Raw genomic sequence first — 230,686 nt, forward strand, 5'->3', positions numbered from 1 at the left:
GGGCACCGAACACCCGCAAGCCGATTTATTAAAGGTATTGAAGCAGGAGTTACTAGGGAATTTTTCGGGACAGCTTATTGCCGAGCCACCTGTCGATAAAGCAGCACTTAAAGAAATGTTGGCGCAGCATTTTCCACTTGGTGCCCAGAAAGAACAAGCCTTGTGGCACTGCTGGGCTGAGTTGAAGTCGTTACCTGATATGGCATCAACACTGGACATGGTTCGTGATGAGCTTAGCTTCATGATTCAAAAAAATGCGATGGTGAAAAACATCGTGACTCATAGTCACAAGTTAGATTTGTCTTAGGAGTACATATGATAAACACGCAGTACACCGAGGTGATGCAAACCAACATTGATAAGTTGCAGGATGCACAAGTCGAGGACGGTTTAAGTGAACGTTTCGAGCAAGCCATGTCGGTTCCCGAGGCGAATAATGGCCTGGAGGGCGGTTTGCTCGAAAACATCAGCGAGTTAAAAAATACTATCGATAACGCGAAAAGTAACCTGCAAGACAACATGAAGATGGTGGGTGATGATCCGGCCCAATTACTGCAAATGCAGTGGGCACTGACGCGCATTACTTTTCAAGAAGAGCTGATCGCAAAAACCGTGGGTAAAACCACACAAAACGTAGAAACCTTATTGAAGGCACAATAGTGATGATGAATAAAATGAGAGCGGCTTTCATCATGCTCACGTTGTTTCTGGTGGGTTGTCAGACCGAGCTGTACACCAACGTAACTCAGAAAGAGGGGAATGAGATGTTGTCGATCTTATTATCCGAAGGTGTCGTTGCAACAAAAGAACCTGACAAAGACAACACCGTCAAGTTAATGGTAGACAGTTCTCAAATCGCCTTCGCTGTAGACGCGCTGAAGCGAAAAGGGTATCCAAGAGAGCAGTTTTCTACATTGAAAGAGGTGTTTCCTAAAGACGATTTGATCTCGTCGCCATTAGCAGAACGAGCACGTTTGGTGTACGCGAAATCTCAAGAACTTTCTTCAACCTTATCTCAAATTGATGGCGTGCTGGTGGCACGTGTTCATGTTGTTTTGGAAGATCAAGATCTACGTCCAGGAGAGCGTCCAACGCCTGCATCTGCCTCTGTGTTTATTAAACATGCGGCGGATATTGCGCTTGACTCGTATGTTCCGCAGATCAAATTATTGGTGAACAACAGTATTGAGGGGTTGAATTACGATCGAATCAGCGTAGTGATGGTACCCTCATCAGAGGTACGAGTTGCTACTCAAAACAATCAATTTAAAAGCATTTTGTCGGTTCAGGTCACCAAAGAGACGGCGAATAATTTTGTCGCCATCCTGGTGTTCTTGGTAGCTGCGCTTATCGGTTCAAATATCGCTACTTTTACTTGGTGCCGCAGGAACACAAAGCGTGGTTAAACCAGAAACACCACTCGCGCAGGTACAACATCAATTTAACTACGCGCCTTGCCAATACATCCATAAAAGTTGGATAGAACAGAAACAGCCTTGGTTATTAAATATTGAAGGTTGGAGAGATAACCCCATGTTTAACCAATGGTGCATAAATGAGTGGGCGTTATCTCCAGTTCCAGAGACGGCTTTTAACAAACCTTGCCATAGCTTGGCGTTGCTTCCAGCGGATGCGTTGAATCAACTCGTATTGATGGTGGGCGGAGCTTTACATTGTGTGGCAATGCGAGGTGTTGTTTTAAAACATCCGAAACAGGTTCTGAACAACGTCTTTGGATTGGAAGGTGCTCGGTTCTTGATTCAAAACGGGCCGATGTTGTTATCCAGTTGGCCGCAAGGTTGGCAACATCCGTTGCCTGAATCATTGGATGAGCGGTCTGTTGAAGCAAAAATGCAAGCGCTTGGGTACTCCTGGATAAGGTTTGTTTTAGTTAACTCGCCAGAAGACATTGTTCTGCGTTGGCAATTCAAACTAGAACAGCAGCTCAGCGAGAGTACGGAAATGGCTAGCTGGTTGGCAAAAGATCAGCGAGATCTGGCGTATCGACTCACAAAAAAAATTGCAAAACAGGTTATTCCCCAATGGTTTCATTTGTTGAAATAAAAACAGACAACTTGCAGCTGGCACCTGGCTTAAAGGTGCTGAAAGCGAAAGATTATGCCAGTTATCTTGATTCGCAACACTTAGTTGAAGCCGCGAACTCCAAAGCTGAAAGCATAATTGCTAATGCCCAACAAGCCTACGAAACTGAAAAACAACGTGGTTATCAAGATGGTCTCGCACAAGCCAAGATTGAAAATGCGCAAACGATGGTTGAAACCCTAGCGCGTTGTAATGATTACTATCAGCAAGTCGAAGAAAAAATGACAGGCGTGGTGTTAGAAGCGGTACGTAAGATCATCGATACCTTTGATGATGTCGATACCACGGTGAGCGTCGTGCGAGAAGCGTTGCAATTGGTGAGCAACCAAAAGCAGGTCATTTTACATGTCCATCCAGAGCAGTTTGTTGATGTGAGGGAAAAGGTGGCTGGTGTATTGAGTGATTACCCTGAAGTCGGTTACGTTGACGTGGTAGCAGACGCTCGCTTGAAAAATGGAGGCTGCATTCTGGAAACTGAAGTTGGGATCATCGACGCCAGTATTGATGGACAGTTGCATGCATTAAAGCAAGCGATGGTGAAGCAGCTCAGTGAGCGTAAAATTACGATTCATGAATAAATCTTAAAAACTCAGCACTTGCTGAGTTTTTTCATTTTAATGCCTTTAAACAAAAAAAATCCGACCATTTCTAAAATATTCACCGCCATAAATCCTTAAGAATACACCTAAGAAAGCTGCTTAGTTGATAAGTGTTGCAACCAAGCAGCGCCTCTAAAACAACAAAAATAGGATTATTTAGTCGAATGGCTAATGGATTTATAACTTCTTTACTGACAGATTTTGCCAGCCGCTGCCAACTGGAGTCGCTGGTTTTTGATGAGGATGATTGTTGTCATCTACTCATTGACCAAAACACAGCAATCACAATTCGCGCACAAGAAGATCGCCTGACACTTATTGGGCTGATTTCAGGCGATAAGCCGAGTGATGATGTTTTGCGTCAACATATGAAAGATGCCTTAACGCAAGGCTCTCCAGCGGTATTCTGGGAGGCAGAAACGGGATACATCGGTTTCACACACCTGCACCAGCAACTGTTAACTGCTTCTTTTCTTGATGAATCATTAGCGAATTTCATCGAATGGCTAAAAAGTGCGAACACGCAAAAAGTAATCAATAAAACAACCGAAGTGCCGGTAACGAGTACTACTCATTTTTCCACATTAAGGGTTTAAAACATGATCAGTTTTGGAAGTGTTAGCGCATTGCAGGCTGCCATGCCGCAAGCTCGCAACGAGATACTAAACGAAGGCAAGCTGAGTATTGGTGGCAAAGAATACCAAATCAACGCAGCGACCCAAGAATTTACTCGTACCAATCCTACTAATGGTGCGGTAGCACGATTTTTTGAAGCGACAGGAAAACTGTTTCGCGAAGGCAGCCCACAATCGGTTGCGAAAGCCCTAACAAAAGCCGTATTTGATAATGAGCAAGGCCAAGCTCAGCGTTTACGAGCTGCTTCTTCTGTTGAGCATGGACAAATGTTCTTCAAAGATGGAAACATAAAAACCGCATCAGATGTATTAAATGCATTCGCAAAATTGGATAGCAAAACGGTCCAATCGCACTCTGCTGAGCTAAACCAGTTAGCGGAGCGAGCAATGACAGAATCAATGCTAGAAACCGATTCTGGTAAAAACCTCACATCACTGATTGGCGAAAGTGCAGCGAAGTCACTTGCTGGACGTGTAGTAAAAGACTATGGCGGTGGTGTGTCTGCAGCGCAAAAAAATCCAGCAGGTAGCATCACTCAAATGCAAGCGGTGTTTGATATGGAGGTGATGCATCTTAAATCGGCGCAACGCCATATCGAAGGTCTAGCAAGCACCGATCTAAGCCAAGGTGTATACGCTGAAGGAATGGCAGAGGACGCGTTTAACAAAAGTGGCGTCACCGATAATGTCGAACGAGCTGCGGCGTGGATCATTAATGCTTCTAACTCTAAAGGAAACGATGCCGAAAACATTACGTCTTTACTTAAAGAGTACGCGTCTAATGGTAAAGACTTATTGAATATGGACAATTTAAAAGAGCTACACGCTCGATTGGTACCTGATGTTGAACGTGACTACCGAGGGCCAAATATTTCGGGTGGTACTTTGCCTTCAAGTATTGGCGGTGAGGGGATGCTAAAGCAGCACATTGAAGGATTTTTGAAAGAAAACCCAGTGGCGGATAAAGATCTGGGTAAACACTTGTTTGCAGGAGTCATTGGATATCACGGGTTCACCGATGGAAACGGTCGCATGGGACGCATGCTATACGCGATAGCAGAACTTCGTAACGACTCATTCAATCCTTTGGCTATGAACGCAGAGAACAGCCTTCACGGCATCAAGTAATTTTTCTCTTCTATTCCAATTTTAGAGCGGCGATTGCCGCTCTTTTCTTATTTCTTTATCCAACTTACTCTTCATTTTTCAACCTCGCTAAAACGGCTAATAGCAATAAAATTGAGACGTTTAAATAAAGCTCTTGTGTCTATCACGCAATAAAATCGCTCTTATCCTTATGAGCTTATTTAAATAAGCCGTTATACCCAAGTCGTCTCGCTGCATCAGATATTTCGAGGCTACTTAGGTATATTAAATTAGACAGGACACAACATGGATACAGGAAAGATTAATATGCTTCTCTCTGAACTGGGAGAAGTGCTGAACCTTGAGCGCGTGACAGCGTATGACGATCAAATGTGGTCACTGCATTTTGCTGAAAATAACAGTGTCGATGTTCTGCTTGTGGAGGAAAAAGGCGAGTTGTTGATTTCTAAAAACCTGCACATAGAACAAGAGGATATTACGTTAGACAAACTTCAAGTTTTACTTGAATACAACTTCTTATATCGAGAAACCGGCGGTGTGCAGTTTTGCGTGAATCCAACCACTAAAGATGTGGTTCTTCAGGTTGCCATCGCGGCCGAAAGTGAACTCACCAACATTGCTAACTTGATGATTCAACTGAATGAGCTAGTGGATACTTGGGCTCAGTTATTTCAGAACAATACGGTCGTAGATTTTAGCCAAACAGACGTACACGCATTTATTCAGGTTTAAGGCATCAAACATGGTCAATATTAATACATCACACATGCATTCGTTGAGTCAGTTAACGTCCCATTTGGCGACACAAAATCAAGCTGACGATAAAGAGGTTCGAGCGCATAATGGCAAAGATATTTTTGTTAAAGAAGGGGCGCCTAAAAATAAAAGCGTCAGTGCGCGTATTAGCCACCAGAATAAAGCGAAAGACATTGTGGTGAATCTGCTCACGAAGCAGGGCATTCCTAAAGACGTTGCGAAGCTGATGCTGCAAAATGTGTTGAACGGTGAAAACAAGTTAACGCTTGGTAGCCTGAAAAATCTTGAGAGATTGTCGTCTGGTCCGAGCTCACATTGGCCAGCCGCACAAACGGCGGTCTCTTCTTCTAAAGCGAATAAAACCTCATCGAGTGTAGCGCTGATCAACGAACATAAAGCTAACCTTCAAAAGCTTGGTGATTTTGCCTGTACAGACTTAAATACATTTGGTGTAAAAGGTTCGCAGTTTTATGAAACCAAAGGAAAGCCTAGACTAGAAGCGCTTCACGCGAATCAAGCGCGAATCATGCAAGATCAACGAGCGACTATGTCCGCAAACGGAGTTCAAGCTGCAGCACAAAGAGGAACCGCACCGCAATTAAGCACCCTACAAAACATTGCTAAGGCAGTACAAAACGCGAAAGCCGGCTGCTGTACTACATTTGCCTTTGCTGCCGCTGCTGAGATGATTCAAGGCATGTCAGGCACACCTGAAGGTGAGCCTAAAGTCGAAGTGGTTGCGTTTAAAAAGGGTCATTCAGGTACACACCTTTATGTACTGGTTGGTCGACAAGAGGGGAGTGATATCAAAGATCCATCAACATGGAGTAAGGATGTGAAAATTGTTGACCCTTGGGCCACATCCGCATTCGGTGCACCAATGTTTGGAGATGCGCAACGACCACCTGTTTCGAATATGTTCCCGCCAACAGAAGTCATTTTTGATAGCCATAAACTGGGTTAGTCACTCTGCAAAAGAAGTGAGCAAACACATAATACTAATCTTCTAACCTTTATTGAAAGAGCAGCCCTGAGCTGCTCTTTTTTATTACTCTGGCAACTCATTTTCACAGCGAGATTTCTGCGGAAAACCTCACAATGAAGACGAGAAAGTGATAAAAATAAAGCCATTACCGACATCGTTCAATCTGCAATCGTTGTTCAATAGAGTTATTGAAACAAAAGGAAAAAGTTATGAACACGATTCAACAACTGCTCTTGGAGTTTTGCCAACTCAATGAGTTACCCGAACTGAGTTTTGAAGACAATGAACGTTGTCAGCTACTGGTCGATGATCGCTACATGCTGTATTTCATCGCGACAGATACGGATGATTTAATGTTGTCCGTGACTTTCGGAGGATTAGAAAAGTCGGGCGAACAAAGACTCAAAGGTTTAGAGCTTCTTGCTCATGCTAATTATCAGGGCATCGGTAGTGGCAGCCTTGCACTTGCTTTAGCCCCAAATGGTCGACAGCTTGTCTTAGCGGGACGTAAACCCGTTGAGCACCTAAACACGACGAATCTTACTGCTTGGTTTCATGAGGTTATTGAACAGACTGAATTGTGGCAAGCGCGTTTTGCAATGTTGGATCAAGCGATTCCAACCACCCCTAATCATGAACAAGCTCATGTTCAATCACTTCGTGTGTAGGAGAGAAAAATGGTCAATACAACGCAAAAAATCAGCCAAAGCCCAGTACCTGATCTAGAACAGTTTCGTGCAGTCGCTGCGCAAAAAGATGACCGAGTGATCAGTAAAAGAGGTGAGGTAAAAGAACCTTCAACGTTCCACAAAGGTCACAAGTTTGCTTCTATCCACGAAGGCGTGTTGAGAAGCAAATACACTAAGTTTTTCCAAGAAAACATCAAAACTCACCTTGATTTAAAGCAGGCGTTACTTAAGCAAGAAAAACCTGAGGTTGCGCTGTTGGCTTACTCCCTAGTGAGTCCTTCTGGTTATCGCGGTGAGCCGCTTACTGAGCGCAAAATCTTAGAAGTTGTCAGCTTGTTGGATGAAGTCAAGGTGAGCAGCGATACGTACCAGCAGCTTAAAAATACGTTTGACGCGATCAGCAAAGATCCGCGTATGCAGGTGAGTTTAGAGGCTCAGTACCCGGGGAAAATGGATGGTTTTGGTGCCGAACTGTTACAGATGGGCAAAGAAAAACTGAAAGGTTCTGGCGTTAATGCAGTCATCAACCTAGCTTTGCCTGGCGTAGGGCTATTAATTTCAACAGGACGTGAGCTGCACAAAGCGGCAGTCAATGGCGATGCTGAAGCTTACCACCATCAGCTGGAGCAAATTTCGCAGCTTCCAGGGCGAGACCAACGTCTCTCTATGCCGATGCAACAAACATTGGCTCAAGGTCATGCAATGTTATCAGCTGAAGGTGCAGTTGGGGCAACATTGGGCATGGCGACAGGGAGCTTGGGTACTTTTGGTGTGAGCTCCGTAGCGACAGCGGGTGTTACGCCGATAGCAAAAGAAGCCATTGGTTCGGCTGCCACGACTGGCATCATCAGTGGTGGTGGTTTTGTTGCGAACCAAGCTGGAGCATACGGACTAAATACAGAAGTCAAAGAACAACTCATGCAAGGTGAGATGTCTGGTGTTTTACCAAGGCTTGAAGTTTCTAATGCCAAAGGAGACTTTACCTTCAGCATGCAAGATCCAGCTTCTGTACGCGCATTGATGGCGTACCTTGGCCCTAAAGAGAACACGGCGATGACATCACCTCAAGCGCCTAAAGAAGCACAAGAGATGGAAGCTGCTCGCTTAACGTTGAAAAAGATGTTGGGCTCAGAGCCAGGTGAACACTTAGTCCCTGACGTTGATTCTATCTTGAAGCTAAGTCCAGAAGATGCGCCAAGTAAAACTGAGGCAACTGCTCATAGTGCGTTTAAAAAGCTATTGGGCGAAGATTGGGATTGGCTCATGCCTGCAGTTCGAGCGATCGATAAAGGTGAGGCGAGTCAAATCAATGAAAAGCTGACTTACAAACTGCCACTTGATGCAGAAAATGGACGAGTATACCTTGATAAATGCCCAAACCTGAGTGACGCTCAGTTGGATGCATTAGATAAACTGGGCTCACCAAGTCAATTGCGACTGATGTACTTAGCGGAAGGTTGGGTTTAATTGAAAGTAAGGGAGCATCTGCTCCCTTACCGTATATGGTGTTTTGCTGGATGTTTATCTAGGCGTTAAATTGGCCTACTGATTTCGCTTAAAAAAGCGCTCGGCATTAGCAAATAGAGATTCACAGTGCTTTTTCTGCTTGTCGTAGTCAGCCGAACCTTCTGGCATTGCGTCTAATACTTCTTTTGCGCTGTGGTATTCTTTTACCATCAACTCAAACTTATCTTCATAATTGCTTTTTTTATTCTTTTTTTGAAAGCTATCTCGTTTTTTTCTCATTTTTATTCCTCTAGAGCGTGTTTATTAAAGGTTAATCTAATTAACCTCTACTTTTATAGGAATAACGAAGTCAAAATGGTTTAAATTAAGTCTAAATATTCCATTGTCATCGCGCTGATTAATATATTTCACCGCTAATGACTATTCCTAAATAGTGATGATATATACACGAAGTGGCTATGCAGCGTTATGTCTTATTTTGACGCTTAATGATTGTTTTTATAAGGTTAAATTCCTTATAAACCTATCGATGTAAAGACAGCGCGTTGTGATAACCATGCTAAGAGAGCTAACTCTCGTTCGTATTTAAATCAAAACTGAGGCTATTTAATGGAAGATAAAGAATAAGTTGCTACAGGAGTTGAGTAACGAAATGACTCGAAAGAAAACTAAGAAGAGACTCGAACTAAATATTTCATCAATAGCTCACGGTTAGGAGCTGAGCTCACTATACACCGATTATAAGAAATAGATAGGACTTTCTATTTTTCTTCAGACAAAACCGCCCATGAAGGAAGCTTGCGCGTTGCAAAGCAATACCTAAAGATACAAAGGCATGCGTACATGCCTTTGTATGTGTGCGAGGCACAAATGGCACTATGGTAGGTAGGCGCCGCCACATACTGGATTGTATGTGCCCGTGATATGTCCGCTTTTTTCACTTGCCAAGTAGCTCACGGTGTTTGCTACGTCTTCAGGTGTGGCAATTTTCTGCGTTGGTGTGAACATTCGAATGGTTTCTTTAAACTCTTCAGGAGCACCTTTTGTTGCGTCTGTTTCTACAAGGCCCGGAGCAACGACATTAGACGTAATCCCGAAAGGACCAAGTTCTTGAGCGAGGTATTTACTAAAGCTATCAAGTGCACCTTTTGCACTACCATGAGCAATAAAGCTTGGTGCAGGGGCTTCTGATAAGGTGCTAGAGATAAAAATTAAGCGACCAAACTGGTTGGCTTTCATGTTTTCTACCGCCAATTTTGCCGTTTGATATGCAGCGTGCATTTCGTCATTGAGCTTTTGTGCAAACTCTTCCCACGACTGCTCAGTGAAAGGTTTAGCGGTAAAGCTCATGTTTGCGTTTGAGACAAGAACATCAACGCCACCATGTTCATTTGCGATGCTGTCGAACATTCCTTGTATTTGTGCGTCATCTCGAACGTCAGCTTTTAAAGTGTACGCCTCACCACCGGCGTTTTGAATTTCCTGAGCTAACGCTTCCGCGACCGCAGTACTATTTACGTAGTTGATAAAAACTCGGTAACCATCTGCAGCGAGTGCTTTTGCTGTTGCTGCACCAATTCCACGAGCGCCACCTGTAATTAAAGCATTGCGTTTTGTCATCGTATTTCTCCAAGGTTGAGCCTGACTGTTAAACCAGCTTCTGTCGCAACGTACGCTGATAAGTTAAATTTGTCCGTTAAGCTTGCGTAAGTTCGCTACCACGCTAGAAAGTTGCTGTTTGCTGTTGTCTAGGTCGGCCTCAGCAAGGTTCTGTTGGGCTTCTTGCAGTACTAGCGAAGCGATATTTGCACATGTATCAACGGTGTCTAAAGATTTTTCTGTTAGCACGACTAACTTACTTCGACTATCCGTTGGCGAAGGTTTCCTCTCTGTCCAACCGCGCTTTTCAAGCCCATCAATTGATCGACTGACGCTCGATTTTTCTAAGTACAACAGTTCACAAATCTGACTTTGAGAAAGAGCACCGTTGTTTCGTAACAGCAACACGACACCCCATTGTTCTGCTGTCATATCAATACCAGCATCTTTGAAACGGGTAGTGAGTAATCGGTTAAACAGGCGACTAGCAAGCCCCGTAAGGTGACCGAGAGACTGATGATGGTTGTATTGGGACATGGAAAATTTCACCAAATAACATGAACGAACAATATGGTTGTATACACAACTATATTGGGCGATGTCAAATTCGTTTGAAGAAAATGCTACTAGCTTGTGCTTATCGTTGGGTTGATGTGTCAGATTGAGATGCTAATGAAAATTGGTGAGGTAGCTTCGAAAACTTTGGCCAGTCAAGTTGTTTGCGATTGATGCGCCGAGTTGGGGAGCAGGCTTCAATAAAGGTAGGGGAGTTGCAGTCCTCTCTTTATTTATTCAGTTTAAATGTGTTTTTTTATTTACATTACAAATGGTTAGATTTTCATTCTTTTCATTCTTTTCATTCGAAACACTTTTCTCAAGAAGTTCATGATAAATCAATGAGATTGATCTTTTTAATTGGCAATGATCAAATGTATCTTTACTAAAACTGTACGGTACAGTACAGTTTGTGAAAATCATAAAATGGGTTTCAAACATGAAGAAGAAAGTTATCGCCTTGTCGCTTGTTGTTGGTTCGTTATTTTCTGCTGGCTGTGCCTTATACCAGCCGAATACTGTAATGACGGATAACGCATATGTTCATTCAGACGTTACGGCCATTTCACCTGAGGTTGGGGGGCAAGTAAGCGAAATCTTTGTCAAAGATAACCAGTGGGTAAGAGAAGGAACTCCTTTGTTTGTCATTGATGATGAAGACTTTGTTGCCAACCAAGAAATTGCTCGAGCAGCACTAGATGTTGCGAAATCTGAGCTTACTGCAAATCAAATTAAAACGGATATGCAGTTAATGAAAATTGAGCAGGCGAAGCAAGGTATTCGCCGCGCGAGTGCAAATGCCGAACACCAAGCGGCGGAGTTTCAACGTCTTTCTCGTTTGGTGCAAAAGCAATCTGTGAGCAAAAATCAGTTTGAAGCACAAAAAACGCGATCTATTGAAGCAAGCAGTAATCTTGAAACCGCTAAATTGGGCTTAGCTGCTGAGCAAAAGCAGCTCGACACATTGATGACTGAGAAGTTGCAACTGACAGCACAGCGTAAAAAAGCAGAAGCAAGCTTACGACTGGCTAATATTTCACTGGAAAGAACCACGGTGCGTGCACCATTTGATGGCTATGTGGCAGATAGACAAGTGCAAGTCGGCAAGTTTGTACAACCAGGAATGGGGCTCATCGTGATGGTGCCAGATTATGTTTGGATAGAGGCAAACTTTAAAGAAACACAACTTGAGAACGTTGTGCCTGGGCAAGAGGTTGAAGTGGTATTGGATATGTTTCCAAACCATCCATTGCATGGCCGTGTTTCTTCGATAACCCCGGCGACTGGTGCACAGTTTAGTTTATTGCCACCCCAAAATGCGACAGGCAATTTCGTAAAAGTAGTACAACGTGTACCAGTACGTATCGAGCTAGAGATCCCTCAAGAGTTGAGTCAACGAGTCTATCCGGGGTTGTCTGCAGAAGTATCGATCGAGACCGCGGCACAAGGTTAACTGCAATGGAAAAACGTTCACCGCTGCTGATTTTGACGCTTTTTGCGATTGCTGCTTTTGGTATTAACTCCGTGATGTTTACCGAGTTATCGTATGAGATGGCGGCAACGTCAGGCTTATCTGTCGATGAGGTTGCTCTGGTTAAAGTCGGCTTTATGATTACCCAGGTATTAGGTTTTATATTCACACCAATATTGGTGCGTAGATTGGGTACGTTAATTCTCTTACATGCCATTTTATTGGTAGGTCTAGCGAGCAATCTTGTACTTTACTGGGGCGGACAGCAAGAACTGGTGTTCACTCTGACTTGGCTCTCGAGTGGCTTTTTTATGAGCATGTCAATGGTGGTATTAAACCTTTACCTGCTCCACTTCTTTGAGCAGCGTTGGCTACCTGCCATTATCGCTTTAACGTTAGTATTCTCAACCTTGCTACCGATCGGCGCTTATCCTTGGGTAGTGGCTAATATTGTCGAAATCTTTGATTGGTCACTGTTGTGTGTCGTGTCGGCTTGGCTGTACTTCTCTGCCTTGGTAATTGCATGCATCTACAATCCTAAGTCGATTCAAATCGAGGCCGAACCCAAATCTGGCTGTTGGTTTTATTTAGTTTTTGCCCTGACAATAAGCCTCGTTGTATTTCTATTGATGAGAGGCAGTTATTACAACTGGTTTGACTCGGAATGGTTTGTTAAAGCCTCTTCGATTGCCGCAGCTCTGACTTTATTAGTGGTGTATTACTTTGTGAAAGCCAGTCCTTTAAATACAGCATCAATACAGCTGCATAGTAAGTTGAAAACTAATGTTTTTATGTACAACGCTTTTTTGGCAGGTTTTGCTGTTATGGCGAGCAATGTGTTGTTTACTAGCTTTTTGAAAATGGCGTTGCAGTACAACAACCTTAATGCTGGATATGCCCAACTACCGGCATTTTATGCCATGCTAGGTGGTATGTTAGTCAGCGTGCTGGTGTATTACTTCCGCCGTCCATTAGCGGATGCAGTCGTCCCGTTTGGTGTGGTGATGATTATACTTTCGGTACATAAGTTTAGTCAGTTACCTAGCTTTGCTGGTACGGAATCTTTGTCCGTTCCGATGATGTTGCGTGGGTTTGGTGTCGGCTTATTAAATGTGTCTGTGACCATTGCAGTCTTGATGTACTTCCAGGTCGGGCGGCGTTTAGAAGGCATCGCCAATTTCTACCTCTTTCGTACCATTGGTGGTGTGATCGCTGGTGCCGTGTTCTCACGGGTAATGCAAAGCCATAGTGCACAAGCTGCTGGAGAGATTGGCCGAACGCTAGATGATGTGAATCATGCTTTTGGTGTTTATAAAAATGCGTTGAGCAGTACGATTCTGACTCATGGACACTTGCCAAATTCGGCATTAGGAATGAGCCAAATTAGTTCTGTTGTCAAAGAGCAGGCGACCTCTCTCGCACTGAGTAATTCATTATTGATGTTTATTATCTCGGTCTTTGCTCTCGCGCCAATCTTAATAATCGGTAAAAAACTGGCGGCGAAGCGAGAGATTCACTAAGCCATAGAAACAAGAAGGGAGCGATGATGCTCCCTTTTATATTCAGTGAGTTTATCTTTGGTATAGATTCAGGAAGGCGGTGACCGCTTTTTTCGTATGTGCATCTAACTCTTCATCTGTCGGAAAGTCGAAGCCAATTAGTGCCATGTTCTGGTAATCAAGTTTAATTAATGCAAGTAGTTGCTCACAAGCGAGGTCGGCATTTTCAACATTGAGTTGTGAGCTGACAGTTTCACTCTTTAAAAAGTCGATGAGGTATTGATGAATGCGATGCGGCCCTGTCTGCCAGAATTGATTTGGTACGGAATCATGTTTGTTGAAGTCAGCCGAAACGATCCGATAAAGTGATAGCATAGGATTGGAGCATACACCTTTTAGGTACTTCTTGGCGAAGTCATTCAATGTTTCTTGTAAAGGCTCCGATTGTTTGTCGGCAAGCTGGAAGACGGACTCTAAGCTGGTTTTGGTATTGTATGCTAAAACTTCAACAAATAACCCTTCTTTGTTCGAAAAATAGCGATATAACGTCTGCTTTGAGCCTCCACAAATCGCGACGATTTGATCGAGTGATGTGTCTTTGTAACCTTGTTTTATAAAAAGGTCAGTGGCAACTTTGATGATTCGAGTTCGTTTCTTTTCGGTAGATATGCGCATAAATAAATCAACCCAAGCAAGAATCCACCTTTGTTGTGGCTGGCGTGGTTTCTTACCGAGCTCTAGGTGGTTTAGAGATGAAAGTAAAACTGTCCAGTACAGTACCACTATTGAAGTTAGTAAACACGACTTTTCATGAACCAAGTGCTTCATTGAAACAAGCAAAAGTAGGCAAATTCGATATGCTGAAACCTATAGCGAAGGATGACATATTTAAAAATCTCATTACGTATAGAAAAGTGATAACCGTTCTTCGTACGATAGCCTTTACTCTCGAAATCATGTTAGTTCAGCGCCTTATCCGACTCCAATGATGCCAACCAACGAAGCACTTCGGCGGTTGCTTCAATAAGATCACTTGGGATGTACTGGTCGACGTTGCCGTCCGCGTATAGTGCGCGAGCAAGAGGGACTTTTTGCATCACAGGCACACCTTCCTCTTTGGCGATTGCGATCATACGTTTGGCTACCGCATCGGTTTCCATCAAGGTGATGACGGGCAGGGGCGTTTCGCCTTTCTTGTAATAAAGACCAACTGCTATATGTGTTGGGTTTGTAACCAATACATTAGAACGTTTAACGTTTTCGCGTTGATTGGAGGCTTGTAGCTCTTGGTGCAACTGACGACGTTTACTTTTGATTTCAGGGCTGCCTTCCATTTCTTTGTATTCGCGTTTCACTTCGTCCTTGCTCATTTTGAGTTTCTTCGTGTGGTCAAATTTTTGGTACGCAAAATCAGCTGCAGCGATGACGATGAAACCTACCGAAGAGATAATCATTAATTGTTTAATCATGACGCCAGTAATGGTCGGGACACATTCTAGCCCGCAAGTTGGAATTTGCATCAAAGCGTTGATGTTACCGCGTAAGGTCACCCAGATAATGCAGGAAAGAAGAGAGACTTTAAGGATCGACTTGATAAACTCAATCACACTCTTAAGCGAAAAAATGCGTTTGGCACCTTCGACGGGATTGATCTTTTTGATGTCGGGTTTAACGGATTCACCACTAAATAGAAAGCCGAACTGCCCCATATTGGAAAAGATGGCGACGAGTGCAGCAACCAGAATAATCGGGGCGAGTAGATAGGCAATTTCTTTTGCGATGGCAATAGCGACATCGACTAGCGCATCTTGGAAGCCCTGATAAGCAAGTTTACTTGGTAGGAGAATAAGCGCTGAGATGTGCGACATGTAATAATCGGCGAACGCAAACAGTACAATTATGAGCGCCAAAATTAATGCAGACGATACGATTTCTTGGCTTTTGGCTACCTGACCTTTCTGCCTGGCATCGCGTAACTTTTTTGCGGTGGGTTGCTCTGTTTTTTCTGCGCTCATAAAGAATCCTAAGCGTTATTGCCAAATGGTATTGAGTTGTTCTGCGAATCGGGTAATGCCGTAAAACTGTACTTCAAAGTGATCCATCATTAACCCGAGATACACGATCAGTAAAACACTCGCGATGGCACTTTTTATTGGCATGGCAAGGAAAAAAACATTCAATTGCGGTGCAAAACGACTGATAAGCGCCAGACCAAACTCAGCAAGAAACATTGCCAACACTAATGGAGCGGACATCAACACACCAAGCCACATAAGCTGTTCAAATTGCGCGTAGAAGAAGCTTACCCATGCATCGCTAACGGTTGGGAAAAAGTCCACGATCGGCCAAGATGTGTAGCTTTTGAATAACGCGTAGATAAAAGTGACAAAGCCCCCGCCAGAGAAGAACAGGGTAATCAACGTTTGGGTTAGCAACACTGCGGTTGGCGTCGATTGCGAGCCTAGCGTTGGATTAAACATACTTGCCATGGCAGCACCACGTTGGTTGTCGACCAGAAAGCCAGCCGCTTCTATTGCCCAAAAGGGGATAGCAGCAACAAACCCGATCAATAGTCCAATTAATACCTCTTTACCCAAAATCACTATCAGCCAAATACCGTCGGTTTCTGCGGGCAAGCTTTGCTGATTAATCATCGGAAATATAAACAGTGCGAGTGAGCAAAGCACACCATTTCTCACCATGGTGCCGCCTAGCATTTGCTTGCTCAAAATAGGCAAAAAGATGAAGCATGCCATTAACCGAGGTAACGTCAGGCTATACAAAAATAAAGCCTGGTGTAAGTCGTGATAACTCATCGTATTTGAGGAATTTTATCCATGGCAAGCGAGGCGAAGGCGTGGAGCTCTGCCCCTAGCCACTGCGTTGTGACGAACAGCGTAATAATGACCGCGATAAGCTTGACCACAAAGCCTAACGTTTGTTCTTGGACCTGAGTTAACGCCTGAATAAGCGACACCAATGTACCAACCAACGCTGCGACTAAAATCGGCGGTAACGACAAGTACAAAACTAGGGTTAATGCTTGAGTCGTGAAATGAATGATTTCTGCAGAATGCATACTTTCTCCGTGATTAACCGTAACTCAGCACTAAGCCGTGAGTGAGTTTCGTCCAGCCGTCAAGCAAGACAAAGAGTAACAATTTGAAGGGGAGGGAAATCGTCATTGGCGATACCATCATCATGCCCATGGCGAGCAAGATATTCGATACAATTAGGTCGATAGCGATGAACGGTAAGTACAATAGAAAGCCAATTTCAAAAGCACGGGTAAGCTCACTGACCGTAAACGCTGGCAGCAACAGCAACAAGCTATCTGACTCTAAACGGTCCACGTACTTTTGAGGCCATAATGTGCGCGCAGCATCGGTAAAGAATATGGCTTCGGTTTCCCGAATATGTTTTTTCAAAAACTCTCGATAAGGCTGTAAACCGCTTTCAATGAGGCCTTCTACACTTGCAGAATCTTCGAGGGAGATATCATGCTGCTTTACGTAGTCGTAGGTTTCAAAACCGACGGGAGCCATGATGAAAATAGACAAAATGATCGCCAATCCGTACAGCGCCATGTTCGGTGGAATTTGCTGTACACCGAGAGCGTTACGCAGCAGTGAGAATACAACGGCGAGTTTTACAAACGACGTCGCCATCATCGCGATAAATGGGATCAGTGCCAGCAGTGCTAAGCTGACAATGAGATTGAGCTCGTCAGGTAACTGGATCATGCTGGCTCCTGCGTGCCACCAAACAGTTCCAGTACGCGCACACCTAAATGCTCATTAACATTAACCAGTTCACACTCACCGACGATTTTGCCGTTGGCACGCAATGTTACCGGCTTAGATACAGGTTGGTTTAGCTCGAATACGTACCCAGGCTGAAGCTGGTTAAGCTGTTCTAGAGTGATGGTTTGATGGCCGATATCAAACGTGAGTTCCACGGGCAGTTGCTGGTGGTCGGTTAACATTTCTGAAGTGTTTACGTCATTCATATTGGTTTCTTTTTCAATAATGTGAAGAATTTGGTCATCCAGTTGGCAGCGCCAGAGATTCTGGTTAGATACTTGAAAAATGGCTTGTTGTTGGGCGATATAACAATCGTCAAAAAAGATCACATCTCCCAGTTCGAGCGAATTAAATTCGCTTAACATTAAATGGGTCTTTCCAAGGCTTAACCACACAGGTAAAGCGAGATGTCGCGCCTGAAGAGCAGCGCTGTTTGGTAGTGCATCCAACAGCACGTTTGCTCCTTCGCTAACCCACAAACAAAGAGAGCCGTTAGGTTTATTGAGGGTTAACATCAAGGTATGCTCTTGAACTTGGCTCGACTCTAACGGTTGTAACTGGCTAAGAATGGGCAACTGACCAAATAGTGCTTTGAATGCCTCACTATGCGGTTCAATCTGAGAACTCAAAAGTGCTAACTGGAGCGAGTTGGGCAGTGACTCGAATGCAGTGGCATTCAGAGTAGACTCAAGCCATTTCTGGAGTTGCGCACGACAAAAATCCACTTGGATCGTTTGCCCTCCAATCAACGTGGTTAAACGGAATCCTTCAAATGAAGGGATTTGAGAAACAGTAATCGATACGCTCTGACCATCAGCCCCTTGGAAATGGCATTGCTTTGCACAAAGTTGATTACTGAGCGCAATACTGTCTGAATCGACTTTGGGTATCGTTAACGGCGTCATAGGTCATTCTCCGCTTGCCATTCTTCATACACGCTACGTTTCTGGCGTGAGTGTTGTTGTTCATGTTGTTGTTGATCGAGCTGTTGAGTTTGTTCGCTGATCGCTAGACGAAGAGGCTGATCACCGCCAAATCGATTTAGGCGTTCGGCAAGATCTTGTCTAGCTTGTTGGCTAATAATGGAAAGGGCATGCTCTTGTCGAATCGTCACGCTATAACCTTGCGCGTCCAACTTGATGTGGATTTCACCACCTTTTAATTGTCCTTCACTTAGAAACAGCCGAACCTCTTTGTTGTCCGATGCGGTTGGCAGCGAAACATAGATTTTGTCCACCAATTGTTGGAGTAACGTGTTTACTTCTCGTACAGGGGCAGGCTGAGCCTGTGAAGCAACACTCTTTAAAATGACATCGCCTTGTGTTGCCGCGCTCGCAAGGTGTTGAGGTTCTGCTTTTTCGTCATCCGCTTTAACGGCCACTAGTGCGCTTTTCGTCTCGACTTTCTCAAGCGATTTAGTTTCAGAACGACTATCGGTTTTATCTGTTAGTTTGCCTGTGTCTTGTAGTCGCTGCGTTGCACGCTTATTGTGTGTCGTTTCGGTTTGTTTCGTCGTGAAGTTGGCATTGTTAATTGCATCTTGAGCGAGCGATTTTCCTACGGCCTTTTTAGGGAGAGAACCGTCGAGAGAAGCTTGTGCTTGAGAATGGGGGCCAACGCGCTCAAGTGAGGATGAGCTTGGAGGCTGATCGCTCTCAAGTTTTTTATCTTTCTCATGCAATTTACTGTTTTCAATCAGGCGTTCTTCGCTATTTGTTGCGTCGTCTTGTGGTTTCTCTACGCCTTCCTTTGTGACGACGTCACTTTTGCCTTTTAATGTAGCGGTATTTCTATAAGTGCTGGCTTCTTGGTTAGAAAGTTTCGATTGTTTGTCTAGGCTTTGAGATGCTTCATGTCTTAACGGAAGGCTCTCGCCTCTGCTCTGAGTGTCTTTTTTGCTCGCAACGGTAGATTCTTCTTCCTTGCTAGGTTTCTCCGTCATTGCACGCTCGAACTGTGATTGAAGCTCAACCTCTCGTTCCAGGGGCTTTTTTTCTGGCGTTGATTTGTACAGCGTATTCGGTGTTTCTTCTGTTGGAGTAATGCGCATAATGAACCTTTAGATAATATCGACAGTGCGAAACTCTTCTTGTTCGAGTTCTTCTTGGTATTGTCTTTCTCGCGACTGTTCCGCGAGTTCTTGTTGTTGCAACTGAACGAATTTTTCTTTGGTTTTATGGGCTTGCCGTGCCTCTTTTTGTTTTTCTTTAAGTACCGAGCGTTCGTGCTCAAGCGCTTTTTTTGCTTCGGCAACGCGCTGTTTAAGCTCGGCTTCTCGCTCTCTCAACAACGCGATTTCTTGTCTCAATGTTTCCAACTCTTTGAGAACGAGTGTTTGTTGCTTTGCTTTGGCAAAACGTCGTTCTTCTTCTTCCTGACGCCAAACGTGATAGTCCTCGACGGAACGTTCGGCCTTTTGAACCTGTGCTGCCGAATTTGATACTCGGTATTCTTGGCGCTTAACGGCTTTATCCGCACGTTCAGCTCGAATTTGTTTGATTTCTAATAACCGTTCGATCATTGGTTCGCCATCCCTTTTAGTTGAGCGATAGCACCATCAAGATCACTTGGCTCATGCGTTCCTTGACGTAAAAAGGCGCGTATATCATCACTTTGTGCAATCGCCATATCTGCTCGGCTATCTGCCCCATGCTGGTACTCGCCAATTTTTATCAGTAGCTCAACTTCTTCGTACTTGGCTAACATTTCGCGAAGGTGAGCAGCAGACGCCTGATGATCAGGTTCAACGATTTGATTCATCACGCGGCTTGCTGATCGGAGTACATCAATGGCGGGATAATGGTTCATTGCCGCAAGTTTGCGCGAGAGAATGATGTGCCCATCTAAAATGGAGCGAGTTTCATCGGCGACAGGTTCTGTCATGTCGTCGCCTTCAACCAACACGGTGTACAGCGCTGTAATTGACCCTTTGTCAGATTGGCCGGCTCGTTCCATCAGCTTTGGCAAAGCGGCAAAAACGGAAGGCGGATAGCCGCGTCGTGTTGGTGGCTCACCTGCGGCTAGGCCAATTTCTCTCTGTGCGCGGGCGAAACGCGTTACAGAATCCATCAGCAGTAACACGCGTTTACCTTGGTCACGAAAATATTCCGCAATAGAAGTGGCAACAAAAGCGGCTTTGGCACGTTCCATGGCCGGGCGATCGGATGTCGCGACCACTAAAACCGATTTGGCCATTCCTTCTTCGCCCAAGTCATGCTCAATAAACTCTCGTACTTCGCGTCCGCGTTCACCAATCAAGGCGAGAACGGTCACGTCGACGTCTGCGGATCGAATCAGTTTTGCCAGTAGGGTACTTTTACCACCGCCCGCCGCTGCAAAAATGCCCATGCGCTGACCTTCACCACAGGTCAGTAGTCCATCAATGGATCGAACCCCAAGAGAGATTGGCTTTTTAATCAGTTTACGTTGCATTGGTGGCGGTGCATCGCGATAAACCGGATACCAAGCACTTGGTTCCTGACTTTGCGTACCATCGAAAGGACGCCCAAGCCCGTCAAGCGTTGTACCTAATAGGTGATCGCCAACGCCGACCTCATGCATTTTTCCCATTGGGCTAACTTCTGTATTTGAGGAAATCCCAAACATATTTCCTAACGGTGTGAGCAGAGCGTGATGCTGTTGAAAGCCAACGACTTCCGCTAATAAAGACAGAGTTTGATCAGGATTACGCAACTCACACAGCTCACCAACACGAACGCCGGGGACAACGGCCTTGATGATGGTGCCGGTTACTTGCGTAACGCGCCCGCGAATTTGGATCAGACGAGTTTGCCTGATCGCAGATTGTTGGATATCAGTGATGTATGAGAAATCGTTCAAGGTAAAAATATGCGCAATGATTGATGTTGGGAGGATAGAAAGGATGAGGGGGTATTTATAGTGAATATCAGTCGGGAGTTTTTAGAAAACTGAAAACGCACTAAAAAAACACGTCTGATTTTGACAGCTTCGAGAAAGCGCACTTCCTATAATTCGCCTGTATTGTACGGAAGGAGTGCAAGTGAATGAGTATTATCAACAATCATATCGCAACAAACCCAAAGTTTGATGCGTCTATCCAAAACGGGTTGGAATCGTCTCGTACCGACGCTTCACGAAAAGGCAATTACCGCGGTGAAACGGTCCGTGTTCACAATGCCACACAATCACTTTTTGATGCGATGGAAGAGCTCACTTCACTCGGTTCCGAAAAAGCAGAAAAAGATTTGACCAAGCGTAAAGTGAAAGACAGTGGCGTTCGAGTTAATGAAGCGCACGAACTCGTTTCTGACTATCTGCGAAAAGTCCCTGATCTTGAAAAGAACCAAAAGATCAAAGATCTGGCTGCAAAAATGGCGGGAGGAAATATCTCGACCATCGCTCAATTGCAAGCTTATTTGAATGGATTTTCAGAGGAGAAAAGCCATCAATACCTTGCGTTAAAAGCCGTTAAAAAGTTTTTGAGTGCGAGCCCAGAAAGTAAACATCTACTAGCGCTGATTGACCAAGCGATTCTGAGAATCGAGCAAAACCCAGATTCTTGGGCTCAAATTGATACGGAAATTCGCGTCTCAAATTTTGCTGATGAGTACAGCCAAGAGCAAGAGTTTAGCTCATTACACCAGCTGCGCGGTTTCTATCGCGATACCGTTCATAGTTATCAAGGGCTCGGAGCCGCTTATCAAGACGTAGTGGCGCGCTTTGGTGAGCAGGAGGTATCGACCGCTGTTGACTTTATGCTGCAAGGCATGAGTGCAGATCTTAGTGTTCAAGGCAGCAGTATCGACTCGGTTAAGTTGCAGTGGTTGATGTCCGATATGCAAAAACTCAAAACTCTGAATACGTTGCAAGATCGCGTGAGTCAGTTGTTCCAAATGTTTAAACCGGAAAGGACGAGTTATGGCTTATCAAGTTTCTAATTTGATGGCTGATGTGATTGCGTTGGTAGAGCAGCGATGGGTAAGCAGTGATGAGATTTGGAAAGTCGCTAACGCAATGGAATTGACGGCGGTACAACAAAAAATCGATTTTTTTCGAGAGTTCCACAAGTTAGTCCGCGCAATCCCAATTGACGTATTCGCCGATGAAGAACAACGACAGAATTTAATACAAGCGGTACAAAAGGCGCTAGACGAAGCCATTGATATAGAAGAAGAGGAAGCGTGGGAAGATGAGTTGGATTGATGCATCCGTCAATGAATTTTGCCGAGGAATGGGGCTCGATGCCGTCGATTTCTCATCAGCTGGACGGGTGCAGCTGGATTTTGAGCAAAGCGGTACACTACATATTGAGCGACACGGAGAACAGCTATTCTTGATGTTGTCTCAAGCGTTATCTTGGCATCAAACCAGTGACATCATTCAAAGCGCACTCAGTTTGTGTCATGCCGATCAAGGCTGGCCTTTCGAAATTAAAACTGGTTTGTTAGATGAGCAAACTTTGGTTTTTTCCGCGAGGTTAAACGGAGAAGAGGTCACGCTTCCGACTTTAGAACAAGCGTTTACGCTTTTGGTTCGTCTACATAACGATGTGGCAACCTCATGACTCGAGTAAGCACTTTAAACGTAGGCATAGAAGCCTTCACGCATGTTACTCATAGTGAGGTTAAGGCCGATTTCCCTGAACGGTTTCAATTACTTCCTGATGGACAGGCGGTCGCTACGCATTTAGAGAAGCTCTATGACCTCAGGCCTTCAGACCAATACCTAATCGCGTTAACCAAGCCAAAATTGTTGCACTCAGAATTGTTGCGTCCAGAAAAGTACCGCCAACAGTTCGATGAAACGTTGGCTCAGTTGCAAGTTCTTGCACAGGATTCAGGCTCCGCTTCTTTTATCAAAGCATCCGAAACGCTACAAAGTACGCAACTTGATCAGCGTTACCTCACTATGGCGCTCAATCTCCTTATCCAGGTCTAACCAACATGTTGAGATCCAAAGAAATTGAACTGTTGCTTGTTCACGCTGCACTACAAGTTCAATACCAAAAGCCAGAGCATGCCATCTCTATTCTCGACGCGGTTTTAGAGATAGACCCGCAACACAAAGAGGCGATGCAAACGCTCGCAGTGGCGTGTTTACAAAGTGGTCGATATGCCCGTGCTGTTGAGGTATGTGAGCACTTATTAAAATCCGACCTTAAACCTGATTCGGCAGGACTCTGGTTTTGCTTAAGCCAAGCTCGTTGGAAACAAAATGACGTCGATGGGGCACGCCAAGCGCACCGACGCTATCTGCAATCTTTAAATAGTGAATCACATGAATAAGTTGATCGATATTTTAAACAAGGTAGGGCAACGTAAAGACATTATGCTTGCTGTGATGTTGCTCGCGATCGTCTTTATGATGATATTGCCACTGCCTACCGCGCTGGTGGATGTGCTGATTGGCACCAACATGAGTATTGCGGTGGTGCTGCTTATGTTAGCGATTTACATCACTACGCCGCTTGAGTTCTCTGCGTTTCCCGCGGTGCTACTGATCACGACATTGTTTCGTCTGTCTTTATCTATCACGACAACCCGTTTGATCTTGCTGCAAGGCGATGCTGGTCAAATCGTTTATACCTTCGGTAACTTTGTCGTGGGCGGTAACTTAGTGGTCGGTATTGTTGTTTTCCTGATCATTACTATTGTCCAGTTTATGGTGATCACCAAAGGCTCGGAGAGGGTTGCAGAAGTTAGTGCGCGATTCTCACTTGATGCGATGCCTGGTAAGCAGATGAGTATTGACGGTGACATGCGCGCTGGGGTGATTGACGTACACGAAGCACGGCACCGACGATCACTGATTGAAAAAGAAAGCCAAATGTATGGCTCGATGGATGGCGCGATGAAGTTCGTTAAAGGCGACTCCATTGCTGGTTTGGTCATCATTGTGGTCAACATCTTAGGTGGCGTTACTATCGGGGTAACGCAAAAAGGCATGAGTGCTTCTGAAGCGCTTGAGCTGTTTGCTATTTTGACCGTTGGCGATGGTTTGGTATCGCAAATTCCGGCGCTGTTTATCGCGATTACGGCCGGTATTATCGTGACGCGTGTTTCTCATGAAGATTCTTCTGATCTCGGCTCGGACATTGGTGGTCAGGTTATTGCTCAGCCGCGTGCACTCCTCATTGGCGGTGTGCTTTTGGTGCTCTTCGCACTGATTCCTGGTTTTCCAAAAATTACTTTTCTGGTCTTGGCCACAGTGGTTGGTGGTGGTGGTTTCTTCCTTTTCTATCAACAGAAAAAACAGGCGGAATCAGATAGTACCGACTTATCAAGCTTTGTTTCGCAAGGGGCGGGTTCACCAGCAGCGAAGCCAAGCAAACCAACCCCATCTAGAAACAGTAAAGGAAAATTAGGTGAGCAAGAAGAGTTCGCTATGACGGTCCCACTCTTGATCGATCTTGACGCGAGCCTTCAGGAAAGCTTGGAAGCGGTCGCATTGAATGAAGAGCTAGCAAGGGTGAGGCGCGCACTATATCTCGATCTCGGCGTGCCTTTCCCGGGTATCCACCTGCGTTTTAACGAGGGGATGCAAAATGGCGAATATTTAATTCAGTTACAAGAAGTTCCGGTTGCACGAGGACGAATTGTAAAAGACCAACTCTTGGTGACAGAAGGGAATGAGCAGATCGACTTATTAGGCGTGCCTTATGAGCAAGATGAAGATTTTCTACCCGGTATTTCTAGCATTTGGGTGGCACAAAGTTACGAGCAAAAACTCACCACTAGCCATGTCGGCTTTCTCACACCCGACAGAATTTTAACGTACCACTTGTCTCATGTTCTCAAGGAGTACGCACAAGACTTTATTGGTATTCAGGAGACGCGTTATCTGTTGGAGCAGATGGAAGGCAGTTATTCGGAGCTCGTTAAAGAGGCCCAGCGTATTGTTCCGTTGCAAAAAATGACGGAAATCTTGCAACGCTTGGTTTCTGAAGACATTTCTATCCGAAACCTTCGCGTGATCTTGGAAGCGATGGTTGAGTGGGGCCAAAAAGAGAAAGATGTTGTACAGCTGACGGAGTACATTCGTTCCAGCTTAAAACGTTACATTTGCTACAAATACGCGAGCGGACAAAACATGTTGCCCGCTTACTTATTGGATCAAAGCCTCGAAGACACAATACGCAGCGGTATTCGTCAAACCTCAGCAGGCAGTTACTTGGCGTTAGACCCGTCAGTAACGCAACAATTTGTCAGTGATGTGAAACAGACCGTTGGTGACTTAAGCCGTATGCCGAATAAGCCTGTGTTAGTTGTGTCTATGGATGTACGCCGATATGTGCGAAAGCTTATTGAATCGGAATACTACGATCTGCCCGTTTTGTCATTTCAAGAACTAACCCAGCAAATCAATATTCAGCCACTTGGAAGGGTGGGGATGTAATGAAAACAAAACTAATGCTCTCGCTTGCGCAAGCGGGGATCGAAGTGACGCCATACTTTTGGCAACAAAGTGAAATTCAACTTGGTTATCGAATTGAAGTTGAGGGTTTAGAGCTCGTTTTTCGTGTGGAGGACGGAGAAATCATCATCGTTCTTTTGAAACGTGTGCATCCAAACCTAGGGTTGAGTAACCCCTTTGCCGGCTTATTTCTCTTAGCTGAGCATGCTATTCAACTTTATCCCTCCGATTGGGTCATTCGCGGAAACGTTGATGTATTACGTGGTAGCAACATGAGCAGCCAGCGATTAGCACAGTTCTATCTAAAAGCATGCGGTGCAAGCCATGATGAGCTAGACGACTGGTACTGTTTACGCCTAGCAGATTATAGACCTTTGAAAAAGTTGAAAAAGTAAAAACTCACGACTGTTACTGACAGCACCGATGAGATGACCCGCTTTAAGATAGGAATCAAGATGAAGCAACCGTTTACCGATGCGATTGAGAACGCTGAGCTTGCCATTAGAAAAGCTGAAGACAGAACCGATATTTTTAACGAGCTATTGGAAGGCTTAGGTGTTGGTCCTGTTGCTGGTGATGTTTTACTTGGCGGCATAAAAGCGCCAGTAGATACCATGAAACGTGCAGAGCAAGAGCTAATAGACGAAGTCCAGCGCCGCCGGCAACAACAAAATCAGCTACAAGGTACGTCAGGTAAACGCAGAAAGCGTCCCACAGTGATGCGCGGCATGATGATTTAGAGGTTTGGAAATGACGAATACGACAAAGACTGGCTCTACGACAGGAGCAACAGACACAGCTGCGAGTAGTGCACCATTACCCACTTTCCAACAAAACTTGATAGAGGCATTTACACCTGTACTGGGTGAAGCAGAGACTCAGCAACTTGCCTCTCTAATCTCTTCATTGCCAACTATCTCGGGACAAACGGAATCACAAAGCATCGCGCTTTATGTTGATACACTTGAAAACCTAAAAGCGAAAAATAACGCGTTTGCTGGTATATCATTGACCGACACCGCATCTGTTTGGATAAAGTCGCTACAAAGTGCTAATTCAGATGGCGAATTAACCGCAGCCGAGTTCAATGCTCAAACAAACCAAACGCTATCAAATCAGTTTCAGTCTTGGTTTAGTAAGTTACTGACGGAAAACGTAGATAGCTCGTTATCTACTGAGTTTGTTAGTCAATTTAATTTGGGCACTCAGAGTAACCAAGCGGAGCAGATCGCCAACCTCTCCGAGACAGGTCTGGCTAATGCCACCAAAGAAATTTCTCTTTTTGTTGCAGAGCTTGCTAATCAAATGAGCTCCCGTGAAGTGAGAGATGCTTCTATTTCTTTTCTTCGCAATGCCTTTAGTAGCTTAGGTTCCCTTAATCTCGCGCAACTGAAGAGCTCGGACTTCCTGTTGACTAAAGAGAGTTTCGCTCTTCAAGTCTCAGCTCAATTAAAAAGTAGTTTTCAAGGTATCGGTATTACTTTAAGCACCGATGACGCAAGTGCGCTAGCTAACAGAATTACATGGACTCCTGGTATTTCTAAACAGCAGCTTAAAGAAGCGTTAGATGAAATGGCCGCTCAAGTGAAAGGCCAATATAGCGCAGCTTATGGGGAGGCGGCTGGAACAAACAACCTAAAAGCAGCACTTAACACCGTCATTGGTGGAACCGAACCTTTGACGCTTTCTGGCTTGTTCGCCAACTTCGCCGTGAGTTTAACAAAGATAGAAATCGACAACTTTTACCAAGATAGCGCGATAGCCGATGTCCAAAAGACACAAATAACGGCAGCTCAAGTTAATTTAATCAAAGAAAACACCGAACGAGACATCCGATTACAGTTTGAAAAAATAGTAAAAGGTGAATCTACCGGGGCTTCATTTACTGAGCGATACGAGGCATTGCGCAAGAACTTAGGGGCATTGAAAGAGCGTCTACTCAATATCACCGACAAAGAGAAAGCGGATCGCGAGGTGAGAGCAGAGCACTCTCTAACGGCTCGTGATTTGTTGGCCGTTGTTGAGTCTAGCATTGGAGATCGTTTTGATGAGCAAGTGCTGCTTGCACTAAATGAGCGTCGCGTAAATCGCCTAGAAAAACGTAACGAGCAAAAGGAAGCACTGCAAGATTTAACCGTGCAACTAAAAATCTTTGGTGTTGTTCAGTCGAAAATTCACTCTACGCAAAGTGTTGATGGAGTTTATAAACCGGGAGATCCAGAAAGTAACTTCAAAGCGAGTGACTTTAACTACAGCAATCAAACGGATTTCGAAGCTTCACCTGAGTACAAGTATTTGACGGATAATAAGATAACAAACCATCGAGACTTCCTTCAAAAACAAGGTATTACTATCGGTGATGGTGCGTCGTACCAAGACGAAGAGAAGTCGAAAAAACTGTCTAATTTTTCTAGTTCTGTCAGTGCTAAATCCAAGTTGCTTAACGATGAAGTGCAAATCAAAACCACTGAGCTGAACGACACCAGTTCCCAATACAACTCGACCGTTGAAGCAATGAACAAATTTGTTCAGAAGTACCACAGTATTTTACAAGAAATCCTACGAGCCATTTAAGGATAACAACCATGACTAAACAAAACGCGACCGATCCATCTCAAATGCAAGCAGAAGAACTGCTGTCTTTTTTGGAAGAGGGAGGCACGCTAAAAATGTTGCACGATGTGTCTCAGGACACCATCGAACACATTTATGCCGTAGGTTACAACTTTTTCCAGTCGGGAAAGATTGAGCAAGCAGCGAAAGTATTTCAATTACTTAGCATGCTTGATCATTATCAGGCGCGATTTTTCATTGGCCTTGGCGCGGCTCGTCAGGAGTTGGGTGAGTATCTGCAGGCAATAGACGCCTACAGCTACGCAGCGCTAGTGGACGTAAATGATCCACGTCCACCTTTTCACTCTGCTGAATGTCACCTGAAACTGGAACAACTGACTGAAGCAGAGAGTGGGTTTTACAGCGCGAAGGAGATGTCTGCCGGAAAATCACAATATGCAGATTTGCATGAGCGTGCAGGCATCATGTTAGAAGCGGTGAGAAATAAAAAGGAGTAATTAGACTATGAGTTCTATTGCACTTGACCGCATCCAGACACAGGTTTATAGCCCTGAATCTGGCCAAGCCACGTTAGATAACGTGCAGAAAACGGCGTCTACAGCGACGCCTTCTGTGACGGTAGAAAACGTGAAGAGTAAAGATGCAGATGTACTGAACACCGGAAAAGTAAAAGTTCAGTTAGATGCACCTAACGCAGCTGTTAGCGACAAAGTGAATGATTTGACGCTAAAAGCCATGGCACAGCTGCAAAAGATCGTCGATACCATTGCAAAATCTCTCCATGCAGTTGCAGATCAAACAGGTTCGATTGCAGTCAAAATCATCGCAGGTTCTGCTGATGATTTTGAAGTAGAGCTTGCTGCTATCACGGATAAACTGAAAAGTGCTCAAAACGAGCTGAAAATTCAGGAAGTGAAGGTCGCAAAAGCTAAGCACGAAAAAGAGATGGTGGAAAACCAAGACAAAATCAAAGAATCGGAAGCCGCTGCAAAAGAAGCCCAAAAATCAGGCTTAGCAGCGAAGATCTTTGGTTGGATCAGTGCGGTGGTTTCTATTGTTGTTGGTGCCGTAATGGTGGCAACGGGTGTTGGTGCAGCAGCTGGTGCTCTTATGATCGCTGGTGGCGTCATGGGAGCAGTGAGCATGGCGCTGCAAGAGCCAGCCGTTCAAGATGCGCTAAAAGAAGCGGGCGTAAATGTCGATGTGCTAAACAAAGTCGTAATGGCATTAGAAATCGCAGTCGCGGTTATCGGAGCTGTTGTGACGTTTGGTGGTGCAGCAGCTGGCGGTATCGCGAAACTTGCAGCAAAAGGTGCTGGCAAGATAGCTCAAAAGGTCACAGAAATCGCTACGAAAACAGCTGCAAATATGGCGAAAGTGGCGGACATGGGCTCAAAAGCCGCGACAACGACCGCAAAAGCGATTCGTTACGGAGCAGAAACTGTCGATATTGCCGTCAACGTAGGTAAAGGCGCTACGGACAGTGTTCATGCCGCTAACAATGCTCACGTAACTGAGATTCAGGCAGATATCACGGACCTTCGCGCCAAAATGACCTTAAGCCAGGCCGTCATCGACAAGCTTAAAGAAGAAATTGGCAAGTTGATGGAAGATTTCCAAGAGCTGATGAGCGTCATCATGCAAATGATCCAAGCGAAAAGTGAAACCATGCAAACGGTGTTAAGCCGTCCTGCAACGGTATAAGGAGTTTATTATGCTAGATAAAGTAGGCGGAACGGGACGCGGCGAACTGTATGGTTTAGGCGATACCATTAAAACCAACAAAGCAGAAAAAGCGCCGGAAACAAAGCTTGAAGCAGGCGCCGTTAAAAGCCAAAGTGAGTCAGGTGTTTCTGGTGCAGCACGCTACCAGTTAGAGACGCCTAAAGCTCCTACAGTGAGTAACCAAGCTCAAGTTGTTGCAAACCTAATGAGCGCTCTTGCACCGACGGTGAGCTCATTAATGAGCACAACGATGAAAGCGCTTAACGGTGAGGAGGTGATCAAGTCACCATCAGATGCGGTATCACAATCGTTGACGCTATTAACATTGTTGTATCAAGTATCAAAGCTGAGCCGTGAGCAGCAAGTGCTACAACGTGAAATTGCTGTTGAAGCAAACGTCGCAAGTTTAGAAAGCCAAGCGGCAGAACTAAACAACTCGGCAAGTGCGATGATCGCGATGGCAGTCGTTTCGGGTGTATTAGCGGGTGCTACCGCAATTATTGGTGCCCTTGGTTCTTTCAAAGCAGGGAAAGAAATCAAGAATGAAATGGCGAGCAATAATGTACTGAAAACGCAAAAAGCTGGCTTCGATCAAGCAGAAGAGTTATTGAATAACAATAGCTTGTCTAAAACTCAGCAAGATCAGGTTAAGCGTGCGCACTCACTAGCGAAAGACAATATCGCAGACACGACAGCGCAGCTGACAAGTGGTGGCCGTAAGTTCGATAAGTTGATGAGCTCAAACCAAGCGAAGAACGCTATTCTTCAAGCTTTGGGCCAGATGGCAAACTCAGCATCGAATGTAGAGCAAACCAAAGCGCAAGCGCGCAGCAAAGATGATGAAGTACAAGCGACTCGCGCACAAGCAGCCAAACAGAAAGCCGATGAAAACATTGGTTTCCAAGAAGGTTTATTGAAAGAGCTACGTGACTTGTTCCGTTCTATCTCAGATAGTCAGAACCAAGCGTGGCGAGCGTCAGTCCCAACGGTGTAACCGTCCATCTCATTAACTACAAAGCGTTGTTTATACAACGCTTTTTTTGTTTCAGTTATCTAAGCTAACAACTAGATATTGATACTTACTGAGGAATTGGTTTGTAACACAATATAACGTAGTTAAACATTTACTCTATCCCGCTTCCTTAGTAATCATCAATGATCTGATCATCATGCTAAAAGAGATTTATCTTGCATAGAAGTTGTTGTTTTTGTTGAACTCAGCTCAAAGTTATCACTCCATAGTGGCTTTGTTGCATAAGATTGAGTTAGAGTGTCATTATTACTCACAAAAAGTGTTTTTTGTAGTGGGAGTACTTAAAAGGAAAATATGGCGGTTCGACTGGTGAGTATTTGGGAACAGAATTATATAAAACTCAACTTAATAAGTAGTCGAAGATGGAAGATATCAGTTTAGCATCAGATTTAGTTATTTATCTGACTACGGTTGGAATTTTAGGTATATTCACTTGGGTTTTGTTTGTTATTTATTTGAAATCCAACTGGTTGAAGTATCTTGAAGATACTCTTGATAATGGAGTCCGATACTACACTCTGAATATGTTCTTATCAGGTCAAGGTGTCCTACAATATGGCACTGTCTTTCTGAGCAAGTTTCATGCGAAACGGTATAAAATGCTAGAGAAGAGAGATAAAGTTCCAAAGCATATTAAACGATTATTTGTTCTCTCTTTCGTCTTGTTTATTTCAAGTGCCTCATGTCTTTTGTCTGGAGTTATAATTCATCATATTTATATAGAATAAAGGTTGTTTAACAAGATTATTGTAATTGACCTGATTGTTTCTATTTAATAGATAATTTCGAATAGATATGTCTGTCTAAACATTTCATAAATGAAAAATTTTAAAAAGATTTAATTTTCTATGCGATACGGGTTGCGCTTACATCTTATATAGAGCCTTGTATGATGGCAGAATATGCTGATAAAAATGGTGATTGCTAAGCCAATCTGCAAGGATGAGAACTCAAACGTTATCAAATTGTTAACGGTTGCTATACTTAAACGGTCATCAACACAGGTAAAAAGGATGTTCAATGTTTAAGTTTAAGCAAATCGCACTTGCTGCTTCTTTAGCGGCACTCACAACAGGCTTTTCTGCGTCTGCGGAAGAAACGTTTGTCACGATTGGTACTGGTGGCGTAACAGGGGTTTATTATCCGACTGGTGGAGCAATTTGTCGCTTGGTTAACAAATCGCGAGAAGATCACGGTATCCGTTGTTCGGTAGAAAGTACTGGGGGATCGATTTATAACATCAACACTATTCGTGCTGGTGAATTGGATCTCGGTATCGCTCAATCAGACTGGCAGTATCATGCTTACAAAGGAACCAGTAAGTTTAAGGAAAGCGGGCCTTTTAAAGAACTACGCGCCGTATTCTCCGTTCATCCAGAACCGTTCACTGTCGTTGCACGTAAAGACGCGAACATCAAAACTTTTGATGATTTGAAAGGTAAGCGCGTCAACATTGGTAACCCTGGCTCAGGTCAACGAGGCACCATGGAAGTGTTAATGAGCCAGTATGGCTGGAGTAACGATGACTTTAAGCTTGTGTCTGAGTTAAAAGCAGCAGAGCAATCAAAAGCACTTTGTGATAACAAAATTGATGCGATGATTTATACCGTTGGTCACCCAAGTGGAGCGATTAAAGAAGCCACTACGTCGTGTGATAGTAATATCGTAACGGTAGCTGGACCTAATGTAGAAAAATTGGTTGCAGACAATAGCTTCTACCGTGTCGCAAATGTACCGGGTGGTATGTATCGTGGCACAGATAGTGATGTTCAAACCTTTGGTGTGGGTGCGACGTTTGTTTCCTCTACTGCGGTACCAGAAGATGTGGTTTATAACGTGGTTAAAGCGGTATTTGAAAACTTCGATGATTTCCGCCGTCTCCACCCAGCGTTTGCGAACTTGAAGAAAGAGGAAATGGTAAAAGACGGTTTATCTGCGCCTCTTCACCCAGGTGCGCTCAAATACTACAAAGAAGTAGGGCTGATTAAGTAACCGTTACTTTCTCTTCTTATTGATGTAAAACGCCATCTTTCTCGATTAATGCCACTCGTTTAACAGCGAGTGGCATATTTCTATCTCTCGTCATCCTGTACAGCGACGGAGGAGCGTGATACAGGATCTTCTATCCGAGCCCTTTATGGTCAAAATAGTTTCATTAGTCGCTCATCAGCATACTGCTATTAGATTCCTAGTCACGCCAAGGCTTGCTGGCATGACACAAAAACATCGTTAAGCGATCTGCATTAATCTTTCGCGATGGCGTTTTTTGTAGGGGTGTTATCTACTTGTGCAAGCTTTGTTTAAGCATAAACATCAATGAAAAAGTAGATAGTGATCAGAATAGAAGAAAGAGCAACAAACCCTTTAACATGATTGGGATTAAGTTGACGAGATACACGAGCTGCAAGATAACCCCCCACCAACGTACCGACCAAAACAACGCTACCTGTGCGCCAGTCAATGGAACCATTCGCAACAAAAATCACGATAGCAATGAGTGAAACACACGTAGATACCAGCAATTTCAAACCGTTCATTAAATTAATGTCTTGGTGACCTGCTACTACCAGATAACTCAGAACAATAACCCCTAAACCTGCGTTGAAAAAACCACCGTAAGCAGAGACACCAACAAGTAATAGACCCAAAGCGATTGCTCCGAGTGTTCCTGCGTGTTTGTGCTCTTTCGCGACAGTTTTGATAAGCATTGTTAAACGAGAACCAGTCAGGAAAAGCACGGTGGCAAACAAGAGCAGCCAAGGAATGGCTTCCAAAAATAGCGATTCTGGTGTGTTGAGCAGCAGATATGCTCCGACAGCGCCACCTACTAAACTGAATGAGACTGTGAACAACAGTTCTTGCTTGTTCTTCATGATCTCTTCTCTGAAGCCAACGGCTCCGCTAATGTACCCCGCACATGAAGCATAAGTATTTGTTGCATTGGCCATAATTGGAGGCACACCAACCGCCAATAGGGCCGGAAAAGTAATAAAGCTTCCGCCTCCCGCAATGGAGTTAATGATCCCACCAACTACGCCGGCAACGAATAAAAGCGCCAGTTCTAAAAGCATAAACAATCCTTGTTATGTTCTTTTTCATTGTTAGAGCTTTAGATGTCCCATCTCACATGCTCTAGTGTTCTGATATGAAGTTTACTTTACCCGCTCTAAAACAAAATTGTTCAGTTCTGTGACGTTTTTGATGACATGAACGGTTTTACTTTGAGAGTACCCTTCGAGACGAGACATAAAGTCATCATTCCAGAATGCAGGGCATTGCTGAAGAACTTTGTAGCTTTGTAATGTCCCTTTCAATACCGAACTGCCATCAGGCCAACCTTCGGGTTTAATGAATAGTCCTTTAAGGAGACGTTTCGTCACAAACCAATAGCTTACGGAGTATGGTAGATCAATATAAACGAGAGTATCGGCTGCATCTAAACGAGCATTAAAGGAGCTGATAGGCCCCAGACCATCTATGATCCAACGATCTGAGTGAAGTATATTGCTATGTGCTTCATCAAAAACGTTACGCTCAACGGGCTCACCGTTTGGTTTATAGACTATGGAATCTAATTGATGAAGAGGGAGATCGGTAGCAGACGCGATTACTTTACTTATCGTCGATTTTCCGCTGCCGGGCTTACCAAAAACCGCTACTTTTTGCATGTGACCGCCTCCAAGAGAGTATTTCCCATACGGTAGAGACAGAAAACCCACCGCTATGGGTGGGTTCGATAAATATTGAGCGCATCAAATATCCCACCATTCCTATGGAATGATGATAATTCGTTGGTTAAGTTGCGCTAAGTGTGTATTCATGCAACTACTCTTATATATAGGCGATGACTTGTCAATATTGTTTTGCTTAATAAGTGAACGATTTGATAGGAGAAAGAAAAGCCATCGCGATGGATGGCTTTGTCTAGGTTGAAAGAGACAGCTATTACTGCTCAACGCTCACTGGCTGTGCTTTAAACTTTTGAATCAGCTTTACGATTAGTGGACTTGCCAGTACCAATACGGCTAAAACAGTAAAGGTAAGGGTAATAGGGCGCTCCCATAGGAAACTCAATTCGCCGTCTGAAATCATTAATGCGCGGTGTAAGTTCTCTTCCATTAATCCCCCAAGGATGAAACCCAGCAATAAAGGCGCAAGTGGGAAGTTAGCGAGTCGAAGTGCAATGGCAGCCATAGCGACAATCAGCATCACGAACACATCCATGGTATTGAATGAGACCAAATAAACTCCGGTGATTGAGAAGAATAAAATCATCGGCAGAAGTACCGTTCTAGGCACCGCCAAAAGCTTTGAGATGTACGGAATCAACGGTAAGTTCAGGATCACGAGTACGATGTTGCCGAAGTACATGGAAATGATCACCGACCAGAACACGTCTGGGTGCTCAACAAACAGGCGAGGACCAGGTTGAATACCATAAGCGATCAGCGCACCGAGCATTATTGCTGTTGTACCAGAACCCGGAATGCCAAGCGTTAGCAGCGGTACAAATGAACCACTAGAGGCTGCATTGTTCGCTGATTCTGGCGCGACCAAACCACGGATACTGCCTTTACCGAACTCTTCCTTTTTCTCTTTAGGTGCGAGGTTGCGCTCCATGCCATAGCTTAAAAAAGCAGCAATGGTTGCTCCTGCGCCAGGAAGAACGCCAGTGAAGAAACCTAATATTGAAGAGCGAATTGAAACAGGCGCAACGTCTTTGATTTCTTCCTTCGTCACTTTCATTGAACCAATGTTACTCAGCTTTTCCTGTTCTTCATCGCTGGTGTCTTTTGATGGTTTAAGAATGCCCATCAATGTTTCACCCAGTGCGAATGTCGCCATTGCAAGCAACAAGAAGCTAAAGCCATCCATTAAATCCGTCAAACCGAAGGTAAAGCGTTCAACGCCTACGCCTTTATCGATACCAACTGTAGATAGCATCAAACCAAGAATGGTCATCATCCACGCTTTGATTACCTGACCTTTCCCCGCAAAAGCCGCGACTGCTGATAACCCAAGCAGCATCAACGCAAAATAGTCTGACGATTGGAAGCTAAGTGAAACGCTAGCCAATGCTGGTGCTGCGACAAGCAACATAATGGCAGATAGCGTACCGCCAGTGAAAGAAGAATAAGCTGCCAAAGCTAATGCTTTACCTGCTTGGCCTTTTTGAGCCATCGGGTAGCCGTCGAATGCTGTCACCACGGTTGAAGAACAACCCGGCGCGTTAATTAAAATCGACGATGTAGAACCACCAAATACCGCACCGTAATAAACACCCGCCATCAAAATAAGGCCAGAAGAGGGCTCTAGGCCATAAGTAATTGGGATCATCAAAGCAATGGCTGAGATCGGCCCAAGCCCAGGTAACATGCCGATAAATGTACCGACGAAACAACCAACGATCACCATCATGATGTTCATTGGCATTACTGCAGTGGATAAACCTTGTAGAATTCCATCTAACATAATTCAGTCCTTTCTTTGACTACCAGATGGTGAAAATCAAACCCGGTTCGAGGTAGATGTCTAAACCTTGAGTGAGTAATAAATAGAACGCGATCACGAATGGAAACGACGCGCCGAACAGAACGGGTTTACGTCTTTCCCCCAGCAGATAAAAGCCAGCCAATAAAAAGAAGCCAGTAGCTATAACAAAACCTAGGTAAGTCAGGCCCACGCCGTAAAGCGCCATCAAAACCAAGAAAGCGATCAGTAACTTCCAATTAAAGGTCAGCACCGCGCCACTTTGTTTATCTGGTTGTCCTGTTGCCAGTAACAACAGAGAAAGGCCAGCACCAACGTAAGTCAGGATGGTTGGCAAAGTACGTGCGGTGAACGGTTCGTATTCATCACCAGGGAACAATGGAATTTGCGAGGTTTGATAACCGTAGCAAAGACAGAAGAGTAGAAAGATCATTGCGCCGACACGGTCACGACAGAGCAAATATTCTTTGGTGAAAAAGTTGGTTGAACGAGGCATATTCAACTCCTAACAAAAATAAAAAAGACCGCATATGGACGTTAATGAATAAACTAAACCATTAACAATTAAGCATTTCGCTGCTAGTCGAGCTGCTTTGGGTATATAAACAAAGGAGTGTGCATGCCGATTGTCGACAATATCCATATACGGTGAAACTTAGAGTGCAAATACAGTTGGGGAAATACCAACCCCACGTTATTGGGTGAGGTTGGAATCTAAGGAACCCAGTTCGACTGTTACTTTAGGAAGCCTAACTCGCGCATTAAGTCACCCATTTGCTGCTCTTGCTCTTCAAGGAACGCGAAGAACGCTTTGTCCGCCTTGTAGTTGTCTATCCAACCATTGCGGTCACGGACGACTTGCCATTCGTCAGTGTTGTACATTTTGGTAAATGCTGCATTCCATTCATCCAGCTTTTCTTGGCTAGTACCTGGTGCAGCAAAGAATCCACGCCAGTTAGCGAAGACCGTTTCGTTACCATATTCTGTTAGCGTAGGGATGTTTGGTGCGGCTTCTAGGCGTTTTGGTGCAGTTACCGCTAGCACTTTGACTTGACCAGATTTTGACATCTCCAGTACTTCACCTAGGCCCGTAGAGAGCAGTTGAGTTTCGCCTGAAAGAAGGGCTGCCATGGCTTTACCGCCCGCATCGTAAGCGATGTAACGCACTTTACGCGCATCAAATCCTTCGCCTTTAAATGCGGCGGCAACGACGAGGTGGTCCATAGAACCACGAGCAGAGCCACCCGCGATTTTCACTTTGCGAGGGTTAGATTCAAATGCTTTTACTACGTCTTCCCAAGAATTGTATGGCGAATCAACAGAGGCTACGATGGCACCGTAATCCGCAATGGTGGCTGCAACGGGAGTGAGATCTCTAAAGGATTGAGGGAAAATACCTGTTAGAGAGCGAACGACGATCGGCGTTGAATTCACCATCAGTGTATCTTCTTGACGATCTGCCGTTTCAATCAAGTGCGCAATGGCTTTACCGCCGCCGCCACCAGAAAGGTTTTGAAAAGATACCGTCTCAACGATGTCTGATTTGAGTAGCACATCACCTGTACCTCGTGCGGTCATGTCCCAGCCGCCACCGGCACCTCCAGGGATCAAGAAATGCATTTTTTCTACATCAGCAGCAAAAGCGTTAAATGAAAATGAAGCTGCGATGATAGATGCGGCGAGCGTTGGTTTGATTACCTTTAACATGTTCACGTTCCTTATGTTGGTGACTCTATTTTTTGATGAGTCTTATTTTTGTTTCAGCCTTTAACTCGAACTGGATGCTGATGTATCAAAGGTTAATCAAGTGTTAAATCGATGTCTTTAAAACGTCGATAAAGAGAATATTGAGCATAACGGGTATTTTGTTCATAAAGTTCACGCTGAAAAATTGGTTGCACATCACGCGTGCGTGCTAACAATTGCGTCATAATGGAATGACATCAAACGAATAAGGAAACAGAGAATGAAAGGGACATGTTTGTGCGGTGCTATTGAAGTGATCGCAGATGCTAAGAATGAAGTGAGTCTATGCCACTGCTCGATGTGTCGAAAATGGTCGAGTGGAGCACTCCATGCTGTGCATTGTGGTTCTAACGTAACGTTTAAGGGGGCCGAGCCAAAGCGCTATCAATCGTCTGACTGGGCGGTGAGAGGTTTTTGTGGCGAATGCGGTACAAACCTTTTCTATCATTTGTTACCGACAGGCGAGTACATTCTCTCCGCTGGTTTGTTCGACAATCCAGATTTCAAACTCTCATTAGAGATCTTTACCGATGAAAAGCCCGCGTATTATGACCTCAATCCCACCTCACAAAAGATGACATCGCAGCAAGTTTTTGAGCAATTTTCACCTAAAGAATAGCCTTTTGTATCCTTAATTGTTCGACGGCTTAATTATTTTTCTTTTATATCATAATGTTAAGATGCGTTTAGTTGTCGACAATTTGCTTTTTCCTTCGCAATTACCCCTCAATTTAGCTCGTAATAGATGATTTTCGTCGATTTAAATTACGACCTTAGTCTAAATTGTCGACAATTTACTTGATTGTCGACACTTTGATCGACTACTTTATATTCAGGTTAAGAAATTGTAGACATTTTGATGTCGGTAACGTGAGTATCTGAGTATGAACTCTGAGTTGAAAACTCGTTATAAAGTACTGGGTTCTGAGAAAGAACACACCAAGTCAGAAACACTGACAGAAACACTGATTGAAGTCATTGTGAATGGCGATGTTAAGCCTGGTCATAAAATCTCGGAGCCTGAACTGGCGAAGAAATATCAAGTCAGCCGGGGTCCTTTGCGTGAAGCATTAATGCGTTTAGAGGGGCTAGGGCTCATTGAACGTATTCCTCATGTCGGGGCTAGAGTGACCACTTTTTCTCCAGAAAAGCTGATAGAACTCTATGCGGTTCGCGAAGCGCTAGAAGGTATGGCGGCAAGGTTAGCAGCACGACATATTACGCAAGAAGAGCTCTTGAGCTTGGAAATGCTATTGTCGACACATTCTAAGCACATCGATCAAGTGGAGGGAGCCTCTTACTTCCATCAGCATGGAGATTTTGATTTTCACTATCGCATCATCCAAGCAAGCCGAAACAGCAAGCTGATTTCTCTGCTGTGCGACGAGCTTTACCACTTGCTACGCATGTACCGCTATCAGTCACCGCGCGCGCAATCTCGTCCAAATGAAGCGCTGACTGAACACAAATTCATTCTGGAAGCCATTCGCAATCGCGATGAAGAGCTTGCAGAAATGCTGATGAGAAGACACATCTCAGGAAGTCGAAAGCTCATCCAATCGCAAATTATACATACAGAAAGTTTAGACAAAGACTAGAAGGAATTCGTCATGAGCTTAACACCGGGAGCGAAGTTCAGACTCGCCATTGAACAAAACAATCCGCTGCAAATTGTCGGCACCATTAACCCTTACTGCGCCATGATGGCGAAAAACTTGGGGCATCAAGCGATTTATTTGTCTGGCGGCGGTATTGCAAACGCGTCATACGGATTGCCGGATCTCGGTATTACAACATTGAACGACGTACTGGTCGATGTTGACCGCATCACTAACGCGTGTGATTTACCGCTATTGGTCGACATCGACACCGGTTTTGGAGGCGCATTTAATATTGCTCGCACGATCAAAGCAATGGAAAAGGCGGGTGCTGCTGCGGTTCATATGGAAGACCAAGTCGTACAGAAACGTTGTGGGCATCGTCCGAACAAAGCAATTGTGAGCCAGCAAGAGATGGTTGATCGCGTAAAAGCCGCGGTTGACGCACGAAATGATGAAAGCTTTGTGATTATGGCTCGTACTGACGCGCTAGCTGTTGAAGGTATGGACAGTGCAATTGAGCGTGCGATTGCGTGTGTGGAAGCTGGCGCGGATATGATTTTCCCTGAAGCGATGACCAAGCTGGATCAGTACCTTCAGTTCTCAAACGCACTTGAGCAAGCAACTGGAAAGCACGTTCCTATTCTGGCGAACATTACCGAGTTCGGCGCAACGCCACTGTACGGCTGCGATGAGCTTGCAAAAGCGAAAGTCGATATGGTGCTTTACCCATTAAGTGCGTTCCGTGCCATGAACAAAGCCGCTGAAACGGTTTACAAGCATTTGCTAGAAGTGGGCAATCAGGAAGCTTTGGTTGATTCAATGCAAACACGCAAAGAGTTGTATCAGCACCTGAACTACCACGATTACGAAGACAAACTTGACCAGCTATTCTCTGAAGGAAAATAGCGGGAAAAGAAAAGATAGACGGAAGCCCAAGAAAAGATAATCGGAATTTATCTAATTCAATAACGTGAAATTCGTCTGGCTAAAAAACGCTCCAAAGAGGGCAAAGCCAGACAGAAAAGGAGTTCAAACAATGTCTCAAACTGCAGAAAAGAAAGCAGAGTTAGGTGGTGCAGGCCTACGCGGTCAAAGCGCTGGAAGCACAGCTTTATGTACTGTCGGAAAAACGGGGACCGGTCTGACTTATCGCGGTTACGATATTACTGACCTTGCCAATAATGCTCAATTTGAAGAAGTTGCACATCTTCTGTTACGCGGTCACTTACCAACTCAGAAAGAACTGGATGCGTACAAGACACATCTCTTAAACCTTCGCGGCTTACCAACTGAGCTTAAGCAAGCGTTAGAGCTTATTCCTGCTACTGCTCATCCAATGGATGTGATGCGCACTGGTTGTTCTGTGTTAGGAAACCTAGAGCAAGAAATGAGCTTCGATGAGCAATTACATTCGACGGAACGTATGCTAGCGCTTTTCCCAGCGATCATCTGTTACTGGTATCGTTTTAGTCACGATGGCGTTCGTATCGATACAGAAGATCAAACCGAAGACTGCATCGGCGGTTACTTCTTGCGATTGCTTACAGATAAAGAGCCATCAGCGCTACACAAGCAAGTGATGCACTGTTCCTTAATCCTTTACGCTGAGCATGAATTCAACGCATCAACTTTTGCAGCGCGTGTTTGTGCATCAACGTTGTCAGACATTCATTCTTGTATTACGGCAGCAATCGGTACGCTTCGCGGGCCACTTCATGGCGGCGCAAACGAAGCAGCGATGGAAATGATTGAAGATTGGCAAACGCCAGACGAGGCGGAAGCGAACATCATGAAAATGCTGGCCAACAAAGACAAGATCATGGGCTTTGGCCATGCCATCTATCGCGAAAGTGATCCTCGCAACGCGTTGATTAAACGCTGGTCGAAAGAGCTGTCACAGCAAGTCGGTGATACACATCTATATGCTGTTTCTGAGCGTGTGGAATCAGTGATGAAGCGAGAGAAAGGTCTGTTCTGTAATGCGGACTTCTTCCATGCATCGGCTTACCACTTCATGGACATTCCAACCAAGCTGTTCACACCAATTTTTGTGATGAGTCGTTTAACGGGCTGGGCGGCACACGTTTATGAGCAACGTGCCAATAACCGCATCATTCGCCCAAGTGCTGATTACACGGGCCCAGACCATCAAGAATGGGTACCTATCGAGAATCGCTAGCGCGAAGGTCAATCAGGGCACATATGCTTTGATTGACCACCTCCTTCCTTTGTACCTCTCTCTGACAGAGGAAGGAGCCCCTCTCATCACGATGTTTCTGGAGCAATGGAAAAACGTTGATGAAGGCAAGATGTACAGACTGAATGGAAGCAAACCATGAACACAAATATTAATACCCAATATCGTAAGCCGCTTCCGGGAACTCAACTGGATTACTTTGATGCACGCGAAGCCGTCAATGCCATTTCTCCTGGAGCCTATGAAAAACTCCCTTACACCTCCCGCGTGCTAGCTGAGCAACTGGTCCGTCGCTGTGAACCGAACACATTGACGGATAGCCTAAAACAGTTAATTGAACGTAAACGTGATCTTGATTTTCCTTGGTATCCAGCACGCGTGGTTTGTCATGACATTCTTGGTCAGACTGCTCTAGTCGATTTAGCGGGTCTGCGCGATGCTATTTCGGATCAGGGTGGCGATCCTGCAAAAGTGAACCCTGTGGTTGAGACTCAATTGATCGTTGACCATTCTTTAGCGGTTGAGCATGCGGGCTTTGAACCTGATGCCTTCGACAAAAACCGCGCGATTGAAGAGCGCCGTAATGAAGACCGATTCCACTTTATCGAGTGGTGTAAAACAGCGTTTGAAAACGTCAGCGTGATTCCAGCTGGGAATGGCATCATGCACCAAATCAACTTGGAAAAAATGTCTCCTGTGGTACAAGCAAAGCAGGGCATTGCCTACCCAGACACCTGTGTGGGTACGGACAGTCACACGCCTCACGTAGACGCTCTTGGTGTTATTGCGATAGGTGTCGGTGGTCTGGAAGCAGAAACCGTCATGCTTGGCCGACCATCAATGATGCGTCTACCAGATATTGTCGGTGTCAAACTGACGGGTAAACGTCAACCGGGCATTACCGCAACGGATATTGTCCTCGCGATTACTGAGTTCCTACGTAACGAGCGTGTGGTCTCTTCATATCTTGAATTCTTTGGTGAAGGTGCACGCGATCTAACGATCGGAGACCGCGCAACTATTTCAAATATGACACCAGAATACGGCGCGACAGCTGGCATGTTTTATATTGATGAGCAGACCATCAATTACTTGAAACTAACTGGTCGAAATGAAGAGCAAGTTGCTCTAGTAGAAAAATACGCAAAACAAACCGGTCTTTGGGCTGACGATCTAGATACTGCCGTTTATGAGCGAGTACTTGAGTTCGATTTATCATCAGTAAGTCGTAACATGGCCGGCCCGTCAAACCCTCACCGCCGTTTACCAACATCGGAGTTGGCGCAGCGTGGCATTTCTGGTGCGTGGGAAGAGAAAGAAGGTGAGTTGCCAGATGGCGCAGTGATCATCGCTGCTATCACATCGTGTACTAATACTAGTAACCCAAGAAACGTCGTCGCTGCTGGCCTTGTCGCGAAGAAAGCCAATGAGCTCGGCCTTGTACGTAAACCTTGGGTGAAATCGTCTTTTGCTCCGGGTTCTAAAGTTGCACGCCTGTACTTGGAAGAAGCGGGCTTATTACCTGAGTTAGAGAAGCTTGGCTTTGGTATCGTCGGTTACGCATGTACCACTTGTAACGGTATGAGTGGTGCGTTGGATCCAAAAATCCAACAAGAGATCATCGACCGTGATTTATATGCGACAGCCGTTCTGTCTGGTAACCGTAACTTCGATGGCCGAATTCACCCTTATGCGAAACAAGCCTTCTTAGCATCTCCACCGTTAGTTGTCGCTTATGCGCTAGCAGGAACCATTCGTTTTGATATCGAGCGCGATGCTCTGGGTACTGACCAAAATGGTAAACCAATTTACTTAAATGATTTGTGGCCAAGCGACGAAGAGATCGATGTTGTGGTCGGCAAACACGTTAAGCCAGAGCAGTTTAACCAAGTTTACATCCAGATGTTTAAGCTCGATGACGCAGAGAAAAGCTCTAGTCCGCTTTACGACTGGCGTCCGATGAGTACCTACATTCGCCGTCCACCTTACTGGGAAGGTGCGCTGGCGGGTGAAAGAACACTGTCTGGCATGCGTCCATTAGCGATTCTGGGCGACAACATCACGACTGACCACCTGTCACCATCCAACGCGATCATGGCGAGCAGTGCTGCGGGTGAATACCTTGCCAAAATGGGCGTTCCGGAAGAGGACTTCAACTCTTATGCGACTCACCGTGGCGATCACTTAACGGCGCAACGTGCGACCTTTGCTAACCCGAAACTATTTAACGAAATGGTGAAAGAGAACGGTGAAGTGGTTCAGGGTTCTCTGGCGCGAATCGAACCAGAAGGCCAGGTTGTACGCATGTGGGAAGCGATTGAAACCTACATGAACCGCAAACAGCCACTGATTGTTGTCGCGGGTGCTGATTATGGTCAGGGTTCATCTCGTGACTGGGCAGCAAAAGGTGTTCGTTTGGCAGGCGTAGAAGCCATTGTTGCTGAAGGCTTTGAGCGTATTCACCGTACTAACTTGGTTGGCATGGGTGTACTACCACTGCAATTTAAGCCAGGTGTAAACCGCAATACGCTAGAACTGGATGGTACTGAACTGTATGACGTGGTTGGTGAAATCAAGCCGGGTGCAGATTTAGCCTTGGTTATTACACGTAGCAACGGTGAGAAAGTCGACGTTCCTGTTACGTGTCGCCTAGATACCGCTGACGAAGTTCATGTGTACAACGCGGGCGGTGTTCTGCAGCGTTTTGCGCAAGATTTCTTGGCGCAATAAGGAGTGGGTATGGAAAGCAAAACTCCGAATCAAATGAGCCAAATCAAAGTGCCGGCGACGTACATGCGTGGCGGTACAAGTAAAGGTGTCTTTTTCAACCTAGAGGATTTGCCTCAAGAAGCGCAAGTGGCTGGAGCCGCGCGTGACAAGCTGTTGTTACGTGTTATCGGCAGCCCGGATCCTTACGCGAAGCAAATTGATGGCATGGGTGGTGCGACCTCCAGCACCAGTAAAACAGTGATTGTTTCTCGCAGTAGCCGAGCAGATCACGATGTTGACTACTTGTTTGGACAAGTGTCGATCGACAAACCATTCGTCGATTGGAGTGGTAACTGCGGCAACTTGTCTGCGGCAGTTGGTCCCTTCGCCATTCATGCTGGGCTGATTCCACAAGATCGCATTCCAGAAAATGGCATTGTGACGGTGCGTGTTTGGCAGGTGAACATCAGCAAAACCATCTTGATTCACGTTCCAATTGTTAATGGTTTCGTCCAAGAAACCGGCGAGTTTGAGCTCGATGGCGTGACGTTTCCGGCCGCCGAGATTCAAGTCGATTTCGTTGACCCTTCTGATGGCGAAGGCAGCATGTTCCCAACAGGCAACTTAGTCGATGATTTAGTGGTACCGGACGTAGGTACGTTTAACGCCACATTTATAAATGCGGGCATTCCAACCATTTTTATTGATGCTGAATCGATAGGATATCAGGGCACCGAGCTGCAAGACGATATCAACAACGATGATGCCGCATTAGCGATGTTCGAATCCATCCGTGCACATGGCGCGTTAAAAATGGGCCTGATTTCTGATTTAGAAGAAGCTCAAACACGTCAACATACGCCGAAAATAGCGTTTGTTTCTAAACCGAAAAGTTACCTGTCTTCAAGTGGTAAAGCCGTTAATGAGTTGGATATTGATGTGCTCGTTCGCGCGCTGTCGATGGGCAAACTTCACCATGCAATGATGGGAACCGCAGCCGTTGCTATCGCTTCAGCGTCGTGTGTACCGGGTACGTTGGTTAACTTGGCTGCTGGTGGCGGTGAAAAAGAGTCAGTGACTTTTGGCCACCCCTCAGGAACGTTAAAAGTTGGAGCACAAGCGAAGCAAGCTGAACAGGGCTGGGTGGTACAAAAAGCCATCATGAGCCGAAGTGCGAGAATACTAATGGAGGGATTTGTGCGTGTACCCTCTGATGTCTTTGAGTGAAAAGAACGGTCTTTGAATAGAACGAGAGCAATGTCAGGACATACTGGAGGAAGCAATATGTCTTCATACGAAAAAGAATACTTATGGGCGAAGAATGAACCGGAGAGTTTTTGGCGCGCTCAAGCGGAGAATATCGATTGGTTCGAATCTCCTAAAACCATCTTGAAATCTGATGAGAACGGCATCGAACGTTGGTTCCCAGATGGAGTAATGAATACGTGCTGGTTAGCATTGGATTACCATTGCGAGCAAGGACGCGGTGATAATACGGCACTCATTTATGACTCGCCAGTAACCGGCAATAAAACCACGTATACCTATAGTAACCTGCGTGACCAAGTGGCAAAAATTGCCGGCATGCTGTCTGCCCAAGGCGTTGAAAAAGGCGACCGAGTCGTTATTTACATGCCGATGATTCCAGAAGCCGCAATGGCGATGCTAGCCTGCGCGCGTTTGGGGGCGATTCACTCCGTTGTATTCGGTGGTTTTGCACCTAATGAGCTTGCTGTACGAATTGAAGATGCAGAGCCGAAAGTCATCATGACGGCGTCATGTGGGATTGAGATCAACAAAGTTATTCCATATAAGCCAATGGTAGACAAGGCCATTATGGACAGCCGATGGAAGCCTGAAAAAGTATTTATATTCCAGCGTCCTGAGTGCGAAGCCGATCTAAACCAAGAAAGAGATCTGGATTGGCAGCAAGAGTACAACCAAGCGTTGCCACACGGTTGTGTTCCGGTGTTGGCAACCGATCCACTCTACATTCTTTATACTTCGGGTACGACAGGTAAGCCAAAAGGCGTTGTGCGTGACAACGGTGGCCATGCCGTCGCGATGAAGTACTCTATGAGCGCAATCTACAACATTCCTCAAGATGGCGTATTTTGGGCGGCATCTGATGTTGGTTGGGTAGTAGGGCACTCTTACATTGTTTACGCGCCACTGATTCACGGTTGCACAACAATCCTATTCGAAGGCAAGCCCGTCCGAACACCGGATCCTGGCGCGTTCTGGCGAGTGTGTGACGAATACAAAGTAGATGCGTTGTTCTCTGCCCCGACAGCGTTCCGTGCGATCAAGAAAGAAGACCCAGAAGGTGAGTTTTTAAAACAGTATGATCTCTCTAAATTGAAAACCATCTTTATGGCCGGAGAACGCCTTGACCCTCCAACACTGGAATGGGTTCAGAGCAAAGCAGACAAACCCGTTATTGACCACTGGTGGCAAACGGAAACGGGTTGGGCTATCGCGGGCAACCCAACAGGTGTTGAAATGATGCCAGTTAAAGCGGGTTCTTCGACGAAGCCAATTCCGGGTTATCAGGTCGAGATTCTGAATGAACTTGGAGAGTCGGTCGGGCCTAACCAACAAGGCTTTGTCGCATTAAAACGTCCGCTGCCACCGAGTTGTCTGCCAACGGTTTGGCGTAACCATGACCGTTTTGAAACCGGTTACCTCAGCCAATTCCCTGGCTACTATGTGTCAGGTGATGGTGGCTATTTGGATGAAGACGGTTACCTGTTCATTATGGGACGTATTGATGACGTGATTAATGTCGCGGGGCATCGTTTATCGACAGGCGAAATGGAAGAAATTGTCGGTGGCCACCCAGCGATTGCGGAATGTGCAGTCGTGGGTATCCACGATGAGTTAAAAGGGCAGTTACCACTTGGTTTTGTTGTGCTTAAAGATGGTGTCAAAGTGGACGAGCTTGATCTTGAAGGTGAGCTTGTTGGCAAGGTACGTAGTGAGATCGGTGCGGTTGCCTGCTTTAAGCATGCACTGGTTGTGGATCGCTTACCGAAAACACGTTCGGGTAAAATTCTGCGCCGAACCATACGTCAAATAGCCGATGGTGAAAAATACACCGTTCCGTCAACGATTGATGACCCAAGTAGTTTGAACGAAATTGAACGAGTGTTAAGACGCTAATTAAAACTCAATTCTAACTAACCCCTGATCCTCGAACTCTGTAGGTTGGTTCTGCCTCTGTACGCTTATTAAGTGCAGGGGCTTTTTTGTTTGTAGATCGCGTAAACGTCTCGTGCAGGCAATTTTGTGACTTGCCAATACGGCATTTTCCTCACAAACTACAGCCATTCAATTTTTAGTGACCCTTTGTATGACCACGTTTGTAATTAAATCTGCGTGTTTTAGCGACCTTGAGTCGCTCAACGACCTTATGTTTGAGCTGCATGATGAGCATCATCTTCAATCTCCTGAGCTGTTCAAAACTGCAGAGGAGATAGAGCAAGAAAAAAGTATTGCTCGATACATTGATGATCCTGAATGTCTTGTTTATGTAGCAAAACAAGGAGATGAAATTATTGGTTTTATCTCTGGTCATTTCTGTGAACTTGTTTCTACCGTCAGTCAGCCGGTTATGATGGGAAGTGTGGATGAGCTCTATGTGTTACCTGAGTTTCGGAAACAAGGCACAGCTCAGGCATTGATTAACAAAATTGAGTCAACGTTCTCTGATTACGGTGCAAAACAGATGTTTGTTGAAGTATGGCACTTTAACCAGGGTGCAATCTCTTTGTATGAAAAACAAGGGTTTGCACACCATATTCACTATCTAAGAAAGCCGTTGAGCTAATGGCCATGCTTAATTTTAATATTGTGATACACATTCTAGCGAATTGAAATCATTCAGTTCGTCAATAGACTTTTCTCTATAAGTTGCTCGCAATGTTAGTAAATTAATATGCGCCCACATTGGTATTGGCGTTTTTGTCTGCTTGTTTATTAGTAGCACGAGGATCGTGCTTACAAAAACAAGAGGACAATATTTTGAAACTAACAAAATCGTTACTTGCGTTGGCTGTTTTGCCAATGTTCGCAAGTGCTGATGATTTGTCACAGACACAAAATCACACTATACAACCCCAGATCGTAGGCGGCATCACTGCTGATCCTAGTGAGTGGAGATTCTACACCCAAATTGTGGGCCGTTATGGTAACCGATCATATTGTGGTGCCAGTTATATTGGAAATGGCTACGTCCTGACTGCGGCCCACTGTGTCGAGGGTGATTCACCGAATCAGATTGCGGTTAAAATTGGTGGCGTCGTTTACAATGGCACTGACGGTGTTCGAGCTAACGTGAGTGAAATCCACATGCACCCGGCATATCGCCGAGCAACGCTTTCTCACGATCTCGCAGTCTTAAAGTTAGACTCTGTACCTCAAGGTGTTGCCGCGGTTGAAATTGCCGATGGCAGTCTAACGCAATACGCCAGTATCGGAGATTGGCTTACAGTCGCAGGTTTAGGGAGAACCTCTGAAGGAGGAAGCTCCCCATCTCGATTGCAAGAGGTTGACGTTCCGCTCGTGTCGGACACGACTTGTCGTCAAGCCGGTGGCAATTACACAACCGTTGGAGAAGTGTCATTCTGTGCGGGAATTCCTCAAGGTGGGATAGATTCCTGTCAGGGAGATAGCGGTGGCCCAATCGTTATTAATCGTGGTGGCGTAATTACTCAACTTGGTGTGGTCAGTTGGGGGATAGGTTGTGCTCGTCCGGGTATGTATGGTGTTTATAGCGATATCGCCGCCATGCGTAATTTTGTTAATGGTGTCATTGGCACGACTACACCTCCTAAAGAGAATGTTTCTGTTGGGTATACCACCGAACAGACATTGGCATCATTTAATGTTGGCGAGTTGCAGCAACATAGTTTTGTTATCAAAAATTCAGGTAACACGACGTTCACTGTAGAAAACGTTCGCGCGTTTGCTTCTGGCGTTGCTGATGCTGCCGTTATTGCAAATGATCAGTGTTCTCAGGCGACGTTAGCAATGAATGCAAGTTGTCGTGTCGATGTCGAATTTGGAGCAGCTCAGGCGGGAGAAGCAAGAGTTGCTTTGAACTTCAACGTTGATAAGACCAGTACACAATATCAGGCGCTAGTGTCGGCTCAAGCCAAAACAGTGACAACGCCTCCAACAGATAACTGCACAGCAGAATGGCAAGCGAGTACGGTGTATCTCAAAGGGGATAACGTTACTTGGAATGGCAAAGTGTGGCAGGCGCAGTGGTGGACTCAAGGCGATAACCCAGCAGACTCTGGACCTTGGGGTGTTTGGCAAGAAGTTCGCGACGCACATTGCAAGTCTAACTAACCATCAAGCATTCAAAAGCTGATTCGTTGGTGACTTGAGGTAGAATTCATTCTTGGTTTCAACGAACAGCGCATAATTATCATAAGCAGGGTTTATTGTTTTCGAATAATAAGCCCTTTTTTATTGTTCCAACTTTGAGAACCCATAAAATGTGTATGACTTTATCCTGACGCTACCTTCATATAACTGGCAGAATTGCGATCAACATTTCATGTTTTGTCTGATTTTTGTCAGGTTTGCATTAAATTACTCTCCAATGAGCTTCAAGATCATGCTTTATTCGATCAACGTTGTTTGGCATAACTCGTTACTTAATTTTTATCGAAAAAGATAAGATTAACTGCCATTATTCATTGGTTATCATAATGTTTACTTAAGGTCATATTTTGTGTTGAGACAGCTGTTATTACTCATCCTTTGTTTTATTTTGTTACCTGTTTCACCAATCTCTACGGCTAAAGCTGCCGCGAGCGAAGTTAAAGGGGCACTCTGCGTTGTTCGTGCTGACGACAAGTTAGTGCTAGTTCATGAAATATTGACGGATAAGATTTCTCTACCTGGTGGGACAATTATTGATGGAGAATCCCCCAAAGTTGCTGCGCAAAGAGAAACGTGGGAAGAAACGGGTTTAGTGGTCACGGTTGGGGAGGAACTTGGCAGAACAGACACCGCGGTTTATTACGATTGCATATCAGATTCTGAGATTATTGCTTTTTCGATGAACAATTCCTTAGGTGGGAATGAGTTACCTATTTGGTTTGCTCCTCACTACGGGGTAGAAATCGCATCTGCAATGTTACTTGGACCATCCGAGCTGCCATCATTTTTGTACCGCTATCCCGCTCAATGGCCACAAGCCATTCAGTTTTTTGAACAAGCTACTCAGCAGTCCGCATCTTATGTGACTCAGCTGATCGAATCCGCACCTTCATTTCGTCAGATTGAATTGAGGTGGATGAAAGACTTACAAAGTTGGGTAGGGGCTTTATCCGAAACGAGTTTCGAGGTAGCGAATCAGATCTCAAATCTTGTTATAGAACTGACAGAACCTACGATACTGCTTTTTCTATTTCCGTTAGTAATGATACGTTTTGGCAGTCGATTTGTATTCCGACTCTTTTTCGCTATTAGCGCGACGTCCCTGATGGTACTTGTAGCTCAACAGGGCTTTGCGCTTCCTCGCCCGCATGTCTATATACCAATGATGGAGTTAACACACAGCTTTGGATTTAGTTTTCCAAGTTTGCCTATTGCCGTTTGGTTTTGTGTTTTAACCTTTTTATTTCAGAGAACACATTATTTCGGTTTGAATGGTACGACCGCTGTTATGATGCTCATCACGCTTACTATTATGTTATGTAAGTTTTTCCTTGGTAGCGCCTTTTTCTTAGATATGTTGTTTGGTGCGCTGTTAGGAAGCTTGGTAGCCTGGCATGTTCTGCGATTGGAAACAAATCAAGACGTGAATGTTGATCAAGTGCTGAGCTCAAAAGGCGTCTGGTTCATTATGACTGCGGTAACGGCGGTCATCTCTGTTATCTGGCCATTACCTGTGTTTGGCCGCTGGTTAGCTATTTTAATTACGGCATCAGCGTTGGTTATGACGTTTAGAGAGTCAAAAGTGCATTTGGATTCTCGTCAGATGATTTTTGTAACGCTTGCGTTGGTATTCGTTGAGCAACTTTATTTGTACTCAAGCTCTGTTGTCTCGTTTAGTGGTTTGTGGTCATTGGTATTGTCGACGTTGCATTATCCATTGTTGATGTTGCTGTTTATCTTGCTTGCAAGAAAGCTGATTCATGAAAAACAACAGAGAGAAACAGTGCTAGATTGATGGTTGTATGCTTTCTTTCTCAGGCATACGAGTAAAAAGAAAGCCTTGCTTTACAGCAAGGCTTTTTTGTACGTTGAGTAGCTCAACAATGTGGCTTTGCGTATATCTGACGCCATGGCTGAGTTAAAGGTAATAACGTTGACGCAATAGCGGCGGAGAGAATTAAGCGTTAAGGACGAATTTTTCAATCGCTTTAGCGACACCGTGTTCATCATTACTTACCGTAATGTAATCAGCGATTTGTTTGGTCTCTTCCATCGCATTTCCCATCGCGATACCAAGGCCAGCGTACTTCAGCATGTGGTGGTCATTTTCAGCATCACCCATACAGATCACTTCTTCCGGTTGAATACCTAGATACTCAGCAATTGCAGCAACACCAATACCTTTGTTGCTCGCTGGGTTAAGAAATTCCAGGAAGAACGGAGCGCTTTGAACCACCGTAAACTCTTCACGCATTTCAGACGGAAGCGCTGCGATGACCTCAGTTAACTTACTTGGCTCGGCAACCATCATTGCTTTGATGATTGGATGATCATCTTCTAGCGATTCAAAATTAATCTCTGTTACATTTAAGCCATTAATGTTGGCTTCGATGTCAGTGTATGGGTTTTTCTCATTGGTGATCAAGCCATGTGCTTGGCTGAATGCGTGCACATAAGCGCCTAATTCTTTCGCTTTGCGAGCGACTAATTTTGCTGCCTTACCATCAATGATTTGCTGGTGGATGATTTCATTTGTTCCTACGTTCTTAACCATAGAGCCATTGTAGAAAAGGACAAAATCTTTATCGGAATGGATATTCAGTTCGTCGAGCTTGCCTTGCATTCCTTCTAATGGGCGACCAGAAGCGAGAACGACAGTAACGCCTGCTTCTCGAGCCTTTGCGATCGCTTGTTTGTTTTCTTCAGAGATTGCTTTATCACTATTGAGCAGTGTGCCATCCATATCTAATGCGATCAGTTTATACATCATTTCTTACCTTAAAGTTTTTGGGAACTGTAAGTGAATAAGGTTTGGTATAACGCGAACCAGAAACCTACGCTCACCGCGACTATGAAACTACAAAATGGTCTATTTTAACAATTAATTTTTGGTTTAAATTGACCTAGACACGTGTGTCCATTAAGGTCTTCGCCTCGAAGTATTATGAGTTGAGTGAGTTCTACGTTGTATAAGCTAAATGAGATGTTTGAAACCATCCAAGGGGAAGGGGTTTTCACTGGAGTACCTGCTGTTTTTGTTCGCCTCCAAGAGTGTCCGGTTGGTTGCTCATGGTGCGATACCAAACAAACGTGGTATGCAGATGAAAATGACCAACGTCAAATTGGTGATATTTTGGTGAAGACGGAAGATTCTCCGACATGGTGCGTCGCATCTGCCGAGAACATCGTAGAGCAATATCAACTGCAAGGCTTTAATGCTAAACATATCGTGATTACTGGTGGTGAGCCTTGTATTTATGATCTACGCCCTTTAACAAAGGCGTTTGAGGATATGGGTTGCCAATGCCAGATTGAAACCAGTGGCACATCAGAAGTCATCACGTCAAAAAATACATGGGTGACCGTGTCACCAAAAGTGGCGATGAAGGGTAAACTTCCAGTTCTCAATAGCGCGTTAGAGCGTGCGAATGAGATTAAGCACCCAGTTGGTACGCAAAAAGACATCGACCATCTTGATGAGCTATTGGCAAATGCGAATGTCACGGTTGAGACTGTCATTGCATTGCAGCCTATTAGCCAAAAGCCTCGTGCAACGCAATTGTGTATTGAAACGTGCATCGCTCGCAATTGGCGTTTGTCTGTTCAAACTCATAAATACCTAAGTATTGCTTAAGAGCGGAGAGAGAAATGAAAAAAGCCGTTGTTGTTTTTAGTGGTGGTCAGGATTCCACGACTTGTCTGGTTCAAGCACTTAAAGAGTTTGATGAAGTTCATGCCATTACTTTTGATTATGGTCAGCGCCACAAGTTAGAGATAGAAGTGGCACAAAAGATCGCAAAGGATCTTGGCGTCAAAGCGCATAAAGTGATGGATGTTGGCCTTTTAAACGAACTTGCGATTAGCTCTCTCACGCGTGATGACATCCCTGTCTCACACGAATTGCAAGAAAACGGCCTACCAAACTCTTTTGTTCCTGGCCGGAACATCCTATTTTTAACGCTCGCAGGAATCTACGCCTACCAAATTGGGGCTGAAACCGTAATTACTGGCGTGTGTGAAACCGACTTTAGTGGTTATCCAGATTGTCGTGACGATTTTGTGAAAGCAATGAACACGGCTTTGGTGCAAGGGATGGACCGTAACCTGACGATCAAAACACCGTTAATGTGGCTAAATAAAGCAGAAACGTGGGCGTTAGCTGATCAATATGACGCGTTGCAACTGGTTCGTGAAAATACGTTGACCTGCTACAACGGGGTCATTGGTGATGGTTGCGGTGATTGCCCATCGTGCGATTTGCGCAAAGCTGGCTTAGATGATTACCTAAACAATAAAGAGACCGTAATGCAGTCTCTTGTGAACAAGCAGGCTGCTGACGTTTAGTCGTGCCTTGCTTTACTGGCTAACATAGTCAGAACCTAGGCTAATTGGCTCATCGTATGCGTCTATAATGATGTTTTTTCCCTGCTTTTTAGCCTGGTATAAAGCTTGGTCTAGTATCGAATAAAGTTCATCAAAGTTGGTAAGCGGCATTGATGTTGATAGATAGGCCAAGCTAGCAGTTACACTCAGATCACTATTATTTACCGTGCGTACGCGCTTCTCTGAAATCGTTTTGTGTAGGCTTTGCACCCGGAAAGGAACGTCAATTTCATCGACGTTTTTCAATAATAAGATAAACTCTTCTCCACCCAAACGGCCGATATACTCTCCCTTATTGAGCTTAGCTTTAAGCACTTGGCAAACTTGCTGTAACACCAAGTCGCCAGTCGGATGACCGTATTGATCATTTATCGTCTTAAAGTCGTCAAGGTCGATTAATGCTATAACATAGCGGAAGTCTTCGTCCGCTTTGGAGGTTTGGCCTTTGATGGTCTCTATAATTGCCGCTCTATTCAACGCACATGTTAGACTATCTATTTTGGCTTTTTGTCGTGTTTGTCGCTGAAGTATCAATGCCAGAATGAGCAAGACCAACAAACAGGAAACCACAAAATTATAAGTGCGCTTTTGATCGGTAAGCTTCTCAAATTGATGCTGATTTAAGCTTTTTTCATTATTCAACCGAGCGACTTGAAGATCATATTCGTACTCTTTCTTTGTGAGGTCTAATGCCTCTAATGCTTTAATATTGCTAGCGTCTCGGTTGGCCAATTCAATGGTTGAATAGGCTTCGTGGTGCTCTAATGCCAGTTTATAATCACCTTGGGCTTGGTATGCTTTGGAAAGGAGTAATTGAGCTTGTGCCTGTAATAATGGTCTAGAGTTATTGATCGCTAGTGTTAACGCGACTTTGCCATGTGCAATCGATTTTTCAGTAGCATGGTTTTTCAAATACGCGAACCCAGCAGCTAAATGCCCTTCCGTTTCGAGGTGCGTATTTTCATACGTTTCAGCAATGTCTAAAGCTTTTCTAATGTAATCTACTGCGGTATCCAGTTGCCCACTTTCGGCTAAAACCGCAGACAGCCCTAAGTAGCTTAACCCTTGACCATATGGGTATTGGAGCTGGTTGAGTATTGTTAATGCATTTTGATAATGATTGATGGCTTTATCGAATTCTTTGGATTTCTTATACATTGCCCCAAGGCTATGTTCGACTTGGGCGACTTTGAGTGGTGTCCCTTCATCTTGACGAGCGAGTAGGGCTTGGATGAGATATTGTTCTGATTGTTCAAACTGCCCAAGCTCTGCAAGTAAATTTCCGACGTCATTGTAAATGCCAGAAGGATCGCTTTGAGCAGACATGTTCGCCAGCAGCTTTCTATAAAGGCTCAGCGCTTTTTCATAGTCACCACGATAGTTATAGTTATTCGCTACCACACGTAACGCGAGATCAATAGGGAAGTTTTCTTGGTGTTGTTGACTTAGATGGCTTTCTAACGACGAGCAATAAAAGTTTGCTTTGTGATAACGACCTTGTTGATTCAACGTATAACAGAGCTGATAGTTCATCAAAGCTTTGCCTTCAGAATCTGAAGTCTGCTTCATTTTTTGTCGCAATGAAGAAAAGCTATTTACTGAGGCGTCATAACCACCATGCTTACGTTCATTTAAGGCAAGAATGTACTCTGACTCTAACTGAGCAAAGTTATTGTTGAGAACTTGGCTGCTTCCATAGTACGGCTGCTTTATGTTCGACATGTATTCATAAATCAGCCCGCTGACGTAGAGTTTTTCGCTGTGCGATTTCGCGGTGTGGTATCGATCTTGAAGCATGCTTAATGCTGAGTCAGGATTACTTCTCAATGTGGTTTGATAAACGGCGTGCCACTGCGTGATATTTTGTTCTGGCTCAATATCTTGAGTGTCACTAGCATATACCGGGGCGAGTAAGAGTGACGCAAGCAAAGGATAGAGCGTGCGCATATTTAAACGTGCCTTATGTTCTTTTGTTGCTTTGGAATTGGAGAATCATAACGCTATTAATTGATCAGCGTTGTGATTGAGTTGGGTGTACGAAGAAAAAGAATAGGAAAACTATGCACTTGGTCGACATATCAAAAAAGAGCATAAAAAGAAAGACCCCAACATAAAGTTGAGGTCTAGAAGTCGTTATGCAATGTAAAGCTTAGCTAGATCTTGAGGCTCCATTTCTTTGCCTTCTAGCTGATCGTTCCAGTTAGTACCAACAAGAACACCATCTTCTGCAAGAGTTAAAAGCCAATCTTCAACAAAGATATCTAGTGGGATTTCTAGTACAGTGAAGTCAGCCCATTCTTCAACATTGTGCGCTTCTGCATCTTCTTTAGAAGACCAGAAAGGCATGACTTCACTGTTTTCGAATTCAGTTGAATCGCAAGATAGCCAACCTTCTTCATTGCGTAAACCCCAAACCAGTTGGTTTTCTTTTGTTTCTGCAACAAAAAGGTCAAGGTTTGCTTGGATATCTGATGTAAGTTTGCTCATTTCAAAACTCTCGTTGTTATGACGCCGCTAGGGTAACACTAAAGTGCCGATTCCTAAAGCATAATACGGTTATTGCAATGAGTAAAAATAAAGGAGCCGAAGCTCCTTTTCTTATGTCATTCTAGGTTTATTAATGCTTGTTTGAACAAACATTAATACAGATATTTTTACCTTTCAGGGAGGGTAGTGAATATTGTCCACTCTTTTTTAATCTCGCCTTTATAACCAACGACAGAAGCAGTTACTCGGCGGTTTAAAGCGTGGCTGACTTCATCGGTACCTTGTTGCGCTAGGTGAGTATCTCCAAAGCCAACAATACGAACTCTGCTCGGTTCGATGTTGTAGCTCAATAGCGCCTCACGGACATTGCGTGCTCGTCTCTCTGATAGATCTTGGTTGTGTTGAGAGCCACCAACTTTACTCGCGTAGCCGTGCAGTTCGATCGACGTAGTAGGGTATTCTTTTAAAAAATCGGACAGTTCACGTACTTGTCTTCTGAACACGGGATTGATTTCATCAGAATCATTGGCAAAAAGTATTCTTACTTGCATGTTATCTGATGCTTTAATGTATTCGCCGCAACCGTCATTATCGACTTCTGAGCCTTCCGGTGTGCCAGGGCACATATCTCGAGCGTTGATGACGCCATCGTTATCTTCATCTTGAAGGTCAGCAATTTGCTCTGCACTTGGTACAGGTCGATAGTCATACTCGTCTTCAGCAGCAACCTGTTGAGTAACGGCGAGAAGACTTAATACAAATAGAATTTTCATTGGTTTCATGATCAGTACTCCACCTTTTCATTCCATTCCGTAGGCACATCGACTCGCAAGGCATTTAACAATTGGCCGGTCGCATTCATTACACGGTATTTCGCGTATTGCTCTGAATATCGAGCATCCAAGTAGTTTTTTCTCGCTTCAAATAACTCGTTTTCAGTATTTAACAAATCCAAAAGGGTTCGTTTACCGATGCGATACTGTTTCTCGTAGGCGATAACAGTTTCAGATGCCGAATCTACGTGATCCGCCAGAAACTCTTTTTGCTGAAGCGTTAAATCTAACGCGCTCCATGATAGACGAAGCCCTTCTTCAACGCTGCGGTATGCGCGTTCTCGTAAATCTTTGGCTTTGTTTAGTTGATAGGCAAAGTTTTCAGCATTGGCGACATCACTACCACCATTAAAGAGGTTATAACGCATACGCAGCATCGCTGTCGTTTCATCACTACTTCCTTCGATACCGCTTGCATCATCACGCCACGTTTGAGCCGCTTCTACAGATATCGTTGGATAGTAAGTTCCCTTAGATTGCTTATATTGGAACTTAGCTGAGTCTACATCTGCCATCGAAATTTTGATTACTGGATGCGATTCAAATGCCAAGTCAATTGCTTCATCTATGGTGTAGGGAATAAAGTTCTGGTCCGCTCGCGGAAAAATCAATCCTTGTGGGGACTGTCCGACAAGGCGTGTAAACGTGGTGTGGCTGTCATATAAGTTGTTCTGAGCCGCCACCAAGTTACCGTGAGCTTTTGCTAAACGAGCTTCTACTTGAGTTAGGTCAGCGGTAGACCCAAGTCCTGAGTTAACTCGCTTTTTAATGTCTTCGTAGATCTTCTTATGAACCTTCAAGTTGTTTTCTGAAAGTGTAAGAATTTCATAAGCTTTTACTGAATCTAAGTAAACCTTTGCCACTTCGAGTGCCGTGTCTTGAGCATCAGCGAGCAGTTGATAACGAACTGATTCTGCGTCAGCTGCTGTTCGATCCATATCGTTAAGTGTCGCAGAACCGTCCCATATCAACTGGGTTAGTGTCACGGTCGCTTCTTTTCTTGTCAGATCCGTTGAATCTCGCCCTGCTTCTGCTGGGTTAATGCCTTCATAACCGATACCGGCGTCTAAATCTACGGATGGGAGGTAAGCACCGCCAGATGCTTCATTCACATACTGCTTGCTAACGAATTCATTGAACGCACTTTTGATGTCAGGATTGGTTTTTAATGTGTTTTCAACCGCTTGCTCTAGTGTTTGCCCAAAAGCATGACTAGCTGCGAACACACCAATGCAAAAGGCGTTGGCACGAGTCCACTTCACTGTGATTCTCCTAGATAATAATAAAATTTCTCGAGGTGAGAGGGCTTATAAGTGGGATACCTATAAGGGCGTCAATAATTTAGCGCACAATAACATTAATACACGATGAAGTAACCTGTTGATTCATTGTTCATTTGTTTCATTCTTGATAAATCAATTCATTTGGTGGGTCTAAATTTTGAATAAAGATCCCGGTTTTAAAGTGAAATTGATGTTTAACAAGAGTTGAGTGGCTTTTATTAAAACAAGACAAATATGCACATAGATTCCTATTGATGTATGACGCATAATTACTTAATTGAGCATCAAATTGCTGTTATTGCACTATATAATCAGGCAATATATAGCAAATTAGTATTGTTAGTCAAAAACTTGACAGTTATTTAGGGTTAAGATTTATATGGATCGTACAGCGTTAGTGTCACTCGGTAATCAAGTCGTCGTAATAGGTTTAGATGGGGAGCTGAGAGTCCTAACAGAAGGACAACAGCCCCTACCAGGTGAAGTAGTAGTGGCAACGACAGATGCTGCACCTCTAAATTTGAACATTCAACTAACTGAAGAGCAAGGCTCAAAAGATATTTCTGATGATGTGGCACGAATTATTGGTGCTATTGAGCAAGGTCAAGACCCTTCTATAGTTGATGAAGAACTCGCGCCAGCTGCGGGTGAAAACAGTGGTTCAAGTTTACAAAATAGTGCCACGATTGCACGGGATGGCACTGAAGTACTGGCCTCAACAAATTTTGAAACTATTGGCTTGGAATCCCTCGGTTTATCTGAAACACAAGCGTTGACCTTAAATGACTTTTTCGCAACAAATATAGAAACCAGTGGAGATGGCTCAAATAAACCACTTACTAATTCTCCAGTGACATTAAGCGCTATCGAAGAAGATAGCGATCCCATCACGATAACTACCGAAGAATTACTATCGAATGTCGATATTGACGATGCTGATACTCTTATCGTTACAAACGTCACTATTGAGAGTGGGAATGGCACTTTAATTGATAACAACGATGGATCTTGGACTTATATCCCAGAAGCTGATGATGATACTGAAGTGTCATTCTCCTATGACATCATTGATGACGATGGGGGTGTTATTAATGGCACTGCTAATTTAGATATTAAGCCTGTTAATGACGCGCCAATAGCGACTAACGATGCGATTCAAACTGACGAAGATTCCCAGGTTGTAATTGATGTGCTCGCTAACGACAGTGACATTGAAGGTGACGATTTAACCATTACTTCTGCTTCTGTATCAGAAGAGCAAGGTATCGTTGAGATTGTCGATGGTAAGCTTGTTTTCACTCCGGCTGAAAACTTCAATGGTAATGCAACTATTAGCTACACTATCTCAGATGGTGAGCTAGAGGATGAAGCTCAAGTCTCGGTAACAGTAAACTCAGTTAACGATGCGCCTATTGCCTTTAATGACGCAACAATTACAGAGGAAGATACCTCAGTAACGATTGATGTGTTGCCAAACGACACTGACATCGATGGTGATACGTTAAGCATTGAATCGGCGTCTGTGCCGAGTGACCAAGGTCAAGTCGAGATTATTGACGGCAAGCTTGTATTTACGCCAACTGAGAACTTCAATGGCGACGCTGAGATCACTTACACCGTCACCGATGGTGCGCTGACTGACGAAGCGACGGTCAAAGTTACGGTGAATGCTGTGAACGATACGCCTGTGGTTGAGAGTAGCATTGCAGACCAAACCTTGGCGGAAGATTTCACGCCATACACGATCGATCTGAATACGGCCTTCAGCGATGTGGATAACGTTGATGGCGAGCTGAGCTTCAGCGTTTCTGGCAACAGCAACATTCAAGTGGCGATCGTCAACGGCATTGCCACGATCACTCCAACGGCAGACTGGAATGGCTCTGAAATCCTAACCTTTACGGCTACCGATCCAAGCGGCGAAAGCGTCAGTCAAACGGTGAACTTCACAGTTACTCCTGTGGCAGATATCGTGGCAGACAAAGCGACGGTTGTGGAAGACACGGCGACCATCATCAAGATCTTAGGTAACGACACGTTCGAAGGCGACGACAAAGTGGTGTCGCTCGATACCAATAACGGTCCAGCTAACGGCACGGTCTCGGTCAATCCTGATGGCAGCGTAACTTACACGCCAAACGACAACTACCACGGTACAGACAGCTTCACCTACATTGTCACGTCAGGCGGGGTATCGGAATCCACCACGGTGAGCGTTGATGTGACGCCAGTGAATGATGCACCAGTGGCAAAAGATGACACGGCGATTACTGACGAAGACACGCCAGTGACGATTGATGTCCTGCCAAACGACACCGATATTGATGGCGAGAAGCTGAGTATTGAATCAGCCTCTGTACCTAAAGAGCAGGGCACGGTTGAAGTGGTGGATGGAAAACTCGTCTTCACTCCGGCAGAAAACTTCAATGGTGACGCTGAAATCACCTATATCGTAACGGACGGTCAATTGACCGATGAAGCGAAGGTGACCGTTACCGTTAATCCAGTGAACGATGCGCCAACCATCAAGGTTGATGCCGTAGAAAGCATCACTGAAGACGCAGTGAGCACTGATACGGTAGTCGCAACCTTAACGGTTCGTGATACTGACACGCCAGAAGACCAATTAACCGTTTCTTTAGAAAACAACTCAAACGGTTACTTCGTGTTAGTTGGCGATGAAGTCAAGCTAACTCAAGCAGGCGTTGATGCAGTTAACAACGATGAACTCAACCTTAAAGATCTGACTATCAGCGCGTCAGTATCGGATGGTGTTAATCCAACGGCTAACGACAGTGATAGTTTGATTGTGAATCGTGTTAACGATGCACCGACTGTTGAAAATGCGATTGCAGACCAAGTTTTATCGGAAGATTTCGATGCATACACGATCGACTTGAATGAAGTATTTAAAGATTCCGATTCCTCGCTAGAATTCTCCGTCTCTGGCAATAACAACATCCAAGTCTCTATTGTGAATGGCGTTGCCAATATCACTCCGACTGCAGACTGGAACGGCTCAGAAATCCTAACCTTTACTGCCACCGATCCAAGCGGCGAGAGTATTAGCCAAACGGTGAACTTTACGGTTGCGCCTGTGGCGGACATCGTGGCAGACAAAGCGACGGTTGTGGAAGACACGGCGACCGTCATCAAGGTCTTAGGTAACGACACGTTTGACGGCGACGATAAAGTAGTGTCGCTTGATACCAATAAAGGCCCAGCTAACGGCACGGTCTCGGTCAACCCTGATGGCGCCGTGACCTACATACCAGATGATAACTACGTCGGCAAAGATACGTTCACTTATGTCGTGACATCAGGCGGTGTGTCTGAATCCACTACCGTTGAAGTCAATGTGACGCCGGTCAACGACGCGCCAGTGGCAAAAGATGACACGGCGATTACTGACGAAGACACACCAGTGACGATCGATGTCCTGCCAAACGATACTGATGTGGATGGCGATAAGTTGTCGATCCAATCTGCGTCTGTACCTGAAGCACAAGGTAAGGTTGAAATTGTTGACGGAAAACTGGTCTTCACACCGGCTGAGAACTTCAATGGCGACACCGAAATCACTTACACCATCACTGATGGTGCACTGACTGACCAAGCGACGGTCAATGTCACGGTGAATGCGGTGAACGACACGCCTGCGGTTGAAAGCAACCTCGCAGACCAAACCTTGGCAGAAGACTTTACGCCATACACCATCGATCTAAATACCGCCTTCAGCGATGTGGATAACGTGGATGGCGAGTTAACGTTTAGCGTCTCTGGTAATAGCAATGTCAATGTCTCAATAGAGAACGGCATCGCGACCATCTCACCAACGGCAGACTGGAACGGCTCAGAAATCCTAACCTTTACTGCCACCGATCCAAGCGGTGAAAGCGTCAGCCAAACGGTGAACTTCACAGTAGCGCCTGTGGCGGACATTGAGGCTGATAAAGCGACGGTTGTGGAAGACACGCCAACCATCATTAAAGTTTTAGGTAACGACACGTTCGAAGGCGACGACAAAGTGGTGTCGCTGGATACCAACAACGGTCCAGCCAACGGCACGGTCTCGGTCAACCCGGACGGCAGCGTGACTTACACGCCAAACGACAACTACCACGGGGCAGACAGCTTCACGTACATCGTTACCTCCGGTGGGGTCAGTGAGTCCACCACGGTGAACGTCGATGTCACACCAGTGAACGATGCGCCAGTGGCGACCAATGACAATGCCGTTACTGACGAAGATACACCAGTGACGATTGATGTCCTGCCAAACGACACCGATATTGATGGCGATAAGCTGTCGATTGACTCGGCATCTGTGCCGAGTGACCAAGGTACAGTCGAGATTGTTGATGGCAAATTGGTCTTCACACCGGCAGAGAACTTCAATGGCGACGCCGAAATCACTTATACCGTTACCGATGGTACACTGACCGACCAAGCGATGGTCAACGTCACCGTGAATGCGGTGAACGACACGCCAGAGGTTGAGAGCAACATTGCAGACCAAACCTTGGCGGAAGACTTTACGCCATACAGCATCAATCTGAATACCGCTTTCAGCGATGTGGATAACGTGGATGGCGAGCTGAGCTTCAGCGTTTCTGGCAACAACAACGTGTTGGTGTCGATTGAAAATGGCATCGCGACCATTAGCCCAACCGCAGACTGGAACGGCTCAGAAATCCTAACCTTTACGGCTACCGATCCAAGCGGTGAAAGCGTCAGCCAAACGGTGAACTTCACGGTTACCCCTGTGGCGGACATCGTGGCAGACAAAGCGACGGTTGTGGAAGACACGCCAACCATCATCAAGGTTTTAGGTAACGACACGTTCGAAGGCGACGATAAAGTGGTGTCGCTGGATACCAACAATGGTCCAGCTAACGGCACGGTCTCGGTCAACTCGGATGGCAGCGTAACCTACACGCCAAACGACAACTACCACGGTACAGACAGTTTCACCTACATCGTTACCTCCGGGGGCGTCAGTGAATCCACCACGGTGAACGTCGATGTGACGCCAGTCAACGATGCGCCAGTGGCAAAAGATGATACCGCTGTTACTGACGAAGATACTCCAGTGACGATTGATGTCCTGCCAAACGACACCGATGTGGATGGCGATACGCTGTCTATCCAATCAGCGTCTGTACCTGAAACACAAGGTACAGTCGAAATTATTGATGGAAAACTGGTGTTCACACCGGCAGAGAACTTCCATGGCGATGCTGAAATCACTTACACCGTCACCGATGGTTCACTGACTGACCAAGCGACGGTTAACGTCACCGTGAATGCGGTGAACGACACGCCTGTAGTTGAAAGCAACATCGCAGACCAAACCTTGGCGGAAGACTTTACGCCATACACCGTCGATCTAAATACCGCTTTCAGCGATGTGGATAACGTTGATGGCGAGTTAACGTTTAGCGTCTCTGGCAACAGCAACATCCAAGTGGCGATCGTCAATGGCATTGCTACGTTCACTCCAACCGCAGACTGGAACGGCTCAGAAATCCTAACGTTTACTGCCACTGATCCAAGCGGTGAAAGCGTTAGCCAAACGGTGAACTTCACGGTTGCGCCTGTGGCGGACATCGTGGCAGACAAAGCGACGGTTGTGGAAGACACGGCGACCACCATCAAGGTTTTAGATAACGACACGTTCGAAGGCGACGACAAAGTGGTGTCGCTGGATACCAACAACGGACCAGTTAACGGCACGGTCTCGGTCAACCCGGACGGCAGCATCACTTACACGCCAAACGACAGCTACCACGGTACAGACAGCTTCACCTACATCGTCACCTCCGGTGGCGTCAGTGAGTCCACCACGGTGAACGTCGATGTCACGCCAGTGAATGACGCGCCAGTGGCGACCAATGACACGGCGATTACTGACGAAGACACACCAGTGACAATTGATGTCCTGCCAAACGACACTGATGTGGATGACGATAAGCTGAGTATTGAATCAGCCTCTGTACCTAAAGAGCAGGGTACGGTTGAAGTGGTGGATGGAAAACTCGTTTTCACTCCTGCAGAAAACTTCAATGGCGACGCTGAAATTACCTACATCGTAACGGATGGTCAATTGACCGACGAAGCGAAAGTGGTAGTTACCGTTAACCCAGTAAACGATGCGCCAACTATCAAAGTTGATGCCGTAGAAAGCATCACTGAAGATGCAGTGAGCACTGATACGGTAGTCGCAACCTTAACGGTTCGTGATACTGATACGCCAGAAGACCAATTAACCATTTCTCTAGAAAACAACTCAAACGGCTACTTCGTGTTGGTTGGCAATGAAGTCAAGCTAACTCAAGCGGGTGTTGACGCGGTTAACAACGATGAACTCAACCTTAAAGACCTTACTATCAGCGCGTCAGTGTCGGATGGTGTTAATCCAACGGCTAGCGACAGTGATAGCTTGGTTGTGAATCGTGTTAACGATGCGCCAACAGTTGATAATGCCATTACAGATCAAGTGTTATCGGAAGATTTCGATGCATACACGATCGACTTGAATGAAGTATTCAAAGATTCCGATTCCTCGCTAGAATTCTCCGTCTCTGGCAATAACAACATCCAAGTCTCTATTGTGAATGGCGTTGCTACCATTACTCCGACTGCGGATTGGAATGGCAAAGAGGCAATTACGTTCACAGCTAAAGACTCAAGTGGCGAGAGCGTCAGTCAAACGGTGAACTTCACGGTAGCGCCTGTGGCAGACATCGTGGCAGACAAAACGACGGTTGTTGAAGACACGCCAACTATCATCAAGGTCTTAGGTAACGACACGTTCGAAGGCGACGATAAAGTGGTGTCGCTCGATACCAATAACGGCCCAGCTAACGGCGCGGTCTCGGTCAACCCTGACGGAACTGTGACCTACATACCAGATGATAACTACGTCGGCAAAGATACGTTCACTTATGTCGTGACATCAGGCGGTGTGTCTGAATCCACTACCGTTGAAGTCAATGTGACGCCAGTGAACGATGCGCCAGTGTCAAAAGATGACACCGCTACGACACAAGAAGACACCGCAGTGACGATTGATGTACTGCCAAACGACACCGACGTGGATGGCGATGTGTTAAGCATCGACTCTGCGTCTGTGCCGAAAGAGCAGGGCACGGTTGAAGTGGTTAATGGCAAATTGGTCTTCACTCCGGCAGAAAACTTCAATGGCGACGCTGAAATCACCTACATCGTTACGGACGGTGAATTGACCGACGAAGCGAAGGTGACCGTTACAGTAAATCCAGTAAACGATGCGCCAACTATCAAAGTTGATGCCGTAGAAAGCATCACTGAAGATGCAGTGAGCACTGATACGGTAGTCGCAACCTTAACGGTTCGTGATACTGATACGCCAGAAGACCAATTAACCATTTCTCTAGAAAACAACTCAAACGGCTACTTCGTGTTGGTTGGCAATGAAGTCAAGCTAACTCAAGCGGGTGTTGACGCGGTTAACAACGATGAACTCAACCTTAAAGACCTTACTATCAGCGCGTCAGTGTCGGATGGTGTTAATCCAACGGCTAGCGACAGTGATAGCTTGGTTGTGAATCGTGTTAACGATGCGCCAACAGTTGATAATGCCATTACAGATCAAGTGTTATCGGAAGATTTCGATGCATACACGATCGACTTGAATGAAGTATTCAAAGATTCCGATTCCTCGCTAGAATTCTCCGTCTCTGGCAATAACAACATCCAAGTCTCTATTGTGAATGGCGTTGCTACCATTACTCCGACTGCGGATTGGAATGGCAAAGAGGCAATTACGTTCACAGCTAAAGACTCAAGTGGTGAAAGCGTTAGCCAAACGGTGAGCTTCACGGTTGCACCTGTGGCGGATATTGAATCTGACCGCGCGACAGTCGTGGAAGACACGCCAACCATCATTAAGGTCTTAGGTAACGACACGTTTGACGGCGACGATAAAGTAGTGTCGCTTGATACCAATAAAGGCCCAGCTAACGGTACTGTATCGGTCAACCCTGATGGCACCGTGACCTACACGCCGAACGACAACTACCACGGGGCAGACAGTTTCACCTATATCGTCACCTCCGGTGGTGTCAGTGAATCCACCATTGTTAACGTCGATGTCACGCCAGTAAACGACAAACCTGACAGTGAAGACTTTACGCATGTGGCCGATGATCAGCTTACGCACGTTGTGTTTGATACCGATACGAAACCTCTGGGTAGCGGTGACTCTCAAGATCATATCGCGGATGTTGAAGACGACTTAAAAGGCAACGATCTACATGTCCGAATTACTGAACTGCCAACCTCAGGTACGTTGTTCTTTAAAGATAGTGATGGTGAGTTGCACGAAATTAAAGAAGTAAGCGATACGCTTTATGACAAAGACAGTCTTTACTATGAAGCTGATAATGTTGGCTTCTTATTAGGTATCAAAGATCGTCCAAATACGCCTAATGGCTCGGAATCTACAACAGATTTCAATAACTGGGGATTAAGTGAGGATGGTGGTCCATCAAATTCACGTACTGAGCATTTAGCAAATGGAGCCTCTATCACCATTTCTTCTGATAGCGGTGAGCTTGCACAGTACAACCGCCAGGTGTCACATATCGGCAATGGTATCGCTGACAATGATGGGCAGGGTATTGAGAAGGGTGAAACGATTACGATCGATTTGTCTAATAACCCTGTGGGCAGCGTAAACCTTGGACTAGATGGACTAGGTGGATTGTTTGATTACGGTGATGACAACGCAGCGCTTATTACGGTTACATACTTAGATTCAAATAATGTCCAACAGACTCAAACGTTCGAGTTTTTGAAGCCTGAAGGCAACTTCATGCTATTCCAAGAAACAAGCGTTGGTTATGGGAAAGATCTAGCTCTTCCTGAAGGTTCGGTCATTACTCAGTTAGATTTTTCTACGAAAAATGAAGGTAACTGGGAGTTACGTTATGTAGAAGGTGTTCCTGCAGAGGACAGCTTTGGATATGTGGCCGTCGACTCTGAAAGTGGCGTTAGCGATCCATCTACAGTCAATATCGTTAATGAAATGCTAGATGGTAATGTTGCTGAAAATGGGCCAAGTCTGTCTGTGGTCGGTGATAGCGTGACTGAGGGTGACAATGTCACTTTTTCGGTTGTTCTAGATGAAGTCACCAGTACTGCTGTTAAGTACCAAGTTGATATGCTTGCTCAAGGTTCTTCAGTTGATAAGAATGACGTAAATCTATCAAATGCAACCTACACAAATGGTGTTGTTTTCTTAGGTGGTTACTTGATTGTTCCTGCAGGTATAAGTAGCTTCGAAATATCGATTCCGACTATTGATGACTTGGTTGTGGAAAGCAGCGAAACGATCGTTCTTGAGCTCGGCGGTGAAACGGGGACGGCAACAGTTCTTGATAATGATAGTTCAGAACTTAGCGTAGTAGATGCCGGCGATGTCATTGAAGGAACTGACGCAATATTTACCGTTTTACTCTCTAACCCTGTTCAAGAGGCCGTTGTCGTCAATCTGAAGTCAACAACAAATGATAGCTATACTGCGGAAGATGTTGATCTAGGCACTATGGTAGTGACCTATGTGGATACTCATGGTCAAACTCAAACATTAGATATCGCGCCTAATGGAGACGTTACTATACCTCCAGGTGTCGCTGAAATTAAAGTCGCAGTCTCGACCAAACTAGATAATGTCCATGAAGGTGATGAGAGCTTTGGTCTGACGGTTACGGAAATCGGTAGTGTCACCAGTAATGGTATTGCAACTGGTAACGCAAATATTGTGGATTCTGATCCTGCACCTTTAGTTAGTATTAGTGCCGATCAAAACAGCGTAAATGAAGGTGAAACGGCAGGCTTTACGCTGACACTTGATAAAGTTGCAGATGAGAGCGTTACGGTTCATGTCGAATATAGTGGCGTGGCCCAAGATGGAAAAGATTTTGTTGGCGTTCTTAGTGTTGAAGTTCCTGCGGGTCAATCTTCAGCTGCTCTTGACTTACTGACGCTCACCGATGGTATTTATGAGGGCGCAGAATCTTTCACAGTAACCATTAAAGAGGTGGATGGCGCTGATGCGAGCATTGCTTCAAATAACAGCGCAAGTGTTGTGATCGTTGATGCCCAAAGTGCACCGAAAGTGACTATTAGCTCAGATCAATCCTCAGTTGATGAAGGTAGTGATGCAAAATTTATCGTCAACATTGACCAAAAAGCAGATGAAGATGTACTGGTAACATTCACAATCGGCGGGAATGTTGATGACAAAGATTATATTGCTCCAAGTACGTACACAGTCGCGATTCCAGCGGGTAAAACGTCGGCGCCGATTGATATAAAAACTCTCGATGATGGTATTTACGAAGATCTTGAAAACCTAACTGTGACTCTAATTGGTACGGTTGGTGCAGATTCGACGCTTGCAAGTGACTCGAATGAAGCAACAGTCTCTATTATAGATGCTCAGCACGCTCCAGAGTTTATTTCTGGCGGCGATAGTGCTGGTGACAAACCAAATGATGATGTTTACGACTTCGGGTCAGTTAACGAAAACACGGTGAGTGGGTCCGTTATTGGTACGGTCGTTGCTGAAGATCACGATAATGACGTGCTTGTATACCGCTTTGCAGATGGCTCGACCACTAATGGTATTTTTGATATCGACCCGACAAGCGGAGAGATTTCATTGAACAAGACAATCGATGATGTTGACTTGGGCGATTATACGCTTCAGGTTGAGGTTATCGATGGAACTGGCGGGATTGATACTGCCGAGGTCAATGTTTCTCTGGTAAATGTGAATGATGCACCTGAATCTTCGCCTTCCGCGGTTGAGATGAGTGAAGATACCCAAGTGATGCTTGATTGGTCATCATTCGGTATTAGCGATGTGGACTCTAACGTATCAGAGCTCTCCGTCCAAATCACAACGCTTCCTAGCGATGGGTCATTAGAGTATAAAGATTCGCAAGGCGATTGGCAGTCTGTCCAAATCCATCAAGTGCTTGATAAATCGCTCTTTGATGAAAACAGTGTTCGTTTTGTACCTGAATTAAATGAGTCTGGCAGTGACAGTTTCGGCGGAAATCAAGTCGGAGACCAGGAGTCTAGTTACGCTCAAATTGGCTTTAAACCAACAGATGGACAGAGTACCGGTCAAGAGTCAACACTAACAATAGACGTAAACCCTATCGCTGATAAACCGAACTTAATCGCAGTGACGCACGAGAACTCATTACCCCAACAAGAGTTTAACGTTACGACATGGAGTAATGTTCAAGTTGGTTCTAGTGATGGTATGGGGGTCAATGGAGAGACTCTAATCTCAGCGATCAACGTTCTTGATGAAGCCGATGGTACTCGATTGAGTTGGGCAAATGTAGAAGATTTAGGTACTAATGCGACCTTAGCAAATGAGGCCGTTCTCGTTACATCTCTTGTTTATCTGGAAGCTGGTTCAAGTTACGACTTTGTTGGCCAAGCAGATGATAGCCTTGCTATCAAGTTGGGTGGTACGTTACTTGATCAAGCTCGTTGGGGTAGCGACAGTGGTGATATTAAGGGTGCTAGCTTTACCCCTTCGGTATCTGGCTTTTATCCAATTGAAATCTATCACCATAACCAAAGTGGTCCGGGTAACTTTAATGTGGATGTATCCATTAATGGACAAGCGCCTGTCAATCTGAGCAATAGTAGTCTTTACGTAGTTAGTGATGAAAGTGCACTAGAAGCAACTGATATCAGAACGTCTGAACTACAAGAAGTTAATGGTGTTGCGTTTTACGAAACATATCAGCTGAACGAAGGGTTACAAGATACAGCGATACCGCTCTCTGAAATTAAAGCAAGCTTAAACGATACAGATGGCTCTGAATCACTTAAAGTCACGCTAACTGGCTTACCTGTAGGTGCGATCCTTTCAGATGGAAACAGTTCTATTACTGTAGCAACCATTGATGAAGAACTGGACGTGACAAGTTGGGCATTAGATACACTTACTGTGACTCCACCAGCTGGCTCCCATGATGACTTCACAATCAATTTGACGGCAACGAGTACAGAACGCGCGAATGGTGATTCAGCAGAGTCTAACTTAGCGATCAATGTTGTAGTACATGAGAACTTACCGACGGAAACGGAAAGTGATATTGGGAAGACCAACGAAGATAATTCGCTACAGGGTAACGTATTGCGTAATGACTTTGATGACAACAACACCCTGATGGTTGATCACATTACTATTAATGGTACTGACTATGCGGTAGGTCAAAACGTATCTTTGACCAGTGGCACTTTATTAGTAAACCAAGATGGTAGTTACGTATTTGAACCTACCGAGCACTGGTCAGGTGATGTTCCGTTAATTAGTTACACCACAAATACTGGCGCAACAAATACGCTTGATATCAACGTTGTCGCAGTTGCAGATGCCCCTGCGATCACGATTAATGTGGGAGAGTTAGTAAAAAGAGATGCTGTTGATCCTAATCACAACTTAGCTACTTCTGCGATAGATAAAACGCCTACAGAGAATGAACTCGTCGCTGCTGATCTTGGTTTGGATGATGTCGTGCAAAAAAATCACTCATACGCCGGAGTGATGCTAGGAGACAACAACGACAGAAGTGATACCGATAGCTTATTCGTTGGGACTGATTACAATGACACCTTCTATGGTGGCGGCGGTGATGACGTATTTATTGGCGGTGGTAATAACGACTCTTTCTATGGTGATGATGCGTCCACTATTACAGATTATGATGGCCAAGATACGGTTTACTTAACAGGAAACTTCAGTGACTACAAAATGACCTTCAAAGACGATCATGGAGGTCAAGTCCCATATTGGATTTTGCTAGATAATCGTTCTATCGATTCGGTAAACGACCACACAGGTAGTGATGATCGTGGTGATCACTTATATGAAATTGAACGAATTATTTTTGCAGACAAAGTCGTTGAATTGAAGCCCGACGGCACCTATGAAGTGCTTCAAGAGCGTTGGATTCCCGTTGATATTAACGTTGATTTGGTTGATGTCGATGGAAGTGAAAGCTTGGCGCAAACTGTTTTTGTGGAAGGTTTGCCGGATGGTGTAGAGCTGTATATCGATGGACATGCCGTTAATCAGGACGCAAACGGTAATTATCTTGTCACCCTGGATGCTAACGGTAAGGTCTCTTTAGATATCAGAGTACCGTTTGATTATGAAGGTAGCCTAGAGTTCCCACTAAGCGTTACCGCGACGTCGGTTGAAGAAGCAAATAATGATGCCGCTTCAACAACAGAGTCTGTTGAGCTTACAGCTCGTGACTATGTTCTAGAGTCGGGTTCACATGGGAACGATCAGATAACGGGCAGTGACGATCACGATATTATTGTTGGCGATGTACAAGGATTGGAGATTATTGCGGGTCAGGACTACAACATCGCCTTTGTTTTGGATACTTCAGGGAGCATGGGTAGCTGGGTAGGAACTGCGAAGCAAGAAGTGCTAGATGTGTTTGATGAACTGTTAAGCGCTGCAAATCAGGGTGAGAAGCCTGGAACAGTGAATATTCACCTCAGTGAGTTTGCTTCAAGTGCGTCAGCAGTTATTTCCGTTGACTTGAGTTCTCCAACAGCAAGAGATGAGTTTGTAAAAGAACTGAATAGTGCTATAGGTGATGAGGGTGACGGCGGCACAAACTATGAGGCGGGTTTACAGTCAGCTGTTGAATGGTTTAGCAGTCAACCTAACCCTAATGGCCAAAATATCACGTACTTTGTTACTGATGGTCAACCAAATAGAGCAACGCATCTCTACCATTTAGCGCAGAATGAATTCTCGAAAGTGATTTTGGATGTCGATGATTCTGGCAAGCTTGTTACCCTGCAAGATATAGTTAGTAGCAATAATTATTCATACGGACAGACGGTTATCTACAAAGGTGATGTCGTTATAGATAGTTACGGTCAGGTATATTCACCGCTAACAGGCAGAATTCTAGGGGATATCGACAGATATTATGGTTCTATCCGTTATGATGATGAACGTGGCAGCTCAACACAAGCTCAACATATGTATCAAGTATTAGCAGCATTGTCTTCAGTAGAGTCGATAGGTCTTGGTAGTGGTGTTGATGAACAGACACTTAAGCAGTATGACACTGATGGTGTGGTAGAGTCAGATATCGATGTTACTAAACTTGCTGAAACGATATTGGGTCAAGATGTGCCCCTAAAACAAGGCTCAGACACTATTCAGGGTGGAGAAGGTGACGATATCTTGCTGGGTGATTTAATTGAATTTGGCGGTAATGAGCAAGGTTTGAGTGCGATTCAATCACATGTGGCACAGCAAACGGGTCAAGATGTTTCTACCATTGATGGTGAAGACATCCATGAATACGTTAAAAATAACTTAGAAGAATTCAACCAATCTCACCAAGGTGATAAGTCGGATAACTTATCTGGTGGTGCTGGCAACGATTTACTGTTTGGTCAGGGTGGTAACGACATACTCGTTGGCGGTGAAGGTGATGACATTCTGATTGGTGGTTTAGGTAATGATATCTTAACGGGAGATGAGGGCTCTGACATCTTTAAGTGGAGTGAAGTGACCAACGAGGTTGATACGGTTACTGATTTCAACAAAGATGAGGATACTTTAGACTTCTCCGATCTGTTTGATGACTTATCAAAAGATGAAGTTGGTGAGCTTCTTACTGATCTTCAGTCCGGTGATCATACTGGTGATGTCGGAGAGTATCACGTAGAAGTGGCACCAGATGGCGGCTCGGAAGCGAACTTGAGTATTACGAAAGGTGGCTCGACATTGGACATCCATTTTGATGGTGCAAGTGTCGATGATGTGACTCAAAGTCTGATTGCAAGTTTAGAAGCGCAATACAAAGACATGTAGCATGTCTAGCCACAGGTGAAATTGAAAATCAAAAAAGGTCTAGCATTTTGCTAGACCTTTTACTTTTAAACTCAGTTCATTGCGATGTTAGCTCTTAGGAAGTGTCGTGAAAACGGTCCACTCTTTCTTCACCTCACCTTTGTGGCCAATCACCGTTGCGGTGACTCGACGGTTCAACGCATGACTCACTTGGTCGGTGCCTTGTGTTGCAAGTACCGTGTCTCCATAGCCGACAATGGTGACTCTATCTCCACTAATACCATTCATCATGAGTTCTTTTCTAACGTTCTCAGCGCGGCGTTTAGATAAGTCAAGATTGTGTTCTGCAGTACCAGTACGACTGGCATAGCCCTGAATCTCTATCGATGTATTTGGATACTCCTTCAAGAAGTCGGATAGTTCTCGAATTTGCTCCGTAAAGATAGGATTGATCACATCGGAATCATTCGCGAACAGAACTCGAATTTGCATTTCTTGCGAGGAGTCGACATACGAACCGCAGCCATCGTTATCAATCTCGGCACCTAAAGGAGTCCCCGGACATAAATCGCGCTCATTAATGACTCCATCAGAATCATCATCAAGATGATCTGCCCACTGATCGGCAATTGGCGTATCAATATAATCATATTCATCGCCTTTATCGGATGAACTGCATGCCGAAATCATCAATGAAAGTGCAATAAGAGTTATGTATTTCATAATTAATACTCCACTTCTTCTAGCCATTCTTTAGGCATTTCAACCCTTAATGCACTCAACAGTTGACCTGTTGCGTTCATCACTCGATATTTGGCGTACTGCTCTGCGTATTTAGAATCTAAGTAGTCTTTACGTGCCTCAAAGAGTTCGTTTTCAGTATTCAATAGATCAAGCAGCGTTCGCTTACCAATGCGATATTGTTTTTCATACGCAATAACGGTTTCAGATGCCGAGTCTACATGATCTGACAGGAACTCTTTTTGCTGTAGGGTCAAATCCAGCGCGCTCCATGAAAGCCTTAACCCTTCTTCAACATTGCGATAAGCACCTTCACGTAAGTCTTTCGCTTTATTTAACTGATAGGCGAAGTTTTCTGAGTTTGCAGCGTCACTGCCGCCATTAAATAGGTTGTAGCGTAGACGTAGCATGGCAAGTGTCTCATCACTGCGGCCTTTTAAGCCATCAGCGTCGTCACGCCATGTTTGTGAAGCTTCAATGGAAATGGTTGGGTAATTAACACCTTTAGATTGTTTGTATTGAAACTTAGCAGAGTCTACGTCTGCGAGCGCGACTTGAATGACAGGGTGTAGTTCAAATGCCAAACCTACCGCTTCATCAATGGTGTATGGAATGAAATTCTGATCCGCTCTTGGAAAGATCAACCCTTGCGGGGTTTGACCCACTAAACGAGTGAACATAGTGTGAGAGTCGTACAAATTATTTTGAGCAGCTGCCAAATTACCGTGCGCTTTTGCCAAACGTGCTTCTACCTGTGTTAAGTCAGCGGTAGAGCCGATACCTGAGTTGACTCGTTTTTTAATGTCTTCGTAAATATCTTTGTGAACAGCCAGGTTATTTTCAGAAAGCTTGAGTATTTCGTAAGCTTTTACTGCGTCTAAATACACTTTGGTGACTTCAAGCGCTTTATCTGATGCATCGGCCAAAAGTTGAAATCTAACTGACTCTGCATCGGCTGCGGTACGATCGATATCATTTAAGGTTGCACTGCCATCCCATATGAGCTGAGTTAGTGTTACCGAAGCTTCCTTTCGAGTGTAATCTGTATCCCCGCGTCCCACCTCGTCAGAAGGGTCTAATCCCTCGTAACCAATGCCCGCATCTAAATCAATAGAAGGTAAGTAGGCGCCCGAAGAGGCTTCATTTACGTATTTTCGACTGGTGAACTCGTTAAATGCGCTCTTAATGTCAGGATTGTTTTTTAACGTCAATGCCACGGCTTGCTCTAAAGTTTGACCGAAAACGGGTAAAGACACTATTAAACTACAGCAGCAAGCAATATTTAGTCGGTTCCATTTCACGGTATTTCTCCTAAAAATTCGTGTTGCTTTTTGCTATTTCATCTCATAACTGAGACGAAACATCATAAATAACAGTGCTTGAGTAAGGGATTTATCAACCTACTGTTAAAACTAGGCTTTTGTTTAAAAATTCCAGAATTTCGCCTTTTTAAACCTTAGCACATATGGCAAATGTTGCTCAGCAACACAGCATGTTTAGGCCAGAGAAAAGCTTGAATTCTTAATATCATAGCGTTTCGCAGCTAGCGTAACTCTATACTTTTTGAATAACTCCGCCCCTTGAGTTACCAAGCATCCCACGAGCTGCGCATACAACGAAAAAATGATGATTTTGACTAAACTATAGACGTAAATGTAGGGGTGACAAACTTTTGACTTGGTTTGAAGTGGGGCGAGGTAGATATGGATCGAGTAACTTTGAGCTCATTGATGGGCAACATCGTGGTTATCGGGCTGGATGGGGAAATTAGGACCCTAGAAGAGGGACAACTACCTCAACCAGGAGAGTTAATAATTGATGAGGTATCAGATACTTCTGAGCTTGTGATCGAGCAGGTGACACCACAAGGAAGTTCGATAAACGTAACTGATGATATCACAGCGTTAATTGAAGCAATTGCTAGTGGGGAAGACCCGACTGAGCTGGGTGAAGAGTTTGATCCTGCTGCAGGTGAAGGAAACGGGTCTAGCCCACAAAATACGGGGGCTATAGATCGCACAGGTGCTGAATTACTCGCCAGTACCAATTTTGAGACAGTGGGAACTGACGGAACAGGATTTTCAAGTACTCAGGTAGAGACGCTACTCGATATTTTCCAAATACAACCACCAGAACCAACAGCAATATCAGTTCCTGCAACAGTAATTGTTCAAGAGATTTCTAGCCCAACTGTCAATGAGGGCGATCTGGTTTCCTTCGACGTCACACTTAACCAACCAACAGAAGACAATATAAATATCACTTTTTCTCTGTTCGATCAGACTGCGACTGGTGGATCTACTGACGAGAGCGGAAGTGACTACGTCAACGAGAGTGTTCTCATAACATTTTCCGATGGCACAACAGAAGAAATCTCAGTCGATGACAACGGTATTTTTACTGTGTCGGTCCCGTTAGGGGAAAATGGTTTTACTGTTTCTCTCGACTCTATAAATGACTCTATATTCGAAGGTCCAGAAACATTTACGCTTTCAGGCAACACAGAAGAACAAAGTACACCTGCAACTGGGATTGCAACCATTGTTGATGATGGTAGTGGGCCTGGTTTAAGTCCTGATGATGATCGTCCAACGGTAACGATGAGCAATGCAGGGACGATTAATGAAGGTGAGTTAGCCAGCTTTAAAGTGTCGTTATCTAATCCATCAGCTACAGATGTTGAGGTCGAACTAAGTCTCAACCTAGGTGATACAGAAGCCGGCGACTTAGGCACCTTGGAATACAACACGGGAAGTGGTTGGGTCACGGTGCCAAACGATGGTGTGGTGACGGTGCCTGCCGGGCAGACTGAGTTTGATGTACGCATTGCTTCTATTGATGACGCGGTGTACGAAGGTACAGAAGATTTCAGTGTTACGGTAACGGGCATTGGTGCGGTGCAAGGCAGCGATACGGGCACGGCAACGATTGTGGATGACAGCAGTGGCCCAGGTCCCGATCCAGACGATGACCGTCCGAGTGTGGCTATTACCGACGCTGGCACCATTAATGAGGGTGAGACTGCGAACTTCGAAGTCACCTTATCGAATGCCTCCGAGTCGAGTGTTCAAGTTGAACTTGGCCTCAACTTAGGCGATACCGAAGCGGGTGACTTAGGCACCTTAGAATACAACACGGGCTCCGGTTGGGTTACGGTGCCAAATGATGGCGTGGTGACCGTGCCTGCCGGACAGACCGAATTTGATGTGCGCATTGCTTCTGTTGATGACGCCGTTTATGAGGGCCCTGAAGATTTCAGTGTTACGGTAACGGGCATTGGTGCGGTGCAAGGCAGCGATACGGGCACGGCAACGATTGTGGATGACAGCAGTGGCCCAGGTCCCGATCCAGACGATGACCGTCCAAGCGTGGCTATTACCGACGCTGGCACCATTAATGAGGGTGAGACTGCGAACTTCAAAGTCACCTTATCGAATGCCTCCGAATCGAGTGTTCAAGTTGAACTTGGCCTCAACTTAGGCGATACCGAAGCGGGTGACTTAGGCACCTTAGAATACAACACGGGCTCCGGTTGGGTTACGGTGCCAAATGATGGCGTGGTGACCGTGCCTGCCGGACAGACCGAATTTGATGTGCGCATTGCTTCTGTTGATGACGCCGTTTATGAGGGCCCTGAAGATTTCAGTGTCACGGTAACCGGCATTGGTGCGGTGCAAGGCAGCGATACGGGTACAGCAACGATTGTGGATGACGGCAGTGGCCCTGGACCTGATCCCGATGATGACCGCCCAAGTGTGACTATTACCGATGCTGGCATTATTAATGAAGGTGATACGGCGAACTTCAAAGTGACGCTGTCGAATGCCTCCGAGTCCACTGTTCAAGTCGAGCTAGGCCTCAACTTGAGTGATACCGAAGTCGGTGACTTAGGCACCTTGGAATACAACACGGGAAGTGGCTGGGTCACAGTACCAAACGATGGTGTGGTGACGGTGCCTGCCGGACAGACCGAATTTGATGTGCGCATTGCTTCTATTGATGACGCCGTTTATGAAGGCCCAGAGGATTTCGGCGTTACGGTAACGGGCATTGGCGCAGTACAAGGCAGTGATACGGGGACGGCAACGATAGTGGATGACGGCAGTGGCCCGGGGCCTGATCCGGATGATGACCGTCCAAGTGTGACTATTACCGACGCTGGCACCATTAATGAAGGTGATACGGCTAACTTTAAAGTCACCTTATCGAACGCCTCAGAGTCAACTGTTCAAGTTGAACTCGGCCTCAACTTAGGCGATACCGAAGCCGGAGACTTAGGCTCCTTGGAATACAACACGGGAAGTGGCTGGGTCACAGTACCAAACGATGGCGTGGTGACGGTGCCTGCCGGGCAGACTGAGTTTGATGTGCGTATCGCTTCCATTGATGATGCGGTGTACGAAGGTCCGGAAGATTTCAGCGTTACGGTAACGGGCATTGGCGCAGTACAAGGCAGTGATACGGGCACGGCGACGATTGTGGATGACGGCAGTGGTCCAGGTCCCGATCCAGATGATGACCGTCCAAGTGTCTATATTGTCGAAGATAGCGTTGGCGTGAATGAAGGTACTGAGGCTGTGTATACCGTTAGATTATCGGCGGCGGCCGATATCGATGTGACCGTCAGGTTGAACACCTCAACCGACGGCAGCAACACGGCGGAAGCGGACGATATAGGTAGCTTTGTGGTGACCCTTGCTGATGGTGTGACAGTGGTGAATGCCAACAGTGACGGTACGTATACCATTCCCGCCGGTGAGAACGAGCTGAAAGTCACTGTGCCAACCACAGATGATGGCGTCTACGAAGGGGATGAAACCTTCACTGTGGCGGTACAAGGTGACACGGGCGTCCTAGGCAGTGACAGTGCGCTGGGCATTATTTACGACGGTGGTAACGGCCCTGGTCCCGATCCAGACGATGACCGTCCAAGTGTCTATATTGTCGAAGATAGCGTGGGCGTGAATGAAGGTACTGAGGTTGTGTATACCGTCCGGTTGTCGGAGGCTGCCGATATTGACGTGACGGTAAGGTTGAGCACATCAACAGGAGGAACTAATACGGCAGAGCCTGGCGACATTGGTGCTATTAAGCTGACATTATCTGATGGAGTAACTGTCGTGACCGCCAACAGTGATGGCACGTATACTATCCCAGCAGGTGAAACCGATCTCAAACTGTTTGTCCCAACCACGGACGACGATGTGTATGAAGGAGATGAAACCTTCACGGTTGCAGTGCAAGGTGCAACTGGAGTACTTGGTACTGACACTGCGTTGGGCATTATTTACGACGGCGGTAACGGCCCTGGTCCTGACCCGGATGATGATCGCCCGACCGTATCTATCTCAGATGCGGGTATCGTAGATGAGGGTGATATCGCGACGTTTACCGTGTCATTGAGTAATGCTTCGGAAGGTACAGTCCAGGTGCAGTTGACCTTAAACCCAGACGAAACAGAAGTGGATGATCTTGGCTCGCTAGAATATAACACCGGAGCAGGTTGGGTTGCTGTGCCTGTCGATGGCATCGTAACAGTGCCAGCAATGCTTACCGAATTTGATGTGCGCATTGCGACCATTGATGATGAAGTTTATGAAGGTCCGGAAGACTTCAGCGTGACCGTGACTGGTTTGGGCGCAGTTCAGGGCACCGATACTGGTTTGGCGACCATTGTGGATGATGGCACTAAAACGGACGACGATCGACCAACTGTGTCTATCTCGGATGCGGGTACCATTGATGAAGGTAATTTCGCTACATTTACCGTGTCATTGAGTAATGCCTCAGAGGTAGCGCTCCAGGTTCAGTTAACGCTGAATCTGGATGAAACAGAAGTAGGTGACCTTGGCACTCTAGAGTACAACACCGGTTCAGGTTGGGTAAGTGTACCTGTAAGTGGCATCGTGACGGTGCCGGCAGGTATGACGGAATTTGATCTACGCATCGAATCAATTGATGACGGTGTGTACGAAGGCCCTGAAGATTTCAGCGTTACAGTAACTGGCTTGGGAGCAGTTCAGGGCAGCGATACTGGTCTGGCGACCATCGTGGATAACTCACCACCTACAGCCCGTGATTTCATCATTTCGCTCGATGTTCAAAATGGTATTTTCCCGGTTCAGGATGTTGAGTTTGATGGATTAACGACGTCTGGGGAACAGCGTGTTGAAGATCTCGAAGATGACGCAGTTACTGCAAATGATGATGATATTTTAATTCAGGTTGTTAGCCTTCCTGAACACGGTGAACTGTATTATGTGGATGGAAATGGACAGGAAGTCATTATAGACGAAACCACACAGTTCCCTGAAAACACAGAGGTTAAGTATCGTCTGACTGAAGATTTCTTTGAGGAGCAGAGCTTTGACTCAGCCGACCTTCTTGAAGAACAAGGGAAAGATATCTTGGTGGGATCCTACACTCCTCCTAACTCGAACTTAACGTTCACTGGAGGACAGATCATCACCATTGGCAACAGCATCATCTTTGATTCCGATGCTCAGATTTCAGTCGATTTTGCGAATCAACAGGTCGGATTGGTTGTCGTTTCGCCAAATGAAACGGGTCAGGGTGATGAAATCAGTACTGGTGAATATATTACGTTAGAACTGGATGAGGATTTATCAGCTAACGAAGCGAAACTGAACTTAGCCAGTCTGAATGACCGCTTCAACAGTGGTGGTGCATGGTTAACGGCATACATCTTCCTAAATGGTGCACTTGTTGATGTTCAGCAGTTTTACTCAACGGATATTACTTATACAAGCAACCACGAAGGCTCTATTACCGTTGCGTTAGCAAATGGCAGCTTTGATGAAATTCGACTTACTCCAGAAACCGATAGCGCGAGTGATAAAGCGGGTTTTACCTTGGTTGGAACTGAAATCACCAGTTTTACTGACGTGAACGATGACTTTACCTACCAAGCTATTGACACTGATGGTGTGGTAAGTAACGAAGCTACGGTAGCGGTTGATTTCGAGAACGTCACGGTAGACGCTGTTACGGCGCTTGGTTATCAAACCATGGCCTTAAATTCGGATCTGAATCTGGTTATGGGGACAGATGGCGATGATATTCTGGTTGGTACTGAAGGCAATGACCTGATCATCGGTGGTTTAGGTAATGATATCTTGACTGGCGGTGAAGGTGATGACGTATTCAAATGGACAGAAATGCAATCCGCAACTGATACCGTGACAGATTTCAGTGACGGGGATCAGCTTGATTTTACCGATGTATTTGACGATATGAGTGGTACGGATATCTCCGCCTTGCTTGATGATCTTGGTTCGGGTGACTATCGCGGCAGTGTGGATGACATTTCCGTTGAAGTGACTGAAAGTGGAGGTAACTCGACGTTGACCATCAACAAAGATGGACAACAGCTAGAGGTTAACTTTGATGGTGCCTCTGCAGCCGATATTGCCAATAGTCTGATTTCTAATCTCGATCAATTACGAGAATAGATGGCCAAAGATAAAAAACGGAGCGTTTTTTCGCTCCGTTTTTTTATTTAATAATACGGTAAACTAACACTGTGATTACAGAACTTTACATGCAAAACCTTTCAGGTAGAAACCTTCCGGGTATGCTGTATCGGTTGGGTGGTCAGCAGCTTGTTCAAAGCGCTCCACAAACTTTACTTGGCGGTTAGCATCTAAGGCTGCGTCAGCAATGATTTTCTGGAACAAAACTTGATCCATTAAGCCAGAGCACGAATAGGTCAGTAGCGTACCGCCAGGTTTTAGGATTTGCATTGCTAGCATGTTGATGTCTTTGTAACCACGACATGCGCCGTTTAGTTGGGCTTTACTGTCTGCAAACTTAGGTGGATCCATGATAACTACATCGAACTGAGTTCCTTGGTCACGATACTCACGAAGCAGTTTAAACACGTCTGCGTTTAGGAACACGGCGCGCTTCTTCGAGATATCAAATTCATTCAGTTCTGCGTTGAACTTCGCAGTGTCTAGAGCAGGTTGTGATACGTCAGCGTTTATCACACGCTTTGCATCACCTTTCAGTGCGTAAAGTCCGAAGCCACCTGTGTAAGAGAAGCAGTTAAGAACTTCCTTGCCTTTCACATATTTCATCGCTTGCTGGCGACTATCACGTTGATCTAGGTAGAAACCTGTTTTATGACCGCCAACGATATCTACACTAATCTTTACGCCATTTTCTTCGATGACGACCGATTTAGGTGGCTCTTCGCCGTGCAAGACGCCCGTGGTTTCTTTCAAACCCTCTTTCTTACGTACCGCGACGTCAGAACGCTCGTACACATTACAATCAGGGAAGCACTCAACTAGAGCATCAACAATGGCCTGTTTATTGTGTTCTGCGCCAGCACTGAGAAGTTGACACACAAAGAAGTTTTGGTAACGGTCAATCGTAACGCCTGGCATACCATCAGACTCTGCCGCGATAAGGCGGTAACCCGTAAGGCCATCACGTTCGATAATGTCTTCACGAAGAAGTTGTGCGTCTTTTAATCGTTTTACGAAAAACGCGGTGTCGATTTCTTCTTTATCAAAACTCCAAATACGAGCACGAATTTGTGAAGCTGGCGAATATGCCGCTTTAGCTAGCCATTTACCGTCGTGAGTGAATACATCAACCGTTTCGCCAAGAGCGGGTTCGCCCTCAACTTTGTTGATGCCTCGAGAGAAGATCCAAGGGTGCTTGCGCTTGACCGATTTCTCACGACCTTTTACCAAATAGATAGCAGCTGTCATTTCATTAGCTCTTGTTGAATTTTGAAAGGGGCGTATTGTCCGGGATGTGAATGGTAAAAGCAATATCCCTCGGCAATCCAGTACATTGTAGTGACTTTTAAATACAAAAAAGGGTCACTAAAGTAACCCTTTTATTTGAACTGGTCGTAACAGATTACGTTGCTACGCTTTAAGTCCAGTAAGGAGCGACTCCATGGTGTCGCTTTGCTTACGCAGTTGATCCACGTTTTGTGAAGTCGTGCTGATCATATTGCACACGTTATCTGCTTGAACTCGAATCTCTTCAACGCTTGAGGCGATATTGTCCGCGACTACACCTTGTTCTTCAGCCGCTGTTGCAATTTGAATGCTACTGTCGGATATAGTTTGATTTTTATCTGCCAAAGAGCCGATTTCGTGATTCACTTCCGTCATGAGGTTTTGTCCCTCATTTGCATTGTTCACAGTCACTTCCATCAGTTTAGTAAGTGATTGACTGTTACGCTGTAATGATTCGATCATCGCTTGGATTTCAACCGTCGCTTGCTGAGTGCGTCCCGCAAGAGCGCGAACCTCATCCGCAACGACCGCAAATCCACGACCTTGCTCACCAGCGCGTGCTGCTTCAATGGCTGCGTTCAATGCAAGTAGGTTAGTTTGCTCGGAAATCCCATTAATGGTTGTCACGACTTCATCAATTTGTGCGGCATTGGCATCTAACTCCGCTACTGCCTGAGACGCAGATTGAATCTCATTAGAGAGGTTCGAAATCGAGTGAAGCGTATTCTCTACTTTTACTTGTCCAGACTGAGCCACGCTGCGCGCATCATCGGTTTGTGCGCTTGAATCGTGAGCTAATGTCGCGACTTCTCGAATCGTTGATGCCATCTGTTCCGTTGCACTCGCAAGAGAGTTGAGGTGCTCTTGTTGCGTCGCAGAAATATCTGAACTGTGATGAATTGATTGATTCAGGTCTGAGCTAATTTGTTGCATTAACGCCACAGACTCTTGAATCGACAGCACCATTTGTTGCTCTCGTTCTGCAACTTTGTCTATCGTAATAGCAATTTCACTAAACTCGTCGCGAACTGGGAAGAAGTTCATTCTCGCTGTGAGGTCACCTCCCGCAAGGGTGTTTAATGCTTTATTCATCGTGAACATTGCGCCGCCGATAAACGTCATGATGTAGTAAACGCCAAGCGCGAGAATAAACAAGCTCACACAGATGATGCTCACTTGAGTCGTTGATAGGGCAGTCCATAAAGAAAGTTCATGGTTTGCAACCAAGCTGTACGCACCATTTAGAACAGACACGGATTGCGGCCCTGAGCCAATAGAAACGGTTTCTGAACCAGCTATGAGGCTTGCTACTTGAGATTGAGAAAGGTTGCCTGCCTCTATCAGACCTTTCATAAGCATGAGCTCTTCTTGGTACATACTTGAGATCAACGTATTAGCCGCGCTATTAAGGACGAGAGTGAGAATGACTAAAGCAAGAAGAGGGAGAACGAAGAGCAAATAGAACTTTTCTTGAATCTTTAAGTGAATGAGATACTTATCAATCCAGCGGAATGGAATTTCTTTCATAATTATAATAACCGTGCAAAAACCCACTATCCTTAGTGGGGTGAATAGACGAAAAGAATATATCACTCAGTAAAAAGAAGCGGTACAAAGATGAACGTAAAGTGTGAGAGATTTATAGTAAAAGGTCACGTTCAAGGCGTCGGCTTTCGTTACCATACTTCCCATCAAGGATTGAAACTGGGTTTGACGGGTTACGCGAAGAACCTAAACGATGGTGATGTTGAAGTGATGGCGTGTGGAACAGACGCACAAATAGCTGCGTTTTCCGAGTGGTTGAAAGAAGGCCCGCGAACGGCAACAGTAGAGAGTGTGATACAGGAGTCTGCGTCATATAAGCCGTTGCGCGGTTTTAAGATTTTGTAAATTCTACAAGCATTTAGCTGGCTTTGGTAGGCCGGCTAATTTAGTCGCTTGTTTGGCTGGCCCCTTTTTAAACAGCTTGAATAGATACTTACTGTTACCTTTTTCTGGGCCGTGCGCTTTTTCCATTGCTTTGACAAGCATACGCACAGCAGGGGAAGTATTAAACTCTTCATAAAAATCTCGCACAAAGTGCACAACTTCCAAATGAGCATCCGTAAGCTCGATGTCTTCTTCTTTTGCTAAAAGCTCAATCATACCTTCTTCCCATTGAGTATGATCCAGTAAGTAGCCTTGAGCATCAGTTTCAATTTCTTTGCCGTTGTAAACGAACATAACGTTTCATCCGCTAAGTGAACATGGATGTTTATAGATTAGCGACAGGTGAGGATGTTCTCAACAAAAGAATCTCGAAGTAGTGCCGAGCGAAGCAAAAGCGTACAAAATGATGAGTGCTTTTTGACTGAGCCAGGTGCTTTGATACAAATGCTCTTTTATTCAAATATATAGGAAACTATTCAGTTTGTTAGAAATTTTTCGGGGTGAGTACTCGGGAGTTTGCATAGATATACACAAACGTCTCAATTTATGATTGGTTTGTCAGTTAAATTGGCCGTTTTAGATAGGTCAATCACAACGAGCGTAAACAAGGTTAAAATCAAGAGAATAAATTTTAAAGAATCGTTATGTTTTTGAGGGTTTAATAATGACTGGGAGCTATTAAACTGGATATGGAATGGTCGGATCTTTTAGTTTCAATTGGATGGGCGTTGTTGCAAGCCAGCTTTACGATATTCTCTTTTCTCTGTTTGATGGGAGCTGTACAACATAAACCTTCAAAAAAGAAATATGCTTGGCTGCGTTACTTTTACGGACCACTCCTTTTTGTGAGTTGGGGAGCCATGCTACTGACGCCAGCAATATCAGCATATAGGCTATTTAGTGTCGCTGAGGAATCACTCGTCTGGTTACCTGCGCTCAAGATGTTCAGTTACTGGTGGGTTGCGTTTGGAGTATTTTGCATTTTGTTATCAGTTGATGAGCGACTACGAGCTTAAGATCAGTATTCCTTAAATAAAACACCTAAATACAAAATTGCCAGTTGGGCTTACTAACTGGATATAAATGGCAGAGCAGTACGGTTTTATCGAAGAATTTGTTTGAATTAGATGTCTAATAAGTGCAATTTTATATGCGAGTGAATAGCTTACGACGTTGTGTTTGTTCTTATAGACCGATATTCTCTTGGTTGATAAGCAACCTACATTCTGGTTGTAAACAATAACGATGACAAGGAGTTAGTCATGTCGAAACAACGTTACATTGAAATAAATGACAACGTCAAATCCATCTGGTCTATTGAGCGTATTTGGGAGCTCGCGGAGTCCCTACCTGTAGAGGAAATTGCTATTGATGATATCAAAGGCCCTAATGAAGTGACCTGGTTTAGTGATGATGGACCACAGCCAACCTGTCGTGAGATCGCGAAGCATTGCCAACGCATCAACAATGCCGATTTGTCGTATCCCGTAATTTTAACCAATGATTACCGCGTTTTTGATGGTATGCATCGAATCGCCAAGCAAATCATGTTGGGTGAAGATACGATTAAAGTGAGACGTTTTAGAGAAAACCCTGAGGCTGATGAAGTTATCGAGTTAGCAGTCGAACAGGCGTAATGTACGTAACCACTGACAAAGAAAAAGCCCGAAGGAATTACCTTCGGGCTTTTAGTATTCACCTTAGAGCGAACGATTAATCGTCGTTCATAATACCTAGAATGCTTAGTAGGCTAGTGAACAAGTTAAGGATGTTTAGGTACATCGAAATTGTCGCACTAATGTAGTTAGTTTCTTCGCCGCGAACGATACGGCTTGTATCAAACAAGATGAAACCAGAGAACACTAGTGCAGAGACGCTGCTTATTACTAGTTGGGCCATTGTTGAACCAACGAAAATGTTAATCAACATCGCCACGATAACAATGATCAAACCTGCCATCAGGAAGTTACGCATGAAAGAGAAATCTTTCTTGCTCGAAATGGTGTAAGCCGATAGGCCTAGAAACACCATGCCAGTCAACCCTAGAGCTTGAGCAATGATCGTTGGACCGTTTGGAATCGATGCGTAGTAGTTAAGCATTGGACCTAAAGCACCACCCATTAGAGTTGTGAAAACAAATGTCCAAACGATACCAGATGATGAGTTGATTGCTTTTGGCATGACAAAGAACAAAATACCAATCGCTGCAATTTGCATCACGATCGCCATGATTGGTGAAATTTGCATTGCCATTGTTGCTACTGCTGCGATCGCACTGGTCATCAGTGTCATCGACAGTAGGAAGTAAGTGTTTTTCAGTACTTTGTTAGTTTCAAGTGTGTTAGGAACACTTGTTGAACGAGTAAACATTGGACTGTTCATAATTATCCTCAGTAAGGGAGTTTACTATTGGTACATTTATGGGGCTGAAAGTTCAAAAAATCAAGCCCTAACCATGCGTAACTTAGATAAAATAATAATAGAAATAAGATGTTATGTATTTGACAACTTGTAACACAATATTACTGCAGAGCAAAGTCATAGTGATTGTCACACAGAATTTTGAATTTACTAACAAAAAGCACTGACTTCATTGAAATCAGTGCTTTTATTATGCCAATTGCAAAAGATCTTAGTGATGTAAGATTTGCGCTAGGAAATTTTGAGTTCGATCTGACTGAGGGTTTTCAAAGAAATCAACGGGGTTGTTCTCTTCGATAATCTCTCCTGCGTCCATAAATATCACGCGATCGGCAACCTCTTTCGCAAACCCCATTTCATGTGTCACACAGAGCATGGTCATGCCTTCCTCGGCGAGTTCGACCATTACATCCAACACTTCGCGAACCATCTCCGGATCAAGTGCTGATGTTGGTTCATCAAAAAGCATGACTTTAGGGTTCATACACAAAGAACGGGCAATCGCCACGCGTTGTTGCTGACCACCAGACAACTGGCCAGGATATTTCTCTGCTTGGTCCGGAATTTTAACGCGTTCCAGATATTTCATCGCGACCGCTTCTGCCTCATCTTTAGGCATCTTCTTCACCCAAATAGGCGCGAGCGTACAGTTTTCCAGTACGGTTAAATGAGGGAAGAGATTAAAGTGCTGAAAGCACATGCCCACTTCACGGCGCACAGCTTCAATATTTTTTAAATCTTCAGTTAACTCCGTACCGGAAACATAGATGCTACCAGCTTGGTGCTCTTCGAGGCGGTTAATACAGCGAATCATCGTTGATTTTCCTGACCCTGATGGGCCACAGATTACGATTTTTTCCCCGCGCTTAACATCGAGGTTAATATTCTTTAGTACGTGAAACTCACCATACCATTTATTCATGTCCTTCAATTGGATCATATAGTCTTGTTGTTGCGTCATAATACGTCCTTGAGCTTGATGAGTTATCGTTTGTGACCGGTATGAAGTTTGTTTTCAAGCCATATCGAATAACGCGACATGCCAAAACAAAATACCCAAAACACTAACGCGACAAATACATAACTTTCAGTAGCAAAGCCTAGCCAGTCAGGGTCGGTGTTTGCTGCTTGTCCTATACCTAGTACGTCAAACATACCAATGATAAGAACCAAACTGGTGTCTTTAAACAATCCGATAAACGTGTTCACGATAGAAGGGATCGTAATCTTCAGCGCTTGCGGCAAGATAATAAGCCCTGTTTTTTTCCAGTAACTTAACCCAAGTGCGTCGGCAGCCTCATATTGGCCTTTTGGAATCGCTTGCAAGCCGCCCCGTACCACTTCTGCCATATAAGCCGAGGCAAACATCACCACACCAATAAGCGCGCGAATAAGTTTGTCTGTCTCGGACCCTTCGGACATAAACAAAGGCAGCATAACGGAAGCCATGAACAGAACGGTAATCAGTGGCACACCACGCCAAACTTCAATATAGACGGTACAAATACTGCGAATGATGGGCATCTCTGAACGTCTACCGAGCGCGAGTACCACACCAATCGGTAATGAAACGACAATACCGACTAGCGCAATGATGAGCGTAACGAGTAATCCGCCCCATTTGTGTGTATCGACCACTTCTAGCCCAAATATCCCACCGTATAACAGCCCAGCGATAATGAATGGGTAGATGTTTACGAAGAAAAGCCAAATCCAAATCCGTTTCGGTGTCTTTTCATACGCTAGCAACACAGTAAATATAGCCAATGTGATGTAGAAAAGGCGAGGGCGCCACAGTTCAGACTCAGGATAGAAACCGTACATGAACTGCTCCCAGCGCACGCTGATAAATACCCAGCAAGCACCTTCTCGGCTGCAGTCGTCACGCGTCGAACCAATCCAGTCTGCGTTGATAAACGCCCAATCAACGATATGCCAAACTGCACTAAAGACAAGATAAGCAAGAATTACGGTAACAATGGAGTTGACAGGTCCATTAAATAGGTTTTTCCGCATCCAACCAACGAAGCCGACGGTATTGGCTGGTGGCGGGAGATCCGGTTGAAATTGATGAGTACTCATATTATCTCTCCACCAGCGCGACTTTACGGTTATACAAGTTCATTAATGCAGACGTAATCAAACTTAAGGTTAAGTACACGCCCATCGTCATCGCAATGATCTCAATCGCTTGCCCAGTTTGGTTCAGGGTAGTACCAGCAAAGACAGAGACAAGATCTGGGTAACCAATCGCCATCGCTAACGATGAGTTTTTGGTGAGGTTGAGATATTGACTGGTTAAAGGTGGAATAATAATTCGTAACGCTTGCGGAATGACAACAAGCTTTAAAGTTTTCGCGCGTGGTAAGCCCAGCGACATCGCCGCTTCCGTTTGACCATGGCTAACCGCATTAATACCAGAACGTACAATTTCGGCAATGAAGGAGGCGGTATAAACGCTCAGTGCCAAAAGTAGTGCAGCAAGTTCAGGAATAATGCTAATACCACCTTGGAAGTTAAACCCTTTCAGTTCAGGATAATTTAGTGAAATTGGCATACCAGCAAGGAAGTAGACAATCAGCGGAAGGCCAACGACTAAGCCTAAAGCTATTCTTCCCATTGGCGTTTGTTGCCCAGTTAGGCGTTGCTTGTTATTCGCCCATACATTGATCAGCAAGCTGGCGATCACCCCGAAGATTAATGCAGCAATAACAAAGCCACTGCCTGGCTCCATTTCTGGTGCTGGAAAATATAAACCACGAACATTCAAGAAGATGGCTTCGCCAAGGCTCAAGCTTTGACGAGGTGAGGGTAATGCTTGAAGAACAGCGAAATACCAGAAAAATATTTGTAGAAGAAGTGGGATATTTCGGAACGTTTCGATATAAACAGCAGCCAAGCGACTCACTAACCAGTTAGAAGAAAGGCGAGCGACCCCCATGGTAAAACCAATCACGGTAGCCAGAATAATACCTAATACGGAGACCAGCGCCGTATTTAGAAGGCCAATAATAAACGTTCTGCCGTAAGAGTACGTTTCATCGTATTCAATTAGCGTCAGCCCGATACCAAACCCGGCTTCTTGATTTAAAAAACCGAAACCTGTAGCGATCCCACGAGCATCTAAGTTATTCAGTGCGTTGTTAATAATCGTGTAAAAGAAAAATACCAGTGCAGCTATGGCAATGATCTGGAAAATAGCAGAACGAAAGGCGGGATTATAAATCAAGCTCTTGCTTCCGCTCGGTTTGGACATCGTACTTGGCGATGCATCTTTTGTCGGTTTCATACAGCGATAACCTCAAACCTTAGTTATAGATATCTGCCTGTATAAATAGTCACGTCCTTGCTGGTCGAAGCATGTTTTCACCAGAGCTAAACGGCGATATTCGAGTTGAAATAGCCTATCTAAGCGAATACTTCTTGCCATTCAATGAGCGGTCCTTACTCATACAGATGGATAAAATCAAGAAAAAGGGCGGCATGAACCGCCCTGATTAACTCGTTCTATCGGATTGGTGGCGCGTACATAAAGCCGCCTGCATTCCATAGCGCATTAACGCCACGAGAAATTTCTAACGGCGAACCAGTACCGACTGTGCGTTCGAAGCTTTCACCATAGTTACCGACTTGCTTGATAACTTGGTAGCCCCAATCATCACGAATACCCAAACCTTTGCCTTTCGGACCGTCAACACCAAGAATACGTTTGATGTTTGGATCTTTCGATTTCAGCATTTCATCCGCATTTTTCGAACTAATACCATACTCTTCGGCGTTAATCATTGCTGATAATGTCCACTTCGCAATGTTGAACCATTGGTCATCACCTTGACGAACGACGGGACCTAGTGGTTCTTTAGAAATGATTTCCGGAAGAACGGCTGCAGAAGAGGGATCTTTCAGGTTCAGGCGCAATGCATAAAGACCAGATTGGTCAGTCGTTAACACATCACAACGTCCTGCATCGAAACCTTTTGACGTTTGGGCTGCCGTATCAAATACGACCGGCTTGTATGACATACCGCTGTTACGGAAGTAGTCAGCAAGGTTCAGCTCAGTTGTTGTACCGGACTGTACGCAAACTGATGCACCATCAAGCTCTTTTGCGCTTGAGATGCCAAGATCTTTCTTCACCATGAAGCCTTGACCATCGTAGTAGTTTACCCCTACGAAGTTGAGGCCAAGTGCAGTATCACGATGCAGTGTCCAGGTGGTGTTACGAGAAAGCACATCAATCTCACCTGATTGAAGCGCAGTGAAACGTTCTTTCGCGGTTAGGGGTACATATTTAACTTTCGTTTTATCCCCAAGAACGGCTGCAGCCAGTGCTTGGCAATATTCTACGTCGATACCTTCCCATTCACCTTTTGAGTTAGGGTTAGAGAAACCAGGTAGACCGGTACTTACGCCACAAGTAAGAAAACCTTGTTTTGTGACTTTGTCCAGAGTAGTGTCTGCTGCTTGAGCTGATGTTGCCATCATCGCAGTAGAAGCCGCTACGACGGAAGCAAGAACTGTGAGTTTATTTGCCATTTGTATCCTTCCTGTATGATCCATGTTTAATCAGGAGTGACCTGAAATAACGTGTCCAATTCGTTAGAGTTATCGTCCTACGTGATTGATTTTCGAAGAAACGGTATTCGATAGATCAACCAGTTATAAGCGTAGGAAAGGATCTGTTAATTCTCAAATATATAATTTAAATGAAGTTTTGAGAGAACTTACAAAGCGCCTTGAGATTTAGAATGACGAAATGTTAATTGTTTGTAAATAGTGCAAATCATGGACAATTTGGTGCATCAGAACAATCAATAGAAGAGTGAACAATACAAGAGAATAAAAAGTTGTTATTAAAACTGTCATTAGCTGAGCTTGGTGAAGTTCAGTAAAAATTCGAACAAAAATTATTTGTGATACCGAAACAGGGTGATGAGCTTGCCCCATTTTTGGTAGCATGGTCTGCAACAGCTAATTAGAGTAATCATGGATTGAAATGCGATATTTTCCTCTGTTCTTAGATTTAATCAATAAACCCGTTCTTGTCGTGGGCGGCGGTGAAGTGGCAAGCAGAAAGGTGGAAGCGTTGCTAAAGGCAGGGGCGGATGTCACTATCGTTTCTCCAACGTTGGTCGATTTTCTGTCTAAGCTTGCTGCAGAGCATCAAGTGCGCTGGGTGCAACGTTTCTATTCAAGTGACATTGTCACTAAAAGCTTTGTTCAAGTGTGGGCCACGACAGATAATCCTGAGCTAAATCACCAAGTGTATAAAGATGCGAAAGAATTAGGCATCCTAGTGAACGTTGTGGATGATAAGCCTTATTGTGACTTCATTACGCCCTCTATGATCAATCGTGGCCGCATACAAATTGCTATTTCTAGTGGCGGCGCCTCACCAGTTTTAATTCGAAACATCCGTGAAAAGCTTGAATCGATACTGCCACAAAACATGGGGTTGATGGCGGACTTTGCTAACTCAAAGCGTAATTCGATTAAAGAAGCACTACCTAGCGTCGATTTACGTCGTAAGTTTTGGGAGCAATTCTTCTCGAATCCTGAGGTTGAAAACGCGCGAGATAATAGAGAGTTAGAAACGATTTACCAAGCGACCATGGCAACACCTTTGGATGAAAAGGGAAGTTGTACTTGGATACAGGTAGGGAAAGACGTTGAGATGTTGCCAATTAAGGCCGTGCGCTACATGCAACAAGCCGAGCTAGCACTTTACTCAACTCGATGCGAAGCGAACGTGCTAGAGCTAATACGAAGAGATGCAGAGCGAGAAGCTTTCTCCAGCGCAGCTGAACTCTCTGATATGTTGACCAAGGCTAAATCTGAAAAGCTTCGAGTTTGCGTGTTTATCCCTAAAGGGACGAGCGAGTTCTTATTGCTGCAAGGGCAGGACTTGGTGATATAACCACGTTAAAAAGTGGGCACTTGGCTTGCTCGATTAAAAGGCCAACAAAAACGCCAGCGAACTATGCGCTGGCGTTTTTAAACTAAGTTACTTCTCAGACAGATTAATCACGGAAGTTGTTAAACTGGAATGGTATGCCCATCTCTGCTTCACGAATCGCTGCCATTGTCGCTTGCAGGTCATCACGTTTCTTACCAGTAACACGTACCTTGTCGCCTTGAATAGAGGCTTGTACTTTTAACTTTGCGTCTTTGATAAGTTTCACTACTTTTTTGGCTGTTGGTGTATCGATACCTTGGCGGAAAAGCAGAGTTTGGTGCCAGTTCTTACCAGTTACATCTGGGTCCTGTGCATCCATTGCGTTTGCATCAATATTACGCTTTGCCAAGTGGCCACGTAAAATATCGCGCATTTGCTTAAGTTGGAAGTCACCTTCCGCAGACATTTTTACGTTTTCTTCTACTAGCTCAAAGCTCGCATTAACGTTGCGGAAATCGAAACGAGTAGACAATTCACGGTTAGCATTATCAACGGCGTTACGTAGTTCAACCGTATCGATTTCAGAAACAATATCAAACGATGGCATGAAGATTCCTTGATTATTTTGTTATAGGGACTTTCGGGATTTAACGGCGTTTGCCAGCATATCTAGCATTGTAGCAGTATCTTCCCAGCCTAGGCATGGGTCTGTAATAGATTGACCATACGTTAGGTTGTTGATGTCAGTCATTGGCTGATTGCCTTCAAGAATAAAGCTTTCAGCCATGATACCCGCAATACGAGTACTGCCTGACTTAATTTGGTTACAAATGTCTTGAGCAACGTCGATTTGTTTTCTGTGCTGCTTCTGACAGTTTGCGTGGCTGAAATCCACAACCAAACGTTGTGGCAAGCCAAACTCGGCTAGAGCATCACACGCTTGTTTTACTGACGCTTCATCAAAGTTAGGGCCTTTCTCTCCGCCGCGTAAAATAATATGACCATATGGGTTACCACTTGTACGGTAAACCGTCATGCGGCCATTCTTATCAGGAGAGTAGAAGTAATGCGAGGCTTTCGATGCGCGAATTGCATCAATTGCAATTTTTACGTTGCCATTTGTGCCATTTTTGAAACCAACTGGGCAAGACAGCGCCGATGCCATTTCACGGTGAATTTGCGATTCTGTTGTACGAGCACCGATCGCGCCCCACGTGATCAAATCCGCTATGTATTGACCAGTAATCATATCAAGAAACTCAGTAGCAGTCGCAAGACCAAGCTTGTTGATATCCAGTAGTAGTTTACGTGCTTTATGGAGACCAGCTTCAAGCGCGTAAGAGCCATCTAGGTTAGGGTCGGTAATTAAACCTTTCCAACCAACTACTGTACGAGGCTTTTCAAAGTAAGTACGCATCACGATAAACAGTTCGTCTTTGTACTTGTCTTGGATTTCACTCAGGCGAGTGGCGTAATCAATGGCAGCTTCAGTGTCGTGAACAGAACACGGACCTACAATCGCAAGAAGGCGATCGTCTTCACCCGATAAAATGTTTTCAATCTGACGACGAGATTGAGCGATACGGTCTGCAACGTCATCCGTAATAGGATGTACACTACCTAGCTCTGCTGGGGTAGGCATTGGACCCAAAGGTTGGGTTCTCAATTCATCTGTTTTTATAGGCATGTTATAGCTTTATTCTCTATTGCGAAGGGGTAAAGATAACGGAATTACAGGCAGGAATAAACCGTTTCACGGGAATCTTCGCCAGGAAATACCGAATTGTATACAAAGGTGTAGGTATTCATTTAAATGACTTATGTATAAATGACAAAACTTGATCATTAAATCAATATATATACATTTGAATTTATAACCATTTCATCTATCTCACCGTTAGGCAATCAAGATAACTGCGGCAAACCTCATGTTTATCTGTGTGACAATGTCACTAAATTAGTGGCTAAATAACTCGTGAGATCGAGCTTTTGTTAACATTTCTTTGACATCTATTTCTTTCGTTGATTAACTGGTCTGACTAGATTGGTAAGGAGACCAAAATGTTATCAGCTGTACGTCGTGCAAATTTGTACCTAAATCTATTTGGCTTTTCTAAAGTGCCTCTGATTTGGCTTTGTCATCCTAAGATCATTGCGATAGATAGCGAGCACGTTGAGGTTCGAATTCCTTTGCGAAGAAGAACAAAGAACCATTTGAATAGCATGTATTTCGGCGCTTTAGCTGTTGGGGCGGATGTAGCTGGTGGTTTTCTTGCTATGAGCAAGGCGCAAGAAAAAGGAGAAGCGATCTCTTTAGCATTTAAAGGCGTCAAAGCCGAGTTTTTAAAACGTCCGGAAGCGGATGTACACTTTGTGTGTAACGATGGTCATGTCATTGATGAGATGCTCGATCATACGTTGGCAACGGGTGAACGAGTGAATCGCGATGTAAAAATCGTCGCGTTGTGCCCTAGCTTACATGGTGACGAACCTATGGCAGAATTCTCGTTGACTCTTTCGATTAAAAAAGCAGCCCAACGAAGAAAAGAGGCTGCTTAGTGGTTTGCTGTTTTTAAAGAATATCGCTTTAATTGAGTTCAATCTGCTCAATCGAGACGATTTTGGAGCGGTTTAAGACCACTTTCCAACGGTAATAAACAGGCTCATCGGTGTGGTTGTCCTCTTTGACAATCACATTGAGCAAATGACGTTTCTCTACCGACTCTTTGGTCACTTGCCCTTCATTTAAACGGTAAACTCGGTTTGAGCTTTTATCCATCAAGCGGATGATAGGGCGCAAACTGATGTTCAGTGTTTCTCTTGTTTGCTCATAACCACTCAAGAATAGAGAGGTCGCCATTTCGGTTTTCTCGTGATAATGAAGTATCTGCTCTTCGCGCTGCACGACGCGCTTCTTACGTATTCTTTGAATCTTATCTGGCAAGCTACTTAACGTACGATAATCGAGCCACTCTAATTTTCTGCCGACCACTTTTTTCGTTGTTGGATCAACATACTTCTTACGCCACTTTGGCTTGCCTTTACGGATCCATCGCCACATCGCGTCGCGCAAATCATCTTTAAAGATTTCTCGTAGAGCATAAATAAATGACATCGCGATAATGAAGGACGCGGAAATTTCCCCAAGATAATCGCGAGCGAGAATCACGGTTGAGGTCACGACAACCATCACCAAGCCAGTAGCAATACCTTTGATAGCACGCTTGATGTTGTTACCCATTGATATGGTTTCTTCACGAAGCACGATAGGGTGTTCAATCAAGCGTCTTAGCAAGCGCATTTTGTTAGATAGGCGAGTCACGTCTTCAACGACTCTTGGAGAGTTGTACTTGTTGAGTTTTCGATGGGCTTGCTCTTTTTCACAGAGCGTGATCAAGCGTTTCTTAATCGTGCCATAATCGCCTTCACGGGGGAGATGAGCCACTAAAGACAAAAACTTTTGTTCGGTATACCAAGACAGGTAGTTATCGATGTTAACATAGTACCGTTTTAAGTTCTCTTCATAAGGAATAGAACGTCGCAAGCGCTTTAAAATCTCAAGCGTGAGCTCGATAACTTCGTCAACTTCATCTTCCGTTACGGAGTTGTTCTGATGCTTGTTTAAACTTGCTACCGCTTTGTCTAGCGCGATAACGTATTGGTACGCGAACAAACTCAAACTTACTCGGTATTGTTGATTCGACAGGCGTCCTCGTTTGGCAAGTCGACTGTGTACTAGCGGTAGAAGGATTTCAGTACTGTAATAAGAGCGTTGCTGTGTGATTGAAGTGTAATAAAATTCGGATTCACTGATGATATCGGCGTTTAAACCAAGCTCACCAGGTATAAAAAAGTAAATATCTAGGTCGACACTTTTGCTCTTTGCGAGTGCATGACTGATTTTTAATGTTATTGAGTCTTGTTTATCGACGGTGACCAAAGAAAGCTCCTGACTTTGTTAAAGCATTCTTAACTTATGCGTACTGTTGAGCAGGTAAGCATAAAAGTGCTAAAAGAGTGACTGGGGCATATAGCTGAACGACAACAGCATAACAGAGCACTATGCTTTTCTCTCTGATTTTCTTGTTAGTTTAGGTATAATTCCACGTAAATTTAAAAAGAGACAAAATCAATGATTAAAATTGGTCAAATTAACAGCTTAGAAGTCATTAAAAAGGCTGATTTTGGCGTATTTCTGGATGGTGATGATTACGGTTCTGTTCTACTGCCTAATAAGTATGTACCAGAAGGTACTGAAATTGGTGATCATGTAGACGTATTTTTGTACTTCGATTCAGAAAGCCAGCTTGCTGCGACCATTGAAAGACCTATTGCCCAAGTGGGTGAATGGGGCTTAATGAAGATTGAGGGCGTCAACGCGACAGGTGCTTTTGTAAATTGGGGCATCAAAGAGAAGGATTTACTTATTCCTTTTAGTGAGCAACGCACTCGCTTCTCTGCGGGACAAACTATTCTTGTCTATGTATATACTGACAAAGCGTCGGGCCGCATTGTTGGTACGACTAAGTTCAACAAATGGTTAGACAAAACTCCGGCGAATTATGAAGTTAACGAACAAGTTGATTTGATCATCGCAGAGCGCAGTCAACTTGGCTACAAAGCGATTGTTAACGGTAAGCATTGGGGCATGATTTTCCCATCAGATGTGTTTGGTAAGCTTTACATCGGTAAGAAACTGAAAGGCTTTATTAAGCAAATTCGTGAAGATGGTAAAATCGATCTCGCGTTACAAAAAGTCGGCGTGGCAAAAATGGACGATCTTTCTAGCAAGATTCTTGATCTGTTAGAGAAGAAAGGCGGCTTTTTACCTTTGAACGATAAGTCTTCTCCTGAAGCGATTTTTGATGCTTTCCGTACAAGTAAAGGTACTTACAAAAAGACCATTGGTGGATTGTACAAGCAGGGCAAGATTGTTATCGAGAAAGACGGTATTCGTCTGGCGTAGCCCAAACTCACGTATAGCGGATCGGCAGCCAAAAAAACGGCCCAAACCTTTCCTTTTTTTGGGCCTAGGGGAAACGGCTCCGCAGAGCCTGCGCTAAACTTTTTCCAACAATAATCTTGTTGGTGAACATAGAGAGAAATGCCATATCAAAGCATTACTTTGATACAACTAGTTTAGTACAGCGTATCCGGATCGCTAGCGAGCCCAGTTGCTTTCATACTTACGAATTAAAAAGCCATCGCAAATACGATGGCTTTTCATTTATTTATGATTCGTTACTTCTTTAAAATAAGTTCTTATCTCGTACTAATTCGCGAGGAAGACCATTCTTTATTCTGTTGCTTACCCACTTTCCAAGGCCAATGACTGCGCCTTGATAGGTGACAAGTACTTCGCCTTTACCTGTTTTCATTCCCTCAGGAATCGTTTGTGGGCGAACATCACGTCCCATGTACCATTCGCGCGCTTCTTCAATACTGAGTTCAATGGCGTTTGCCTCAGAGCCTGTCGCTAATGCCGTTGCCACCTGATGCTGCCAACGGTAGCCATTTTTATGGGCTTCCGCGATCTTGATACCCATACGGGAGAAGCGTAATTCGCCGATCATTGGCTCTAAAGAATTAGGGAACAACCAGACATCTTTATCGCGAAGCCATACAGAACTGTCATTCGGAAGTTCAATACCTAACGCACTTTGCAGCTGTTGGGCAATTTCAACCGATTCTTTTTTCGATGCTTTGGTAAACGGGAACTTGCCCATGCGCTTTTTGACCTTTGGTGGTTCAACAGCAGCCAGTTTACGAATTCTTGCAACAAAGAACCCTTCGCAGTCGTAGACCTGTGGAAAGATATGCAAAAAACCTTCTTCAGTTAGAGCAGCATTTGCGTTTTCAAACAAGGTCTCAAGGCTTTCAAACTCAACGGCATCACCAAAGGTTTCTTTCAAGTGATGACAAACTTGTTGGTTTTCTTCGGTACTGAGTGTGCACGTTGAGTAAACCATCACACCACCGGGCTTTAGTGCATGGAAGGCGCTTTCAATAAGATCTTTCTGTGTGTCAGCGATGTCGAGCACGGAAGCTTGCGTCCAGTTTTTCATTGCATCTTCGTCTTTGCGAACGGTGCCTTCGCCGGAGCAGGGCGCGTCGAGCAGAACCGCATCAAATTGTTCTGGTAGCCAACCGCCAAAAACGCGCCCATCGAAGTTACTTAGTGCGGCGTTACGTACACCACAACGTTCCACGTTGGCATGCAGCACTTTTACACGACTTGCGGCGTATTCATTAGCCACGAGAACGCCTTCATTGTTCATTAAAGCCGCGATTTGAGTGGTCTTTGATCCTGGTGCAGCTGCTGTATCTAACACGGCATCGTAAGATTCGTCATTCATAAACAGCGCAGATACTGGCATCATTGAACTGGCTTCTTGAATGTAGAATAAGCCTGACATGTGCTCTGCAGTGTTGCCTAATGGTACAACTGACTCGTCCGCTTCAATCCAAAACCCCGTGTCACACCAAGGCACAGGAGAAAGCTTCCAGCCTTTTGCGTCTGCACGTTCTAGAAACGCTTCAACACTGATCTTCAACGTATTAACACGAATACTTTTGCGCAGTGGCTTTTGGCACGATGCGATAAAGTCTTCCATGTTGAGGTGAGCAGGAAGGATAGTTTGGATTTTTTCCAGAAACGCGTCTGGGATGTAAACATTAGGATGCAATGTGGGATCTCGTTTGCAGAATTTGTGGCAAATAATATACGAAAGCGAAGCAGAAACGAATAGTGACAAGGGCCGAGCAATAAAAAAGAGCAGCGATTGCTGCTCTTTTAAGGTAATCAAACTTCAATTGTATGTGAATTGAGCTTTATTCTACGGCTTAGGAATCGCAGTACGCCATTGAGTCCAGCCTTCTTCAGCTTGTGGATATAAAAAGAAAGATTGCCCACTTTTTGCCGCTGGTGGAATAGTCGATTGCTCTGGCGTTGAAAACGCAATTCCTCCGCGAACTAAACTATCAAATGTGCCCGCTTTGATGTTCGCACCAGTAATTCCGATGGAGACATCTACTCCTGAAACATTCCAAAACACACTGTTTTGACGAACGAGGTAAGCATATTCAGGCTGTATCTTGATGGTCGTGACGACGCGATCTGCAAACTCTCCTAGGCTCACGTCGGTTACTTGGCCGACTTCCATCTGGCGGTAAAGAATAGGCGTTCCGACTTGTACTGAGCCTCGTTGTTCACTTTGTAAAGTAAACATTATGCCCTTAACACGTTCTGAACCGTTTTCCAACTGAAAATCAAATTTAGCTTTACCTTTACCTGGCTCAACACTGATGGATTTCGACACCAATGCGCCAAGGTTTTTCACGCCCCCTAAGCCAATCTCTGGCTCAGTTAGCCAAAAATGTGAGCCTTCAACCGCAATGTTTTCTACGTATTCAGGTAGGATTCTTGCGGTAATTTCAACCATATTGCGACGAAAATTTGGTACAACCAGTGTGACTTCACCAACTTTGACGCCTTGATACTCTATCGGCATTCCTTTGGCAATTTCTTGTGAGCCGTCTGTTTCTAACGCAATAACGCGTCCAAATTTGCGTGCGGTTTTTTGATCTGTATATAACTTCCAGTTGTCTCCAATTTTGTTTTCAACGCCAGGAACAGAGTCAAAAGCGATGCCACCTTCGATTAACGATTTTAAAGGGTGAGCTTTCACACTCACACCGGCTAGCGATGCATCTATCTCGATCCCTGAACGGTTCCAAAAGACGGTTTGCGGTGTTACGAGGTAAGCAAAGCGGTTTTCGATGGTTGCTTTAATTAACACACCGCCATCAACCAATTGGAAATCGGAGACGTTACCAACAGGAAGATTACGATAGAGCAGAGGGCTGCCTTTGGAAATCGGCGGCAATTCAGAAGCAAACAGTGTGAGTGCTCTAGAGCCACTTTGGTTGTACTGTGCTAATTCTGCCAATGATTCGTTTTGGAACAGTTGATACTCTTTTTGAATATCTTGCTTGCCTTCGCTTACAAAGCTAATGGACCCAGTTAACAACTGTTTTGCCGGAGGAACGGTAACGCTGAGGCCCGATTCCGTTAATTCTGCAGAGGCACTTCCGGTTACATAAAAACGGTTGTTTGATTTGATCAGGTGTTTGTATTCATGATCAATCAATACATCCATAAATACTTCATGTTGCGATTTTTTACCTTCTTCAACTAAGCCTACGTTGATAATTGAACCGACAACGATGCCTTTGTAAAGCACGTTGGCACCGCTATCTAGGCCAAACGAGTTGTCAGACACTAAACGAATAGCGATGGACTTTTCTTGCTGTTGGTTAAAAACGTTTTTACGAATGGCAGTAAAGCGGCGAGAGCGATCACCAGCACCTGGCACAATGGTTAAGAAGTTTCCTCTCACGAGATTGGCAATGTTTTCAACACCAGAGAGGGACACTTTTGCTTCTTCTAAGACGAATCGGGTACCTGTCGTCAGCATGTCACTGAAAGCTGGTTGAATTGCCGCTGACGCTAATATCACTTCTCGCCCTTCGGATAGGCTTAAGTCTGTAACTTGGCCAATCTCGATTCCGCGATACATAATGGGTGCGCCTTCGCCACTGATTTTACTGTCATCAGGGAGGACGATTTTAACAGCGATACCTCGACCTGCGGTTTTCAAATCTTTATACAGACGGAATTCAGTATTCTCTTCTACAGGCTCACCGTCATCCGGAGAGTCGACGGCGATCGCGCCTCCGAGTAGAGCACTCATACTTTCTAGCCTTACATCGACGCCTTCAAAACCGATGCTGGCACCGATTCCACTTACGTTCCAGAACCGACTGCGGTTGTTAATGATATGTCGGTATTGATCCTGAATGTTGGCTTGAATCGTGATAGATTTTGCGTCTTCATCCAGCTGGTAGCTGTAGACTTCACCGATTGGAATTTTCTTATAAACAATTTGAGATCCAATCGACACACCACCTAAATCGCGGCTTTTGAGTTTAATGTTCAAACCTTGTGAAACGCGCAAATCTGTTGGTGTAGAGTCTAACGCATGGAACGTTGTTTCAAACTCTTGACCATCTCCAGGTTGAATCGAAATGTAATTACCCGACACGAGCGCATCGAGCCCAGAAACTCCTGTTAGGCTTGCTGTTGGTTTTACCAGCCAAAAGCGAGTTTTATCGTTCAGCAATTTTGCCGCTTCAGGGTAGATATCGGCATCAACATAAATACTGCCGAGATCTTCAGTGAGGTTAATGTCTCTCACCATACCGACTTCTAGCCCTTGGTAACGGATAGTGGTTCGCCCGGCAACCAAGCCAGCAGCGTCAGAAAAATAGATTTGCACCCGTTGTCCTGCATCGTGTATCGACTTCACCACAAGCCAGCCAGCTAAGACCATGGTCAAAATTGGCAAAAGCCAAAGAGGAGATATGCCTTTGCTCCGCTTTACATCTGGTACGTATGACGTTTGAGAACTGTTCTGATCACTCATTCATTGACTCTTTTTCTGATTGTGTTGGGCCTGTTTGGTCCCAGATTAGCCTTGGATCAATACTTTCCGCTGCAAGCATGGTCAATACCACGACAACACCAAAGGCCACGGCGCCATATCCTGGTGTGAAATCAAGTATCTGACCACGATCGACTAAGGTCATCATGATAGAAATAACAAACAAGTCCATCACAGACCATTTACCGATCCATTTAACAACAAAGTAAACCATCATTCGTTGTCTCTTAAACACCGAACGTTTGAATTGAATGCAAAGCATGATGTAGGCAAGGCCAAGTATTTTTACAACTGGCACAACAATACTGGCCACAAAAATGATCACTGCGATGCCATACATACCGCTTTTTACCAACCCAGCTACGCCTGAGAAAATAGTATCTTCCAAACGTTTGCCATTGGTCAGCAAGATGGAAATAGGAATCAAGTTGGCTGGGAAAATCGCTATCGTTGCCGCAATGAGGTAAGCCCACGTCTTCTGAATGGAGTTGGGCTTGCGATGATATAACTCGTGGTGACAACGCCGACAATGGTCACCTTCAGGTTGAGACAGGTGGCACTCATGGCAATGCACGTCTTTGTGTTCAAAGGAATAAAGGCTTTCTGGTTTCCAGGCTTCCCAGTAACGACGCACACTGATTCGAGAAACTAACAAAACGGTAAATATCTGCAAAAGAACCAGACCAATTAACCCTGGGCCTACAAAAATGTCGGAATAATCTTGGAGTTTGAAGCAGGAAATGGCGATGCTAACTAAGAACACATCCAGCATTACCCAATGTTTCAAATGTTGAATTAGCCACAGTGAAATACGAAGCCCTCGAAACCACCGTTGATGCAGCGAGATATGTGCCGTAACCACTGAAACACAAACCGTCAGAGGCGCTAGAGAGCTACAAAATAGAATAAGCAGTGAAAGAAGAACAAAGCCTTCTTCCATCAATGTGATCATCCCCGAAGGTAGGGTTGCCGGAATCATCACACCAAAAAGTCGGATACTAATAAAGTTAAAAAAGTGTGATGGAATAAATAGCAGGATACAGGTTATCGCGACGGCTAAATTACCTGAGAGGCTAGGGCTACCGCCTCGATACAACTGTGTGCCACAACGAGGACAGTGTGCATTTTTTCCATTGGGTAAGTCGACGATATCGACAGGCAATTCGCAACCTTGGCACAAGCGCACATTATTTGGCTGCATGGCGTGCTTAGACAGAGAGGTCATAACGACCTCTCTAACTTGAACGATTTAAGCGTGGGACTGTATGCCCCCATATAAGGTTTGATATAAGCCTTCTTGCTCAACTAACTCACCATGAGTACCTGTTTGCGTCACTTTTCCATCTTCAAGCACGTAGATCAAATCGGCTTGTTTTACGGCTGATAGACGGTGCGCAACGATTAATGTTGTTCTACCACGTAAGAATTCAGTCAATGCTTTGTGCAATGCCGCTTCAGTAGCGGTATCAAGCGCAGACGTGGCTTCATCTAAAATAACAAATTGAGGATCACTCAGCACCATTCTTGCGATGGCAAGGCGTTGTCGTTGACCACCTGACAAACGAATGCCGTTACGGCCGACTTGAGTATCCAAACCGTGGTTCAGTTGAGAAATAACATCTTGCAGCTGAGCTACTTCAAGAGCTCGCCAAAGTGACATTTCGTCAAAATTCCCACCGAGTGTTAGATTATGCCTCAAGGTGTCGTTAAATAGTATAGGTTGCTGTAATACCACGGCAATTTTGTCACGAATTACTTCAAAACCAATATCTTCTGTTAATTCATCATTAAAGCGAATGCTACCGGAGTTTTGACGATAAACCCCAATAAGTAGTTGTATTAAGGTCGACTTACCGCCTCCGCTCGCACCAACTAGCGCCACTTTCTTTCCTGCCGGTATATGTAAAGAAAGGTTATCTAGGACTTTGTTTTCATTATTATAAGAGAAGTCTACGTTTTCTACTTTAACATCGACTTCTCTGTCTTCTTTGAAAGGATTTACCTTAGGTACTGGTCTTTGTTCTTCTTCTAATACTAATAAGTCGTTGATGCGTTTTAACGCAGCTTTCGCGCTGTACCAAGAAAACTGAATGCCGAGCAGCTCTTGAACAGGAGACAACATAAACCATAGGTAACCAAAAACAGCAAAGATTTGACCAATAGTGAGGTCACTAAACATGACCATCAGCATGGCGACGGCTCTGAATAACTCAAAACCGATTAAGAAGAGTAGGAAAGAGACGCGACCTGCTGCCTCTGATTGCCACGCATACTTGTCTGCATCCACACGCACTTGGTTCGCACTGTCTTTGAGTTGCTGGAGAAATTCTCGCTCTTTATTGGCTGCGCGCAGCTGGTAAATGCCATCTAATGTTTCAACTAAACGATTTTGGAAAATTTCAAAAGAATGATTTTCCTTCCGTTTCAGATGCTTAACCATACTTCCTAGTTTACGTGAGAAGTAAATGACAATAGGGTTAACTAGCAGAATAAATAGACCAAGTCGCCAGTCGAGCCAAAGCAGAACGATGGCAGTACCAATGACCGTTAAAAAACTGATAACGAATTTTGCTAACGTAGAACCAATAAATTTATCAATGGTCTCAATGTCAGTGATAAGGTGGGCGTTGATGCCTCCGCTGCCTTTGGTTTCGTATTGGCGGATGCTGATACGACCAAGCTTGTCGATCATTTTACTGCGCATCTCAAACGTGATCGTTTTAGAAACAAGTGTAAATTGTCGGCTTTGAAGGATATTTAACCCCTGACTTGCAGCTCGCATCAGGACGACCAAGAAAAGGGTGAAAAATATATAACCCGTCGGAGTGTGCCACGCTTCAGGGAGAATGGCATTCATAGCAGCTAAGCCTTTTGCTGGTTGGTCCAATAAAACCTCATCAACCATCAACGGCATGAGAAGGGGGATTGGAACACTAATCAAGGTTGCAAGCACCGCTATCAAGTTCGCTATGATCAGCTTGGACTTGTGCTTTTTTACTTGTGTTATCAACCAAGAACGGCTAATAGTGTCATTTTTCAGAAGCATTGTAATTGAGAATAAGTCCTATTATAAAGTAGGGCTGCATTTTAGCGCCATACAGTGAGAATGGAAGCTTTTATAGTAAGTAGGAAGTTAATATGAACATAGAACAATACCATAGACTAACCAAACAAGCCGTTGCTCTAATTGAGTCTGAGCCAGACTTTATTGCTAACCTAGCAAACTTGAGCTCACTGCTTTTCATGGAATTGGACGATCTTAACTGGGCTGGCTTTTACCTAGCAAAAGGTGAAGAGCTCGTTCTTGGTCCGTTCCAAGGAAAACCAGCTTGTGTCCGCATTCCTATGGGTCGCGGTGTCTGTGGTACTGCTGCAAAAACTAACACCATACAAAGAGTATACGACGTTCATGAATTTGAGGGACATATAGCGTGCGATGCAGCGAGCAATTCAGAAATTGTGATTCCATTTTCTATTAATGGAAAGGTGGTTGGTGTCCTTGATATTGACAGCCCAAGTATTGGTCGATTCAATGAAACAGACGAAGAAGGTCTCACTCATTTCATGGCTGAAGTAGAAAAGCTGCTTAATTCACACGCGAACGACGCATAAATTAGCCTTCGAGTGTGGTTTTTCCTTGGCATGTCACTATAATACGAGAATATTTTTTCTTAATGCTCGCGGAAATCCGCTCAAATCAGGACCCCTCATGACTGAAAAGTTAAAAAACAGCAAAGAAGTTATTGCATATATTGCTGAATGTTTCCCTAAGTGCTTTACTTTAGAAGGTGAAGCAAAACCTCTGAAAATTGGTATTTTTCAAGATCTTGCGGAACGTCTAAGTGAAGACGAAAAAGTAAGCAAAACACAGCTTCGTGCAGCGTTAAGACAGTACACTTCATCATGGCGTTACCTACATGGTGTAAAACCAGGTGCAGTACGTGTAGACCTAGACGGCAACCCTTGTGGTGAGCTAGAAGAAGAGCACGTTGAACACGCGAAAGCGACACTTGCAGAAAGCAAGGCAAAAGTTCAAGCTCGTCGTAAAGAACAAGCACAAAAAGCTCGTGAAGAGGGTAAGGCGAAAGCGAAACCAGCGGCTAAAAAGCCTCAACAGCCTCGTCGTACTAACAAACCAAAAGTACAAAAAACAACTAAGCCTGTAGAAACGCGCGCTCTAAATGCTGACGAAATCACAGTAGGTAACGCAGTTAACGTGAACATGGGCAAAGGAAACATGGCAGCGACCATTGTTGAGATCAATAAGGATGATGTACGTGTTCAACTTGCTAACGGCCTACAAATGGTTGTGAAAGCGGAGCACTTGCGCGCATAAAGGAGATACTCCTACGCATGAATTGCCGTTCAAAAGTGACACTGATTGCTGCTAGCTTATGGCTAGCAGCATCAGCTCAGGCTCTCGAAGCCAAACTACATAAAGATGACTTGCCGGTTCTCGCTCCTGAAGTTCAGCACGAAACAGCTAGCAAACGAGTCACCTCTCGATTTACCCGCTCTCATTATAAGCATTTCAGCCTCAATGATGATTTCTCCAAAGCGATCTTTGAACGCTATGTAGAATTGCTTGATTATAATAGAAATATTTTTACTCAAGCGGACATCGACTCTTTTAAAGACTGGTCAATTGAGCTTGATGATCAGCTAAAAGCTGGTAACAACCAAATTGCTTTTGATGTTTATAACCTCTCAATGCAAAAGCGTTTCGAGCGCTTTGCTTATGCGTTAACGCTACTCGACGAAGAGATCAAGTTTGATACTGATGACGAGATAGAGTTAGACCGTTCTGAAGCTGCATGGCCAAAAGACGAAGTGGAGCTCAACGAGTTATGGCGTAAGCGCGTGAAATATGACGCGTTAAATCTGAAACTGACTGGCAAAGAATGGCCAGAGATTAAAGAAGTTTTAGAGAAGCGTTATAACAACGCGATGAAGCGGATCACACAGACTAATAACGAAGATGCATTCCAGTTATATATGAATGCCTTCGCCCGACAAGTCGACCCTCATACTAGCTACCTTTCTCCACGTAATGCTGAGCAATTCCAATCGGAAATGAACCTATCTCTGGAAGGCATTGGTGCTGTTTTACAAATGACTGACGATTACACAGTAATTCGTTCACTTGTTGTTGGTGGCCCTGCGTCGAAGAGCAAGCAGCTTGGCGAAGGGGATCGAATCATCGGTGTTGGACAAGACGGTGAAGAGATTGTCGACGTGATCGGTTGGCGTCTGGATGATGTAGTTCAATTAATCAAAGGCCCAAAAGGCACAAAGGTTAATCTACAGATCTTGCCAGAAGGTAACGATGCGAAGAGTTACATTGTCACAATTGTTCGTGACAAAGTTCGCCTAGAAGATCGCGCAGTTAAGTCGGAGATCATCGAAAAAGATGGTAAGAAGATTGGTATTTTAGAAGTGCCAAGTTTCTACGTCGGTTTGTCGAAAGATACCGATAAACTGCTTGCTGAGTTAAAAACCAAAAACGTTGACGGCGTAATCGTTGATCTACGTAACAACGGTGGTGGTGCATTAACGGAAGCGACAGCATTAACAGGGTTATTCATTAAAGAAGGTCCTGTTGTTCAAGTTCGTGACAGCTATGGTCGTATTAAGGTGAACGCCGATACTGACGGAAAAGTGAGCTACGATGGTCCGCTGACGGTGTTGATTAACCGCTACAGTGCTTCAGCGTCTGAAATTTTTGCAGCAGCAATGCAAGATTATAATCGTGCAATTATTTTAGGTGAAAATTCTTTCGGTAAAGGTACGGTTCAACAGCATCGTTCACTGAATCATATCTACGATCTTTTCGATAAAGAGCTAGGCTACGTTCAGTACACGATTCAGAAGTTCTACCGTATTGACGGTGGAAGTACGCAAAATCGTGGTGTTGCACCCGATATTTCGTACCCAACACCAATTGAAGCTTCTGAAACGGGTGAAAGTGTAGAAGACAATGCACTACCTTGGGATCAGATTGATAAAGCAAAATATCAAACCTTCCCAAGCAACGAAGCACTAGTTGAAAAACTCACCGCTCTTCATAACAAGCGTATTTCTGATGAGATGGAATTCCGTTTCATCAATGAAGACATAGAGAAGTATCGTAAAGAAAAAGACGATAATATGTTGTCTTTGAACGAGAAAGTTCGTAAGGCTGAATCGGATAAAGCGGAAGCACTTCGTTTGCAACGCATCAATGAGCGTCAAGCTGCTTTAGGTAAGGAAGCATTCAAAACATTGGATGATATACCTAAAGATTATGAAGCGCCTGATGTTTATTTAGATGAGTCTGTCGCGATTATGGTTGATCTGCTCAAGCAGAAAAATCAGTCATAATAACTGGCAATTCAAAGCAAAAAGAGTGAGTCTTTCAGGCTCACTCTTTTTTTATGTCTTTTCATCTTTGTTTGTATTGAGTATCAAGTAAGATATTCGCTTATTTTTTCCCAATAATTTACGTGATCTACATCTAAAATTTCGCGAAAGTGAGGACTACTGCCTAAGCTAAAAGAAAACGATAAGGATGCCGATATGAAATGGTTCTTTATTTTACTTAGCTTTTGCTGCTTTAGTGTGTTTAGCGGAGAAAACACCAGAGAAGATGAATTAAGTCACTTTGACACGCCGTTTCTCATCGGAGACTGGTATTTAATGAACCCAAACCCCGAAGAGTCGGCTGAAAATTTTCGTGCGATAAAACTGTCACTGGGTTCCGACTACAGCTTTTCTATTGATATTCAAAAGAAAGATTATTCTGTCGATCATTGGGAAGGATTGTATAACGCCAATGAAGACACCATCGTTCTTGGCTTAAACACAGATGAGCCTCAAATTTATGCCTATCGCAATAATCACAATACACTTGATCTTAATGGTGTGACTTTTACTAAAGGGTTGTCTAACTCGCTAGCGGGCATATGGTCTAGCTCTTATGTATCCGGAGATGGCCTTGTGGCAAACAACATCAACCATATGGATCTGATACTTCAACCTGACTTCGTGTTTATGTTTCGGGTATCCAACGAAGAAGGGGATGAGTCAATCAAGCAAGGTGTTTTCTACACAGAAGATGAATATTTAGTCTTGCTCTATGAAAATGGCGAGCACGGGACCACCTATAAGCTCAACAAAAATGAATTAACGATCGAAGATTCAAATGGCGATATGTACGCGGTACTTAATCGGGTAACGCCTTGATAGCTTATCTTGCTACGACAAAATACGCGAGCATACGGCAAATTGTCAATGTTGTTTAAATGTTAATCAAAAAACGGAGCTAGAGCACTAAAAGCTCCGTTTTTTGATGGAAAGACTTGTATTCTGATACCACAACCCCTACAAATAGCTTATATAGTGATACCAGAACTGCATTTTTGATCATGCAGTCTGGTATTTTTGTTGTTCGACATACAAGGATTTATGCTCATGTCCCAAGCTCCCCAGGCCAAATATCGTAAAGATTATCAAGAGCCATCTCACGCGATTACCGATATCGATCTTACGTTTGATCTTTATGACAATGACACCATCGTTACGGCGATATCAAAGGTTGCTCAAAAAGGCGATACAACAACGCTAGAACTCGATGGCGAGGGGCTTGAGCTGCGCGCTGTAAAAGTAAACGGTGAGGATTGGGCTCATCACGAAGTGAAAGAATCATCGCTTGTACTGACCGATCTTCCATCCGAGTTTGAACTTGAAATCGTCACCAAAATTGATCCTGAAGCGAATACAGCACTCGAAGGTTTGTACAAATCAGGCGGCGCATTTTGTACTCAGTGTGAGGCCGAGGGCTTCCGTCGTATTACTTATTACTTAGATCGTCCTGATGTTCTGGCAAAATACACGACAAAAGTGATCGCAGATAAAGCCGCTTATCCATATTTGCTGAGCAATGGTAACCGAATTGCAGAAGGCGATGCAGAGAACGGTCGTCATTGGGTTCAATGGCAGGACCCGCATCCAAAGCCAGCTTACTTGTTTGCTCTTGTCGCAGGGGACTTTGACGTACTGCGTGACAAATACACAACGATGTCAGGTCGCAGTGTTGATTTAGAAATCTTTGTTGATAAAGGTAACTTAGATCGTGCAGGTCATGCGATGACATCGCTGATCAACTCGATGAAGTGGGATGAAGAACGCTTTGGCCTTGAATACGATCTGGATATTTACATGATCGTTGCCGTTGATTTCTTCAATATGGGCGCAATGGAAAACAAAGGCCTAAACATCTTTAACTCAAAGTATGTTTTGGCGAATGACCAAACGGCGACGGATCGTGACTACTTAGGTATCGAAGCTGTTATCGGTCATGAGTACTTCCACAACTGGACAGGCAACCGTGTCACTTGTCGTGACTGGTTCCAACTAAGTCTAAAAGAAGGCTTAACCGTATTCCGTGACCAAGAATTCTCTTCTGACTTAGGCTCTCGTGCAGATAACCGCATCGATAACGTACGTATCATCCGTGGCCCTCAGTTTGCAGAAGATGCAAGCCCAATGTCTCACCCGATTCGTCCTGACAAAGTCATTGAGATGAATAACTTCTACACGCTAACAGTGTATGAAAAGGGCAGCGAAGTTATTCGCATGTACCATACACTCCTTGGCGAAGAGGGCTTCCAAAAAGGGATGAAACTTTACTTTGAACGTCACGATGGTACTGCTGCCACATGTGAAGACTTTGTTTCTGCGATGGAAGATGCCACCGGTGTCGATTTAAAACAATTCCGTCTATGGTACAGCCAGTCTGGTACACCGACGCTGCGCGTAAATAGCGAATACAATGCCAATGCAAAAACTTACGCACTAACGGTAGAGCAATTTACGGAGCCAACGCAAGACCAGGCTGAGAAGCAAGCGCTGCACATTCCGTTTGATATCGAGCTGTACGATTCGAAAGGTCAAGTTATCCCGTTGATGATTAACGGTGAATCGGTTCATAACGTGCTAGATATTAAACAAGATAAGCAAACGTTCGTATTTGAAAATGTCGAAGAACAGCCAGTGCCATCTTTGTTGCGTGAATTCTCGGCACCAGTAAAACTAGAATACGACTACAGTGATGATGAATTAGTCTTCTTGATGAAGCACGCGACGAATGACTTCGCTCGTTGGGATGCAAGCCAAATGCTATTGGCTAAGTACATTCGTCAGAACGTGAAAAACGTTCAAGCCGGACAAGACGTGTCGCTTTCTGAAGGCGTGATAGATGCGTTCCGTGGTGTGCTATTGGATGAGACGCTTGAGCCAGCTTTCATTGCTCAAGTTTTCTCTTTGCCTTCAATTAATGAGATTACTGGCTGGTACCAGCAAATTGACATCGATGCCGTAGACAAAGTGCTAAATAGCATTACAGTGTCACTTTCTCAAGAGTTAGAAGATGAGCTAAGTGCAACTTATCATACACTGAAGCAAACAGAGTACACGATCGATCATGCTGCGATTGGCAAGCGTGCATTACGTAACCGTTGTCTGCAATACCTAGCACATACGGAAAAAGGTAATGATTTAGTGAAAGCACAATACGCATCTGCAAATAACATGACAGATACGATTGCAGCGATGAGTGCTGCAAATAGTGCTCAGCTTGAGTGTCGTGAAATTCTTATGGCAGACTATAGCGATAAATGGAAGCACGATGGTTTGGTTATGGACAAGTGGTTTGCACTTCAAGGTAGCAATCCTGCAGAGGATGCACTTGAAAAAGTGAAAGCCACCATGAACCACGAAGCATTTAGTTTGAAGAACCCGAACCGTACGCGCAGTTTGATTGGTTCGTTCTTAAGTGCCAACCCTGTGCGTTTTCATGATAAATCCGGTGCAGGTTACCAATTTGCAGGAGAAATCCTTCGCCAACTTAATGATTCGAACCCACAAGTTGCATCTAGAATGATTGATCCTTTGCTTAAGTTCCGTAAATACGATGAAGGTCGCCAAGCTTTGATCAAAGCAGAACTTGAAAAGCTCAAAGCAATGGATAATCTTGCTAAAGACTTATTCGAAAAAGTTACTAAAGCACTAGACGAATAGTAAACAACACAATAGGGTGGTCATTAAGGCCACCTTATTGTTTATGTCACTTAGTTTTTACTTCATGAACTATTACTACTTCAACCTCAACATTTCATATCAAACGTTTTTATCCCATTATTCTGGCGCGGCAAGTGTTGTTCAAGTCGTCACACATAACGGTTTACGTTTGCAGTTACCCGCCGCACGATTCAGACCATTTCTTAGTCAATTAGGCATTAAAGGCCAGTTTAGACTAACAACTGACCAAAATAATAAGTTTCTTAAGTTAGAAACTCTGTGATGTATTGTATTTGCAGAGAGTTAAATAGGAATCTTAGTCACAGAATCGGACATTTCACCTCTTACCACCACGATTAGTTGTTAAACATTTGTAATTATGCTTTTACAATGGGCACATGCATTACCTATGCTTAGTTTCTAAGGTAACAACCTAGCTACTAAGTCCCCCTACAAAACAACAATTCTAATGTGGAGTGTGAATATGACCGCGCGTGAAAATGTAGTGCCGGTTCTGCTTGAAAAAGTTTACCAACTGATTCAAGACAAACTCGAGCTTTCTCACCAAACGCTTGTAACTAAACTTGCTCAACACTTATTCAGTAACATTGCTGATGATGACCTGATTCAGCGAAACGAATCCGATCTTTATGGTGCTGTCGTCAGCCTTTGGCACCATATCAATGAAAAAAAACCAGAAGAGATTTCGGTACGAGTATTTAACCCGACCGTAAGTCGTCAAGGCTGGCAATCCACACACACAATCGTAGAAATTGTTGTTCCAGATAGTCCATTCTTAGTGGACTCAGTCAAAATGGCTTTAGCGCGTTTGGACCTTGTTTGCCACCTAATGTTAAACAACCCAACACAGATACAGCGTGATAAAAAAGGCCAAGTTACCGACGTAAACGGTGAGGGTGGTGTTCTTCAATCACTGTTCCATATCGAGGTAGACCGCCTTACTAGTAAAGAAGAGATGCAAGCGCTTAAAGAAGAGCTGTTAAAAATTCTATCTGACACTCGTTTAGTCGTTGATGACTGGAAGCAAATGGTTGATAAGCTTAAGCTTGTGACTGATGAACTTGAGAAAAATAAAGATCGTGTTTCTATCCAAACGGATCGTATGGACGAAACGATCGCATTTCTTCGTTGGCTAGAAGATCATAATTTTACCTTTATGGGTTACAAAGATTATGACTTAGAAGAAGTCAATGGTGATACCGAGCTTGTTCCTGCTAAAGAAAAAGGACTTGGTCTATTTGCTGATGACAAGCGCGTGCGTAGCGTCAAGCTATCTGAGCTTTCAGATTCTGCGCGGTTAGAAGCGAAAAAGCCATACGCTCTGATTATCACAAAAGGTAACAAAGCATCTCGTATTCACCGACCAGCATATACTGATTACATCGGTGTTAAGAAGTTTGATGAAAACGGTAAAGTAATAGGTGAGCATCGCTTTACTGGTCTATATACCTCTGCCGTGTATAACCAAGCGGTACAAAGCATCCCTCTGATCCGTGAAAAAGTGGACCGTATCCTTGAAGCGAGCGGATATCGTCACGGATCGTATTCATACAAAGCATTGCACAATATCTTAGAAAACTACCCACGCGATGAACTACTTCAAGCAAATGAAGAAGAGCTGCTTGAGGTGGGTATGGGTGTTGTACAAATGCAAGATCGTGACCTACTGCGTTTATTTGTTCGTAAGGACCCATTTGGTCGTTTCTTTAGCTGCATGGTTTATGTCACTAAAGATCGTTACAACACAGAGTTACGTCGTCAAACTCAACGCATTCTTAAGCAGTACTTTGGTTGCGAGCAAGAGGTTGAATTTACAACGTTCTTCTCAGAAAGCCCACTAGCGAGAACACATTACATTGTTCGTGTAGACAATAACAACATTGACGTAGACGTGAAAAAGATCGAGCAAAACCTAATGGAAGTTTCTACCTCTTGGGATGACAGACTAAAAGAATCCATCATTGCTAACTTTGGTGAAAGCAAAGGCCTTCCTCTTTCAAAAGAATACATGAGTGCGTTCCCTCGCTCATATAAAGAGGACATGATGCCAGGTTCTGCGGTTGCAGATATTGAACGCTTAGAAGCGTTAAGTGATGATAATAAACTTGGCATGTTGTTCTACCGACCTCAAGAAGAGGGGGCGGATTCAAAAGCTGTTCGCTTGAAGTTATACCACCGCGATGAGCCAATCCATCTTTCTGACGTAATGCCAATGCTTGAAAACCTTGGCTTACGAGTGATCGGTGAATCACCGTATGAGATCGAGAAAAATAACGGACAGACATTCTGGATCCTTGATTTCTCTATGCTGCATAAGAGCGAGAAAACGGTTGATCTTCGTGAGGCTCGTGATCGTTTCCAACAAGCATTTGCCGCAATTTGGGCGGGCAACCTTGAAAGTGATGGTTTTAACCGATTGGTACTAGGTGCGTCGCTATCTGGGCGTGAGATTTCCATTCTTCGTGCTTATGCTCGATACATGCGCCAAGTCGGTTTCCCATTCAGTCAACAATACATCGAAGACACGCTAAGCCACTACCCAGACTTAGCAACAGGTCTAGTCAAGCTGTTCACCAAGCGATTCGATCCGAAACACAAAGGCAGTGAAAAAGGCCAAAACGATCTGATTAAAAAGCTAACAGAGCAGTTGGATCGTGTAGAGAGCTTGGATGATGATCGTATTATTCGTCGTTACATCGACATGATCATGGCGACACTTCGTACTAACTACTATCAATTAGACGAAAGCAAGCAACCTAAGCCTTGGTTATCTTTGAAAATGAAACCGAGCGATATTCCAGAGATTCCGCAGCCTGTACCCGCGTTCGAGATCTTTGTGTACGCACCAGATATTGAGGGTGTTCACCTTCGTGGCGGAAAAGTGGCTCGTGGTGGTTTACGTTGGTCAGATCGTCAAGAAGATTTCCGTACAGAGATTCTTGGTCTCGTAAAAGCTCAGCAAGTTAAGAACACCGTTATCGTACCTGTGGGTGCAAAAGGCGGCTTTGTTTGTAAACGCCAGCCATCTCTCACAACCCGTGATGAGATCTTTGCTGAAGGCCAACGTTGTTACAAACGATTTATTCGTGCGCTACTTGATGTATCAGATAACATCATTGAAGGTGAAGTCGTGCCACCACAAAACGTTGTGCGCCATGACGAAGATGACCCATACCTAGTAGTGGCTGCAGATAAAGGCACAGCAACATTCTCAGATCTAGCGAACTCTGTTTCTGCAGAGTACAACTTCTGGTTAGGTGACGCATTTGCTTCAGGTGGTTCAAATGGTTACGACCACAAAGCGATGGGTATCACTGCAAAAGGTGGTTGGGAATCTGTTAAGCGTCACTTCCGTGAAATGGGCATCAACTGCCAGACCACTGACTTTACCGCAATCGGTGTAGGTGATATGGCAGGTGACGTGTTCGGTAACGGTATGCTGTTATCGAAGCACATTCGATTGCAAGCTGCCTTTAACCACATGCACATCTTTATTGATCCAAATCCAGATTCAGCCACCAGCTGGGAAGAGCGTAACCGCTTGTTTAATCTGCCAAGATCAAGCTGGGAAGATTACAATAAAGATTTGATCTCTCAAGGTGGTGGCATCTTCTCTCGTCGATCAAAATCGATCCAGTTGACACCAGAAATTCAGAAAATGTTAGGTACTAAGAAAGCATCTTTAGCGCCTAATGATCTGATTAAGATGATCTTGAAAATGAAAGTCGATCTGCTTTGGAATGGTGGTATCGGCACTTACGTTAAAGCCTCGACAGAAACTCATACGGATGTTGGTGACCGCGCTAACGACATGCTGCGCATTGACGGCCGTGACTTAAGAGCAAAAGTAGTTGGCGAAGGCGGTAACTTGGGTATGACTCAGCTTGGTCGTATTGAATACGCACTGACTGGCGGCCGAGTGAACACAGACTTCGTTGATAACGTGGGTGGCGTTGACTGTTCGGATAATGAAGTCAACATCAAGATCTTCCTTAATGGACTGGTTTCAAATGGCGATCTTACGGTTAAGCAACGTAACCAAATTCTAGAGTCTATGGAAGACGAAGTGGGTGAAATTGTATTAGATGATGCTTACCGTCAGTCGGAGTCGATCTCCGTGACTGAACAGCAAGGTGTTGGCATTGTTAAGGAACAAATTCGATTCATCCATACCATGGAAAAAGCAGGGTACTTGGATCGTGCTCTCGAATACATCCCTGATGATGAAACGCTAATCGAGCGTGAAAAACAGGGACTAGGTCTCACTCGCCCTGAGCTATCAGTGTTAGTTGCCTACGGTAAAATGGTACTTAAACAGCAACTTGTTACGGATGAAATCGCGAATGATGAATTCCATGCGAAACAGCTTGTTGAATATTTCCCAAGTGCGTTACGACGTAACTATAAAGATCAAATGGTTAATCACCCACTGCGAGCTGAAATTATCGCTACAGCATTGGCTAACCAGATGGTTAATGAAATGGGCTGTAATTTCGTCACTCGTTTGCAAGAAGAAACCGGTGCAAGTGTTGTCGATGTTGCTAACGCATACAGTGCGGCTCGTGAAATTTTCGATCTAGAAGCAATTCTTAAGCAGACTCGTGAACTCGATAATATCGCCACAGCTCAAGCTCAGTACGAAATCATGTTTTATGTTCGTCGATCACTACGTCGAATTGCACGTTGGTTGCTTCGCAACCGCAGTGGTAAATGCACAGTTGGTGAGCTGATTGCTATCTACAAGCAAGATGTCAATGTTATCACTGAAACCTTAGACACTATGCTGGTTGAGTCTGAAGTAGAAGAACACAATGAACTTGCTCAAGGGTGGATTGAGAAAGGGGTAGAAGAGAAACTTGCACATCAAGTCGCTCGTTTATCCAGCTTACAATCTGCACTGGATATCTCATCAGTGGCGAGTGAAACAGGTAAAACGGTTGAGCAAGCATCGAAGCTCTACTTTAACTTAGGTGACCGTTTGTCGTTACACTGGTTCTTGAAGCAAATTAACAGCCAAGCCGTTGATAATAACTGGCAGGCACTAGCAAGAGCTGCATTCCGAGAAGATCTGGACTGGCAACAACGTCAACTTACGGCTCAGGTATTAAATTGCGGCTGTGCAACGGAAGAGCTAGACGTGATGAAAGCGTTAGAAGATTGGATGGAAACTAACGAGCAATCACTGCACCGTTGGGAAAGCATCTTGAATGAGTTCAAAGTTGGCTCTGTCCACGAATTTGCTAAGTTTTCTGTAGCACTTCGAGAATTAGTACTCTTGAATCTCAACTGTTCGTCGAAAGAGTAGATGAGTTAGTCAAATTGTAAGTAAAAGCCTCGTTATTTAGCGAGGCTTTTTTGTTGCTCATCGTTTCTATTATAGCGCCGAGTGAGTTACAGCGTAACGGTACGGGGAAGTTAAAATAGGCTGAAATCGATTGCTTTAGGGTGGTTAGTTATAAATTTTATTGTTGAAATCTTACTCTAATTGTTTGTTTTATATTTGAAAATATTAGAAAGATATAGGTTTTTACTTAATACATTCATTTTCATTGAATTACGATGAAAAACAGTAAATAATATTGTCCCGTTTATACGGGGCTTTTTTCTTTCGGAGGCACAATGCTTTACCGTCTAGCCAGAACTGGCTTTTTCCAACTCGATGCCGAGAAGGCACACGATCTTGCAATCAAGAACTTCCAACGCTTTAACGGCACACCACTTGATCTCTTTTACCGCCAACAATTACCAACTCGTCCAGTTGAGTGTATGGGACTAACATTCCGTAACCCAGTAGGTCTTGCGGCTGGCTTAGATAAAAACGGTGAATGCATTGAAGCATTTGATGCCATGGGCTTTGGCTTTGTTGAAGTTGGCACAGTAACACCTCGTCCGCAACCAGGGAATGATAAACCACGCTTATTTCGCTTAGTCGAAGCTGAAGGGATCATCAATCGCATGGGCTTTAATAACCTAGGCGTTGATAATTTGGTCGAGAATGTAAAGCAAGCAAAATTCAACTGTGTTCTCGGAATTAATATTGGTAAAAACAAAGACACACCAATTGAGAAAGGGGCAGAGGACTACCTGATTTGTATGGAGAAAGTGTATGAGTACGCAGGCTACATTGCGGTTAATATCTCATCACCAAACACTCCGGGTCTTCGTTCACTTCAATATGGTGAAGCGCTTGATGAACTACTTTCTGAATTAAAAGCGAAACAAGCGGAACTTTCAGAGAAATACAACAAATACGTCCCGCTAGCATTAAAAATTGCGCCTGATTTGAGTGACGAAGAAATCTGCCAAATCTGCGATTCTTTATTGAAAAACAATATAGATGGTGTGATCGCGACTAACACAACTCTGGATCGCACGATCGTAGAAGGAATGAAACACGCCAATGAGGCAGGTGGTTTAAGTGGTCGCCCTGTGCAATCACGCTCTACGGAAGTCGTACGTAAGCTTCATGAAGAGCTAGGAGACAAACTTCCAATTATCGGTGTTGGTGGTGTGGATTCCTATGTTGCAGCCAAAGAAAAGCTGATGGCAGGCGCTAAACTTGTTCAAGTCTACACCGGCTTTATTTACCACGGCCCAGGCCTAGTACGTGATATTGTTAAGAATCTTTAACATACACATCAAAAACCACTGAAAAATCAGTAGCTATTACATAAAAAAGAGGACTCTGTTTCCTCTTTTTTTTTATCCGTTCGTTTGTAAAATTTAAAAATCACGAGTAGGTAATTAAGCGTCTTACCTCTTTACCACTGATTTAACTAGTCAAGAGAGAACGGAATAATGCTTAAACCCAGCGACAAATGGAATTGGTATTTTGACGAGCAAAAAGCTTGCTTAATGCTGGATCTGGGGGAGGAAATGATTTTCCAAACCAATTTATCCCGAAAATTGTTGGTTAACTGTGCCTTCTCAAACAATGAATTTACCGTTGATGACGCCAGTGCATTCCAAACGTTTAATGAACGTATTCGATGCCTCGACATCAGTGAATACCGCCAAGCTGAGTTAACACTGTATTGTGTTGCGGCAAAGCGCTTTCATAAACCTGTACAGCCTAAAAGCTGGTTCTTTGACGCACAGTCCTCAGGTTACGAGCCTGAAGAAGGGGACATGGTCTTTCTAACAAACCAATATTCTGATGGCATGTTCATCGTGTTAGAACCAGGCGAGACGTCGAGCTTATGTGCTTATGTTAACCAAGAAGCGTTTGTGCTTGATGGCAATAAGGCGCTTCAGTTTGGGCAGCCGATTAAAGTAATGCATGACCGCATGGCTTGTGCAAATCACCTCTTTGCAATAACCCCTATGGCAATGGTGGGGTAAACCTGTTTAATTTTTTCTTTATTTCGTTCCTTTGTTTGCATTAGTCGACCTCGTTAGGTCGATTTTTTTTGTCCTTTCCTTTGATACTAGAGCCCCATCAGCCATGAAACTGTATGTTTTCTATGCATGCAAACATGAAGCTGGTCACTTTTATTTTACTTATTTCAATCTGATGACTCCCTTAACTAGGCAACCTAGCGCTTAAAATTAGCCCATTTATTCCCCTATAAGGCAAAAATGTAAGTAACTTACATCAATAATCATTGCCTGGTATATACCAAAATTAATGTAAATAAGTATTCACTTCTTGCCAAGGGAACAAAATTTCGTTCGTGAATAAAAAACACTCAAATTAAAGATGTTGAAAGTTTCAGATCATTTTGTTGGTGATGATTTGAACTAACAGGTGGGGAAATTCCTTTAAAAACGAGGCATTGATCGTAAAGTCAGGTATAATTGAAGCCATTTTTTATCAGCGAAAGAACACTATGAATCAATATCTCGCGGTAACTTCAAATGGCATGGAAAATTTGCTTGTTGAAGAACTGACTAAACTAGGCATTGAAAATGCGAAACCAGTACAGGCAGGCGTAAAATTTAAAGCGACAAACGAACAGGTTTATCGCTGTTGTTTGTGGAGCCGTTTAGCGTCTCGATTTGTACGTGTTTTATCTGAGTTCACGTGTAACAACGACATGGACTTGTATTTATCTACATCTGCTATTAACTGGGTTAACCAATTTCATAGCTCTAAACGTTTTGTTGTGGACTTTAACGGCACAAACCGTGAGATCAGAAATAGCCAATACGGTGCGATGAAAGTCAAAGATGGCATCGTAGATTGCTTTGAAAATAAAGGATTGCCGCGTCCCAACATCAGTAAAGAACGCCCAGATGTTCGTATTCACGTTCGTTTGCATAAAGATAAAGCGTTGCTTGGGATAGATATGGTAGGCAGTGGTTTGCATCAACGTGGCTACCGACCAGAATCGGGTCGTGCCCCGTTACGTGAAACGCTTGCTTCTGCGATTATCATGCGTTGTGGCTGGGATGGGCATCAACCATTACTCGATCCAATGTGCGGTTCTGGTACTTTGCTTATTGAAGCTGCGATGATGGCTGCCAACATGGCTCCTGGCGTTAAGCGAAAGCAATGGGGTTTCGAAGTGTTGGAAGACTTTGAACCAGAGACTTGGGCAGAGATTAAATCAGAGGCTAATGTTCAAGCTAGACGAGGTGTCAAGAAAGTTGACGCTAAGTTTTTTGGCTTCGATAACGACCCTAAAGTATTAAAAGTTGCTCAAGAAAACGCGCGCAGAGCAGGTGTTGAAGAATTGATTGAGTTCGCACAAGGTGATGCTGCAACCATAACTCGTCCTGCAGGATTTGAACACGGTGTTATCGTTTCAAACCCACCTTACGGTGAACGTCTGGGAACTGAGCCGGGGCTAATTGCGCTCTACACCGCATTTGGTGGACAGCTAAAATCTGAGTTTGGTGGATGTAAAGCCTCTATCTTCTCGAGTTCAGACGAGCTTCTGAGCTGTCTTCGTATGCGTGCTGATAAACAGTTTAAATTGAATAATGGTGCGTTACCTTGTCACCAAAAGAACTACAGTATTGCAGAGCGCAGTGCTGATGAAGTGAAGGGGGCTGATACTAATGTTCAAATCGCACCAGACTTTTCAAACCGTTTAAAGAAAAATATTGGCAAGATTGGCAAGTGGGCTCGTAAAGAGAAATTAGATTGCTACCGAATCTATGACGCTGATCTTCCTGAATACAATGTGGCGATAGACGTATACGGCGATCAAATCGTAATTCAAGAGTATGCTGCGCCAAAAAACATTCCAGAAGAAAAAGCAAAACGTCGCCTAACGGATATCATTCGTGCAACGATTCAGGTGACAGGTGTAGAGGCGAACAAAGTTGTACTTAAAGTTCGTGAAAAGCAGAAGGGTCGCAACCAATACCAAAAATTAGGTCAGGTATCAGAGACGCTTGAAGTAAACGAGTACGGTGTGAAGCTGATCGTAAACCTTCATGACTACCTAGACACTGGCTTGTTCTTGGATCATAAGATCACTCGTCGTCGCTTAGGTGAAATGGCGCAAGGTAAAGATTTCTTAAACTTGTTTGCATATACTGGGAGTGCGACGGTTCACGCAGCGGTTGGTGGCGCTCGTTCCACAACGACTATTGATATGTCAAATACCTACTTGAACTGGGCGAAAGACAATATGCAGCTTAACGGTTGTGTAGGACGTCAGCATCGCTATGAACAAGCAGACTGTTTGCAATGGCTAGAAAACGCGAAAGGTGAGTACGACTTGATCTTTATTGATCCACCTACGTTCTCTAATTCTAAGCGTATGGAAACATCATTCGATGTACAACGTGACCACATTAAACTGATGAAGAATCTTAAACGTTTACTAAGAAGTGGAGGCACTATCGTATTCTCTAATAACAAGCGCCACTTCAAGATGGATGAAGAGTCGCTGGCCGAACTTGGTTTGAAGGCTCAGAATATTTCTTCTCAAACGTTACCATTAGATTTTGCGCGTAATAAACAGATTCATAACTGTTGGCTAGTAACGCACGCGTAGTATAAACAAAAGGATTAATACGTGCTGATATTGTATAGCACGGAGGGATGCCATCTTTGTGAGATGGCATTTGCTCTAGTAGACCAAATTGGTTTGGCCGAGCAAACAGATATCATTGATATTGCGTTCGATGATGCACTGTTTTCTCGTTACGGCGTCACAATACCCGTATTAAAGTATCAAGATTCTGAGTTGAACTGGCCGTTTGACTTAGAACAACTCACACATTGGTTGGATAATAATGGCATTACTTACCATTCATAACGCACAACTTGCATTTGGTGACCACCCATTGCTGGACAAAGCGGAGTTCGCTCTTCAAGAAAACGAACGCGTTTGTTTAGTGGGTCGCAACGGAGCAGGTAAGTCCACGTTAATGAAAGTGCTTGCCGGCGACATTTTGTTGGACGACGGCAAGATTCAAATCACTCAAGACGTCGTTGTTTCTCGACTTGAACAAGATCCACCGCGTAATCAAGAGGGTACGGTTTACGAATACGTATCTGGCGGTTTGGCTGAAATCGGCGAACAACTGAAGATCTATCACGATCTTCTCGATCTTGTTGCTCAAGATCCGAGTGAGAAAAACATCAACCGTTTAGCCAAGGTTCAAGAGCAGCTTGACCATTCTAATGCTTGGCGTTTTGATGACCGTGTTAAGAACGTACTTGGTGCTTTAAAACTAAGTCCAGAAACTAAACTGACCGATTTATCCGGTGGTTGGCAACGTAAAGCCGCTTTAGCTCGCGCGCTGGTTTGTGACCCTGATGTATTACTTCTTGATGAGCCAACAAACCATCTTGATGTAACAACTATCGAATGGTTAGAGAACTTCTTAAAAGACTTCAAAGGCTCGATCATCTTTATTTCTCACGACCGTGCGTTCATCAAATCAATGGCAACACGCATTGTTGATTTAGATCGCGGGCAATTAGCTTCTTTCCCTGGTGATTACGACAACTACCTAGAAGAAAAAGAAGAGATGCTCCGCGTTGAGGAAATGCAGAATGCTGAATTCGACAAAAAGCTTGCTCAAGAGGAAGTTTGGATTCGGCAGGGCATTAAAGCACGCCGAACTCGAAATGAAGGTCGTGTACGCGCATTGAAGAAACTTCGTGAAGAGCGTCGCGATCGCCGGGATGTCCAAGGCAAAGTTAACCTTAATATCGATGATGCTTCACGTTCAGGGAAAATTGTATTTGAAGCAGAAAACATATCTTTTGCTTACGAAGGCAAGACAATCGTCGACAACTTTAGCTTTAACATTATGCGCGGTGACCGTATTGCACTTATCGGACCAAATGGCTGCGGTAAGAGTACGGTACTTAAATTGCTATTAGGGCAATTGGAAGCGCAGTCTGGTCGTTTACACTGCGGAACAAAATTAGAAGTCGCGTACTTTGATCAGTACCGAGAGATTTTGGATCCAGAAAAGACAGTGATCGATAACTTAGCGGATGGGAAACAAGAAGTAATGGTTGGGGGACGTCAGCGTCATGCGCTGAGTTATCTTCAAGACTTCTTATTCGCACCTAAGCGCGCAAGAACCCCGGTTAAGGCGCTCTCTGGTGGTGAGAAAAACCGATTACTGCTAGCTCGTATCTTGTTGAAACCAAACAACTTACTTATTCTTGATGAACCAACCAACGATTTGGATATCGAAACGTTGGAACTTTTAGAAGAAATGCTTGCCAACTATCAAGGCACATTGCTTTTAGTTAGCCACGACCGAGAGTTTGTTGATAATACCGTTACCACAAGCTGGATCTTCGAAGGAAACGGAGTGATTGAAGAGTTTGTTGGTGGTTATCACGATGCAAGACAGCAGCGTGAACAGGTATTGGCGGTTCGTCAAGCGGTTGAAAAGCCAGCGAAAAGAGAAAAAGTGGTTGAGGAAACTCCCAAAACAACTCAACCTAAGAACAACTCGAAGAAGTTATCGTATAAGCTGCAAAGAGAATTAGAAGCTCTACCAGCTAAACTAGAACAATTAGAGTCGGATATCGAGGGCCTTCAGGAGCAAGTGAACGATCCAGAGTTCTTTGCTAAACCTGTAGAGCAAACTCAGCCGGTATTGGAACAGCTTGCTGCGCTAGAGCAGGAGTTGGAAAACGCATTCGAGAGATGGGAAGAACTCGAAGCAATGCAACAGGATAGTTAAGAATTCAATGAATTGTAGTAATAAATTCAAATTGACCGCCATTGCGATGATGGTTGGTACCACAATGAACGCACAGGCGGCATTGTATCAAGTGGTTGAGGTTTCACCTCAGGATCATGGTTCAAACGGTGACTACCAAACGGCTTACGGCGTTGCAATTCAGCAAGGTGATGCGGGTACAGATCCTTCAACAGGTTCCCCTTTCGCTTTGGGCTGTTTTGATGCAGCAGCAAACTGTACACCAGACCAATTTAAGCTTGCGATGGAAACTCGCACAACACCGATTTCAGCGACACAAGCCGTGGATGGGAACAGCTATCGTGAGGAAATTCCATTTGGATTGGACGCGGGCTTTTATTACATCCAAGAACTCAAAGATTTTGAACGTTACTGTTATAACCAGCTTCGCTATTCTACTTGTGACTCTTGGGCTTCTGTAAACTGGACCCCATGGAACAAAGAGCGTAGTAAAGACTTTACTTCTAATGCGTTAGCATTTGTAGAAGGCGATTCTGCTGCTTATAAAAATGAATATAACAATGTTATCAATCAGCTTACCGAAGATGGTGCCGCTGTCGGTAATCAAAGTAAAGTCAGCAGTGAAAACCAGTCGACACTGGAAACAAGAAATACAGTCGTAGCACCTATTGAACCAAATTTTGTTACAGGTGATAACGACGCAAGCGTTGTGCAAAGCCACGCTTGGAAAACCGATGGCACTTTTACCGTTGGTAGTGTATCTCGAACGGCAAGCAATACCAATGGCGCTCACCACACATCGAAAGCAGCTATTTGGGATCAAAGTGGAACCGTCAGTGAGTTGGCTTGGCCAAGTGGCACATCTAAAGATGGAGAAAGACTGGCTCAAGGAAGCATGCGTGACCTTGTCACAGATGGAACAACGGTTTACGGCGTGGGTTACAACACATACAGTGATGATAACTATCTGAATGCTACTGTTTTTGTCGGAACCCTAGAGGCAGAAGGTAGCGTTGAAAACGCAACTTGGAAAAACAAAGTTGTTGTAGGAGCTAGACAGCGTGAGGGCGATGATACGGTTCATACAAACTCACGATTAACCGATGTTAACTCAAATTTTGTTGCTATTGGTGAAGCAAAACGTTCAGGCGGATACTTAATGCCAACGGGCTCTGCTCCGAATCGTCTCTTTATCGTAGATGATGTTCGTAAGGATTCTATTAACGCTTTTTACCCAAGTACCGGAATTTTCTTCAGCGGTGCGGGCGGTAAGATGGGCGGGATCAACTCTTACAATGAAATTGTCGGACAACTTGATGCGGAAACGACTCGTGAAGACGATGGCAAGCCACGTCGTAAGCGCGGTTTTATCTACCCATATAGTGTAGGTGGTGAGACTAGTGAACGTGCTTCAACACTATTTAATGGAAAAGCTTGGTTCCTAGATAGTTTGACTAATGGCGGTGACTACACTGAACAAAACAACCAGTTCCGTATTATCGATGCAACCGATATCAACGATGCAGGTGTGATTTCTGGTACCGCGATGAAATGTGCTGGCGGTTACAGTACAACAGCAAACAATGCGACATGTAGTTCTGATGAACAAATCGTAGCTGTAAAATTGGTGCCTATTGCAGGTGCGACTGAGAAGGACATTGTGTCTCGAAGCGTTGACTCAACGACAACAGAGCGTCAAGGTGCAGGCCTTGGTTGGTTAGCTTTGACCATGCTTGGATTGTTTGGGTTCCGTAGAAAATAGTCAAAAATCGTCAGTAATTTTTAAATCAAGCAGAGGCTCACACATTTGAGCCTCTGCTTTTTTTATGCCTTGAGAAATCACTCAACTTGATCGATTCTTATAAGTGGAGTCATAAAAACTCCATCAAAGTTTCACAATAACAGCTGTACGTTAGTAAATGGACCTGTATGAGGAATTAACTATGAAGAGACAAAAGCGTGATCGCCTAGAACGAGCTCAATCTCAAGGCTATAAAGCTGGGTTGAATGGAAGGTCTCAAGAGGCTTGCCCATATCAACAAGTTGATGCTCGGTCGTATTGGTTAGGTGGTTGGCGTGATGCCAGAGATGAAAGACAATCTGGTCTCTACAAATAAACTCTCCACATACAAAAAGAAGGATTCGAAAGGGCTCTACGGAGCCTTTTCTACATTTATAGACTAGGCAAACAAAAAGGCCCCTAAATAGGAGCCTTTATAAATCGATTAAAGTCGTGATTAGAAGTTTGAAGTGTCTTGGAACAAACCAACTTTCAAATCTTTCGCAACGTAGATTTCTTTGCCATCTACGCATACACGACCGTCAGCCAAACCCATTACCAGTTTACGGTTTACGACGCGTTTCATGTGGATTTCGTAGGTTACTTTTTTCGCCGTCGGTAGGATTTGGCCTGTAAACTTCACTTCACCAACACCTAGAGCGCGACCTTTACCTTTACCGCCAACCCAGCCAAGGAAGAAGCCAACAAGTTGCCACATCGCGTCAAGGCCAAGACAGCCAGGCATTACCGGGTCACCAGGGAAGTGGCAGTCAAAGAACCACAAATCTGGAGTAATATCCAATTCTGCCAAGATCAAACCTTTACCAAAATCGCCCTCTGTCTCAGACATTTTAGTAATACGATCCATCATTAGCATGTTTGGCGCAGGAAGCTGAGGGTAACCAGGCCCAAACAGTTCCCCTTGGCTAGAAGCAAGTAGATCGTCACGGTTATAAGAATCACGTTTGTTTTGCATTATCAATTACTCCAATTTTTGATAGCTGCATCTTAGTGAACACGTGTACGCTAAACAACTCCGATCAGTACTAGACAAACCAGTTTTTGATGCGCTGCACAATTCCTTCTGGATGCTCATGTCTTTCAAAGTTTTCAATACGTTCCGCTATTTTGCCAATAATGCTATCGTCTTCGCCTCTAAAAGGTTTATTCATAACAATCGGAATAGCTTCATCTACCGTAGAGACGGACCAAATATGGAACTCACCATTTTTAATGCTTTCTATTACATCTTTATGTAATGCAAGGTGTTTAAGGTTTGATTTCGGCATGACAACGCCTTGATTTCCCGTAAACCCCTGATGTTTACAAACCTGATAAAAACCTTCAATTTTCTCGTTCAAGCCACCGACTGCTTGCACTCGACCAAACTGATCGACGGCTCCTGTAACCGCAACTTGTTGATTAATTGGAGATTCAGATAACGCACTCACCAAGCAACAAAGTTCTGCGAGAGATGCGCTGTCACCGTCAACTTCGCTATAAGACTGTTCAAATACGATCGAGGCAGAGTAAGGCAGTGGTTCATCCAGTTTTAGAGCAGAGCTTAAGAAAGCTTGCATAATCATCATGCCTTTCGCATGTAGATTGCCTCCAAGCTCAGCTTTGCGCTCAACATCGGAAACATCGCCATCACCAAAGTGAATTACACACGATATTCTGGCAGGCTCACCATAGCTGACAGGGTGTCCAGCCATATCGATGACGGTTAGGCCATTGATTTGACCAACTTGTTCCCCAGTTGTCTCAATAATGACTTGTCCATCTAAAATATCGTACACGGCACGCTGAGGAAGATAGGATTCGCGATAATACTTGTCGTCAATCGCTTTATCTAATGACTCGTAATCTAATGTTTGGCAATCACTGAACTGGCTGGCAAGTGTTAGAAGTTGAGAATGCCACATTACACCTAACGGCAAATAATGTTGATCTTCAGTAAATCTCATACCAGCTAGCAACAGTCTTCTAAAGCCACATTCCGTTAAGTGAGGCAGCTGATATTGAGAACATATCCAGTTCACCAAACCAAAGTAATCTGTCAAATTCTGCTCTGACAAATGAATATCTTCTTCAACTTCGGTATACATGGCAAAGCCTGAACAAAAGTCCTCGTCGATATATTCTAGCTCTGCTAACTGACTTCTTTCCCCAGTTACAATCAGTTTTACATCATAAGCTTTAGATGGCGGTACTGAAGTAGGTAAGCGAGTAGGGCTTAGGTTCAGTGGCTCGATAAGGTTTTGTTGAATTGCAGACTTTATATTCGGCCAAAGTCCCGGGTTAGCCAGAATGAGATTAGCAGGTACAATCAAATAACCGTCGTCAGCTTGTGAAATCAAGCCAGGTTGGAAGGCAATATCACCACTTACATCAACACTGTAACGGTCAAATAAACGTTTGGCATCAAGTGATTCCGACAAAACAATCGCAGCGTTAGAATGACTCTGAAGAGCTTTACTGATGAACTCTCTATAGACAGAATTATCGACGCAGTTAATGAGTAGCACGCGTGTCAATCCCGACATTTTGGAAAAGCGAGATATCGTTGCCGACATCCTCGGTTGAAGATCAGTAAAAGACTTCTTTGGTAACGAAGGTGCAGACTTTAAAAGTGCTTCGTACTGCTCAAGTGAAGGTGTTACGTCTTGCCAATTAAGTTGGTTCATTAAAATTCATCGTAATTCAATCTTGCCGACATTATAACGAAATGGACTATAACACCCTAGCACCAATTTGGTTCGCTCACGGCATTCAACACTCAATGAACAATACTTAGACAAATGAGTGATCAACATCGATACTTCTAAGAGTTTTATTTGCCCAAGTAAATTATCTGGGTTACGCTGTCACTAGGTTATGTTTATGGGTCGGAATAAATGAAATATCAGCAGCTTGAGAATCTAGAGTGTGGGTGGAAATGGAAGTATCTCATCAAGAAATGGAAAGATGGTGAAGCGATTACCCGACATATTGATACAAGTGAAGCAGATGCCGCGGTTGCAGAGCTAAAACGCCTTGAACACGAACCTACGCTTGTATTAGCTTGGATAGAAAACCACATGTCAGAAGAGTTGGACAACAAACTCAAGCAGGCTATCCGAGCGAAAAGGAAGCGTCATTTCAATGCAGAGCAAGTCCATACAAAGAAAAAGTCCATTGACTTAGATTATCGAGTTTGGGAAAAGCTTTCTAGCAGAGCAACCGAGCTCGGTTGTACATTATCTGACGCAATTGAATATCTACTTTCTGAAGCATCGAGAAGTGAAAAAGCGAGTCAAAAAGTTACCTCGATCAAAGAGGATTTGAGTAAATTGCTATCTAGCTAGGATAGGGAGTGCCAAATGTTATATGTAATCTTAATTGCTGCCATCGTAATCTTTTGGTTGATCGCAGTTGATAGACCAGTGCTAAAAGTAAAGTTTGATAACGGCCATATCAGTAACGTAAAAGGGCATCTACCACCTTCTTTCAAACATAACTTACAAGATATTAGTGAACATAATCCGTTTAGTGGTGAAATGAAGGTATATAGCCAACGAACTGGCATGCGTTTGAGCTTTTCCAAGGACGTTCCCAAAAAAATCCAACAGCGGATTCGCAACGTTTTTCCGCATCAAGGTTTCAAAGCGAGCAAAGGCAAGAAGCGAGCTTAATTACATATCAGTTACTTAATCGTGTTAAATGGGACGCAATATAGCGTCCCATTTTCGTATCTATAGAAAAATTATTTATCATTGATTAATCAATAAGATAAACGGACTTAAACTATGCGATACGTTGTAACTTTAATGGTCTTTCTCTTTGTAAGTGCTTCAGCTTTGTCTGACGACTCGGAAACGAATCCATTGGCTAAAAAGATTAAAACTAAGATTCAAAGGAAAGCAGACAATAAATTTGATGACTACCAAGGTTATTGTGATGTCATGATAGAGATGGAACACAAAGGTAAAAAAGCAGTAATAAAAAGAGTAACCAGTAGTGGTGACAAAAAAGTTTGTCGGTATGTGAAATCCAACTTGAGGAAAGGAAAACGCTATCGTTATAAATATCCAGAAAAGTATATTCGGCTTCATATAGCCACAGGTTCGTGATTTCAATGTTGATTAGAAGCATCGGGCAGCAAGAGCGCAAAGCTTTCAGACTCGATGAACTAGATGAAAATGAAGTGGCTCTCGTGTAATTGGTTGGGAATGCAGATCGCAATAATAATCCGCAGATAAAAGCAGTATGGGAAGGAATAGCAAAAAAGTATAACGGACTTGGATTATCAAGCATTTCAATGGTTTGCGCCGGATTGGCTTTAGTGATTGCAAGTCCACAGGAACCACTATTGCAGTGCGCATTATATCTGCTTATGTTGAATGCGATTGCATATGCCAGTCCTATAAAATGTCTCTCTTTTGAGGGACTATTCAATGAAGTATCACGAAATGACTAAAAACTATATTTTTCGTGAATTTGAATGTGGTTTATCCGTCGAACAAGCTGCTGAACTTTGTTTGAAAACTGTGAGAACGGTCAAAGAATGGGATAAGGGGAAAACCATTCCTCCTGAGTGTAAACGACTCATGAGAGTGACAAAGGAAGGGAACTGAGTTCTTCAGAACAATGGGATGCTTTTAGAATGCACTATGACAGATTGGAACTTCCGACAGGGCAGCTAGTTGTGCTCAACAGGTTTTGACCGGAATTGCTTTGTTAGAGATAGGAGCGTTAACTGATTTGGAAGCTGCAGGGAAAGTGCTGAAATATGCTAGAGCGCTTAGAAAGATGATGTAATAAAAGGCTCCAATAGGAGCCAAGCTAGGTGTGTAGTAAGGCTTATAACGGCTCTATATTGACACTATTCCAATATTTAGAAAACCCCAGAGCTGTAACAGTAATTTTATCAAATCCTTCGGCATTATCGGATTCGACTAAGACGCTATTGCTTTTGATGAATGAATTAGTCACATATCTTTTCCCTCGTTCAGTTTCAGGGGTTAAATAGATATACGCGTAATCTACATCATTTTCTTTAACACAAAATCCAAGCATTCTAATGGGTTTCCCATTGAATTTTGTATCCTTAATTGTTAGAGGATATGTAAGTAATCATTATGCAAACATAAAAAATAGAACCATAAGTTTACATATGCAAGCATTATTTCATATGACGCAAAAGGCTCCAAAGGAGCCTTTTGCGTGTAAATGTCTAACTAATAATTCTGATGAATCAATCTTCAAATACATCGAGTAGATTTGTATCGAACGAAAGTCCTTTTAGACTGTGCTCTCCACATAACGATATGAGTTTGTCATCACAATAAATTGACATACAACCTTCATCTTTTGATTTAAAGACATATTTATTTGAAAGATCGCTTTCTATAAATACTAGTTTCTCTAATAATCCTTGTTCTCCGTCAATGTCTTCACATTTGATTTTCTGCTTATCTTCTTCTCCAAAAGACATCACGTTGAACATGGTAAAACTTTCATCATCGATTGTAATCGGTAAGAACTCACCGTCAGAGTCAATTACATCTCGTACTACCTGATATGCATTTTCTCTCAAGACAAGGAATGTTCTCCATTTAGATATGTCTGGAATTGCTTCAGCAGATTTAAAGTGTTGAGTAAATGTTGTATTCTCATTTACCCAAACATCTCTCAAGCCTGTTGAGTCAACAGGATCTCTTCTAAGTCGCCTTAACAATTTAAGGTCATCTGAATCGAGAGCTCGCTTATAAGGGTCATGCTCTAAAACTTTAAATTCTCGGGGCTTATTTTTTAATTTGTATACAGTCATATAGTCATACAGTCATACAGTCGGTTTCCAGTTAGCATCTTTCTTCTCAAGAATTTTCTCAGGATGAGAGCCGTCTTGTATTTGCTTTTTCATTTTCAGCAGTGTGGACTTAAATACATTCTCACTATGCCTAATTCTTCCTAGCGTGCCAATCCAGTTCTGATAATTTGCACCATGTATTCGTGAGTGAGGTGAAGCTTTGGAGTAGTGTAGTGATCTTTGTAAGCACTGGATCTAGGTAACCAAACACCATTAATTGCATCATTAATACCTATACCAAATTCGAACATTTGTAATTTTGCATCAATCATTGCAGTTACCTTACCGTTTCCCATCACAAAAAGCCAAGCGCGAAAGCGTCAAGGGCAAACGCCCAGAGCTAAGTCTGTATAATACTCATTGAATAACCAAATTTGGTTAGTAGCGTAATCACCAAAATTGGTTAGCGCAAGACACCAATTTTGGTGATTGATAATCTAAACTGACGGAAACGGAGGAAGCGGTATGTATCAGAACAAGCTATTAGATGCCTACAAAAAGGCTCAAAGTTACGTACAAGAGCAAAAAGTTTAACGGACTTGGATTATCAAGCATTTCAATGGTTTGTGCCGGATTGGCTTTAGTGATTGCAAGTCCACAGGAACCACTATTACAGTGCGCATTATATGTGTTATGTTAAATTGAATGTGTTCGTACGCCAAATGTTGCCAATGAGCACTCCTATTCCCCTGTGGATTTGAAATTTAAGGTCCCCATCATAACCATTAAACATAATGGCTATTTACCATAAAATACTTAATATAGATCTTAATAATCTATCGATTGTTAAGATCTATATTAATGCTTTTTCTACTTACAGAAATGGCTGTATAGCTTCAAAGATATCTTGTCTTCGAACTGGTTTGGAAATGAATCCATCCATACCTGCGTCAAGGCATTTATCTCTATCACTTTCTAGCGCATGAGCGGTTAATGCGATGATTGGAGTCTTGAAGCCTTTATCTCGGAGAAGCCTTGTTGCAGTAATCCCATCCATCACTGGCATCGAGACATCCATAAGAATCAGGTCGATTAAATCCTCATTTTCCTCTAAGAACGTTAATGCTTCTGCTCCATGACTTGCGATATGAACATTATGACCAAGCTTATTTAAAATAAGCTTTATTACAAACTGATTCGACTCGGTATCTTCGACTACGAGAAGATCCATCGCTTTTATTGGTTGGTTGTTTTCTATTTTAACTGGACGATTTTGATTGCACCGAGTTAAAACGGGAATCTTAATAGTAAATGTTGAGCCGACATGCTCGTCACTTTTAACGATAATCTTGCCGCGCATCATTTCAACTAAATGCTTGGTTATTGCTAGCCCTAGTCCTGTACCACCAAAGCGTCTCGTGATGGAACGATCACCTTGATGAAATGCCGTAAATAGATGTTCTTGCTTGGCTTTAGATATACCAATTCCGGTGTCTGATATTGAAATTACAAGCTCGGAGTCTTGCTCAGATACTGAAACTTTTACTTCTCCTTCATCAGTAAACTTTATTGCATTCCCAATAAGATTAAACAGGATTTGAGATAATCGCGTAGAGTCAATCCAAAACTGTTTGTCGGTAGTTACCATGCAATTGAGTTTAAATTGAAGGCTCTTCTTCTTAGCTATTTGTTTTTGTTGAGAAATAACAAAAGTGACAGTGTCTCTTAAATTAACCCACTGCTCATTGAGTTGAAAGCGACCTGATTCAATTTTTGAGAGGTCAAGGATGTCGCTGATAATCGCGAGAAGCAACTCCGCTGAGCATTCCATTTGGCTCAGGGCATCGATTTGCTCTTCTGATAAGGTGGATTGTTTCAGAATATCGAGCATTCCAAGGACGGAATTTAGAGGGGTTCTAATTTCATGACTCATCATCGCTAAGAATTCTGACTTTGAGCGATTTGCAAGCTCTGCTTCTTCTCTTGCTTTAGCAAGCTGAGTTGTTCGCACTTCAACAATACGTTGTAACTTCTCTTTGGTCTCAATATCGATGACAGCCCTCTCAATTAAAGGCCGAAAGCGTCTTAAGGTTTCCTTATTTTCTATGCTAAAGTGCCCTTTCTTAGCACCAATAAGTAAGATGACCGTTTGTGTTACTTCTGAACGTATGCCCGTTAGGACTACCGAGTTTACATGGCTTTTTATAAAGCTGTTCAGGTTAATAAACTCCGCAAGCCTATCTGGTTCGAACAGCAGAATACATTCGCCATTCAGCGCCCTCTCAGATGCGTTACCGTGTAACCAAGATATGTTATCAAATACACTATTTGTCGATATCAACGTTTTGAAGGGGTACCTCTCATCATCACGAGTTAGAACGATAAAATCATCAAAGTTGATGTACTTCTTAAGGACATTATTTAATCCCGTAAATATCTCGTGCCGGTTTTTTGCTTCACTCATCGCGGATATCGCTGAAAGAATAGCTTTATTCTCATCGGCGAGCAGTCGTTCTCTTTGCCTAGCCTGTTTTAGTTCGACTAACGCTTCTTGCAGCGCTTCCTGTTGGTATATGTCTAAGTATTTATCTTTCATAAGGTTTATGGAATATCGCTGATGAAATCATCAGGTTTCCATGTCCATTCTCACCACCAATAAATCTACCTTGCTCACCAAAAGTAAAAGGGCAAATAAAAGGTAACTGTTCTAGTTCTTGGTTAATTTGTTCACAAACGCTATTCATGTCTTGCATTAAGTGCAACATAGGACCTGCGCAAAAGATGTTTATCACCCCAATTTTTCGAGATTCTTCTAATTTTTGATTAAAGGCTGCATTTACAACTTTAGCGGCGCGTGCAACGAGGTGTTCTCTGCTTCCTTTCATTAAAGTGAGTTCATCACCCTCTTCTATTCGTGTAAATAGCTCAATTCCTCCATCTCGCGTCTCACGAATTGGATGGGACAATTTGTAATATGGACGCTCATAGAGGTGGCCAGCGACACGCCCTAGTGGATAAGCACTCGAGTTTGTAAATAGCAGGTTGTTTTTACCTACTTGGTTATCTTGATGGTTTGTCCACTTTCTATAAACATTGAGGGCCGGTTCGTCATCAATTTCTAGCAAGCACCTATCGTTAGTTTTGGTTGCAACCCCTTTGATATTGGTTGGAGTGTGCCCAGCACTAAAAGCAATATCAACAGGCTGTGAGGAGTAAAATAATGTCAGACTTAAACCTGCAGTTTGAGATCCTTGGGCGGTAATAACAGACCATTTTCCCGCGATATGATTATCAGCGGCTGAACCACCAATAATTGGGATCAGCGTACCAAACCTTTCATCTATAGATGCAATGATTGATTCCTCTTGCCCTGGAGTTGCATGAAGCAGTATTAAGTTTGGCACTTCTCCTACGCGGTTAGCGTTCTCAAGAGCCATATCTAAGGCTCTAGTTACACTGTCACCTGAATCATAGTTAGAAATACCAGTGCCATAAGCATGAGGGCCTGAGTCATAAATTGCGAGCGCCGCAATCACTGGGCCCGTATGAAACCCCTGGTCTGTCATTACTGCTTGGCATGAACTGGCGCCATGAAAAGGCACACCGGGAAAATGCTCAAGAAACGCTTCTCGAATTAACTCGAAGTCGTACTCTTCCGTGTAGTAGCACATCACGTAAGACAAGTTCTGTTGTGTCAGTTCGGACCTAAGCGTTTCTATCGCTGAGTCTTCATCTTTAATATGAGTAAAAACTGATTGGCAATGCATACGATTTTATAATTGGGTATCACTCTGCTGTTATACCATTCCAACCAATTTTCTCTAGGTAAGAAGGTGAAAATTTCATTAAGAAGTTGCGATTATCTCGTGACAGATCGTATTTATAATTGAACTACAACAATGTTTTCGCCTTTTTTAAAGGTGATTTTTTTTGATTCAGGCATTGTGTCCCATTCTATTTTCTTATGCTCTCGATCGAGATTGATAAATTCGCCAGATTGATTTGGATCAATTTTTAGAGTGCTACTTTTTATCGTTTCGAGCGAAATTCCCGTTGAGTCACGATTAATTGTGATTATTTCACCTTCAATTGTTACATCGCATCGTTCTTTTTGTGAACAGTCAATGCTAGTAACGCTCTCGTGTGTAAAGGTACGCCAGAAAAATGCGCCTATTAACACACTGAGCATGATTAAGATTTGTGCAAGTCGCGCCTTTGTTAACTTTTGTGCAGGCATAATTACTAATATCCTTGTTACAAACTTCAAACTTTTTAAATAAAAAATGATTTCCAGGGGGCCAGTAAGGTTACTACCCTGTCATTGAATTGTTAATTCAAGTATAGTGTCACGCTGAAAATGCCACTTTTTATTAAAGTCAGCAATGGAAATAAGGTGATGATAACACTTGAATTCTAGAGTTTACTTGGGTGGTGTTACGACGCAAGTCGTGTTGGAAGTAAAAGTGTAGTTAATTAGAAATTGGAAGCATGCAAATGAGCCAAGTAAAGCAGCTTGAACAAAACTACAACTATACAGTCGTTCGCCAATTTACCCTTGTGACCATTTTATGGGGCATAGTTGGTATGGCTGTTGGTGTTTTGATTGCCGCTCAATTAGTTTGGCCACAGCTAAACTTTGATACGCCGTGGTTGACGTACAGTCGCTTACGTCCACTGCATACTAATGCGGTAATTTTTGCGTTTGGTACCAGTGCTCTGTTCGCAACGTCTTATTATGTTGTACAGCGCACATGTCAAACTCGTCTTTTTGGTGGCCCACTCGTTGCCTTCACCTTTTGGGGTTGGCAAGCAATCATCCTGGCAGCAGCCATTACTTTGCCTCTCGGTTTAACATCGGGTAAAGAGTATGCTGAGCTAGAATGGCCTATTGATATCGCAATTGCGCTAGTATGGGTATCATATGCGGTGGTGTTCTTCGGCACACTGGTGAAACGAAACACGTCACACATATATGTGGCAAACTGGTTCTTCGGTGCCTTTATTATCACAGTAGCAGTACTTCACATCGTGAACAGCATGGCTATTCCTGTGTCACTCGGTAAATCTTACTCGATTTACTCGGGCGCAGTGGATGCGATGGTTCAGTGGTGGTATGGACACAATGCGGTAGGTTTCCTACTCACCGCTGGTTTCCTAGGCATGATGTACTACTTCGTTCCTAAACAAGCTGAACGTCCTGTTTATTCTTACCGTCTATCTATCGTTCACTTCTGGGCGCTTATTTCTCTATATATTTGGGCAGGCCCTCACCACCTTCACTATACAGCGCTACCGGACTGGACTCAGTCTCTAGGTATGGTGATGTCGCTGGTTCTATTTGCTCCTTCTTGGGGTGGTATGATCAACGGTATTATGACGTTATCTGGTGCATGGCATAAGCTTCGTTATGACCCTATCCTACGTTTCCTAATCGTTTCACTGTCGTTCTACGGTATGTCTACCTTTGAAGGCCCGATGATGTCGATTAAGACGGTTAACGCACTTTCTCACTACACAGACTGGACCATTGGTCACGTTCACTCTGGTGCGTTAGGTTGGGTTGCGATGGTTTCTATCGGCTCTGTATATCACTTGGTACCTCGCCTATTTGGCCAAGAGCGTATGTACTCTGTTGGTCTAGTGAATGTGCATTTCTGGCTAGCAACAATCGGTACCGTTCTTTACATCGTTGCGATGTGGATCTCTGGTGTAATGCAAGGTCTGATGTGGCGCGCGGTTAACTCTGACGGTACGCTAACCTACAGCTTTGTTGAGTCTGTAGAAGCGTCTTATCCGTTCTACTTTGTACGTTTCCTAGGTGGATTTATCTTCCTATCTGGTATGTTCCTAATGGCATACAACACGTACAAAACGGTAAGTGCACCAAAAGAAAGCCTAAAAGCTATCCCACATCCGGCATAAGGAGATTTAAGAATGAGTAATAATTCTAATAATCGCCACGAAATCTTAGAACGTAATGTCGGTTTGTTGGCTATTTTTATCGTGTTTGCTATCAGCTGGGGTGCTCTTGTAGAGATCACTCCTCTGATTTTCCAAAAGCAAACGACTGAACCTGTAGAGAATCTGCGTGCTTACACTCCTCTGGAGATGGAAGGTCGTGACATCTACATCCGTGAAGGTTGTAACGTTTGTCACAGCCAGATGGTTCGCCCTTTCCGCTCAGAGACTGAACGTTACGGTCACTACTCTGTCGCCGGTGAGAGTGTTTGGGAACACCCATTCCTTTGGGGCTCTAAGCGTACAGGTCCGGATTTAGCTCGTGTTGGTGGTCGTTATTCTGATGAATGGCACCGCGTTCACCTACTAGATCCTCGTGAGCTTGTGCCTGAGTCAAACATGCCAGGTTTCCCGTGGTTAGCTGAAAACGTTTTAGACGGTAAGCTAACTCAGAAGAAACTTGAGCTATTTCGTGATCAGTTCGGTGTTCCATACACTGATGAAGAGATCGCGAATTCGGCTAAAGAAGTAGAAGGTAAAACAGAGATGGATGCAATCATCGCTTACCTTCAGTCTCTTGGTCATGCAATGAAGTAAGGGGATCATATGGATTTCGGTACAATTCATAGTATTTATACCGTTGTACTCTTCGCTAGTTTTATCGGCATCGTATGGTGGGCATTTAGTAAAAAGCGTAAAGCACGCTTTGAAGAAGATGCCAACTTGGTGTTTGCTGACGAAGAACAAACGACCCCAAATAACCAAGGAGTGAAGAAGTAATGACTACATTCTGGAGTCTCTGGATTATCGTGATTACTGTCGGTACGCTGGTAGGCTGTGCGATTCTCCTAACTTGGTGCGCTAAAGATAAAATGGGCGTCGAGGAAGGGGAAGACATGGGCCACGAGTACGATGGTATTCGCGAGCTAAACAACCCTCTACCAAAGTGGTGGACTTATCTGTTTGTAAGTACATTTGTGTTTGCAGCAGTTTACCTTGCCCTATTCCCAGGTCTAGGTAGCTTCAAGGGCTTTTTAAACTGGCAGAGTTCTGCTCAAACAGTACGTTCACTGGAAGAGTCAAAAGAAGCCATCGCTAAAGCACAAGAGAACAAGCAACTAAACCAATACGCAAAAGAACTGGATGACGCAGATGCATACTTCGGCGAAGCATTCCGTAAACTTGCGCACAATGATAGTGGTTTACGCCCAATACCTGAAATTGCGCAAGATCCTGAAGCATTGAAAGTTGGCCAACGTTTGTTTTTGCAAAACTGTTCTCAATGTCACGGTTCTGATGCTCGTGGTCAGAAAGGTTTTCCTAACCTAACTGATGATGCATGGCTATACGGCGGTGAACCAGCTGCAATCGTAACAACCATCATGCATGGCCGTATTGGTCAAATGCCAGCATGGAAAGATGCGCTTGGTGAGCAAGGTGTGCAAGAAGTTGTAAGCTACACACTTAGCCTATCTGGTCGTAAAGTGAATGCTCGTGAAGCAGCGGCAGGTAAAGCACGTTTCGTCGTGTGTGCAGCTTGTCACGGTACTGATGGTAAGGGTAACCCTGCAGTCGGTGCACCTGATCTTACAGACCAAGATTGGCTATTTGGCGACTCTCGTGCAGCTGTAACCGAAACCGTAATGAACGGCCGCTCAGGTGTAATGCCCGCGTGGAAAGACATTTTGGGTGAAGATAAAGTTCAGCTCGTTGCCTCTTATGTCTGGAGCTTAAGTAACTCAGAGAGTAAGTAACTGAGATATTAAGTAACATAGCAATAACAGCCCCTTTCATAGGGGCTGTCTTTCCTTTAAATTTAACGCCTTACATTTTTTCATTTAGCTGTTGAGAACTTTTTTATGGTAAAGCCTTGGTATAAACAATTTTGGCCGTGGTTCCTAATCATCCTTCCTCTTACTGTCGTAGTCTGGACTGTGATTACTGTGGTCGTTTTCTCGAACAACTCTGTTTCTTTAGTCGCCGAGGATTACTATAAAAAAGGCAAAGGCATTAACATCGACATTAGTAAAATGAATGTCGCTCGTGACCTAGGTCTTAACGCTGAGATTTCCTCTAAAAATAACAATGTTGTGATTGTTTTCGCTAAAGGGAAGCTATCTCATTACCCTGCTCTAACGGCCACTTTCACTCATCGTACTCTTCCTGACCGTGACTTTACAAAGCTCGTTACGGCGGATGCATCTGGTAATTACCGCCTAACGGCAGAAGAATCTATTCAAGGTCCTTGGTTTGTCGAACTACAACCACATGACCAACAATGGATGATCCAAGGTAAAGTTGAATTTCCTGCCTCGTCAACACCGTTAATGAAGTAAGCATATGTGTGAATCCTGTTATCACTGTGGTGAAGATGTACCAGCCAACACGGATTTTAAAGTTGATATACTCGGTGAATCCCGAAAGATGTGTTGTCCTGGCTGCGAGACGGTTGCTCAAACCATCGTAGACAGCGGCTTAGTATCCTACTATCAATATAGAACTGCGCCTGCGGAAAAAGCAGATTTAGTACCAGAGCAACTCCAAGCTTTAATTCATTATGATAATGAAGATGTACAATCAGAATTTGTGCGAAATCGTGAAAATGTCTCTGAAGTAACTCTTTCTTTAGAAGGCGTTTCATGTGCAGCTTGTGCGTGGTTAATCGAAAAGCAAGTCTCTAATACGGCCGGGTTAGTGTCTATCCGCGTGAATACAACCACTAACCGCGCATTACTAGCCTGGGATAAGACTCAGGTGCGATTAAGTGAGCTCCTATCTGTCATTCATAAATTGGGTTATAAAGCCGCACCATTTGAAGCTGATAAGCAAGAAGCCTCTTATCATCGAATGATGAAGCAATACTTATACAGATTAGGTATTGCTGGTTTAGCTACCATGCAAGTTATGATGCTAGCCGTCGCATTGTATCTAGAAGTTTTTGGTGACCTAGAACCGGAGTTTAAAAATTACTTTCGTTGGGTAAGTTTGATCTTTGCTACGCCAGTCCTACTCTACTCTGCTCTTCCGTTTTACTTAAATGCGTGGCGAAGCATCAAAGGCCGAACCCTCGGTATGGATGTGCCTGTCTCGATTGCACTTATTTTTGCCTATGTAGCCAGCTTAATAGCAACCGTTACAGAACAGGGCGAAGTCTTCTTCGAATCGATTTCAATGTTCACTTTCTTCCTATTGGTTGGACGATTTTTAGAGATGCGAGCGCGTCGCAAAGCCGCAGCGGCGAGTGGTAACCTATTAAAGTTGATCCCAGCGATCGCCACGACGCTGGATGGCGAGCAAATACCAGTGAAAACTCTAAAAGTTGGTGATCGTATTCGCGTCCTTCCTGGTGAACATATCCCAGCTGACGGCAAAGTTATTTCGGGTCGTATTCATATTGATGAATCCATGCTAACGGGTGAATCCGTGCATGTTGTGAAACGAGAAGGCGATGCGGTTTATGCAGGAACACTAAACGGTGATGAGTCATTTGAGCTAGAGGTCATGAGTTCCAAAGCCGACTCAATGATTTCCAATATCGTGCGTTTACAAGATGAAGCTCAACACTCCAAACCTAAAATCGCAGAAATTGCAGACGTTGTTGCTCGTTACTTTGTTGGAGCAATTCTTATTATTTCTGCTGGTACTTGGTTTTACTGGCATCAAACAAAACCAGATGATGCGTTTTGGATCATGCTATCCGTATTGGTAGCCACCTGTCCATGTGCCCTATCTCTTGCGACTCCAACTGCTCTAACTTGTGCTACCTCTCGTATGGGAAACTTTGGCATTTTGCTTCGTAAAGGTCATGTGTTCGAGACGCTATGTAAGATCAACCACTTAGTTGTAGATAAAACAGGTACTCTGACGAAAGGCGATATTGAGATCTGTGATACAAAAGTGTTGAGTGATCTTCCAAAAGAAGATTGTCTCTCTCTAGCCGCAGCATTAGAAGCTCATGCAAACCATCCTATCGCTCGCTCTTTTGCAAGTTACGCCAATGACGACTTTGTTGTGTATGAAGTGCAAAACGTGATTGGTTCAGGGATTGAGGGGATCTGGAATGGCAAAATCGTTAAGATAGGCAGTGCGGTTTTTGTTCAAGGCAAGGAAAGCGATGAAAGCCATGCGGTCTATCTTTCAGTTGATGGCGAGCATGTCGCTAGCTTTTACTACCGCGACCCTATCCGAAAAGAAAGCAAAGCCTTTGTTCAACGTTTTGCTGACGCTGGAATTAAGACAACGCTGCTAACAGGTGACTCTCTCTCAAACGCTCGACCTGTAGCGAATGAAATTGGTATCGATCACGTCGTTGCGTCAGCAAAACCAGAAGACAAACTCGCGTACCTTAAGAGTCTTGATGAAGACAGTATCACAATGATGGTTGGCGATGGCATCAATGACGCACCTACTCTCGCCGGAGCTCATCTTTCTGTTGCAATGGGCGGTGGTACGGATGTCGCTAAAGCATCTGCAGATATGACGTTACTTGGGGATAATCTCGAAAAGCTACTAGAGGCACGTTTGCTTGCACTGCGTACAAGAAAGATTATTCGAGAAAACTTGGCTTGGTCTTTGGGTTACAACCTGTTAATTTTGCCTTTAGCTGTCGCTGGTTTAGTGGCTCCCTACATTGCAGTAGTTGGCATGTCTGCAAGCTCAATTATCGTTGTATCTAACTCTTTGCGCCTGCTCAAAGAGAAATAAGTAGAGAAAGCAAACATGGAAAGTCTTTATATATTGATTCCCATCGCTATCGTTCTCGTTTGTGTTGCTGTTGCCGTTTTTCTTTGGGCAGTAAGAAGTGATCAGTTTGAAGATCTAGAACGACAAGGACATAACATTCTTCTTGATGAAGAAGACAAATCTAATAGTGATAAAAAATAGCAACCTTTATGACTCCTGACTTTATTGGTGCTTTGATGATCGGCCTCGTCGGGGCCGGTCATTGCATGGGAATGTGTGGTGGTATCGCGTCTCTGCTTACCATGGGCTCTTCTACAAGTAAAAGCTCCCCCCTTATTCCACTCTTCTACAACCTAGGGCGATTGAGCAGCTATGCCGTAATCGGTGCATTAGTAGGCGGAGCAATATCAGGTTTATCTGAGCTAAGTGGATTAACGCATTCTCTTGCTTGGTTAAGGCTGATTGCCGCACTGTTCATGATTCTGGTTGCGCTTTATATTGCTAAATGGTGGCAAGGTTTACTGTTAATAGAAAAGTTAGGACAGCACATTTGGCGCTTTATCTCACCTGCTGGTAAGCGTTTGTTGCCATTAAAGCACCCTCTTCATGCTTTACCATTTGGCTTCATTTGGGGCTGGTTACCATGCGGCTTGGTTTATTCTGCGCTAACTTGGTCGGCGGTTTCAGGCAGCGCAATAAACGGTGGTCTTATTATGCTCGCGTTTGGCCTCGGAACACTTCCGACAATGCTGATTATTGGATATGGTGCCAACCATTTTCAGAAATTACAAAAATCGTTAATATTTAGAAATATTTCAGCATTAATCCTTATTGGGTATGGTTCGTACACTGCTGTAGGAGCCATGGAGTTACTCGGTTTCATATAACGTTAAACTCTATTGAGGTGACATTTTTGCTACCCTTTAGGATTAAGCGATGCTAAAATATTGATGTATATCAAATAGTGAAAGGTTGTTATGATTTCTGAAAAACCTGCAACAAAGCGTATCCAATCAGGCGGTTGCGCCATTCATTGCCAAGATTGTAGCATTAGTCAGCTGTGTATCCCGTTCACTCTGAATGAGGCAGAACTTGATCAGCTTGACCAAATCATCGAACGTAAGAAGCCTATCCAAAAAGGACAAGAGCTTTTTAAGGCTGGTGACGAGCTAAAATCTCTGTACGCTATCCGCTCTGGTACCATCAAGAGCTATACGATCACAGAGCAAGGTGATGAGCAAATCACAGCGTTTCACTTGGCCGGAGACCTAGTTGGTTTCGATGCCATTACAGGTGACTCCCACCCTAGCTTTGCTCAAGCGCTTGAAACGTCGATGGTATGTGAAATCCCATACGAAATTTTAGACGACCTATCAGGTAAAATGCCTAAGCTTCGCCAGCAAATTATGCGTTTGATGAGTAACGAAATTAAAGGTGATCAGGAAATGATTTTGCTTCTTTCTAAAAAGAATGCAGAAGAACGTCTAGCGGCTTTCCTATACAACCTATCAACTCGTTTTTCTCAACGTGGCTTCAGCCCTAGAGAGTTTCGTTTAACGATGACTCGTGGTGATATTGGTAACTATCTTGGTCTTACAGTGGAAACAATCAGTCGCTTGTTGGGTCGTTTCCAGAAATCCGAGATCCTAAGTGTAAAAGGTAAATATATCACTATCTTAGACCACGATGCATTGATGGAACTTGCTGGTGTAACTAAAGAATAATACACCCCAATTATTGATGTAGCTCGAAAATGAGCTACATCATATTTCTCATAAATTCCTTTCGAAAGTCCTCAAAAAGTTACCCAAACTAAGCTACAGTAAAAATGTACGGTAAGTACTCCAAAATACTGATTTAATTTATATTCAGTATCTGGTTTTGCAATAGAAGTGGGCTTAGTTATGAGTATATACAGTAAGATCCTTGTTGTAGCTGACATCAATAATGATGAGCAGCCCGCACTTGCAAGAGCTGTTCAATTAGCTCAAAAAAGTGTATCTAGAAGCCGAATCACTTTCTTTTTATCCATTTACGATTTCTCTTATGACATGACGTCAATGCTATCAGTGGATGAAAGAGATGCTATGCGTCGAGGTGTTATCCATCAACGTGAGCAGTGGATGCGTAAAATTGCTCAACCTTATCTAAACGATGGCTTCGACTTTGATGTATGTGTCGTCTGGCACAACCGTCCTTACGAAGCAATTATCGCTGAGGTCTATGCAGGCAGCCATGACCTAGTCATTAAAGGCACACGTAAGCACGACGTGTTAGAATCTGTGATTTTCACTCCGACCGATTGGCACTTGTTACGTAAATGCCCTATCCCAGTACTTCTGATTAAAAATGCAGATTGGCCAGAACAAGCAACCATTCTTGCCTCGGTGCACGTAGGCTCTGAAAATCCAACTCATATTGATCTCAACGATGCCATGGTCGAGCGACTAAAAGAAGTCACCACCCGACTGGATGCCAAACCATACCTTGTTAATGCGTATCCCGTTACACCGGCGAACATTACCATTGAACTTCCTGAGTTTGATCCAACGACTTATACCGATGCCGTTCGAGGTCATCACTTAACTGCGATGAAAGCATTACGCCAAAAACACGGCCTTGATGAAGAGCAAACGATTGTTGAGCAAGGCTTACCTGAAGATGTCATTCCAGCAGCAGCAGAGCGCTTGAATGCTGCAATGGTTATTTTAGGCACCACAGGGCGAACCGGGCTTTCTGCTGTCTTTATTGGTAATACAGCTGAGCACGTGATCGATAAAATAAATTGCGATGTATTGGCTCTAAAACCAAAAGGCTACATTAGCCCTCTTGATCCAAACACAGCAACCTAACCTCTTTGTAACATTGCTATATTGAGCGCTTTCAAACAGACGCTAATAAATCCCCCCCAATACAGGGGGATTTTTGTTTGGAGCAGTTAGAGCGTTAGGCACAAAAAAGGAGGTCTAATTGACCTCCTTTTTACGAGTTAGATGTTCGTAACATCGATGAACATTGATTCATCAATATTCGTCGAAGAAACGACAGCCTCATTAAATTCATACTCTTCGCGGTTACCTTCGCGATCTAGCGGTAAGTTAACAAAGTCGAACAATTCGCGGTCTGCTAGTTGGCTTGGACTTACGTTTTGAATTGATTTAAAAATCGCTTCCACACGCCCTGGCGTCTTCTTATCCCATTCAATCAACATTGCTTTTATAGATTGACGCTGAAGGTTCTCTTGAGAGCCACAAAGGTTACACGGAATAATTGGGAAATCCTTGTGTTCAGCGTATTTGATCAGATCTTTTTCACGACAGTAAGTTAATGGACGAATTACCACGTTACGACCATCATCAGAGCGTAGTTTTGGTGGCATCGCTTTAAGGCGAGAGCCGTGGAACATATTCAAGAACATTGTTTCGACAATGTCATCCATGTGATGACCTAGCGCAAGCTTAGTTGCACCAATCTTCTCTGCAAATGAGTACAGCGTACCACGTCGCAGGCGCGAACACAGACCACAAGTGGTTTTGCCTTCTGGCACCTTCTCTTTTACGACGGAATAAGTGTCCTTATCGACAATATAGTAAGGGATATTCAGTGTTTCGAAATACTCTGGCAGAATGTGCTCAGGGAAGCCCGGTTGTTTTTGGTCTAGGTTTACCGCAACCACTTCAAATTTGATCGGTGCGGCTTTTTGAAGATTCAGCAGGATATCAAGCATCGCGAATGAATCTTTACCACCGCTAATACATGCCATCACAACATCGCCTTCTTCGATCATGTTGTAATCAGTAATGGCATTTCCAACATGTCTTCTCAGGCGTTTCTGAAGCTTGTTGAATTCTAGGGTTTCTTTTCTTGTATCTATTTGGTTCATTGCGGGCTCTCACATCGCCGATAAATCGACTAGGACTTCCTAACATGGGTTTCTTTGGGGCGTGGATTATACGAGCTTTTTACGCAGGATTAAATGCTTGTCTTATTGAGTCTTTAAGAAAAGAGTGTGAAAGATACTTTAGTTACGGTCACAAATGAAAAAAGAGCCGCAATTGCAGCCCTTTCTAAACTCTCAGTGTTCACTTCTTTGCGTTAGGCAGATAAGGTAGCACTCGCATCGTCGGTTCCGGTAGTGTCATTGTGCCACCTTGCCCTATTTCACTTAGTGCGACTTGTATCTTGCCATTGACAATTGGCTTTTCGGTTCCGTTTGAGAAAATCACTTTATCATTCAGTTGATTTGCAAACTCCATCGTCACACCTTGAACTTCAGGTGTAAACCAACCCGCAAACATACCGCCTAAATCTTCCAGCATCGTCTGCATTTGAGGTAGAAGAGGCTTAAGTTGCTCGTAAGAAACGTTACCCTGTAATGGTTCTTTGGCCATCACGACAAGTGAGTAATCGCAGCGAGTATCTTTTGGAGTATCGACAAAAACCAACGGATTCGCTGACTTTAAGTTTTTATCGACTGGCAGAGGCAACTCTTGTGAAGCAGGGATAACAAACTCTTCATAGTGCTCTTCTTTTTCCATCCAAGCTTTTTCTATTGTACAAATTTGCTTAGTTTTCGCATCCACAAAGAAGACACCAACTTTCACGTCGTCATGCCCTTCTTTATTGTTGTTTTTGAGTTGGGTGTATAACTTCGAGTACGTGAACATGTACTCTTGAGCTTGGGTTATTGGCGATACAAGAATTAGCGCCGCACTTCCCAATAGACTTAGGCTTAACTTTTTCATTTTATCCGTTATTTTATTGTGTCCAGTAGGCGTTATTATGACGAATCATAGCGCGAAGATCGTGTACATAAGCAATGCCACGTTCAGAATATGCTAGCAATCCATGAGTTAACTCTGACGCCGTTGCGACCGATAACAGGTCTTTGTTCTTTTCGGCTAGAGAAGCTCTGATTTCACGTAGTTCAGCATACGCTGGGTTTCGATTAACATTCATAAAGTAGCCATGAACCGACTGCTGTACAGAATCGAATTTTTCAACTTCATGAGCTTTGCCTGCGCCACGTTGCGCAGGAACAATTCCACAACCCTTTTTATAACACCATTGGCCGAACAAGTTGTTAGCTTGAGTGGCAAAACGAGAAGTGCCCCACGCAGATTCATTTGCTGCTTGAGTTAGAACCAGCGCTTCTGGTAAGACATTCACTCGCACAAGCATTTCACCCAACCACGCGTGATCGACTTTGTTGTCGCTCAAAGGCAAAGAATACAGAGCCGCTAGTCGCTGAGCGTACTCTTCTTGCTCTTGAGTGATTTGTCCCACCTTTAAAGAAGTAAGAAACGCTCGTTCATGGCGAATTCGTTGATTCTCAAGTGCTATTTTAGGCCTTAAAAAATCAAAAAACGCCGCTTTTTTCTCTTTGGTGTCTTTTATTGCGTTGAAGTCAGGGATATCACCAATGTGTGGCAAATGAGACAAATCGACATGCTTAATTGTCCCGGACAGCACATCAGGATTCTCAACATATTTAAACTGTTGCTCGTAGTGTAAATACGGTCCAATAGAAATGAAAGTGGCGGCTATACAGGTAGCCGCCACTCGTAAACTTATTGATTTTAAAGAATTAGGCATCAAACACCTGTGAGTTACCATCGTGATCATTGTCGTTTTTCTGTGTTGCAACGATCTTGAGCTTAATTCCAAACATTTCGCGGTAGAGTATGCCTTTCAAATGAAAGAAGAATGGCAACACAAAAATCAAGCCAATACCGTAGAACATCGCAGCGATAATAAACATCAACATCACGCCTAAGTAAAGCCCTGCGACGACAAAAATCTTCTTGTTAATAGCGCGAAGTGATAACAATAGCGCCTGCATTGGTGGCACTCTTTTTTCACAAATCAACAAGATAGAGTGACTAAACGCTAAAGAAAGATACAGGGACAGTAGAGGGAAGATCATACCAACTACGCCTTGCAGCATTAGGCTCATCAGCGTTGCTAGGATCACGGGAATAGTAAACTGCAGCCCTTTACCTACATGGCGCAATTTAGTCTTTAAGCCCGCGATATGGCTCATGGCCATCAAGCTGATCCCTGCATAAATTGGGGCGCTGATCACCTCATAACTAAAGTTCGCGACATAAATAGAAGACACAATATCGTTAGTGAATGATTCTGGATTCTCAAATGCATCAAGAATAACGGTCAGATCACCCAACTGCAGTTGTAATGCGATATAGAAAATACCTAACTGGACAAAAAGCAATACAATAATAGCAGGAGAAAAGGATAAAAAGTGCTGGATGGTTGCTCGCCAAGCTTCATTGAAAACAGCCCCAGCTTTAAGCTCGTAGTTGCCAGACAAAGCTCGCTCTACACTCCCCCCAAGATTGAAATCTTTCTCAAAATCGTCGTTCATAGTTTATCCAAGATTAACTTGTAAAATTTTCACTGGAATTCCAGTCAATTAATGTGGCCGTTATTATAAAGAAATCTTTCCACATCTAACATCACAACTCACGTACTATCCTTGCAATCTCAACTGTATGGTTGATAATTAACCACTCACAAGGTTATGAAATTGAAAACAATTATTGTACAGAGCTTAGTGCTATCAAACTGTGTTTGAATGCCAATTAATCTTATAAAAACAGTATGGTAAGGAATGATGACTTTTGCCTGCAAAATTTTTTCTGTTTCAAGATAAGAAAATGCTTTAATTTCACAATTTTGGTGATTATGATGCGCGCCTCAAAAGTGAATGGCTAGTGTCACATCAGCTGGGATTATCCCAGCTTGAACGTGGGGGAAATACAGACGTTGAACGCAAAACCGCAAGCAGGAAAGCCAGTTATTCGTTTATCTGGTATTAGTAAAAGTTTCGATGGTAAGGAAATCATCGGTAATTTAAATCTGGATGTTAATCATGGTGAGTTTCTGACGATTCTTGGGCCTTCTGGTTGTGGTAAAACGACAGTTTTACGAATGATCGCTGGTTTTGAAGCGGCGGATAACGGTCAAATCATTTTGGATGACCAAGATGTAACACAGGTTCCTGCTGAGCAGAGACACGTCAACACGGTATTTCAAAGTTACGCACTGTTTCCACACATGACCGTATATGAGAATGTCGCTTTTGGTCTTCGTATGCAAAAAACGCCTGCAGCAGAGATTGAACCAAGAGTAATGGAAGCATTACGCATGGTTCGTCTAGAAAAAATGGCACAGCGTAAACCGCACCAACTTTCTGGTGGCCAGCAACAGCGTATCGCAATTGCTCGTGCAGTTGTTAATAAACCAAAAGTACTTCTGCTCGATGAATCGCTATCGGCGCTGGACTACAAGTTGCGTAAACAAATGCAGATCGAGTTGAAGCAGCTTCAGCGTCAACTTGGTATTACCTTTATCTTTGTAACACACGACCAGGAAGAAGCCCTATCGATGTCAGACCGCATTATCGTGATGCGTGATGGCGTTATCGAACAAGATGGCTCTCCGCGTGAGATTTACGAAGAGCCTAAGAACCTGTTTGTTGCTCGCTTTATTGGTGAGATCAACGTATTCAATGCAACCATGCTAGAGCGCATCGATGACAAACGCATCCGCGCAGAAATTGAAGGTGTTGAATCCGTCGTTTACTACGATAAGGAAGCACAGAAAGGCGACAAACTACAAGTACTACTTCGCCCTGAAGACTTACGTATCGAAGAAATCAAAGAGTCTGAAGAAAAAGGCATTGTTGGTCACGTAACTGAGCGTACTTATAAAGGTATGACGTTAGATTCTGTTATCCAATTGGATTCAGGTATGCGTGTAATGGTAAGCGAATTCTTTAACGAAGATGATCCTGATGTGGACCACTCACTTGGCCAGAAAGTCGCTATCACTTGGGTTGAGAGCTGGGAGGTAGTACTCAATGATAAGCAAGAAGATTAATCTTCAGAACGCGATCATTGCCTTAATCGTAGGCTGGCTAACACTGTTTGTGTTGGTACCAAACGTGATGATTATTGGTACCAGTTTCTTAACGCGTGATGAAGCAAACTTAATCGAAATGACATTCACTTTCGACAACTACTTGCGTCTGCTGGATCCACTGTATGCGAAAGTGCTGATGCACTCGTTCTACATGGCAATTGTGGCAACGTTGTTGTGTTTAGTCATTGGATACCCGTTTGCTTATATCGTAGCGAAAATGCCTGAAAAATGGCGTCCGTTTATGCTGTTTTTGGTGATCGTACCATTTTGGACGAACTCTTTGATTCGAACTTACGGACTGAAGATTGTTCTCGGTACACAGGGCATTTTGAACAAGTCGCTGATGGCAATGGAAATCATCGACAAGCCGTTGCGTATTATGTATACCGAAACGGCTGTAATGATTGGTCTTGTATACATCCTACTTCCTTTCATGATTCTGCCGCTTTACTCGGCAATCGAGAAGTTGGACAACACTTACATCGAGGCAGCAAAAGACCTCGGTGCGAACAAGCTCCAAACCATTACTAAAGTAATTCTACCTCTGACAATGCCTGGCATTATCGGTGGCTGTTTGTTGGTTCTACTGCCTGCTCTGGGTATGTTCTACATCTCAGATCTTCTAGGCGGTGCGAAGAACCTACTGATTGGTAACGTAATTAAGAGCCAAGTATTGAACGCTCGTGATTGGCCATTTGGTGCTGCGACCAGTATCGCCCTCACCTTCGCAATGGCGGTAATGCTTTACGCTTACTACCGAGCAGGCAAATTATTGAATAAGAAAGTGGAGCTAGACTAATGGGACGCACAGTTAGATTTAGCTTTATGGCGTTGGTTTATGCATTTTTGTATCTGCCAATCGTTGTACTAATCGTAAACTCATTTAACGCCAATAAATTTGGTATGAAATGGGGTGGTTTCACCACGAAATGGTATGAAACCCTAGTCAACAACGACAGCCTAATGCAGGCTGCATGGCACTCATTGAACGTGGCGGTATTTTCTGCGACAGCGGCTACTATTATTGGTAGCTTAACAGCTGTTGCCCTATTCCGATACTCGTTCAAAGGCAAAGGTGCTGTAAACGGCATGTTGTTTGTCGTAATGATGTCTCCAGATATTGTCATGGCGATTTCATTACTTGCTCTGTTCCTAGTATTAGGCGCACAGCTGGGCTTCTTTACTCTATTGATTGCCCACATCACCTTCTGTTTGCCATTTGTGGTGGTAACCGTATACAGCCGCTTAAATGGCTTCGATGTGAAGATGTTGGAAGCAGCAAAAGATCTTGGCGCAAGTGAATGGGTTATCTTAAAGCAGATCATCCTTCCTCTTGCAAAACCAGCAGTTGCGGCAGGCTGGCTGCTTAGCTTTACCCTGTCTCTGGACGACGTAATTATCAGTTCGTTCGTAACAGGTCCAACGTATGAAATCCTACCATTGAAAATTTACTCGATGGTTAAGGTGGGTATTTCACCGGAAGTGAATGCTCTTGCAACGGTCATGTTGGTAGTTTCTTTAATTCTTGTCGTAATTTCTCAGTTGCTCGCAAGAGAAAAAGTAAAGTAAAATCCACATCCGTTAACATCACGAAACAGAATGGTTACATGCCATTCTGTTTTTCTATCTACCGTCCAAAATGATTTGGACAACGTTTGGTTTGGAGCTAACGTCAATGAAAAAATGGGCTACTCTATTAGCTGGTAGTGCATGTGCGCTTTCTCTGTTCTCAGGTTCAGCGGCAGCGGACGATAAAGAATTGGTATTTATGAACTGGGGGCCTTACATCAACAGTAATATCCTAGAGCAATTTACCAAAGAAACTGGTATCAAAGTGATCTACTCGACTTACGAGTCGAACGAAACTTTGTACGCAAAGCTAAAAACTCATAACCAAGGTTATGACCTAGTGGTACCTTCAACGTACTTCGTAGCAAAAATGCGCGATGAAGGTATGCTACAAAAGATCGATAAGACTAAACTGAAAAACTTCGGCAACCTAGATAAGAACTATCTAGACAAGCCTTACGATCCAAATAACGACTACTCTATTCCACACGTTGTTGCGATTACAGGTCTAGCGGTTAACGCAGACATGTACGATCCAAACGACTTCCAAAGCTGGGCAGACCTATGGAAGCCTGAGCTTGAAGGTCAAGTAATGCTGATGGACGACACTCGTGAAGTCTTCCATATCGCTCTGCGTAAACTTGGCTATTCAGGTAACTCAAAAGACCCTAAACAAATCGATGAAGCGTACGCTGAGCTACAAAAGTTGATGCCAAACGTTCTAGTTTTCAACTCTGACAACCCAGGCGCACCTTACATGTCTGGTGAAGTTGGCGTTGGTATGCTTTGGAACGGCAGCGCTGCAGCTGCTCAAAATGAAGGCCTAAACCTTAAACTCGTATTTCCTAAAGAAGGCGGTATCGGTTGGGTTGATAACTTCGCTATCTCTTCCGGTGCGAAGAACGTAGAAGCAGCTCACAAGATGATCGACTTCCTACTACGTCCAGAAATCGCAGAGCAAATCTCACGTGATACTGGTTACTTAACAGCGGTAGAGGAATCGAACGCTAAGTTTAAAGATGTTGCACCGCTATTTCCTTCTCAAGAAGATCTTGATCGAGTGGAATGGCAAGATGCGGTTGGTGATCTAACCGTTAAGTACGAAGATTACTTCCTAAAGCTGAAAGCGGGACAGTAATCGAGCTTGTGTAACAAGTCATCGACTAAAAGAAAATAGGCAGCAATACGCTGCCTATTTTTGTAATTGACTGATATAATTATGCGTTGCTAGGTTTATCTGGCTCGATGTCTAGTTTTATCTTCTCACAAAGCGGAGATACAGCCCTCGAGCTAAATAAACAGATTTGTGCTTACTGCGATTTGGCTCAACTTGATAACTCCAGCTAGTATTGACTTGTCCAATCGCGAAACAAAACGGAAAACAAATGAAAAGTAAATTCTACGCAAGCGCTCTATGTGCAGCGACGCTCATCGCTACCCCTGCAATGGCTGCTGATCAAGAACTGTATTTCTATAACTGGTCGGAATACATTCCAAACGAAGTTCTTGAAGACTTTACAAAAGAAACTGGAATCAAAGTTATTTACTCTACATATGAATCTAACGAGAGTATGTACGCAAAACTTAAAACCCAAGGTTCTGGTTACGACTTGGTAGTACCGTCTACCTATTTCGTCTCAAAAATGCGTAAAGAAAGCATGCTGCAACAGATCGACAAAGAGAAATTGTCTCATTTTGCCGATCTTGATACTAACTTCCTTAACAAACCGTTCGATCCGAACAACAACTACTCTATCCCTTACATTTGGGGTGCGACTGGTATTGGTATCAATGCTGACATGCTAGACAAATCGTCTGTTACTAAGTGGGATGATTTTTGGGATAGCAAGTGGGAAGGTCAACTAATGCTAATGGATGATTCTCGCGAAGTATTCCACATTGCATTGACTAAACTTGGTTACTCACCGAACACCACTAACCCAGATGAAATCAAAGCGGCTTATGAAGAGTTGAAGAAACTAATGCCAAACGTATTAGTATTTAACTCAGACTTTCCTGCAAACCCTTACCTAGCGGGTGAAGTTTCACTTGGTATGCTTTGGAACGGTTCTGCTTACATGGCTCGTCAAGAAGGCGCGAACATCGACATCATCTGGCCAGAAAAAGGAACGATCTTCTGGATGGACAGCCTGGCAATTCCAACTGGCGCGAAGAACGTTGATGCGGCTCATAAGATGATTGACTTCTTACTGCGCCCAGAAAACGCAGCTAAGATCGCACTAGAGATTGGTTACCCTACTCCAGTAAAAACGGCACACGAACTGCTACCGAAAGAATTTGCTAACGATCCAAGCATTTTCCCACCACAAGAAGTGATGGACAGCGGTACTTGGCAAGATGAAGTTGGCGAAGCGAGCGTAATGTACGATGAGTACTTCCAAAAACTAAAAGTGAACAACTAATTCGTTAGTTTTAAAGATATGAAAAAGCGGCTCATGAGCCGCTTTTTTTGTTCTTAATGACAAGACAAAAGCTCTCCTCTGTGAGAATTATTACGCTCTTTCTTTTCCTTCTAGAGCCAGTATCTCGTCAACTAATTTTGGAACCTCGACGCTTGCTTTTCCGTAGCGTTTTTCCTCAAATTCACTTTCTACCGCACTAGGCTCAAGGTTAATTTCAATGGTATGTGCGCCATGCATTTTTGCATCATGAACAAAACCTGCTGCGGGATATACGACGCCAGAAGTTCCGATAGAAATAAATAAATCTGCTTCTTCTAAAGCCGCGTAGATATCCCCCATTCGCAGTGGCATTTCACCAAACCAAACAATATGTGGTCGCATTTGTGAAGGGATCTGACAGCAGTGACAAAGCTCACCAGTCTTAATGTCCTCACTATGTTCTATAACCTGGTTTGATTCACTGCATCTCGCTTTTAAAAGCTCACCGTGCATGTGAATGACGTTATGGCTGCCGCCTCTTTCGTGAAGGTTGTCTATATTTTGAGTGATGACGGTCACTTTACCTTCTAACTCAGCTTCTAGACGACCCAATGCTTCATGCGCTGCATTAGGCTGTATAGCATTGTCTTGAAGTTTCTTGCGGCGTTGGTTGTAAAAATCTTGAACAAGGTCCGGATCGCGAGCAAACCCTTCAGGTGTTGCTACATCTTCAATACGGTGATTCTCCCAAAGGCCATCTTGCGCACGAAATGTTTGAATACCAGATTCGGCCGAGATACCTGCACCAGTAAGTACTACAATATTTCTATAAGGGAAATTCATAACTCATCCTTGCTGTTTTTTCATTAGCTTAACACTGAAAGAATAGCAACAGTAGTAATATGGATTAGACCATGGTCGTAATGGTCACTATTAGAATTACAATTTAAGAGGAACAGCAATGAGACAAGTATCTCTAGCGCTTATATTACTTACGACTTTAGCAGGTTGCCAACTAACCAATGTTGAAGGCGAAGTGGACGACGTAAAAGTAAGAGTCAGCACCAATGACGATAACCATCGTGGTAATGGAGATTTCTGTCCCCCTGGCCAAGCAAAAAAAGGCAATTGCTAAAAGAGCGGCTTTACGCCGCTCCCACATTGGCCTCAATCCTCGTTGGTAGAAGATATTTTATGAATGGCTAGGTCAGCGCCATTGAATTCGTCTTCTTCCGAAAGCCTTAGTCCCATACTGGCATTGATCGCGCCGTAGACTGCAAGCGCCCCAATCACTGCGATAGAAATGCCCAAAAGCGTTCCTAGAAGCTGAACGATAATGCTCACGCCACCTAGCCCACCCAACGCGCTTTGACCAAAGATCCCCGCAGCAATACCACCCCAAGCGCCACATAAACCGTGTAAAGGCCAGACACCCAACACATCATCAATCTTGGTTTTGTTTTGTAGGTAGGTAAAAAGATAAACAAATAGAACGCCAGCAATCGCACCTGTCACTAAAGCACCGATAGGATGCATTAAGTCTGAGCCCGCACATACAGCAACCAAGCCAGCTAGTGGGCCGTTATGAATAAAGCCGGGGTCATTCTTACCAGCCAACAATGACGCGACAATGCCTCCGACCATTGCCATCAATGAGTTCATAGCCACCAAGCCACTTATGCCTGACACGGTTTGAGCTGACATGACGTTGAAGCCAAACCACCCCACACATAAGATCCAAGCTCCCAAAGCCAAAAACGGAATATTCGAAGGTGCAAAGTTGGTATGCTTTCCTGCTCGAACTCTGCCTTTTCTCATGCCCAAAAACACAACGGCAACCAACGCTATCCAGCCGCCAACACCATGTACAACGACTGAACCTGCAAAGTCGTGAAAGCCATAACCAAAGGTACTTTCAAACCAAGCTTGAACACCAAAGTTTCCGTTCCAGATTATTCCCTCAAATAACGGGTATACGATGCCGACAGTAAAAAATGTTGCGATTAGAATCGGATAAAAACGAGCTCGTTCTGCGATACCACCTGAAACAATAGCGGGAATCGCTGCAGCGAAGGTCAGCAAGAAAAAGAACTTCACCAACTCGTAACCATTGCCTTGAGATAATGTCTCTGCATCAGCAAAGAAGGTGCCGCCATAAGCGACCCAGTATCCAATGAAAAAATACGCAATGGCGGAAATACCGAAATCGGCCAAGATTTTAACTAAAGCATTAACTTGGTTCTTTTGGCGCACGGTTCCTACTTCAAGAAAAGCAAAACCAGCATGCATCAAAAAAACCATGATTGCGCCAAGTAGTAAGAAAAGTGTGTCGGAACTTTGCGTGAGAGTTTGTACAGCGCCGTGTACCTGATTGGCAGTTACACTCATTATAATTGTCTCCGTTGATCTGTAGCGCACTTATCCTGTGCATCTAAGTTAGGCTCATCACCAATTTGGTGAACTTGATTTATAGAGCGTCTAACAGAGCAATTCTCATTCCATAATTTATATTTCTAACACTTACGATTTAATTTATTGTTTTGTATGAACTTTAATAAAATTAGGCATTCTTAAAATGGCGCTTAACACGCTAATAAGTGCACCAATATGGTTTTAGTGCACCAACATAAAGCGCACCATATAACTCAACAAACAGCAAACTTTCTACGATAAACGTAAAAGCCACCCCATGAGAGGTGGCTTATATACGGAATTGCTAACTAAAGGGGTTTATCGAGTGATCTTCCCTGCTTTTACATCTTCTAACCAACGTCCTTCGACAAGATAGGGAGGAAGTCAACCAGTTTCAACAGATAGACGGTTGCCTTTGTCGTACCATATTAACTTCTACTAAGCGTGCCTATTGTGCTCTTTAATCATTTCTGCGATTTCCTTGCGTCCCCACTCATAAGCAAACGCTATAGCATCCATGTCTTTCATAGATTTACCAGTATATTTAACCGTTGTATCTATACCAGCTTTTAGTAATAACTCCACAATATTTTTATGACCAGCATGGATCGCAGCAAACAATGGGTTGCGGTCTGGTTCAGATATATCCATCACTGCATTTCTTTCTAGAAAATAGGTAAGTAAGTCTAAATGACCTTCATATGCAGCTGTATTTAAGGGAGTTACACCTGAAGGCCCCCCCTTGATATTTACATCAATACCTAGATTCACCAGAAGCTCTACAATTTTATCTTGCCCTTGCTCCGTTGCAATATGCAACCAAGAACCCAGAGGCGTAATTAGATGAAGTAATTTGTCATCTCCTGAGAGAATTCTTTCAACCTCACTCACGTCACCGGATCTAATCGCGGCCATTACATCTTTTGCGCTGTATTCACAGGCCATCTTTATCTCCTCAGCTGCGGTTTTAACCAGTAATTTTAAAGCATTAACTATATCACCGCGTTTACCCAACATTTATCTGTCACTTTAAGAATATCAACAACCTGCCGCAACGCATAAATATCATACTGACCTTCAATCCGATTTGGAGCCCACACTAAGTTCTCGTGGTCAAATATTGGATCAATGCCATATTTCCTCAAAAGAATTTGGCCCTCAGTAACGAGAGCTTGTTGCTCAGCCCCAAGCCCTTCTTAAAGAGTATGTGGATCCGGCATGTCTTTAGGACGAGGCCCCACGACAGACCTTAAATATGCTCCAAAATCAAAGGTTTCATCAGAGTTCTTCGTCTCCAATAACAATCCTTGTAAAATTCGCAAACTGTCACTTTGCTCCAAAGATGTTTTCGTCCTTGATTTTCTGCGATAGCGTGTGCGTTAACAAAATCCTCTATCTTGAAGACATAATGGACTTAGGCCTACTATCCTCTGAACAATTGATATAGCGATAAAAATAATTTTGTTCTTCTCGCAATCAATATGGTTTAAATCGTGCACATATCGAATATGATTTTTAACTTTGGGTTGCAGATAATGCCACCAATGATAGGTCGTTCAACAAACAACAACCTCCCCACCTTAAACGTAAAAGCCACCTCAAGATAGAGATGGCTTATATGCTGAATTGCTAACTAAAGGAGTTTATCGAGAGATCTTCCCGGCTTTTACATCTCCTAACCAACGTCCTTCGACGAGATAGGGAGGAAGCCAACCAGTTTCAACAGAGAAACGGTTGCCTTTGTCGTACGACATACATGCCATGCCAAGCAGAGGGAAATTAATGAACGTGCGGATCCCTATTCTATCTGGTCCTAATTCTCTAAGATGATATTTCTCTTGGAACTGTAGGTTTTTAACGAGCACCTCCTCAAAATCATAACCAATGTCGGTGGTAAGCGCTGCGAAGGTTTCTAGGATCCCCATCGCAATTTCCAACGCCCAATTATCCCCTTGAGCTACCGCTGCGTCCATTGCTGCAACCAGCTTATCAGGATAATCTGATGTGCGGTTATGGAACGACTGAATGACATCTACTAACATGTAAGACAGCTCACCCGCTTTGGTAGAGCTCTGTCTCATCAAAGAAATCGAAAAGTTCGCTAACACATCCATGCTAGCTTTGTCACGAACGATGACAGAGGTAAAATACGCATCTAGCCACATTGAGGGGCAAATGAAGCCTGTTTTTAAAATACCTTCGCCTTTCCATGTCACTTCTGGATAATCAGGTAATTTAATGCTTTGAGGCTCGCTTGGTTTGATGGCCAGTTGATGGTAAAAAGCACGCATCAATGATGATTCATATAGACATAGCGTGCCGATTCTCTCATCATCGTCTAATGGAGGTAACCATGTATACAGACGGAGCTGATAAGAAATACCATCGCTCAAGTAAACCAAGTTTTCTCTTTTTATAGATATGCGCCTTTTCCTTTTGTCTAAATTCTCTTTTATTTCTTCTCGATAAGCTTCTATTTCAAAATCACTTAGTTCAACATGAGCTACTCGTTCAACCTTTTTTACCTTTGAGTTATCAACCACTTCTGAACTCTCCTATATCTATATCAAACTCTTTTGCTTTGAACTTGGAAACCTTACCGCTAGAGGATATTTCTGCTTGTGTATGTAAAATTTCAGTTGGTGCCTCGTAAATCATATCAAAGTCGCCTGGCTTCGAAATTGAGGCTCTTTGTAACAACAGTTCAAAGGCTGAGCATATATTCCAAAAATGCCTCAAATGTTGTCCATGATTGGGCTTCTTTACCAAACAATTCATCTATGAAAAGGGCTACTTGCCCCGACCTTTCTGATTCATTTGAAAATAAAAAGTAGTAGCCACCTCCGGCATAGCGCTCTAATACGCAACCGCTTTGTGGTATTTTCTCAAAATCACTCGGTATCTCATCCTCGCGAAGTTCAAGAGTGCGCTCAACTGCAAGATAGTCCTCATCTTCAGAGTATCCATAAATCGTATGACCAAACCACTCAACGTAACCATATTTTCTTAGAAAAACTTTATATGGCTCCGGAAAGGATAATCCTAGCTGATTTTCCATTTCATGAATTGATACGTCATTCAACTCTCCAAAGCACTCAAACCCTTCTTTTTCGGTGAATTGATCGAGCATTACGTCTAAGTTTCTCATATTTAAAACTCTATTTTTGATATATGTTTTTGCCTTCATCGTACCAGTGCAATCGCTTATTGTACTTCTGATGAGGCTTGGAATTCATTACCCTGAAGTTATTGAACGAGTTATCCCCTCTCCGAAATAAAAGAGGTCTTATGGTGAATGATTAAATCCGTCGAGAAGTCTTCCTGATTTAATCATTTTGAACAATTGCTTTGAAGTAAAACGCTTCGCTGCCCCTTTTGTAATCGCGTAACAACGAACCCCTCACCATAAACTTATAAGCCACCTCGTAAGAGATGGCTAAAAAATACCCAAGGAGCTCTAAAAAGGACGCCATTCACTTTCTGACTTAAATACCACTCCTGAAAAATCTTTGTTCTCGATTAATTCAGCCAGTTTTTCATCGACACATAATAACCACTCGATAGCATCCAGTTGAAATATAGTTTTCTGCATTTCAATATCTTTCTTAAGGACAACTCGATCAATTGAATCAACCTCTCCATCAAACTCACTAAATATTGAATGATTTCTATCCAGTAAATCGCAAATCGCAAGAACATTTAAAAAATAGTATTCACCAAAACTTTTACCTTGGTAATTAACCTCAATCGGTAGGAATTCAACTTCACTCGTTTGTGTGTGCTTAGAAATTAAATCAGATAACCGTCGACTCACGATTAATAAAGGACCACTAAGAAAACTATCCGCAGGCTTGTCATCTGATATGACATCAATAGTAACTTTTGGCCATTTGTCTCCTAGGGCAACGCCTCCCGTCAGATTCAATCCTATTAATACACTAGACTGCGTTACTTTGCCTTGAGTAAGATCGGAATCTCTATCTACCTTGTTGGTCCAAATTTTAAGTGTCATTACTACTTCCTACTTTTCCATTGCGGATCATCCAATTGCGATCGAGCTTCATTCTTTTCCAGAGCATTCCTAATGTTACTTTCTGTTTTTCCAATTTCATCTACAAAAATCATATCATCGATCAAACCACGACCATACTTAGTTTACAACGCTCTCATTTCTCGTCGAACTAAAGCATCTGAGAACCTTGGTGCCTTGCACTTAGATGTCTACCCACGTGTAAGGGAAGGCCTATTTCGACAGATGTTTTAATATTAGTTGGAAGTGCAATCCCATTTGCACCTCTGTTAATGTTGTAATCAAGTTCGGTAGCTCTATGCATGACCGGATATTCCTGAGCAATATTGATACTAATTTGGTGATTTCCAGCATGGTTTTCAGGTAACCCGCCAACTATTTCGTTATTTAACTTGAGCCCATAACCTCTGCTTAAAGAACCGCCATAATAATTCGCAACACTCCCCCCTTTGAGTTTTATTTAAGGGGATGATTTGGACAATTTCCTCTATACCTACAACATATTGAACTTTGCGTTTACTACCATCTGAATGATTGATATAACGATGAAAGGTAACTTCGTTCTTCTCGCAATCAATATGGTCTAAATCGTATTCATATCGAATATAATTTTTAACTTTGGGTTTTCTGATAATGCCACGAATGATGGCTCGTTCAGCAAACAACAAACTCCCCACCATAAACATAAAGCCATCTCAAGAGAAAGATGGCTTATAGACTGAATTGCTAACTAAAGGGTGTTATCGAGTGATCTTCCCTGCTTTTACATCTTCTAACCAATGTCCTTCGACGAGATAAGGAGGAAGCCAACTGGTTTCAATAGATAGACGGTTGCCTTTGTCATACCACATACATGCCATACCAAGCAGAGGGAAAGATATGAAGGTTTCTATAGAAATTAAGCCCTCTGGCTTATCGAGCCTCATTTGGTATTGCTCTTGGAACTGTAGGTTCTTAATGAGTACTTCTTCAAAGTCATAACCGATGTCAGTTGTCAGGGCCGCAAAAGTTTCCAAAATACCCATGGCGATTTCTAATGCCCAATCATCACCCTGAGAAACTGCCGCGTCCATCGCGGCCACCAGTTTATCAGGGTAGTCCGACGTGCGGTTATGGAACGACTGAATGACATCTACTAGCATATAAGACAGCTCACCCGCTTTGGTAGAGCTCTGTCTCATCAAAGAAATCGGAAAGTTCGCCAATACATCCATGCTAGGTTTATCACGCACAATCACCGAAGTAAAATAAGCATCAAGCCACATTGAAGGACAAATAAAGCCTGTTTTAAAAATACCTTCACCATCCCATGTCACTTCTGGATAGCCAAGTATCTGGATACTTAATTCTTCATTGGGATTCATAGCAAGTTGATGATAACAGGCTCCCATTAAAGAAGTTTCGTAAAGACGTAATGTACAAATTTGTTCGTCTTCATGCGTAGTTTGAAACCAGGTATACCAGCGAACCTGGTCGATGGCAAAATCACCAAGACTAACCAAGTTTTCTCGCCTGACCTTAAGACCTTCTTTTCTGTTATCTAAAACCCGGTTTATAAAATTTTTTTTACTCACAATGGCTTGTGTGTCAAGTTCAGGATTTGCTTTGCGCTCTACAATCTTGATCGATTCTTTACTTTGCATTTTGACTTAATCCTTTTGAATCAATTTTAAACTCTACTACTACGTCTGAGGGCTTCAAGCTATTCGAGTAAAAGGGCTTAGGTATCTTTAAAAAGGACACATAATGCCAAGTGTAACGCAACAAAACATCAGAAATGATGACCTAGCTCCCTTTGAATCTTAGCGAATTATATTTCCGGCTTTTACATCCTCTAACCAACACCCTTCGACGAGATAGGGAGGAAGCCAACCAGTTTCGACAGATAAACGGTTGCCTTTGTCGTACCACATACTAGCCATGCCAAGCAGAGGGAAATTAATGAACGTGCGGATGCCTATCCTATCTGGTCCTAATTCTCTAAGATGATATTTCTCTTGAAACTGTAGGTTTTTAACGAGCACTTCCTCAAAATCATAACCAATGTCAGTAGTGAGCGCTGCGAAGGTTTCTAGGATCCCCATCGCAATTTCCAACGCCCAGTTATCCCCTTGAGCTACCGCTGCGTCCATTGCTGCAACCAGCTTGTCAGGATAATCCGGTGTGCGGTTGTGGAACGACTGAATTACGTCTACTAGCATATAAGACAGCTCACCCGCTTTAGTAGAGCTCTGTCTCATCAAAGAAATCGGAAAGTTCGCCAATACATCCATGCTAGGTTTATCACGCACAATCACCGAAGTAAAATACGCATCTAGCCACATTGAAGGACAAATGAAGCCTGTTTTTAAAATACTTTCACCATCCCATGTTACTTCTGGATAGCCGAGTATCTGGATACTTAATGGTTCCTTCGGATACATAGCGAGCCGATGATAACAAGCGCCCATTAGCGAAGTTTCATAAAGACGCAAGGTACATATTTGCTCATCTTCATGTGAGGCTTGAAACCAGGTATACCAGCGAACCTGGTCAATGGCAAAATCACCAAGACTGACCAGATTTTCCCGCCTGATTTTAAGGCCTTCTTTTCTGTTATCTAAAACCCGGTTTATAAATTTTTTCCGATTCACAATGGCTTGTGTGTCAAGTTCAGGATTTGCTTTTCGCTCTAAAAATTTGACCGATTTTTTACTTTGCATTTTTGACTTAATCCTTTTGAATCAATTTTAAACTCTGACACTTCTAGTTTTACGTCCGAGGCTTTTCCACTTTCTGGGATGCTGAGTATGTATATATCGAATAGGTCTACCGGATAAAGCGGCATATTGGATTTCGTCGGCAGCTAATTTTTAAGTTGTTCCTCCTTTATTCTCTGACATTAACTTAACTATTTCCGCCGCATATTTACTTGTCCCTTGCTGATATGCTTCATTGCCAATTTTACGACTGCCGAGCGGCCTGCTGCCACCCTTAGCCTCGACGATGATGATTTCTTCAGTATCATCTGAGAGGTACACCATATTGAAATCACCTGGTTTCGATCCCTAAGCTGCAAGGTCTTTGGGATGGAGCAACTTAGCATTAGGGCGTATATTCCGAATAAAGTCATCCGCGACCAATTCACCAATTTTTGCAGACTGCTGGTTAATTTTGGCGATTTGAACGTTATTATACTGAATTACTAACTAAAGGAGTTTATCGAATGATCTTCCCTGCTTTTACATCTTCTAGCCAACGCCCCTCGACGAGATAAGGAGGAAGCCAACCAGTTTCAATAGATAAACGGTTGCCTTTGTCGTACCACATACATGCCATGCCAAGCAGAGGGAAGTTGATAAAAGTTCTGATGCCTATCCTATCTGGTCCTAATTCTCTAAGATGATATTTCTCTTGAAACTGTAGGTTTTTAACGAGCACTTCCTCAAAATCATAACCAATGTTAGTAGTGAGCGCTGCGAAGGTTTCTAGGAGCCCCATCGCAATTTCCAACGCCCAGTTATTCCCTTGAGCTACCGCTGCGTCCATTGCTGCAACCAGCTTATCAGGATAATCCGATGTGCGGTTGTGGAACGACTGAATGACGTCTACTAGCATATAAGACAGCTCACCCGCTTTGGTAGAGCTCTGTCTCATCAAAGAAATAGGAAAGTTCGCCAATACGTCCATGCTAGGTTTATCACGAACGATGACAGAGGTAAAATAGGCATCTAACCACATTGAAGGACAAATGAAGCCTGTTTTTAAAATACCTTCGCCTTTCCATGTTACTTCAGGATAGTCGAGGATCTTTATGGTTAATTTATCATTGGGATGTATTGCAAGGCTATGATAACAAGCACTCATCAACGAAGTTTCATAAAGGCGTAATGTACAAATTTTTTCGTCTTCACATGAAGCTTGATACCACGTAAACCAGCGCACTTGCTCGAATGCATAATCTCCAAAGCTAATCAAGTTCTCTCGCCTAATTTTGAGCCCTTCTTTTCTTTTATCTAAGATTCGATTGATATAATCTTTCTCAGAAGCAATGCTATTATCATCTAACCTGGGCCTTGCTGTACGCTCTATAATTTTGGCTGGCTTTTTACCTTGCATTGTTGAACTAACCCTTCTTAATCAATTTTAAACTCAGCTATTCCTACTTTTATATCTGATGCATCTCTGATTTTTTTCGCAGCTATTTTTTCTGTCGTTTCATCTTCGTTTTCAGACATTAGCTTAGTGATTTCTTCAGCATATTTGCTAGACCCTTGCTGATACGCTTCGTTTCCAATCTTACGGCTGCCCATCGGACAGCTACCCCCCTTTGGCCTCAACAATTATAATTTCACCTGGTGGCGGCTCTTCCACCTCGTAAACCATATCAAAATCGCCCGGCTTCGAAATTGAGGTTCCAATATCTTTGGGATGAAGCAGCTCAGCATTAGGACGTTTACTCCGAACAAAGTCATCCGCGGCTAACTCACAAATTTTTGCAGATTGCTGATTAATCTTGGCGATTTGAACGTTATTATACTGAATTGCTAACTAAAGGGTTTTATCGTGTGATCTTCCCTGCTTTTACTTCTTCTAACCAACGTCCTTCGACGAGATAGGGAGGAAGCCAACCAGTTTCAATAGATAAACGGTTGCCTTTGTCGTACCACATACAAGCCATGCCAAGCAGAGGGAAAGAGATGAAGGTTTCTATAGAAATTAAGTCCTCTGGCTTATCGAGCCTCATTTGGTATTGCTCTTGGAACTGTAGGTTTTTAACTACTACTTCTTCAAAGTCATAACCGATGTCAGTTGTCAGGGCAGCAAAAGTTTCCAAAATACCCATGGCGATTTCTAACGCCCAGTCATTACCCTGAGCAACTGCCGCGTCCATCGCGGCCACCAGTTTATAAGGGTAGTCCGATGTGCGGTTATGGAACGACTGAATGACATCTACTAACATATAAGACAGCTCACCCACTTTGGTAGAGCTCTGTCTCATCAGAGAAATCGGAAAGTTAGCCAATACGTCCATACTTGGCCTGTCACGCACAATTGCCGATATAAAATAAGTATCCAGCCACATTGAAGGACAAATGAAGCCCATTTCTAAGATACCTTCACCATCCCATGTAACTTCTGGATAACCGAGTATCTGAACAGTTAATGGATCATTAGGAAACATAGCCAGCCGATGATAACAAGCCCCCATTAATGAAGTTTCATAAAGACGTAATGTACAAATTTGTTCGTCTTCATGTGAGGTTTGAAACCATGTATACCAGCGAACCTGGTCAATGGCAAAATCACCAAAACTAACCAAGTTTTCTCGCCTGATTTTAAGACCTTCTTTTCGCTGTTCTAATATCTTATTGATGAATTCTTTCTCAGAATAAACTCCACTTTCACTCAGCTCAGGATCTGCTTTGCGTTCTACAATTTTGATTGTTCCTTTACTTTGCATTTTAACGTAGTCCTTTGGAATCAATTTTAAACTCTGCTACTTCTACTCTTAAGTCTGAGGGCTTCAAGCTATTCGAGTAAAAGGGCTTATGTATCTTTAAAAAGGACACATAATGCCAAGTGTAACGCAACAAAACGTCAGAAATGATGACCTAGTTCCCTTTGAAGCTTAGCGAATTATATTTCCGGCTTTTACATCCTCTAACCAACACCCTTCGACGAGATAGGGAGGAAGCCAACCAGTTTCAATAGATAAACGGTTGCCTTTGTCGTACCACATACAAGCCATGCCAAGCAGAGGGAAGTTAATAAAAGTGCGGATGCCTATCCTATCTGGTCCTAATTCTCGAAGATGATATTTTTCTTGGAATTGTAGGTTTTTGACTAGCACTTCCTCAAAGTCATAACCAATGTTAGTAGTGAGCGCTGCGAAGGTTTCTAGGATCCCCATCGCAATTTCCGACGCCCAGTTATCCCCTTGAGTTACCGCTGCGTCCATTGCTGCAACCAGCTTGTCAGGATAACCCGATGTGCGATTGTGGAACGACTGAATGACGTCTACTAGCATATAAGACAGCTCACCCGCTTTGGTAGAGCTCTGTCTCATCAAAGAAATCGGAAAGTTCGCCAATACGTCCAAGCTAGGTTTATCACGAACGATGACAGAGGTAAAATACGCATCTAGCCACATTGAAGGACAAATGAAACCTGTTTTTAAAATACCTTCGCCTTTCCAAGTTATTTCAGGATGATCAGGTACCTTAACCGTCAAAGGGCTTTCAGGTTTTTGAGCTAGTCGATGATAGCTAGCTTGCATTATCGAGGCTTCAAATAGACGCAGCGTTCCTATTCGGTCATTTAGTTCAGACACTGGAAACAAAGTATATAACCTAACTTGCTCCCAAACCCCGTCTGTTAGATATATCAAGTTTTCGCGCTTTATTGTGATACGATGTTTTCTTTTCTCTAAGTTTTTTTCTATTTGTTTTGTATAGTAATTAAGTTCCTCAGTATTCAACTCGTAGGCTGCTTTTCTATTTATCTTTTTCATACTAACTTTACTTCCCTTAACCTAATTCTTCGAGGCTAATATCAAACTCTTTTACATTCACTTTAGATACGCCATCTGAAGCATCAATTTCTGCTAGGGTATGTAAACACCTGTCTAGAATATCATCTTGCACTGCTGATGTAATTTCGTCTGCAGCAGCTCTTTCTGTTGTACCAGCTTTTTGTTCAGACATTAATTTAACGATTTCCGCCGCATATTTGCTTGTCCCTTGCTGATATTCTTCATTGCCAATTTTACGACTGCCGAGCGGCCTGCTGCCACCCTTAGCCTCGACGATGATGATTTCTTCAGTATCATCTGAGAGGTACACCATATTGAAATCACCTGGTTTCGATCCCTAAGTTGCAAGGTCTTTGGGATGGCTCAACTTAGCATTAGGGCGTATATTCCGAATAAAGTCATCCGCGACCAACTCACCAATTTTTGCTTTGTTTCTTTCTGTTAGCTCATAATCACTCGTATTGAGTTCAGACTTTTTTATACTATGCCAGCATTGGCTACCCCAAACCTGTTGGGTCAATCCACTGGATATGGTGGACTACATATTGGTAATGCCACCAATGATGGAGCGTTCAACAAACAACAAGCTCCCCACCTCAAACATAAAAGCCACCCCATAAGAGATGGCTTATATATTGATTTGCTAAAGGAGTTTATCGAGTGATCTTCCCTGCTTTTACATCTTCTAGCCAACGCCCCTCGACGAGATAAGGAGGAAGCCAACCGGTTTTAATAGATAAACGGTTGCCTTTGTCGTACCACATACAGGCCATGCCAAGAAGAGGGAAAGATATGAAAGTTTCTATAGAAATCAAGTCCTCTGGTTTATCAAGCCTCATTTGGTATTGCTCTTGGAACTGTAGGTTCTTAACTAATACCTCTTCAAAGTCATAACCAATGTTAGTAGTGAGCGCTGCGAAGGTTTCTAGGATCCCCATCGCAATTTCCAACGCCCAGTTATTCCCTTGAGCTACCGCTGCGTCCATTGCTGCGACGAGTTTATCAGGATAGTCCGATGTGCGATTATGAAACGACTGGATGACATCTACTAACATGTAAGACAGCTCACCCGCTTTAGTAGAGCTCTGTCTCATCAAAGAAATCGGAAAGTTCGCCAATGCGTCTAAACTTGGCCTGTCACGCACAATTGCCGATATAAAATACATATCAATCCATCTATTAGGATTTATGCACCCCGTTTTTAAAATACCTTCCCCGTCCCACTTTACTTCAGGATAGTCGAGAATCTTTATAGTTAATTCATCATTGGGATTCCTAGCAAGTCGATGATAACAAGCGCCCATTAGAGAAGTTTCGTAAAGACGTAATGTACAAATTTGTTCGTCTTCATGCGAGGTTTGAAACCAGGTATACCAGCGAACCTGGTCAATGGCGAAATCACCAAGACTAACCAAGTTTTCTCGCCTGACTTTAAGGCCTTCTTTTCTGTTATCTAAAACCCTGTTTATAAATTTTTTCCGATTCACAATGGCTTGTGTGTCAAGTTCAGGATTTGCTTTTCGCTCTAAAAATTTGACCGATTCTTTACTTTGCATTTTGACTTAATCCTTTTGAATCAATTTTAAACTCTGCTACTTCTACTACTACGTCTGAGGGCTTCAAGCTATTCGAGTAAAAGAGCCTAGGTATCTTTAAAAAGGACACATAATGCCAAGTGTAACACAACAAAACGTCAGAAATGATCGCCTAGTTCCTTTTGAATCTTAGCGAATTATATTTCCGGCTTTTACATCCTCTAACCAACACCCTTCGACGAGATAGTGAGGAAGCCAACCAGTTTCAACAGATAGACGGTTACCTTTGTCGTACCACATACAAGCCATGCCAAGCAGAGGGAAAGAGATGAAGGTTTCGATTGAAATCAATTTTTTAGGAGCATCCAAGCGCATTTGATATTGCTCCTGGAACTGCAGGTTCTTAATGAGTACCTCTTCAAAGTCATAACCAATATCAGTTGTCAGGGCGGCAAAGGTTTCTAAAATGCCCATGGCGATTTCTAATGCCCAGTCATCACCCTGAGCAATTGCAGCGTCCATTGCTGCGACTAGCTTATCAGGGTAATCCGATGTGCGGTTGTGGAATGACTGAATTACATCCACTAACATGTAAGAAAGCTCACCTGCCTTAGTGGCGCTTTGCTTCATTAGAGAAATCGGAAAGTTCGCCAACAGGTCCATACTGGGTTTGTCACGCACAATCACCGAAGTGAAATAAGCATCAAGCCATCGGTTAGGGTGTAAACACCCCGTTTTTAAAATACCTTCACCTTTCCAGATTACTTCCGGGTATCCAGGTAATTGAATACTTTGAGGCTCGTCAGGTCTCATGGCGAGCTGATGATAAAAGGCACGCATTAATGATGCTTCATATAGACATAGTGTGCCGGTTCGTTCGTTTTCGATTGAATGTGGAAGCCATGTATACCACCTCACCTGCTCAAACGCTTCATCGCTTAAAGCAACTAAGTTCTCTCTGCGAACATTGATTACGTCTTTACGCATATCAAGGTCTCGATTAATATCAGAGCTGTAACCTTGGACTAACTCTGGGGTCAGTTTCGGATTAGCATTTCGCTCAATTCTAACTTTTCTAGACATTTATAACTCCCCTAAATCTATTTTAAATTCTTTGCCTTTAACCTTTGAAACCTGTCCCGCGTCATAGATTGCCGTTTGAGTATGAATGTACCTAATAGGTCGCCCTCTCTTTAACGCTAGTTTTATTTCCGTTGCCGCTTCCCACTCTGTTGTACCTCTCTCATTCTTAGACATCTCACCAATTTTTGCAGACTGTTGGTTAATCTTGGCGATTTGAGCGTTACATCCCGCTTCGCCAGTTCGAGCGTCCATTGCCTTTTGACGCTCTTTCAAGCATTCATCAATTTTTGCTTTGTTTTTTTCTGTTAGCTCATAATCACTCATATTGAGTTCTGAGTTTTCTTTATACTTCGCTTTATTCAGCACAAGATCTTCAGTAAAGATCGTGCAACCTTCCTCTCCACCAACTTTCTCTGAGTTAAAAACATGCGCATTGATAAATTTCTCAATCCCAACAACATACTGCACTTCGTGTCTGCTGCCATCTGAGTGATTAATATGACGATAAAAAGTAATCTCGTTTCTCTCGCAATCAATATGGTCTAAATCGTATTCATATCGAATATGATTTTTACCTTTGGGTTTTCGGATTTTGACTTGCGAGCGAACGCCATCTTCTCCGACAGATGACTCTTTTGCTGCCTCTAAAATCTGGTCGCAAACCTCTTGGGGAACATTGTTTGACGCCTGATACTCAGCCAGCATTTGCTGCAAGCGTTTTAGCCCTTCTTCACACAAGAAGCCTGTTGGGTCAATCCGTTGGATAGGATTGACTGCATATTGGTAATGCCACCAATGATGGAGCGTTCAACAAACAACAAGCTCCCCACCTCAAACGTAAAAGCCACCCCATGAGAGATGGCTTATATATTGATTTGCTAAAGGAGTTTATCGAATGATCTTCCCTGCTTTTACTTCTTCTAACCAACGTCCTTCGACGAGATAGTGAGGAAGCCAACCAGTTTCAACAGATAGACGGTTGCCTTTGTCGTACCACATGCAAGCCATGCCAAGCAGAGGGAAATTAATAAACGTGCGGATCCCTATTCTATCTGGTCCTAATTCTCGAAGATGATATTTCTCTTGAAACTGTAGGTTTTTAACGAGCACTTCCTCAAAATCATAACCAATGTTAGTAGTGAGCGCTGCGAAGGTTTCTAGGATCCCCATCGCAATTTCCAACGCCCAGTTATTCCCTTGAGCTACCGCTGCGTCCATTGCTGCGACGAGTTTATCAGGATAGTCCGATGTGCGATTATGAAACGACTGGATGACATCTACTAACATGTAAGACAGCTCACCCGCTTTAGTAGAGCTCTGTCTCATCAAAGAAATCGGAAAGTTCGCCAATGCGTCTAAACTTGGCCTGTCACGCACAACTGTCGATATAAAATACATATCAATCCATCTATTAGGATTTATGCACCCCGTTTTTAAAATGCCTTCACCATCCCACTTTACTTCAGGATAGTCGAGAATCTTGATAGTTAATTCTTCATTGGGATTCATAGCAAGTTGATGATAACAGGCTCCCATTAAAGAAGTTTCATAAAGGCGTAATGTACAAATTTGTTCGTCTTCATGAGAGGCTTGAAACCAGGTATACCAGCGAACCTGGTCAATGGCAAAATCACCAAGACTAACCAAGTTTTCTCGCCTGACTTTAAGGCCTTCTTTTCTGTTATCTAAAACCCTGTTTATAAATTTTTTCCGATTCACAATGGCTTGTGTGTCAAGTTCAGGATTTGCTTTTCGCTCTAAAAATTTGACCGATTCTTTACTTTGCATTTTGACTTAATCCTTTTGAATCAATTTTAAACTCTGCTACTTCTACTACTACGTCTGAGGGCTTCAAGCTATTCGAGTAAAAGAGCCTAGGTATCTTTAAAAAGGACACATAATGCCAAGTGTAACACAACAAAACGTCAGAAATGATCGCCTAGTTCCTTTTGAATCTTAGCGAATTATATTTCCGGCTTTTACATCCTCTAACCAACACCCTTCGACGAGATAGTGAGGAAGCCAACCAGTTTCAACAGATAGACGGTTGCCTTTGTCGTACCACATGCAAGCCATGCCAAGCAGAGGGAAATTAATAAACGTGCGGATCCCTATTCTATCTGGTCCTAATTCTCGAAGATGATATTTCTCTTGAAACTGTAGGTTTTTAACGAGCACTTCCTCAAAATCATAACCAATGTTAGTAGTGAGCGCTGCGAAGGTTTCTAGGATCCCCATCGCAATTTCCAACGCCCAGTTATTCCCTTGAGCTACCGCTGCGTCCATTGCTGCGACGAGTTTATCAGGATAGTCCGATGTGCGATTATGAAACGACTGGATGACATCTACTAACATGTAAGACAGCTCACCCGCTTTAGTAGAGCTCTGTCTCATCAAAGAAATCGGAAAGTTCGCCAATGCGTCTAAACTTGGCCTGTCACGCACAATTGCCGATATAAAATACATATCAATCCATCTATTAGGATTTATGCACCCCGTTTTTAAAATACCTTCCCCGTCCCACTTTACTTCAGGATAGTCGAGAATCTTTATAGTTAATTCATCATTGGGATTCCTAGCAAGTCGATGATAACAAGCGCCCATTAGAGAAGTTTCGTAAAGACGTAATGTACAAATTTGTTCGTCTTCATGCGAGGTTTGAAACCAGGTATACCAGCGAACCTGGTCAATGGCGAAATCACCAAGACTGACCAGGTTTTCCCGCCGGATTTTAAGGCCTTCTTTTCTTTTATCTAATATTTTATTGATAAATTCTTTCTCAGAAGAAACCCCACTTTGACTCAACTCAGGGGTTGCTTTGCGTTCTACAACTTTACTTTGCATTTTAAATTAGCCCTTTAGAATTAATTTTAAACTCTGCCACTTTTAGTTTTACATCCGATGCATCCCCGTTCTCTTGAATGCTTGCTTGAGTATGTATATATCGAATAGGTATGCCGGATAAAGCTGCATCTTGGATTTGTCTTGCTGTTATTTTTCAGTCGTCCCTTCCTTTTTTCAGACATTAGGTTGGTGATTTCTGCAGTGTATTCCGTTGTCCCTTGCTGATATGCCATATTTCCAATTTTTCTGCTACCCAGCGGGCTGCTACCCCCTTTGGCCTCAACAATTATAATTTCACCTGGTGGAGACTCTTCCACATCGTAAACCATATCAAACTCGCCCGGCTTCGAAATTGAGGTTCCAATATCTTTGGGATGAAGCAGCTTAGCATTAGAACGTTTACTCCGGACAAAGTCATCCGCGGCCAACTCACCTATCTTTGCAGACTGTTGGTTAATATTACCAATTTGAGCGTTTTATCCCTCTTCGCCATATCGAGCGTCCATTGCCTCTTGACGCTCTTTCAAGCATTCATCAATTTTTGCTTTGTTTTTTTCTGTTAGCTCATAATTACTCGTATTGAGTTCAGAGTTTTTTATACTATGCCAGCATTGGCAGCCCCAAACCTGTTGGGTCAATCCACTGGATATGGTGGATTGCATATTGGTAATGCCACCAATGATGGAGCGTTCAACAAACAACAAGCTCCCCACCTCAAACATATAAGCCACCTCATGAGAGGTGGCTTATATACTGAATGGCTAACTAAAGGAGTTTATCGAGTGATCTTCCCTGCTTTTACTTCTTCTAGCCAACGCCCCTCGACGAGATAAGGAGGAAGCCAACCGGTTTCAATAGATAAACGGTTGCCTTTGTCGTACCACATACAGGCCATGCCAAGAAGAGGGAAGTTAATAAAAGTTCGGATGCCTATCCTGTCGGGTCCTAATTCTCGAAGATGATATTTCTCTTGAAACTGTAGGTTTTTAACGAGCACTTCCTCAAAATCATAACCAATGTTAGTAGTGAGCGCTGCGAAGGTTTCTAGGATCCCCATCGCAATTTCCAACGCCCAGTTATCCCCTTGGGCTACCGCTGCGTCCATTGCTGCGACGAGTTTATCAGGATAGTCCGATGTGCGATTATGAAACGACTGGATGACATCTACTAACATGTAAGACAATTCACCCGCTTTAGTAGAGCTCTGTCTCATCAAAGAAATCGGAAAGTTCGCCAACACATCCATGCTGGGTTTGTCACGGACGATGACAGAGGTAAAATAAGCATCTAGCCACATTGAGGGACAAATGAAGCCTGTTTTTAAAATACCTTCACCTTTCCAGGTTACTTCTGGATAATCAGGTAGTTGAATACGTTGGGGCTCGCTTGGTTTGATGGCAAGTTGATGATAGAAGGCACGCATTAATGATGCTTCATAAAGGCAGAGTGTTCCTATTTTTTCAGTTTCTATTGCAGATGGAAAGCAAGTATACCACCTCACTTGTTCTGAAGCATCGTCGCTAAGAGCAACTAAATTCTCTCTACGGATTACAATTAGCTCTTTGCGCTCGTCTAAATCCTCATTGATATACATTTGGTAGTCAGCGACATCATTTAGTGTTAGATGAGGTTCCGCCTTTCTCTCTACGTGATTTTTCTTATTTTTTTCAGGCATTTATTTCACTCCTAATCCTACGTTAAATTCTTTTACATTAACTGAAGAAACATCTCCAGCATCAGAAATAGCGGTTTGAGTATGAATATATCTAACGGGAATTTTCTTTCTCAATGCTTTATTTATACTTCTGGCCGCTTTCCATTCGGTAGTATCTTTGCCCTCTTGAGCCATCAAATCCGTAATTGCACTTGCATACTTACTTGTACCTTGCTGATACGCTTCGTCTCCAATCTTACGACTGCCTAGCGGGCTGCTCCCCCCTTTGGCCTCAACAATGATAATTTCACCTGGTGGTGGCTCTTCCACCTCGTAAACCATATCAAAGTCGCCCGGCTTCGAAATTGAGGTTCCAATATCTTTGGGATGAAGCAGCTTAGCATTAGGACGCTTACTCCGGACAAAATCATCCGCGGCCAACTCACCAATTTTTGCAGACTGTTGATTAATATTGCCGATTTGAGCGTTATATCCCGCTTCGCCAGTTCGAGCGTCCATAGCCTTTTGACGCTCTTTCAAACATTCATCAATTTTGGCTGTTAGCTCATAACCACTCGTATTGAGTTCAGAGTTTTCTTTATACTCTGCTTTATTCAACACAAGATCTTCAGTGAAGATCGTGCAACCTTCTTCCCCGCCAACTTTCTCTGAGTCAAAAACATGCGCATTGACAAATTCCTCAATCCCAACAACATACTGCACTTCGTGTCTACTGCCATCTGAGTGATTAATATGACGATAAAAAGTAATCTCGTTTCTCTCGCAATCAATATGGTCTAAATCGTATTCATATCGGATATGATTTTTACCTTTTGGGGAACGCTATTTGGCGCCTGATACTCTGCCAGCATTTGCTGTAAGCATTTTAACCCTTCTTCACAGAGGAAACCTGTTGGGTCAATCCACTAGATGGGGTTGATTGAATATCGGTAAACATATAAGCCACCTCATGAGAGGTGGCTTTTATACTGAATTGCTAACTAAAGGAGTTTATCGAGTGATCTTCCCTGCTTTTACATCCTCTAACCAGCGCCCCTCGACGAGATAAGGAGGAAGCCAACCGGTTTCAATAGATAAACGGTTGCCTTTGTCGTACCACATACAAGCCATACCAAGCAAAGAGAAAGAGATGAAAGTTTCTATAGAAATCAAGTCCTCTGGCTTATCGAGCCTCATTTGGTATTTCTCTTGGAACTGAAGGTTCTTAATGAGTACTTCTTCAAAGTCATAACCGATGTCAGTTGTCAGGGCAGCAAAAGTTTCCAAAATACCCATGGCGATTTCTAACGCCCAATCATCACCCTGAGCAACTGCCGCGTCCATCGCGGCCACCAGTTTATCAGGGTAATCCGATGTGCGGTTATGGAACGACTGTATGACGTCTACTAACATATAAGACAGCTCACCCGCTTTGGTAGAGCTCTGTCTCATCAAAGAAATCGGAAAGTTCGCCAACACATCCATGCTAGCTTTGTCACGGACGATGACAGAGGTAAAATAGGCATCTAGCCACACTGAAGGACAAATGAAGCCTGTTTTTAAAATACCTTCGCCTTTCCAGGTCACTTCTGGGTATCTAGGTAATTGAATACTTTGAGGTTCGTCAGGCCTCATCGCTAACTGATGATAAAACGCGCGCATTAATGACGCTTCATACAGGCAAAGTGTTCCGATTTGTTCATTTTCTATGGAGTGTGGGAACCACGAGTACCATCTCACTAGATAAAACGATTCATCACTTAAAGCAACTAAGTTTTCTCTACGAATACTGATTACCTCTTTGCGCGTATCAAGGTCTTCATCAATATCAGAACTATAGCCTTTGATTAACTCCGAGGTCAGCTTTGGATCAGCATTTCTTTCTATTTTAATTTTGTCAGACATTTTAAAACTTCCCTAAATCTACATTAAATTCTTTTACTTTAACCTTTGAAACTTTCCCTGATTCAGAGATTGGGGTTTTAGTATGTATATATCTGATTGGGCGTCCACTCCTCGAAGCGTTTCTTATTGATTTAGCTGCTTCCCACTCTGTTGTATTTCGCCCATTCCTAGACATCTTACCAACTATTGCCGCTGCATATTTAGCCGTTCCTTGCTGACATGCTTCGTTTCCTATTTTTCTACTACCCAAAGGACTGCTCCCCCCTTTGGCCTCAACAATGATAATTTCACCTGGTGGTGGCTCTTCCACCTCGTAAACCATATCAAAGTCGCCCGGCTTCGAAATTGAGGTTCCAATATCTTTGGGATGAAGCAGCTTAGCATTAGGACGTTTACTCCGGACAAAGTCATCCGCGGCTAACTCACCAATTTTTGCAGACTGTTGGTTAATATTGCCAATTTGAGCGTTATATCCCTCTTCGCCAGTTCGAGCGTCCATTGCCTCTTGACGCTCTTTCAAGCATTCATCAATTTTTGCTTTGTTTTTTTCTGTTAGCTCATAATCACTCATATTGAGTTCTGAGTTTTCTTTATACTCTGCTTTATTCAGCACAAGATCTTCAGTGAAGATCGTGCAACCTTTCTCCCCACCAACTTTCTCTGAGTCAAAAACATGCGCATTGACAAACTCCTCAATCCCAACAACATACTGCACTTCGTGTCTGGTGCCATCTGAATGATTAATATGACGATAAAAAGTAATCTCGTTTCTCTCGCAATCGATATGGTCTAAATCGTATTCATATCGGATATGATTTTTACCTTTTGGGGAACGTTATTTGCGCCTGATACTCTGCCAGCATTTGCTGTAAGCATTTTAACCCTTCTTCACAGAGGAAACCTGTTGGGTCAATCCACTAGATGGGGTTGATTGAATATCGGTAAACATATAAGCCACCTCGTGAAAGGTGGCTTATATACTGAATTTCTAACTAAATGATAATTTATCGAGTGATCTTCCCTGCTTTTACTTCTTCTAGCCAACGCCCCTCGACGAGATAAGGAGGAAGCCAACCGGTTTCAATAGATAAATGGTTGCCTTTGTCGTACCACATACACGCCATGCCAAGCAGAGGGAAGTTAATAAAAGTTCGGATGCCTATCCTATCTGGTCCTAATTCTCTAAGATGATATTTCTCTTGAAACTGTAGGTTTTTAACGAGCACTTCCTCAAAATCATAACCAATATTAGTAGTGAGCGCTGCGAAGGTTTCTAGGATCCCCATCGCAATTTCCAACGCCCAGTTATCCCCTTGAGCTACCGCTGCGTCCATTGCTGCAACCAGCTTATCAGGGTAATCCGATGTGCGGTTGTGGAATGACTGAATTACATCCACTAACATGTAAGAAAGCTCACCTGCCTTAGTGGCGCTTTGCTTCATTAGAGAAATCGGAAAGTTCGCCAACAGGTCCATACTGGGTTTGTCACGCACAATCACCGAAGTGAAATAAGCATCAAGCCATCGGTTAGGGTGTAAACACCCCGTTTTTAAAATACCTTCACCTTTCCAGATTACTTCCGGGAATCCAGGTAATTGAATACTTTGAGGCTCGTCTGGTCTCATGGCGAGCTGATGATAAAAGGCACGCATTAATGATGCTTCATATAGACATAGTGTGCCGATTCTCTCATCATCATCTAATGGAGGTAACCATGTATACAAACGGAGTTGATAAGAAATACCATCGCTCAAGTAAACCAAGTTTTCTCGTTTTATAGATATGCGCCTTTTCCTTTTGTCTAAGCTCTCTTTTATCTCTTCTCGATAAGCTTCTCTTTCAAAATCACTTAGTTCAACATGAGCTACTCGTTCAACCTTTTTTACCTTTGAGTTATCAACCATTTCTGAACTCTCCTATATCTATATCAAACTCTTTTGCTATGAACTTGGAAACCTTACCACTAGAAGATATTTCTGCTTGCGTATGTACATAACGCATTGGTATACCATCTTGAATAGCAGAGTTAATGCTATTAGCAGCTGCCTTTTCTGTAGTCCCATATTTCTTACTGTCCATCAAAGATACTATTTCTGTCGCATATTCAGTGGTCCCTTGCTGATATGCCATATTTCCGATCTTACGGCTACCCAGCGAACTGCTGCCACCTTTAGCCTCAACAATTATAATTTCACCAGGTGGTGGCTCTTCCACCTTGTAAACCATATCAAAGTCGCCCGGCTTCGAAATTGAAGTTCCAATATCTTTGGGATGAAGCAGCTTAGCATTAGGACATTTACTCCGAACAAAATCATCCGCCGCCAATTCACCAATTTTTGCCGATTGTTTATTGATTTTACCTATTTGCGCGTTATATCCATCTTGACCAGTCCGAGCGTCCATTGCCTTTTGACGTTCCACTAAACACTCTTCAATCTTCTCTTTACACTCTTCAGAGAGTTTGTATTTATCATTATCGTTGAATTTTGAGTTCTCTTTGTAATCCGCTTCATTAAGCACTAGCTCCTCGGTTAAGATAGTACAACTTTCATCTCCACCGACTTTCTCTGAGTCAAAAACATGCGCATTGACAAACTCCTCAATCCCAACAACATACTGCACTTCGTGTCTGGTGCCATCTGAATGATTAATATGACGATAAAAAGTAATCTCGTTTCTCTCGCAATCGATATGGTCTAAATCGTATTCATATCGGATATGATTTTTACCTTTTGGGGAACGTTATTTGCGCCTGATACTCTGCCAGCATTTGCTGTAAGCATTTTAACCCTTCTTCACAGAGGAAACCTGTTGGGTCAATCCACTAGGTGGGGTTGATTGAATATCGGTAAACATATAAGCCACCTCGTGAAAGGTGGCTTATATACTGAATTTCTAACTAAATGATAATTTATCGAGTGATCTTCCCTGCTTTTACATCCTCTAACCAGCGCCCCTCGACGAGATAAGGAGGAAGCCAACCGGTTTCAATAGATAAACGATTGCCTTTGTCGTACCACATACAAGCCATACCAAGCAAAGGGAAAGAGATGAAAGTTTCTATAGAAATCAAGTCCTCTGGCTTATCGAGCCTCATTTGGTATTTCTCTTGGAACTGAAGGTTCTTAATGAGTACTTCTTCAAAGTCATAACCGATGTCAGTTGTCAGGGCAGCAAAAGTTTCCAAAATACCCATGGCGATTTCTAACGCCCAATCATCACCTTGAGCAACTGCCGCGTCCATCGCGGCCACCAGTTTATCAGGGTAGTCTGCTGTACGGTGATGGAACGACTGAATGACGTCTACTAACATATAAGACAGCTCACCCGCTTTGGTAGAGCTCTGCCTCATCAAAGAAATTGGAAAGTTCGCCAATGCGTCTAAACTTGGTCTATCACGCACAATTGTCGATATGAAATACATATCAATCCATCTATTAGGATTTATGCACCCCGTTTTTAAAATACCTTCCCCGTCCCACTTTACTTCAGGATAGTCGAGAATCTTTATAGTTAGTTCATCATTGGGATTCATAGCAAGTCTATGATAACAAGCCCCCATTAATGAAGTTTCGTAAAGACGTAATGTACAAATTTGTTCGTCTTCATGTGAAGTTTGAAACCATGTATACCAGCGAACCTGGTCAATGGCAAAATCACCAAAACTAACCAAGTTTTCTCGCCTGATTTTAAGACCTTCTTTGCGCTGATCTAATATCTTATTGATAAATTCTTTCTCAGAAGAAACTCCACTTTCACTCAACTCAGGATTTGCTTTGCGTTCTACAACTTTACTTTGCATTTTAAATTAGTCCTTTGGAATCAATTTTAAACTCTGCCGCATCTACTATTACGTCTGAGGCATTTCCACTTTCAGGGATGCTTGTTTGAGTATGTATATATCGAATAGGTATGCCGAACGAAGCTGCATGTTGAATTTTTCTTGCTGTTATTTTTTCAGTCGTTCCTTCTTTATTTTTCGACATTAGCTTGGTGATTTCTGCAGTGTATTCCGTTGTCCCTTGCTGATATGCCATATTTCCGATCTTGCGGCTACCCAGCGGACTGCTGCCACCTTTGGCCTCAACAATGATAATTTCACCTGGTGGTGGCTCTTCCACCTCATAAACCATATCAAAATCGCCCGGCTTCGAAATTGAGGTTCCAATATCTTTAGGATGAAGCAGCTTAGCATTAGGACGTTTACTCCGGACAAAATCATCCGCGGCCAACTCACCTATTTTTGCAGACTGTTGGTTAATATTACCAATTTGAGCGTTATATCCCGCTTCGCCAGTTCGAGCGCCCATAGCCTTTTGACGCTCTTTCAAACATTCATCAATTTTTGCTTTGTTTCTTTCTGTTAGCTCATAACCACTCGTATTGAGTTCAGAGTTTTCTTTATACTTTGCTTTGTTCAGCACAAGATCTTCAGTGAAGATCGTGCAACCTTCTTCCTCGCCAACTTTCTCTGAGTCAAAAACATGCGCATTGACAAATTCCTCAATCCCAACAACATACTGCACTTCGTGTCTGCTGCCATCTGAATGATTGATATGACGATAAAAAGTAATCTCGTTTCTCTCACAATCAATATGGTCTAAATCGTATTCATATCGAATATTGTTTTTACCTTTGGGTTTTCGGATTTTGACTTGCGAACGAACGCCATCTTCTCCGACAGATGACTCTTTTGCTGCTTCTAAAATCTGATCGCAAACCTCTTGGGGAACGTTGTTTTGCGCCTGATACTCAGCCAGCATTTTCTGCAAGCGTTTTAGCCCTTCTTCACAAAGAAAACCTGTTGGGTCAATCCACTGGATGGGGTTGATTGAATATCGGTAAACATATAAGCCACCTCGTGAAAGGTGGCTTATATACTGAATTTCTATATAAATGATAATTTATCGTGTGATCTTCCCTACTTTTACATCTTCTAGCCAACGCCCTTCAACGAGATAAGGAGGAAGCCAACCGGTTTCAACAGATAGACGGTTACCTTTGTCGTACCACATACAAGCCATGCCAAGCAGAGGGAAAGAGATGAAGGTTTCGATTGAAATCAATTTTTTAGGAGCATCCAAGCGCATTTGATATTGCTCCTGGAACTGCAGGTTCTTAATGAGTACCTCTTCAAAGTCATAATCAATATCGGTTGTCAGGGCGGCAAAGGTTTCTAAAATGCCCATGGCGATTTCTAATGCCCAGTCATCACCCTGAGCAACTGCAGCGTCCATTGCTGCGACTAGCTTATCGGGGTAATCCGATGTGCGGTTGTGGAATGACTGAATCACATCCACCAGCATGTAAGAAAGCTCACCAGCCTTCGTAGAACTTTGTTTCATCAGAGAAATCGGAAAGCTCGCCAATACGTCCATACTTGGCCTGTCACGCACGATCACCGAAGTAAAATAAGCATCAAGCCATCGGTTAGGGTGTAAACACCCCGTTTTTAAAATACCTTCACCTTTCCAGGTTACTTCCGGGTATCCAGGTAATTGAATACTTTGAGGCTCGTCAGGTCTCATGGCGAGCTGATGATAAAATGCACGCATTAATGATGCTTCATATAGACATAGTGTGCCGGTTCTCTCATCATCATTTAATGGAGGTAACCATGTATACAGGCGAATTTGCTCAGACACATCATCACTCAAATAAACCAAGTTTTCTCTTTTTATCGCAATGCGCCTTTTTCGTTTATCTAAGTTCTCTTTTACTTCTTCTCTGTAAGCATCTATTGCCGCTTGAGTTAGACTAATATGAGCCAATCGCTCAATCTTTTTTAATTCCTTGGCATCAAACATTTCCAAATTCTCCCATGTCTATATCAAATTCTTTCGCTTTAATTTTCGAGACTTTACCATCTGAAGATATTTCTGCTTGTGTATGAATATAACGAATCGGAATATCATCTTTGATAGCGGATTTGATGTGATTTGCAGCAATCTTTTCCGTTGTACCTTGTTCTTGCTTAGACATCTCACCAATAATTGCTGCTGTATATTCAGTTGTCCCTTGCTGATATGCCATATTTCCAATTTTACGACTGCCGAGCGGGCTGCTGCCACCCTTAGCCTCGACGATGATGATTTCTTCAGGATCATCTGAGAGGTACACCATATCGAAATCACCTGGTTTCGATCCCGAAGTTGCAAGGTCTTTGGGATGGATCAACTTAGCATTAGGGCGTATATTCCGAACAAAGTCATCCGCGACCAACTCACCAATTTTTGCTGACTGCTGGTTAATTTTAGCAATTTGGGCGTTATGCCCTTCTTCGCCGCTACGCGCATCCATTGCCTTTTGACGTTCTGCTAAACACTCATCAACCTTTTGTTTGCATTCTTCAGAAAGTTTGTATTTCTCATCCTCATCCTTATTATTGAATTCGAATTCTGAGTTATCCTTGTAATCCGCTTTATTCAGCACTAGGTCCTCGGTGAAGATGGTGCAGGTCTTATCGCCACCGACCTTCTCTGAATCAAACACGTGAGCATTAACAAACTCTTCTATCCCGACTACGTACTGCACTTCATGTTTGCTTCCGTCAGAATGATTAATGTGGCGATAAAAAGTAATCTCGTTCTTCTCGCAATCAATATGGTCTAAATCGTATTCATATCGAATATTGTTTTTACCATTGGGTTTTCGGATTTTGACTTGCGAGCGAACGCCACCTTCTCCGACAGATGACTCTTTTGCTGCTTCTAAAATCTGATCGCAAACCTCTTGGGGGACACCGCTTTGCGCCTGATACGCTGCCAACATTTGACCCAAGCGTTTTAGCCCTTCTTCACACAAGAAGCCTGTTGGATCAATCCACTGGATAGGGTTGACTGCATATTGGTAATGGTTAATGCCACCAGCAATAGATATCGGATCTTGTTGGATAAAGCGTCCTAGCTTAGGATCGTAATACCGAGCGAGGTTGTAGTGTAAGTCGGTTTCTTGATCGAAGTACTGCCCTTGAAAACGCAGTGGATTTACTACTTTTTCAATATGTACATGAGCAAAACCGTGAGCATCGTAACTTGCACTCCATACAACATTCCGTTCGCAATCGATTAGTCGCTCTGGCTTACCAATTTGATCGCACTGGTACCAATAAATAACGTCATTCTCTAACAGTGCCACTGGCGTGTAGGTTTCTGGTTGATATAGGTACCAGCGGAAAGCACCTGAAGAGCGTTCACCAATTAAACGTTCACCTTCCCACAGGAACTCCGTAACGCCTTGTTGTGTAATTTTCTTCGTTCTGCGCCCTAATGCATCATATTCATATTGACTGATGCCATCGTCGGTGTGAACTTCAATGAGCTGATTTAACGCATCAAATACGCGAGTCTGAACGTGTCCTTGCCCCTCACGTTTTGTCTGGTTTCCTTGCGCGTCATATTTGAACCGGACACCATCGTGTACTTCAATACGATCAGCGAATACCTCTGAAGTTGGCAAAGTAGGATTGCCAAAACTATCGTATTCAAACTTAGTCACTTCTCCGGAAACATTGACTCGTTTCAGTTGCCCTAAGGTATCGTACTGATAGTGCGTGGCTCCTGCCGTATTATCAATGATTGATGAAATACGGTTTTGCGCATTGTAAACGTACTTTTTCTCTCTATCTGGCCAATGTTGTTCAACCAAACGACCAACACCATCATAAATGATGCGCTCATCAAAATGTGCCGTTTCAATTTGGGAAACTCGTCCCATTTCATCGTAATGAAATTTGATTTGAGGTAAATCTAGGTTTCCAAACCGAATCGCTGAAAAACGCCCATATCGATCATAAGAGAAGTTCAACTCCGTATTATCTGGCAGTACCTGAGATACGCGTTGGCCAACTCTGTTAAACTCCTGCGCTATCTCAAACTGGCCTTGAATGCGCTTTGTTAAATGCCCGAATGAAGAGTATTGGTATTGCAATGTTTGATGGCGATTGGATGCGAAAGTAAGTCGCCCACCAAACGTATAATTGAAGTGGTTCTCTACAATACTGCTACCATTTCCTGCTTTGACGTGCTTGAGATAACCCGCAGAGTCATAGCGGTACAGCACCGTCCTATCGGCGACTTGCTTACGATGGATCCGCCCCATATCGTCATAATCAAATTGGCTGTGTAGATTATCAAACCCAATAGTTCCTGACAGCTGGCCTTCATCGTCATACAGAAATTCGAATTCTAAGCCGTCACTCCGGACTAATTTAGTCAGGTTACGTTGTTGATCGTATTCATAAGAAATATGGCTTCCATCGGGGAAGATGACAGCTTCTTGTTGCGCGAGTGCTCCCCACTGATACGAAGTAATGCCTGCTGGCGTTCGAATCTGAGCAACACGGCTGTGCTCATCGTAAGAATATTCTTCGCTATAACCGACTTTGTCTTCGTCGTTAAAATAACGAACTGATGTACGCCTGCCAAATTGATCATAAGCGAGTTGAGCAATACACCCGTCGGGATAAGCGACGCCATTCACTAGATCTTCTTCGTTGTAGCTGTAACGAAGTAATGTACCGTCTATTTCATTCGCGATAAGTCTTTGTTGTTCATCCCACCACCACTGACTTTTCTTACCATCTTCAGACTCTTTTTTGACGACTTGACCGTGTTTATCGTAATCATATTCCGTGACACAGCCGAACTGATCGGTATCCCAAACTCTTTGACCGAGGCTATTGTAGTAAGCCTTCTCGATATCCCCGTCAGGTGAAACCGTTTTAACTAACTTACCTAAGCCGTCATAACCATATTGAACTTCTTTGCCAGAGGAATGAAACTTAGAAACTAATTGACCATGCTGATTATATTGATAATTGACCGTTGACTGATCAGGATAGATAGCTTGTGCTTTTCGTCCTAATTCATCATATTGCCATCGCCAAGTTTTACCTGTGGGGCTTATTTTCTCGAGCAAGTTACCCTGCTCGTCATGCAAGAAAGACCATTGATGATCTAACGAGTCAGAATAAGAAGAATGATTTCCCTGATAATGGAAGCGATAGTCATAAATTCCTGCGTCCCCAACGTTCCTGATGCATTTCGCGTTAGCACCTTCGCCATCCCATTCAAAATAATGAGTAAAGCCAGTTGGTCGTACACGCTTAACAATTAAATGGCCGCGGTATTGGTACTGTTCCTTCAAGCCCAAATGATTGGTTGCACTGACCAAATCATCGTGCTCATCATAGGTATAAGTTGTCAGAACTTTTTGGGACTTTGCATTAAGCAGCTCTACAAGGCGTCCTTGCTTATCATATTGACATTCAAGAACCGGACGCTTGTTATATGCAATCTCGATCAATCGATGGTTTCGAGAATACTGCAGTTGAAACGTTGAAAACGTGCCATTTCTGACTTGTTTAACAAGCCAACGATCATCTTTCTGTTCAAATCGATATTGATGCCCATTAGCGAGCGTCACGATCCGAGTTGCTGAATTTAGGAAATAACAGCTCGCACCAGCGTATATCTGGTAACTTGTCGCTCCAATATCTACTGGCTCAAATTCTGTGATATCTGCCTTATCGTCAACAAACTTCCAAGCGATAACATTGTCTTTCTCGTCGGTCTTCTCGTGCAATTCAAACTGAAATGCATGTCGCCAACCAAAGCCCATTCCATGATTTACATCCGACTGCGATGAGCGGTAAGTACGCTGCCAAGTAGTACCTTGTTGTAGCTCGATATCATAGAGTTCGAGAATTTCTTCACCCGTCACAAGTGATACAGGATCACCGGCTTTCTCATGTTTTTCGCTACTTTGTTGTTGAGGCTTAGCAGATGCGGCACTTCTTCCACTCTTTTTATTCGACTTCCCCTTTCCCTTCGATGGTTTTGCATTGACGGTATTTTGAGTCGGTGGAGGCGTAACCGCAGAGGAGAGTGCGTAGTTTTCTCCGGTCGGTACAATTCGAGCAACATGCAAGTCACCGTTCACCAAAGCATTGGCAAACGTTGAATTATAGTGTTGGGAAGTAAGCTCACCGTCAGGTATGTTTGGCTTGAATTGACCAATCAAATAGAACAAGTCTTCGACAGAGCGAAGGTCAAGCTCACCAAAGCTCTCAAGAAACTCTATTGCCTCTTGTTTGGTCACGAATGTTTTAGGTTCGCCGCTAGTAAGTAACTGACCAGAGAAGTGATAACTTTCGCCAAAGCGATTCGTGATAGGAATGACGAATTGAGGGATCATAGCCGTAACGTGTTTGTCCTTTTCTTACCTTGCCGCATCATTTAATGCTCGTTTCGCTCTTTTTATTTGTGAGAGCAAGATGCCTTAATCAAACACCCTCCGATAGAGATTCATCTATATGCGTAGACTGAATGTATTGATGGCAATTTTCACGTATGCAACTCTTTGAATTTCTGAGCGCAGCGTACTTTAACGGGACGATGAATCCTGAGTAAATGAACAATAGCGTGAGTGAGACTAATGTCTCATCGCGACGCGATTTTTTTACATGTTTCTTACTTAACTATGATTTTCTGCCCAGTTACGTAAATTCACTCAATAAGTTGCATCAAGTATCACCTGTGGGACTCAGCGCTTCATATTTGAGACATGACAGCAACAAAAAAACCGCCTATTACGGCGGTTTTGCTTAAAGAATACTGATTAAAGGTTTGGACCTGTCGATGGTCTGTGTGGTTGGTTATTCCGCAGTTGCTGCATCCCTTGAAACATTCGCATAAACCACACCAAGATGGCTAATGCAGCAAACACCATCCCTACCCAAGGAATAAAGTAAGCGATGGTTTCAAGCAAAGTACTATGCAACCAATAATCACTCACGCCAACGAGTACACCATTAGAAGTCGCGACGGTGACGATCAACACAACAAAAAACGTCAGGTAGAGGAAAAAGGTGCGAATTAAACCGTAGTAATGAGAAATCACTACGTCGCTGTCTTCTCCCTTATCTAATCGATAACCCGCATAGATAATTGCGATAACGCCTGAGATCAGAAAGGTAAACGGGGTCAGACAGCTCAGGATGTACGCAACCCAAATCCCGTTATGAGGTTTGTTCATTCGCTTTCGCTCCTTTTGATTCCGTTTGTGCCGTATCTGTTTCGCCCATCGCTTCTTTGGATTTCACTTCTTCATACCAAAGATCGTGATGCTCTTTCGCCCATGTTTCATCAACTTCACCTGTCACCATGCCTTCTAGCGCACCTTCCATACCGAATAGACCAATATAGATGTGGAAGATAAAGCCACAGATTAGAATCAGTGCCGAAATCGCGTGAACTAAGTTAGAAAGCTCCATGTCACGGCGAGTTTGGCCAAAGATAGGAAAATCTAGAACTAAGCCACTCACTGCCGCGATAGCACCAAAGAAGATCAATAACCAATAGATTGCCTTCTCGCCACCGTTTGAGAAACCAGCTGACGGATGTGTGCCTTTGTGTTTACCAACCATGCCGCCCATTTTCATAAACCAACGAACATCTGTCATGTTTGGAATCGACTTGCGCCACCATTTAAAGAGCACGAGCATCAGTAAAATGAAGAACAATGGTCCCATGTAATTGTGGTACTGCTTCGCCAACATGACGATAAAGCCCCAAAACTCGGTAGGAACATACGGTTTTAAGAAGTGCTTACCGTAAACCAGCATCAAACCACTGAATGCCAACGTTAAGAATGTAAACGCCATACTCCAGTGAAGCGCGCGGTCTAAACGAGACCAACGTTTCATCTTTCTGCCAGTACGCGGCTTGCTAAGCATTAAAGGGCCAACGAGTACGTAAGCCATGATTACCATTGCGATACTGCCGAAAATCGCGACAGCACCAGCTGGAGACATCCATTTCTCTTTTAGAATGTACCAAGTCTCTCCAGGTTTACTGATCAATACGCCATGTTCTGGCGATTGAGACGTGGTATAGCCCTCTTGCCCCTCTCTGACTTCGCGCCAATAGTCTGCCCCAGCGAGTTGCGTGATCTCCTGCTGAATAACTTTAGAAGATTGTTCCTCTGCTGAAGCAGGCATTGCGAAAGTCAGCAGCAATGCCGTCATCATTGACAGCATTGCTAGAGACGCCCGTTTAAGCGTGTTTAACATGTGCCTCTCCTTACTTAGCTTTTCGTCGCATCGTAAGAAAGATCGTTTCCGTCTGTCCAACCTGCGTTTTTCGCGCCGCGCTCTACCACACGTTGACGGAAAATATCAGAGACTTTCTCCGCGTCACCCGCAAGCAGCGCTTTGGTTGAACAAAGCGATGCACACATCGGTAACTTGCCTTCTGCGATACGGTTCGCACCGTATTTTTGACGTTCTTCCTCAGAGCCTGGCTCTGTTTCTGGGCCGCCCGCGCAGAAAGTACATTTATCCATTTTGCCACGTTCACCAAACGCTTCTTGTTTAGGGAACTGAGGTGCGCCAAACGGACAAGCAAACAAACAGTAACCACAACCGATGCACAGATCTTTATTGTGAAGAACGATCCCGTCTTCGGTATGTTCAAAACAGTCTGCTGGACAAACTGCCATACAAGGCGCATCGGTACAGTGCATACAAGCAACAGAGATGGAGTTTTCACCAGCTTCACCGTCGTTCAGTGTTACCACGCGGCGACGTTGAATGCCCCATTCAAGAGCATCGTCGTTTTCGTTCTTACATGCAGTAACACAGCCGTTACACTCGATACAGCGTTTGGTGTCACATAGAAATTTCATTCGTGCCATTGTCAGACTCCTTACGCTTTACGAATGTTACATAGGGTTACTTTGGTTTCCTGCATCAAGGTAACCGGGTCGTAACCGTAAGTGGTTGCCGTGTTGGCCGATTCGCCAACAACGTAAGGCTGTGTACCTTCTGGGTATTTAGGACGCAGGTCTTCACCTTCGAACTTACCGCCAAAGTGGAACGGAATGAACGCCAAGCCAGGTTTCACACGACGTGTTACCATCGCTTTCACCTTGATTCGTCCCTTCTCTGCACCTTCAACCCAAACATCATCACCATCTCTGAAGCCAAGATCGTTCGCGTCTTTCGGGTTCACTTCAACAAACATTTCTTGTTGAAGCTCGGCAAGCCAAGGGTTTGAACGCGTCTCTTCACCACCACCTTCGTATTCAACCAGACGGCCAGAAGTCAGAACGATTGGGTACTCGCCCGATTTGTCCTGCTCTTGAATGGATTTATACAACGTAGGAACACGGAAGATGGCATCTTTGTCGTCCCAAGTTGGGTAATCCGTTACAAGGTCACGGCGTGGTGTGTATAGTGGTTCACGATGCAGTGGTACGCGGTCTGGGAACGTCCAAACAATCGCACGCGCTTTCGCGTTACCAAATGGAATACAGCCGTGCTTGATCGCGACACGCTGAATACCGCCAGAAAGGTCAGTCTTCCAGTTTTTACCCTCTGCTGCCGCTTTCTCTTCAGCAGTTAGATCGTCCCACCAACCAAGTTGTTTCAATAACTTGTCAGTGAACTCTGGGTAACCATCTTTGATTTCACAGCCTTTCGAGTAACTGTCTTCTGCAAGAAGGCTCTTGCCTTCGAATTCCACACCAAAGCGCGTACGGAAGTTACCGCCACCTTCTGCAACCGTCTTAGACGTATCGTACAGAATGTGTGTGCCTGGGTGTTTCATTTCCGGTGTACCCCAACATGGCCAAGGTAGACCGTAGGTTTCACCGTTTACAGGGCCACCTTCCGCTTCCAATGTGGTTTTGTGGAACGTATGCCAGTTTTGTTGGTGCGCTTTCAAACGCTCTGGGCTTTGGCCTGTATAACCAATCGTCCACATGCCTTTGTTGAATTCACGCGTTAGGTCTTCAATCACCGGCTGGTTGTTTTCAACACGGATATTTTTGAACAGAAGATCTGAATAGCCCAGTTTCTTCGAAAGCAGGTACATGATTTCATGGTCAGGTTTTGATTCGAACAAAGGTTCAATCACCTGATCACGCCATTGTAGAGAGCGGTTAGAAGCGGTAACACTGCCGTATGTTTCAAACTGTGTTGTTGCAGGAAGCAGGTAAACGCCGTCGGTACGGTCGTTCATTACCGCAGCAACAGTTGGGTATGGGTCCACAATCACCATCATGTCCAACTTCTGCATCGCTTTTTTCATCTCAACACCACGTGTTTGAGAATTCACTGCGTGACCCCAGTAGAACATTGCACGGATGTTTTCGCGTTGACGAATGTTGTCTTTGTTTTCCAGTACGCCATCCACCCAACGAGATACAGGAATACCTGCACTGTGCATTGGTTTTTGACCACCGTAAGCGTTGTCATCGAAACGACCTTTAATCCATTCGTAATCGATTTCCCACACTTTTGACCAATGACGCCAAGCACCTTCAGAAAGGCCGTAGTAGCCCGGTAGCGTGTCAGAAAGTACGCCAAGGTCGGTTGCGCCTTGTACGTTATCGTGACCACGGAAGATGTTTGCGCCGCCGCCTGATTTACCAATGTTACCAAGCGCTAGCTCAAGCACACAGTAAGCACGTGTGTTGTTGTTACCAGTAGTATGCTGAGTACCACCCATACACCAAACAATACAGCCCGGGCGATTTTCAGAAAGCAGTTTTGCTGTTTGGTAAACGTCTTCTTCGCTTACGCCTGTTACACGCTCAACTTCTGCTGGCGTCCACTTCGCCACTTCAGCACGGATTTCATCCATACCGAATACACGTTGACGGATGAACTCTTTATCTTCCCATTGGTTTTCGAAGATGTGCCACAACACACCCCAAATGAATGCTACGTCAGAACCAGGACGAAGTGATACATAGTGATCCGATTTTGCTGCCGTACGTGTACGACGAGGATCCGCTACGACGATCTTACAGTTGTTCTTCTCTTTTGCGATCAGAATGTGTTGCATCGCTACTGGGTGTGCTTCAGCTGGGTTTGAACCAATGAACAGCATCGACTTACAGTTGTGCATGTCATTGAAAGAGTTGGTCATCGCACCGTAACCCCAAGTGTTTGCTACACCCGCCACGGTTGTTGAGTGACAAATACGCGCTTGGTGGTCAACGTTGTTAGTGCCCCAAAGTGATGCCATTTTGCGGAACAAGTACGCTTGTTCGTTGCTGTGCTTTGCGCTTCCCAAGAAGTAAACCGAATCAGGGCCAGACTCTTTGCGGATGTCCATCACCTTGTTACCGATTTCTTCGATCGCTTGATCCCAAGAAAGCTTTTTCCACTTACCGTTTTCAAGCTTCATTGGGTATTTAAGACGGCGCTCACCGTGACCATGTTCACGCAGTGCTGCGCCTTTTGCACAGTGACCACCGGCGTTAAATGGGTGGTCGAATGCAGGCTCTTGACCCGTCCAAACACCATTTTGAACTTCTGCGTAAATACCACAACCCACTGAACAGTGAGAACAGATAGTACGTTTTACTTCTGTTTTCGCTTCTGGATCGACTGATTTTGCTTGCGCTTTTTTCATCATTCCCGGTGCGAATAGACTAGCACCAACCACTGCGCCACCAGCGGCAAGCGAAGTGTTTTTCATGAATGCACGACGAGATACGCCAAGCTGGTTCGTTTCTTTGCTCACACTGTCGGAGCGTTTGACAAGTTTCATCCGTTATCTCCTAAAGTGTGTCGTAGTAATCGCGAATGTGTTGAGTTTCACGATACCCTTTCTTCTTCACGTCTTTTTCAGAAGGCTCAACCGTTTCTGAAGCAACGGCCACTTTTGTGGTTCCCGCAACAACAGCACCAGCAACGGCAGCGGTTGTGAAGCCTTTTAGGAGATCCCTACGGCTTGTGTTTATTTCTTTATTATCTTTCATCATTGCTTCCTTACCTTACGGTAGATCTTTGGAGACTCATGCCTCTCTATCGATATGACCAAGTACTGCTCGATTACTCGTAATCAGTGACGTTTTTCACATCAATTTTTAATTTGTTCTTACTGCTTTTGGTGTTCACGCTAAAGCGCACTTGCTCTAACGTTAAAAATGCATCGCAAAGCTGTGCAGCCGGCTTGTAGAAGTTCACGCTTTCTGCGTTCTCTAGTTGGCGCGTAAAAGATTGGAACCAAGGGGCGATGTGTTTGTTAAACACCGCTTGTTGAAGTTCTTCCTCTTCACCCGTCAGCATTGCCATCACTTCGCACAGTGCAGAAATATGGTCTTCAGGCTCTTTCACGTTCTCTTCTCGTTCGATGCCTAAAAGTTCCAAATCGCGACGAATTTCCGCTAATGGTTTTTCCATCATCGAGCCCGTACGATGCCAAGATCCGAATGGCACGACTTCACCACGGCCGATGCCAATAAACAGATCTTGATATTCTTCGTCTAACGCTTCTCGTTGCGCTTCGTCCGCGGCTTGTTGCAGTGCGAGCCAAGCTTTTTGCATCGCGCTCTCAGACGGTTCAATTTCTAGCGATTTCAGGAACGCCAGCATTTCATCACTTGGCGCACTACGAAAAAGTGCGGATAGAACGAGATAAATGTCCGTTCTCAGTGTTTGTTCTTGTTGTGTATCCACTGCGAGCTCCTAGTATTTCAATTGATTCATTGGATCAGCAGCCATCGACTCAAACATGTCGATCACACGACAGTCTTCACACATGGCGATGCGATTAATGGCAGCTTCATCAGAGAAATGAGAATGACCACGAAGCTTGTTTTGCAGCATGTCGATCATCGATTGCGGAGCAAAAGGCTTGTGACAGCGAATGCACTCGGCTGCCTTTTCTTCATGAATCACAACCGCTTTCTGGCGTTCTTCTTTCACCCAGTTCATACGAGGAGTAAGCGTCAGCACTTTCTCTGGACACGCTTTCTCGCACAGCCCACATTGAATGCAGTCTTGCTCGACGAATTTAAGCGACGGAGATTGGCCGTCCGTATGCAATGCACGTGTTGGACACACCGCCACACAGCTCATGCACAACGTACAATCTTTGCTTTCACAAGAAACCGTGCCGTAAGGTGCGTTCGCTGGCAGTTCAACAATGTTCTCAACTGGAATACGCGATGCTGACAACGCATCCAACGCCGTAAATAGACGCTGACGTTTGTTACCTTGCAAATCACCTAATGCCAAATCAAAAGACTCGGTACAAAGTGTCGGAGCACCTTCACGTAGTGATTCTAGATACAGAATGTCGATGGTTTCTTTGGCGATACCAAGTTGGTCGAGCAGTTCTTGAGCAATACCTACTTCGCTATTAAGTACACGAATAATGGTTTGAGGCATAAAACGCGAAGCCGCAAACAGCACCTGAGTGGCACCGTTCACAAGCGCGCCGAACCAAGTATCAATACCAACCGAAGGCAGTTCTTCCACCACAATTGGAATCACGTTATCTGGCAGTGCTTTTAGTGCCATCACGTTGTAGCTCTCGTGGCGAGAACTACAAATCAATACGATAGGATCTAAACCACCCGCTTGCTCATAGTTGGCTAGCGTACGTTCAATAAACTTTTGCGTATCTTCGGGGTTTGGCAATGCGTAATGAATAGCTTCTGTCGGACACGCTGTAGCACAAGTACCCACGCCTTGACATAGGTATGGATTGATCTCGATGCGATGGCCCGTTTTGTCGCTGCCTTCACTCGATAGCGCCCCTGCCGGACAAGCATCCACACAACGTTCGCAACCTTTTACGCCACGAGAGCTATGTGCACATAGATCGGTATCTAAACGGAAGAATTTCGGTTTATCGAATGTCCCCATCAAGGTTGGAATTTCTTCCAACGCCTCAGCCAGTTTCGGATAGCCACGACCAACTGGGTAGTAGCCCGGTACTGGTACTTCTTCCGACATGCAGCTGTTTAGGCAAAGATCGAGTACGATATCGAAACAATCGCTATTGATCGCGACCTTGGCAAGATTGTTGGTCGAACCATGATTTTCAATGAGAACTTCAAACGTACCTAAGAACCCTGAAACCTGAACCGAATTGGCGTAGTAAAGCTCGGGATTTGTTCCCTTTTCGCCATCGGTAGAAAGCAGCGTTAGGCTGTTCATTTGCGACAATTGCGCTGCCGCACTTTCGATGATTGCCGTTGGACCCACAATCAAAGTGTTACCGCCGCTTTCATAGCTTACGGTTGGTGGAATAAGATTGGTCAACTCTACGGTATTTTCGAAAGCGTACAGCCTCGCTTTACCGTTATTGGAAGTTGCTTGTTCTAATAATTGCTTCAGCATTGCTCAATTCCATTTATGAACATGGATAGTCTTTTCCATCTCTTAGTGTAGTTAGCGCCGGAGATTCTGCTGATTAACTTATCAATGAGCATTATTGTTCCGCCGTCTATAGGCGATGAATACTACGCAGTGGGCCCGGACTAACTTCAACCAGATTGGTATTGAGCAACAAATAGCAAATGTCATGCCAATAAAATATCAATTAAAATTCAACAGCTTAGATATTTTACCGACAAATAGTAGGGATAAAAAAACCGGTTGAGACATTTTGTCCCAGCCGGTTCATTGAGTATTTAGTCAAAATGTACCTATTCTTTGTGTGGTATATTTTGTCTCACCTCGTTAGGAGGTGATTCCTCAGAAAAAGTATCACTTTCACCAGGCACTGTGTTTATATACAGTTCGTTTTCATCTTGGGTAATTCCGGCACTTTTTTCGGCGTTTAGTTCTGAGTCTTCAACCACCTCATATGCGATATCGTCAGCGTTAAGTTCAGATCCTTGCGTCGTTTCAGCGTCTGGTTCTTCTTCCACTTTTTCTTTAACCCAATCACGCAGCGTCTCTGCGACGTCTTTAGAAAGTGACTTTAAGTTACTGTAATCGTCATCGTAATCGTCTAGGCCATCACGCACGTTAAATTCTTCGGACAAGAACATTTTGCGCAGCGCGGCTTTCTTAACGCTTTCTGAAGCTTCAGAAACCAGCAGTTGCGCCACAGACATTTCTTCGGGCTTTTCAGTCTCTACACTCGCGGTAATGTCTGGAGCCTGACTAACCTCATTGACGTTCAAAGCGTCTGAGCTTTCGTCAGCGTTTGAAAGCGCTGTGACACTATCTTCGGATTGCTCCGTCTCTGCTATCGGCGTTATCTCTTCATCATATTGGGAAGATTCTTCTAATTTACGTTTCGACCAACGGCTTAAAAAACTAGTTGCCATTTGCTCTGCCCGCTCCTTTGCGTTTCTTACGTCTTACTTCTAACAACTCACCGTGGCGACCAATAAAGGCTTCCATCCAAGCCTGAACGGCTAACGGCATATCGTTGGATAGTACAAGGTTGTCGCCATCCATATATTGCGCCGCGACAGATTGTGAAGCCGTTAGTAACTGTATCGCTGGTTTTTCACCAGACTCGACGTTATCCATCACTAAAAAAAGTTTAGGTTGCTGAGAGCTTAAGTTAAAGCGGTAGTCTGTACGTTCGTCTTTGTGCAATTGCAGCAGACAAACATCGGGAGTCTCTTCCGTCGGATTTAGCGCAAACCCCGTCAACTGCCATTGGGTTGTTACCCAAATCCCTGTACTGATCTCATGCTCAACAAGCTCTACGCCAATTGGCCATGCGTCTTCGGTCTTCTCGTAATTGTTCTCGAAATCTTTCTTATCCGACATAACTCACCCAGTTTTTCTATTTTGGTCTGAAAGCAATCAGGACACTTTGACCTTACTTTCGACCATTTTATTGACTTATAAGCAATAAACGAGCCACGCTGATAAAGCTTAGCCTATTCATGTCCTCTGGCTATAAGTACCAAACTAGCCGAAACTCAAATGTACTGATGTGTCATTACTGCGAACTCGCAGTTTTAATGCATTGTTGACATAAAACCTCGCAATTTTTGTGGGAACCGCTATTTTGGAACGAGATTTGCTTTGCTAACCACTTAGCAAGCTAAATGCGTAGCAACCTAACGCTCTTAATCACTAGGACACGACTGTGCTGAAACCAAATATTATTAAAACCAGTGAAAATCCCCTGCAAACCATTGAAGTCGACGTGTACGACGAGTACGGCGAAAAACTGACAAAGCAAATCGCGTGCGAGCGCCCTCTTACGGTCATGCTGAACTGGAAAGAAGTGGTCACGCTCATGACGCTAGGTTCGCGTCCTGAAGCGCTGGTACTGGGTTATTTAAAAAACCAAAGCTTCCTGTCTGATCCAGCAGCGATTGAATCCGTCATTATTGACTGGGAAACGCATTCCGCAGCGGTGATTACTAAAGAAAATACCGAACATTTAGAAGGCGCTCTGAAAAAGAAAACCGTCACATCTGGCTGTGGTCAAGGCACCATGTATGGCAATGTGATGAAACAACTTGAGAACTACCAAGTGCCTCAAGTTCCGCTTAAACAATCAGAAATTTATTCTGCGCTGGAAGCGTTAACTCATTACAACGACACCTACAAAAAAGCGGGCGCAGTACACGGCTGTGCGGTTTGCAAAGGGAATGAGGTGTTGTCATTTGTGGAAGATGTCGGCCGCCACAATGCTGTGGATACGCTTGCAGGTGAGATGTGGCTCAAAGAAGAAACAGGTGAAGATAAAATTTTCTACACAACTGGTCGCCTTACTTCAGAGATGGTGATTAAAGTGGCCCAAATGGGCATTCCTGTTCTACTTTCTCGCTCTGGCGTTACTCAAATGGGGTTAGATCTTGCGAAACAATTTGGCATTACGACGATTGCGCGAGCAAAAGGTTTACGCTTCCAAGTATTTACCGGAGCCGACAAGATTGAGTTTGATGTGAAAGGCGAAAGTGCATCTCGTTAACGAGAAAATAATACAAAACCGTCGATTCGTGTAAACTTATAACAATTGGGATAAGTAAATCATCACGTTATGAAGGCTTAATTAAACGATATAAGTCAGAAATAGCAACATGTGTTGTAGCAATAACAACGCTTGCTTTAATTGATGCTAACTACAGCTCATTCACAAAGGATGTGAACTATGGACAATGACCAACTGTGGAATTTTTTGCTCACGCCCAGTGGCATCATGCTCTCAATGATCATTACATTTGGTGTCGTCGGCATATATGCGTATATAACCGGTCAGTTTAAGGATTAAGACCAATATAAAAAGCCTCGCTAAATAGCGAGGCTTTTGCTTTTTAAACGCTTTGCGAGTAATTACGCGTCAACGCCACGAGATTTTAGGAACTCAGAGTACGTGCCTTTGAAGTCCGTGATCTTGCCATCGCGGATTTCGATAATACGCGTTGCTAGCGAGTCTACGAATACACGGTCGTGAGATACGAAGAACAACGTGCCTTTGTATTGCTCAAGCGCGGTGTTCAAAGATTCAATCGATTCCATATCCATGTGGTTGGTAGGTTCGTCCATTAGCAGCATGTTTGGCTTGTGCATCATCAGCTTACCAAGCAGCATACGACCTTGCTCACCACCAGACAGTACTTTTACTGACTTTTTAATGTCGTCTTGACCAAACAGCATACGACCAAGGAAACCACGAACGACTTGCTCGTCATCACCTTCTTGACGCCATTGACCCATCCAATCCGTTAGGTTCATGTCTTCTGCAAAGTCATGCGCGTGGTCTTGCGCGTAGTAACCGATGTTTGAGTTTTCAGACCATTTGTACTCACCCGCACGCGGTTCAAGCACACCAGCAAGCGTGTTTAGAAGTGTTGTTTTACCCACACCGTTCTCACCGATGATCGCAACGCGCTCACCCACTTCAAAAATTGCATTGAAGTCTGAGAACAAGTCCTCTTCGAATCCTTGGCTTAGGTTTTCAACAATCAGAGCGTTACGGAACAGCTCTTTCGACTGTTCGAAACGAATGAATGGGTTTTGACGGCTAGACGCTTTAACTTCATCCAGTTTGATCTTGTCGATTTGCTTAGCACGAGATGTCGCTTGTTTTGCTTTCGATGCGTTTGCTGAGAAACGTGCAACGAACGTTTGTAGCTCAGCAATTTGTGCTTTCTTCTTCGCGTTGTCGTTTAATAGACGTTCACGAGCTTGCGAAGCTGCTGTCATGTACTCATCATAGTTACCTGGGTAAATGCGCAGTTCACCGTAATCCAAGTCCGCCATGTGCGTACATACTGAGTTTAGGAAGTGGCGGTCGTGCGAGATGATGATCATGGTGCAGTTACGCGCATTTAGCGTGTCTTCCAACCAACGGATAGTATCCATGTCCAAGTTGTTGGTAGGTTCGTCAAGCAGCATAACGTCTGGGTCTGCGAATAGAACTTGCGCTAGAAGCACACGAAGTTTCCAGCCCGGCGCCACTTCGCTCATTAGGCCGAAGTGCTGCTCCATTGGAATACCCACCGCAAGAAGAAGCTCGCCCGCTTTGGCTTCTGCCATGTAGCCGTCCATTTCCGCAAACTGAACTTCTAGGTCAGCCACTTTCATGCCGTCTTCTTCACTCATTTCAGCAAGTGAGTAGATACGGTCACGCTCTTTCTTCACTTCCCATAGCTCTTTATGACCCATGATAACGGTATCGATTACCGTAAATTCTTCGTAAGCGAACTGGTCCTGGTTTAGTTTTGCAACGCGCTCGTTTGGATCGTAACTCACGTTACCGCTGGTTTGCTCAAGCTCGCCGCTGAGGATCTTCATAAAGGTTGATTTACCACAACCGTTAGCTCCAATTAAGCCGTAGCGATTACCTTCGCCGAACTTAACTGAAATGTTTTCGAATAGCGGCTTAGCGCCGAATTGTTGAGTAATATTCGCTGTGGAGATCAAAACCTTTACCTTAGCAATTGGGGTGTATTTAGAAAAACCGGGCAACGGTACTTGTTCATGCTACATACTGCAAGTGTTGTTTTTATTAATTCATCGCTAGTGAAACCATCGCAGTGCTTCTTCAAAGCAAAAAGCTCAAGCACAAATGCGTCATTGAATACAAAAAAGAGCCAGTATTATAACTGGCTCTTTCTTCCGTAATGCTTACAACAAGTGACTAAGCGATATTCGTCACCTCTAGGATCAGCTCGGCTTTTTTAGGTAAATAAATACTGAATTTACTGCCCTTTCCCCATTCCGACTCGGCTTTTAGCTCACCACCCGTTTGGCTGAGGATACTTTGAGAGACCGACAGTCCCAATCCAGTACCCTCTCGCTTCGTCGTGTAAAATGGTGAGAAGATTCGATTCAAGTTTTCTGGCTTAATACCGCAACCCTCGTCAATAACATGAATCGCGGCTCCTTTCACTTCGCCCTCGTCAATCCAGTCTTCACTGACTACGGTTAACGTGCCTTTGCCGTTCATTGCGTGAATGGCATTCATTTGCAAATTAACTAAGATTTGTAGCAAGTGGTGACGGTTTATCTCAACGGACGTATGCGCTTGTAGATCAGTCACAAACTCGACGTCGCGTTTCTTGGTGCCCGTTTTAACCAAGGTGATGCTTTCATCAATGATAGGATTGACATGTTGCCAAGTGATTTCATCTTGAACACCACCTTGGCGACTGTATTGCAATAAACTGCGCGTGATATTGCGAATACGGTCGATTTGCGCGTGAATCGCATCAATCTCTTCTTGTACTCGACTTGCATCGTCACCCAACTCAAAGTGGATCAACTCCACGTTGCCAAGGATCACGGCGGTTGGGTTATTAATTTCGTGAGCAATCCCCGCGGTGAGTTCTCCCAGTGCTGCCAGTTTTTCATGAACAACGAGTTTGTCGCGGGTTTGGTTAAGCAATTGAATATGCAGCTCTAAATCTTGGGTTTTTTCTCTAAGGCTTGCTGTGCGCTCTTGAACTTTGCATTCAAGTTGTGCTGCGGAGTTCTTCAGTTCGATTTTGCGCTCTTCTAGCGCGTCTAACATATCATCAAACTGTCTGGCTAACTGCGCAAGTTCATGATCGGCATCCAATCCCAACGGACCAATCCGTTTTTCTTTACCTTGTTGGACCTGCTTCACCACTTTATGGATGCGTTCGATCGGTCGAAACAGATCATAAGAACCGCGATATACCATCACGCCGGAAACCAGCAATAACATAACCGTAATCAAGCTAATTTCGGCAATGTTGGTCATGTAGGCTTTAACGAATGGCCACATTAGGTAACCCGTATAAAGCATACCAATAACATTGTCGTATTGGTCTTTGATCGGTTGATACGCCGTAATATACCAAGCGTCATACACATAGGCTCGGTCAACCCACTGCTCACCTTTTGAAAGTACTTGGTTATACACTTCTGCGCTCACGCGAGTGCCTATGGCGCGCCCTAACCTATGCTCGCTGTCTAGAGGGACGTTGGTGCTTACACGCAAATCATCAAGAAATACGGTCAATGTGCCAACCGGACGAAGGCGATCATTATCGCTGAGATAGATTAAGTCGCGAATTTGATCTACCAATACGGTGCTGTTATTGAGAAGCAAACCACCATCAAGAAAGCCGATCAAATCATTCGTTTGGCTATACACAGGAATCACGGTTCGACTGACTAACCCACGCGCCTCCCTGTCTCCATCAGCAAGAATAGGCACTTCTGCTCGTTTGGCGAGTTCAGGATCGAGGCGTTCGAGTTCTTCTTTATTGAGTACATCAAAAAACGATTCTCGCTTAGTGAGATCCATAAAGCGGAATTTGTTTTCCATCGAGTTGACGCGTTGGAAAGAGAGAAAATCTAAAGCATATCTTTTCTTCTGCTCAGTGACCCACTTTTGCAGCTCATCTTGTGGTATCCCTTGATTGATGCGAATACGAAAATCGTATGAGTCAGCAAACGCACGTACGTAATTCGATTGCTTTTGTTGTAACAACGTTACGCTGTTATTCGCAACACCAAGACGCTCAGAAACATCAAGCAGTGCATTTTGCCACGTATAATGGATGGACCAATAAATGGTAATCCCGATCAGGGCTATCAAAGTCAGAAAGATAGGTGCGGAGGTTAAAAATAATAAGCGATAACGCACCATGGTTTTAAAACGGTGCGTCCATTTCGACAATCCTTTGTGCTGCGGGCCGTTAGTCGGCATATTCCTCATCCTCAGAATCCCATTCTTTATACTTACGTTCTAAGGTCTTACGCGCAACGCCTAAGTCACGAGCAGCGGCTGACTTGTTGCCTTCGTGCAAATTAACGACCTGTTTTATATGCGCTTTTTCGACTTCTTTCAGAGTCCAGTTGTTTGGATACCCCTCACCGGTGAACTCTCTACCTTCTTTAAATGTCGGTAGTTCAGCAGAGTGAGAAACAGTAATCGACACATTAGGCAATGAGTGTCCACCATTTAGCTCCCGCCAATAATGCGCAGGCGGTTTGCCAAGCAAAATGCATCGCTCAATCAAGTTTTTAAGCTCACGAATGTTTCCCGGCCAATCGTACTCACTCATGGCTTCCATGTCCTCGTGCGCCCATTTTGGCGCAGGCATACCAAGCTCCCGCGTCAGCATGTTGCTGAAAAATGGCACTAACTCAAATAAGTCGGTTTTGCGCTCTCGCAGCGGACACACTTCGATTTTGAGCACATTCAAACGGTAATACAGGTCACTGCGGAAGTTGCCTTGATTGACCTCTTCTTGAAGGTTTCGGTTGGTTGCTGCAACAATACGGACATCAATGCTGATTTCTTTTTCTGAACCAACAGGACGGATAGTACGCTGCTCCAAAACGCGTAACAGCGACGCTTGCATTGCAAGTGGCATTTCCCCGATTTCATCGAGGAACAAGGTGCCACCGTTCGCAACACGGAACAAACCTTCACGAGATTTTTTCGCACCGGTAAACGCCCCCGATGTATGACCAAATAACTCACTTTCAAGTAGTTCTGGCGCAATGGCGCCACAGTTGATTGGCACAAATGGGCCCGTTCGCCCACTCGCTTGGTGAATACCTCGCGCAACCAGCTCTTTACCCGTACCCGACTCACCTTCGACCAAAACAGAAGCACGCGACGGTGCAAACTGGTTAATAAGCTGCTTAAGCTGACGCGTTTTTTCTGAACCACCGATGATCTCGGAGGTATTGTGACGTTGGTAATCGCGCTTCATGGCGTACTGCATGCGCTCGTTCAAACGGCGATCCATACAGCGGCTGACCGCTTTTAGCATCTGCTCAAGGTTGAAGGGCTTGAGGATAAAGTCAGAAGCACCAAGTTGAAGTGCGCGAATAGCAATCTCTAAATCCGCATAGCCCGTCATGAAGATCACATCGGCACGTTTGTCGTCATCTTCAAACGCTTCTTCCCACTCAATCCCAGAGCGCCCCGGCAGATTAATATCCAGTAAAATCAGATCATAATGTCGAGAATTACGCAGTTGCTCTGCTTCTTCGATGCTGCCAGCAGTGTCGACATGTGAGAAAAGCTTCCCCAATGCCTTTTTCAAAATGGCTTGCATGCCCAATTCATCATCAACGACCAGTACGGAAAAGGCGTTATATTGTTGGTTTGTACTAATATGGGATTGAGTAGACATATTTACCCCAGATGGCTTCGGATGGGACAGAGTGTACCAAGTTTAAACAGAGATACCCTACAAAAAGTGCGACATTTTGTACCAACGCAAACTTTTGTGCAAATAACCCCATGATTTAGTGCATAAATCGAGCACTTTTCGCTTGTAAAAGGTTGGCATCTTGTTTGCTATAAGGTGGCTACAGGGCGTATTCAAGTGATCTCAGGATGTTGGTGTTTGTTATTCCAACACCCTAAGACAACTTGCACTTTGAACTAATCGCTCTCGCCCAAGAGGCCTCTCCCAATGCATCGGGAGAAAAGCCAAAGAATCATTGGAAAGGAACACATAAAAATGAAAAAAATTGCGCTAACTCTGGCTGCGACGTCAATCACGCTTGTAAGTTACTCTGCGTTTTCCGCTCAAGATGGCGAGCACGTTCGCCTAGCAACCACTACCAGTACTTACCATTCAGGGTTACTTGATTACCTGCTTCCACAATTTGAGAAAGACACGGGCTACAAAGTCGATGTTATCGCTGCGGGTACTGGCAAGGCCTTAAAAATGGGCGAAAACGGTGACGTAGATTTGGTGATGACACACGCACCAAAAGCCGAAGGCACATTCGTTGAGAAAGGCTACGGCGTTCTACCTCGTAAACTGATGTATAACGACTTTGTAATTGTTGGCCCGAAAGCTGACCCAGCAAAAATCAAAAATGACGAAGGCGTGTTAGATGTATTCAAAGAGATCGCAAACAAAAACGCAACGTTCATCTCTCGCGGCGATGATTCTGGTACGCACAAAAAAGAAATGGGCTTCTGGGCTCAAACTAAAATCGAACCAAACTTTGGCGGTTACCGCAGCGTAGGTCAAGGTATGGGCCCAACTCTGAACATGGCGTCTGAAATGCAAGGCTACACAATGTCAGACCGCGGTACATGGTTGGCTTACCAAAACAAGTTGGATCTAGAAATTCTGTTCCAAGGCGATGAAAAACTGTTTAACCCGTACCAAGTTATTCTTGTTAACCCTGAGCGTTACCCAACAATCAACTACCAAGGCGCGAAAGCTTTCAGTGATTGGTTGGTGAACCCTCGCGGTCAGGAACTTATCAATGGTTTCCGCCTGAACGGTAAACAACTGTTTGTTGCGAATGCTGAGAGCAAATAACGCAATATGAATCTTGCTGATACAACACTGGAAGCGCTTCGCTTACTGGTGAATTTTGATGCAGACCTATGGGAGATCGTTGCGGTCTCCTTTAGTGTTTCTATCACGGCAATATCCTTAGTGGTATTGCCGGCTATTTTGATGTCCTTTGTACTGGCGTATACCGACTTTCGCGGCAAATGGTTTTTGTTGTCGATCGTGAATACGCTGCAAGCGGTCCCTACCGTCGTGATTGGCCTGTTGCTGTACATGTTGCTGTCGCGCGCTGGCCCTTGGGGAGACTGGCAAATGCTGTTCACTCAGAAGGCGATGATTTTCGGCCAAATGGTGATCTGTTTCCCTGTTTTGGTATCGATGATGCATGGTGCATTGCAATCTAGCGACCGTCGCGCTGTGGAAACTGCCATCACGCTAGGCGTCTCCATTCCGCGCGTGGCCGCTACGATGATTTGGGAAACCCGCTTTCCTCTACTCGCAGCTATCATTGCAGGGTTCTCACGTATCGTAACCGAGGTGGGCTGCTCAATGATGGTAGGCGGAAACATTATGGGCGTAACGCGCAATATTCCGACCGCTATCGCAATGGAAAGCAGCAAAGGTGCTTTTGCGCAAGGAGTTGCATTAGGAATTGTATTACTATCTTTAGCGTTGGCACTAAACTTCTTCTTATCAAGCATGAGAGGCAAAGGCTACCTCAGAACATAGAACATGAAGCAAACAAACGACTCACCATTAACCCCATGTAGAGGCGCATTATGACTATAAAAATCACCGCCGAGCAGTTATCCATGCGCTTTAAAGAGCGTGTGCTTTTCCACATCCCTGAGTTAGCCATCGGCCCAAATGATGCCATTTATCTCAAGGGGGACAATGGTGTGGGCAAAACTACCCTACTCAAAATCCTTGCCGGCTTGCTCAAACCTTCTACTGGCGATGTTGTTGCGCCAAAAGATACGTGGCTGAAAAGACTGACGCGTCGCAATGGTCGTGTCGATGTGATTTATCTTCATCAATCTCCTTACCTTTTTGACGGCACTGTTTATGAGAACGTAGTCTATGGCGTGAAATATCAACAAGACACACCAAAAGATAAGCGAGCTCAAGTTATTCACGCACTACGCATGGTAGGTTTAGAAACCTTAGCGGACGAACATATTTCCGTGTTGTCCGGCGGTGAAAAACAGCGCGTTGCCATGGCAAGGGCTTGGATCTTAAAACCGTCGATTTTATTGATGGATGAGCCAAGTGCGTCTTTAGACCAAGAATCCATTGAACGATTGGTGGTGATGGCGAAAGATCTTTTGGATCGTGGTTCCAGTATTGTGGTGACAAGCCATCAAACCAACGCACTGACCGACTTATGTAAAAAACAGTGGTGGATTAAAGACAAGACTTTGATAGAGTCTCCTCTGTTGTATGTCATACCAAAAGAAACATCCCAAGAGAATGCATATGCTTCAACCAACACAAACTAGTTGGGTCATTTTGGCTGGTGGCCAAGCCAGCCGTATGGGTGGAAAAGATAAAGGTCTGATTGAATTAAATCAGAAGCCACTCATCGAACACGTTATTGAACGTTTATCTCCACAAACACCACGCATTTTAATTAATGCCAACCGAAACCAAGATGCGTACAGCAAATTTGGTTTCGTATTTAGTGATCAATTCAAAGATTTCCCTGGGCCTATGGGCGGTATTCACGCGGGTTTGATGCATGCTGAAACTGACTGGGTTGGATTTGTACCTTGCGATAGCCCACAAATTAACACCGACCTTGTCGAGCGTTTCTGCCAAGCCGCCAAAGAAGACAGTGATATTTTGGTCGCTCATGATGGTGACCATCAGCAACCTGTTTTTACGCTCTACCACAAGCGCGTACTGCCAAAACTCACCGCATTTTTAGAACGTGGCGACCGCAAAATCATTCTGCTCTACAAAGAGTGCAACACCAGTTACGTTGACTTTAGCGACTCACCAAACTGTTTCGTCAACTTGAACACTCCGGAAGAACTGGCGCAATTTGGACAATTAGAATCATGAAACACACGCTAAACATTCCTATTCTTGGTTTTGCGGCTTATTCAGGCACAGGCAAAACCACGCTACTTGAAGCCCTATTGCCAAAGCTGACTGAAGCAGGTTTACGCATTGGCATGCTAAAACATGCGCACCACAACTTCGATGTCGATAAGCCGGGTAAAGACAGCTACCGTTTACGCAAAGCTGGCGCCTCTCAAATGCTGATTGCTTCTCGCAACCGTTTTGCGTTAATGACAGAAACGCCAGAAGCCGAAGCAGAGTTTGAATACCTATTAACACGTTTTGATGAAGACAACCTCGATGTAGTTTTGGTCGAAGGCTGTAAAAACATCGCGTTTCCTAAAATTGAATTGCACCGTGAAGAAGTGGGTAAGCCTTGGCTTTACCCTCACGATGAAAACATCATTGCTATCGCTTCCGACAGTGCGGAGTTGGACTCTGAACTGCCACAAATGAACATCAATGATTTAGATGCCATCGCTCAATTTGTTCTTCAATACGTTCAAGATGCAAAAGCACCAAAATCTAAAGAGAAAGACGCCGCATGTTGCGACACTCTTTCTCCGGCTTTCCTTTCAGTGGTTCAAGGCCAAGAAAAAATCCTTTCTTTGGTGAACACGGTTTCGGAAATAGAAGCATGCAAGATTGAAAACGCCTATGGCCGCGTTCTCGCGGAACATATCATTTCACCAGTAAATGTGCCGCAATACACCAACTCCGCGATGGACGGTTACGCCATCCGCAGTGATGATGTTGACCGCGATAGCTACCAAGTGGTTGCTGAAGTGATGGCGGGCCATGCTTACGATCAGCCTCTAGAAGTTGGTCAAGCGGTGAAGATCATGACCGGCGCACCAACACCACTTAACGGCGACACAGTGGTCATGCGTGAGCGAGCCTCTCAAGAAGGTGACAAGGTCACCTTTAACGGTTCGAATATCAAAGCAGGCCAAAACGTTCGTCAAGCAGGTGAAGATCTCGCTATCGGCAGTGACGTCTTTACCGCAGGCACTCGCCTAGCCTCTCCAGAAATGGGCATGATCGCTTCTCTCGGTTTTAGTGAAGCGAATGTGTTCCGCAAATTGAAAGTTGCCGTGTTCTCCACTGGTGACGAAGTACAAGCGCCGGGAACAGAGCAAAAAGCGAATTCTATCTACGATTCCAACCGTTTTACCATCATGGGCATGCTTGAAAAGCTCGGCTGCGAGATCTTGGATTTCGGTATTCTGGAAGACAACGAACAGTTAATGATTGAAGCGTTGGAAAACGCATCGGCGCAAGCGGACGTGGTTATGACTTCTGGTGGCGTATCCGTTGGTGATGCGGATTACATCAAACTTGCCTTGGATAAACTTGGTCAAATCGATTTTTGGCGAATCAACATGCGTCCGGGACGGCCACTAGCGTTTGGTCAAATCAACAACAAGCCGTTCTTTGGTCTGCCGGGCAACCCTGTTGCCGTGATGGTCTCTTTCATTAACTTTGTCGAGCCTGCACTGCGTAAGATGCAAGGCGAACAAGGCTGGAAGCCTCTGAAAGTGAATGCCATCGCGACTGAGAATCTTCGCTCTCGACAAGGTCGTACCGAGTTTAGTCGAGGAATCTATGAACTGGATAACACTGGCCGTTTAACCGTTCGTACAACAGGCAAGCAAGGCTCTGGTATTTTGCGCTCAATGAGTGAGGCAAACTGTTTGATCGAAATCTCCCCAGCTATTGATACAGTAAAAGCCGGAGAAAGCGTGACAATTATCCCACTTCAAGGCAGAATCTAGCCCAAACTAGAAATTCAAAGGTCAGCGAGTCTGGCCTTTTTGTTTAATACAGAAACCTTTTCAGAGAGACAGCTATGGCTCGCACCATTCTTTACACTTACAAAAACCAAGACAAAGAACTGACGTTCTCATACCAGCAGCACCGCAACATTCAAGAAGCGGTTGCAGAAGCAGAAGGTATCGATATCACTGAGTTCCTAAAGATGGAGCAACAAATCGAAGCAGTGTCTGACACTAAAGCAGTGCGCAACTACCGCGACAACTACTTCAGAAAATTAGGCTTTAGCAAAATTACCCTAGCTCAAAAAGAAAACCTAGGCGTAGGTAAAAAGAATAAATAAGCTTAGCTACAAACAGAAAACTCGCGATTCGTCGCGAGTTTTTTTATACATGCTATTTTTGTTCGTGCTCTATACCCGAGCATACCGAAATTACTTAGGTATATGAGTTACTTCGATATATAAGTAAAAAGCCCCATTTTACCTTGATGGTCTAAACGGGGCTTTAAATTTCTTCTTACTTTATATCGAGTAAGGTTGCTTTCAGTCACTACTTGATGTTTAGGAACGCAGCGCCACGTACACCACCTGAATCACCGTGTTTTGCTTTGATGATCTTAGGACACTTAGCCACAGACAATAAGTGTTTAGGGATGCGTTTTGGCATCTCTTCATAAATCAATTCGAAGTTTGAAAGACCACCACCCAGCACAACAACATGTGGGTCAGTCGCTGTAAAGATGTTTGCAAAACAGATAGCCAGCAACTCCATAAAACGCTCAACGTGCTCGACGGCTTTCGCTTCACCTTCTGCGTGCGCTTTAATAATGTCGATCGCTTTCTTCTCTTCACCGTAGTAATGGGCATACAGAAGCTCGAAGCCTCGACCAGAAAGGTAACTGTCTAAACACCCCTTTTTGTCACAACCACAGCCCAACAGAGGTGCGTTTTCGCCTAAGTGGAACCAAGCATCGATAGGTAAACGAGTATGGCCCACCTCACCTGCTACGTGGTTACGGCCAGAGAAAACTTTACCATCGTAGATAAAACCGCCACCAAAGCCAGTACCTAGGATCAAACCAAGAACAGAAGGCTCATCTTGAAGCTCTTCGTCCCATGCTTCTGATAGCGCAAAACAGTTCGCATCGTTCTCAATCTTTACGCTGCGACCGATTTTCGCTTCAAGGTCCGCGCGCAGTGGTTTGCCTTTCGCCGCAGGAACGTTAACCGTTAATACCGTTGCATCATCGGCGTCTTCCATACCTGGTAGACCAATACCAATGGTACCTTCGCAACCAAACTCTGCATCGTATTTGTTAACCAATTCCGCAATGGTATCAACCAGCAGCTCGTAGTTGTCTGTTGGTGTAGGTACACGTTCCGTCGCTACACGCTCAAGCTTCTCGTTAAATGCACCAAATTCAATTTTAGTGCCACCGACATCAAAGCCGTAATACATGTATTTCTCTCCTAAAAAATGCTTAAACGACTCCAAAAATGGCTGGAGTCAAAAGTATAAACTAGTGGCATTATCCATATCTGTACGCCTGCAAACCGTGACCGAATGCAGATTTATCCCCTCACCGCAGCCAGTTGAACAACATGCCATCAACAAAAGTTCATTCCTTAGAGTCAGCTCTCGGTTTTCACCCACTCTTTGAAACGTTTTAAATGCGGTCGGTTGGGATCGTTTTTGACTCGGGTCTTGGTCAACATGTAGGTTTCTCTAAAGGCTTCAAACCACAACTGAAGGCATTCCGATGCTTTATTCTCACCGGCTTGTTTCAAAACTAACGTCGCGACTTCGGCGGTTGAAAGATGCTGCTCATTCTCAGAACGGCGCATGATGTATTCAGACAGAGATTCTGGCTCGATAGAAAGCACAGGCAAAGATTTAAGAAAATCAGAACGACGGAATATCTTTCGTGCCTCACGCCAGCTACCATCAATAAAGATCAGCAACCATTTTTTGTTCTGAGCCTCTTCGTTTATTAATCGCACAGGCTCCAGATCTTCAATTAAACGAGATGGGTCATCCACATAGTCTGCAGGAAATACAATCACTGGTTGGTAGTTGTCATCCTGTAATAGCTCCAGCATATCCTCAGACGGTTCTGTTCGATTCCATTGATACACGTAAGTCTCTTGAATCGTATCAGCAATTAGGCGACCGGTATTACTTGGTTTAAATACTTCGTTTTCAGAAACAATCAACATACATGCAATATTAGTCTTGATGTTTGGCTGAAGATCGCACAAACAGTGTTGCTCAGAAACCTGGCAATATTGGCAACGAACCACTTTACATCCACGCGCGTTGAAAGGCTTGGTTGAGATAGATTGTCGGTACTGATATAAACGGTGGAAAGCGTGAATTCTCATGGTAAGTAATGCCAAGTAAAAAGTAGAGCGCGATTCTACTGACATTATGGTTTCGCCTCAAGATAAGCCCTTCAACGCACCTTACTGTTTGTTGAAATAATTTCACCCTTACCTCGGTCATAGATAAAGTAATAAATAAGGAAATGACAGTGACAGAAACGACGTTTCAAGATCCCTCGTGGATAAGATTAGGCTTTTTTCTCGGCGTATTATTACTTTGTGCCCTTTGGGAAAACAAACTGCCGAGAAAAACACTTACCGCTTCACGTGGGTTTCGCTGGGTCAATAACTTATCACTGGTTGCTGTGAATAGCTTGATTGTTGCGTTAGTCATGCCTATCGCCGCCTTTCAAGCTGCAATTATCGCTCAGGAGCAACAATGGGGACTATTTAATTTGCTCTCCCTGCCCGCTTGGTTAAACGTGCTTCTAGCGGTTATTCTGCTTGATTTCGTCATTTACGTTCAGCATGTGGTCTTTCACTATGTAAAGCCACTGTGGAAGCTTCATCGAATGCACCATGCCGATCTCGACATTGATGTCACTACTGGCGCACGTTTTCATCCCATCGAAATCATCATCTCGATGGGTGTCAAAATTGCCACTGTATTTATCTTAGGCGTTTCTCCTATCGCTATCGTGGTATTCGAAATAGTGCTCAATGCCAGTGCGATGTTTAATCACAGTAATGCAAAACTGGCTTTATCAGCGGATCAGAAACTGCGAAACGTCATAGTGACGCCAGACATGCATCGCGTTCATCATTCCGTGATAGCAAAAGAAACCAACTCGAATTTCGGTTTCTTCCTTTCTGTTTGGGATCGACTTTTTGGGACATATCGAGCTCAACCTGAGCTTGGCCATGATGATGTCGTAATTGGTATACCGGAAATTAGGAATGAAGCAGAACAACGATTAGACAAGCTGTTAACGCAACCTTTTCGCTATAACCGAAGAAGACGCAACAGTTGAAGAAAAGTTTTTGTGGATGAAGTGCGTAAACAAAGCGAATAGACTAAACCTAAACACCAACCAGTTAAACACCACTTCATCCTTACGATGCTAGCTAATGGATTCACTCTCCGTTAGTTGACGTTTTTTGTTTAACTGAGTAATACCAACAAATAAACCAACCACACCAAGCACCGTGCACACCAAAGCATTAGTATTCATTGCTTGTTGTGCTTCTATTGAGCTGTATAGAAAAGCCAGACTGAAGAAAGTGGTACCAAAGCTTAAACCTGTCAGTACGCTGAAACCAGCGAAACTGGCCAAGTCTTTAAAATCGTTCATAACGAATCCCTGCTTACTATCCTTAATTGAGTGATGAAAAGTGAAAGTTAACGAAATATCTGGCGTGATTGTCGATGTTTACGCGCGTTCCATAACCAGATAGATACGCCGAATGAAAAACCTAAAAAGAGTGTTTTCATTTGAAGTGCGGCATTGTTGTCCAATATTTCTAATGTATAGTGAGCGTGCGAGCTAAAAATAACATTGGTCGTCAGAATCAATAGCATAAGTACTAATCCGGAACGACGGTGCTTCACCAACAGATACACCGCTAGTAAGTCTAACAGCCCCAACGAGCTCCAATAAATATTCAACCAGCGTGGCGCAAAATCATAAGGCAAAAAACCGTTAGCAATGTTGTCATAAAGATGAACCACACCGCCAACTGTCATAAAAAGGCATAAGAGAAACACGACGAATTTATCCATTATCGTTTCCTTATCTGAATGAATGCGCAAAGCATATAGAAGTCAGTTAAACATTTGTAATCTCATAGCGATTTTTGAGATCGACAGTACCTTTAAACCGTACACGAGGCGTGCGAAAGAAGAGTAACGGATGCTCTTCCTTATCTATTCGCTTCTGATAGAAGCATAGTGTTTGCTTTGGCACTTCGCTCAAATCCGCTAGTTTTACCTCGAGATTAGGTGAGAAAGGTTGTCGGGCTCGCGATGATAAAGATATGTCACACTCAACACTCCTTCGCGATCTCAGACACAAAAACAAATTTTTTCGACGGCGGAAAGATACAATCTTCCGAGCATCTAAAGCCTCGTAGCCAGAATCCGTCGTCGAGATCCCGTAGATACAAACCACGTGGATAAGCTTTGTCATTCGAAAGCGGGGAAGACACCACAGTAAGGTACTCTCCCTTCGCCAAGTCAATTTCTTGTAAGCGGAGGTATGGCGCAACAGCTAAAGGACAAGGTGATAGATTTTGTGTCGACGCCACTTCAATCATTTCTCCAAGGGTCGCGCCAAAATAAAGTCCGAAGTCAAACGGTGTTTTTATCGTTAAAAAGATCGATTGAATGTCATCTGAGCACTCGACTTTGTCATCATCGAATAGTTGTTGGGCGAAGGCATTCAATTGAACACCTTTTTGACTCAAGTGCTTTAACAAGTTCTTCTTTGTTAAACCTCCAACTTGCAACTTCACTTACACCACTCCTTGGTCTATCAGTTTTCGAACTTTTTCCAGTGCGTGCTGAAAAACAGTATGCGCCTGTGAGGAAATATCGCTCCCTATATCGTGCCAAAAAAACGCAAAATCATGTCCGCCATCGTCTTGCGTATGAAACGTCCATGAATCCGCTAGGTCCGCACACTCACACAAAACAAAATGCCATGCTTGATTTTGAAAGCCACTGTCCCATGAGCATAAATACCGAGCGGAGATAACGTACGTAATCCCAGATTCTTCAGCCAGCTCCCGTTTTGCAGCCGTGATGTAACTTTCATCAAACGTCTCAACCGTTCCCTTGACTAGTTGAATACCCGCTAAGGGATGCTGAAAAAGTAGGAGCTCTTGGTTTTGCTCACGCAGAACGATGGGACAGACTTTATCGATCATAAAACCACTCCTCGTTGTCTAAACAGAAAACTTTGGCTTGCTCTGGATATAAAGGAATCGTATGAAGTTGATCTAAACGCACCCACTTTAAATGGTACTGATTAACATCTGATTTTCTGATTTGCTCTGGCCCAGCCCCCATTTTCACTTTTGAGTTCCCTACATATGAAAGAAAATAGGTTTCTAAGCGACCTTGGTTTTCGAGCTCAAAAACCTTTTGGATCCGATTGAGTTCCAATGAGGTTTCTTCCAGCGCTTCTCTTTTCGCAGCTTCAACAGGCTGCTCTCCAACTTCAACACTACCGCCGGGGAAAACCCAATAGTGTCTATCGTTTTGAAAACGCTGGATAAGCAAAAGTTCTTGCTGATGATTAACCAGTATAAGGCTAGCTCTTTGTAATAATTGCATGATTCATTCCTTTGAATTCGGACAACATTCTAGCCATCTTGTTTCAACGAGATAGCATTAACACCACGTAGTGATAACTCAGCCCTTAAGAAATGAGCAAGATGCGATATAACTCACTTTTGCGATTTGAATAGCAATCAGAGGGTGCGTAGAAGCAACAAAAAGCAGAACCGAAGTTCTGCTTTTAGAAGATGAAAACATGTCACTTATGCGGACTGATGTAGCTCGTATTTATGCAACATCGCTTGTTGATGCCCTGCAATTTCTGCCACTTGTTCAGAGCTCTCTACCATGGATTCAAGTTGTAACTTTGTACGCTCTCCAAGCTCGGAAATATTATTGATGGATTGAGACACGTCCGCCGTCGCACGTTCTTGTTCTTCTGTAGCAACTGAGATTTGCTCAACACGCTCTTGAATGTGTTTAACCGCAAGGTTGATATCAGAGAATGTCGATTTCACTTCATTGCTGGAATGCAGCGCATGGGCCATTTCTTCTCTTGAATCACTTACCGCTTGGCGAGAACGCTCTGCTGCGGTAATAAGCTCACTCATCATTGCTCGGATATTCGTTGTTTGTTGAGAAGTATCACTTGCTAGTTTGCGGACTTCATCCGCGACAACTGCAAACCCACGCCCTTGTTCACCAGCTCGAGCGGCTTCTATTGCTGCGTTGAGAGCAAGCAAGTTTGTGTTGTCAGCAATACCACTGATCATGTCGACCATTTCACGAATCTGCTTAACACGTTGGTCTAGCTCTAACATAGATTGCTCATTCATATCCAAAGAGAGTTCAAGTGATTCCAAACGTTCACGGTTTTGTTCCACAACTTGAACGCCTTTTTCAGTGTGCTTGGTAGCAAGCATCGAGTCCTGTGACGAGGCATTTGTCACTGTTGCTATTTCACGAATGGAGGCTTCAAGTTGCGTAATGGTCGTGATCATGCTCGCCAACGCTTCATTTTGTGTCGTCAACCCATCGCTCGTTTGTTCAGCTGCACTGTGGCTTACTTCGGCTGTCTGATAAAGCGTCTCACAGTTACGTGTAACTGTTTGGATAGAGTTGTTTGTTGAATCAATCACTTGGTTTAGTTTTCGTGCCACTTCTTTTAGTTCATAAGGACCAACCTCTTGTGCATTGTCACGGAAGTCATGCTCGGTAAGTGCAGAAAGACGCGTTAGTACATTCCTTAACCCTCGGTTTGTCCATGACTTCAGACTGAACCAAGTGATCAGAATAATGAAAGAAATCACACACGCTGCAAAAACGATCATAACACTCACTGACTGAATAGTGTCATTGACCACACTCTCTTTATCCGCAATCAACTCACCAGCAGCTTGTGATATTTGATCAAGCAACCGCATGGTTTCATCCGCAAGAATCGAAGCCTGTTTAAACTCTGAACGTTGCAGTTCCCCTTGTTCTAGTTTGGCGAGGATCAAACGCAGCACGCCCTTTTCACTAAAGCCTTGCTTCACCATCTCGTACGGTGCCGTTAGGCTTGCGTATTCGCTTACTTCTGGATGTAAAGACTGGAAATCTTCATAGGCGAGATTAATACCTGCAATACGGTTACGCATTTCTCGGTATTCTTTTTCGGCTTTGCTCAGCTCAGAATGCATCATCATTACTAAGAACGTGCTTTCCATTGAGCTCGCTGAGGCAATAAATCGGTTGGCGGCATCACTCGATTCAGGATTTTCGGCACTAAGAAACGAGCTAATTCGATTCATTTCCGGGCCGATAGAGCTGAGTCCATAGCGGAACCCGCCAACTCCTGCATCAATATCCATTTGAATTTTTATCACTGAAGATTGCTTCAGTAAAATGGACTGCGTGATGTTATGTAAACGCGCTAAATTTGTATCTAACTCCTCAGAGAGTTGCTCAGCAACACCAGAAGCTTCTCCAACCAAACTTTTACTTTGAGTCGCAAGTGAATCGATTTGCTCTTTTATTAGAGGCAACTCTTTTGGCTCAGTAATTTGCATACCATGGTTGAGTAGCTTAACCATCTCCAATACATTCCTGGTTAACTTTGCGTTCGCCATCGCGATTGGTAACGCTTTTTGCGACAAGTCTTCAAATTGCTCTCCTACCTGTTCCATTCCTTTGAAACTTGAGACAGAAAGGGCTATAACAAGAGCTATGATAGTTAAAAATGTTGCACTAACAGCCTGAATCAGTGAAAGTGATGTGCGTGAGCGTTTTCGCTTTGCCATAATCAATTTTTATTCTTTCTTAAGGTTGAATCGGTTTTGTAGTGATTCCGTCACATTTGTGAGACAAAACCGTGATTTGCAGCCCATACTATGGATTGGTTATGACACTAATATTTCAGTTGTGAGTCGTAGAGATGACAGGTGGTGATTTGCGTCGAGTATATTTTCCTTTGATAATCTGTGTGCTACTAAGCGCCTGCTCTTCTGGGCCTGAACCTAGCGAGCAAGTGCAAGTGACAACACCTACAAATCAGTTATTGGACAATAACCCTGACTTGTTCCAGTTTTATACAGAATGGCATGGCACACCTTATCGCTTAGGCGGCACACAAAAATCTGGTATTGATTGCTCGGCATTTGTGCAAAAAGCCTTTGTCGAGGCTTATCAGCTATCGTTACCCAGGACAACGAGACAACAATCGAAACAAGGTGTGGAATTAAATTGGACGGACGCCAAACAAGGAGATTTGGTGTTTTTTAAGACAAGACGGACGACCTATCATGTAGGGATTTACTTGGGTAACAAGCAGTTCATGCATGCGTCAACGTCTAAAGGTGTGATCATTTCAAGAATCGACAACCCATACTGGGCATCTAAGTTTTGGCAAGTAAGAAGAGTTACAATGTAACTCTTCTTACTTTTAGAATTGGAGATGACTGGTATCAAACAATATCAATCGTAAGTAGCAACGGCAGTATCGAATAGGTTTTTAACCAAAGCGATGTATTCATCAAGGAACGTGATCTGTTCATTAGTCGCTTTTTTATGCCATACACCAGCCAATATCTCACCAAGATCTTCAACAACCGCATCCGCTTCTTTTAGTAATTTGAAGCGTACGCTTGAGTGAAGCTCTGGGTTTTGCTCAAAGATCGCCATGATGTTTGAAGCCACCATATCGGTGACGACATCTTCGATGCTTTCGGATCCAGTGTCGCCAATTTCAGTCGTGAAAATATCTAGATTTAGCGACAAGTGCTCGATAAGAGCGAGATATCCATCGGTTTCTAAAACCACTGTTTTTCTCCGTTTATTGCAAGCCTTCGAAGCTGAAAGCGGAATAGTTTCAATAGTAAGACATGCCGAGAAAATTTCATTAACTTATTTCATATTAACAAACATTCACGAACCAACTGGATGTTTTTCAAACAATTGCGCTTTGCCTCACTGCGTTCGGATACAGGGTTTCTTCAAACCTTTTTGTATTTCAGTCATTTTCATGCAAACAAGTTTGGTTACGACCGTTTTCTTTTGCACGATACAACGCAGCATCGGCACTCTTTAACCATTGAGTGTGAGTTTCAAAATAAGGTTTATACTCGCAAACACCAATACTTATCGTGTAATTAATCAAAAAATCTTCCACTTTCACGATCTCTTGCTCAATTCTTTTACGTAAACGCTCCGCGAAATAGCAAGCTTGTTCTTGATTCGTATGAGGAAGCAATACCGTAAACTCTTCTCCGCCAAAACGACCGCACACATCACTGCTTCTTGCTGTCTTTCTTAATAACGAAGAAGTACGACGAATGACTTCATCTCCCGTCGGGTGACCATAGGTATCATTCACTTTTTTAAAGTGGTCGATATCAAATATTACTAATGAGCATGGTCCGTCGATAACTTTTAGGTGAGCAAACTCTTCTTTCAGCGATTGCTCCCAATAAGCACGATTAAATAAACCTGTTAAACCATCTTTGCGACTGATTTCAGACAAATGTTGATTTGTTTCTTTCAAATGAATGCGATTTCTTGCCGTTTCAGAGACATCATTCACTTGAATAGCAATGTGGCTGACCTCTCCTGAGAGCCCGATTAACGGGGTGATTACGATGTCTTGATACATGAAATCACTGCTGTTTGAAACCGGAGAAAAATTGTTGAATTTAAAAAGGTACGGTCGGTTTTCCCAGCTAGAGAAGGAACGAGTTTCCAGATCGGCGGCGGTTTTTATCTTGGTTTCTAGCCAAGTTTTTGGCAGCTCTTCAAAATGATCAAATAAACATTGGCCAAGGATTTCTTGTGACAGAACGCCACTGTATGACTGCATAAAACTGTTCCACACACAGACCTTATACTCTTGATCCAACACGATAAGCCCTGAGTCCATCGTATCGAGAATTTGTGTGACCCAATGAAAGTCTGCTATGTCCAGCGTAATATCGGACATTAGATTAGCTCCATGATTTCATAAATAATTTCTACGGATGGTTTATCAATTAAAAACAGTACCTCACACTCAAAATCGAGCGCTTCTGCCATGTAGGTGTATTCGATAGTAAACAGCTCACCTAATTCACCCTGCTCTTCACAGTAAGGCGTTAACGTATCCACAATGCCTGGCTGACGAAGTGAGAATTGCTTGTCGAGCTGATCCCCTAACGATGTGAGAAATGACGAAACCAGTAAGTTCGAGATATTCAAAATGATTTCATTATGAGGTGTAAACTCAAGCAGATAGCCTAACTTCTCGCCAATTTGATTGATGTCTCTACCTCGTAGACACACCAGAGCTTCACCATGAATACCGCCACCAACAAACCTCTGCGCAACCGCGACGGAGCCATCACGCCCAACAACGTCGACAAGCGTCATATGAAGTTCGCCATAGGATAACGGACCAACATGTGGAACAGGAAGTTGGATGAACTCGTGTAAGTGGTCTGCCATAATCGCAGCCCCTTTACCAAGTGCAATGTTTGCAATCTCGCGGAATTTGGCTAATGAGGAGAACTCCTCGCAAATCTGGCTTTTAGGATCAATCGAATGGCTAGGCTTGAACGCATAGTGCAGCCCCAATTGTTCATAGAGCGGTATCACCTGCTCTTCTGTCAGAGGCTTAGCGATAAAAGCTTGAGCACCTAGCTCTATGCAGCGCTGTTTTGCCTCTTGTTGAACATCTCCAGAAATAATGACGATTTTAGTCTGGTAGTGACTAACAGGTAATGACTCGAGGACTTCAAAACCGTCCATGATCGGCATCGTTAAATCGAGAAACAAAATATCGATATTTTGCTCCGCAAGAATATTTAGCGCCTCATACCCATCTTGAGCTTCGATCAGGTGCAATGATGTATCTTGTACGATGGAGCGCGCAATGAGCTTTCTTGCAACCGCTGAGTCATCACATATCAGTATTTTCATGTCACCAATGGAACTAACGTCAAAAAAATAATAATACCTGTTGTATACGTTCATCTCCATATGCTATGCCGACAAATCAGAGGCTTATAAGCGATTTGATTCACATTTATACAAATTGACTACACTGAGAGGAAGGTTTCTTTACGAAGTATGCTCAACGTAGCGCCAACACCTTGCTTTTTATCCTAAACTGTTGGTGGTCAAATAGATTCGCGAGGTTTTGTATGTGGCAAGCAATATCGCAACAGCTTTCTGATACTTTATTATTCGAGTACCAGATCACGGAAAAAGTAAGACTGTCTGGCGGGGATATCAGTGAAAGCTACATGATTAATGACGGCGAACAGCGCTATTTCGTGAAAATTAACGATCGCGAGTTTTTGTCTAAGTTTGAAGTTGAGGCAGAAAGTCTGCATCTTTTGCGCGAGACATCTACCCTATTTGTTCCAGAGGTTGTGTTGGTTGGTAAAACCAAAAATGCCTCATTCCTAATTCTTAACTACCTTCCAACAAAGCCATTAGAAGATGGCCCAAACAGCTTTAAATTAGGACAGCAATTAGCTCACCTTCATCAATGGGGCGAGCAAAAGGAATTTGGTTTTGATACGGATAACTATCTCGGGTCCACTCTACAACCCAATAAGTGGCACAAGAAGTGGTGTGTCTTCTTTGCTGAACAACGCATAGGATGGCAATTACAGCTCCTTAAAGAAAAAGGCGTCACTTTAGTTGATATCGACGACTTTATAGATGTCGTAAAACAACTGCTAGCAAACCATGCTCCAGAGCCCTCCTTGCTGCATGGCGATTTATGGAACGGGAATGCGGCTCTCACGGCATGTGGCCCTATCTGTTACGATCCCGCCTGCTACTGGGGTGACAGGGAGTGTGATATTGCGATGACTGAGCTTTTTGGTGGATTTCAACCGGAATTTTATCAAGGTTATGAATCTGTTATGCCACTTTCTGCTGGTTATCAAGAGCGTAAAGATATCTATAACCTTTACCATGTTCTCAACCATTGCAATTTATTTGGCGGCCATTACTTGGAGCAGGCTCAACAAGTTATTAATAAAATCATTTCTTATTAATTTGGAAGCCACTGCATATTTCAAGATGTAAAACCTCGAGGCACATCACTACAGAAAATGACCCTAAGCTCAAGGTTGAGTTTGGGGTCAAGTTTTATACTTATTTCGACTCAATTAGCAACAACTCCACCTAATATCAAAGGAGACTTAACTTTGGATTGTGCCTATTTTCCTTGTAGGCAAAGTAAGTGAAGGGCTGTACTTCCTTAAAGAATAGAGTGTTTAAAAGCCCTGCGATATTAGGAGTTGTTGTATGAAAAATTATACCGAAAGGCATGTCAAATGCCCCCATTGTGGACATTCAATCGGCATTACACTAGATGCAAGTAATGGTGACCAAGAGTTTTATGATGATTGTCCAGCTTGTTGCCATGCCATTCACTTAAATATGCGAGTAGATGAGCTGCAAGATAAAGTCGAACTGTTTATCGATGACAATTACGAATAACAACTCGAGCATGTAAGCGTTGGAAACACAAAGTCACTTGAATTAAAAAGGAGCGCTTGGCTCCTTTTTATCATTCTAAAGCTGTTTTGCTGCGAGAACTCGCTCAACAGTATCAACTATGGCCTGAGTCTGAGGGTCAAACTCGATATTAACGCGGTCCCCTACTTGTCTTACTCCAAAGAGTGTTCGTTGCAAGGTTTCTGGAATTAGATGTACTGAAAAACGACACGCTTCAACCTCACCAATCGTCAAAGAACAACCATCCAAGCCGATATAGCCTTTCGCTAACACATATTTCATTGATTCTTGCGGCAGTTGGAACCAAATAGTGCGGTTATTAGGCGTATCGATGATCTCGACAATATCAGCCATCAAACTAATATGGCCAGACATGCTGTGTCCGCCAATTTCATCACCAAACTTGGCAGCTCGCTCAATGTTTACGCTGTCACCTTCAACTAGCTCGCCTAAGTTGGTGAGAGCCAATGTCGCTTGCATTAAATCAAAGCTGATAAGGTTGCCATTAATTTTGGTCACGGTCAGGCAGCAGCCATTGTGAGCGACAGATGCCCCTATTTCTAATCCTTTACTAAGCTCTTCGCTTAACTCGACAACATGCGTTTGAAAGCGTTCTTTTTTATCAATTTTAACGACCTTCGCCGTACCCTGAACTATTCCTGTAAACATTCTTTTTACCTATTGATTTCATACAAGCTGCAATCGATGACAGAGCCTTAAGCACAGCACTGTGTATCGAGATAAAACCTGTAGATTATAGAGCAACGACCTATTGAAAAATGGAGCCTTGTTCTCATACATGCTTCTAACATTAACATGATTTATTACAGCTCTCAGTATTAGCGTATCCTGAGCTTAGCGAGCATTAAGTTAGTGTTATCCACTATTCGCAACCTAACTATGGAATATAAACATACAATTGTTTATCATTTGCGCGGAGTTTCTCCGAGGCATTTTTTCACCTTATCGTGACTAAAATCAACCATCAGATCAGTTCACCACATCTTTTGTCCTCGAGCGCTCTCATTCTTTCAACTTATTGTTCCGCTCTGGAGTATTTTTCGTGCATCGCTATAAAGAAGAAGCATCAAGTCTCATCAAATTGGCGACCCCGGTATTGATCGCATCTGTTGCTCAAACTGGTATGGGGTTTGTTGATACCGTTATGGCCGGAGGCGTTAGTGCCACCGACATGGCTGCGGTTTCTGTCGCTTCAAGTATTTGGCTTCCATCCATTTTATTTGGTGTGGGTTTGTTAATGGCGTTAGTCCCTGTTGTCGCACAGTTAAATGGCTCTGGTCGTCGAGTAAAAATCCCGTTTGAAATTCAACAAGGCGTCGTTTTGGCATTGTTGATCAGTGTGCCGATTATTGCAGTGCTGCTTCAAACCCAATTTATTCTCGGATTTATGGATGTTGAAACGCTGATGGCAGAAAAAACAGTGGGGTACATTCATGCTGTTATCTTAGCAGTCCCTGCCTTCTTGCTTTTTCAAACGCTTAGAAGCTTTACGGATGGTATGTCATTGACGAAACCAGCAATGGTCATTGGCTTTATCGGTTTACTGCTCAACATTCCTCTAAACTGGATTTTCGTGTATGGCAAGTTTGGTGCACCTGAATTAGGCGGTGTTGGCTGTGGTGTTGCAACCACGATTGTTTACTGGGTCATGTTTGCCCTACTATTACTTTATGTAATGACATCAGATCGACTTAAAAGCATCAACTTATTTGGTGAATGGCATCGACCACAATGGAAAGCGCAAGTTCGTCTGTTCAAGCTCGGCTTTCCTGTTGCAGCAGCGCTGTTCTTTGAAGTGACACTATTTGCTGTCGTTGCATTATTGGTATCACCATTAGGACCAATCATCGTTGCTGCGCATCAGGTTGCGATTAACTTCTCGTCGCTAGTATTTATGCTTCCAATGAGTATCGGTGCGGCAGTGAGTATTCGTGTTGGACACCGACTTGGCGAAGAAAACGTTGATGGCGCTCGCGTTGCTTCACGAGTGGGCATCATGGTTGGTCTAGGTTTATCTGTTCTTACAGCGATATTAACCGTATTGTCTCGTGAATGGATTGCCGAACTTTACACTAGCAACCCAGAAGTCATCACTCTAGCGATGCAACTGCTCGTATTTGCTGCTGTTTATCAATGTACGGACGCAGTTCAGGTAATCGCGGCAGGTGCACTGCGTGGCTATAAAGATATGCGAGCCATCTTCAATCGTACTTTTATCGCCTACTGGATTCTTGGTTTACCAATGGGTTACGTCCTTGGCCGCACAGACTGGATCGTCGAGCCAATGGGAGCGCAAGGTTTCTGGCTAGGCTTTATCATCGGCCTTTCTTCTGCCGCACTTATGTTAGGGGTAAGAATGCGCTGGATGCACCGCCAAGAACCAGAGGTGCAATTGAACTTTTCAGTTCAGTGATAATAAGAAAAAGCCAGCACACGCTGGCTTTTTTGATCGAATAATAATGCTGTTGAGTATACTTATAGCAAGCTTGTGAGTCAGTAGAGTCTGCTCTCTGGGTGACGAATACGAAGTTATGAAAAGGATATTTGTGCGGTCTATTTTATTGTTCTTAGTCTTGTTTCTTAACGGTTGCGATAGCTGGTTCAACCCAGAAAACGCCATGTTTGACAAGTATCACCAACGTGTCGCCAATGTGTTGGACGCTCCTACTCTTCCAATCGAATCGCAATCTACGGTGACCATACCTGCAAAACGTGACTTATTCGAGCCATTGCCAAGGCTATCGATTGGTTTACTAGAAAGCTACCAATTACGCCAGTGTGGATTATTCAATCTACTTGCCGAGAAAAACTCGCAACTTGGTAAGGTGCAGGATGCATTTCATGATTTTGATTATCAAACTGCCCTTTTAAGAGTCATGAATCGATGTCTATCCGAATTTCAGCTCAGCGATGAAGAACGTACTACATTAACAAAGCTTTATTCGACTAAGTGGCAGCATTTAGGTACTCATCTTGACAACTTGCTACTCGCGAGTGATGCAATGCAAAAGCAGCTAACGGCGTCGGATTGGCTACCTCAAGAAACACCAAATGATGTTGCACGTATTAACGACGTCTATCGCCTTTTCAGTGAAATGTACGGCTTACCTCATCGCGCCATTTCACGTCTGCCCGATATTGAGATTGTGCAGTATCAAGAAGAGCTAGAGAAATCTCGTTTAATCGGACGACTTTACTATTCGATGATAAACGCTTCTCACTGGCTCAAAGCTACGACTCAGTTACTTGAACAACATCAGAATAATGTGTTGTGCGGGCCAAACCGAGACGTGACCCAGTTCCGCTACCTAAGAAATGTCTTCCAATCTATTTACGTTGAAGAAGTGCAACCTTACTTAGCCTATTTAGACAGTACCTATCAGCAACTTCAAGACGGTGCCATCTTGATAGAAAAGCGTATGCAACTTCATGGTCATCAATATGGTATAAAAGAGGCACACAAAACCTTTAGACAAGAAACCCTAAACCACGTTCAGTTTTGGCAGGGTCTCTTCAAGCGGTGCGGCGTAACCGTTGGCAACGAGTAAGTGCAGAGCGTTCTATTCCTTCAGCCTCTCACGCAAGAATCGGGCAAAACGTGGCTTACCGGTATGAGTAAAACCGTTGTACCTGAACGTGACGGTTGAACCTATTTTCGGAGGCTGACGACGCACTTCATCGGTAAACCCACTACCAATGTAAAACTCTGTACCATCTGGTAAGCGAACTAACATCGCCCCCATCATACCCAATAAACGCCCCGTGCCTGGCTTATAGCCCACGACTAGCGCTTCATCATCCGCGTATCGTTTCAGTTTAAGTAAATCACTACCACGTCCAGCTTGATAACGGCTTGATACCTTACGTAGCATCACCCCTTCACCATCGGATATTGAAATCTTATCCAATTGCGCAAACAGGTGAGCTTCATTTTGGATCGCTCGGTGTTCGACATATTTGATATGAGGTTGGTCTACTTCGAGCACTAAGTCTTTGATGTTGTAATAACGCTTCCGGTAATCACCAGCAGAATACGGCATATCAAAGATCATAAAATCAATGTTTCGCCAAGCTGACTCCACAGGCGTTTTATCCAAAACCGTTTGTTGTACGAGATGAAAATTGCCTCGTCCCGCCCATAGCTCACCATCTAACGGATAGTCAGGTAGTGAATCGATAAACCAATCTGGAGCGTAGATTCGGTTACCATTTCTCGTCACAAGATGTTGTCCGGTCCAATAGGCGCGAATGCCGTCGAGTTTTTCGCTATACCAATATTCAGATACATCGATACCATCTTGATAGCTTTGCGCAAGAGAAACTGGAGGCGTGAGAGAAGTATCAGCTTGAAGCTGTGAAGACGCTGTCATAACAGCCAGCGCGATTAATGTCATTTTTAATGGCATAAGAAGACCTTGTACAAAAAAGCGCCTTTATTGAACCGTAACTCCTCTCGATGACCTATTTGTTACTAGTCATTCTTCGACTCAGAACAATCAACTTAAGTAATGATTTGCAAGGATAATCATAAACTTTAGACAGATTTTGCGTTTAATATTTACACATTGTTCACAATAAGATGGGTGAATCTCAAATCAAGTCACAACCTAATCTCGGTGAGACTCTTGCTTTAGCGCTCGATATTAATTCGACATCTCTCCTGAACAAGCCGTTTGTCTATGCGTTTTTGATTCTCAAATTGAGAACCTATTCCTTCTCAATTTGAATGACACCACCAAAAAATCATAACCATCTGATTTTATACGCATTTAAATCTGGCACGTTACCTGCTCTATATCCAAGTAGAGAAAACAAACGGAGATAGAGTCATGGAATTACGCAAACTAGAAATTAATCAAAACAAATTAGCCATTGAGTTTTTTGGTGACTTAGACGCAAGTGGCTGTCGACAAGCACAACATCACATTGATGAAGTAATTCACGACAATCATCACAAAGAAGTCGAAATTAACCTACAGCACGTCCAATTTCTTGATTCTTCAGGGATTGGTGCCATTGTTTACTTATATAAGCGTCTAGTTGAACGTGAAAGAAGCATGAGTATTGAAAACGTATCAGGCCAACCTTTAGAAATCATGAGCTTGCTTCGTATTAACCATGCTATTCCCATTAACTCAAAAGGACACTAAAAATACCGGTTTAAACGGAGGTTGGCATGGTAAATCTTATACGACGATATGTAGTAAGCGGTCTTGTTGTCGGCATGTTTGGTTGTTCGTCGTTTGACTACCCAGACCACGGAAAAGGTGGCTTGGCGGAAAACTATCAAGATATATCAATTGAAAATTATCAGTTTTCCCCAGTCATGCCCGATGAGCCGTTAGGTCCAGAGCATGGGTTGAGGTTTGATTGGCAACTCACCAAGCTACACCTAGACGCGTTGATTCAAGAAGGCGCACGCTGGTGCTTTCCTGCAGCAGTAGTGCAAGCGCTTGAGAAGCAAAACAGAATCGCACGTGAGCTAGAAGGCGGACTTCTACTCGATGCTGCTAACGATCTGGTGATTCAACGTCGACGTTTAAACCAACTTGAACAGCAACTCGACTATGTATTAAGCCAAACCACTTGTACGCCACCCGATGATATTGAAGCATTGCGTAGCGATTTGAACGTCGTCGCTGAAATTTATGCACTCCTCAATATTGATAATCAATTTGCTGTCGATTCAGCAGAAATTAATCCAAAGTACATGGGACATTTGGCAGAAGCTGCCTACATTTTGCGTGACCACCCTAACCTAACTCTTGTGGTGACTGGGCATGCCGATGTCACTGGCTCACCAGATTACAACCAGAAACTCGCTCAAGCGCGTGCAGAACAAGTGAAGCGTTACCTGACTGTATTTGGCATCACTTCAGAACGCGTAACCACCAAATCTGTGGGAGATAGCCTGCCGCTTTACGAGGGTGAAACACCTGCCGTGCGTTTAACCAATCGCCGCGTAAGCATCGAGGTTATTAGCCCTAATTCAGATAGCGATACCTCAGTAAATCGCAATCTATCTGTAGGAGGTGCGCTATGAACACGATGAAACCATTTATCACCTTAGTTCTTTTGTGCTTGGTTGCTTGGGTACCTACTTCGTCAGCTGATGAAAACAATACTGTTAAGGTCGGCGATTTAATTCAGATTAACCTACCTGGAGAAGCTTCTTTAAATAAAGGGTTTCAAGTCGATCGCCGTGGGCGTATTAACTTACCAGAAGTCGGCCCTGTATTTGTTGCTGGATATAATGAGCAACAGCTCCAAGACGTGATTATCGAAACGCTAAAAACCGTGTATCGTGACGTAAACAACGCTCGAGTCTTTATCAAACAACAACAGTTATTAGTGTCGGTCCAAGGCTACGTGGTCAAACCCGGGGAATATACCTTACCTTCAGGTTCCAACATTCAAATGTTTGTATACGAAGCTGGCGGCCTTCGCGCTGGTGCTCAGCTCGATAAAATGATCGTTAAACGCGGCGACAAAAACATCGAGTTTGACTACAAACGTTTCCTTGATACTGGTGATAATAGCCAGCTCCCGAAATTGGAATCGCTGGACGTACTGTTTGTTCCAGCATCTCCACTCGTTGGAAATATTGAGCAAGAATTTGATGCAGCAAAACTCGCGAACTCAGGCGACAGCGCAGACTCCGCTCGTGCTATCAAAGTCTTTGGTGAAGTGAATGCACCCGGCTCATTCTCTTACAAACCGAACACCACGCTCGTTGATGTCGTGATGAGAGCTGGCGGCGTAACACGATATGCCAGTGTTGAGCAAATTCGCGTGATCACAAATAACAACCCAACCATGTTTAATCTGAAAAAGTATCTGGATACGGGTGATCAAAGCTTACTACCAGAAATCCTACCGGGTGCCACCATTTTTGTTCCAAAACAGGAAGAAGAAATCAAAGCGGGTGCAAATGTGGTTTATGTCATGGGTGAAGTTGCCCACCCTGGCGCGTATGAAGGAAAGCAAGACGCTAGCTTCATGGATATTCTCGCCAATGCAGGCGGGCCTACTCGCTATGCAGAATCTCGCCAAATTCGTGTCATAAAAGCCGATGGTAAGGTCATCAAATTCGACCTAACCGCGCATACCGAGGGGCTGTCTTCGGTTAGACCGCCGAATGTCGGACCTGGAGACGCGATTTTCGTCCCTGAGAAAACCGATTTCAACGAGAAGTCATGGCTAAAAGTGGCGCCAAGTCGAGCGGTCGCTGTGATGGGAGAAGTCGTGCGCCCAGGACGTATTGAATGGTCAGACGAAATGGATTTAATTGATCTGCTTGCGCATGTTGGCGGCCCAACACGTAGAGCTGACACAACCAAAATTGAAGTCGCCAATAATGGTCAAATGACACAGTTCGATTTAGATCAATACATTTTAGATGGCTCACCAACATCGAATCTGCCCCGAGTTTCTGCTGGCACGGTAGTAAGAGTCCATGCATTACCTGACGATCCATCAGACAACAAATCGCAATGGGTAAGCCAGAGCTCTGATGCGTCGATATATGTTTTCGGTCAAATCAATGCCCCTGGCCGCTATCGCTTTACCGAAGAGATGCACTTTCTGGATATTTTATCTGCCGCCGATGGACCAACAATGGATGCCGATATTCACAATATTCGTGTGACGCACCGTGGCCTAGGCTATGCCAAAGTGAGTAAATTGAATTTGTCGATGTACTTTGAAACGGGCGATGAGTCTATTCTGCCCCACGTTCGTCCCGGCGATACCATTTACATTCCGGAAAAAAACAAAAACTGGTTGGATCGCTCCAAAGAATCCACCGTGCGCGTATTAGGTGAAGTAAGAGACCCTGGGCGCTATGTATTTAATGACAACATGACGGTACTTGACCTGCTGGCCGAAGCCGGAGGCCCGACTAACAATGCGTATCTTGAAAAAATCAGTGTGGTCAACATGTCTTGCTGTCAGGGCCAAGCTCGAACATTTGATTTGGTGAACTTTAGCAAAACCGCCAACATTTATGATTTACCAGTCATTCGTGCAGGTGACACTATTTACATTCCACATAAAGACGAAAGCTTTGCTGAAAAAGCAAGAGCCGGATTAAGAGATATTTTACAAATCACCACAACCATCGTGTTAATAGGAGCGTTGTAATGACTATTCCTGCCACTCACGCTGAGATTGAGCAAATTTATCTTCAGAGTGAACAGAAAGGCCACAAAACGATTTGTGTTGTGGGTTGTAAGTCTGAAGACGGCGTCACTTCCGTGGCTTCATCTCTAGCTGAGCGTCTGGTTTTAGCTGGACACAATACTTTGTATGTGGATCTTAACCTGTTCAAGCCCGCGTATCGCACCATTCACGAGTTTGATGATACAGAAAAAGTTGGCCACCTGATCACAAGAGAAAATACGCATCAAACCTTAGTCGGTCTCCCTGCTCCATCTCTCGCCAGCACTCAATTGGCGTACCGAGACCCGACGATGCTGAAGCGCAATATTGCAGAGTGGTTAACGCAGTACGAGCGCGTCGTGATAGACACATCTCCACTTCTGAGTGTCAACCGAAGCAATATTGCCCCTCAAGTGATTGCGGGCGTATGTGATGCCACCTTATTAGTCGCACATTATGGCTCTACGACGGCAACCCAACTCGAACAAGCCAAAAAACTACTTGATGCTAGCGATGCGAATTTGATTGGTTCCGTGCTGAATATGAAGCATACACCTAGCCTGAAAGATGAGTTGATCCGCCAAGTTTCCAAGCTACGCTTTTTACCCAAAAAGTGGAAAGAAAAGATATCTCAACAAATTAAGAAAAGTGAACTGTTTATGTTATAGGGAGCGCCAATATGACTGCAAATAACACACCGACTATCGAAAAAGAATTGGTGGATGAACCCATTCTCCAGCAAATGATCAAAGATACGTGCGCCGAAATCATCCCTACGCTGATTGAACACTATATTGAAGAGTCACGAGAGCGCATGGAGAAAATAGAGCAAGCATTAAGCGCGAAAGACCTCCAAACATTAGAGTTCGAAGTTCATACACTCGGCAGCTCTGCCCTTGCTTTAGGTAACCGAACGCTTTCCAGACAAGCAAGAATGATTGAGAAATATTGTGTGGAAGGAAAAACACTAGAAGCATTGGCTCTCTGTGAGTCTCTTTCCCAGCTGGCCAATGAATCGTTTGACGCGCTAGAAAAGCGAAAAGA

At 43.9% G+C, this 230,686-nt stretch carries 194 protein-coding genes and 12 pseudogenes (2 of these 206 running past the window's edge); 100 read left to right on the forward strand and 106 right to left on the reverse strand.

The genetic code is table 11. The features are described from left to right. The 11 genes from J8Z23_RS07205 to J8Z23_RS07255 all read left to right on the forward strand — a co-directional run. Positions 1–307, forward strand: the 3' end of a protein-coding gene (locus J8Z23_RS07205; RefSeq protein ID WP_434635265.1) for a YopR family T3SS polymerization control protein. It extends 329 nt beyond the left edge of the window; the window shows 307 of its 636 coding nt (coding positions 330–636); its start codon lies off the left edge, out of view; it ends in the stop codon at positions 305–307. 8 nt (positions 308–315) lie between these two features. Further along, positions 316–660: a SctI family type III secretion system inner rod subunit VscI gene (vscI, locus tag J8Z23_RS07210; RefSeq protein ID WP_005377202.1), complete on the forward strand. Its 345-nt coding sequence runs from the start codon at positions 316–318 to the stop codon at positions 658–660. Continuing rightward, positions 660–1,406, forward strand: coding sequence for a type III secretion system inner membrane ring lipoprotein SctJ (gene sctJ / locus J8Z23_RS07215; protein WP_118781028.1), 747 nt, complete (start codon positions 660–662; stop codon positions 1,404–1,406). Before vscI ends, sctJ begins: the two co-directional genes overlap by 1 nt. Then, positions 1,399–2,064: a SctK family type III secretion system sorting platform protein VscK gene (gene vscK, locus J8Z23_RS07220; RefSeq protein WP_114322286.1), complete on the forward strand. Its 666-nt coding sequence runs from the start codon at positions 1,399–1,401 to the stop codon at positions 2,062–2,064. Before sctJ ends, vscK begins: the two co-directional genes overlap by 8 nt. Continuing rightward, complete coding sequence (locus J8Z23_RS07225) at positions 2,043–2,681, forward strand: HrpE/YscL family type III secretion apparatus protein (RefSeq protein WP_434635266.1); 639 nt, start codon at positions 2,043–2,045, stop codon at positions 2,679–2,681. Before vscK ends, J8Z23_RS07225 begins: the two co-directional genes overlap by 22 nt. 131 nt (positions 2,682–2,812) lie before the next feature. Further along, positions 2,813–3,298, forward strand: coding sequence for a CesT family type III secretion system chaperone (locus J8Z23_RS07230; RefSeq protein WP_233059801.1), 486 nt, complete (start codon positions 2,813–2,815; stop codon positions 3,296–3,298). 3 nt (positions 3,299–3,301) lie between these two features. Further along, positions 3,302–4,465 (forward strand): VopS family T3SS effector adenosine monophosphate-protein transferase, encoded by a 1,164-nt coding sequence (locus J8Z23_RS07235; RefSeq protein ID WP_434635267.1) that lies wholly within the window; start codon positions 3,302–3,304, stop codon positions 4,463–4,465. A 264-nt stretch (positions 4,466–4,729) separates the two neighbouring features. Then, the gene (locus tag J8Z23_RS07240) at positions 4,730–5,176 is read left to right on the forward strand and encodes a type III secretion system chaperone (protein ID WP_031780449.1); all 447 of its coding nucleotides are present in this window, start codon (positions 4,730–4,732) and stop codon (positions 5,174–5,176) included. Between the two features lie 10 nt (positions 5,177–5,186). After that, positions 5,187–6,164 (forward strand): type III secretion system effector VopR, encoded by a 978-nt coding sequence (vopR, locus tag J8Z23_RS07245; RefSeq protein WP_420666549.1) that lies wholly within the window; start codon positions 5,187–5,189, stop codon positions 6,162–6,164. A gap of 230 nt (positions 6,165–6,394) precedes the next feature. Then, on the forward strand, positions 6,395–6,853 hold the full coding sequence (locus tag J8Z23_RS07250; protein ID WP_237311621.1) for a CesT family type III secretion system chaperone: 459 nt from the start codon (positions 6,395–6,397) through the stop codon (positions 6,851–6,853). A 9-nt stretch (positions 6,854–6,862) separates the two neighbouring features. Then, positions 6,863–8,341, forward strand: coding sequence for a hypothetical protein (locus J8Z23_RS07255; protein ID WP_048626456.1), 1,479 nt, complete (start codon positions 6,863–6,865; stop codon positions 8,339–8,341). Positions 8,342–8,416: 75 nt separating this feature from the next. Here the strand turns inward: J8Z23_RS07255 and J8Z23_RS07260 are convergent, their stop codons facing one another. The 3 genes from J8Z23_RS07260 to J8Z23_RS07270 all read right to left on the reverse strand — a co-directional run bounded on the left by J8Z23_RS07260 (position 8,417) and on the right by J8Z23_RS07270 (position 10,477). Further along, positions 8,417–8,620, reverse strand: coding sequence for a hypothetical protein (locus J8Z23_RS07260; protein WP_005395134.1), 204 nt, complete (start codon positions 8,618–8,620; stop codon positions 8,417–8,419). Positions 8,621–9,217: 597 nt separating this feature from the next. After that, entirely contained in the window at positions 9,218–9,961 is a 744-nt protein-coding gene (locus J8Z23_RS07265) for an SDR family NAD(P)-dependent oxidoreductase (protein WP_109170228.1), read from the reverse strand. A gap of 63 nt (positions 9,962–10,024) precedes the next feature. Then, positions 10,025–10,477: a MarR family winged helix-turn-helix transcriptional regulator gene (locus tag J8Z23_RS07270; RefSeq protein WP_053807481.1), complete on the reverse strand. Its 453-nt coding sequence runs from the start codon at positions 10,475–10,477 to the stop codon at positions 10,025–10,027. Positions 10,478–10,934: 457 nt separating this feature from the next. Here J8Z23_RS07270 and J8Z23_RS07275 point away from each other — a divergent pair, with 457 nt between their 5' ends. Both J8Z23_RS07275 and J8Z23_RS07280 read left to right on the forward strand, forming a co-directional pair. Next, positions 10,935–11,948 (forward strand): HlyD family secretion protein, encoded by a 1,014-nt coding sequence (locus J8Z23_RS07275; RefSeq protein ID WP_434635268.1) that lies wholly within the window; start codon positions 10,935–10,937, stop codon positions 11,946–11,948. A gap of 5 nt (positions 11,949–11,953) precedes the next feature. Continuing rightward, complete coding sequence (locus J8Z23_RS07280; protein ID WP_434635269.1) at positions 11,954–13,486, forward strand: MFS transporter; 1,533 nt, start codon at positions 11,954–11,956, stop codon at positions 13,484–13,486. A 51-nt stretch (positions 13,487–13,537) separates the two neighbouring features. Here J8Z23_RS07280 and J8Z23_RS07285 read toward each other — a convergent pair whose 3' ends face one another. The 9 genes from J8Z23_RS07285 to vscN all read right to left on the reverse strand — a co-directional run bounded on the left by J8Z23_RS07285 (position 13,538) and on the right by vscN (position 21,108). After that, a complete protein-coding gene (locus J8Z23_RS07285; protein WP_434635270.1) occupies positions 13,538–14,140 on the reverse strand; it encodes a TetR/AcrR family transcriptional regulator in 603 nt (200 codons plus the stop codon). Positions 14,141–14,424: 284 nt separating this feature from the next. After that, the gene (gene vscU / locus J8Z23_RS07290) at positions 14,425–15,480 is read right to left on the reverse strand and encodes a SctU family type III secretion system export apparatus subunit VscU (protein WP_047009817.1); all 1,056 of its coding nucleotides are present in this window, start codon (positions 15,478–15,480) and stop codon (positions 14,425–14,427) included. A gap of 15 nt (positions 15,481–15,495) precedes the next feature. After that, entirely contained in the window at positions 15,496–16,281 is a 786-nt protein-coding gene (gene sctT, locus J8Z23_RS07295; RefSeq protein ID WP_031780447.1) for a type III secretion system export apparatus subunit SctT, read from the reverse strand. Further along, positions 16,278–16,544 (reverse strand): SctS family type III secretion system export apparatus subunit VscS, encoded by a 267-nt coding sequence (gene vscS, locus J8Z23_RS07300; protein WP_005377227.1) that lies wholly within the window; start codon positions 16,542–16,544, stop codon positions 16,278–16,280. The genes sctT and vscS overlap by 4 nt, the downstream gene beginning before the upstream one ends. A 13-nt stretch (positions 16,545–16,557) precedes the next feature. Next, complete coding sequence (vscR, locus tag J8Z23_RS07305; protein ID WP_005377232.1) at positions 16,558–17,208, reverse strand: SctR family type III secretion system export apparatus subunit VscR; 651 nt, start codon at positions 17,206–17,208, stop codon at positions 16,558–16,560. Then, positions 17,205–18,173 (reverse strand): type III secretion system cytoplasmic ring protein SctQ, encoded by a 969-nt coding sequence (gene sctQ, locus J8Z23_RS07310; RefSeq protein ID WP_046874924.1) that lies wholly within the window; start codon positions 18,171–18,173, stop codon positions 17,205–17,207. Before sctQ ends, vscR begins: the two co-directional genes overlap by 4 nt. After that, positions 18,170–19,318, reverse strand: coding sequence for a type III secretion system needle length determinant (locus tag J8Z23_RS07315; protein WP_434635271.1), 1,149 nt, complete (start codon positions 19,316–19,318; stop codon positions 18,170–18,172). The genes sctQ and J8Z23_RS07315 overlap by 4 nt, the downstream gene beginning before the upstream one ends. 9 nt (positions 19,319–19,327) lie before the next feature. Further along, complete coding sequence (locus J8Z23_RS07320) at positions 19,328–19,789, reverse strand: type III secretion protein (RefSeq protein WP_152814918.1); 462 nt, start codon at positions 19,787–19,789, stop codon at positions 19,328–19,330. Beyond that, entirely contained in the window at positions 19,786–21,108 is a 1,323-nt protein-coding gene (vscN, locus tag J8Z23_RS07325) for a SctN family type III secretion system ATPase VscN (protein WP_167426535.1), read from the reverse strand. The genes J8Z23_RS07320 and vscN overlap by 4 nt, the downstream gene beginning before the upstream one ends. A 185-nt stretch (positions 21,109–21,293) precedes the next feature. Between vscN and sctW the strand changes: the two genes are divergently transcribed. From sctW to J8Z23_RS07390, 13 genes are all read left to right on the forward strand, one after another. Next, positions 21,294–22,187 (forward strand): type III secretion system gatekeeper subunit SctW, encoded by an 894-nt coding sequence (gene sctW / locus J8Z23_RS07330; RefSeq protein WP_048626445.1) that lies wholly within the window; start codon positions 21,294–21,296, stop codon positions 22,185–22,187. After that, positions 22,168–22,452, forward strand: coding sequence for a TyeA family type III secretion system gatekeeper subunit (locus tag J8Z23_RS07335; RefSeq protein WP_012841775.1), 285 nt, complete (start codon positions 22,168–22,170; stop codon positions 22,450–22,452). Before sctW ends, J8Z23_RS07335 begins: the two co-directional genes overlap by 20 nt. Further along, positions 22,439–22,813: a type III secretion chaperone SycN gene (gene sycN, locus J8Z23_RS07340; protein ID WP_012841776.1), complete on the forward strand. Its 375-nt coding sequence runs from the start codon at positions 22,439–22,441 to the stop codon at positions 22,811–22,813. The genes J8Z23_RS07335 and sycN overlap by 14 nt, the downstream gene beginning before the upstream one ends. Further along, a complete protein-coding gene (gene vscX, locus J8Z23_RS07345) occupies positions 22,810–23,187 on the forward strand; it encodes a type III secretion system protein VscX (protein ID WP_005377246.1) in 378 nt (125 codons plus the stop codon). The genes sycN and vscX overlap by 4 nt, the downstream gene beginning before the upstream one ends. A gap of 5 nt (positions 23,188–23,192) precedes the next feature. Next, on the forward strand, positions 23,193–23,534 hold the full coding sequence (gene vscY / locus J8Z23_RS07350; RefSeq protein ID WP_434635272.1) for a type III secretion system chaperone VscY: 342 nt from the start codon (positions 23,193–23,195) through the stop codon (positions 23,532–23,534). After that, complete coding sequence (vcrD, locus tag J8Z23_RS07355; protein WP_104971767.1) at positions 23,518–25,644, forward strand: SctV family type III secretion system export apparatus subunit VcrD; 2,127 nt, start codon at positions 23,518–23,520, stop codon at positions 25,642–25,644. The genes vscY and vcrD overlap by 17 nt, the downstream gene beginning before the upstream one ends. Beyond that, positions 25,644–26,057 carry an LcrR family type III secretion system chaperone gene (locus tag J8Z23_RS07360; RefSeq protein WP_256936273.1) on the forward strand — a complete coding sequence of 138 codons (414 nt, stop codon included), beginning with the start codon at positions 25,644–25,646 and terminating at the stop codon, positions 26,055–26,057. The genes vcrD and J8Z23_RS07360 overlap by 1 nt, the downstream gene beginning before the upstream one ends. A gap of 60 nt (positions 26,058–26,117) precedes the next feature. Then, positions 26,118–26,402 carry an LcrG family type III secretion system chaperone gene (locus J8Z23_RS07365; RefSeq protein WP_005395092.1) on the forward strand — a complete coding sequence of 95 codons (285 nt, stop codon included), beginning with the start codon at positions 26,118–26,120 and terminating at the stop codon, positions 26,400–26,402. Between the two features lie 10 nt (positions 26,403–26,412). Then, positions 26,413–28,236 carry a virulence-associated V antigen gene (locus tag J8Z23_RS07370; protein ID WP_434635273.1) on the forward strand — a complete coding sequence of 608 codons (1,824 nt, stop codon included), beginning with the start codon at positions 26,413–26,415 and terminating at the stop codon, positions 28,234–28,236. 11 nt (positions 28,237–28,247) lie between these two features. After that, positions 28,248–28,733 carry a SycD/LcrH family type III secretion system chaperone VcrH gene (vcrH, locus tag J8Z23_RS07375; protein ID WP_005395089.1) on the forward strand — a complete coding sequence of 162 codons (486 nt, stop codon included), beginning with the start codon at positions 28,248–28,250 and terminating at the stop codon, positions 28,731–28,733. Positions 28,734–28,740: 7 nt separating this feature from the next. Continuing rightward, the gene (gene vopB, locus J8Z23_RS07380; protein WP_046874932.1) at positions 28,741–29,940 is read left to right on the forward strand and encodes a type III secretion system translocon subunit VopB; all 1,200 of its coding nucleotides are present in this window, start codon (positions 28,741–28,743) and stop codon (positions 29,938–29,940) included. A gap of 10 nt (positions 29,941–29,950) precedes the next feature. Continuing rightward, positions 29,951–30,955 (forward strand): type III secretion system translocon subunit VopD, encoded by a 1,005-nt coding sequence (gene vopD / locus J8Z23_RS07385; protein ID WP_005377262.1) that lies wholly within the window; start codon positions 29,951–29,953, stop codon positions 30,953–30,955. 1,059 nt (positions 30,956–32,014) lie between these two features. Beyond that, positions 32,015–32,986 (forward strand): TAXI family TRAP transporter solute-binding subunit, encoded by a 972-nt coding sequence (locus J8Z23_RS07390; protein ID WP_006741544.1) that lies wholly within the window; start codon positions 32,015–32,017, stop codon positions 32,984–32,986. 308 nt (positions 32,987–33,294) lie between these two features. Here J8Z23_RS07390 and J8Z23_RS07395 read toward each other — a convergent pair whose 3' ends face one another. The 5 genes from J8Z23_RS07395 to J8Z23_RS07415 form a co-directional block, all read right to left on the reverse strand. Further along, complete coding sequence (locus J8Z23_RS07395; RefSeq protein WP_301658839.1) at positions 33,295–34,065, reverse strand: sulfite exporter TauE/SafE family protein; 771 nt, start codon at positions 34,063–34,065, stop codon at positions 33,295–33,297. 81 nt (positions 34,066–34,146) lie between these two features. After that, complete coding sequence (locus J8Z23_RS07400; RefSeq protein WP_301658840.1) at positions 34,147–34,662, reverse strand: adenylate kinase; 516 nt, start codon at positions 34,660–34,662, stop codon at positions 34,147–34,149. Between the two features lie 277 nt (positions 34,663–34,939). Next, positions 34,940–36,466, reverse strand: a complete 1,527-nt coding sequence (locus J8Z23_RS07405) for a tripartite tricarboxylate transporter permease (protein WP_434635274.1) — start codon at positions 36,464–36,466, stop codon at positions 34,940–34,942. A 19-nt stretch (positions 36,467–36,485) separates the two neighbouring features. After that, on the reverse strand, positions 36,486–36,980 hold the full coding sequence (locus tag J8Z23_RS07410) for a tripartite tricarboxylate transporter TctB family protein (RefSeq protein WP_168187800.1): 495 nt from the start codon (positions 36,978–36,980) through the stop codon (positions 36,486–36,488). Positions 36,981–37,219: 239 nt separating this feature from the next. Beyond that, on the reverse strand, positions 37,220–38,191 hold the full coding sequence (locus J8Z23_RS07415) for a tripartite tricarboxylate transporter substrate binding protein (protein ID WP_005395072.1): 972 nt from the start codon (positions 38,189–38,191) through the stop codon (positions 37,220–37,222). 259 nt (positions 38,192–38,450) lie between these two features. Here J8Z23_RS07415 and J8Z23_RS07420 point away from each other — a divergent pair, with 259 nt between their 5' ends. The 10 genes from J8Z23_RS07420 (at position 38,451) to J8Z23_RS07465 (ending at position 51,926) form a co-directional block, all read left to right on the forward strand. Further along, positions 38,451–38,849 carry a GFA family protein gene (locus J8Z23_RS07420; RefSeq protein ID WP_085343805.1) on the forward strand — a complete coding sequence of 133 codons (399 nt, stop codon included), beginning with the start codon at positions 38,451–38,453 and terminating at the stop codon, positions 38,847–38,849. A 265-nt stretch (positions 38,850–39,114) separates the two neighbouring features. Continuing rightward, positions 39,115–39,828 (forward strand): GntR family transcriptional regulator, encoded by a 714-nt coding sequence (locus tag J8Z23_RS07425; RefSeq protein WP_005395069.1) that lies wholly within the window; start codon positions 39,115–39,117, stop codon positions 39,826–39,828. A gap of 12 nt (positions 39,829–39,840) precedes the next feature. Next, the gene (gene prpB / locus J8Z23_RS07430) at positions 39,841–40,737 is read left to right on the forward strand and encodes a methylisocitrate lyase (protein WP_268844919.1); all 897 of its coding nucleotides are present in this window, start codon (positions 39,841–39,843) and stop codon (positions 40,735–40,737) included. Between the two features lie 130 nt (positions 40,738–40,867). Beyond that, complete coding sequence (gene prpC / locus J8Z23_RS07435; RefSeq protein WP_012841784.1) at positions 40,868–42,010, forward strand: bifunctional 2-methylcitrate synthase/citrate synthase; 1,143 nt, start codon at positions 40,868–40,870, stop codon at positions 42,008–42,010. A 156-nt stretch (positions 42,011–42,166) separates the two neighbouring features. Beyond that, entirely contained in the window at positions 42,167–44,758 is a 2,592-nt protein-coding gene (gene acnD, locus J8Z23_RS07440) for a Fe/S-dependent 2-methylisocitrate dehydratase AcnD (protein WP_395206431.1), read from the forward strand. Between the two features lie 9 nt (positions 44,759–44,767). After that, positions 44,768–45,964, forward strand: a complete 1,197-nt coding sequence (prpF, locus tag J8Z23_RS07445) for a 2-methylaconitate cis-trans isomerase PrpF (RefSeq protein ID WP_301658843.1) — start codon at positions 44,768–44,770, stop codon at positions 45,962–45,964. A gap of 57 nt (positions 45,965–46,021) precedes the next feature. Then, positions 46,022–47,899 carry a propionyl-CoA synthetase gene (locus tag J8Z23_RS07450; protein WP_005395064.1) on the forward strand — a complete coding sequence of 626 codons (1,878 nt, stop codon included), beginning with the start codon at positions 46,022–46,024 and terminating at the stop codon, positions 47,897–47,899. 190 nt (positions 47,900–48,089) lie between these two features. Further along, complete coding sequence (locus J8Z23_RS07455; protein ID WP_046874942.1) at positions 48,090–48,566, forward strand: GNAT family N-acetyltransferase; 477 nt, start codon at positions 48,090–48,092, stop codon at positions 48,564–48,566. Positions 48,567–48,760: 194 nt separating this feature from the next. Next, positions 48,761–50,092: a trypsin-like serine protease gene (locus J8Z23_RS07460; RefSeq protein WP_301658844.1), complete on the forward strand. Its 1,332-nt coding sequence runs from the start codon at positions 48,761–48,763 to the stop codon at positions 50,090–50,092. A 388-nt stretch (positions 50,093–50,480) separates the two neighbouring features. After that, complete coding sequence (locus J8Z23_RS07465; RefSeq protein WP_434635275.1) at positions 50,481–51,926, forward strand: bifunctional NUDIX hydrolase/phosphatase PAP2 family protein; 1,446 nt, start codon at positions 50,481–50,483, stop codon at positions 51,924–51,926. A 162-nt stretch (positions 51,927–52,088) separates the two neighbouring features. Here J8Z23_RS07465 and J8Z23_RS07470 read toward each other — a convergent pair whose 3' ends face one another. Further along, positions 52,089–52,898 (reverse strand): Cof-type HAD-IIB family hydrolase, encoded by an 810-nt coding sequence (locus J8Z23_RS07470; protein WP_109170246.1) that lies wholly within the window; start codon positions 52,896–52,898, stop codon positions 52,089–52,091. A gap of 216 nt (positions 52,899–53,114) precedes the next feature. On the opposite strand from J8Z23_RS07470, the gene queE reads away from it, so the two are divergent. Then, the gene (gene queE / locus J8Z23_RS07475; protein WP_172606012.1) at positions 53,115–53,765 is read left to right on the forward strand and encodes a 7-carboxy-7-deazaguanine synthase QueE; all 651 of its coding nucleotides are present in this window, start codon (positions 53,115–53,117) and stop codon (positions 53,763–53,765) included. A 14-nt stretch (positions 53,766–53,779) separates the two neighbouring features. Next, positions 53,780–54,475, forward strand: coding sequence for a 7-cyano-7-deazaguanine synthase QueC (queC, locus tag J8Z23_RS07480; RefSeq protein WP_104969424.1), 696 nt, complete (start codon positions 53,780–53,782; stop codon positions 54,473–54,475). Positions 54,476–54,487: 12 nt separating this feature from the next. Here the strand turns inward: queC and J8Z23_RS07485 are convergent, their stop codons facing one another. From J8Z23_RS07485 to J8Z23_RS07500, 4 genes are all read right to left on the reverse strand, one after another. Continuing rightward, positions 54,488–56,461, reverse strand: coding sequence for a diguanylate cyclase (locus J8Z23_RS07485; protein WP_434635276.1), 1,974 nt, complete (start codon positions 56,459–56,461; stop codon positions 54,488–54,490). A gap of 186 nt (positions 56,462–56,647) precedes the next feature. Then, positions 56,648–57,001: a DUF2750 domain-containing protein gene (locus J8Z23_RS07490; protein ID WP_005395049.1), complete on the reverse strand. Its 354-nt coding sequence runs from the start codon at positions 56,999–57,001 to the stop codon at positions 56,648–56,650. A gap of 167 nt (positions 57,002–57,168) precedes the next feature. Beyond that, positions 57,169–57,783, reverse strand: a complete 615-nt coding sequence (locus J8Z23_RS07495; RefSeq protein ID WP_012841789.1) for an OmpA family protein — start codon at positions 57,781–57,783, stop codon at positions 57,169–57,171. Between the two features lie 2 nt (positions 57,784–57,785). Then, positions 57,786–59,096, reverse strand: coding sequence for a TolC family outer membrane protein (locus J8Z23_RS07500; protein WP_005395046.1), 1,311 nt, complete (start codon positions 59,094–59,096; stop codon positions 57,786–57,788). A 400-nt stretch (positions 59,097–59,496) separates the two neighbouring features. Between J8Z23_RS07500 and J8Z23_RS07505 the strand changes: the two genes are divergently transcribed. Next, positions 59,497–74,043 (forward strand): tandem-95 repeat protein, encoded by a 14,547-nt coding sequence (locus J8Z23_RS07505; protein WP_434635277.1) that lies wholly within the window; start codon positions 59,497–59,499, stop codon positions 74,041–74,043. Between the two features lie 87 nt (positions 74,044–74,130). Here J8Z23_RS07505 and J8Z23_RS07510 read toward each other — a convergent pair whose 3' ends face one another. After that, complete coding sequence (locus J8Z23_RS07510; RefSeq protein ID WP_006741557.1) at positions 74,131–74,745, reverse strand: OmpA family protein; 615 nt, start codon at positions 74,743–74,745, stop codon at positions 74,131–74,133. Positions 74,746–74,747: 2 nt separating this feature from the next. Continuing rightward, positions 74,748–76,064, reverse strand: a complete 1,317-nt coding sequence (locus J8Z23_RS07515; protein ID WP_048626423.1) for a TolC family outer membrane protein — start codon at positions 76,062–76,064, stop codon at positions 74,748–74,750. Between the two features lie 402 nt (positions 76,065–76,466). On the opposite strand from J8Z23_RS07515, the gene J8Z23_RS07520 reads away from it, so the two are divergent. Further along, a complete protein-coding gene (locus tag J8Z23_RS07520) occupies positions 76,467–82,235 on the forward strand; it encodes a Calx-beta domain-containing protein (RefSeq protein ID WP_434635278.1) in 5,769 nt (1,922 codons plus the stop codon). A gap of 75 nt (positions 82,236–82,310) precedes the next feature. Here the strand turns inward: J8Z23_RS07520 and J8Z23_RS07525 are convergent, their stop codons facing one another. Beyond that, on the reverse strand, positions 82,311–83,504 hold the full coding sequence (locus J8Z23_RS07525) for a class I SAM-dependent methyltransferase (protein ID WP_046876203.1): 1,194 nt from the start codon (positions 83,502–83,504) through the stop codon (positions 82,311–82,313). Positions 83,505–83,666: 162 nt separating this feature from the next. Next, positions 83,667–85,070 (reverse strand): methyl-accepting chemotaxis protein, encoded by a 1,404-nt coding sequence (locus tag J8Z23_RS07530; RefSeq protein WP_301615466.1) that lies wholly within the window; start codon positions 85,068–85,070, stop codon positions 83,667–83,669. 90 nt (positions 85,071–85,160) lie between these two features. Between J8Z23_RS07530 and yccX the strand changes: the two genes are divergently transcribed. Next, on the forward strand, positions 85,161–85,433 hold the full coding sequence (yccX, locus tag J8Z23_RS07535) for an acylphosphatase (protein WP_005396574.1): 273 nt from the start codon (positions 85,161–85,163) through the stop codon (positions 85,431–85,433). Between the two features lie 3 nt (positions 85,434–85,436). Here the strand turns inward: yccX and J8Z23_RS07540 are convergent, their stop codons facing one another. Further along, on the reverse strand, positions 85,437–85,766 hold the full coding sequence (locus tag J8Z23_RS07540; RefSeq protein WP_005377396.1) for a TusE/DsrC/DsvC family sulfur relay protein: 330 nt from the start codon (positions 85,764–85,766) through the stop codon (positions 85,437–85,439). A 968-nt stretch (positions 85,767–86,734) separates the two neighbouring features. On the opposite strand from J8Z23_RS07540, the gene J8Z23_RS07545 reads away from it, so the two are divergent. Then, positions 86,735–87,109 carry a hypothetical protein gene (locus J8Z23_RS07545; RefSeq protein WP_005396572.1) on the forward strand — a complete coding sequence of 125 codons (375 nt, stop codon included), beginning with the start codon at positions 86,735–86,737 and terminating at the stop codon, positions 87,107–87,109. A gap of 76 nt (positions 87,110–87,185) precedes the next feature. Here the strand turns inward: J8Z23_RS07545 and J8Z23_RS07550 are convergent, their stop codons facing one another. The 4 genes from J8Z23_RS07550 to J8Z23_RS07565 form a co-directional block, all read right to left on the reverse strand. After that, on the reverse strand, positions 87,186–87,854 hold the full coding sequence (locus J8Z23_RS07550) for a Bax inhibitor-1/YccA family protein (RefSeq protein ID WP_046876207.1): 669 nt from the start codon (positions 87,852–87,854) through the stop codon (positions 87,186–87,188). Positions 87,855–88,104: 250 nt separating this feature from the next. Next, positions 88,105–88,854 (reverse strand): amino acid ABC transporter ATP-binding protein, encoded by a 750-nt coding sequence (locus J8Z23_RS07555; RefSeq protein WP_005377400.1) that lies wholly within the window; start codon positions 88,852–88,854, stop codon positions 88,105–88,107. Positions 88,855–88,877: 23 nt separating this feature from the next. After that, on the reverse strand, positions 88,878–89,975 hold the full coding sequence (locus J8Z23_RS07560; protein ID WP_046876208.1) for an amino acid ABC transporter permease: 1,098 nt from the start codon (positions 89,973–89,975) through the stop codon (positions 88,878–88,880). A 1-nt stretch (position 89,976) separates the two neighbouring features. Continuing rightward, positions 89,977–91,182, reverse strand: coding sequence for an amino acid ABC transporter permease (locus tag J8Z23_RS07565; RefSeq protein WP_006743259.1), 1,206 nt, complete (start codon positions 91,180–91,182; stop codon positions 89,977–89,979). Positions 91,183–91,253: 71 nt separating this feature from the next. Between J8Z23_RS07565 and J8Z23_RS07570 the strand changes: the two genes are divergently transcribed. Next, entirely contained in the window at positions 91,254–91,394 is a 141-nt protein-coding gene (locus J8Z23_RS07570; protein WP_005396568.1) for a hypothetical protein, read from the forward strand. Between the two features lie 6 nt (positions 91,395–91,400). Here J8Z23_RS07570 and J8Z23_RS07575 read toward each other — a convergent pair whose 3' ends face one another. Beyond that, on the reverse strand, positions 91,401–92,429 hold the full coding sequence (locus J8Z23_RS07575) for an amino acid ABC transporter substrate-binding protein (protein ID WP_005396567.1): 1,029 nt from the start codon (positions 92,427–92,429) through the stop codon (positions 91,401–91,403). A 460-nt stretch (positions 92,430–92,889) separates the two neighbouring features. On the opposite strand from J8Z23_RS07575, the gene J8Z23_RS07580 reads away from it, so the two are divergent. Next, positions 92,890–93,810, forward strand: coding sequence for a precorrin-2 dehydrogenase/sirohydrochlorin ferrochelatase family protein (locus J8Z23_RS07580; protein ID WP_006743261.1), 921 nt, complete (start codon positions 92,890–92,892; stop codon positions 93,808–93,810). A gap of 103 nt (positions 93,811–93,913) precedes the next feature. Here the strand turns inward: J8Z23_RS07580 and J8Z23_RS07585 are convergent, their stop codons facing one another. Continuing rightward, positions 93,914–94,396, reverse strand: a complete 483-nt coding sequence (locus J8Z23_RS07585) for a YajQ family cyclic di-GMP-binding protein (protein ID WP_005377415.1) — start codon at positions 94,394–94,396, stop codon at positions 93,914–93,916. A gap of 21 nt (positions 94,397–94,417) precedes the next feature. Next, a complete protein-coding gene (locus tag J8Z23_RS07590; protein ID WP_006743262.1) occupies positions 94,418–95,476 on the reverse strand; it encodes a 3-deoxy-7-phosphoheptulonate synthase in 1,059 nt (352 codons plus the stop codon). A 374-nt stretch (positions 95,477–95,850) separates the two neighbouring features. Between J8Z23_RS07590 and J8Z23_RS07595 the strand changes: the two genes are divergently transcribed. Further along, positions 95,851–96,348, forward strand: a complete 498-nt coding sequence (locus tag J8Z23_RS07595; RefSeq protein ID WP_012841801.1) for a DUF4442 domain-containing protein — start codon at positions 95,851–95,853, stop codon at positions 96,346–96,348. 28 nt (positions 96,349–96,376) lie between these two features. On the opposite strand, the gene J8Z23_RS07600 is transcribed toward J8Z23_RS07595, so the two are convergent. Further along, positions 96,377–97,729, reverse strand: a complete 1,353-nt coding sequence (locus tag J8Z23_RS07600; protein WP_006743263.1) for a hypothetical protein — start codon at positions 97,727–97,729, stop codon at positions 96,377–96,379. 192 nt (positions 97,730–97,921) lie between these two features. Between J8Z23_RS07600 and J8Z23_RS07605 the strand changes: the two genes are divergently transcribed. Further along, positions 97,922–98,755: a CvfB family protein gene (locus J8Z23_RS07605; RefSeq protein ID WP_005396561.1), complete on the forward strand. Its 834-nt coding sequence runs from the start codon at positions 97,922–97,924 to the stop codon at positions 98,753–98,755. 283 nt (positions 98,756–99,038) lie between these two features. Here the strand turns inward: J8Z23_RS07605 and rsmF are convergent, their stop codons facing one another. From rsmF to J8Z23_RS07625, 4 genes are all read right to left on the reverse strand, one after another. Then, the gene (gene rsmF / locus J8Z23_RS07610) at positions 99,039–100,475 is read right to left on the reverse strand and encodes a 16S rRNA (cytosine(1407)-C(5))-methyltransferase RsmF (protein ID WP_046876211.1); all 1,437 of its coding nucleotides are present in this window, start codon (positions 100,473–100,475) and stop codon (positions 99,039–99,041) included. 150 nt (positions 100,476–100,625) lie between these two features. Further along, entirely contained in the window at positions 100,626–103,274 is a 2,649-nt protein-coding gene (locus J8Z23_RS07615) for an MlaD family protein (RefSeq protein WP_434635279.1), read from the reverse strand. Continuing rightward, complete coding sequence (locus tag J8Z23_RS07620; RefSeq protein ID WP_170891446.1) at positions 103,267–104,517, reverse strand: paraquat-inducible protein A; 1,251 nt, start codon at positions 104,515–104,517, stop codon at positions 103,267–103,269. Before J8Z23_RS07620 ends, J8Z23_RS07615 begins: the two co-directional genes overlap by 8 nt. A 24-nt stretch (positions 104,518–104,541) precedes the next feature. Beyond that, positions 104,542–106,338, reverse strand: coding sequence for an ABC transporter ATP-binding protein (locus J8Z23_RS07625; protein WP_053807440.1), 1,797 nt, complete (start codon positions 106,336–106,338; stop codon positions 104,542–104,544). 92 nt (positions 106,339–106,430) lie between these two features. Here J8Z23_RS07625 and J8Z23_RS07630 point away from each other — a divergent pair, with 92 nt between their 5' ends. The 14 genes from J8Z23_RS07630 (at position 106,431) to rmf (ending at position 127,576) form a co-directional block, all read left to right on the forward strand. Continuing rightward, positions 106,431–106,904, forward strand: a complete 474-nt coding sequence (locus tag J8Z23_RS07630; protein WP_046876215.1) for a GAF domain-containing protein — start codon at positions 106,431–106,433, stop codon at positions 106,902–106,904. 97 nt (positions 106,905–107,001) lie between these two features. Then, entirely contained in the window at positions 107,002–107,628 is a 627-nt protein-coding gene (gene proQ / locus J8Z23_RS07635) for an RNA chaperone ProQ (protein WP_046876216.1), read from the forward strand. A 17-nt stretch (positions 107,629–107,645) separates the two neighbouring features. Further along, positions 107,646–109,652 (forward strand): carboxy terminal-processing peptidase, encoded by a 2,007-nt coding sequence (gene prc, locus J8Z23_RS07640; RefSeq protein ID WP_225461688.1) that lies wholly within the window; start codon positions 107,646–107,648, stop codon positions 109,650–109,652. Between the two features lie 195 nt (positions 109,653–109,847). After that, positions 109,848–110,513 (forward strand): hypothetical protein, encoded by a 666-nt coding sequence (locus J8Z23_RS07645; protein ID WP_005396553.1) that lies wholly within the window; start codon positions 109,848–109,850, stop codon positions 110,511–110,513. 228 nt (positions 110,514–110,741) lie between these two features. After that, positions 110,742–113,348, forward strand: coding sequence for an aminopeptidase N (gene pepN, locus J8Z23_RS07650; protein ID WP_434635280.1), 2,607 nt, complete (start codon positions 110,742–110,744; stop codon positions 113,346–113,348). A 64-nt stretch (positions 113,349–113,412) separates the two neighbouring features. Continuing rightward, the gene (locus J8Z23_RS07655; protein WP_046876238.1) at positions 113,413–113,631 is read left to right on the forward strand and encodes a DUF2835 domain-containing protein; all 219 of its coding nucleotides are present in this window, start codon (positions 113,413–113,415) and stop codon (positions 113,629–113,631) included. Between the two features lie 201 nt (positions 113,632–113,832). Then, complete coding sequence (locus J8Z23_RS07660) at positions 113,833–118,674, forward strand: NAD-glutamate dehydrogenase (RefSeq protein WP_434635281.1); 4,842 nt, start codon at positions 113,833–113,835, stop codon at positions 118,672–118,674. A 314-nt stretch (positions 118,675–118,988) separates the two neighbouring features. Then, entirely contained in the window at positions 118,989–119,999 is a 1,011-nt protein-coding gene (gene pyrD / locus J8Z23_RS07665) for a quinone-dependent dihydroorotate dehydrogenase (protein WP_006743218.1), read from the forward strand. Positions 120,000–120,167: 168 nt separating this feature from the next. Next, the gene (locus J8Z23_RS07670) at positions 120,168–120,710 is read left to right on the forward strand and encodes a cell division protein ZapC (protein ID WP_005396505.1); all 543 of its coding nucleotides are present in this window, start codon (positions 120,168–120,170) and stop codon (positions 120,708–120,710) included. A gap of 488 nt (positions 120,711–121,198) precedes the next feature. Then, positions 121,199–123,319 (forward strand): bifunctional 23S rRNA (guanine(2069)-N(7))-methyltransferase RlmK/23S rRNA (guanine(2445)-N(2))-methyltransferase RlmL, encoded by a 2,121-nt coding sequence (rlmKL, locus tag J8Z23_RS07675; protein WP_164666060.1) that lies wholly within the window; start codon positions 121,199–121,201, stop codon positions 123,317–123,319. A 63-nt stretch (positions 123,320–123,382) separates the two neighbouring features. Then, complete coding sequence (locus J8Z23_RS07680; protein WP_012841808.1) at positions 123,383–123,583, forward strand: glutaredoxin family protein; 201 nt, start codon at positions 123,383–123,385, stop codon at positions 123,581–123,583. Continuing rightward, positions 123,561–125,480 (forward strand): ABC transporter ATP-binding protein, encoded by a 1,920-nt coding sequence (locus J8Z23_RS07685; protein WP_104974095.1) that lies wholly within the window; start codon positions 123,561–123,563, stop codon positions 125,478–125,480. The genes J8Z23_RS07680 and J8Z23_RS07685 overlap by 23 nt, the downstream gene beginning before the upstream one ends. A 7-nt stretch (positions 125,481–125,487) precedes the next feature. Continuing rightward, a complete protein-coding gene (locus J8Z23_RS07690) occupies positions 125,488–127,221 on the forward strand; it encodes a DUF3466 family protein (RefSeq protein WP_301659793.1) in 1,734 nt (577 codons plus the stop codon). Between the two features lie 181 nt (positions 127,222–127,402). Then, positions 127,403–127,576, forward strand: coding sequence for a ribosome modulation factor (gene rmf / locus J8Z23_RS07695; protein ID WP_005377453.1), 174 nt, complete (start codon positions 127,403–127,405; stop codon positions 127,574–127,576). 120 nt (positions 127,577–127,696) lie between these two features. On the opposite strand, the gene fabA is transcribed toward rmf, so the two are convergent. Together fabA and J8Z23_RS07705 are read right to left on the reverse strand one after the other, a co-directional pair. After that, positions 127,697–128,215 (reverse strand): bifunctional 3-hydroxydecanoyl-ACP dehydratase/trans-2-decenoyl-ACP isomerase, encoded by a 519-nt coding sequence (fabA, locus tag J8Z23_RS07700; RefSeq protein WP_005396499.1) that lies wholly within the window; start codon positions 128,213–128,215, stop codon positions 127,697–127,699. A gap of 70 nt (positions 128,216–128,285) precedes the next feature. Further along, complete coding sequence (locus tag J8Z23_RS07705) at positions 128,286–129,926, reverse strand: S16 family serine protease (RefSeq protein ID WP_434635282.1); 1,641 nt, start codon at positions 129,924–129,926, stop codon at positions 128,286–128,288. 210 nt (positions 129,927–130,136) lie between these two features. Between J8Z23_RS07705 and matP the strand changes: the two genes are divergently transcribed. From matP to J8Z23_RS07730, 5 genes and pseudogenes are all read left to right on the forward strand, one after another. Next, entirely contained in the window at positions 130,137–130,586 is a 450-nt protein-coding gene (matP, locus tag J8Z23_RS07710) for a macrodomain Ter protein MatP (RefSeq protein WP_053807434.1), read from the forward strand. A 15-nt stretch (positions 130,587–130,601) separates the two neighbouring features. Next, the gene (locus J8Z23_RS07715) at positions 130,602–130,913 is read left to right on the forward strand and encodes a DUF3634 family protein (protein WP_005396496.1); all 312 of its coding nucleotides are present in this window, start codon (positions 130,602–130,604) and stop codon (positions 130,911–130,913) included. A gap of 114 nt (positions 130,914–131,027) precedes the next feature. Then, positions 131,028–131,351 (forward strand): hypothetical protein, encoded by a 324-nt coding sequence (locus tag J8Z23_RS07720; RefSeq protein WP_046876223.1) that lies wholly within the window; start codon positions 131,028–131,030, stop codon positions 131,349–131,351. Positions 131,352–131,449: 98 nt separating this feature from the next. After that, positions 131,450–131,698, forward strand: a pseudogene (locus J8Z23_RS07725) (DUF3693 domain-containing protein); the annotation flags it as partial. After that, positions 131,676–132,039: pseudogene (locus J8Z23_RS07730) on the forward strand (regulator). The pseudogenes J8Z23_RS07725 and J8Z23_RS07730, both read left to right, overlap by 23 nt. Before the next feature lie 436 nt (positions 132,040–132,475). On the opposite strand, the gene J8Z23_RS07735 reads toward J8Z23_RS07730, so the two are convergent. Together J8Z23_RS07735 and J8Z23_RS07740 are read right to left on the reverse strand one after the other, a co-directional pair. Continuing rightward, positions 132,476–133,051, reverse strand: coding sequence for a hypothetical protein (locus J8Z23_RS07735; protein WP_256895071.1), 576 nt, complete (start codon positions 133,049–133,051; stop codon positions 132,476–132,478). Between the two features lie 140 nt (positions 133,052–133,191). Further along, positions 133,192–133,362 (reverse strand): hypothetical protein, encoded by a 171-nt coding sequence (locus tag J8Z23_RS07740; RefSeq protein WP_185090699.1) that lies wholly within the window; start codon positions 133,360–133,362, stop codon positions 133,192–133,194. A 251-nt stretch (positions 133,363–133,613) separates the two neighbouring features. Between J8Z23_RS07740 and J8Z23_RS07745 the strand changes: the two are divergent. Further along, positions 133,614–133,730, forward strand: a pseudogene (locus tag J8Z23_RS07745) (DUF3693 domain-containing protein); the annotation flags it as partial. Positions 133,731–133,904: 174 nt separating this feature from the next. Here the strand turns inward: J8Z23_RS07745 and J8Z23_RS07750 are convergent. The 3 genes from J8Z23_RS07750 to J8Z23_RS07760 form a co-directional block, all read right to left on the reverse strand. Then, a complete protein-coding gene (locus tag J8Z23_RS07750; protein WP_048626397.1) occupies positions 133,905–135,626 on the reverse strand; it encodes an ATP-binding protein in 1,722 nt (573 codons plus the stop codon). Beyond that, positions 135,616–136,797: an FIST signal transduction protein gene (locus J8Z23_RS07755; protein ID WP_031780556.1), complete on the reverse strand. Its 1,182-nt coding sequence runs from the start codon at positions 136,795–136,797 to the stop codon at positions 135,616–135,618. Before J8Z23_RS07755 ends, J8Z23_RS07750 begins: the two co-directional genes overlap by 11 nt. A gap of 113 nt (positions 136,798–136,910) precedes the next feature. Continuing rightward, positions 136,911–137,267 carry a hypothetical protein gene (locus J8Z23_RS07760; protein ID WP_041852960.1) on the reverse strand — a complete coding sequence of 119 codons (357 nt, stop codon included), beginning with the start codon at positions 137,265–137,267 and terminating at the stop codon, positions 136,911–136,913. A gap of 257 nt (positions 137,268–137,524) precedes the next feature. On the opposite strand from J8Z23_RS07760, the gene ccoN reads away from it, so the two are divergent. The 10 genes from ccoN to uspE all read left to right on the forward strand — a co-directional run bounded on the left by ccoN (position 137,525) and on the right by uspE (position 146,523). Next, positions 137,525–138,952 carry a cytochrome-c oxidase, cbb3-type subunit I gene (gene ccoN / locus J8Z23_RS07765; protein WP_005396488.1) on the forward strand — a complete coding sequence of 476 codons (1,428 nt, stop codon included), beginning with the start codon at positions 137,525–137,527 and terminating at the stop codon, positions 138,950–138,952. Between the two features lie 12 nt (positions 138,953–138,964). Further along, a complete protein-coding gene (gene ccoO, locus J8Z23_RS07770) occupies positions 138,965–139,585 on the forward strand; it encodes a cytochrome-c oxidase, cbb3-type subunit II (protein ID WP_005377475.1) in 621 nt (206 codons plus the stop codon). Between the two features lie 9 nt (positions 139,586–139,594). After that, entirely contained in the window at positions 139,595–139,768 is a 174-nt protein-coding gene (locus J8Z23_RS07775) for a cbb3-type cytochrome oxidase subunit 3 (RefSeq protein ID WP_005396487.1), read from the forward strand. Further along, the gene (gene ccoP / locus J8Z23_RS07780) at positions 139,768–140,742 is read left to right on the forward strand and encodes a cytochrome-c oxidase, cbb3-type subunit III (RefSeq protein WP_005396485.1); all 975 of its coding nucleotides are present in this window, start codon (positions 139,768–139,770) and stop codon (positions 140,740–140,742) included. The genes J8Z23_RS07775 and ccoP overlap by 1 nt, the downstream gene beginning before the upstream one ends. A gap of 105 nt (positions 140,743–140,847) precedes the next feature. After that, on the forward strand, positions 140,848–141,324 hold the full coding sequence (locus tag J8Z23_RS07785) for a FixH family protein (protein WP_048626394.1): 477 nt from the start codon (positions 140,848–140,850) through the stop codon (positions 141,322–141,324). A 4-nt stretch (positions 141,325–141,328) separates the two neighbouring features. Continuing rightward, complete coding sequence (locus J8Z23_RS07790) at positions 141,329–143,692, forward strand: heavy metal translocating P-type ATPase (protein WP_006742591.1); 2,364 nt, start codon at positions 141,329–141,331, stop codon at positions 143,690–143,692. Positions 143,693–143,707: 15 nt separating this feature from the next. After that, positions 143,708–143,872, forward strand: coding sequence for a cbb3-type cytochrome oxidase assembly protein CcoS (gene ccoS / locus J8Z23_RS07795; RefSeq protein WP_012841826.1), 165 nt, complete (start codon positions 143,708–143,710; stop codon positions 143,870–143,872). 8 nt (positions 143,873–143,880) lie between these two features. Next, the gene (locus J8Z23_RS07800; RefSeq protein WP_301659791.1) at positions 143,881–144,558 is read left to right on the forward strand and encodes a sulfite exporter TauE/SafE family protein; all 678 of its coding nucleotides are present in this window, start codon (positions 143,881–143,883) and stop codon (positions 144,556–144,558) included. A 90-nt stretch (positions 144,559–144,648) separates the two neighbouring features. After that, the gene (locus tag J8Z23_RS07805; protein ID WP_005377497.1) at positions 144,649–145,395 is read left to right on the forward strand and encodes an FNR family transcription factor; all 747 of its coding nucleotides are present in this window, start codon (positions 144,649–144,651) and stop codon (positions 145,393–145,395) included. A 180-nt stretch (positions 145,396–145,575) separates the two neighbouring features. Next, complete coding sequence (gene uspE, locus J8Z23_RS07810; protein ID WP_258684949.1) at positions 145,576–146,523, forward strand: universal stress protein UspE; 948 nt, start codon at positions 145,576–145,578, stop codon at positions 146,521–146,523. Between the two features lie 137 nt (positions 146,524–146,660). On the opposite strand, the gene ttcA is transcribed toward uspE, so the two are convergent. From ttcA to J8Z23_RS07830, 4 genes are all read right to left on the reverse strand, one after another. Beyond that, positions 146,661–147,554, reverse strand: a complete 894-nt coding sequence (gene ttcA / locus J8Z23_RS07815; RefSeq protein ID WP_005377502.1) for a tRNA 2-thiocytidine(32) synthetase TtcA — start codon at positions 147,552–147,554, stop codon at positions 146,661–146,663. Positions 147,555–147,753: 199 nt separating this feature from the next. After that, a complete protein-coding gene (locus J8Z23_RS07820; protein ID WP_074190133.1) occupies positions 147,754–148,416 on the reverse strand; it encodes a DUF2987 domain-containing protein in 663 nt (220 codons plus the stop codon). Positions 148,417–148,429: 13 nt separating this feature from the next. After that, entirely contained in the window at positions 148,430–149,266 is an 837-nt protein-coding gene (locus J8Z23_RS07825; protein WP_031780554.1) for a glucosaminidase domain-containing protein, read from the reverse strand. After that, positions 149,259–150,056, reverse strand: coding sequence for a hypothetical protein (locus J8Z23_RS07830; RefSeq protein ID WP_005396476.1), 798 nt, complete (start codon positions 150,054–150,056; stop codon positions 149,259–149,261). The genes J8Z23_RS07825 and J8Z23_RS07830 overlap by 8 nt, the downstream gene beginning before the upstream one ends. A gap of 401 nt (positions 150,057–150,457) precedes the next feature. On the opposite strand from J8Z23_RS07830, the gene potA reads away from it, so the two are divergent. The 5 genes from potA (at position 150,458) to J8Z23_RS07855 (ending at position 155,607) form a co-directional block, all read left to right on the forward strand. Then, the gene (gene potA, locus J8Z23_RS07835) at positions 150,458–151,573 is read left to right on the forward strand and encodes a spermidine/putrescine ABC transporter ATP-binding protein PotA (protein WP_012841830.1); all 1,116 of its coding nucleotides are present in this window, start codon (positions 150,458–150,460) and stop codon (positions 151,571–151,573) included. Further along, positions 151,554–152,414, forward strand: a complete 861-nt coding sequence (gene potB / locus J8Z23_RS07840) for a spermidine/putrescine ABC transporter permease PotB (RefSeq protein WP_012841831.1) — start codon at positions 151,554–151,556, stop codon at positions 152,412–152,414. Before potA ends, potB begins: the two co-directional genes overlap by 20 nt. Beyond that, positions 152,414–153,184, forward strand: coding sequence for a spermidine/putrescine ABC transporter permease PotC (potC, locus tag J8Z23_RS07845; RefSeq protein ID WP_005396472.1), 771 nt, complete (start codon positions 152,414–152,416; stop codon positions 153,182–153,184). The genes potB and potC overlap by 1 nt, the downstream gene beginning before the upstream one ends. A gap of 106 nt (positions 153,185–153,290) precedes the next feature. After that, positions 153,291–154,322, forward strand: a complete 1,032-nt coding sequence (locus J8Z23_RS07850) for an extracellular solute-binding protein (RefSeq protein WP_012841832.1) — start codon at positions 153,291–153,293, stop codon at positions 154,320–154,322. Positions 154,323–154,569: 247 nt separating this feature from the next. Further along, entirely contained in the window at positions 154,570–155,607 is a 1,038-nt protein-coding gene (locus tag J8Z23_RS07855; RefSeq protein ID WP_053807418.1) for an extracellular solute-binding protein, read from the forward strand. Positions 155,608–155,697: 90 nt separating this feature from the next. Here the strand turns inward: J8Z23_RS07855 and cobB are convergent, their stop codons facing one another. After that, the gene (cobB, locus tag J8Z23_RS07860; protein ID WP_053807417.1) at positions 155,698–156,429 is read right to left on the reverse strand and encodes a Sir2 family NAD+-dependent deacetylase; all 732 of its coding nucleotides are present in this window, start codon (positions 156,427–156,429) and stop codon (positions 155,698–155,700) included. A gap of 118 nt (positions 156,430–156,547) precedes the next feature. Between cobB and J8Z23_RS07865 the strand changes: the two genes are divergently transcribed. Beyond that, positions 156,548–156,721, forward strand: coding sequence for a hypothetical protein (locus tag J8Z23_RS07865; RefSeq protein WP_012841833.1), 174 nt, complete (start codon positions 156,548–156,550; stop codon positions 156,719–156,721). A 32-nt stretch (positions 156,722–156,753) separates the two neighbouring features. Here the strand turns inward: J8Z23_RS07865 and J8Z23_RS07870 are convergent, their stop codons facing one another. The 39 genes and pseudogenes from J8Z23_RS07870 to J8Z23_RS08060 all read right to left on the reverse strand — a co-directional run bounded on the left by J8Z23_RS07870 (position 156,754) and on the right by J8Z23_RS08060 (position 197,100). Further along, a complete protein-coding gene (locus J8Z23_RS07870; RefSeq protein WP_152812129.1) occupies positions 156,754–157,974 on the reverse strand; it encodes an ammonium transporter in 1,221 nt (406 codons plus the stop codon). 342 nt (positions 157,975–158,316) lie between these two features. Further along, positions 158,317–158,427 (reverse strand): annotated as a pseudogene (locus J8Z23_RS07875) (immunity 49 family protein); the annotation flags it as partial. 9 nt (positions 158,428–158,436) lie between these two features. Further along, positions 158,437–159,015: an ankyrin repeat domain-containing protein gene (locus J8Z23_RS07880; RefSeq protein WP_240312153.1), complete on the reverse strand. Its 579-nt coding sequence runs from the start codon at positions 159,013–159,015 to the stop codon at positions 158,437–158,439. A 626-nt stretch (positions 159,016–159,641) separates the two neighbouring features. Then, positions 159,642–160,541 carry an immunity 49 family protein gene (locus tag J8Z23_RS07885; RefSeq protein ID WP_046875292.1) on the reverse strand — a complete coding sequence of 300 codons (900 nt, stop codon included), beginning with the start codon at positions 160,539–160,541 and terminating at the stop codon, positions 159,642–159,644. A 161-nt stretch (positions 160,542–160,702) separates the two neighbouring features. After that, positions 160,703–161,146 carry an SMI1/KNR4 family protein gene (locus tag J8Z23_RS07890; protein ID WP_046875291.1) on the reverse strand — a complete coding sequence of 148 codons (444 nt, stop codon included), beginning with the start codon at positions 161,144–161,146 and terminating at the stop codon, positions 160,703–160,705. Between the two features lie 309 nt (positions 161,147–161,455). After that, positions 161,456–162,010 carry an imm11 family protein gene (locus J8Z23_RS07895; RefSeq protein WP_046875290.1) on the reverse strand — a complete coding sequence of 185 codons (555 nt, stop codon included), beginning with the start codon at positions 162,008–162,010 and terminating at the stop codon, positions 161,456–161,458. A 758-nt stretch (positions 162,011–162,768) separates the two neighbouring features. Then, positions 162,769–163,671: an immunity 49 family protein gene (locus tag J8Z23_RS07900; protein ID WP_046875289.1), complete on the reverse strand. Its 903-nt coding sequence runs from the start codon at positions 163,669–163,671 to the stop codon at positions 162,769–162,771. Between the two features lie 159 nt (positions 163,672–163,830). Then, entirely contained in the window at positions 163,831–164,730 is a 900-nt protein-coding gene (locus J8Z23_RS07905) for an immunity 49 family protein (RefSeq protein ID WP_256952456.1), read from the reverse strand. Then, positions 164,700–165,198, reverse strand: a pseudogene (locus J8Z23_RS07910) (RHS repeat-associated core domain-containing protein); the annotation flags it as partial. The gene J8Z23_RS07905 and the pseudogene J8Z23_RS07910, both read right to left, overlap by 31 nt. 28 nt (positions 165,199–165,226) lie before the next feature. Then, a complete protein-coding gene (locus J8Z23_RS07915) occupies positions 165,227–166,126 on the reverse strand; it encodes an immunity 49 family protein (protein ID WP_434632833.1) in 900 nt (299 codons plus the stop codon). A gap of 17 nt (positions 166,127–166,143) precedes the next feature. After that, positions 166,144–166,540: pseudogene (locus J8Z23_RS07920) on the reverse strand (hypothetical protein); the annotation flags it as partial. 28 nt (positions 166,541–166,568) lie between these two features. Further along, positions 166,569–167,471: an immunity 49 family protein gene (locus tag J8Z23_RS07925; protein ID WP_046875286.1), complete on the reverse strand. Its 903-nt coding sequence runs from the start codon at positions 167,469–167,471 to the stop codon at positions 166,569–166,571. Between the two features lie 168 nt (positions 167,472–167,639). Next, positions 167,640–168,521: an immunity 49 family protein gene (locus J8Z23_RS07930; RefSeq protein WP_434632836.1), complete on the reverse strand. Its 882-nt coding sequence runs from the start codon at positions 168,519–168,521 to the stop codon at positions 167,640–167,642. A gap of 16 nt (positions 168,522–168,537) precedes the next feature. Next, a complete protein-coding gene (locus J8Z23_RS07935; protein ID WP_046875285.1) occupies positions 168,538–168,855 on the reverse strand; it encodes a hypothetical protein in 318 nt (105 codons plus the stop codon). Positions 168,856–169,195: 340 nt separating this feature from the next. Then, positions 169,196–170,098, reverse strand: a complete 903-nt coding sequence (locus J8Z23_RS07940) for an immunity 49 family protein (protein WP_434632839.1) — start codon at positions 170,096–170,098, stop codon at positions 169,196–169,198. 168 nt (positions 170,099–170,266) lie between these two features. Continuing rightward, positions 170,267–171,160 (reverse strand): immunity 49 family protein, encoded by an 894-nt coding sequence (locus J8Z23_RS07945; protein WP_395208963.1) that lies wholly within the window; start codon positions 171,158–171,160, stop codon positions 170,267–170,269. Further along, positions 171,161–171,949, reverse strand: a pseudogene (locus J8Z23_RS07950) (hypothetical protein); the annotation flags it as partial. It lies immediately after the preceding gene. 99 nt (positions 171,950–172,048) lie between these two features. Continuing rightward, positions 172,049–172,948, reverse strand: a complete 900-nt coding sequence (locus tag J8Z23_RS07955; RefSeq protein ID WP_434632842.1) for an immunity 49 family protein — start codon at positions 172,946–172,948, stop codon at positions 172,049–172,051. A gap of 168 nt (positions 172,949–173,116) precedes the next feature. Further along, positions 173,117–174,004: an immunity 49 family protein gene (locus tag J8Z23_RS07960; protein WP_301578615.1), complete on the reverse strand. Its 888-nt coding sequence runs from the start codon at positions 174,002–174,004 to the stop codon at positions 173,117–173,119. A 1-nt stretch (position 174,005) separates the two neighbouring features. After that, a pseudogene (locus tag J8Z23_RS07965) lies at positions 174,006–174,600 on the reverse strand (RHS repeat-associated core domain-containing protein); the annotation flags it as partial. A 179-nt stretch (positions 174,601–174,779) separates the two neighbouring features. Then, positions 174,780–175,679, reverse strand: a complete 900-nt coding sequence (locus J8Z23_RS07970) for an immunity 49 family protein (protein ID WP_104974106.1) — start codon at positions 175,677–175,679, stop codon at positions 174,780–174,782. After that, positions 175,680–176,626: pseudogene (locus J8Z23_RS07975) on the reverse strand (RHS repeat-associated core domain-containing protein); the annotation flags it as partial. It lies immediately after the preceding gene. A gap of 43 nt (positions 176,627–176,669) precedes the next feature. Further along, the gene (locus J8Z23_RS07980) at positions 176,670–177,563 is read right to left on the reverse strand and encodes an immunity 49 family protein (protein ID WP_301658868.1); all 894 of its coding nucleotides are present in this window, start codon (positions 177,561–177,563) and stop codon (positions 176,670–176,672) included. 1 nt (position 177,564) lies between these two features. After that, positions 177,565–178,522: pseudogene (locus J8Z23_RS07985) on the reverse strand (RHS repeat-associated core domain-containing protein); the annotation flags it as partial. 45 nt (positions 178,523–178,567) lie between these two features. Further along, the gene (locus J8Z23_RS07990; protein ID WP_434632845.1) at positions 178,568–179,467 is read right to left on the reverse strand and encodes an immunity 49 family protein; all 900 of its coding nucleotides are present in this window, start codon (positions 179,465–179,467) and stop codon (positions 178,568–178,570) included. Then, positions 179,460–180,429 (reverse strand): annotated as a pseudogene (locus J8Z23_RS07995) (RHS repeat-associated core domain-containing protein); the annotation flags it as partial. The pseudogene J8Z23_RS07995 and the gene J8Z23_RS07990, both read right to left, overlap by 8 nt. Positions 180,430–180,474: 45 nt before the next feature. After that, on the reverse strand, positions 180,475–181,365 hold the full coding sequence (locus J8Z23_RS08000; protein WP_031822097.1) for an immunity 49 family protein: 891 nt from the start codon (positions 181,363–181,365) through the stop codon (positions 180,475–180,477). 1 nt (position 181,366) lies between these two features. Next, positions 181,367–182,401: pseudogene (locus J8Z23_RS08005) on the reverse strand (RHS repeat-associated core domain-containing protein); the annotation flags it as partial. A 66-nt stretch (positions 182,402–182,467) separates the two neighbouring features. Continuing rightward, the gene (locus J8Z23_RS08010) at positions 182,468–183,370 is read right to left on the reverse strand and encodes an immunity 49 family protein (RefSeq protein WP_434632849.1); all 903 of its coding nucleotides are present in this window, start codon (positions 183,368–183,370) and stop codon (positions 182,468–182,470) included. Further along, complete coding sequence (locus tag J8Z23_RS08015; protein ID WP_301659360.1) at positions 183,363–187,760, reverse strand: RHS repeat-associated core domain-containing protein; 4,398 nt, start codon at positions 187,758–187,760, stop codon at positions 183,363–183,365. Before J8Z23_RS08015 ends, J8Z23_RS08010 begins: the two co-directional genes overlap by 8 nt. Positions 187,761–188,183: 423 nt before the next feature. After that, entirely contained in the window at positions 188,184–188,600 is a 417-nt protein-coding gene (locus tag J8Z23_RS08020; protein ID WP_012841836.1) for a membrane protein, read from the reverse strand. Beyond that, positions 188,584–189,636 (reverse strand): formate dehydrogenase subunit gamma, encoded by a 1,053-nt coding sequence (locus J8Z23_RS08025; RefSeq protein WP_005396168.1) that lies wholly within the window; start codon positions 189,634–189,636, stop codon positions 188,584–188,586. Before J8Z23_RS08025 ends, J8Z23_RS08020 begins: the two co-directional genes overlap by 17 nt. 14 nt (positions 189,637–189,650) lie before the next feature. Further along, positions 189,651–190,259 carry a formate dehydrogenase FDH3 subunit beta gene (fdh3B, locus tag J8Z23_RS08030; protein WP_005377536.1) on the reverse strand — a complete coding sequence of 203 codons (609 nt, stop codon included), beginning with the start codon at positions 190,257–190,259 and terminating at the stop codon, positions 189,651–189,653. 11 nt (positions 190,260–190,270) lie between these two features. Continuing rightward, a complete protein-coding gene (locus J8Z23_RS08035; protein WP_053807412.1) occupies positions 190,271–193,126 on the reverse strand; it encodes a formate dehydrogenase subunit alpha in 2,856 nt (951 codons plus the stop codon). A 10-nt stretch (positions 193,127–193,136) separates the two neighbouring features. Further along, the gene (locus J8Z23_RS08040; protein WP_005396171.1) at positions 193,137–193,337 is read right to left on the reverse strand and encodes a twin-arginine translocation signal domain-containing protein; all 201 of its coding nucleotides are present in this window, start codon (positions 193,335–193,337) and stop codon (positions 193,137–193,139) included. Positions 193,338–193,410: 73 nt separating this feature from the next. Further along, a complete protein-coding gene (locus tag J8Z23_RS08045; RefSeq protein WP_434632857.1) occupies positions 193,411–194,037 on the reverse strand; it encodes a TorD/DmsD family molecular chaperone in 627 nt (208 codons plus the stop codon). 9 nt (positions 194,038–194,046) lie between these two features. Next, the gene (locus J8Z23_RS08050) at positions 194,047–195,708 is read right to left on the reverse strand and encodes a 4Fe-4S dicluster domain-containing protein (protein ID WP_434632860.1); all 1,662 of its coding nucleotides are present in this window, start codon (positions 195,706–195,708) and stop codon (positions 194,047–194,049) included. 308 nt (positions 195,709–196,016) lie between these two features. Continuing rightward, complete coding sequence (locus tag J8Z23_RS08055) at positions 196,017–196,646, reverse strand: DUF3306 domain-containing protein (RefSeq protein ID WP_434632863.1); 630 nt, start codon at positions 196,644–196,646, stop codon at positions 196,017–196,019. Continuing rightward, a complete protein-coding gene (locus J8Z23_RS08060) occupies positions 196,636–197,100 on the reverse strand; it encodes a DUF3305 domain-containing protein (RefSeq protein WP_005396177.1) in 465 nt (154 codons plus the stop codon). Before J8Z23_RS08060 ends, J8Z23_RS08055 begins: the two co-directional genes overlap by 11 nt. 325 nt (positions 197,101–197,425) lie before the next feature. Between J8Z23_RS08060 and J8Z23_RS08065 the strand changes: the two genes are divergently transcribed. Further along, positions 197,426–198,259, forward strand: a complete 834-nt coding sequence (locus J8Z23_RS08065) for a formate dehydrogenase accessory sulfurtransferase FdhD (protein WP_005396179.1) — start codon at positions 197,426–197,428, stop codon at positions 198,257–198,259. Positions 198,260–198,621: 362 nt separating this feature from the next. On the opposite strand, the gene J8Z23_RS08070 is transcribed toward J8Z23_RS08065, so the two are convergent. The 3 genes from J8Z23_RS08070 to J8Z23_RS08080 form a co-directional block, all read right to left on the reverse strand. Then, entirely contained in the window at positions 198,622–200,214 is a 1,593-nt protein-coding gene (locus J8Z23_RS08070) for an ABC-F family ATPase (RefSeq protein WP_012841837.1), read from the reverse strand. A gap of 217 nt (positions 200,215–200,431) precedes the next feature. Then, positions 200,432–202,471, reverse strand: a complete 2,040-nt coding sequence (locus J8Z23_RS08075) for a cache domain-containing protein (protein WP_301659363.1) — start codon at positions 202,469–202,471, stop codon at positions 200,432–200,434. After that, a complete protein-coding gene (locus tag J8Z23_RS08080) occupies positions 202,461–203,912 on the reverse strand; it encodes a sigma-54-dependent transcriptional regulator (protein WP_005396186.1) in 1,452 nt (483 codons plus the stop codon). The genes J8Z23_RS08075 and J8Z23_RS08080 overlap by 11 nt, the downstream gene beginning before the upstream one ends. 333 nt (positions 203,913–204,245) lie before the next feature. On the opposite strand from J8Z23_RS08080, the gene J8Z23_RS08085 reads away from it, so the two are divergent. The 6 genes from J8Z23_RS08085 (at position 204,246) to J8Z23_RS08110 (ending at position 209,220) form a co-directional block, all read left to right on the forward strand. Beyond that, complete coding sequence (locus J8Z23_RS08085; RefSeq protein ID WP_046875267.1) at positions 204,246–205,064, forward strand: substrate-binding domain-containing protein; 819 nt, start codon at positions 204,246–204,248, stop codon at positions 205,062–205,064. 6 nt (positions 205,065–205,070) lie between these two features. Continuing rightward, the gene (locus J8Z23_RS08090; RefSeq protein ID WP_005396188.1) at positions 205,071–205,769 is read left to right on the forward strand and encodes an ABC transporter permease; all 699 of its coding nucleotides are present in this window, start codon (positions 205,071–205,073) and stop codon (positions 205,767–205,769) included. A 50-nt stretch (positions 205,770–205,819) separates the two neighbouring features. Beyond that, positions 205,820–206,539 (forward strand): energy-coupling factor ABC transporter ATP-binding protein, encoded by a 720-nt coding sequence (locus J8Z23_RS08095; protein WP_005396189.1) that lies wholly within the window; start codon positions 205,820–205,822, stop codon positions 206,537–206,539. Further along, on the forward strand, positions 206,517–207,104 hold the full coding sequence (gene mobA / locus J8Z23_RS08100) for a molybdenum cofactor guanylyltransferase MobA (RefSeq protein ID WP_025534433.1): 588 nt from the start codon (positions 206,517–206,519) through the stop codon (positions 207,102–207,104). Before J8Z23_RS08095 ends, mobA begins: the two co-directional genes overlap by 23 nt. Further along, a complete protein-coding gene (locus tag J8Z23_RS08105) occupies positions 207,101–208,879 on the forward strand; it encodes a bifunctional molybdopterin-guanine dinucleotide biosynthesis adaptor protein MobB/molybdopterin molybdotransferase MoeA (RefSeq protein WP_434632890.1) in 1,779 nt (592 codons plus the stop codon). Before mobA ends, J8Z23_RS08105 begins: the two co-directional genes overlap by 4 nt. A 74-nt stretch (positions 208,880–208,953) precedes the next feature. Beyond that, complete coding sequence (locus tag J8Z23_RS08110; protein WP_274015732.1) at positions 208,954–209,220, forward strand: DUF2960 domain-containing protein; 267 nt, start codon at positions 208,954–208,956, stop codon at positions 209,218–209,220. Positions 209,221–209,428: 208 nt separating this feature from the next. On the opposite strand, the gene nagK is transcribed toward J8Z23_RS08110, so the two are convergent. Both nagK and J8Z23_RS08120 read right to left on the reverse strand, forming a co-directional pair. Then, positions 209,429–210,337: an N-acetylglucosamine kinase gene (nagK, locus tag J8Z23_RS08115; RefSeq protein WP_434632892.1), complete on the reverse strand. Its 909-nt coding sequence runs from the start codon at positions 210,335–210,337 to the stop codon at positions 209,429–209,431. A gap of 173 nt (positions 210,338–210,510) precedes the next feature. Then, positions 210,511–211,260 carry a tRNA-uridine aminocarboxypropyltransferase gene (locus J8Z23_RS08120; RefSeq protein WP_434635292.1) on the reverse strand — a complete coding sequence of 250 codons (750 nt, stop codon included), beginning with the start codon at positions 211,258–211,260 and terminating at the stop codon, positions 210,511–210,513. A 149-nt stretch (positions 211,261–211,409) separates the two neighbouring features. Between J8Z23_RS08120 and J8Z23_RS08125 the strand changes: the two genes are divergently transcribed. Beyond that, positions 211,410–212,231: a sterol desaturase family protein gene (locus J8Z23_RS08125; protein WP_012841839.1), complete on the forward strand. Its 822-nt coding sequence runs from the start codon at positions 211,410–211,412 to the stop codon at positions 212,229–212,231. Between the two features lie 90 nt (positions 212,232–212,321). Here J8Z23_RS08125 and J8Z23_RS08130 read toward each other — a convergent pair whose 3' ends face one another. The 6 genes from J8Z23_RS08130 to J8Z23_RS08155 all read right to left on the reverse strand — a co-directional run bounded on the left by J8Z23_RS08130 (position 212,322) and on the right by J8Z23_RS08155 (position 216,759). Beyond that, positions 212,322–212,552 carry a hypothetical protein gene (locus J8Z23_RS08130; RefSeq protein WP_005396201.1) on the reverse strand — a complete coding sequence of 77 codons (231 nt, stop codon included), beginning with the start codon at positions 212,550–212,552 and terminating at the stop codon, positions 212,322–212,324. Between the two features lie 47 nt (positions 212,553–212,599). Further along, positions 212,600–212,980: a hypothetical protein gene (locus J8Z23_RS08135; RefSeq protein WP_005396203.1), complete on the reverse strand. Its 381-nt coding sequence runs from the start codon at positions 212,978–212,980 to the stop codon at positions 212,600–212,602. A 263-nt stretch (positions 212,981–213,243) separates the two neighbouring features. Then, on the reverse strand, positions 213,244–213,711 hold the full coding sequence (locus J8Z23_RS08140) for a hypothetical protein (protein ID WP_434632896.1): 468 nt from the start codon (positions 213,709–213,711) through the stop codon (positions 213,244–213,246). Continuing rightward, on the reverse strand, positions 213,712–214,125 hold the full coding sequence (locus J8Z23_RS08145; RefSeq protein ID WP_434632899.1) for an NUDIX hydrolase: 414 nt from the start codon (positions 214,123–214,125) through the stop codon (positions 213,712–213,714). Continuing rightward, a complete protein-coding gene (locus J8Z23_RS08150) occupies positions 214,115–214,534 on the reverse strand; it encodes an NUDIX domain-containing protein (protein ID WP_434632901.1) in 420 nt (139 codons plus the stop codon). Before J8Z23_RS08150 ends, J8Z23_RS08145 begins: the two co-directional genes overlap by 11 nt. A 206-nt stretch (positions 214,535–214,740) precedes the next feature. After that, positions 214,741–216,759, reverse strand: coding sequence for a methyl-accepting chemotaxis protein (locus tag J8Z23_RS08155; RefSeq protein WP_434632903.1), 2,019 nt, complete (start codon positions 216,757–216,759; stop codon positions 214,741–214,743). 134 nt (positions 216,760–216,893) lie between these two features. Here J8Z23_RS08155 and J8Z23_RS08160 point away from each other — a divergent pair, with 134 nt between their 5' ends. After that, positions 216,894–217,388, forward strand: coding sequence for an NlpC/P60 family protein (locus J8Z23_RS08160; RefSeq protein WP_434632905.1), 495 nt, complete (start codon positions 216,894–216,896; stop codon positions 217,386–217,388). A gap of 44 nt (positions 217,389–217,432) precedes the next feature. Here the strand turns inward: J8Z23_RS08160 and J8Z23_RS08165 are convergent, their stop codons facing one another. The 3 genes from J8Z23_RS08165 to J8Z23_RS08175 form a co-directional block, all read right to left on the reverse strand. Further along, positions 217,433–217,777, reverse strand: a complete 345-nt coding sequence (locus tag J8Z23_RS08165) for a DUF3802 family protein (protein WP_005396212.1) — start codon at positions 217,775–217,777, stop codon at positions 217,433–217,435. Between the two features lie 190 nt (positions 217,778–217,967). Then, entirely contained in the window at positions 217,968–218,930 is a 963-nt protein-coding gene (locus J8Z23_RS08170; RefSeq protein WP_005396213.1) for a GGDEF domain-containing protein, read from the reverse strand. Continuing rightward, positions 218,930–219,904, reverse strand: a complete 975-nt coding sequence (locus tag J8Z23_RS08175) for a response regulator (protein ID WP_005396215.1) — start codon at positions 219,902–219,904, stop codon at positions 218,930–218,932. The genes J8Z23_RS08170 and J8Z23_RS08175 overlap by 1 nt, the downstream gene beginning before the upstream one ends. 224 nt (positions 219,905–220,128) lie before the next feature. Here J8Z23_RS08175 and J8Z23_RS08180 point away from each other — a divergent pair, with 224 nt between their 5' ends. Together J8Z23_RS08180 and J8Z23_RS08185 are read left to right on the forward strand one after the other, a co-directional pair. Continuing rightward, positions 220,129–220,995, forward strand: a complete 867-nt coding sequence (locus tag J8Z23_RS08180; protein WP_005396217.1) for a fructosamine kinase family protein — start codon at positions 220,129–220,131, stop codon at positions 220,993–220,995. A 253-nt stretch (positions 220,996–221,248) separates the two neighbouring features. Further along, a complete protein-coding gene (locus J8Z23_RS08185; protein WP_005396219.1) occupies positions 221,249–221,443 on the forward strand; it encodes a CPXCG motif-containing cysteine-rich protein in 195 nt (64 codons plus the stop codon). A gap of 75 nt (positions 221,444–221,518) precedes the next feature. Here the strand turns inward: J8Z23_RS08185 and J8Z23_RS08190 are convergent, their stop codons facing one another. Continuing rightward, positions 221,519–222,130, reverse strand: a complete 612-nt coding sequence (locus J8Z23_RS08190; RefSeq protein WP_167426590.1) for a riboflavin synthase subunit alpha — start codon at positions 222,128–222,130, stop codon at positions 221,519–221,521. A 394-nt stretch (positions 222,131–222,524) separates the two neighbouring features. Here J8Z23_RS08190 and J8Z23_RS08195 point away from each other — a divergent pair, with 394 nt between their 5' ends. Further along, positions 222,525–223,895, forward strand: coding sequence for an MATE family efflux transporter (locus tag J8Z23_RS08195; protein WP_124008853.1), 1,371 nt, complete (start codon positions 222,525–222,527; stop codon positions 223,893–223,895). A 133-nt stretch (positions 223,896–224,028) separates the two neighbouring features. Continuing rightward, positions 224,029–225,030, forward strand: a complete 1,002-nt coding sequence (locus tag J8Z23_RS08200) for a DUF3080 domain-containing protein (RefSeq protein ID WP_243327261.1) — start codon at positions 224,029–224,031, stop codon at positions 225,028–225,030. Between the two features lie 12 nt (positions 225,031–225,042). Here the strand turns inward: J8Z23_RS08200 and J8Z23_RS08205 are convergent, their stop codons facing one another. Then, positions 225,043–225,888 carry a DNA ligase gene (locus J8Z23_RS08205; protein WP_046875255.1) on the reverse strand — a complete coding sequence of 282 codons (846 nt, stop codon included), beginning with the start codon at positions 225,886–225,888 and terminating at the stop codon, positions 225,043–225,045. A gap of 423 nt (positions 225,889–226,311) precedes the next feature. Between J8Z23_RS08205 and J8Z23_RS08210 the strand changes: the two genes are divergently transcribed. The 5 genes in view from J8Z23_RS08210 to J8Z23_RS08230 are tightly spaced (at most 26 nt apart) and all read left to right on the forward strand, a layout consistent with a single transcriptional unit that may run on beyond the window. Further along, a complete protein-coding gene (locus tag J8Z23_RS08210) occupies positions 226,312–226,632 on the forward strand; it encodes an STAS domain-containing protein (RefSeq protein ID WP_434632913.1) in 321 nt (106 codons plus the stop codon). 26 nt (positions 226,633–226,658) lie between these two features. Beyond that, positions 226,659–227,525, forward strand: a complete 867-nt coding sequence (locus J8Z23_RS08215) for an OmpA family protein (protein WP_046875254.1) — start codon at positions 226,659–226,661, stop codon at positions 227,523–227,525. Beyond that, a complete protein-coding gene (locus tag J8Z23_RS08220; RefSeq protein ID WP_114322354.1) occupies positions 227,522–229,624 on the forward strand; it encodes an SLBB domain-containing protein in 2,103 nt (700 codons plus the stop codon). The genes J8Z23_RS08215 and J8Z23_RS08220 overlap by 4 nt, the downstream gene beginning before the upstream one ends. Continuing rightward, complete coding sequence (locus tag J8Z23_RS08225; RefSeq protein ID WP_047008761.1) at positions 229,624–230,310, forward strand: AAA family ATPase; 687 nt, start codon at positions 229,624–229,626, stop codon at positions 230,308–230,310. The genes J8Z23_RS08220 and J8Z23_RS08225 overlap by 1 nt, the downstream gene beginning before the upstream one ends. Positions 230,311–230,321: 11 nt before the next feature. Then, positions 230,322–230,686: the 5' portion of an Hpt domain-containing protein gene (locus J8Z23_RS08230; protein ID WP_434632917.1), read on the forward strand. The gene runs 16 nt beyond the window's last position; the window shows 365 of its 381 coding nt (coding positions 1–365); the start codon lies at positions 230,322–230,324; the stop codon falls past the right edge of the window.

Origin of the sequence: Vibrio sp. SCSIO 43086 (assembly GCF_051132235.1) — a bacterium.
Classification (GTDB): domain Bacteria; phylum Pseudomonadota; class Gammaproteobacteria; order Enterobacterales; family Vibrionaceae; genus Vibrio; species Vibrio diabolicus.

What these genes read in the sequence shown, in the direction of transcription:
- vscI (WP_005377202.1), top strand. Translation starts at nt 316, where the DNA reads ATGATAAACACGCAGTACACCGAGGTGATGCAAACCAACATTGATAAG.
- J8Z23_RS07225 (WP_434635266.1), top strand. Translation starts at nt 2,043, where the DNA reads ATGGTTTCATTTGTTGAAATAAAAACAGACAACTTGCAGCTGGCACCT.
- J8Z23_RS07235 (WP_434635267.1), top strand. Translation starts at nt 3,302, where the DNA reads ATGATCAGTTTTGGAAGTGTTAGCGCATTGCAGGCTGCCATGCCGCAA.
- J8Z23_RS07240 (WP_031780449.1), top strand. Translation starts at nt 4,730, where the DNA reads ATGGATACAGGAAAGATTAATATGCTTCTCTCTGAACTGGGAGAAGTG.
- vopR (WP_420666549.1), top strand. Translation starts at nt 5,187, where the DNA reads ATGGTCAATATTAATACATCACACATGCATTCGTTGAGTCAGTTAACG.
- J8Z23_RS07250 (WP_237311621.1), top strand. Translation starts at nt 6,395, where the DNA reads ATGAACACGATTCAACAACTGCTCTTGGAGTTTTGCCAACTCAATGAG.
- J8Z23_RS07255 (WP_048626456.1), top strand. Translation starts at nt 6,863, where the DNA reads ATGGTCAATACAACGCAAAAAATCAGCCAAAGCCCAGTACCTGATCTA.
- J8Z23_RS07260 (WP_005395134.1), bottom strand. Translation starts at nt 8,620, where the DNA reads ATGAGAAAAAAACGAGATAGCTTTCAAAAAAAGAATAAAAAAAGCAAT.
- J8Z23_RS07265 (WP_109170228.1), bottom strand. Translation starts at nt 9,961, where the DNA reads ATGACAAAACGCAATGCTTTAATTACAGGTGGCGCTCGTGGAATTGGT.
- J8Z23_RS07270 (WP_053807481.1), bottom strand. Translation starts at nt 10,477, where the DNA reads ATGTCCCAATACAACCATCATCAGTCTCTCGGTCACCTTACGGGGCTT.
- J8Z23_RS07275 (WP_434635268.1), top strand. Translation starts at nt 10,935, where the DNA reads ATGAAGAAGAAAGTTATCGCCTTGTCGCTTGTTGTTGGTTCGTTATTT.
- J8Z23_RS07280 (WP_434635269.1), top strand. Translation starts at nt 11,954, where the DNA reads ATGGAAAAACGTTCACCGCTGCTGATTTTGACGCTTTTTGCGATTGCT.
- J8Z23_RS07285 (WP_434635270.1), bottom strand. Translation starts at nt 14,140, where the DNA reads ATGCGCATATCTACCGAAAAGAAACGAACTCGAATCATCAAAGTTGCC.
- vscU (WP_047009817.1), bottom strand. Translation starts at nt 15,480, where the DNA reads ATGAGCGCAGAAAAAACAGAGCAACCCACCGCAAAAAAGTTACGCGAT.
- sctT (WP_031780447.1), bottom strand. Translation starts at nt 16,281, where the DNA reads ATGAGTTATCACGACTTACACCAGGCTTTATTTTTGTATAGCCTGACG.
- vscS (WP_005377227.1), bottom strand. Translation starts at nt 16,544, where the DNA reads ATGCATTCTGCAGAAATCATTCATTTCACGACTCAAGCATTAACCCTA.
- vscR (WP_005377232.1), bottom strand. Translation starts at nt 17,208, where the DNA reads ATGATCCAGTTACCTGACGAGCTCAATCTCATTGTCAGCTTAGCACTG.
- sctQ (WP_046874924.1), bottom strand. Translation starts at nt 18,173, where the DNA reads ATGACGCCGTTAACGATACCCAAAGTCGATTCAGACAGTATTGCGCTC.
- J8Z23_RS07315 (WP_434635271.1), bottom strand. Translation starts at nt 19,318, where the DNA reads ATGCGCATTACTCCAACAGAAGAAACACCGAATACGCTGTACAAATCA.
- J8Z23_RS07320 (WP_152814918.1), bottom strand. Translation starts at nt 19,789, where the DNA reads ATGATCGAACGGTTATTAGAAATCAAACAAATTCGAGCTGAACGTGCG.
- sctW (WP_048626445.1), top strand. Translation starts at nt 21,294, where the DNA reads ATGAGTATTATCAACAATCATATCGCAACAAACCCAAAGTTTGATGCG.
- J8Z23_RS07335 (WP_012841775.1), top strand. Translation starts at nt 22,168, where the DNA reads ATGGCTTATCAAGTTTCTAATTTGATGGCTGATGTGATTGCGTTGGTA.
- sycN (WP_012841776.1), top strand. Translation starts at nt 22,439, where the DNA reads ATGAGTTGGATTGATGCATCCGTCAATGAATTTTGCCGAGGAATGGGG.
- vscX (WP_005377246.1), top strand. Translation starts at nt 22,810, where the DNA reads ATGACTCGAGTAAGCACTTTAAACGTAGGCATAGAAGCCTTCACGCAT.
- vscY (WP_434635272.1), top strand. Translation starts at nt 23,193, where the DNA reads ATGTTGAGATCCAAAGAAATTGAACTGTTGCTTGTTCACGCTGCACTA.
- J8Z23_RS07360 (WP_256936273.1), top strand. Translation starts at nt 25,644, where the DNA reads ATGAAAACAAAACTAATGCTCTCGCTTGCGCAAGCGGGGATCGAAGTG.
- J8Z23_RS07365 (WP_005395092.1), top strand. Translation starts at nt 26,118, where the DNA reads ATGAAGCAACCGTTTACCGATGCGATTGAGAACGCTGAGCTTGCCATT.
- J8Z23_RS07370 (WP_434635273.1), top strand. Translation starts at nt 26,413, where the DNA reads ATGACGAATACGACAAAGACTGGCTCTACGACAGGAGCAACAGACACA.
- vcrH (WP_005395089.1), top strand. Translation starts at nt 28,248, where the DNA reads ATGACTAAACAAAACGCGACCGATCCATCTCAAATGCAAGCAGAAGAA.
- vopB (WP_046874932.1), top strand. Translation starts at nt 28,741, where the DNA reads ATGAGTTCTATTGCACTTGACCGCATCCAGACACAGGTTTATAGCCCT.
- vopD (WP_005377262.1), top strand. Translation starts at nt 29,951, where the DNA reads ATGCTAGATAAAGTAGGCGGAACGGGACGCGGCGAACTGTATGGTTTA.
- J8Z23_RS07390 (WP_006741544.1), top strand. Translation starts at nt 32,015, where the DNA reads ATGTTTAAGTTTAAGCAAATCGCACTTGCTGCTTCTTTAGCGGCACTC.
- J8Z23_RS07395 (WP_301658839.1), bottom strand. Translation starts at nt 34,065, where the DNA reads ATGCTTTTAGAACTGGCGCTTTTATTCGTTGCCGGCGTAGTTGGTGGG.
- J8Z23_RS07400 (WP_301658840.1), bottom strand. Translation starts at nt 34,662, where the DNA reads ATGCAAAAAGTAGCGGTTTTTGGTAAGCCCGGCAGCGGAAAATCGACG.
- J8Z23_RS07405 (WP_434635274.1), bottom strand. Translation starts at nt 36,466, where the DNA reads ATGTTAGATGGAATTCTACAAGGTTTATCCACTGCAGTAATGCCAATG.
- J8Z23_RS07410 (WP_168187800.1), bottom strand. Translation starts at nt 36,980, where the DNA reads ATGCCTCGTTCAACCAACTTTTTCACCAAAGAATATTTGCTCTGTCGT.
- J8Z23_RS07415 (WP_005395072.1), bottom strand. Translation starts at nt 38,191, where the DNA reads ATGTTAAAGGTAATCAAACCAACGCTCGCCGCATCTATCATCGCAGCT.
- J8Z23_RS07420 (WP_085343805.1), top strand. Translation starts at nt 38,451, where the DNA reads ATGAAAGGGACATGTTTGTGCGGTGCTATTGAAGTGATCGCAGATGCT.
- J8Z23_RS07425 (WP_005395069.1), top strand. Translation starts at nt 39,115, where the DNA reads ATGAACTCTGAGTTGAAAACTCGTTATAAAGTACTGGGTTCTGAGAAA.
- prpB (WP_268844919.1), top strand. Translation starts at nt 39,841, where the DNA reads ATGAGCTTAACACCGGGAGCGAAGTTCAGACTCGCCATTGAACAAAAC.
- prpC (WP_012841784.1), top strand. Translation starts at nt 40,868, where the DNA reads ATGTCTCAAACTGCAGAAAAGAAAGCAGAGTTAGGTGGTGCAGGCCTA.
- acnD (WP_395206431.1), top strand. Translation starts at nt 42,167, where the DNA reads ATGAACACAAATATTAATACCCAATATCGTAAGCCGCTTCCGGGAACT.
- prpF (WP_301658843.1), top strand. Translation starts at nt 44,768, where the DNA reads ATGGAAAGCAAAACTCCGAATCAAATGAGCCAAATCAAAGTGCCGGCG.
- J8Z23_RS07450 (WP_005395064.1), top strand. Translation starts at nt 46,022, where the DNA reads ATGTCTTCATACGAAAAAGAATACTTATGGGCGAAGAATGAACCGGAG.
- J8Z23_RS07455 (WP_046874942.1), top strand. Translation starts at nt 48,090, where the DNA reads ATGACCACGTTTGTAATTAAATCTGCGTGTTTTAGCGACCTTGAGTCG.
- J8Z23_RS07470 (WP_109170246.1), bottom strand. Translation starts at nt 52,898, where the DNA reads ATGTATAAACTGATCGCATTAGATATGGATGGCACACTGCTCAATAGT.
- queE (WP_172606012.1), top strand. Translation starts at nt 53,115, where the DNA reads ATGTTTGAAACCATCCAAGGGGAAGGGGTTTTCACTGGAGTACCTGCT.
- queC (WP_104969424.1), top strand. Translation starts at nt 53,780, where the DNA reads ATGAAAAAAGCCGTTGTTGTTTTTAGTGGTGGTCAGGATTCCACGACT.
- J8Z23_RS07485 (WP_434635276.1), bottom strand. Translation starts at nt 56,461, where the DNA reads ATGCGCACGCTCTATCCTTTGCTTGCGTCACTCTTACTCGCCCCGGTA.
- J8Z23_RS07490 (WP_005395049.1), bottom strand. Translation starts at nt 57,001, where the DNA reads ATGAGCAAACTTACATCAGATATCCAAGCAAACCTTGACCTTTTTGTT.
- J8Z23_RS07495 (WP_012841789.1), bottom strand. Translation starts at nt 57,783, where the DNA reads ATGAAACCAATGAAAATTCTATTTGTATTAAGTCTTCTCGCCGTTACT.
- J8Z23_RS07505 (WP_434635277.1), top strand. Translation starts at nt 59,497, where the DNA reads ATGGATCGTACAGCGTTAGTGTCACTCGGTAATCAAGTCGTCGTAATA.
- J8Z23_RS07510 (WP_006741557.1), bottom strand. Translation starts at nt 74,745, where the DNA reads ATGAAATACATAACTCTTATTGCACTTTCATTGATGATTTCGGCATGC.
- J8Z23_RS07520 (WP_434635278.1), top strand. Translation starts at nt 76,467, where the DNA reads ATGGATCGAGTAACTTTGAGCTCATTGATGGGCAACATCGTGGTTATC.
- J8Z23_RS07525 (WP_046876203.1), bottom strand. Translation starts at nt 83,504, where the DNA reads ATGACAGCTGCTATCTATTTGGTAAAAGGTCGTGAGAAATCGGTCAAG.
- J8Z23_RS07530 (WP_301615466.1), bottom strand. Translation starts at nt 85,070, where the DNA reads ATGAAAGAAATTCCATTCCGCTGGATTGATAAGTATCTCATTCACTTA.
- yccX (WP_005396574.1), top strand. Translation starts at nt 85,161, where the DNA reads ATGAACGTAAAGTGTGAGAGATTTATAGTAAAAGGTCACGTTCAAGGC.
- J8Z23_RS07540 (WP_005377396.1), bottom strand. Translation starts at nt 85,766, where the DNA reads ATGTTCGTTTACAACGGCAAAGAAATTGAAACTGATGCTCAAGGCTAC.
- J8Z23_RS07545 (WP_005396572.1), top strand. Translation starts at nt 86,735, where the DNA reads ATGTCGAAACAACGTTACATTGAAATAAATGACAACGTCAAATCCATC.
- J8Z23_RS07550 (WP_046876207.1), bottom strand. Translation starts at nt 87,854, where the DNA reads ATGAACAGTCCAATGTTTACTCGTTCAACAAGTGTTCCTAACACACTT.
- J8Z23_RS07555 (WP_005377400.1), bottom strand. Translation starts at nt 88,854, where the DNA reads ATGACGCAACAACAAGACTATATGATCCAATTGAAGGACATGAATAAA.
- J8Z23_RS07560 (WP_046876208.1), bottom strand. Translation starts at nt 89,975, where the DNA reads ATGAGTACTCATCAATTTCAACCGGATCTCCCGCCACCAGCCAATACC.
- J8Z23_RS07565 (WP_006743259.1), bottom strand. Translation starts at nt 91,182, where the DNA reads ATGAAACCGACAAAAGATGCATCGCCAAGTACGATGTCCAAACCGAGC.
- J8Z23_RS07570 (WP_005396568.1), top strand. Translation starts at nt 91,254, where the DNA reads ATGTTTTCACCAGAGCTAAACGGCGATATTCGAGTTGAAATAGCCTAT.
- J8Z23_RS07575 (WP_005396567.1), bottom strand. Translation starts at nt 92,429, where the DNA reads ATGGCAAATAAACTCACAGTTCTTGCTTCCGTCGTAGCGGCTTCTACT.
- J8Z23_RS07580 (WP_006743261.1), top strand. Translation starts at nt 92,890, where the DNA reads ATGCGATATTTTCCTCTGTTCTTAGATTTAATCAATAAACCCGTTCTT.
- J8Z23_RS07585 (WP_005377415.1), bottom strand. Translation starts at nt 94,396, where the DNA reads ATGCCATCGTTTGATATTGTTTCTGAAATCGATACGGTTGAACTACGT.
- J8Z23_RS07590 (WP_006743262.1), bottom strand. Translation starts at nt 95,476, where the DNA reads ATGCCTATAAAAACAGATGAATTGAGAACCCAACCTTTGGGTCCAATG.
- J8Z23_RS07595 (WP_012841801.1), top strand. Translation starts at nt 95,851, where the DNA reads ATGTTATCAGCTGTACGTCGTGCAAATTTGTACCTAAATCTATTTGGC.
- J8Z23_RS07605 (WP_005396561.1), top strand. Translation starts at nt 97,922, where the DNA reads ATGATTAAAATTGGTCAAATTAACAGCTTAGAAGTCATTAAAAAGGCT.
- J8Z23_RS07615 (WP_434635279.1), bottom strand. Translation starts at nt 103,274, where the DNA reads ATGAGTGATCAGAACAGTTCTCAAACGTCATACGTACCAGATGTAAAG.
- J8Z23_RS07620 (WP_170891446.1), bottom strand. Translation starts at nt 104,517, where the DNA reads ATGACCTCTCTGTCTAAGCACGCCATGCAGCCAAATAATGTGCGCTTG.
- J8Z23_RS07625 (WP_053807440.1), bottom strand. Translation starts at nt 106,338, where the DNA reads ATGCTTCTGAAAAATGACACTATTAGCCGTTCTTGGTTGATAACACAA.
- J8Z23_RS07630 (WP_046876215.1), top strand. Translation starts at nt 106,431, where the DNA reads ATGAACATAGAACAATACCATAGACTAACCAAACAAGCCGTTGCTCTA.
- proQ (WP_046876216.1), top strand. Translation starts at nt 107,002, where the DNA reads ATGACTGAAAAGTTAAAAAACAGCAAAGAAGTTATTGCATATATTGCT.
- prc (WP_225461688.1), top strand. Translation starts at nt 107,646, where the DNA reads ATGAATTGCCGTTCAAAAGTGACACTGATTGCTGCTAGCTTATGGCTA.
- J8Z23_RS07645 (WP_005396553.1), top strand. Translation starts at nt 109,848, where the DNA reads ATGAAATGGTTCTTTATTTTACTTAGCTTTTGCTGCTTTAGTGTGTTT.
- pepN (WP_434635280.1), top strand. Translation starts at nt 110,742, where the DNA reads ATGTCCCAAGCTCCCCAGGCCAAATATCGTAAAGATTATCAAGAGCCA.
- J8Z23_RS07655 (WP_046876238.1), top strand. Translation starts at nt 113,413, where the DNA reads ATGAACTATTACTACTTCAACCTCAACATTTCATATCAAACGTTTTTA.
- J8Z23_RS07660 (WP_434635281.1), top strand. Translation starts at nt 113,833, where the DNA reads ATGACCGCGCGTGAAAATGTAGTGCCGGTTCTGCTTGAAAAAGTTTAC.
- pyrD (WP_006743218.1), top strand. Translation starts at nt 118,989, where the DNA reads ATGCTTTACCGTCTAGCCAGAACTGGCTTTTTCCAACTCGATGCCGAG.
- J8Z23_RS07670 (WP_005396505.1), top strand. Translation starts at nt 120,168, where the DNA reads ATGCTTAAACCCAGCGACAAATGGAATTGGTATTTTGACGAGCAAAAA.
- rlmKL (WP_164666060.1), top strand. Translation starts at nt 121,199, where the DNA reads ATGAATCAATATCTCGCGGTAACTTCAAATGGCATGGAAAATTTGCTT.
- J8Z23_RS07680 (WP_012841808.1), top strand. Translation starts at nt 123,383, where the DNA reads ATGGCATTTGCTCTAGTAGACCAAATTGGTTTGGCCGAGCAAACAGAT.
- J8Z23_RS07685 (WP_104974095.1), top strand. Translation starts at nt 123,561, where the DNA reads ATGGCATTACTTACCATTCATAACGCACAACTTGCATTTGGTGACCAC.
- J8Z23_RS07690 (WP_301659793.1), top strand. Translation starts at nt 125,488, where the DNA reads ATGAATTGTAGTAATAAATTCAAATTGACCGCCATTGCGATGATGGTT.
- rmf (WP_005377453.1), top strand. Translation starts at nt 127,403, where the DNA reads ATGAAGAGACAAAAGCGTGATCGCCTAGAACGAGCTCAATCTCAAGGC.
- fabA (WP_005396499.1), bottom strand. Translation starts at nt 128,215, where the DNA reads ATGCAAAACAAACGTGATTCTTATAACCGTGACGATCTACTTGCTTCT.
- J8Z23_RS07705 (WP_434635282.1), bottom strand. Translation starts at nt 129,926, where the DNA reads ATGAACCAACTTAATTGGCAAGACGTAACACCTTCACTTGAGCAGTAC.
- matP (WP_053807434.1), top strand. Translation starts at nt 130,137, where the DNA reads ATGAAATATCAGCAGCTTGAGAATCTAGAGTGTGGGTGGAAATGGAAG.
- J8Z23_RS07715 (WP_005396496.1), top strand. Translation starts at nt 130,602, where the DNA reads ATGTTATATGTAATCTTAATTGCTGCCATCGTAATCTTTTGGTTGATC.
- J8Z23_RS07720 (WP_046876223.1), top strand. Translation starts at nt 131,028, where the DNA reads ATGCGATACGTTGTAACTTTAATGGTCTTTCTCTTTGTAAGTGCTTCA.
- J8Z23_RS07735 (WP_256895071.1), bottom strand. Translation starts at nt 133,051, where the DNA reads ATGACTGTATACAAATTAAAAAATAAGCCCCGAGAATTTAAAGTTTTA.
- J8Z23_RS07740 (WP_185090699.1), bottom strand. Translation starts at nt 133,362, where the DNA reads ATGATTGATGCAAAATTACAAATGTTCGAATTTGGTATAGGTATTAAT.
- J8Z23_RS07750 (WP_048626397.1), bottom strand. Translation starts at nt 135,626, where the DNA reads ATGAAAGATAAATACTTAGACATATACCAACAGGAAGCGCTGCAAGAA.
- J8Z23_RS07755 (WP_031780556.1), bottom strand. Translation starts at nt 136,797, where the DNA reads ATGCATTGCCAATCAGTTTTTACTCATATTAAAGATGAAGACTCAGCG.
- J8Z23_RS07760 (WP_041852960.1), bottom strand. Translation starts at nt 137,267, where the DNA reads ATGCCTGCACAAAAGTTAACAAAGGCGCGACTTGCACAAATCTTAATC.
- ccoN (WP_005396488.1), top strand. Translation starts at nt 137,525, where the DNA reads ATGAGCCAAGTAAAGCAGCTTGAACAAAACTACAACTATACAGTCGTT.
- ccoO (WP_005377475.1), top strand. Translation starts at nt 138,965, where the DNA reads ATGAGTAATAATTCTAATAATCGCCACGAAATCTTAGAACGTAATGTC.
- J8Z23_RS07775 (WP_005396487.1), top strand. Translation starts at nt 139,595, where the DNA reads ATGGATTTCGGTACAATTCATAGTATTTATACCGTTGTACTCTTCGCT.
- ccoP (WP_005396485.1), top strand. Translation starts at nt 139,768, where the DNA reads ATGACTACATTCTGGAGTCTCTGGATTATCGTGATTACTGTCGGTACG.
- J8Z23_RS07785 (WP_048626394.1), top strand. Translation starts at nt 140,848, where the DNA reads ATGGTAAAGCCTTGGTATAAACAATTTTGGCCGTGGTTCCTAATCATC.
- J8Z23_RS07790 (WP_006742591.1), top strand. Translation starts at nt 141,329, where the DNA reads ATGTGTGAATCCTGTTATCACTGTGGTGAAGATGTACCAGCCAACACG.
- ccoS (WP_012841826.1), top strand. Translation starts at nt 143,708, where the DNA reads ATGGAAAGTCTTTATATATTGATTCCCATCGCTATCGTTCTCGTTTGT.
- J8Z23_RS07800 (WP_301659791.1), top strand. Translation starts at nt 143,881, where the DNA reads ATGACTCCTGACTTTATTGGTGCTTTGATGATCGGCCTCGTCGGGGCC.
- J8Z23_RS07805 (WP_005377497.1), top strand. Translation starts at nt 144,649, where the DNA reads ATGATTTCTGAAAAACCTGCAACAAAGCGTATCCAATCAGGCGGTTGC.
- uspE (WP_258684949.1), top strand. Translation starts at nt 145,576, where the DNA reads ATGAGTATATACAGTAAGATCCTTGTTGTAGCTGACATCAATAATGAT.
- ttcA (WP_005377502.1), bottom strand. Translation starts at nt 147,554, where the DNA reads ATGAACCAAATAGATACAAGAAAAGAAACCCTAGAATTCAACAAGCTT.
- J8Z23_RS07820 (WP_074190133.1), bottom strand. Translation starts at nt 148,416, where the DNA reads ATGAAAAAGTTAAGCCTAAGTCTATTGGGAAGTGCGGCGCTAATTCTT.
- J8Z23_RS07825 (WP_031780554.1), bottom strand. Translation starts at nt 149,266, where the DNA reads ATGCCTAATTCTTTAAAATCAATAAGTTTACGAGTGGCGGCTACCTGT.
- J8Z23_RS07830 (WP_005396476.1), bottom strand. Translation starts at nt 150,056, where the DNA reads ATGAACGACGATTTTGAGAAAGATTTCAATCTTGGGGGGAGTGTAGAG.
- potB (WP_012841831.1), top strand. Translation starts at nt 151,554, where the DNA reads ATGATAAGCAAGAAGATTAATCTTCAGAACGCGATCATTGCCTTAATC.
- potC (WP_005396472.1), top strand. Translation starts at nt 152,414, where the DNA reads ATGGGACGCACAGTTAGATTTAGCTTTATGGCGTTGGTTTATGCATTT.
- J8Z23_RS07850 (WP_012841832.1), top strand. Translation starts at nt 153,291, where the DNA reads ATGAAAAAATGGGCTACTCTATTAGCTGGTAGTGCATGTGCGCTTTCT.
- J8Z23_RS07855 (WP_053807418.1), top strand. Translation starts at nt 154,570, where the DNA reads ATGAAAAGTAAATTCTACGCAAGCGCTCTATGTGCAGCGACGCTCATC.
- cobB (WP_053807417.1), bottom strand. Translation starts at nt 156,429, where the DNA reads ATGAATTTCCCTTATAGAAATATTGTAGTACTTACTGGTGCAGGTATC.
- J8Z23_RS07865 (WP_012841833.1), top strand. Translation starts at nt 156,548, where the DNA reads ATGAGACAAGTATCTCTAGCGCTTATATTACTTACGACTTTAGCAGGT.
- J8Z23_RS07870 (WP_152812129.1), bottom strand. Translation starts at nt 157,974, where the DNA reads ATGAGTGTAACTGCCAATCAGGTACACGGCGCTGTACAAACTCTCACG.
- J8Z23_RS07880 (WP_240312153.1), bottom strand. Translation starts at nt 159,015, where the DNA reads ATGTTGGGTAAACGCGGTGATATAGTTAATGCTTTAAAATTACTGGTT.
- J8Z23_RS07890 (WP_046875291.1), bottom strand. Translation starts at nt 161,146, where the DNA reads ATGAGAAACTTAGACGTAATGCTCGATCAATTCACCGAAAAAGAAGGG.
- J8Z23_RS07895 (WP_046875290.1), bottom strand. Translation starts at nt 162,010, where the DNA reads ATGACACTTAAAATTTGGACCAACAAGGTAGATAGAGATTCCGATCTT.
- J8Z23_RS07900 (WP_046875289.1), bottom strand. Translation starts at nt 163,671, where the DNA reads ATGCAAAGTAAAGAATCGATCAAGATTGTAGAGCGCAAAGCAAATCCT.
- J8Z23_RS07905 (WP_256952456.1), bottom strand. Translation starts at nt 164,730, where the DNA reads ATGCAAAGTAAAAAATCGGTCAAATTTTTAGAGCGAAAAGCAAATCCT.
- J8Z23_RS07915 (WP_434632833.1), bottom strand. Translation starts at nt 166,126, where the DNA reads ATGCAAGGTAAAAAGCCAGCCAAAATTATAGAGCGTACAGCAAGGCCC.
- J8Z23_RS07925 (WP_046875286.1), bottom strand. Translation starts at nt 167,471, where the DNA reads ATGCAAAGTAAAGGAACAATCAAAATTGTAGAACGCAAAGCAGATCCT.
- J8Z23_RS07930 (WP_434632836.1), bottom strand. Translation starts at nt 168,521, where the DNA reads ATGAAAAAGATAAATAGAAAAGCAGCCTACGAGTTGAATACTGAGGAA.
- J8Z23_RS07935 (WP_046875285.1), bottom strand. Translation starts at nt 168,855, where the DNA reads ATGGTGTACCTCTCAGATGATACTGAAGAAATCATCATCGTCGAGGCT.
- J8Z23_RS07940 (WP_434632839.1), bottom strand. Translation starts at nt 170,098, where the DNA reads ATGCAAAGTAAAGAATCGGTCAAATTTTTAGAGCGAAAAGCAAATCCT.
- J8Z23_RS07945 (WP_395208963.1), bottom strand. Translation starts at nt 171,160, where the DNA reads ATGTCTAGAAAAGTTAGAATTGAGCGAAATGCTAATCCGAAACTGACC.
- J8Z23_RS07955 (WP_434632842.1), bottom strand. Translation starts at nt 172,948, where the DNA reads ATGCAAAGTAAAGAATCGGTCAAATTTTTAGAGCGAAAAGCAAATCCT.
- J8Z23_RS07960 (WP_301578615.1), bottom strand. Translation starts at nt 174,004, where the DNA reads ATGCAAAGTAAAGTTGTAGAACGCAAAGCAACCCCTGAGTTGAGTCAA.
- J8Z23_RS07970 (WP_104974106.1), bottom strand. Translation starts at nt 175,679, where the DNA reads ATGCCTGAAAAAAATAAGAAAAATCACGTAGAGAGAAAGGCGGAACCT.
- J8Z23_RS07980 (WP_301658868.1), bottom strand. Translation starts at nt 177,563, where the DNA reads ATGTCTGACAAAATTAAAATAGAAAGAAATGCTGATCCAAAGCTGACC.
- J8Z23_RS07990 (WP_434632845.1), bottom strand. Translation starts at nt 179,467, where the DNA reads ATGGTTGATAACTCAAAGGTAAAAAAGGTTGAACGAGTAGCTCATGTT.
- J8Z23_RS08000 (WP_031822097.1), bottom strand. Translation starts at nt 181,365, where the DNA reads ATGCAAAGTAAAGTTGTAGAACGCAAAGCAAATCCTGAGTTGAGTGAA.
- J8Z23_RS08010 (WP_434632849.1), bottom strand. Translation starts at nt 183,370, where the DNA reads ATGTTTGATGCCAAGGAATTAAAAAAGATTGAGCGATTGGCTCATATT.
- J8Z23_RS08015 (WP_301659360.1), bottom strand. Translation starts at nt 187,760, where the DNA reads ATGATCCCTCAATTCGTCATTCCTATCACGAATCGCTTTGGCGAAAGT.
- J8Z23_RS08020 (WP_012841836.1), bottom strand. Translation starts at nt 188,600, where the DNA reads ATGAACAAACCTCATAACGGGATTTGGGTTGCGTACATCCTGAGCTGT.
- J8Z23_RS08025 (WP_005396168.1), bottom strand. Translation starts at nt 189,636, where the DNA reads ATGTTAAACACGCTTAAACGGGCGTCTCTAGCAATGCTGTCAATGATG.
- fdh3B (WP_005377536.1), bottom strand. Translation starts at nt 190,259, where the DNA reads ATGGCACGAATGAAATTTCTATGTGACACCAAACGCTGTATCGAGTGT.
- J8Z23_RS08035 (WP_053807412.1), bottom strand. Translation starts at nt 193,126, where the DNA reads ATGAAACTTGTCAAACGCTCCGACAGTGTGAGCAAAGAAACGAACCAG.
- J8Z23_RS08040 (WP_005396171.1), bottom strand. Translation starts at nt 193,337, where the DNA reads ATGAAAGATAATAAAGAAATAAACACAAGCCGTAGGGATCTCCTAAAA.
- J8Z23_RS08050 (WP_434632860.1), bottom strand. Translation starts at nt 195,708, where the DNA reads ATGCTGAAGCAATTATTAGAACAAGCAACTTCCAATAACGGTAAAGCG.
- J8Z23_RS08055 (WP_434632863.1), bottom strand. Translation starts at nt 196,646, where the DNA reads ATGGCAACTAGTTTTTTAAGCCGTTGGTCGAAACGTAAATTAGAAGAA.
- J8Z23_RS08060 (WP_005396177.1), bottom strand. Translation starts at nt 197,100, where the DNA reads ATGTCGGATAAGAAAGATTTCGAGAACAATTACGAGAAGACCGAAGAC.
- J8Z23_RS08075 (WP_301659363.1), bottom strand. Translation starts at nt 202,471, where the DNA reads ATGCCGACTAACGGCCCGCAGCACAAAGGATTGTCGAAATGGACGCAC.
- J8Z23_RS08080 (WP_005396186.1), bottom strand. Translation starts at nt 203,912, where the DNA reads ATGTCTACTCAATCCCATATTAGTACAAACCAACAATATAACGCCTTT.
- J8Z23_RS08085 (WP_046875267.1), top strand. Translation starts at nt 204,246, where the DNA reads ATGAAAAAAATTGCGCTAACTCTGGCTGCGACGTCAATCACGCTTGTA.
- J8Z23_RS08090 (WP_005396188.1), top strand. Translation starts at nt 205,071, where the DNA reads ATGAATCTTGCTGATACAACACTGGAAGCGCTTCGCTTACTGGTGAAT.
- J8Z23_RS08095 (WP_005396189.1), top strand. Translation starts at nt 205,820, where the DNA reads ATGACTATAAAAATCACCGCCGAGCAGTTATCCATGCGCTTTAAAGAG.
- mobA (WP_025534433.1), top strand. Translation starts at nt 206,517, where the DNA reads ATGCTTCAACCAACACAAACTAGTTGGGTCATTTTGGCTGGTGGCCAA.
- J8Z23_RS08105 (WP_434632890.1), top strand. Translation starts at nt 207,101, where the DNA reads ATGAAACACACGCTAAACATTCCTATTCTTGGTTTTGCGGCTTATTCA.
- J8Z23_RS08110 (WP_274015732.1), top strand. Translation starts at nt 208,954, where the DNA reads ATGGCTCGCACCATTCTTTACACTTACAAAAACCAAGACAAAGAACTG.
- nagK (WP_434632892.1), bottom strand. Translation starts at nt 210,337, where the DNA reads ATGTATTACGGCTTTGATGTCGGTGGCACTAAAATTGAATTTGGTGCA.
- J8Z23_RS08120 (WP_434635292.1), bottom strand. Translation starts at nt 211,260, where the DNA reads ATGAGAATTCACGCTTTCCACCGTTTATATCAGTACCGACAATCTATC.
- J8Z23_RS08130 (WP_005396201.1), bottom strand. Translation starts at nt 212,552, where the DNA reads ATGAACGATTTTAAAGACTTGGCCAGTTTCGCTGGTTTCAGCGTACTG.
- J8Z23_RS08135 (WP_005396203.1), bottom strand. Translation starts at nt 212,980, where the DNA reads ATGGATAAATTCGTCGTGTTTCTCTTATGCCTTTTTATGACAGTTGGC.
- J8Z23_RS08145 (WP_434632899.1), bottom strand. Translation starts at nt 214,125, where the DNA reads ATGATCGATAAAGTCTGTCCCATCGTTCTGCGTGAGCAAAACCAAGAG.
- J8Z23_RS08150 (WP_434632901.1), bottom strand. Translation starts at nt 214,534, where the DNA reads ATGCAATTATTACAAAGAGCTAGCCTTATACTGGTTAATCATCAGCAA.
- J8Z23_RS08155 (WP_434632903.1), bottom strand. Translation starts at nt 216,759, where the DNA reads ATGGCAAAGCGAAAACGCTCACGCACATCACTTTCACTGATTCAGGCT.
- J8Z23_RS08160 (WP_434632905.1), top strand. Translation starts at nt 216,894, where the DNA reads ATGACAGGTGGTGATTTGCGTCGAGTATATTTTCCTTTGATAATCTGT.
- J8Z23_RS08170 (WP_005396213.1), bottom strand. Translation starts at nt 218,930, where the DNA reads ATGTCCGATATTACGCTGGACATAGCAGACTTTCATTGGGTCACACAA.
- J8Z23_RS08175 (WP_005396215.1), bottom strand. Translation starts at nt 219,904, where the DNA reads ATGAAAATACTGATATGTGATGACTCAGCGGTTGCAAGAAAGCTCATT.
- J8Z23_RS08180 (WP_005396217.1), top strand. Translation starts at nt 220,129, where the DNA reads ATGTGGCAAGCAATATCGCAACAGCTTTCTGATACTTTATTATTCGAG.
- J8Z23_RS08185 (WP_005396219.1), top strand. Translation starts at nt 221,249, where the DNA reads ATGAAAAATTATACCGAAAGGCATGTCAAATGCCCCCATTGTGGACAT.
- J8Z23_RS08190 (WP_167426590.1), bottom strand. Translation starts at nt 222,130, where the DNA reads ATGTTTACAGGAATAGTTCAGGGTACGGCGAAGGTCGTTAAAATTGAT.
- J8Z23_RS08205 (WP_046875255.1), bottom strand. Translation starts at nt 225,888, where the DNA reads ATGCCATTAAAAATGACATTAATCGCGCTGGCTGTTATGACAGCGTCT.
- J8Z23_RS08210 (WP_434632913.1), top strand. Translation starts at nt 226,312, where the DNA reads ATGGAATTACGCAAACTAGAAATTAATCAAAACAAATTAGCCATTGAG.
- J8Z23_RS08215 (WP_046875254.1), top strand. Translation starts at nt 226,659, where the DNA reads ATGGTAAATCTTATACGACGATATGTAGTAAGCGGTCTTGTTGTCGGC.
- J8Z23_RS08220 (WP_114322354.1), top strand. Translation starts at nt 227,522, where the DNA reads ATGAACACGATGAAACCATTTATCACCTTAGTTCTTTTGTGCTTGGTT.
- J8Z23_RS08225 (WP_047008761.1), top strand. Translation starts at nt 229,624, where the DNA reads ATGACTATTCCTGCCACTCACGCTGAGATTGAGCAAATTTATCTTCAG.